This window comes from Selenomonas ruminantium AC2024, assembly GCF_000687995.1.
Lineage (GTDB): Bacteria > Bacillota > Negativicutes > Selenomonadales > Selenomonadaceae > Selenomonas_A > Selenomonas_A ruminantium_B.
On the sequence record NZ_JIAC01000001.1, the window covers coordinates 57672 to 288357 of the forward strand.

Consider the following 230686-nt stretch of genomic DNA (forward strand, 5'->3'; position numbering starts at 1 on the left):
ATCGTGAGCACAATCGACCAATAGCCATTCGGCGCAAAACCACCACTGCCCAACAGCACGCTCGTACCGATATAGCCCTGGTCGCCAATCACGCCGAAGCAAATGAGCCCCGCCACAATACTAAACGCCACCAGCGCCACGATTTTAATCAGCGCCAGCCAAGACTCACTTTCCCCGAATTTATCCACATGAAAGAGGTTAATACAGGTTACCAGCAGACTGAAAAGGACTGCCCACCAGAGCTGACTCACCGCCGGCAAAAAGAAATTCATGATAATGCCCGCGGCAATCATTTCCGAGGGAACATAAGCGACCCAGGTAAGCCAGTAAGCCCAGCCTACACCGCAAGCCCAAGTGGGAGAAATATGCTCCTTGGCATAAGTAACAAAGGAGCCAGAGATAGGTTTTTCCACCGCCAGTTCCGCCAGACACAGCATGACGCACAGGACAATGATGCCCCCCAAAAGATACGCCAATACCGATGCCGGGCCTGCCTGCTCCAGCACATATCCCGTCCCCAGGAAATAACCGCTGCCGATGACTCCCCCTAAGGAAATCAGCTGCAAGTGCCTGTTCTTCAGACCTCTGTTCATTTTTTCTTCGTTCATGACCTTAATAACACAACCTTCCCAGCACCGCTGCTTTCTGTGATTTGTATAGCTGCTGCCATCCGCGGCGCTTCATGTAATAAACTAAGAATACTACAAACCCCAGCGAATTACCATAAAAATTTTTATCATAACTCCCTTTTTTTCCATGTATACAATCGGTATACTATAAAGAGAAAATTTTCCGCAAAAACAGGAGGCAATATGCATAGCTACCGCACCATTGAAGAGATAGACGACAGCGTAGAAACCCTCTACGAAATCCAAAAATCAAAATTCATCACCCACCTGCGCCATGTGGATAATGAAGAAGACGCGCGCGAATTCATCACCGCCATCAAGAAGCGCTACTTCGACGCCCGCCACAACTGCTCCGCCTACGTCCTCGGCGAAAAAGCCGACAAACAAAAATCCAACGACGACGGCGAACCCGGCGGCACGGCAGGCAATCCCATCCTCGAAGCCATCAAAAAAAACGGGCTGACCAACATCGTCGTAGTCGTCACCCGTTACTTTGGCGGTATTAAATTAGGGGCAGGCGGCCTGATTCGTGCTTACTCCCATGCGGCAGCCTTAGGCATTGAAGCCGCCACCACCTTGGAAATGACCCCCTTTGCCCAACTCGACGTGGCCGTAAGTTACGAACACCTCGCCACCATCGAACACTATATGCGGCAAAACGAAATCCGAAGCCTAGAAGCCGACTATGCTGAAGGCGTAACCCTGCACCTCCTGATTCCCCCTGCCGAAATCGAAAAAATCAGCGAAGATATCACCAACCTGACCGCCGGCCGCGCACAAATAAAAAGTGGCGATGAGCAACTCATCGCCATCCGAATCTAAGCCTTCCCCTCTGGGGAAGGGGGACCGCGTCAGCGGTGGATGAGTTTTCCACCACCACACTACCAGTATCAGATTATTTTCTCCCCGTGATACAATTCTCCCCCGATATCGGGCTTCACTCCATACTCAATCGCCCATTCACATTTATACTTAATCGCCTGCGCATGAATCGTCTCAATCCTGTCCTGCGTGCGCACGATTTTCCCCGGCACGCCGACCACGAGAGAATTGGGCGGAATCACATCATTTTCCTTCACCAGCGCCCCTGCGGCGATGATGGAACCTCGACCAATCTTGGCCCCCGTCAACACCGTGGCACTCATGCCAATCAGCACATGGTCCTCAATTTCACAGCCATGGAGCACCGCCCCGTGGCCCACCGTCACATAATCGCCAATGATGCAGGGCGCATCATCTGCCACATGGAGACACACCAAATCCTGCACATTGGAGCACTCCCCAACCGAGATATAATTCACATCCCCGCGGGCTACCACTCCCGGCCACAGGCTGGAATACTTTCCGACCCGCACATCACCGGACAAAAAAACTTGAGGAGCCACAAAGGCTTCCTCATGAATCTGGGGACGCATGCCCTTAAACACATCATCTTTCAGCGTATACAATGAAATTCCTCCTACGTGGGCCCCTGGAGTCAACCGTCAATCTGGCTCTTGGCCAATTCTAAAATATCTGCCTGATTCTTCGTGCGGTCACCGGCAATCCGTGCCGCAATATCCTCGGGCGAGCCTTCCGCTGGGGCAGACTCCTCTGCTGGCGGTGGCGGCGAAGCGGGCTTTTTCACACCAGCCATGGCCTCTGCCTCCATTTCCTCCTGCGTAAGATTCGACCCCGGCGTTGCCACATAGAAAGGCTTCATCTCCAGCATTTCCATGTTCATCTTACGATTGCCCTGAAAAACCCGATGTCCCGTCTGAATCGGCTCCGACATGATATCTCCTCCCATCTTGCGCGCCTTACATCTTAACCTCCCTTTCGACAATTATCCCGCAAAATCCTGCCTGTTAAAAAATTCTCCCGCGTACGTTACCCGTAAACTTGCCGATTTCCTCCATAAAATTCTTCCAAGGCTCCGGCATCGCATCGCCCCGCAAAACATAACAGCCCGTGTCCTCCGAACCATCACGCCAGCTGAGCTTCCACTCAACCCGCGGCAGGAAATCATCCGTCACGCCGTCCTGCTGCACCTGCCACTCCGCCGCATGCTCCGCAATCCGCTCCAATAAAAGCGGCACATTGCGCACCGAATCAAAGGCATGACGCTCCGTGCCTAAGCCTTGCTTATGCCGCGTAAACACCAAAATATGCTTGCCCCGATTGATAATCAGCTTTTCCACAAGGCTGATTTTTTTTGACTTTGGCAGATAGATGTTCCCCCGCGGATTGTCCATCGTATCATGCAAGATGAGCGCCACCTGCTCCAGCTGCCGCACGCGGTTAATCTCCACCCCGGGAATCTCATTCATCAGGTCGATAAACGCCGCCCAGCTGCCCGGATGCGCATTATCCCCCACAATCCGCCGCGTGCCCAGCTTGCTATCCTTAAACGAGAGCCGCCACAAACTATGCTGCTCCGGCGGAACAGGCGGCTGATAACTCGCCCGCCAGGAACCAAGATGCAGCTTCTCCAACCGCCGCAGCCACCGCCGCCCGCCGTCCAAAACCGCAAACTCACCATCACCCACGCGATAGCAAAGCTGTCGCTCCCGCACCGCAAGCTCAACCTTTAAGTTCATATCCTCTATTTCAAAACAAAGCTGTTCTAACAATACTTCGTCCTCCATTCCATATTCACACTTACATCATAGTAGAAATGGAAAACAGTTGCAAGAGCCCGCACATAAATTTCAGCCACCGATTTCCCGTTTCACGGCCTCTAACGCCAATTCCACAACCTTATCCATATCAAAGTATTTGTACAGTGCCAGCCGCCCGCCCAGCAGCAGATTCTCCTCCCGGCTTGCCAGCTCTGCATATTTGGCATACAAATCCTGATTTATCTGGTCGTTAACTGGATAATAAGCCTCCTGTCCCGGCTGCCATTCCTGCGGATACTCCTTGGTAATGTAAGTCACCGGCTGCGTACCAAATTCAAAATGCTTATGCTCAATTATTCGTGTATAGGGAATCTCCGCAGCCGTAAAATTCATCACCGCCACACCCTGATAATTTTCCTGCTCCAGTCTTTCCGTTTCAAACCGCAGTCCACGATATTCCAAACGCCCCAGCTTGTAATCAAAATACGCATCTAAGGCGCCAGTATATACAACTTTATCAGCTAAGCCTGCATATTCGCCTTTCGCCGCATTATAATCTACGCCCAAACGTACTTCTATTCCTTTCAACAGCCCTTCAATAATCTTATTGTACCCACCAATGGGTATTCCCTGATATCGCGCATTGAAATAATTATTATCATAAGTATAGCGCACAGGCAGACGGCGAATGATAAACGCGGGCAAATCCTTGCACTTCCGCCCCCACTGCTTCTCCGTATACCCCTGAATCAGTTTTTCATAAATATCCCTGCCCACCAAAGAAATGGCCTGTTCCTCCAAGTTTTGCGGCTCGCCTTTTATTTCAGTGCGCTGCTCTGCAATCTTTGCCGAGGCCTCAGCCGGCGTACGAATCCCCCACATCGCCCGAAACGTATTCATATTAAAGGGCAGATTATACAGCTCACCACGGAAATTGGCAATCGGTGAATTCACATACTGATTAAACTCAGCAAATTGCTGGACAAACTGCCAAACCTCTTGATTATTCGTATGAAAAATATGTGCACCATACAAGTGCACATGAATTCCCTCTCGTTCTTCACACCGGATATTGCCGCCTGGCGCCTGCCGCTTTTCCAGCACCAGACATTTCTTCCCCCTTTTCGTCATTTCATGCGCAAAAACAGCACCACAAAGCCCGGCCCCTACAATCAGGTAATCATACTTCGCCATAAAACCTGCCCCCATTAACACAAAATCCGCTTCGCAAAATATTTTCCTATTGTTGCGATAAACGTCAGCGATTCCTTTCTTAATCCCTGCGGGAAGGCTGTCAACACCGGAGCGGTTTCAAAATTCAGCACTCCCCGATAATGAATATTCTGCAGGCCACGGATAAATCCCTGCCAATCCGTCGAGGCCCTGTTCTCCCGTGTCCGGGCAAAGGTGTAGGGAATCTGATGCAAATCCGTTATGCCATCGTTGTCGTGAATATGCAAAACCTTCAGCCGCGACCCCAAAACCGTCACAAACTCTTCCATATCCACCCCCACCAGATTGGCATGCCCCGTATCAAAGCAGAATCCCAGCACCTCACATCCATACTGCTCATTGATACGGTCGATACGCTCCGCCATCTTACGGGCATTGCAACAAGGCCCTTCAATCATATGCCCCCCCAGCCCATTATACAGATTTTCCACACAAAGGGTTATCCCCAACTCACGCGCCTGCGGTGCCAGATAATGAATAAATTTCTCCGTCTGTGTCCATTCCCTGTCCTCGCTGCCCAACTCACGCGCCAGCTTAAACCCATGCACCACAATATACCGGCAGCCAAAAAAAGCACAGACAGCCAGACTTTTCGGTGCCATCTGATGCCATAGATAGTCATTGAGTTCCGTACTTCCCTGCGGGACATAAATTGGATAGGGCATATGCATCTGATGAATCCTTATTCCAGCTTTTGCCGCCCCCTCCTTATGCGGGGTAAAAAACTCCTCCAATTCCTGCACGCTGGCATCAAAAAAACGATTTAAATTGTTTCCATATATATCCAAATTCAACAAATAGGCATTCAGGCTGAAATCCGCACAAGAAAAACCTGCCTGCCGCAGCAGCGAAAAACCTTCTGCCGGATTTTCGTCCTGCACGGCTTCTTTTGTCTGTACCCCTAATTCCAGCATCCTAAAATCCTTCCTCCGGTAAATTCCCGGCATACATCGTGGACAAACATTCATCATTGAAAAATTCTATCGGATTCTGCAGCCCCATTTCCCGCAGCTGCGCCTCAATTTCCCGGTAATAGATATTGCAGATAAAGATGGCACAAGCTGCCGGCAAATCGCGTAAATCCTGTGGATCATGCACCGTCAGGCCGCATACTTCCTGCCCCCAAACCTGCGGATTATTGTCACAGGTAAACAGCGGTGGATATTTCTCCCCATAACAGCTCATATAATTCCTGCACATATTGCCGGCACCAAACAGTACTCTTTGCTCATATTTTTCCAACGTCTTTTCCATATCAATCTGCCAGAGAATATACTGCACCACATCCTCTGCCAATCGCATCAACTGTGGCCGCAATAAAGGCGGAAAAGCCGCTGCCGTATCCCGCAGACTCAACACCAAATTCCCATCAAAAGCAATCTCCCGCAAACTGCGAATCACATTCAGCCAGTCGGTTTCACACGCCCTGTGACTAGCTCCCGTAAAGGGCAGCAGCTGCCGGTCTCCTGTCGCATCACTGTCGCAGATAATCACCGCCTGCAAGCGGCTGCCCAGCGCCAGCACCAAATCATACACATTCAGACCACAGGGGCCGGCAGCTCCCATATTCAGACAAAAGCCAAAAACCTTTCCCCCCGCAGCTTCATTTAGTACATCTACCCAGTGAACTGCCTCTACCGCCTCCGACATTGCCCCCCGTACAAAATGTCCGTTGATACTTTTAGCTTGATTCTCCAGTAATATCATAATTTTGTACTTTTGTACCAATGGTAACAAAGACAGATACAACTCCTTATTGACCTGCCACAACTCTGTCTTATCCTCTGCTTCCGGCCAGGGACGAATCACCAGCTGTCGGCAGCCCTGCAAACCAGCCTGTCGGATACTTTCCTCTACAAACTCCTGATATACAGCCAGGGACGGCCAATCTGCCGCCGCATCCCCCCAATGTGGTGCATATCCCAATGGCAGCCTAACGCCTTGACCGGCAAACTTCCTGCCAAACTCCTTAACCACCTGCCAGCGTTCTTTACGCCAAACTGTATCGTCCGTCAATTTTCGCAATTTATGCTGGGGAAACATCATGGCCATGTCAAACACAGCTTGCTTAAACGCAGAACCGGCTATATCCTTTACCCCCTGTCCCGGATACTCCCAATTGGACAGACCATCCGGTGCACATAGTATATCCATACTTAGTCCTCTTTCTTTGCCAACTGCTGATTAATAACCGCCTTAATCTTCGTAGAACTTGTCTGCTCCGTGTACGGGAAAAACACCATAGTGGATCCATGTTTTTCCAAAAAATCCTTTTCCGCCAGCCAATACGGGTCATTTTCATAATCACTGCCGGAAAACTGCACATCAAAATGATATAAATCCCAAGCTTCCCGTGTACCGGCATAAGTAAGGGGTATTTCATTCGCCTCATCTACGTAGCGGCAGGCCCGTACCAGTTCCACTCGCTCAGCAAAAGGAATAAAGGGGTCTACTCCCTTATTCTTGCGCACACCTTCATCCGACACGACCCCCACAATCAGATAATCACACTGCTCCTTAGCCCGCCGGAACATATTGAGGTGGCCGATATGGTATAAATCAAAGACCCCGGCAATATAGCCAATATGATATTTCTTAACCTGCGCACCCGCTTTCTCTCCCCCGCTTATGGTGACATTATTTACCACCACCTGCCGTGGCTTACGCGGATAACTGCGCTGCGGATCAAAAATACTGTATTCCTCAATCCCCATATTCTTTAGCTGCCATACGACCGACTGATAGCCCTTGATACAAATCAGTACCTTAAAGCTGCCCGGCTTCCATTGCCGCAATTCTTCCGGGCTTACAATGGAAATTCCCCGCAATTTCGTTCCCCAACGCGACTGCTGATTATCCACCACCAGCGACACCGGATGTTCATTGCTAAACCCATCCATAAACCGTTGCGCCCACAATCCCGAACCAAAGACCACCAGTTTCTTATCCTCCAAACCGGCAAAAATATCCACGAACAGTCGCTGATATTCTTCCTCCGGATAATTGAGCCGCTGACGGTTGGCATAAACCTGTTGCGAATCACGCTGATGCGGCCCATAAATGTCATGCAAAGGCCCTAAATTGCGCAATTTAGTCAAAAACTCATTGCTCATTCTATGCCAGCGACCTAAGTATTTCGTAAGACCATATCGTTCATACAACACCTCCGCCGGTAAGATTTGCTGCATCTTTCTGTCACCACCATAAGTGAGCGATACCAGTCGGGTAAGGATCACATTGGCAGGATAATCAGCAAACGCAAACTCCTGATCAAAGAAAACAAACTCTCCGTCTACCGCAAAAGAATTCAGTGGCACCATATCCAAGTAACCTTTGCGCAGCAGCACGCCTTCTCCATCACCGGCATCTTCCCGCACATGCTCAGATGACCTTAGAATAAGCGCAGCAAAATGATCCATTGCCTGCAAAAACTTTTCCTTATCCTGCCGCAACAACTTGCGCAAGTAAGAAGTCCCCACTTCTGCTTCCATAAATGGCATCGACAGCTGCCCGTCAGTAAGTTTCGTAGGTACCACTTTGACACCATGTGCCGCCAATTCCTCCATATTGTTCTGAACATCCCGCAGCCGTCCTTCACCAGCAGCAGCCAACGGTTTCTTTACCACTACGCCATCTTCGTATATTATCGTATATATACCAAACTCAACGCCACGCTCCGCCGAACAGGTCACATGCTGCACATTCGATAAACTGCCATTCAGCGAACATTCCACCAGATATGCATTGGCCAGTGCATGAAACAGCCCGTTTTCCATCAGGGAAGCATACAGGTTTTCTTCCTCCAAAAAGACTGACTCCGGATGATTGTAAAAAGGAAACAACCGTACCGTCAAATCCTCATTGGGTAGGAAATCCTCTCTGTAAAAAAATGTGGGATGTTCCAAATCGGGTAATACGGTATAAAACTTCACCCTGGCAAAGCCGGCAGCCTCTAGCCACTGCCGCATTCTGCCTTGTCCATACATGCGCCCATGAAAAACATCTTCCCGTTTTCCATAGGCCATACGATAATTCTCTATACCATCAAAAGACTGCTCCGTATAAGGATCCCTGTCTCCACAGAAATACCTCAGCCCAAAAGAATTGTTCATAGCCAGCAGTAACCGTCCCTGCATGGTTAAATAATGCGGTAAAGCGGCTATCACTGCCGCAGGCTCTGCCAACCGCTCAAAACCGCAATCAGCTAAAATTAAATCAAACCCGGCTTCCCGCAAATCCCCCTTTGCCGCCTGCTCCCAGCTGACACATGTAACCGCAATATGCTCCGGCCACACAAAGTCCTGCCCATCCCCCACAAAAAGTAACCTCTTACAAGCAGACATATCATACCACGCATACAAACTGCGTTGAATTTCATTGTATAATTCCATAGTTCCCTCCATTGCTCCCTGCTCAAATATCGTTATCCTGCTTTATTTTATTTTACATTTCTTGCCCAAAATCCTGCCGGAAACGTGCTCGCCAACCTCCCGGAAGAAAAATTAAAGTTTTAGCCAATATATCCGATATACAAAATAGGATAAATGTACGATTCTAAGGAAGGACGTGTAAACAATGATGGATATGCGCATCAATGGAACAAGCGGATACCAATCCCCTTATGACCGCTATAGCAGCTATGATAATTACAACAACCAAACTGCCCCCTACGATACGAACGCACCAGCAGAAGAAAACGAAAGCGAAACCAAAGACGCCAACGGTCGAAAATCCAGCCCTGGCGAATGTGAGACCTGTAAAAACCGCAAATACCAGGACGGCTCCGACGAAATGGTTTCCTTCAAAGCCGCCGGCCATATCGACCCAAGCAACGCTGCCTCCGTGGTCATGAGCCACGAACAGGAACACGTTTCCAACGCCTACCAAAAAGCAGACGCCGGCAACGGCGAAGTCGTCCGCGCCAGCGTCCGCCTCAAAACCGATGTCTGCCCCGAATGCGGCCGCACCTACATCTCCGGCGGTGAAACCACCACCCAAATCCGCTACGTCAACGAAACCAATCCCTACCAAAAAGACCTCAAAGAATCCGATAAGAGCAAATACCAGGGAGCTAATGTGGATATTGACGCAGGGTAAAAAACACCGTCATCCCGTAACTTGAGGGATGGCGGTATTTTTATATTCTTAACGAAATAATAAGAAAAATTCATTGAATATAACAATATATGTGATAAAATACACGTAGTAGTTGGAGGAGGCGTAAACACCATGGGCATTTATATCAATCCCGGAAACAGCGGCTTTGCTGAAATAAACGATCAGGACTACGTAGACAAAACCCTGCTGATCGACCTGATTAATAAAACAGTAGAAAAAAAGAATAAACTAACCTGCATCAGCAGGCCTTTTGAATTACATCAGCAAAGATTATAACGGGCTGACCAAGACCATCGCTGAGTTAATCGGCGGCTTGGAGGTCAAGGTCGACACCATCGGCTTTGCCAATGACCTCACCACCTTCCGCGGAAAAAACGACGTCCTCACCTTAATGATTCATCTAGGCTACTTGGCCTATGATTCCGAAAAAAAGACTGTACATATCCCCAATGAAGAGATTAAACTTGAATTCCAACGCTCGATTCATGAAGTAAAACACGAAGCCACCCTAAAACGCTTGGCAGAAAGTGAACAGCTTTTTGCCGATACCATACGACAAAACGAAGATGCCGTGGCCGCACAAATCGAAAAAGTCCATGCCGAAGAAACTGCCCCACTCCACTACAATAAGGAAGACAGTCTCCGCAGCGTAATCAAACTTGCCTACTACACCTATCGTGACCACTACTTGCAGTTTGAAGAACTTCCGGCCGGTGAAGGCTACGCCGATATCGTCTATCTGCCCAAACACGATTCAGACTGGCCCATACTGCTTATCGAACTGAAATGGAATCAAAATGCACAGGGAGCCATCGAACAAATCATGCAAAAAAAATATCCTGCTGTACTGCAGGATACCAAGCGTGAAATCCTGCTGGTCGGTATCAATTACAATAAGGATGCAAAAGCAGGAAATAAAAAACATACATGTAAAATGAGTTTGTCAAGATAAGTGTGTAAGTTTTTTTGCCATAAGAAAAGCGGTCCGAAAGGGCCGCCTTTTCTATGGGAAAAAGCTTAAAATTGCTCGTACTTTAGCATTCTTTCCTGAATTTTTCCATCAATAGCTAGTTGGTTCCGTACCATAGACCACCGCATAATGGGATGCCCCTGCCATTTTTTGTATAGCTCCAGAATTCGCAGATAAAGAATCTTGCGAACAGCATTTTCATGAGGAAAGGCCCCTTTTCTCGTTACTTTGCGAAAGCTGGAATTAACGCTCTCAATGGCGTTGGTAGTATACATCACACGGCGTACGGCACTACCATAATTGAAAAGCTGTTCCACATGTATCCAGTTTCTCTCCCATACGGCTACTGCTCCAGGATAATGTTTCCAAGCGTCCTTAAATCGGTCAAATTCGGCAATAGCCGCTTTGAGATTAACAGCACCATAAATCTTCTTAAGCTGGGCTGTAAATCCTTTGTAATCCTTGGAGGGTATGTACTTAATGGAATTGCGGATAAGGTGCACAATGCAGCGTTGTACCACCACCTGTGGAAAAATTGCTTTGGCCCCTTCTTCCAGCCCGGAAACACCGTCCATGCTGATGAAAGCCACGTCTTCAACACCGCGTGTCTTAATTTCGTCAAAAATCTGCATCCAGTTATGCTTGCCTTCGGTGTCGCTAATCCATAAGCCTAGGATATCCTTGATACCATCCAAATCATAGCCGAGAATTACGTAGATGGCACAGTTTTTCGTCTCGTACTCCTGCCGTATAGGGACGTAAAGACAGTCTACAAATATAAAGGGATAAAAGGGCTTGAGGGGCCGATTCTGCCAGACTTCAGCTTCCTCTAGCACACGGTCGGTGATGTTTGAGATACTTTCCGCTGACAGGCTGAAGCCATAAATGTCTTCAATGGTCGAGGATATATCACGCTGGCTCATACCACGTCCATACATGGACAAGACTTTATCCTCAATACCCGTAATATCCTTTGACCGTTTAGGAATAGCCTGCGGCTCAAAGGAACCATCCCTGTCGCGAGGAACGCTGACGGGAATTTCACCAAAACTGCTTCGAACGGTCTTGTCGATATAGCCATTGCGGCGATTGTCTGTATCCTTGCTGCCGTGGTCGTTAGATGTATAGCCCAGGTGGTTATCCATTTCTCCCTGCAACATAGCTTCCAGCATGGGGCCAAATACATCTTTTATAGCATCCTGCATTTCCTCCTTATTCTGGGGTTGATATTGCTCCATGATAAGTTTGGCGATAGCCTGTCCTTTTTCATTGCCTCTGTTTTTTCGTCTTGCCATAAGTGCTGTACTCCGTTTCTGTCATTATGATGATACTGTACCGCACTTTCGGATAAAAAGAAAGTGCGTAAGTTTTGTTACCGGTAACTTACACACTTAATTTTACACTCTCTGTAAAATTGTTTCCTTGTCATTCCACTCATTATCTAAAACACGATTTTAAATCCATTCGATTTCATTATTTCTCGTGCCAGTTCCCTAGCGGATAGCGATATCTTTGGATTCACTTCAAAATCAAAGTCTGTAATCCCCATAATCCTAATGTTGCCGGAAACTCCTTGCGAAAGGATATTCATCATTTCGTCCTCTGACAGCTCAACATGTTCCCGGAACATATGCTGCACAAGCTTCGGCGTGCTAAATATAATGATTTTTGCCCCTTGATTTCCTCGATTGCTTTTTTTCATAGCGGAATCAATTTTACTGGCAGCCCCTTTATCGTCAGTCAACACACACAACTTTCCATCTGCCACTCCCGGCAGGTTAGATAAGATGTGAACACAGATTGCTATCAATTCTTCTCCTAAATTATCCTCATGCTCTTTATTTCTTCTTACAGCGGAAAAAAATCTTTGATACAGATTCGAATCCTTCAGTTTTTTTCCTTCACGCACATCCGAATTCAGTTTACTATCTGACTTCAGCGTATCTGCGATTGTACTAACAGGGGAGTATACATTTCGTACGGCCCACATAAGATACTCATTTATTCTCTCATTCGTAGAAAAACAATCTGAAAGAATACTGTATGTATATTCTTCATTAAACAATATAACGTTTATGTTGGCATCACTCAGACTCTTTATGTAATCAATAAATCGTCTTTCCAAGCTATGCCGATCTCCTGACAACTCCATTAATACGCATCTGGTCAGAAAAACCGTTATCCCTTGTTTCTCAAAGTACTGAATCAGTATATTTCTTTCAGCATCATTCAGACCGGAATGTCTTTGAAAGGAACAGGCATCATAAAAGAATACTTTGTCAGTCTGGTAGAACGTACGCTTAATTTCATTAATTTCCGTAATAACTAATGTTTCTATTTCAGGCAAATTATCAGGTTTTTCCGTATATGTTGTCGACATATCTACTTCCCTTTAATCCTTGTATATAGCTCACGCATGTTCTTTAGCGCTTTATTGACCGTTCTTTCGTTAATGAATTCATCTTCAATGAACTCTTTTCCAGCTCTTGACACCATAGTCTCCATGTGAGCATAGTCATCTTTCCGAGAAGGGTTCATGATACTTTCATCCAGCCACAAATCATTCATCTTTTGCCTGATATAATCTCTTTCAACATTGAACACCTCTTCCTGCACTTCATTTCCGGCAATCATATTCAGTTCTAAACTTCTGATTAATACCGCCATATATGGTACTTGATAATATGCCATCAACCGTATGATTGTCTCAGTTTCATTTCCGTTTGATTCTTCCTTGAATTTAGAGAACATCCTTCTAAAACTGACCTCCGGCATCAATAGCATACCTGCAAAGAGATTAGCTGCGTATTCCCCTTCATGTTCATAATAGTGATCATCTGCAAATTCAACCTTGGAAACAAATTCATCTGATCCGTAAAAAACATGATAAATTTCATGAGCTATAGCAAAGTTTACATTTACCCGGGGCAAAGATGTATTCAATACGACATACCCCATCCCATCCCCTTTATAACATAATGCTCCGATTTCATCATCAGCAAACGGCATCTCAAAAACAAGATATCCCTTTTTTTTTAAGGATGATCTTGCAATTTGTAAGACATTTAGGAGTGCACTATCATATTCAATTCCCGCAAATGAACAGAATCGTTTTACCATAGAATATATATCCTCACGATTCTTATCACTGTAGGCAATGATTGTCCGTAAACGTTCCAGCTCCATATCCTATCCCCTTGCCATGTTTTCAAATCGGCTCTTTGCACTCATTACCTCATCGATATTTTCCATTAGCTCCATTAACTGATTCGCAATCTGTTGCTGCTCTCCGGATGGCTCTCCAGCATAAAAAGCAATCTTATTAGCAGCAGATGTGTCAGCTCGTGGAATAATCATCGTATCAGCCAAGAAAAACTCTATATTCTTCCCTAGCCCTTGAGCGATTTTTTCCATATCCGTTCCACTTTCCTCTTGTGCGCCAGTCAACAAACGCGACATCTTATTCTTATCAATGCCTGTAATCATACTCAGATAAGCTTGTTTGATTTTCATTTTTGACAAGTATATATTTACATTGTTAATAAATTTAGTCATAGTCTGCCTCCTTTATCTCAGAATATAAGAACAATCACCATCTTATTACTATTATACGCTTCACAAAGAGCACAATCAAGCATAACATCTCATATCCAGAGACGCTATGCTTGATTGTCAGTAAGCGATAAACCATCCGGTGTTATCAATGGCTGAAACGAGCCTGACCATCTATACCTTGGTCAGGCTCATCTTTATTTGCAGTTCTGCTGAACTTCTTTGCTCCAGGGAAGAAAATCTTCCAGCAGTTCAGGATGTATCTTAAAATTTATATTGGGCAGTTTTTCAAGCAGATAGGTCAGATAGCGGAATGGCTCAAGGCCGTTAGCCTTGCTCGTTTCTACAATGCTATACACGGCAGCGCTGGCGGCTGCCCCTTTGGGCGATGCGCTGAACAACCAGTTCTTGCGGCCAATAGTAAAGTTACGGATGGCGCGTTCGCAAATATTGTTGGATAAAGCAATATTACCGTCCTGCAGAAATACGCTGAGTCCTTTTCTGTGGTTGAGCGCATAGTTTACAGCCTTGCCCAGTGCAGATTTTGGCAAAGTCTTGGGCTTGATCCTTTCCAGCCACACGAAGAAAGCCTCCAGCTTGTCTTTTTCAAGCCGCAGACGTTCTGCCTGACGTTCTTCAGCAGACCTATGGGAAAGGTCCTTATCCAATGCAAATATTTCGTTGAGGTACGCTCATCTTCCGGCAGGGTGATTACGCGTTCTTCATGCGGCATATCTTTCAGAATCTGCTCCAGATGGCCTTTCTGCTTCTTGCGCCGCTGATGCGCGGGGACTTCTATGACCGGCTCTGGGGCACTACCTTTTGCCTCGACCTCAGCTTCGTCGAAAAGATTGATCTCTTCGAGCTCGCCAAGAATCTTTTTGGTTTTCTCCGTGCGTGAGCCAAAAGCCATTTTCTTCAATTGAGCAATCTGTTCCTTGAGACAGTCTATTTCATAGCGGAGGTTTTCCTTCTCCAAGGTCAGTGAATCTATGCGGTTTTGCATTTCTTGTTCGCGGATGTCTGTCATGGAAAACCTCTTGATTTTTGCTCCATCCATTATACCACAAAAAGCCCGCGAAGTCAGTACTGACGCGGGCTGAGCTATCCACAGATTTGCCTTAGTTATGCACAGTTTGAAATTAGTAAGCAATTCGCTCGATGTTTGCTCATTGACTTCTAAGCTTACAGGACCACAGGCAAGTTTCAGCCTGGAGGGCAGCGTTGAGGCCTGAACTGTAGTCGTAACGGTAGCAGTTGCCAACGTAGCAAATTCAGGAGCAGGCTCATCCTTTGGGGTGATCTGGAGTGCAGCTGCCGCAAAATCTTCGCGAATTTTGCGTTGCCAATAGTAAAAGGCATTGTATTTGATATTCTGCTGGCGGCAATATTCTGCGGCAGTAAGCCCGCTGTTCTGTTGGGCAAGAATGATCTGTTTCCAGGATGCTAAAGAATGTTGCTGCTTGAGTTGTTGAATTTGAGTCATAACAAAAACCTCCCGGACAATTTTTGACTAAAATGGCTTTTTCAGCTTTTTCGTGTGGCTTATTTTAGTCAATTATCTCATCTAGGAGGAAAAATTTACATACACCGTATTATTTTGCGGTTACAGTTAAGTGTATATATTTCACTTAACTGGAGGAAATTTTATTTTCAAAAGCCATTTATTTACATATTTCACAATGCCACTGTTAGGTACAATTACGCCTTTTTGCCTGACCCTAGGAGCTTTTTGTTGATTCGGTCTAGATGCTGTCCCCCACTTATCATGCAATAAGTTTTGCAAACGAAACATCTTGATCGGCACGCACCTCAAAATTTAGAACGCATACAAAACGGTGTCCTTGTTCATCAAGGGTGAATGCTGCCGCAAAATCATTCGGTATTCTGGAACAACCTCATGAATGAACAAAGGAATTTCCCACAAATCCTCCGGCTTATGGTACACACATACTGCCAATTTGGGCTTATGACTCCTCAGCATATGCTTCATCCCACGCAGGGCATCCATTTCAGCCCCTTCTATATCCATCTTGATAAACGTCGCTGGCTTTGCCAGAACCCCTTTCTCCCTAAGTGCGTCTAAGGAACGAAGCTGCGCCACACCATTGGCAATAAGGTTGCCGGAAAAGCGAATTACATAGGATGAGCCATCGCCCTCAGCCATGGGCGTAAAATCTACCTCGCCATTGCGGTCACTAATGCCGATGGGAAAGATGGAAATTCTGTCGTCTAGCAATCTCCGATTCGATTCCAACCGCTTAAAAATGGCGGGATCCATTTCAAAGGCATACACCGCTTGGAATATACCCTTGGTCTGTTCTAGGAAAGCCTCTGTCGTATCGCCAATATAGGCCCCGCAATCGTAAAAAACCTCATCCTGTCTAAAAAGCCCCTTTATTTCACTTGGAAAGTACTGAGGCAACGACAAAAGCTCACCTGCCAAATTGTCATCGGACACACGGCACTTGACTGCCCCTACCAGAACCCGCAGGGATTCGTCATCAACCAGCAGTCCTGCAACCTCCCGAAGTTCCGGCAAATGGGAGGCATACAGCCCTGCATTCCTTGCTCTGTAAAGGAACGAGGCAAAGCCCCTGTGATAAGGATCCTCCTTTAGCGGCGGTACGAGACACTCAGCAAATCCCATGTCCGCTATACAGTCTTGGATTTTCCCCACATGGAAAAGCGTAGCATTCATCACAGCAAGCTCGTCAGCCGAAAACGCTCGCATTCTGTCCGGCGGATAGCAACAAATGCCGGGAACTACCTCCTTTCCCTGCTTTGCCGTGTCATTATCCACGAAGAATATATCCTTGTCAGGAAAAGCTCCCACTAGGCACTCCGCAACCTTGACCCCCTCTCGTCCCGCACCGAAAAGTGCCAACACGCGTTTGTCTGCGAGGATGGACATATAGCGTTCATATTTCTTGTCGTTACTTCGCTCCCCCTGCAGAATCAAATCTTCCATGTCTCTCATTCTACCTCTGCCCCCTCCACTGCTCCAAGCATTCCCTGAACTCGCTGCCAATGGAAATAAAATTTCGTATCACAAAATAAAGTGACATACTATACTTTCACTTCACACATACTGCACCAAGCACGAACTGGAACATCTCATCCTCTCTCTCGAAATCATCCTCCTCGAGATTCTCTTGACATAGCCCGTACAAAAAACACATAGCCGTCTTCATATTCCCGTAGCGTAAGATAGTTATCTTATCCTTATCGAATGCTTCCTCCATCAAGCGTCGCAACGACATTTCGGTGAATCTCCAATACTCGCCCCAGTTCCGATAACTGTACATGGCTATCTGGCTGATTCCGTGCGCAGTTATAAGTGCTGTCCCGCCAGGGCGAAGGAGCTTGTATATATTCTTTACCGCGCTATGAATGTCATATATAAATTGCAATGTCTGCGTGCATATGAAGCAATCAACAGTACTGTCCTGAATTCCTTCCCCCGTTTCAAGATTTCCCTTTATGCATCCTTCTCCACCGTTGATATGTAGCTTATAGGCATTGCGAATGTCACTCCCAAACCGATATGTGTATGTACTCTCCGCCACTTCCATAATATCACCATGGATATGACCGCTGTATAATTTCAAAAACCGCTCTATGTAATATCTGTCAATTGGTGTGCCAAATTCACCGCCGAATGCTCTCCCCATCTGGTTCGTAGGCATAGTAGCCAGCCATCTGACATAAGGATTTGTCGCCTCATGCAAAAATCGTGTAGCTTCTTTGTACTCATCTTCATTGGCAAAAGGAAAAATTTTGTTTTTGTAGACGATTGCCAGCCGACTCTCAAATGGGCGAATGATAGCTCCTGATTGCAGCGATAATTTTTCCGTCAAGTTATGAGCGGGTTTCTCATTAAATCCAAACAAAATGTACTCCACTGAAACATTCAGTGAACGCAACTGAAAATACATACCAATAAATGCCGGTCTATCTGCCATTATCATAATTGAAACTTTCGGGAGCTCTGATAAATCGCCTGGTCGGCGGACTGGTATGTCATCCATAGGTGACAAGTTTTCCGCATTGTTATCAAGATAGCCTACTATCCGGTACTTTTCCTGAAGTGCATTTTTCTTGCTTTTATAATATCTCCCACATCCGAAAACGATAATATCCTTTTTCATAGACGCCCTCTCACCTCTCTTTCATCTGCAATGCTCTATACAACTCCTCGTCCATCACAAGCACAAATTTAACTCCCTCGTCATGGAGTCGCGATGCTATCGCTGCCTGAGCTTTTCCCCACACAGCTACCACAACAGTATCCTTTTCCGTGTCAATTTCGGCAGAAGAAAACTTCCTTACTTCGATTCCACAAACAAACGGTGGATTACCTTCCGTTGAAGTCACAAGAATCCCAACGATATCAATCTTCCTTTTTTGCAAAATTCCAATCGTACCCTTGCTTATTTTTCCTGCACCATAAATGTAAACTCTCCCAGCTTTCTCTATCTCAGATAAAAATCCAATTGTTTGAAGCTGCTTCCGCTGCACATCCAAATATGCGTTGCAAAAAAATTGTTCCCTGTAGCGCATCATATCTTTCATCTCGCACCATGACTCAAAATCCCAATTTTTCTCGTTCAAATATCCCCTTGATTCAAGTTCAGCAAATTCATCCATAAAACGCGACAAAAAGTCTATCTTGAAGTCCAGTGCTACACGCAGGTAATCTGCTTTATAGAGGCAATACATCGTATACGGTATGAGGCAACATGTTTTTTCCAGTATCTTAGGACGATGTTCTAAGAATTGCCATACACTGGCAATTTCGTCCGCCTTGCAATAAACCTTTCCAATCGACTTAACGGAAGCAGATTCGTTATCGACCCGGTAATGAAGATAAGCCTCCCGCAGCAGCACCATCCTTTGAGAACATGAGAGAACTTTAAGCGTGAATCCTACATCCTGATAGGACGCACCGGGCGTCACGTTGAAGCCTATCTTGTTGACATCGAGGAAATCCTTTCTGTAAATCGATGTCCATAAAAAAGTGTCTTCCCACAACTTTCCAGGCACTTCATGAGGGATAATTACATCTTCGTAAGGGCACCCCTGGAGCATTTCTCTAAACTCATCGTTGCCATTTCCCCTGTGAATCCAAAAATTAGACCTTACTACCTCAGCCTTGTTTGACTCGGCCACATCATAAAGTCTTTCAAACATCTCCGCATCGGCAAAGTCGTCGCTCTCGACTATACCGATGTATTTTCCCTGCGCTACACTAAGCCCCAAGTTCATCGAATGTCCATAGCCTGTATTTTCCTTGTCAATTATCTTCACGCGTGAATCTTTCATCTCGTATTCGCGCAAAATAGAGAGCGAATCATCAGTTGATCCATCGTTTATGCATATAATCTCGATATTACGCAGCGTCTGATTTATCACGCTGTCCATGCATTGACGGATGTATTTCTCTACGTTGTACACCGGAACAAGTATGCTTACCTTAACCATGTGTGCACATCTCCTCAAAATGGCTCTTGTACCAGTCAATCGAACGCGAAAGCCCCTCCTTGAAATCGTATCTCGGTGAATACCCAATAACCTTTCGAGCCTTGGTTATATCGGCATTTGAGTCCCGTATATCCCCTGGGCGCGGCGCATCAAACTTGGGCTCAATACTCACATGTAAGATATCACAAATCTCACGATACACATCAATGAGATATTCACGCCCGCCAGCCCCTATGTTGAACGATTGCCCTGCTCCTGAAGATGACATGCAGGCTGCCAGATTACCATAAACGACATTATCAACATATGTAAAGTCTCTGGACTGCCTTCCATCTCCGTGTATTACAGGCCTTTCACCTTTCAACAATAAATTTATGAACTTGGGTATGACAGCAGCATATGAGCCATGGGGATCCTGTCTCCTGCCGAACACGTTAAAGTACCGCAGCCCATAAGTGTTAAGACCATAAAGCTCATAATAAAGTCTTCCGTATTCCTCGGTCGTGCGCTTGGTCAATGCATAAGGAGAGAGGCATATGCCCTCTTCTCCTTCTTTTTTCGGCAATTGCGTCGAATCTCCGTAAACTGACGAGCTTGATGCATAGATAAATTTTTTGACTCCGTTCTCTCGTGCTGCATCCATCATGTTAAGCGTTCCACGTATATTAATTTCCTCATACAACAGGGGGTATTCTATACTCCTTGGCACACTCCCCCATGCCGCCTCATGTAGCACATATTCCACCTGTCTCGTCGCAGTCCTGCAGACCTCGATATCTCGAATATCGCCACGTATAAAGGTAAATCTTTTGTTACTCATGAATGGTTCTATGTTCTCTATATGCCCCGTAGAGAGATTATCCAAGCACCTTACATAAAAGCCTTTATCCAGAAGTGTTTCACAAAGATTTGATCCGATGAATCCTGCGCCTCCGGTCACGAGAAACACGCTGTCCTGTGGCAAATCCATTATATTCTCCAATTAATTCACATCCTCCAATAATCATATTCAGGTGTACTATATTCCTTTTTATCGTAAATTGCTTTCAGGTCAAAAAGTATTTTTGACCTTTTTGTGCGATACAATGATGAAATTCTCTCTCTACCATAAGAAATGAATTCCTGATGCGCGACGGCAATAACCACAGCATCCATATCGTGTATATCATCCACGATTTTAAGCCGCAGACCATACAATCGCTCCGCCTCACCCATATCGGCTATGGGGTCTGCAACGATTGGGCATATACCATACTCCATAAGTTCATGATATATGTCCATGACCTTCGTATTTCGTACATCAGGACAGTTTTCCTTAAACGTCAGTCCGAGTATTCCTACTCTCGCTCCCTTAACTGGTATCCCTTGCATAATCAGCCGCTTAACCAAGCTTGTAGCCACATATACCCCCATCCCGTCGTTTATGCGTCGTCCTGATAATATGATCTGCGAATGATAACCCAACATTTCAGCCTTATAGGTCAGGTAGTAAGGATCTACCCCTATGCAATGCCCCCCCACAAGACCAGGAGTAAATCTTAAAAAATTCCACTTCGTGCCTGCTGCCTCCAACACGTCATGAGTATCAATTCCCATACGATGGAAAATAAGTGACAATTCGTTCATGAAAGCAATGTTGATGTCCCTTTGGCTGTTCTCAATAACTTTTGCTGCCTCTGCCACTTTAATGGATGGTGCACGGTGTATGCCCGCCAATGCAACCATGCTGTAAACTTTCGCCACAATGTCAAGGGTTTCTCCATCCATGCCGGAAACTACTTTCACTATATTCTCTAGCCTGTGTTCCTTATCGCCGGGATTGATTCTCTCAGGAGAATATCCTACCTTAAAATCCTTGCCGCATTTTAGCCCGGATTCCTGCTCCAATATTGGAACACATACCTCCTCCGTAACCCCGGGGTATACGGTTGACTCATAAACTATAACAGCTCCTCTCACAAGATTCTGGCCAAGTGTCCTGCTTGCACTTACAAGTGGAGATAGATCTGGCGTATGGTCATTCTTCACCGGTGTCGGCACTGCTATAATATGAAACCGCGCTTCTCTGAGCCGTAATGGACTATCCGTAAACTCGATTTGTGACTGTTTCACGGCATCATCACCCACCTCGTCAGTTGGGTCAACACCTAATTGATAAAGATCAATTTTTTTCGAATTTGAATCGTAGCCTATAATAGATGCTCGTTTTCCAAAGGCTACAGCCAACGGCAATCCTACATACCCGAGACCTATGACAGAAAGTTTAGTTTTTCGATTTTTTAAAGACTCATAGATATCTAGCATTTCTTCTCACTTCCCAGTATTCATGATCCGTAAAAATACCATTTTTCTTCTAGTGCTCTGGCAAAATCATCCAAGGAATAATCCGGCTGTCCGTTCCTCGGTATTTCGTAACACGGCGTTTCTTTCGTCACTACCCCGGGACAAGTAGCAGCAGCTCTTATATATCCTACGCTTTTCAACATATTTATCGTCTCCGCTGTATATGTGTCCCTTTGTCCAAAAGGATAAGAAAAGACCGTCACTGGCCTTCCGATGATTTTTTCAATCTTCAACTTTGAATCAGTTATTTCCCATTTCTGCATTTCAGAAGATTCTCCAGCCAATGCGCCATGTGATACCGTATGCCCCCCAATGGTTATATACTCAGAATCAGCCAGCCGCTTCAATTCCTCCTCATTCATGGCCCTTCCTTCTTCAGAAGGGGCGTTCTCCGGTGTGCAAAAACGTTTCTCAATTTTGTCCAGTTCATATCCACGCTCATCCGGCTCCATAAATTTCAATTTGTCACGTACTGTCCTTAGTTCATCCGTTGGAATAAGGCGTGTCAATCTATCCCACCAAAACTCACGGGTCAAACCAATGTTTTCCGATGACACAAAGATTGTGGCCGGTATCTGGTATTTTTCAAGAATTGGCAACGCATTCCAGTAGTTATCTGCATATCCGTCGTCCAATGTAACCACGATAGATTTTTCCCTAACTTCTGACCAATCTTCATCGAAACGCATTAAGCGATAGTTTTCTTTAATATGCCTCATGTACTCATCGAATAAATCAGGAGAAACTGCCATTCTCCACGGATTATGTTCCAGTTTTATAACCCGATGAAACATCAATACTTGAATAAAGCCATCCTGCTTAACGGATGCAAGGTGGGACCAATCGTTTTCCTTGCACAGTGTATTCATAAGCTCACACGACAAAATACGATAATTTGCTATGCCACGCTGTGCAAGGGTATCACGAATAGCTTTATGATTATTTTCCGACACACAAACCAAATACGATGCATCTATCTGATTAGAAATTTCATTCACGTCCATAATCGGTATGCCACGAAACTTAGTATCATTACCTGAAAGATCCGAAACAACAAATCCAGTAGGATTAATGGAATTTTGCCGCAAAAAAGCCGCCATGCGTTTCCCATGATTGCCAGCTCCATATATATATATCCTGCTAGATAAACTACAATATTCCAGTATTTCGGACAAATTATATAACGTTTCCACTTCCACTATCTCCTAATTATTTTCCCAATCGCAAAGCTCACGAAGAAGCGTCGGCATTAAACCAGTGTCTTGATTCATATTCTGCCCGCCTCCATTTTCAAGCATATCTTTCCATAACTCATCTATATTCCAATGCTCAAATTCTCGTATATTTTCCAATGCCTCAAGGGATAACCTTTTGCGAACATCTTCATCACATAATACTTTCGTAAGTGCTTCGGCAGCTCCGCAGATATCTCCCTGCTTGACGGATATTACACCTCGGCCCGAACGAACCAGTTCGAGATAAGGCAGGTCATACATAACAATAGGTAATGCATGCTGCATTGCTTCCGCTACAACCATAGGGAATCCTTCACCCGGAGATGTAAAAAGCATAACATCAGCAAAACTATAAAAGCTCCCTACATCTTTCTGCCAACCACAAATTTCGATATGAGATTCTATTTTTTCTCTCTGTAACAGTGAGAAAAAACGTGCGTCATCAGCATCATTTACTTTATCGCCGACAATCAGCAGTTTGGCATCAGGTATTTTTTTCAATACCTCACGCATAATAAGGACCGTGTCGCAAATTCTTTTATACTTCTGATTACGTCTTCCAATCCAGATAATTGTTCTACCGTTCTTTTTCGAGTGGCAAGAATTTGAGGACGGCAGTGCAGGACAAGGATTAGGAATATAACGAGTCCTACATCCAAACACACTCCAAAATAATTCATCCATTCGCGATAGAACAACGAGACCATCGAGAATGCGATACATCCTATCATGCCCCCGTAGCCCTCCACGTTGACGCACAAAATTTATGCAACTTGTATGGTTCTCCCCTATCACACGCAGACCGCACAATTTAGCTAAAAGAGCAGTAAAAAAGAAAACCTCGCCTTCATAAGGAAGATGTAAGCACAATGCATCTAAATGGTAAGATGAAAAAATATCTTGCCACTGCCTAAAATATTTCTCTGGCTCATCTTTCATTTGATTTGAAAGAGTTATACGCTGTACATCATTCAACAACGAATATTCATTCAATTCATTTTGAATTTGTGTAATAAGAATTACACGATAACCGATAGAAGTAAATCTAGGAATCAGCAAAGAGACAACGCGTTCTGCCCCACCACCTCCATAGGCATAAACATAAAGACCAACAGTTTTAATATTTCTATGTTCAGGAGCAGGAATAACATTATGTTCAATAATGGGCATTACTTTTCCAATATTTCCTTGATATATCTGATAAAGACACGTGAGAACATCCACCACATCATGCGTACGACAAAGATTATGCAGTCCATCCCATCCTTCGTCAGAGCATTCCCACGCAAGAAGTGACGTCACCAGCTCAGTTCCTTTCAGATATTTTCGGTACATCCTGCTAAGATAATCCTGATATGTAATAATATCATTTCCGTAAACTAAATTCTTATCCGATTGAAGTTCTTTTACTACTCGCTCACCATCTCCCAGTGCAATTATATATAGAAAATTTCTCTCATGCCAATCTATGTTATCATCGGACATTACTGGCTTATCATGAAATATAGTCCCATGTACCCTCGGATCGTGATCCACAAAACATAAAATACACGATAGCCACTCTTTATCTAGTGCGTTCATTTGCCTAATAAGACGCTCCGCACAGATACCCGTACCGCGAATAACAATATTAGAATGTATCACTTTACTTCTCCCCAAATTGATTTATTCAAATTAGTACCTGCACGCTCTGTAATTTGAGAATATATTTTTAATATTATATTCTTTATCCTAACCTTATCATGTCTCTGCAACGCCGACTTGACCGCTTCTTTAGAAATAGACTTTGCCAACTCCTTGTCGGTAAAAATTCTATCAATATAACCTGCCAATAGAGAATAATCACTCGCTGGATAATAATAGCCATCCACTCCGTGTCTTATGACTCCTATATTCCCTCCAACATACGATGCAATAGTCGGAGTGCCCAGCATCATGGCTTCACATATCGAGTTAGCTCTATTTTCTATAACTGATGATGAAACGAAAACATTGGCATTAAGATATTCCTGAACCATTTCATCAGCCGAAAGTAGGCCTATATAAGAAACGTTATTTTGAAGATCGTACGCATCAATAAGATTCTTAATAAAAACCTTATATCCATATCCATATTTCACATCAAAAAGATTATTTCCAGCAATTCTAATCTCTATGTCAGAATATTTCTTTTTGAGAATTTCAGCAGCTTTCAATAAAAAATGTAACCCTTTGATAGAATAGTGTGCCTCTGAAACAAATATTATATGTTTTGTGCATCTCAAAAAATTCCATTTCCCACAGTTTTTATAAAATGATTCGCGGAGAATATTGTCAAACTTTTCAACCCATATATGCGGATTTATTTGCTTGATATAAAATTCTCCCCAATCGCTTCGTTCACAAATGCAAGCTGCATGGCTCCATATTATATACTCATTATTTGCGATTTTTCTGAATTTTTTCACCTCATCATAAATACTGGTAACTCCATCGGACTTCAATGGATAATATTTTCTTGGAACGCCTACCGTGTAATATGTAGCACATGCCGAGATGATACCCTGCACACGTACAGCAACTCGATTGTCAATACCTAGATCAGAACACGCTTCTACTACAGCACGTGAGTGGTTCCGCTCTGTTCCCCAAATATGTACAACATCTGGTTGAAAATCTTTTAAGATATATTGAAATTCTTTCTTATACTTTCTACAGTAGCTGCCATGATCCATTATCGCATGATATGAATAGTACTTATATCCGTTATAAACAGAATTTTTCATACGCCATTCATCAATGATGGGAAAACACATTCCAATTTCTAAATATTTATCAGTTTTCAATTCATTCCACAATCCCTCAATCCAACCTTCAAAAGGCTTCTTACGTAGATGAAATTCTTCAGTAAATTCATTTAGGATTGTATTGCATATCCATAAAACCCGCATTTTACAAGCACTTCCTTATCCATCATATGTAAAAAATAGCTACATAAATCATCCCTTTTTATACGCAAACATCATTTTGTCTACCGCAGACTTTACTTCCTGTACAGTAATAGTTCCTATACAATGATAGGGTTTATGACATACTTTCTTACAACCTTCTATTCCATAATGAGCCATGCAAACTATAAGTGATACACCATACGCGCCTGTCCATGATGGCGACCCATCCCAAAATTTAGGTGCATCTGGTAAGCCAAAACTAATCTCAATTACTGGCTTATTTAATGCCGCCGACATATGCATAAGCCCTGTATCAGATCCTAAATAAAAGTCACACCTATCTATAACTGCAGCCAGTTCCAGCAGATTTGTTCTTTCTACAAAATCAATTACTCCTGGAAGTTCTCTCAAAGCATCTGCATATTCCATAGCACGACTATCGTTGCCAAGTATGACAAAGCGTAATTCGTTATATTGACAATATAATATATCAAACAACTCTTTATACTTATCTACAGGCCAGTTTTGAGCATCCGTGCTTCCCGTCAGCCCAACAGCTACCAATCTCATATGTTCATCAATATTATTCTTTTTCAATTCACTTTCTACCCATCTCCTTTCCTTTTGACCATACCATAATTCCAAATTTTTATCTTGAATAGTTCCTCCAAATTCTTCCAATATTTTCAACATATATTCTACATCATGCATTCCCTCACTAATAAAATAAAAATCAGAGAATTGCGGAACGAGATACTTCTTTACCACAGAATATTTTTCATTCATTCCCATCATTTCAGCTTCTCCAAAAGTCCATCCGATTTTTCTACATCCTACTGCCATACTCATTAATAGTAATTCATCGCTGGCTCCTCGCCCATACACGAAGCCCTGCGCTCTAGGTAAAATAATAATATCTACTGTATCCAAATACTGTTTCACTAAAGCTTTCTTTTCTTTCATGGAGGATTTTGGGTCATATCCAATAGCTGTATCAACATACGGGCAATATTTGAATAAATCTACCATTGGAGGTCGGACAATAACCGTAATCCTTGCATCTTGCCACGTCCTCTTCGTTTCCCTAATCAAAGGAAGTGTCATCAAGATATCTCCAAGATTATCTAATCTGATAAATGCAATTTTTTTATGCTTTTTGTTATATTCTATATGTCTTTCCGGTTTTATTTGTTTTATAAAAAATAATGATTTATAAAACATAATTTGAACGTCAACATCAGAAAATATTTTTTTCCCTACGTTATATGATTTTAACCGGTTCAATATCTCGTTATGATATTTTGTAGAAGCACCTATAATAACTCCTGTGTTCTGATTAAAAAAAGGAGTAATTTCGTTAATCGAGAAAACCTTTAATCTTTTCTCAACCATATCAGACTTTACACTCACAACGAATCCATTTAACTGTATACCTATATTTTGACAAATATAATAGTACATTTCTCCGATAGCGCCTGCTCCATATATATATATTTTATTATACTTATTTGCAAAATTTATCAAGTTGCTAAGCCCATCTTCTGTTTCATCAACATACATCATCTCAGTCATCCTAACTTTTTATAAATGTTCACACACCACTATTGCGTATCACATTACCAAAATATTTTATTCTACAAACCTTAGTCCGTAACAAACATGTGTACATATTCCTATCTAAAACTATACAACAGTTACATCAAAACACATCCTATACATATGTCACTGCATCACGTTCTAGGTGATGTAGCCATTGATAAAGTAACAATGACTGGAAATGAATAATTCTATCCATTGAGTGTTTCAAAAAGACATATTTCGCTTTACAAAAGTGTCTAAAAACCACACAAAAACATGCCATTTAAACGTTTAAATTTCCTATAGTAGTGTGCTTACTTTATGTACAATTAAAGCAACTATTGTGACGTTCTCATTCCAAAAGCCTCACTCATCAAGTATGTATAGAATTGTTAGACATTCTTCTCTACCAATATCGGTTTTATACTAATAAAAATGTGAATGATGTATATATTATTTTAGGGTATTAATATTAGACTTTACATCTAAAGAATTTAAATACCCTTCTACTTTTTTCAGTACTATAGATGGTGTTATCGACCACATACACTCTGGACGTTCCATTTCTCTTGCACATTGATATACATTGTCATATAGACAAAAACAGCCACTACATTTTGAAAATGAAATATTTATATTATTTCTATATCCAAAGAATTCTTCTGATGTAGGTCCAAATAAAACAACGCATTTTGTTCCAATTTGTGAAGCCAAATGAACAAGTCCACCTTCAATATCCAAGTGAAAAATAGCACCCTTTAGTATATATTTTACTAGTTCAAGGCTCTTACCCAAAACATACTTATCTACCCCACGAACTTTTTCGGCAGTTTGATCGCCTAATTGTACAACAATAATATTCGGATATTTTTTTTTAAATTTTATTACAAATTCTTCAAATTTCTCTTTTGGCCATTGCTTACTTACACTTTGTTTATTACCCTTGCTAGATATCCCATTTCCATAGTTCAATGTAATATAGCTTATTAAATCCATATTTTTATACTCTTTCTTATAACTATCCCTGAATGGAATAACAACTCTCCAATCCGTGATTTGAAAGACATTTGTATAATTATAAATCGAATAGCAATTCATCTTATAATATTTACCACGAGAAAAATGTATCCAATTTTGATGAGATGGATAGTTAGATAAATTATACATTTTATGTCTTTCCTGATGCGTTTTCATTTTCTTAAAAAAATGAGGGGACTCAGATATCGATTCATCATTTATATAATCTATTATTATCATATAAAATACTGTCATTGCTATCCCATATTTGGATTGTTGCGCCGCATAAATTGCCCCTCCATCTTCAATAACGCAATTCAATTGCGGAAAATCCGAATAAATAGACTGAATTCTCTCTTTTCCAGACGGGGTATAAATATCTATTAGCATTTTGGGCTCCATCAAGGATAATGATAGTAGGAGCTTTTTTTTGATAATAATATCTCCTAATGCAGAACCCATTTTGATTGCAACTGATATTTTAGATTTACAAAAAGCGAATTCCTGATTAACAAGCATATCAACTGATTCACAATAATTATCAAAAATTGGTATTTCCGCTCGTGCTTCTTGAAAAATAATTTTACTCGTTTTTATGCCCTGTTTTGTTAAGTTATAAGTAACGTCTTCGGCTGTAGTCCGAGTTTTGAATGCTAAAACTATGTAATCGAACGGAATATCGGCGATTTTATCAGGTAAATAGATCGGAAAACTCATCGATTGTTTATTATCTCGACGATCTACAAATCCTAACACTTGACAATAACCTGTCATAAGCATTTGTTTCAGATATTCCTTACCTACATCACCTGCACCATAAATTAATATTTTGGATTTAAAAGGTATACTTTCAAACGGGAATAAATATGTGTATTTGTCCATATATTTATCATCTACCTATTCATTACAGCTGATATATCATTGCTAATCCCAGACTTAAAATAATGCAATTTTTTTCACCTCAATTGCTCTTGACCATAGCAAATAAACATTTCTTACACAAAATATTTTCATCATCATATCCTGAGATTCCACGAAAAACTCTTTTCATTTCACTTCCCTTTCTAATATTGTCATAATTATCCTCCAATAGATTACCTAAAACATGTTGCATTCCATAATCCATATTACACAATAATAATGTTCCATCCGGCAAAACAACATGATTATTTAACTTTGGGCCACTAAAGCAACACGTAATTTTTTCATTTGTTAAGATTTGCTCTCTTTTAGCAAGCTTATCATCTAAAAGATTACCAGCTCTATCCTGTAAAGATATCAAAACTTCATACTTATTTTCAAGAATTTCAACCAATTCTGAGACTGGCTCAGCCTGTGCACTGATATCGTTTATAAAATTTTCTCCATTCACTTTCCTTGAATTGACCAGTTTCTCCACATTTTTTATATACTGCTCATCTACTGTAATCTTTGCACATCCTTCCCTATCTGCAACATGTAGTCCAAAAAACTGTAATGGCAAACTTATGATACCATCAATATCATCTTCCTTTGCCCCTTCTAATGTTGTGTACAAAGACACATTTCGTCCTGTATTACATGCGATTTTCAACATAGCCAAACACTCTGGATTCAAAAAAGGTTCTGCCATCCCCGCAAACATAAAATCACAATTATCCGGTGTATTTTGAACGATTTTTTTAAAATTATCCAGTGACATAATACTTAGCCTTTTTTTATTGCAACTAAAATACTTCTTCAGCAGCAAAGATTGAGGGCAATATTTGCATTGAACACGACAACCTAAAACAGTCGTAATCTCTACTGTAGGATTGTTTTGCAGCTCTTTAGAACCACGATCCTGTGATATATATTTTCCTCCATCTACAATTCTTTCAGATGGTATACTATTTTCAGCCAAATATTTCATTACTTCCGTTGTGTATACATCGCCCAATCCCACAATAATCCCGACATCATCAAATATAATATTTTTCGCTTGATGTACCGGTCTACCAAGCACTTGAGTAAGTTTATCTACTTTCGTAACAATAAATCCATCAATTAAAATTCCATTTCGAAAGAGAATATGATATAGCTCTTTACCTCGCAAACCTGCACCATAAACATAAATTTTTTTAGTTGATTTCTTAAGTTGAAGCACTTCATCTATAAAAGATCCGTAATACATATTTTATTCCCACCTTTACTCAAATATCTCAATTCTCCAAATAGCGTCCCTAACATCATTCACCAAATCAAAATCACTGTATCATCACTTCAAATAAGGATGCGAATTTAACGCCTACGCGGTATTATACGGATTCTGCATAGGACAGGATTGATAACACCATCAATGCTGGTATCCTCCATCGGCTAGATGCTATTTTCATTCACCTGTTACTTTGAATAAAACAATCCCCGCAATAACTATGTCAATTTTCTATCAATTGACACCGTCTCAATGCATTACTTAGTTCCTTACAAATATATACTAATGAAGAAACAATTTCCGACGGAACATCCTTACTTCCCGTTCCATGTACAAGATAATTTCGATATTTTCTCAACGCATCAACTTCTCCAAGGATACCTCCTAACTCTCCATGATACATACCTATAATTTCTATCCTTTTTGCTAAGTTCATTGGTTGCTTATATACATGCAGATTATGTTCTTTTTCCAATTTTTTACTTGCCTCTATAATCATTTTTTCTAATTCAACAAATTGTTGCATAAAATCCGTATATGTTTCTTTAGCACTACTATTTACATATGATTTATCATCATTCATCCGATAATCAATCCCGTCATGTTTTTTATTAAATTCAATGTCCCTCCTTTTTTCATCGCTTATTTTTTTAATTATTTCTGGATCTGTCGCCATTAAAACAAATCTCACTACTAACAGTAAGGAAAATATAAAAAACAATATACTATTATTGAAGCAAAAATTACTTATAAATCGAACAATAAATCCATTCATATTCCATGATATAATACTTATAATACATAACAATACATCACTTAAAATAATTGGTGTTAAAACGAATAGATTACTATGAAATTTTTTCTTTGTTTCCTCTATACTCTCCTTAAAAGTTTCATCATGTTCTATCTTTCTAGAAAGTTGAGCTTCATAGTATTGATATCCTGCTAATAACAAGCCCATGACTGTTGCTACCACTTGTGCAATCGTTGAAGCTGTATACAACCATTGATTCTCATCAAGAACGATACGTGGATTCATACTTTCTAAAAGTACAAAAATTTCTGCAAATGTAAAGCCACATATGTATCTCTTTTTCACTAATCTTTCTGTTTTCACGGCAACTGTCTTCCTGTTTCAACAAATTTTGTATTATCTTTCCCACATCCACCGCAAATCCTGCAAAAACTACTTGTTCCTCTACTCAATTCTACAATCTTGCGGCATGCCACTTTATCCTTTGAATCAATATCCGCCAATGCAATCGAGTCATCAGGCAGTAATCTAAATCGTCCGCTCTGCTCCGCACACCAAGACACATTGCAATAATAGAATCGTCCTCCATGTAAGGCATTCCAATTAGGACGACAGCTCTTTAAATGATTTTCTAACTCCTCCGGTGTGCGTTTTAAGGGATGATTTGGAAAACCGAAATCTGTCCACACGATAGATGCGTTTCGAGAAAAGTCTATTCCATACTCTTCTGCCCGTCTAACTAATTCATTCATTTTGCTGCCGTAGGGGACAACGTTCGTGTAATCACTGATGCTTAAATACATCTCATATTTCTTGATAATATTCAACAAAGAATCCGACGGTCTTACAGTTCCATTAGTCACAATAGTAATTCTTCCTATTTTATTCTTATAATTCTCTCCAAGATATTCAATACACTGTTCTAGCTCTGGGTGAAGAAAGGTTTCTCCACCAATCAAACCAAAATAAGTTACAAAGTCTATTCTTTCAAAAAACAAATCAATGCTATGTTTCAATTCTTCAAAAGAGAAATTTACATGTGTTTTATGATAGGGAATGAATAAATTACAATGCCGACAATTCAATGTGCATTTTGTCGTAATGGTCATATCTACATGAAACACACAATTCATCCTCTTCGCATCCCATAACCACTCTGACATAAAATGCCCAACATTGCAGAAATCTTCAAATTCTACAAAACCATACGCATTCAAATATCTAGTAATTTTTCCATAAGCATCATGTCCTGCCATCACAACAATCTTTTGAGTTCCTAGTTGTGGTTTTGCCTCTTCAAAGGAAATTATTGGTCTCCCCCTCCATTTCTTCCCTTGTTTCGTCTTGTCATTATCGATAACAAAAGGAATGGTCAAGTCCACTTGTTCAAACAAGGTTTTACAAATATTACCAACAATTCCTGCACCATAAGGAACTATACTCGTAATTCCCTTCCAATCATCCGTCAGCTTTCCCAAATCCGTCCGCATATCATTCACCACCAATCATTAGCAAAATAAATTTGCTTCCATTCTATGCATCATGGCATTGTCATTATAAAAACTTTTCTTAACTAAATCACTAAACTCCAAATTACCCTCAAAACATGTCCGATAAAATTCATCCACTAAGTCTTTGCCTTGCTTCATTCCTATATCATTAACGTGTGCCATGACATCACGAATATAAGTTTTGACTCCTTCATTAATTTTTTCTTTTGCATAAAAATTAATTTGATTTTGTCGTTTTTCTTTACATACCAAACTGCCATCTTCCGCAATATCCTTGACCATCCCATAAGGAGCTGTCAAAAAGCTTTCTAGAAAAATCTGATATTTTAAGACACCACTATCCTTTCCTGTAATATCCGTCACAGCCTGAAAACAAGGTTTCATAACTTGATGACATATGTTATCATTTTCCTGCGATAAATTCGCATTAAAGTAATAACCTTTCATATTCGTATTTGAAATTTTGTTGAGATACCTTTGATTATTACCATAGTAGCCTATATCCACAATAGCATCCATTTCTGTGAAATGATAGCTATCCACATATTTCCTATACCGCTTGCGTACTCCATTCACATATGCCATTATTTCAGGAATATATTTTTTGATATCTTCTCGTGTTTCAATTAACGCATCATGAATTTCAAATCTATCCTCCAATAATTCTGCCCATGTTCCTGTATAGGGCATATCCACTAGTCGCCATAAATCAGCCTCATTCTCCACTGCCGCCGTCATAACCAACTGACGTGAAATACCGATATAACAAGTTTCGATTTGTTCCCCAGAGTAAGCAATATACTCTTCAAAGTCCTCTTTCAGAAAATATCCATCTCTCGACATAAAAACTAATCGATGAATTCCATCTTTTCTTATCTGTTGCATTATCCAAGAGAAAAATGTCAGTAAAACCGGAGCAAAAACACAGTATCCCATCTCGAAGCATGACTCTATCCTTACAATCCCTTTTGTAGAATTCAATGCGAATGGATTTTGAAACATCTTGCTAAACACACTTCCCATAAGCAAAGAATCACATCCGTTGCAAATCCGATTTTTCATATTTCTTAGTGTTGACATAGTGAGTAGCTTCCATGCATTTGCAACATAATATGTATCTATCCCCTGTATTCTTGCTTGCTCAATATCCGCAATAAGATGATCGCCAACATGAACTGCTATTCTAGAGCCTATCATCTCTTTGTAGTATATCCACAACGTTCCATCTGCCTTATTTTTCTTCAAAGCTCCCGATACAAGAATATGTTCTTTCTTAAAATGAATACCTTGCTTTTTCAAAGCCTGTTCAAAGAAACTTTCCGGCAAATACATATCCGTAATAACATACACATTTTTGCCTTGTATAATAGCTTGTTTCATACATTCCAAGACAGGATTACGTGGTATAAGCAACTCACTTTCTAAATTAATTTCTAATTGCTTTATAAATTCCGTAATTTCTGTCGGAATTTTACTAAGTCTCGCTATTTCGTCATATAATTCATCCAGGCAATAATTAGAAGAAATATTTTGTAATGCTTTATTTCTAAGCTCTATCCATGAAAACGTATATTGAGGAAATCGCCTTTTCAGTTTTTCCTCTAGCAGTATAAGTACATCTTTTGGATTACATACTCTTCTTGAAAACAATGTATCGAAGAAATCAAAGGAAATCACATCTGCACCTAAAATCTTTTCTCTAAAATCCTTAAAAGATGTGTTCCAATATGGAAATTCTTCTACACAAATTTGTTCATTTTTTGCTTTTTCACCATTCCGATAATATACAGGAACCCCAAGATCTTTAATTCTTTGATAAATCAATTTCCAATATGTTCCAGCGGTATTGATAATGATTGCATCTGCATTTTCTTTTGTTTCTATATCTGCTAGTATCGGAAGTCCAAAATATATCTTCCCAATATTTGACGGATCCCTATCCATAAGACCAATAATATTGAAGCCTTCCACCCCATCTAACAAAGTCGCCGTATATCTGCCAATACCATAAAGAACAAGTCTCTTTTCCTTCCAGTCAGCAAAATTCTTATAAAATTCTTGTATTTCCTGTTCATATTTTGGATTCATTACTCAAGCCTCTGATTTCATCGCATACATTATTTGCTGCTTGCCCATTTTCTATCATACTAGTTTGCAGAAACAAAACTTCCAATGATTTTATGTATTTATCTTCATCAAAAGATAAAATCATTCTTTCTAATTCCACATAATCCGTAGCAAGCAAAAACGGCATTTTTTTTAAATCCCATAGTAATTTTCCCCGTTCCATCTCATATTTCTCATAGTCATCTGCATAGAGAAAGATTGGTATACGCATCACTGCCGCATCAAATGCTGCACTGGAATAATCTGTCATAAATGCATCACATCCAGCCAGCAATTCATACATATCATCGACTTTACTCACATCAATAAATCGTCCAGCTTTATTGCTTGCAATATGCCTTGCCGTTAATTGCGGATGCAATCTCAAGAAAACAATCCAATCTCCGTCAAAACGCTTTTTTAAGGCCTTCAACAAAACGTCAAAATCTGGTGCATGGTCTCCTTTTTCAATTGTACGTTTTATACCTTGGCTTCCTCCTCGAAAGGTTGGAGCATACATTATAATTTTCGTATCCAGGGAAAGGTTATAACTCTTCCTCACCTTCTGCCTTGCTTGCTCCTTACCATTTACAAGGATATCGCACCTAGGTGAACCTGTGCGAAGTACTTTTCCATTGTATAGCATCCCAGTTGGCAGTGTCTTATCGTACCAATCAGAATTGGATAACACATAATCTATCATGTCGGAATCATGCTTGCTTACTAGATAAGCAATTTGAGAAAACGAAGCTCCTCTATCCAAACAGGTCGGTTTGAATCCCAGCTTAGCATGCCATGTCTGTATATATATTTGCCCTTTACGCTTTCTAACCTCTAATTGCTTACGGCTATTGTCAATCCAAAACTTTGCCGTTGTTAAATGATAGGCACGATTCCATAATGTATTATGAACTTTCTTTATTTCCTTAGGAAATTTCTTGTTCATATCATTGACTAGCCATACTAACTCATAGCCTTCATTTCTCTTTATAAGCTCTTCTGCAATGTATTTTGGGTTACAACTGTAACCAGTCGTTCCTTCAATACTGGTAAATACGATTTTCTTAGGTTTGATGGAAAATACGCGGAACAAGTAGAACGGAATACTCTGCAACCATGCTTTGCATAATCTTTTTCGGATATACCATGCTTCTCCATCCATGCTCAATTCCTCTGCAGAAATGATTCCAGTGTGTAACGGAATGCATCGTTCAAATTTACCCTAGACTCCCAGCCTAATGCTTTAATCTTATCCACATTCATAATGGCTAAATGGAAGGGCAGGTATTGCAGTTTTCCATGTTCTGACTGTGCATATCTTACTTGAACCTTTTGTTTCGGATCCAATCCCGCAATCAGTTTTGCCAAATCACGAATACTGATAAGATTATCCAAAGCTGCAATATTGTAATATTCCTTGTTCTTTCCTTTCGTAAAAGCAAGCAACATTGCACCTACCGCATCAGCCACATAAGTATAGGTACGCATAGCGCTACCATCGGATTGGAGAATAATGTCTTTCCCCTCTACAACATCCCTTAAAAATTCAGAAAAGGCCCTGCCATCCTCCAGCGAGATTCCTGGGCCAAAAGTATGGCAAAGGCGTGCACCTACATACTCTATACCATACTGTGCCTCGTATGATGCCAGCATCGTTTCACAGAGACGCTTGGCCTCTGGATAACAAGCCCGTGCCTTATTGCACTCCATAGGTCCCATATCGGATTCTTTTATTCTTTCCTCACTTTGCCAATCACCATAAATTTCTACCGTAGATACGTAGAATACTCTTTTACTCTTTTTTTGGCGAGCTAATTCCATTACCTGATGGGTTCCGGCCACATGCCCCCATAACGTATCCACCGGTGTATGGGTAAAATCCATAGGGCTTGCCATTCCTGCGGTATGGAATATATAATCTACTTCACCATCCCACGCAATCGGATCAATGATATCCTGTACACAAATATGAACATTGGGAAAATCTAAGGTACTGCCAAATACTTTTTCCAGCTTCTTACGACTCCTAGCCAACAGGACGATGTTCATATTCAGATTCCATTCCAAATCCGCCTTGCAGAATGCCTCTGCAAAATACATTCCCAAGCGACCTGTTGCCCCTGTTATTAATACTGTCTTATCACGAAAATATTCCCAATCAATTGGATTTTCCAAAATGATGTTAATATCTCTTTGTGCTACCATATATTACACCTCTATATACCAAAGATTGACTTATTTTCTTCCAACTCAATCATTGCTTTCAAATAGTAAAAATCCTCTGGTGTTGTGATCTTGATATTTTTATTCTGCTCTTTAACCAAATGGACACTTCCCCCCTGGCTGGCATAAAGCATTCCCGCATCCAACAACGGCATTCCATTATATTCTTCCGGCGAATCTGTCTTATAAGATTTCCATATATTTCCCAGCAAAAAACTTTGTGGAGCAGTCAATGAATAGGTACTTTTCCTTTTCTTAAAATCATCAATTCCAGCTTGTTCTGAATCTGTAATCACAACTGTTTCAATTGATGGATGAACTGTAATGGCACATCCATAAGTCTTCGCTACTCGAATATTTTCACGAATTGTTGCAGAAGATACCATAGGACGAACGCCATCATGAATGATAATAACATCATCATCCTGCGCACCAGACGCACGAATAGCTTCCAAACCTTTCCACAAACTGCTTTGGCGCTCGTCTCCGCCGATAAGCAGGCATGATACCTTTTGAACATGATAATCCTGAAGCAATTGCTTCATATAATCTAAATAGCCCTCCCGGCATACGATAACAATATTGTCAATATCTGGATGTTTGGCAAATTTTTCTAGCGTGTAAATAATGATTGGTTTGCCGAACAGCTTTAAAAACTGCTTTGGGAGTCCCGCATTTCTCATTCTCTGCCCGACACCAGCAGCTAGTATAAGTGCTGTATTCATTCCGCATCGCCTCACATCTCACTTGCCACTCTTCGCCCATTATCCGGACAATCCGTAATCATGGCATCCACATCCATCGTTAAGATTTCCTTCATTCGCTGAGGATTATCAACCGTCCACGTATTGACTTTTACTCCCCATTCATGCCATTTTTTTACTCTTTCTGCCGTTACCAACTGCTCCCACGGATGGATGGCTATGGCTTGCAGAACCTCGACATCTTCCTGCAGGACAAAGTCTGTGCTGCAGAGGATGGCGATTTGCGCGTCCTTGTCACACTTCCGGAGTTTTTTTAGGGAGGCATAGCCAAATGATGAGTAGATTACCCGGTCATTGAGGCCGTATTCCTTAACCAGTTTGCTTGCAGCTTCTTCCAAGCCCGGGTAGTCGTAGTTGCTGGTCTTTAGCTCGATATTCAGCTGGAAGTCTTTTTCTTGCATAAATTCCAGCACTTCCCGCAAGGTGGGGCTTTCCACAAAGCCGAATTCCGGGTGGACGCTGCAGAAGTTGAATTGCTTCAGTTCCTTTAGCGTGTATGCGCGGACGGCGCCAACGCCGTTGCTAGTTCTATCGATGGTTTCATCATGGCAGATGACGATTTCGCCGTCTTTGGAGAACTGTACATCCAGTTCAATGCCATCCGCGCCCATTTCGATGGCCTTTTCAAAGGCCGGCATGGTGTTTTCCGGGGCGTACTGCTTATCCCAGCCGCCGGCACCTCTATGTGCCCATACTTTTACATCAGCCAATGACCACGCCCTCCTTTATCGGTGTGCTGTTGCGCCAGGCGAGGAATTTCTCCATGATATCCGCACAGGCGATGGACTCGGTGCGGGTCAGCTTGAAATCGCCACGGGGATTGCCGTTGATAGCGGAGATGAAGTCGCTCAACTCATAGCGCAGACCATCTCCAAGGTATTTGGTAAATACCTTCTCATTCTGCGTAAAGTCTTCATAGCAGATTTCAAATTCCGTGGTTTTCCACCAGGGAGCCGTCACCATGATGTAGCCTTTGGTGCCAGAAATCAGCAAGTGGCCGTCCGATTTGACCTTAAGGCCGGTCTTGGCCGTGGCCATGCTGTGCTCATAGTCGAAGTAAACCTTGGTGTATAAATCAATACCATTTGTCGCCTTAAAGCATTCAAAGCGGATATTTTTATAATTGCCGCCCAATAGTTTGACTATAGGCAGCAGCGTATAGCTGCCATATTCCGTAAAACTGCCGCCATGTTCTGCATCGGTCAGTTCACGGGAGGAGTCATTAGGAAAAATCCGGGTAAAGCAGGACTCGACATCGCGGATTTCCCCAATCACGCCGCTTTGCACCATGGACAGCAGCCGGATAAAGCCCGGCGTATAGGCGGTCTTGATGGCCTCCATCAGAATCAGGCCTTTTTCCTTGGCCAAATCAAAAAGTTCTTCTGCCTCAGCTTTTTTGAGGGCTATGGGCTTTTCGCACAGAACATGCTTGCCATGTTCCAAGGCGCGTTTGGCGTACTCGTAATGATATTGATGAGGCGTGCAGATATCCACCGCATCCACATGCTGATAGAATTCTTCCTCATCATCGGTGAAGAATTCCAAATCCTGCTCATGAGCGAATTTTTCCGCACTGGCCCTGCGCGGGTTATAGACCCCGGTCAGTTCCATGCCGCTGACGAAGTGGGATTCGGGAATGAATCGTTTGGCTATGCGCCCGTTGCCGATAAGGCCAATGCGGACAATCTTGTGGCTGCTGGCCCGCTTCATGGTGGAGGATATGCCCCTTGTCCGTTCGAGGTAGCGTACCTCGCAGAAGTCCTTGAGATAGTCAAATTTGCCTTCCCAATCTGATCCTAGGACAAAGATATCCACACCGTATTTCTGTATATCCTCCACTTTTTGTCCGATATGGTCTTCCACGATAACTTCATCGGCAAAGCCAGTTTTTTTGACGTTTTCGATACGAGTCATCAAAGCATCCACCACATTCAGCTTGCCTCTGGCCTGGTCAAAACTTTCCGTAGTTACCCCCACAATCAGGTAGTCGCCTAAGGCTTTAGCACGTTTTAACAAGCGATAATGCCCTTCATGAAAGAGGTCGAAGGTACCATATGTGATTACTTTTTTCATCTCTCTTCCCCTTCCCTGTTAGCCTTACTTTTCTGCTATTTTCTCCATTATGAAGCGATGAATCGCGATACCGGCGTCCCCCTCAATATGAGCAGCAATCTCAGAGAAGGCCTTCATTTGCTCATCTTCTTGGAAACGATTACCATATACTTGCCCAGCCAAAAATCCTGCTAACGTATTCCGCGTATCTTCCTGGCATGCGTAACGCATCCATTCCGACTGCCGGGCGAATCCTTTATCCAACTGCTTTTGACTATCAGCAACAATGACCAGTTCTTGCTTGTTAAACTGATTCGTCTCCGGATAAAACTTATACAAACTTCGGTCTGGAGCATAGAAAAATAATTTATCACCAGCGGAATCTTGCCTCTGAAAATCGCCACAGCGATCGCTGGCGAAGTAACAATTTTCACTCCGGCAGGTTGCCTTGAAGGGTACCTCCCATGGCATGAATGTCCCGGTCTTTTTGTCTAGTTTTAAAAACTGGTTGCCCCACCAGGGTGGCAGATAGACTATATCTTCTGTCACCAGAGGAGTACCCCAGGGCAGTAAATCACAATCAAAACGCAAAGGAACGTGTACGCAGCTATAATCTTCCGGCACCTGTTCGTATACGTTTAACTCACCCGTCTGCGGCTTCCAGCAACGGAGTTTAAAGCCTTTGCGCGGCAACAGCCAAATCTCATTACCATACGGGATAAGACTCAGACAGCCACCTTGATCGTCACGATCAAGCAGCAGTTGCTGAGTTGCCAAGGTGTTGACATCCACGACCAATATATTTCCATCAGCCGGAGAAGCTAGTAAAAGTTTATCCTGCCACAGGCAATAACCACCAGATAGCCAGCGGCCATCCAGCTCACCTGCCAGCAGTTGACTGTAACCTTCCACATAGTCAACCTTACATGTTTGTATATCATAACGGACAATAGCCGGATAACGAACGGGAATCAGGAAAATATACCGTCCATGCCGACAGGCATCTGCAAACCTTGGTGGTGCTGCACTCAAATCTCGCAGGGGTATTCTTCTTACCAGTTTTTTGTCCTGCAAGATCAGTATATCCTGTCCGTTCAAGGGGCAGACAATTACCTGATCATCCTGCACAAATACCGAGCCATAATACTGTCCACCAACATAATCTGATAATCTCGCATAGAACGCATAGTGCCCATCAGCTTTTGGCGACCAAAGCAAGTCATTATATTCCGTTGCCAGCCAGCTGCTGCCAACTTGCTGCCACAGCGGATAAAAAATTCTCTGTTCATCCTCAGCAGCTGGCAACCGATTAATATAGTTATCAAAGAGAAATATTGGTTTCCCTGCAACTCCAAAAAGTGCTGTCACACTGGTTCCGCTATCGCCAATATAAACATCCGACCACGCAATAGCAGTCTCAATATCCGGCGTATCATCATAAATACCAATATGTTCATCCAGAAACTGCTGTTTTAGCTGCAAAAAATATGGCAAGAAATCCTTTCGCATAGAACGATACGTTGATTCTAACAATGGGTGCGGCCGCCACAGCAAACACGTCTCTGGATGCTCACGAAACGTCTGAAACACATAGTTCATTTTTTTTAGGAACGCCCATGGCTCATTGAGCATTCCTGCAAGACTCGTATTATAAAAGTAAACCTTCTTGCCATCTAGATAGGGATGCCAATCCTCAGGAATCTCCGGACGGTTCTTACAAAGCCTGATTACTCGGTCAAATTTTGGTGACCCTAGAGGAATAATTTTCTGTCGATCCACTGACTTATCGTAGAATTCTATCAGGGATTCCGCCTGAACAATAATATAGTCCACCCGATCATAGGAGTAGCACCAACGCTGTCCATCCCCCATGCCCCCCGCAGTCGTGAAATAAGGTATATATACCAAATTATCTGTATACTGATTGAGTTGGTTGGCATAATAATCCGGTGCAATGCTTGTTGCCAGATTTCCTTCATCATAGGGGTTATGGATATAAATAGCATCAGGATGCATAGTTTTCAAGGACACACTACGATAGTCAATGATGGGAACATAGTCCGGAAACATATCTCCCTCATAATGCATCGTACCAAGGGTATAATCCGTCTTACGCTCATAATAGGGAATGGGTATCACGTAGGCCTCACAGTTTTCATCAGCGTCTGCGGCCATCCAGACGCTTTCCAGGCTGTCCCACATGGCCGCCTTATAAGGCAGAAAAACAATTATCCTGCGTCCCGGTTCCTGCTGTAGGGCCACAATCACACTACCCAAAATGTCCTGCAATAGTACACTGGCTTCCTGCCGTTCCTCCAGCTTCATCTGCTGCCAATCACGTTGCAGAGCCTCTTCAAGCCCATGAAAAATCTCATGGTAATGTGTTGCCCGTTGGGCACTTAACTGCAACTGGCAGGCAGTATCTATCTGCCTAAGGACTTCAATAAGCTCAGCTTGTGGTTGTTTTCCCTGACGGCGTAGCATTCCCACTTGCGTCACAGCTTTTTTCAAATTCTGAACCAATTGCTTGCGCTGCTTCCACCCCAGCATAGCTCCATCCCCTTCCAGATAACTGCCCTTCTCTAATTCATTCAACACTTGCCGTTAAAATTCCTTCTTATTTAGACGTATCTGCAATTACTTTCCACATCTACCAACAAAAAAGACCGCTGAAAGGCTGTACCTATCTGCGGTCAACACTATTCATTGTTGCAACTCTTTCAATAAAAGCTCCCCCAATAACTTCACTTTTTCTGCATTTCCCCATCCCAACCGATAATCCAGTAGTGCTCTTTTCCATTCATTCACAAGGTATTTTACTTCCAGGCTGGGCAGGGAGGCGTAAATCAACAAAATATACTGCTCAACATCCTCAGCAGCCTGCAAAAAATTATCCAAATCAGCCGTATTGGCGGGTAGTGCTTCCTGTACCAACGTAATACGATTCACAGACTCCTGCAATATATTCGCTACGGCCCCCTCTAAGGTATCCGCGTCCATAGTGGTTCGCACCTCTGCAGTTATTATACTATGCCCTATCCGCCAATCAGCACCTAGTTCATACGTATTAGCCTGCTCCAATGTAAACGATTCTATTATAGCCTTTCTTTGCGACAGGACAATCATTTCGCCTTGCGAATGCAGAGACAGTCCTATGGTATTTTTCATTGCAGATATCAGTGACTCATCGGTATCATCCAGCAATACAACGTCAAAACTATCTCGTGGCAGCAATAGTTCTGCAAACGGCATTTTTATCTCCGTACAAAAATCACAGGGAACATTATCCTGCTGTGTAAGCCAGTACAGCTTACTATCTGGGTGAAAACTATGCAATAACTGACAGAACACGCCCAGCCATTTCCACGGTTTACCTCCAACATATAAAATCTTCAACAGCTTATACTTACGCAGACAATATGCTACCATCAACAAAACAGCTGCTCTATAGCCATTGCTAAGTGGCAATCTTCTGCATTCGTTTTGTATTAAAGCCAAAAGTTTTTTTACTTCTCGATCAAGAACAAAATCAATATCGTCTTCCGTTTCACCGACTACATGCATCGGTATAGCGCTATGATTATTGTAAAAATCCAAGGTATCTAGCAACAGGCCCTCTCTGCCATCTGTCAGCTGTTCATAGTACTGAAAATATTTTCTCGCATCTTGTGCCATCATCTCACCTCTTTGAACAGCAGCCAATACAAGCGCTTGATAATCTTTTCAAAATCATACTCTTCCTGAGCATAACGAACAGCCCGTCTGCCACCGCTATGCAACAGTTCTTCATCTCTACATGCATTCTTCATAATATTTGCCAAAGCATCTACATTTCCCCGCTCATACTTCTGTCCACAACTGCCTTCATCTATCACATCATCAGCCGCATCTATATCCGATGTGAGCATATAACAGCCGCTGTATAGGGCCTCAGCCACAACATTAGGCGTGCCGCCTTCATATACCGATGTCAAGGCAAAAATTTTCGCTCGCTTATATTCACACAGCAATTCTTTTTTTTCAAAAATAGGCCCCACCAGCACAATCTGACGGCTGATTCGCGGATGAAGCAGGCAAAAATCCTTAAACCAGCGTTCAAAGTCCGGCTCAATCTTGCCCACCAGCCGAACTGTCCAATCAGGCAATTGCCGATAAACTTTGGCAAACGCCTCCAGCAGTTCTTCATTGCGCTTCTGTGCTGAGCCAATTCGCCCTACCGTCAAAATAATATTTTCTTTTCGGGTAAAATCTACCTGCATATCCAAATGATCGAAGTTATAAAAGCCATTGGGCAAATACTCCACCACGCAGGGCCATTTCTGTCCCAAGCATTTTTGCATACGATAACAACTGGCACCAATAACATCACATTCCTGCAAAAAACGCAAAAAAGCCGGATGCGTCCACGCTAAAGTATCTTCATAGTAAGCATTGGGATCCAGTTCCAAATAGACCTTACCATCAGGCCGTAGTTCACGATAATGATGCAGAATTGGGAAATAAAAAGGAAATAAGCCATGCAATACCAACACATCCATATCCTGATAATGCGTATTGAGATATAAACACTCGGACTCCCAGGAAGCATCAGGCAAAAAGTCCATTTCCATTCCTTTTACATATCGTTCCAAAGACGGGTATTCTGGCTGCAACCTCGTCCCTGCCATTACCGCCCGATAACCATAATTTTTATAGAACAAATACGGGACTATTCCACAGTTTTTCGTTAACTGTTGGTCGTTCCAACCATGATTAGGTGCAATGCTGTAAATTCCTTGTCGTCTTTTTCCCATATACTTTAATTCCTCAAATAGTAGTTTAGGACAAATTCTTCATGATTCACTGAAGCAATATTTCCACAGCGTTTACTATCTCTTCTGGCTTTACCTGACAGATACAATGACTGTACGACTCTTTGCAGCCACCGTATCCATACCAGCTTGCACAATCGCCCAGACGATTATCTGGGCAGCATATCACATAATTTGTCTGCCAAGGAGCAAATCTTTGATTTTCACTCAAAATCCCCGCAAGTCTGCCACCAAAATTATCTTCTTCCCGTGAAACCATAACTACCGGAATAGCTTCCGCGGCAGCCATATGCATAACACCTGTGTCATTACCCAAATAGATGTTCGTCATAGATAAAACCGCCGCTGTTTCCAACACCGTTGTTTTGCCAGCTAAATTACATACCGAGTCTGCTGGTAACTGTGATTGTAAGTACAGAGCATCCTGCTGTTCACTATTTCCTCCCAAGATGACAAAATATGCATCTATCTTATGGAATAAGGCTCTACATACATCTGCATACTGCTTAACCGGATATTTTCGACTATCACCGCCAGCTCCTAAGCCCACAGCAATTAACACATGTCCCTCACCTACTGCATCAGCCAATATTTTTTCAGCTGCAATTTTATCTCGTTTCCCGAGCCAAATTTCCATACGCCGATCTTCCACTGTCATTCCCAAAAGTTCCAGCAAATAAAACGCTCGTTCAGCCTCATGAACAATCTCAGCAGGAATAATATATACATCCGTCATTAACGCCTTTTCCTGCGTATCATCTACTAAGGGCCACCCATATACAAAAGCAATATTACAGCTATACCCCACACGCCGCACTGCGCCACTCATGTATGCTACCACCTGCGTTACCGTCTTATCATCGCCCCATTGCGGACAGATACTCATATCATAACGTTCGTTCCAAAATTTCTCCGTACAAAGCTGCAATAATTCGGCAAAGAATTTTTGCTTATCGTTATAAAATGCTCTTACATCTAATACCAAAACTTGATTAACATATGGGCATTTATATACTAATGGATAAATCGCCGAACTGACCAACAACGTTATATAATCATTAGGATTATTACGCCGCACCTCTCGGACAAAACCTGTGGCCAGAACCATATCCCCCATAGCATTAAGCATCAGTAACAAAAGGTGATGTTGTCCATCTGAACATTTTTCACGAAATCCATTTTGCTGAAATATCGGTTCAAACATATTTACCAACGACTGACAATCCCAATTGATAAAATCTGTATTTCTCATGTATTGCTCAACGTAATACTTCCCATTTTCATTCATTATAGTCCCTTCATTTTCCCCAATACATAATCTTGGCGATATGGATCATTGGGTTGATCTAATTCTCGTGGAAGCATAACTACAGCTTCTGTATCCACAGACACAAGATTTTTATTTACAAAAGTAACTTCTAATACATCTGGAATAAGTCTCTCCGCCAAAGTAATAGCACCACTATTATTATTACCATGAACATGTACCATATAATGTGTCTGATTTAATTTATGTAAAACACTTAAAATCTGCATTCTTTTTTGATCCGTATGAGCCTTAATCAAATCATGTATTTCCAACACGATTTGATCGAACTGCATGAGCAACACTGGATTCACTTGTTCAAGAGCCCCCCATTCAGCACCTTCCACATCCATCTTTAGTAACATATGTTCTTCATGCATGTGCTCATTTTTCCATAAATACCACTCCAGAAACTGTAGTGTTGGTTCTTGTCCCATCTTATCAGCCAGACCATTCTTGAACCAATGAAACTCTTTCCTCTCATAAGGTAAGGCATCAATCGTATGGTCATACATATATACATCATAACCTCGATTAGCAACATCTTCATCCCAAGAAACATCATTATTGATGCCAAACGAATACGCAACATTTCCTTGAAAATCATCCAGCATAAGATAACCGCCATCATTCTCCCTGCCTATACGGCAGAATGATTTACCTATCGGATTAACCACTTGTAGTTCTTGCAATAGCAGCCGATAAAAATCCACCGATATATCCAAATCAACTTCTGTTGGCACCAGCACTAGATGCATATCAGGACCACCAATTCTAATATACTGGCTTTGCATAAAACGAATATTCATAAACAAGCTCCTTTTAATCAAATTTCTGCAAAATATTTTGATACATTCTTTCTAAAGAACCCATATAAGCCTCACTATCCATCAATGGCGACGCCTGCATAATTCGCCGCATGTTTTTACGCAATAATTCCAAAAGGTTAGTATCACTTGCCAGCTTTACGGCAATATCAATGTAATCATTCACACTCTCGGCCACAAGTTCTTCTAGGCCAAGATTAGCCAAAAAACTATAACCAAATCTTGCCCCATGTCGGTTGCCTTTAAGTGTCACAACCGGCACGCCCATATAAAGTGCTTCACAGGTCGTAAGTCCACCGGGATACGGGCTTGTATCCAACGCGATATCCATATCATGATATTGCGCTAAATAATCCTTGGACAGGCCACGAAACTCAATGCGCGTCAGTGGCATTCCCAGTTTTTTCAGGCGCTGTACTGTGTATTCCCGACCTTCTTCCGTTCCCAGTAAAGAATGCTTTAACAATAAACGAGAATTCGGCACAGCCTCCAAAATTTTCTTCCATACCATCAGCATTCCATCATTCACCTTGGCAAAATTATTGAAACAGCCAAAAGTCACATAGCCATTTTTACGGCACGGAGACTGTCCGACCTCAGGAAAATTTCCCAAAGGCCTATAACAAAAATGACTTTTAGGCAAACGCAGGAGCCTTTCCGTAAAATATGGTGAAGTTTCATCATCAGAACAATATACATCAGACAAGAACCACTGCATTTCATCCATACCAGTGCTGTTAAAATACCCAATACCCGAAAGCTGTATCATTGCTGGACGCCATGCAAATACTGGGAGGGCATTTTCTGCTGAATGACCAGCTAAATCCACCAAAATGTCTATTTCATCATCCCTTATCTGCCTTGCTATTTCTTGCCAATTTTCACCGGAAACTTCACGCCAAATCGCGCCTTTTTGCTGTAATGCCGCAGTCACCCAATCTGGACGTTTCGTTAGCGCGTAAGCATAGACGGAAAAACGCTCTTTATCATACTGGCAAAATAGTGGCCAGACAAATTGCGCAACAGCATGGTCACGCAAATCTGGCGAAACGTATCCGACCCGAATCTTTTGATGGTTCCACTTTCTTGTTGGATAAGGCGTTATAGAAAGGTTTCGCAACAAATTACGGTATAGTGCATATAGAGACTGCATATAATCAGCAGTTACGCCATCAATAGCATTAGCTGAAAACAATGCATTACTGCAATCCACTAGCTTTTGCTCACTGTCTGGCTCTAATTCTACTGACTTTTTGAACGCCTCCACAGACAACTGACTATCACCCAATCGGCGTAATACCGAGCCCAGCATACTCCACGCATCAGCTAGCAACTTATACTCGCCAGAGTCCGCAAACCTTTCAAAAAGTTCCTCTAACACCTTAACTTCTGATATGTACCGTTTCTGGTCACGCATGATATAGGCCATAAGCAGCATGCCTTGCAAAGATTTCATACCACTAGCATGCCAAAAATCCTGCAATATCTGCGCTGCTTCTGATAATTTTTTTTTACACCACAAGTCATACGCTGTTCTATACACCAGCATGATGCGCTGACGTTCTTTTACCATACTCCCACGCTCCATGTTTATCGCTGGCCCAATACTAACATCTCAATAACAATACAATACCATCTCACATCCTGTTGGAATTTTATTACCTAAATTGTATTCTGTGAGTAAGGACTTTTCATACTCTCCCAACCAATAATCTGTAACATCAATTGGATAATGACGAAACTCGAATCGATAACTAGGACAAATAGATGAAATATATTCTCGCAACATCCACAAATCTTCCGTTTTATGATAGGCACTTAATGCCATCTTTGGTTTCCATTTTATAATTGACGATGCTGCTCCCTGCAAAACATCCAGCTCAGCACCTTCTACATCCAGCTTAATATAATCAACTCGAGGAAGGTCTTTTCGCTCCACATAAGTATCTATGGATATAAAATGTGCTGTTTCATTTCCATTTTCTTGCTTAGAACTAGCTGTCCCTATACTTTTATAATGCTCCTCTCCTTCTCTATCAGACAGTCCCATATTTTCTACCACCACATCATGGAGCTTGGCCCTTTCACAACAAAGATTATAATTATACTTATCCATTTCAAAAGCGAAAACTTTTGCTCCTAATGAAGCAAACAGCTTTGCCGTTCCTCCATCATAAGCACCTCCATCAATAGCAATATCTCCTTGCTTTGGTAAAAAACCTTCCAACATATACTGCGGTTCCGGCGCAAAATGATAATCATGAATCCGGTTGGAAATTTTCCCAAGGATAACAGCCAAATATGCTTTTCTAGATTCTTCTTGCTCAAAACATGAATACGTTTCATATAGCCTTGGTAAATTTTCAGTCAGGATATTTTTTTTATCTATTGCATCCTGCATATCACAAAGTGAAATCGTATCAACCCCCACCTTGCTTATCTGCTTATCTAATACCGTCAACCACAAAAGAGGATGTAAGAACATTATTTTCACATCACGTGGATTAGACAAAAATTCTCTTATCCCTCTAACATGACATGATTCATGGTTAAGATTTTCTACATTTTTATCCCAAGTACATATAGTATCTAGCCTTATTCCCCAATCAATAAGTCCATCAACAATACCACTATCCAAAGTTGTATCCGGATTAAAATATGCACAAGAAATCTGTTGCGACTTAATTGCCTCCATACTGTACTCATAATTACGATGATAAGTTCTACTAACCATTTTTAAAAAATCTTTCATTTTCGACCCTCTCAATTATTTCTAGTATTTTATCTTCACAACTTGTCACAAATTAATCGCTCAATAGTTTCCAGAACCATTCTTGGTGTTATCTTTTTCGAACATTCCAATTCACGATTTGTTCCCTTATGATATGGACATTTATCATCACGCCAATCCACACGCAAATCATTGTAGCAGCCATGACATACCTGACGATTTTGAATGCGATACGGCGTAGCAAATTCCGAATGAGGGAGCGTTATACCACTAATCAGTACCACCGGACAGCCCACCGCATGTGCAAGCCATGAAAGACCGCTTGCCCCCCCGATAAAGAAATCGGCATAAGCTAACATATTAATGCGATCCATTAGCGTATAATTTCCTGACCTATCCTCTGCTCGATCCGGCATCTCAATACGCATACCATCTGTTTCCGTCACTCGGTCACGGTCTATACAAATCACACGATAACCTCGCTGCTGCAAATAATCCGCCACCTGTTCCCACCCTTTGGGGTAAAGCCAGCATTTGCGCGCTCCTGATGCTTGCACAGCAATGCAAACATATGGCTCTACTATTTCTCGCGGCTTGGTTGGATGATAACGAACCTCTGGAGCAACAGTATGCAACCCCAAAAGTTCTTGACCCACATAGTCCACCGCCAAGTTGCGGCTATCATCAGCTATAAGAAACGGCGGCGTTTGAAAGGCTCCAATATGATAGGTTGCATATGTATCCTCTGGAATCTCCGTTACAATCTGCAGTTCTGGGTAATAATTTGTCAATATCTCCCGAAAAGCAGGGTCGTCTAAAATCACACCTCGGCACTGCCATTTTTGTACAAAAGCACGTATATACGGGAGAAGCATGATTTTATCTCCTAGCACATTGCCTTCAAGAATAAAACACACCGTCTGGTCAGCTGCATCGTAAATATGGGAAAAGACCATGGTTTCATCATTATATACGTCGACTTGCCAACGAATAAAATACTGCTCCATGGATATTAGTACTTTCTCCGCTACCCTATCATCGAAAAAAATCTGACCACTATTCGCATCCGTGATTTTGATATGCCAGTCTCCAGCTGGAACAGCTACACGTATACCAGCATTAAAATCAATTTTCAGTCCTTCAATGCCTGTATCGCCTTTCACAGCTCCTGCCAATTCGTCGTAACGAACAAACATACCGCTATCAGCAGCAGTAAAATCCTTAATACCTGAATAAAAATATAATACCGGCCATGCGTGCATCATACCGCCCCCTCTAAAGCTGACTGTGCATCTCCACCAACGGTTCTGGTATAGCACCAATAACCACGTCTTTTAAAACCGCCTGCCATATATCCTGCCAAGACAGGTGCCTTTTTTGTATATGCAGTCTAAAAAAACTCAGACGTTCCATCTGGGAACGACGAAATAGCGGTGATGACAGGCCACCACTAAGCAACACATTATTTTTACGAAGGTAATCGCGATAGATATTTCCATCACCTATGGCAAAACCATCTGGAAGCTGTAAATCAACTATATTCCCTTTATCCTTTTCCCGTTGCAAAACAGGATGATTCTGACTATTCGTCAAGATCAAATCTATATTTTCATGACGCACCAACGTTGTGACCATGTGCTGTAACCTGTGTTTTACCACTAAATCCCCTGGGAAAATCCATTGAATAAATTCACCATCAGCAGACGCAGCTATATCCTTCCAAAGTTCCTCCCCATGTTCCTGAAGGTATATTATCTCTTTTTCGGTATCTGTAGTCATCTGCTGCAAGAAGTTCAACACCCACGTATCTTCTTCCTTTGCAGCTAACGAAAAGACAATCATATTCACATAGGGATACTCTTCCTGTAAGGCCGCTGCAAATGACTCCTTAAATGGCGTTCGTTGGCCGAAATACGGTAGGATGACCGACACCTTGTGTTGCTCAATACGAGCTTTCTCCTCACTATAATCATTGGCCAATTGTTGTGCTGCCAAAAGGACATTACGCAACAAAACATTAACTTTATTAGAGCAAACTGTGTATCTAAGCAATATATTCTGACAGTTCGAGTGAATAACAGCCTTATGTCCCTGCTTTAATTTCGGACGAACAGGCATTTTTCCTTCCAACAGATTATAAAATACATGCCGCCAATGATTAGCAAGATTCGTCTGTTTTGAATACTTTGCCACATTAGCCAGCCAACCCACAGCCGCCTTTGAGGCCGCCTGTTCACAACTACGCCAGGAAAAATGGGCTAAATGAATTCCTTGTAATGGTAAAGCTGTAAGTCTCTGCAATCCAGAATCTTTCTTAATTAAAGCATGATGATTCCCCTGACTGAGAAAAAAATGGGTCTTTTCAAAGGCCAACCGCCCCACCAATAATTTTCCCAAGGATTCTGGCTGTTCTTCACGATAACAATCTTCCGCCAAAATAAACTTTTTTCCTACATATTCATCTGCGGTCTGATAGGTTACCCATGGCAGCTGATAAATCTTATCTGGTGTACAAACAGTAAACAAGGCTTTACTGCACCATTTCATATCATACGCTCCATCCGGCAATAGGAACTCATCGGCATCCAAGGGCAAGACAAAGTCATAACGTTCGGCAAAAGCCTTTTGCATAAGATCGGTCATAATCTCCGATTGAGCCTGTTCAGCTCCGATATAATCCTCAACATCTAGAGACAGCCCCTCCTGTACAAGATCATCTAATATTTTCCTTGTTCCATCAGTACTGTTATGATTAACGATATAGATTTTATCAGCAAACGCTGTCGCATGTCGTACAAAACTTTCAATGATATCCGCCTCGTTGCGCACCATTGATATGACCGCTATACGCAAACTAATCACCAACCTTAATAAGAAATTTTACAGGTTACGAATCAATTCCGGCCTAAGAAATAGATGTCCACCACACTCTGTTGGCAACAAACTCCAGCCATCCACAAAGTCCAATCCCTCTTGCCATCCGGCAGCGGTCAATGCCTGACTAACATCTTCGTAACGTTGCAGAAACAATATGTACAACCGATTTCCCTTAGGACTTACCCGTTCATATTGCAACAGACGACCAGTCCAATCCTGATTTCCTTGAATTGCCAAGTATTTATCATCACCATCAAAGTCAAATAATTCCTTAATCGCCGCTTTTGAAGCCTCATTTGCACAAAATATTCGTTGACGCCTGCTACCCATAGCAAAAACTTGCCGTGCCAAGTGCAAATCATGTTTGTGTTGCGCCTCCAACTGTGCAAAAAAACGATACAAGAAATCAGCGTCACACCAAGGAGTCTGAGCGAATACAGTATAGAACAGTCTATCGTAAACATCATCTTCTCGTATTCCCAAGCTGCCTGCCTCGTAATGATAAATGGCCGAAGTCAACTGCTGAACACCACGCATCTGCAATATTGGAACATAGGCATTATAAGCAATATCCAAATGCAAATAATCCTTGGAATAGAAAAGATTAAGAATATCCTGATCATAAAACGCAAAACCTGGAATCTCTTTTAGCTTACAGACTCCATCCTGCAAGATATTCCCCACTGCCAAGAATTTCTGTCGATCCACCAACAGAACTCCAGAACTAAAGTAATCGCGCCCGTCTACCCAGCCGACCAACACCAGCGGATTTTCCGCTTGGTGGCCGGTATTATCAGAATCAGATACCGCCGCCATAGTATGTCCATCTAATGAAACTTTCCATAAAAACGCAATATCCATATTGACCACAGTATCTGCATCAAGATAAATAAACCTTGTCACTTCTTCTGGCAGAAATTTTGCCGCAAACAAACGGTAAAAAGCACCGTATGTATATCGTGACAATCCGACTTGAGGCAACGCCTGATACAAAAAAACAAGATCTGACGTTGCCAACCTTTTCATGTTATAAAAAGAAATTTTTTGTTGAAAGGACACAACAACCTGCTGAAATCGTCGTCGTTCTTGTTCAGTCAATGTCTCATCATGCAGTAAATGAATATGTAAATCTTTTTCCATATGGTGCATAAATATTGACCAAAGCGATGTCCCTAAAAATTTACTATATGTTCCCTGTATATCCGTTAATGCATAGCATATATGAATCATTATTTCCTCCATAATAAAAACGCATCTTACCTAGCATCAACAATTAGATCCATATAAAATTGTTATCGCACACATAATATCCTCTGCACGATTACGCCAACAATGGCGCTTTTCTGCAATTTTGCGCGCACTTTTGGCAATTGATAATCGCCAACTTTCGTCAGCCAGCAATTTATGAATTACTTTTATTTGCTCATCACCATTCTGCCAATCATAAAGAAATATTTCCTGACCGCAAACAAATTCTTCCTCCAAATAACTACTGTATTCACTAACCACCACAGCCCCATTCAACATAGCAGTAAATACTCGATCATGTGCCCCATGATTAAATTCTGCTTGATCTTGAAAAACTATTTTTGCCTGTGAAAATACTTTAACATTATCTTCATAAGGTATAGGACCATGTAATATCAATTTATTTACAAAAGGTACGCTTTCCCAATTTGCACCAAACACATCTACACGAATATCATTTCGCACCAACATTTCTAATGCGCGATACCGACGTTGCATCTTTATGTATTGCAAAACTTGCCAAAAGTAAGGCAATAATCTTTCCAAATAAATAACATCTACCAAGCCATGTATTTTTAATACTTCCCTAACTGCATCTACTGTTGTTACTGGATATACTTCCATATAATCTGCTACTTCATCCAACAGATATGTTATTTGCCTATTTACCGTTCCATCATGCCACATCCTTATCGCTGGCCCATCTTGCCAACGAGACGCTGAAAAAACGACGTCATACTTTCTATCCGCCCCCTCCACCAATCCATCATATTGTGTTCCGGCTAAAGGCATAAACATTTTATTCATATTTTTCGATGGATAGGCTATATCTAATATTTCGCCTGCCCTTTTATCCAAATAAGTTACCAGATGCTTACGACAAGGAAAGTCATATCCACCAACATACCTATTATAGGGTACATCCAACATAACCGATACATGAGGAATATCTATTTCACTCTGCCTAGGACTTGCAGTTAATCCTATACCATTAAACCCTACACTAAACCATATCAATTCAGGATGCTGTAGCAATTCATCCACAGCTTCAACAGATTTATAATCATCCATATCACATACAATGACATCTACACCGCACTCCCTGAATCCTTGGATAAAGCTTTTCATATTTTCCCAGATAACGGTCCCATAACTTTTCCTAATATAACAAAGTATATTCTTCATTTCTCTCACTTCTCTTATTATATAAAAAAACATTTTAAACCATCATATATGCACCTATTTAATCAAAAAGATATCTGACTGAAAATCCTTACTGCTTTGACGAAATATCTGTAACGAATCCAACGGATATACAGTTTTATTTCCTTTCATATACTCTTGAATAAGAATATATCCCTTATATTCACATTCCCGTAAACATATTAAAACATCATCAAAAAAACCATATTCCCCCCATAAATATGGATTCAACTCCATATAAAGGGGTATTTCATTGTTTTTTAATATATTTTTTGCCCCACTTACTACTAGAGGTTCAAATCCCTCTGTATCAATCCAAATATACTTTATTTTGCCAGTTTCTAAATTGTTACCGAAAAAATAATCATCCAACGAAATAAGCGATACCTCCACTGCATGACCACCGCTGTTCTTAAGCAAGCTGCTACCTCCAGGATTCTCTTCATCATAGTATAATACTTTTCTTTCACTACGATTAGATAATCCATAGGATTCAATGCGTGATTCATCCGCAAGTTCATTTATCTCTATATTGATTTTTAGGAGACGATTGTTGCGTACCGCTGGTTCAAAGGCAATAATTTTTATATTTTCATCTAATTTCTTGCGAAAATAAATACTGGTAGTACCAATATTTGCGCCCAAATCTAAAAAATATCCCTCCTCATCATCTCGCAATATGTAAAACTCGTGAGCAAGTTTATAAAATAACTTCATCTCATCTGTCGACCAAGTTTGACCATCCCGATACATATAAGGCATAATAACACAATCCGTTACCGATGCTACAAATGTAATATCATCCACCTTGCATGTGCAATATTCCTTCCAAGCACACTCTTGTCGCCATAAAAGTAATCTGCGCATACTTCCTACATTATCCCTCAATAGGAACATAGCCTGATCAAAATTTTCATACCAACTCTCAATTGAATATATAAAAACTACTCTATCCTTGAAAAATCCAACTTTCTCTAGCATTTTTTGCAAATCAAAATCTCTTATTCTTTTGGAAATAAGCAACAAATCAATTTCATCATCAATCAACCGAACATTCTTTTCATAGGGAGGGATAATCTGTACAATCTCCAAACGATCAAGATGCATATTTTCATTTATCCATTTCTTTCCATACCCATCTATATCCCAGATAACCACACGTGCTTTCATACCATATACTCCATGTAAAAATTTCACCGTACAATTGTTTGCATGTCATAAAAGATGCTCCTGATTTATACACAATAAACCAATTCGACCATTAATGCATCTTTCGCACAAAATTTCGAATCCAATAAACTATTCCTATTCTCGTTTCTCACAAAATACACACCGGCCTTCACCATAAAATAATTTTCCCTTGCTATGCAACCGATGTCGTAGTTTTGCCAACACAGCCTCTCGATTAGGAATATCCAACGAATCCCCCAAGATAAGTATAATATCCTGTCGTGCTGGAATACCTGCTGTTATCTTCTCCCAATCAGAAACATAGCGAATTGGAAAATCCCTGACAGCCAGTCTTGCTTCCGTCTCATTAAATACAATACCTGACAGACGCATTTGTGGATATTTACGATGTAAATAACAAAGATCCAGTCCCACACTGCAACGAATCAGCAATACCTGCTTTTTGGCATCCTCCGATTGCAAAACTCCTGTCATTCCATGAAAAACTTTATAATCATATTTTACCTGCCACTTATTAAGGAATTTTTCCTTATTTTCCTGCAATATGCCAGCAAAGAGTTCCTGTTTAACCCTTGCTTTCTCTGGGTCACTCTCATCCTTAAACGAGGCGCTACCATAGTGATGAATAAAAGTATCTGTGCACAGCAACAATCTCCAGCCAGCCTGCCGAATGGCAAATGAATAGTCATCATCTTCATAATTTCCTGGACTGTAACGTTCATCAAGGCCACCGAGTTTCTCGTATACTTCATACTTCAACAAAAAGCAAAATCCTACCAATGTTGGCCAAGTATACCACTTCTGTGTATCCGAATGGTTATAGTCTTCAGAAAAAGCTATCAAATCTTCCATAGTCTGATAAGAAACATCGATTGCTTGTTGATTAGAACAGTTATTTGTGACGCAGCTTACTGCTCCCACCTTGTCAGCGCTATATAAAGCCCTATGCAAATTATCCAGCCATCGTGGAGTCACGATGGTATCACTATTGAGCAATAATAAATCATTGCCAAATGTGGCTGCCTGCATTCCTTGATTACAACCTGCCGGAAACCCCACATTCTCACGATTTTCCAGCAGTTTTACGTCCTTTTGCTGACGCAACCAGTCTACCGATCCATCTTCTGAAGCATTATCTACCACAATTATTTCATATTTTTTTTTAGACGTATACGCCCTAATACTCTCAATGCATAAACGCGTATATTCTTGCGTATTATAGCTTACTATTATAATGCTCGTTTTCCTCATAATTCCCTAGCTCCATTGATTTGAATAGGCGATTCTTTTGGCAGGCAGATGACATTTATCGAGGCAATAGATATATTAGCCACAGTTTCCTCATCCACAGGAATTGTCGCTATAAATACATTTTCTGGATTATGAAAGAAATTATCTTCATTGTAAAGTGGCGCATTGTGGTCAAAAATACGATATCCCAAAGATTTCGTATATGCTAGCAACTTCTCTCTTTTCTGCGGTCTATCAGCTTCCATATAGATAACCGGACGATATTTCTCAATCGTTTTCCGCGCTCCTTGCAGAACGTTTTGCTCCATACCTTCCACATCAATCTTCATAAAATCACAACGCGGTAACTCCAACGAATCCAACGTTATTACTTGCACTGGCTCTCCAGCCTGACTGTGTTCCAGAGACAATCCTCCCCAGTTCACTATATCATCAACATCCAACACTGGCACCAAGATTGTACCCGATTTATCGCTGACACATTGTTGCTGACAAAAAACATTAGTTATCCCATTTATGGCCATATTTCCTGCCAGCAACTGGAAAACCAATCTTTGCGGTTCAAATGCCCACACCACACCGCTATCTCCTACCAGCTGCGCTAGATGTACTGTATGTGAACCTATATTAGCTCCAACCTCTACCACTGTATCTCCCGGCTTAATGAAAAATTCAAAAATACGAGCTTCCGACTCAGAATACTCACCATATAACTCTAATGATTTCCCAATATATTGATCCCTAGTATTATATATAATCTTCCCATAGCGAAAATCTATACATTTATTCATGCTTTTTCTCATAACTTTTACCTCATTCCTGCAAACACCGTTGTACCTGCTTCCATACCTGCTCTACCGTAATTTCCCTTGAACACTCTAATTCACGTTCCGTCCCTTGATGATAAGGACATAAACTGTTTTTGTCACTCACACGCAAGTCATTATGACAGCCATGACATACCTGATAATTAATGACCCGATAAGGCGTAAAGAATTCATTACTCGGCAATGTAAAACCGCTGATCAACACTACTGGCGTTCCAGCAGCATAAGCCAACCAGGAAAGGCCACTGGATACACCAATGAAACAAGCTGCTCCGGCCAGCAATTCCAAACGTTCTATCAAAGGCCGGTAACCTGTAAAATCTTCTGCTCCTTGCGGAATTCCAGCAACATATCTGCCTTCTCGTAATTCTTGATTACCATCAATACATAGTACCCGATAGCCAGACTCCTGCAATTTTGCTGTAAGAATCTCCCATCCGTGCGGATAGTGCCAACATTTTTTTATTCCTGTGGCCTGAGTAGCTATACACACATACGGAAATTTGTCAGCAGTCACAGCGTTTCTGTCCACCAGCCGCAATTTTGGAGGTATTATCGGCATATGCAATATAATACTTCCCATCTGCGGCAATGGTATCAGACGTGCATCTACTGGCGACAATATCGGTGTATCCTGAAATATTCCCAACACAAAAGCGGCATAGCAGTCCACAGGAAAATCTTTAACCATTGTTAACTGAGGAAAACATTTGCCAAGCAGCGATGAAAAATTTTCCTGCCACTGACAGACAATCCTACAATTATACCGCTTCTGAAAAGCCAATACATAGGGCATAATGGCCAACATATCCCCCAATGCATTTCCTAAATGCATATATACCAGTTGCCCTGTCACATCCAACTGATGGACAAAAACCAGTTCTCCATCCTTCATGACTTCTACCTGCCAGGGAATATAATATTTCTCCATAGAAATCAAACACTGCGCGGCAAGTTTTCCGGCAAAATATTCTTGTCCGCTTTCGCCATCTCTAATGCGGATAAAGAAATCACCGTCAGGCACTTCTAGACGCAGACCAAAATTAAAGTCTAGTTTTAAGCCTGTGATACCTGTATCCCCCTTGACTTCACCAGCTAACTTATTCAGTTTTATCAACAATGCTTGCTGATAGGCTGTCATCTCATTCTGCGCTGCGCTAAAAACGACAATCGGTTTCATCTCTTTATCCACCAACTCTATAATATTTCCGTCTATTTCACCCAACTACATATTGCTAATGATACAGCTTCCAAAATTTCATCAGGATCAATACCAGCAATACAATGGGAAAATTTTTCTTTGCAACCGCCATAAATCAAAACATCTTTGCAATTTCCCGCCGACTTATCCGGCCGTAACATTATCGCCTGCTCTGACCAGGGAACAAATCTTGCGCATTCACTATAATACCCCAGCTGTGGATATTCCTTATCCATAGCCTCCCGGTAGCAAGCCACTACGGGCGTCTTCACCGCTGTGGCTAGATGCATCATCCCACTGTCATTACCTAGAAATAAATCTGCTTCAGCCAGCACAGCCGCCGCCTCACGCAGCGATGTTTTACCTGTAAGATCAATGATCATAGCTGAAGCGCAGTTTTCTTGCAAATACCTGCCATCCCCTTTATCCTCAGGCCCTCCCAGCAATACAAAACAAACGTCAATTTTTTTTATTAGCTTTTCTATAACTGTATGCCATTGATTAATCGGATATTTATGCGTATCATCACTAGCGCCGATTCCCATGGCGATAATGAGTTTTCCTTGTACCCGTGCAGGGTTCAACCACGCTTCAGCTCGAAAACCATCCTCCGATGAATACCAGGCTTCCAGTCGGTCATCAGTAACAGTCCCTCCCACAGCTTGCAACAAGTACAAATAACGCTCTGTCTCAGCCACAATTTCCGGTGGATTGTAAATGGCCTGCGTCAGCAATGCATGTTCTACCGTCAAATCCAATTCATCATCAAGATACAATAAAGGCACGCCACTGCTATAAGCATATCGTCTATAACTGCCACTCATGTAGGCAATAAGCATGGTATCAAATTTTCCACCGCCCCACTGTGGACAAAGGCATAAATCATAATAATGTTGCCAAAGATGTACCTTGCAAAACTCTAGCAGGCTCTTCCACCAAACTGGAAAATCAGCCAGAAAATCCGTTGTTTCAAAGCAAAGCACTTCATTGACATAAGGACAATATTCCAAAAGCGATTTGGTTAACGGACGACAAACCACTGTGATAAATGCATGTGGATAATTGCGTCGCACTTCTCGAATAAACGCACTTGTTAAGACCATATCACCAATGGCATCAAAACGTAACAGTAAAATCTTTTTTACTTCACCATCTACACGATAACCTGCTTGTTCAAACGCAGGTTCCATTATTTTTTGCAGCGCTACGATATCTCCAATATTAACTTGTTCCTTTTCTTCCAACCATCCCTTAGCCAATGCCATCAATTCTTGCTGCACGATTTTACCTCTCCCTTGTCTTTTCCCATAAAGCAATAAAAGCCGCAAGTACCTTTTCTGGCGGAATAGTAGCAATACAATGTGCCGACTTAGCAAAACAACCACCATAAATAATTTCATCACGACATGCATCTAATGCTTTTTCCGGCCTTAATGCAACAAAGGGGACCTGCCATGGCGTGAACCGATGATAACCACTAAAGACACCTGGTAGAAAATCATCCTTATCCAATGGATCACGGAAAAAAGCCAATACCGGCTTATGCAGAGCTGCTGCCATGTGCAATGTTCCCGTATCATTACCGATATATAACTGACATGCATCCAGAGCTGCCCCAGTCTCGCGCAGGGATGTCATTCCCACAATATTGACTACTGCATCCTTGGGAAGTTTTTGAATTAATTCTGCCGCAACCTGTTTTTCTCCTTGACCGCCTAATATAACAAAACAAAGCTCCGGATACTGTTCCAATATAAGACGCAAAGCCGCTGCCAATAATTGAGGTGGATATTTACGATTAGGTGTGCCGGCACCAAGACCAACCGCCACACAAGTCTGATGCCGTGAAAATGGCTGTTGTAGTAATTTTACAATCTTCTGACGATCTTCTTTACCATACCAAAGTTCCATACTAGTGTCCTGTGGCTTATGCCCTAATGCCTCCAAGACATAAAAAATACGCGCTGCTTCATGAATGTATTCTGCCGGACTCACCAAAGCTTGTGTTAACAATTCTTCAGCAAAATTAGGCTTTGCTTGAAAATCACCATATACATTAAATACCGTACTACTAAAATCCACACGTTCCTTGGCACCGCTTATATATTCCACCAAACGGATTTCATTGCGTAATTGTGCCCACCCCCACAACTTAGATATGCACATATCAAAATGTCGGGGCCATAAATACTTTTCAGCGAGATTCAGCAACTCACACCATGCCATTTGTTGGTCAATCTTGAAACTTCGTTCGTCATAAAGAATGTATTCATTTATGTAAGGACAATATTTCCAAAGAGCAGCAACCCCAGGCCGTACCAACACGGCAATATACGCCTGTTGATACGCTCGACGCAATTCCCGCATAAATCCAGTGGTGAGCACTGTATCCCCCACTGCATCAAACAACAGCACCAAAATCGTTTGCACTGCTCCATTCTTTGATTGGCGTAACCCAGCCTGACGAAAAGCAGGCTCCATAATGGCCTGCAGTTTTACCACTGATAATTGGTTAACATCCATTTTCTGTGCCAGAAGCTGCTGACCAGCAAAGTGAAGTGCTTCCATTCCCATATCCTATTGCCTCCCGTGGTCATGTATGCAGCGCTCAATTGCCCGTTTAACCATTGTTGGTGGTATCATGCGCTGACATTCCAGATAATGCTCACTATCTTTTTCATATCGCTGACAAGCTCTGTCGATATAGTGAATCTTCTCGTCATGAAAACAAAAATGGCATACTCTGGGATTCATAACACGATAACTCTCGGGGAATTCATACCAAGGTGCTGTAAAACCAGCAATCAAGACAGCGGGACAACCTGCCATCCATGCCAGCCAGGAAAGCCCACTGCTAAGGCCAATGAAAAAGTCCGCATAAGCCAGCATATCTGCACGTTCGGCCAAAGGATGATTTCCCGTAAAATCTTCTGCCCCAGCAGGTATTTTTACTGTAATGCCGTATTCTGATTGTTCCCGGTCTCTATCTATACACAGCACTCGATATCCTAAGTTCTTCAAATATGCTACAATTTCTTCCCAACCACCAGGCCAAAGCCATGATTTCGCCACCCCCGAAGCCTGTACGGCGATGCATACATACGGTTCCTTGATACATCGTGGCTTATGTGGTTGCCATGGGACTCGTGGTGGCAATTGCTCCAGCCCCATAATTTGTTGCACGGCTGCACGTAAAGGCATCATTTGTCCATTAATGGGCATAAAATGCGGATCCCCCAAACCAGCCGCCAGATAGAATACTGCATAGACATCTTCAGGTACATATTGACATAAAACAAACTGAGGATATGCCTCACGGACAAAATCACGCAAGTTCTCACCAACATCCATAGATATTTGAACATTATGAGACTCTGCATACATGGCCACACCTGGCAGGATAGCTAAAACATCGCCCAAACACCTGCTCACAACCATAATATGCACATGCTGCCCTTCCGTGTCAAACTGATGTTCAAAAACCTTTTGCCCGGCAAAAAAAATCTCCACCAGCCAAGGGATGTAATACTTTTCCTCCGATGCCAATATAACTTCTGATACATCTTCATCAAACAGAATTATCCCTGTTTCTGCATCCGACAACCTAACATGATAATCCCCTGCCGGAATTTGCAGCCTAAGACCATTGCGAAAATCCAGTTTTACTCCTTCTATACCTGTATCTCCTGCTACGCCCCCCACATGTATATGCATTTCATTGAAAAATGCATTATTTATTTTTTCGATTCTTTCTTCTTCCTGTTCCGTATAATCATGGCAGGAAAAATAGTAAAAAGGATATGGAAACATAACTGCATCTATTCCCCCTTTTTGGCATTCATGAAATTTATGCACCAATCCACCAACAGTAGAACATAGGCATAATTATCACCAAACTCCTGCTGCAAAACAGGCTTTATCCGTTGATTTATCTCTTCCAAAGGATATTGTGCTGCTACGGGAGCAAAATGCCCCCAAAATGACAACTTCACTAAAAATGCTAATATCATTTGACGAGAATTCCTGTCGTCAGCTAATTCTGGAATCATCGCCATATAAGTATCCATCTGTCTTACTGCCCTAATAACAGAATCCATATATGCCGGAACTTTCTCCAACAGATTCCCTCTGGTTATGGATTTGGGTGTATGTACCAACTCATATAATACTCCCGGAACCATTACCACTCTTGATGCTACGAATAAATTCTCCAACGAAAACAAGACATCTTCCAAAAAAACATGCTGATGAAAACGAATCCCACTTTTCATGATTAAATCCCGTGAAAATAGCTTTTGAACCGCTGAGGTCATAAAATCAAAATTATATACATGTTCCACTCGTTTCTGAAGCAATGACTCCATCAACACTGGTTCTGCTATTTTATCGCCTGCTTCTGCTGCGATATCAGCCTTATTGATTATTGCCGCCTGATATAGATGCTTCAAATAGTCGGCATGCAAAATATCATCAGCATCCACGAATGCCAAAAATCGTCCTTTAGCCCTCTCTATTCCCGCATTTCTTGTTAAACCGGCCCCCATATTTCTCACATTCTGCCACAACTTTACCTGCGGCAATCCACAGTAAAGACGCTGACACAATTCATAGCTCCCATCCGTTGACTGGTCATCAATCAGTAAAATCTCTATATTGTTTAATGTTTGCCCCAAAATACTATCTATGGTTTTCTGCAAATATTGTACTTTATTGTAAACTGGCACAATTACCGATACGCTGACCATTCCCTATCCCCCTTATTTAAAACATATTGCTACTCTGCAGTAATACTTGTTGATACCGTTGCCATAGAGATGTTGTCGTATTGCATCCAGAAGCCAATGCCCTTGTCAATATCTTCTCGCCGTTTCGACAGAATAGTTGCACGGTCTCACGTAAATCCTTGCTCTTCCAAGTCGTCTTCTCCAGTTGCAGTAATTCCCACCATTCCAACTGATGAATAACCAAATTCTCCAAAGACATGACCTTACTTTCTGGACAGGCATAACAATCGGATATCACGCCAACCAAGCCATCCCCCACAGCTGACAGTAGTACTTTCCAAGCAGTAAAAGGCAGCCGCTTTCCTTCTGGCAACAGAAATGAATTACAAAGCCAACCACAGTTATCCATCGCTTCTCTGGTAATCAATGCTGCTGTGATATCGCCAGCAGGATATTTACCAATTTCCAGCAGACGCTGCCAAAACGCATTCCCTAGTGCCACTTGAGTGTTATCCAAGGGATGAATCATAATATAGGGATACTCATTACTATAATCTTCCCTAGCATCCGAAACCACCACTTGCAATGGCACAATTTGTTCCATACCAGCACTTACCATACGCTTCAAAAAATTATTAGCGACCTCTGTCCCTGGCAACTGCCAATGAACAAATTTTCCCTTGGCTTTTGCTGATAACTGAGAAAACACATTCTGTATTTCATCATATCCAAACACATCCCAATCATATTTTCCCTGTATTTTTTTCTGACAGATTTCATTAATCTGATGTAATGCTATTTCTCCTGTCTGCTGCAAACAAGGAATGAGCAATTGCTGCCAGAGATAGTCCTGTTCAACGGCCTGTTGCAAGCGTTGTGTAAAATCCTCCATTTGTCCCATATAGGGAACTACCGTGGTAACCAATATCTTTTGCACCAGCATTTGCTGTTCTGCAACACGTTCCGCCAACAGGACACTAGCCTTCATCAGATTGCCCATTGGCTGTGGTGTTGTTTCTTGGCTATAACGCAATATTTGTGGCTCGACAAAGGGACGTAAATCCATTAAACTGCCTTGCTTCAGAAACTCCAGAGGACTTATCATTTCCCCTTTTATCATCCGCTGGTGATAATTGCGATAACCACCACCTGCAACAGATGCCAACGAGTATCTAGCCACGATATTGGGCCACCCCACAGCAATCTTTGTCTGAAATTGTTCCTGACTACGCCAATAGAAATGCGCCAGTTCCATTGACTGGCACCTCTGCATTTCCACATCAATTTGCTGACCATTCTGCTCATAATACACACAATGATTACCTTGGACAAGTTTCAGTTTATACCGCATCACCGAACGTGCACCAACGATACATTTTTGTCCGGAATCACGATAAACATCACCGATTACAGGCCGTGACAAAATGAATTCATCCCTATGCAAATGCGGTTGATATAGTATATAACGACGCCATGGCAATTCATATACTATGCTATCATCCAGTTCTTCCAACCATTCCCGTACATTTTTTCCTGCTGCCGTACCTACCAGAAATTCATCTGTATCCAATGGAATGACAATATCCGCTCCATGATCATTTATTGCCTCATACATGAGTTCTGTGGTCAATTCCGCCTGCGCATACTCCACTCTGCTAACCTTTTGCACACTAAGCGACAGCCCCTCCTGTTGTAACGCTGTAAGAATTGCGCTAGTCTTATCTGAACTATAATGATCCAGTATCAATAATTCATCAGCAAAGCTCAGCGTATGCCTCACGAAACTTTCAATGATGTCCATCTCATTGCGAACCATCGCAATGGCTACAATATGATGTTTTTTCACACTTGCCGGTGCAGATTTTGCATAGGATGCTCTACTCTCCCATTCCTGCCAGCGAATATTTTCTACCGCTCTACACAGTTCCTCCGTTGCCAAAGTTTTTACTTCCTGTATCTGGGGCAATATGCTTTCCAACAGCCATGGCAGGTGTTCCTGCCAGCTGCCAGTCTGCAAAGTACGCAAAATAGCTTCAGCCAGCACATGTTCCAAACGCTCCAGCTCTATTTTGGCCTCCGGATGTTCCAATCGTTCTTGCCGGCAGCATCGCCATAGATATTGCAGTTCTTCACCTAAGCCCTCCCATTTTTTGTCTCCAGCAGGATAGCACTCCAGCCACCCCAACAACTGAATGGTCATTGACGTATATCTATGCTTACGTAAAGCTCCCCAAAGTCGTACGAAATCTATATATCGACGTTTTTGCCAGTAAGTCCGCAAATCATCACACCTGCGATTAGTCCCTGCCAGACGCTCCTCAGTCGACAGGTCATACCCCAACGCCTCAATTTGCTCGCGCCAAAATGACGCATTCGTGACATCCCAGCCATGACAGCCAAACGGTTTAAGCGTACCTGCTGCTATCCGGCGATAGCAGTTCTGCACCTCTTCCTGTACAGAAAATTGTAGAGCAACCTGTAAAGGCGCACATTGGAATTCAACATCCTTTTGCACACCACACCAGCCCCAAAAAGAATCTTCCACACGCAAAAAAACATCCTGAAAAATCTGCTGTCGTTCCCTGGGCATATTTTCCCATTGTCTCAGTGCTTTTCGTGCTGCCACAATTCGTCGCAATGACAAACCACCATTACCTACTCTTGCCCCTATTGCATGCCAAATAGGATTGTAGGGAGCAATAGGAGCCCCAATATAATCGTACCCTAGTTCACAAAATTCCTGTAACCGATCTGCAAAAACAAAGGCATCCAACTGGTAAATAAGCAGATAATCATATTTTGCAAAGCGCGCATAATAGGTCTCATTCAACAACAACCGGCTATAACTGGTAATACTGGTAAACCACTGGTCTGGGAAACGCTCCACTGCAATACCATTTTCCAAGCCCTCATATGCAAACTTCAAGGATTCTGGTGCAACAAACACACAAGGGTAATTTCCCAGCACACGACGTAGTTGTTGCAATGACACTTTTTCCGTTATAGTCAAATTTTCCCGATATATTGGAATTGTAATCACAACGCTCATTTTTTACCACATCCTTGAATCTCCAAAAAATGACGATATAAGAACTGTACCAACCAGGCTTTACCGCCAAAGTCCTGTTCCAAAGCCTCACGAATGCTCTCTTTCACCAGCTGCTGATGCTCCAGCGGCGTGGGAACAAATCCCCATCGGCACGGCATTACGAGCATATAGCCGGTAATACGTTCCATAACCTGCTCTTTTATCTCCGGGTGTTCCGAAAAATATGTTATTTCGCCAAGATTCCGCCATAAAATCTCTGCCAGCCTAAAAGTATCCTGTACATGTTTTTCCAAATTGTCCAACGTCTTTGCCTCACGCAGGATAGAATCTCCTGACAAACGATATACATAATACAGTTGATTGGTTACCATATATTTCTTTGCCCTGCATAGACAAAGGAGATTAAATAGAGCATCCTCATTTGTTGATATGGCTTCAAATTTCAGTTTATTCTGCTCCAGAAACTCTCGGCGATACACTCGATTCCAAACAGACCATACCCAACCATTATACTGAAAAAACAGATTTAGCCTCTTCCCTAGATCAACATCCAACGACTCGACTGCCTTGGATCTCATACCACAATCAATCTCTGGTATAAGCGTCTGTCCCTCAGCATCTTCATAATAACGTCCTGGTGACCATACTACATCCGCCTGCCCCGCTAACGCTATTTTCATCATGTGCGCCAGCCCATCAGGCAAAAGATAATCATCACTATCCACAAAGGTTACATACTTGCCGCCTGCCGCCTGCAACCCAATATTACGCGCTGCACTTACCCCTTGATTGTGCGGCTGCTCTAACAGCTTAATGCGTTCATCAGCACGCTGCCAATCCCGGCATATAGCTGCCGTCTCATCCGTGGAGGCATCATCCACCAGCAATAGTTCCCAATCCGTATAAGTCTGCCGTTGTATGCTTGCCAAACAATCCTTGATATATGCCTGTCGATTGTACATCGGCACAATTATTGTCAGCTTTGGCTTTTCTGTCATGTCTTACTCCATTCCATTATGGAAATTTTGCGTATTAACTGCCTTTTTCAAAATCTCCTGCCGTCCCTTTGGCGTAAGAAAATACCTTACCAAACGTTGCAGAGAAAGCTGCCCACGATCTGGCGTATCACGATTGATAATCCAACCACAATCTGCTTTTTGCACACGTAAGGCCTGCGCACCAAGATTCATGGTCAGCACCGGATAACCAGATAAAATCGCTTCACTAGCCGTGTAGCAATAGGTCTCAGGACATGCACTAGGTATTAATACAATAGCTGTCTGATACAGTGCTAATAATCTAGACACATCGCTTTGCACATATCTTCCTGTAAAAAAAATCCCCTGCCTATCGCCATTCAAATCGCCTGCGTCCTCACCAATAACGATTAATCGTACAGGCAGTTTACGCCGCTTTATCCAGGAATTTAACTGCAAAAAATACCTTGCTCCTTTTTGCGTACAAAACGTCCCCAAAAACGCCAGTGTTAGCGTTTCTTCTTGAGCAAAATCCCTCTTAAATGTTCGTTTATAATTATTTTGCAACTTATGCGGATTTACCGTAATATTCACATCATGATATAAACTGTTTATAATACCCGCAGCATAATGTGTGGGTGCTATTACTTTATCCGCCCCCAACAAAAAATCATAAAATCGCCTACGATATTCTTCTAAATTAATATCTTTCATTCCCCTGACGTTAAAGATGTAACGACAATATTCATGTGACCTATATCCATGACAATATAAGGCCCGACAATCCAGTGAGGTATTCGGGCACATACAAAAATAGTCATGTAAAAATACGGTATAAGACATCCCCAACTGAGACAGAGCCGTCATAGTCTCGTATAATGGAAAGCCTAGCAAATGATTGACAACTATATGGTTTATATTGTGTTCATATACAAACGCCTGCCACTCAGCCTTATCCTTAGGTGCCTGATGCGGTCGCAATAATACAATATTGCGACTGGCATTATTCTGCAAATACCCCTGCAAAAAAACTTCTGTTCCTCCGCCAGCATCAAGAGACAAAATAAGTTCTTGAGCAACATTTTTTTGTTTATAGCCCAATGCTGCTCGTACTTGACGTGTAAAAAGTTCTGGTTCCTGACTAATTTTATGGCGATAATCTGCCAGCCGTTCTACTTCTTGTTCATAATTGGCCAACAACTCACGAATTTTAGCCACAATGGCTGGAATATTTTCCTCCGTATCGTCAAACTTCAAATCGGATGGAATAGGGATATCGACATCATTTGCAGCAGCTCCGCGCTTGCCTGTCAACAAGCAACAACCAGCCATAACCGCCTCTCGGGGGATTCTATCTTTTCCTGGATGATTGCCAAAATCAACATAAACTTTAACCGAATGTAAAAACTCCTCTACCTGAGTGGGCGTCATATTCTCTACCGGCCGCCACGCCAAATCCATCGACTTCTCTATAAGCTTACGTGTAAACTCCCAGCCTTTACGTGGATTAAATGCCACAATATTCTTTCGTCCTGCTTTTACCAAGGTTTTATTACGTGTCAAGAACACCTCATCAAGATAATCACCTACCTCGAATATTCTTTCCTGTGGCACATCATTGATCAACAAAAACTGGCGGGCATATTCTGACTGCGTCCAATGCATAAAAGAGGGACTATCCAATACCCCCAAAAAAGGTAACGGCTTTACAGCAAAGGACTCAACAGTTTCATCATAACACTCTACATACCGTCTAACCCTTGACCACCAGTTGTCGACACTCAACCACCACACAACACGCTGTATCCGTAAGTCACGTGGCACGAGAAATATCAATGTTTCTGGTACAATAAGTATATTATCTATACCAACCTCGATACATTCCGCAACCGGTAAACTATAATGCCTGTAGTGCGGATGAACACTACTTTTCGTACTAACCGGATAGTAATACATTGCCACATCAACACCATCTGCTTGCAATCTGGCTCCTAATTGATGCAAAAGTGTAGGACCACCAGTATGGGCATTACCCGGGCACATAATATATACTTTGCTATTTGCCGTCAATTCCATGGCATTTCCTCACAAGTTTCATTTACTGTCTCAAAAAATGCAACAGCAGCAAGTCTGTTTGCTGCAGTTTGGCCGCAAACTTCAATGCCTTGTCCGTCATTCCCATACACTTAGCTGTTACTGCCAAGTTTCGCAATACATTTTCATCCTGACCATCTATATTAAGAGCTGTCTCCAAAAAGGCTGCCACTGCCTGATAATCATTAGCCATAAAATAACCACCAGCAAAAACCTGCAATAAGCGAATCTTCTCTTTAAGAGATATATCCTTATTGAGAACAGCCTGTATCTCGGAACGATAGTCTCCCCCTTGCTCCAATGTTTTAGACATCGTAGCTTGTGGTTCTACGTGCTGTCCGGTGGCTGCATGTATCGATGCAGCCATAGGTACTGCTGCGTCTTCTGTAAGCGGCTCAAGTCCCAAGAATCCAGCTACATGAGGAAATTCAGCCTTGATATGCTCTGCCTCATTTCGCCCATAATAATCAAGAATATCTTCTATATCCTCCCGCTGCTCCTGAGTTAAAACATTTTCGCCATGTTCCAAAACAAAATCAAAGATAGCCAAACTGTCATCCGTACGGTCTTCCAAGATACAGATTCTTGCCAGCAAAATACGTGCTGCTATGTGCTCTGGTTCAAAAGTCAGGACGTTTTGTACCATGCCTGCAGCTCTGCTATAATCACCAAGCATAAAATAGCTGTAAGCACCATCATAAAGCATTTCCGCATCATGATCACCAACCTGTACTAGTTCAGCCAGTTTATTGATGACATCGCTGTATTTTTCCTCCGCAAACAAAGCACGCAGTTCCTCTCGCAATTCCTGCACATTCTCTAGCTGCATATTCTGCTCCTTATTCTTTTTATTCTTATTCATTTTACGGCTTGCTTTTCCCATGTCTAAAACCCCTTTCTCATTTTACTAAGCTTCCTAATTTTTTTATTCTTCAATCTTTTATATTCAATATTCGCCAAAAAACTATTTGTTCCTGCCATTAAGCCACTTTGCCCATATTCCCCGGTACATATCCTCCACCGCTTGTACATAGGCAGCCCCATTCATTAAGGGGGACTCCTGCATCAGTTGAGGGATTTGTTGATGCAGTGCCTGCAGCAAATCCTTATCCATAGCCAAGGCCACAGCTTTGGCTATATATTCCGCAAAAGTTGCACAAGCCAGTTCCCCTAAGCCAATATTCTGTAAAATACCATAGCTGAACCGCTGCCCATGCCTTCGCCCATAGCGCGTCACCACTGGCACGCCCATATACAGAGCTTCACAAGTCGTACCACCACCTGTATATGGATAAGTGTCCAACAGTATGTCCACATCAAGATAGCGTTCCAAATAATCCTCTGTCGCATCTTCCAGAATATATTCCTTCGGTTTAAAGCCAAGACTTCTCAACTTCCGCCCAACTATCTTCAGTGCATTAGTCTTATGGCTGGAATTTTTAAGCAGGATTTTACTACCCGGCACCTGCCGGATAATTGCCAGCCAGGCCTCCAGCATTTCATCATTTAACTTTAAGAAATTATTAAAACTGCCAAAGATAATTGGTTCATGGAGCTGATATTTCTTTTTTACGGCCAATACTCTTGCTGATGGCGTATAACAGAAATGCGAATGAGGCAGCCGCCAAATCTCCTCTCGAAAATCCTCATCATGAAGCCCCGAAGGGTCGCAATAAGCATCACCCAAAAAGTAATCTACCGCTGATGAGCCTGAGGTGCTCATATAGCCAATCCCCGCCACCTGCACAGGTGCTGGGCGATAACTCATAACCGCCATAGTCCGGCCGCCAGAAGCGTGTACATCAAAATCAAACAGGATATCGACTTCATCAGCATATATATCCGCAGCCACCCGGCTCAACTCACTATTGCGTGGATAACGACGCAGAACCTTTACCTGTTTCTCTATTTCATCTGTCAGCCAATCCCGGCCTTCGCCAAGCTGGTAACAGTATACCTCAAACCTATCTCTGTCATACGCTATTAACAGTGGTATCGTAAAGCGACTGACCACGTTATCCGTAAACTCACAAGCCAGATAGCCAATCCTAAGTTGCTTATGCTGGTGATGGTTAACTTTATGCCTATACTGCTCCACCGTCTGCGTAAATCGATCATACATAAAATGTAGTTCCCGCAATTCAGTATCAGTCACTTCCGGGTAATAATGCAGCATAAACAGATAATCGCTGAATTCCAACTGCTGAATACGAAACGGCTGGCCTTCACTATGCTGCAAGGCTGCCCAGGAATACGCCCGGCATTTCTGCTTATCAAATAGCTTATAATAGCACTGGCTGTAATACTGCAGGATACGCCATTCCTCATCCGGGGCATAGCCCACCTCCTGCACCATTTGGTTTAACCTGTCCAATGCTTGCTGTGGTGCCTCCTGCCTAAGCAGATTCAACACTGGCTTATAACGTTCATCTAATCGCCCTAAGTCCATTATCTTCCCACCTTTGTCAGCATCAGCCGATAAGCCTCTTCCACTTCTGCCATATAATGCCGTGTATCCATAAGCGGTGATTGCAGGAGCATACGCCGCAAATTCTGATGTAAAATATTCAACAGATCCTTATCCTGCGCCAGCGATACCGCCCGAGCCACATAATCTTCCACAGTTGATACGGCCAATTCTCCCAAACCGGCATTCTGTAAAATCGTCAGCCCAAACCGTGTATCGCGCCGCTCACCATAAAGTGAAACTACCGGCACCCCCATATAAAGGGCATCACAGGTCGTACCGCCTCCGGGATAAGGAAAGGTATCCAACGCAATATCCACATCCAAATACCGCTCCATATAATCCATAGACGCTGGCTCCAAAATAATTCTGTCCATATCCAGTCCCAAATTCCGTAACCGCTCCTGTGCCATAAGATTCCCCTGCGGTTCACCATAAATCTGACTTTTAAGTAATAATCGACTTTGGGGTACCTGTTCCAATATTTGCTTCCATACTAGCAGCATCTCATCCGTAATCTTTAAATAGCGGTTAAACACCCCAAAGGTGACATATCCGCATTTCAGACAAGGTGCTTCGGCAGATTCCGATAAATCACTGCGGCCAGTATAACAGAACTGGCTCGTAAGTATCACCGGCTCCTCATGGTAATCCTGCCAATCGTCCATGAAATCGTCCGGATCTGTCCAGCCATCAGTCAGAAAATAATCTACCTGATTCAGACCTGTCGGGTACATATAGCCAAGGCCTGATACCTGTACAAGTGCTGGCCGCCATGCCATTATGGGCAACCCCGAATCAGCGCAATGCCCAGCCAGGTCTACAAGGATGTCTATTTCATCCTGCCTGATTCTCTTGGCGGCTTCTTCGTAAGAAAGACCTGTAATATCCACAAAATGGTCTACCGTCTGCTCCACCATATCCGTAAATTTATCCTTTGTCATACTAAGCGAATATGCATACAGTTCAAACTGCTCCTTATCATGTGCGCCCAGCAATTGATAATAAAAGTAGAACATCACCTGCTGGCGAAAATCCGGGGACAGATAACCAATGCGAATTTTACGTTCCTTGGACACTTTATCCGCTACTGGTAACGGCTTAACCTCTGCAAATATATCGTTATAACCGAGATGCGCCTTGCCATACGCCGCCTTATCCAAGAGCAGGTTATGCTGAGCAAGCAGCCAGGAACTATACATATGACAACGGTCTTTAAAATCCACCGTTGCCTCTGCAGCTCTTTTATAGTATGCCACAGCCTCCTGTACATGACCGGTTTCCAAGGCACAATTTGCCATTATTGCCAACAGACTGGCCGTAAACTCAGCGGATGCCTGTCCGCCCCTTTTTTTCAGTTCCTGCCAGGCTGATTCAGCCGTCTTATAGCCTGCCTGATAATGCTTCTGCCGCATTTCCACGGCTGCTAAAGTCCGCCCTAATTCCACGGCATGATCTTCATCATAAAGAATAGCTTGCCGCAGCCACCAGCAGGCTCTGGCATCATCATACAAGGACTCATAAGCCATAGCACCAGCCATCCAAGCCTCTGGTGCTTTTTCTGGGAATCTGGCAGTCAAGCGCCCAGCAAGCTCAACAACCTTATCAAGCTCACCGGATGCTTGTACTGCTGCCAGCTCGCTTTTTTCGGCCTGCTGCGTTTGCCAGCGTTCTGCCTCTGTCTGTTTATTTTCCAGCCAATCAAGGTAAATTTTAGTATAGACCTGTTCCACCTCTCCCATATAAGCAGCTGCCTGCATCACCGGAGATGCCAGCAACATTTGCCGGATTATCTGATGATACTTGCACAGGCGTTCTTTATCCATCGCCAGCTCTACTGCTTTTGCCACATACTCTTCTGGCGAAAAGGCACAAAGTTCTCCCACCCCGGCATTCATCAACAAACTATAACCAAAACGAGCATTATGCCGCTCGCCAACCAGAGTAATCACTGGTACGCCCATATACAGAGCATCACAGGTCGTACCGCCGCCGGGATAAGGATAGGTATCTAAGGCAATATCCATATCATCATAGGCACGCAGATACTTTGCTTCCTGCTCCCCCATCAACAAGCGTTCCCTTGGAATACCTGCCTTTTCTATACGTGCTAAAGCCAGCTTTTTCCCATAAGGATTGTTAAAAATCGCCGCTTTTAGGAACAATCTGCTGTCCGGCACCGCTGCCAAAATCTTACTCCATAATACCAGCATCTCATCAGACACCTTGGAAAAATTATTAAAACTGCCAAAGGTCACATAGCCATTTTTTTGAAATGGCGCCGGTACCGGCCTGTGCGGGTTGTCATGCCACATAAAACAGAAATGACTATGCGGCAGTCGCAGAAGCTTTTCCACGAAATACTTATCATTTTCCGGTGGATCGGTGTAATAATCTGCCAAAAAGTAATCAATCGCTGGCAAACCTATGGTATCAAAATAACCTATTCCTGATACCTGTATTGGTGCAGGTTTATAAGCCATAGTCTGCAGAAACCCCCAGGCCGTATGCCCTGTAAGGTCAACTAGGATATCCAACTTATCGCCATAGACAATTTCTGCCACTTTCCTATCCGGCAGTCCCCGTACATTTTGCCAATGGTCAACCATTGTCCGAAATTCCCGGCTGGCCCCATCTTCCTCACAATTGGTATAGCAAAACACTTCAAAGCGCCGCTTGTCATAATCGTGCAACAAGGCATAGCTGAAAAAAGCTACCACATGAAAATGCAAATCCGGAGATATATAGCCAATTCTTATTTTGTTACTATTACTACGTCTTTTCTTATGCTGATACTGTGGTAATCCGGCCAGTATTTCCCCATATTTTTCTGCCGCCTGCCGCATAAAAGACTGCGATTCATTAAGATAATGCAGGTTAAACAGGTAATTGCTGTACTCCGTGGCCTTACCATGCTCTAAATCCTTATACGCCGCCGATTTTAGATAATTCTGCGCTGCTTCTTTTCCGCGAGCTGTTTTGCGGTATAAGGTTCCCAAAATGCTATGCACTGCTCCACGATACCAGCCCACCAAAGTCTTATCCGCCAACGCCGCTGTAAACTGTGCCTCCGCCGTCTCCCAGTCATCATTCATAAAGGCTACCCGTCCTAAATAGAACCGGCTGACACCATCTAGGGGAAATTTTTGCTGATATTCCCGTCCTGCCACCTTTGCCCTTGCCGCATCACCACCATCAATATAAGCCGCCAGTACTGCCTGAAACATATTCCTGTCTGATATACCTGCTGACCGCAGGGCATCAGCGGCCTCTATGGCCTTGGCCCACTGGCGCTCATCCATCAGCTGTGTGAGACATATATACAGTTGCTTTTTTTCCCGATATGTCATCATGTTTTTATTTCCCTCATATCTTTTCGCAGCTGTTGGGCTGCCTTGTCAATTGCCTCATGCTCCTGGGGCAGTAATGCCATCATTGATAAATCATTATCATCTGCCGCTGCCATTCCCATTTGATATAAAAAATTCAGCTGCTTAACCGCCAGCTGCGCCGCACCATCTGGGCGGCCTGCCGCTAGGCATTCCAATATTGGCTGGTCATTTATCCCTGCCTGCTTAGCATAATAGACATAAACTAGTCCGCCATTTTGCCGTGTCAATTGCCGGGCTAAAAATGCTGCATCAGCACACCTGTTATATAAGGCATTAAGCACAGCAATAGAATCAGCTGCCTCTATGCCCTGTCTCCGCAGGAATCGCCAAAACGCGGCAAACAGCCCTCTATGGTAGCGATTGGCTCGCAATCCCTGTACGTAAAAATCCTGCGCTTTTTGCCCATCCCCCTGCATTTCTGCCAATTCTCCCAATCGCCAATATACAGAAGGCAACAAACGTGCGGCATTATCCATAACACCTTCTATACTGTTCTTGTTATAAGCTTTTTCCAATTCCAAACCACGATTTAAATCCACCTTTGCCAGTAAATACTCCCGACGCTCAAACCGCCACAAACCGCGCATCAATGGAAATTCTGCCAAATCAGGACAAGCCCTGATAGCCGCCTGCAGACAAGCTGCTGTTTCTTCTGCTGGATACCTATGTTCAATACAGCAGCTGGCCCAGGTTTCATAGGCCCGTCCGCGCAAGTCCAGGGACAACTTTTCCTGTGCCAATAACAGTTTTGCATATGCAATCGCCTTATCCGGATTTCCCAGACCATACCAGATATCCATCAGATATCTGTCGTCCATTGGTTCCTTTCGTCCCCCATTAGCCGCGATACGTTCCTCAATGAGTTTTAGATTGCGACGCATTTTAGCTTGCACAACATGTGTGGAATATCCCGTATGGTAAATCTCTATCTCATTAGCCAGTTCCAAGGAATTTCCCTTAGTCAAGGTCAATACCTCATGCACCTTGCCTTTATAACGTAAATTCCGCTTATTGCGGAACATTCGTAGCTGCACCAGCGTGGTCATAATACGGTTATTATCATCTACATCAATATTTACCAGGCGACAAAGCACCCCATCTATTTTTTGATTAGGTTCCAAACGCTCTATTAACGGCCGTACTTTAGGCTGGGATTCTGGAGTAAAATATTCATCTGCATCCAAAAATAAAATCCAATTGCCCTTAGCTTTTTCTAAGGCAAAATTTTTCGCAGCCGCAAAATCATTACACCACTCGAAATAATACACTTTTGCACCGGATTTTTGCGCTAGTTCTACTGTATTATCACTGCTGCCCGTATCTACCACAATCATCTCATCAGCCACTGTGCACATCGAAGCAAGCCAACGGCCAATGTTTTCTGCCTCATTTTTGACAATCACGCAGGCTGAAATATGAATCCTCATTGCCGTCTCTCCCTTCGTGCCACCCAGTCCTGATAAGCCGATAAATCCGGCTGCCGACTGCCAGCCTCTGCGGCTCTTGCAAAGCATTCACCTGCTGCTGTCATTTCCTGCAGATGATAGAGGCACCGTCCCGTCTGATACCAAAAGGCCGCATCGTCCGGTATAGACGCATTAGGTATTTCAGCCAACAGCGAATAAGCAGCTTGCCAATACTGCTGTTCTGTCAATTTATCCGCAATTTCACAGACCTTTTCCCAGGAAAAATCCAAGGCTAGTCTAGCATATTCCTGATAAGAATCGTCTCCGACAAAGCCCTGTATAGCAGTAAGTCCAGCTAGATAATCCGGCCAATCTCCTGCTGAAAGCTGTTCCTGCCAGCCGTATAAACGGCCAATTATGCGCTGCCACCCGGGTGGCAGCATTGCCGCCCATTCATGACAATCTACTGATTGCGTCTTCCTTTTCTCCGCTGGCATAGCCACCAATGCTGCCAATAATTCCTGTACGCAGACTGTCGCTTCGAGCCAAGCCTGTTTACCGACTGTTCCTTTATCTCCGTCAAGCCACTGCTTTAATAATTTTTGCTGATTCTGTGGCAAGTACACTGCTAAAACCTGCATTACCTTACCATAACCAAATTTCACGGCCCATTCAGCTATATATTTCTTCCCTTGCTCCCTATCCGAAAAATAAGGTAAGACCTGTTTCAAAAAAGCTTGCGGTGACAGATGCAGCCATTCATAAAAGGCATGCAAGATTTCTTCATTATAGGGATTCTCCCTTACTGCCTGCTGCCAGGCAACATCAGCAGCTTTTTTTTCGCCCAAATATGCATGACAACTAGCCTTCGCTGCATAAGCTTCTGCCAGCATCCCCTGAACGGCATTGCTGCCAGCCGTTAAATTCTGAGATGTTGCACGTTGTAAAAATTGCTCCAATAACGGCTTTGCCTGCTGATAGGCACCCATTTCTGTACAGATTATCCCTTGCCAGCCTATAAGCTCCATATCATCAAGACCACGGCTATGTGCCGTGGCGATAATATGCAACTGCGTCTCCGCTGGTTGCTTTAACTTACGGGCACAATGCAACCACAAGCGATACAGTTCACCATCACCGGCAATTGTCGGTACCTCTGCCGCTAGTGCCCTCTGCGCATAAGCAGATGCCAGTTCATATTCATGCAAACCGTAGAGACAATCTGCTAAATAGCGATAGTGCAACGGCTGTTCACCTTTTTCTTGCATCTCTTTCATAATGAGCTGCAAATTCCGATTGAGTTTCTGCTGAATACGACCTGATGAATATCCCGTGTGACAAACAGCCAATTCCGCCATATATAACTGTTTTATTTCCCCACACTTATTGTAAAGGGCTTCATGAATCGCACCTTGATAGCGGAATGCCGAATTATTGCGCCAGATACGTAAAGCACGGAAACGTTGAATCTCCCGCCCCCAAGCATCAACATCCACATTGACAATAGGCACCTGAATACCTTCTGAATCGGACCCAAACTGCGCCACATACGCGAGAGCACCGCGCAAACGCTGTGGCTCATAAAATGTTTCATCCGCATCCAGGAACACCACCCAGTCGGCTTCTGCCCTTACCTGTGTCAAGGCATAATTTCTGGCCGCCGCAAAATCATCCTGCCAAACAAAAGAAAACACCTTTGCCCCAGCCTTTTGAGCAATTTCTACTGTCCTATCCTCAGAACCAGTATCCACTACGATGATTTCATCGCTAAAAACTGCAGCATTCGCCAGCCACGCCCCTATTTCCTGTGCCTCATTTTTTGCAATTAGACAAGTTGTAATCTTCAGCTTACCTGTCGCTTTAACCAGCTCCTGCCATTCATAGATTTTCTCAGCTGCCACCACCGACATATCTGTTGAAAACTCTTTAGGCTCCAGACTCAGTGTCGGAAAAATCTTATCACGCTCCAATGCTTCTGTCATGGATTTAATTGCCGCTTCATATTCATAGATTTCCGCTTGACAGGCAGCCAGCTCCGCCCAAAATTCCGGTAATTCAGGAAATTCTTTAACAGCCTCCGCTGCCATTTTATAGCGTTCTGTATTCCGTCCCTGTTCCGCTAGATAGGCCAGCAACATCCGATACGAGCGACTGGCAAAGGCCACCTGCCTTCTTCCTTGAGCAATATCCAGCCTTGCATAATGCTCCATAGCGACATAATCCCCTACACCACGACAGGCCTCCGCCATATACATATAGTACTGCCCGGGATTATCTGCCACTTTTATCTCTTCCTGTAAGATGTGCAAATTTCTCTCTGCCTTGGCCTGATTGACGGCAGTCTCATAACCTGTATGATAGAGCTTTAATAAATCTGGCCCCAGCATTGCAATATTGTTAATTATTCTCCCATCATCACGTAATTCTTCATGAATACGCCCTTGATAGCAAAGATTCGACTTATGCTTAAAAGCACGTAAAACAAAAATTTCCCCCATTATATCGTCTTCATTATGGTCTATATCATAGCGTTTTATCAGCAAAGCATCATATGCCTTATTATCTTCTAAGACCTTACGCAAATTGCCGCAAGTTTCTGCCGAAAAGTATTCGTCAGCATCTATAAATAAAATATAATCGCCCGTTGCCTGCTCAATAGCAAAATTCCGCGGCCCAGAAAAATCATTCTGCCACACATAATCATAGACCTTGGCCCCATAGGACTTCGCTACATTACGTGTCTTATCTGTCGACCCAGTATCCACCACAATAAGTTCATCTACGGCAGCTGCGATAGTATCTATTGACCTAGATAGATTTTTTTCTTCATTTTTAGTGATATAACAAGCCGAAATCTTCATAGCACTTTTCTCCATGCAGATATCTGTCAAAAAGTATATACATATGTATTTATTCGTCAAAGCAAACAAAAACCCTCTCCCGAAGGAGAGGGTTTCGTTCACCTGTGTAGTAAAATCCGTTATCGGACTCTCTATTACTGGAGCAGGCTGAGAACCGAGCTGCTGCTCTGGTTGGCCTGTGCGAGCATGGACTGAGCGGCCTGCATGAGAACGTTGTTCTTCGTGTATTCCGTCATTTCCTTAGCCATATTCGCATCACGAATCGTGGACTCGGAGCTCTGAACGTTTTCAGATGCAGTCGTCAAGTTAGCGCTGGTGTATTCGAGACGGGACTCAACGGAACCGATAGTGGTCTGCTGGTCAAGAGCCTTCTGTACAGCGTTATCAAGCACGTTGATCGCTGCATTAGCCTGCTGCTGCGTACCAATCTGGATGTTGGCACCAGAGGAGCTCTGAAGACCAAGAGCCTCTGCACGCATATCCGTCAAGCCAACCTTGATGCTCTGATTTGCCTTGGTACCAACCTGCAGAACCATCGCATTATCCGTGGACTTATTCTGCGCACGAATGGATTCAGAGAAGTTATCCAGAACTGCATTAGCAGATTTCTGAACAGCACCCTTGGTGTTCGTTACGGAAATCGTCACACCAGAAATCTGGTTCGTTACAGAAGAACCACCTGCTGCAATCGACAATGCATTCTTAGTGTCAGCCGTAGCTACAGTATCACCAGCAACGTCCTTACCGATGTAAGAACCCGTCTGAATCGTCGTGCTGAATGCACTACCAAGCTGGCTGTTAGCCTTTACCAGCAAGTCAGAAAGGTTCTTCGTAGCGCTAACAGAAGTCGTATAGGTCTTGCCCTGTTTTACAAAGGAAATGGTAACTTTATCCATGGAGTTGATGTTTAAGCTGTTACCATTACGATCCTTCATTGCAGAGAATGCCGTCGTACCAGTTGTATCAGATGCGAGGCTCTGGTTCGTCATCGTGGTAGTCGTTGCTTTGACTTCACTGTTGTGAGAACCATCAACGAGCAGCTTGCCATTGTAGGTAATGTTAGCGTTGTCGTTGATCTGGTCGATGCTCTGGTCGAGCTCTTTCTGGATCGTAGCACGGTCGCTATCAGTATTGGTATCGTTGGCTGCGTTGATAACTTTCTCTTTCAGAGTCTTCAGAATATCAACGGTGGAGCTTACAGCACCTTCAGCAACTTTCATCATTGCGTTACCATTCTGGGTGTTGCTGTTAGCCTGATCCAAGCCGCGGATCTGAACGCGCATACGTTCGGAAATTGCGTAACCGGAAGCATCGTCTGCAGCGCCGTTAATCTTCATACCAGAAGATACTTTCTGCAGGCTCTTGGACAGAGAATTTGCATTCTTGTTCAGAGTGTTCAGCGTAGAGATTGCCGACATGTTGTTCTTTACTACCATTGCCATGATGTTTTTCCTCCTTGAATGTAGAAAAATAAATTTAATGTAACAGCCATCCCTGACTGTCGTTAGCTTTTTTATAATGAGCAAACCAACATTTCACAACCGGCTGCTAGCTGACCAGAAGCTCTATTTTGATTTGCTTATTATCTTTCGCCTTACACTTAATATATCGTAAGGTTTGGGAAATACTTAAGCTTTTTTTTACAAAATTTAATATTTTTTATTAAGAATATTCCCCAGAGTATAGGTATTTTGCAAATCATAGGCATGAACCGTTGCATTCTGCTGCCGTGATTTATTCAGCCAAGCCTTGGCTTTGTATATCACTTGCATATCCAAGGGCTTAATGCGCTGCACTAATTGCTGACATTCCTCGGTCTTGCGGTAAATCTCAGTTTCCGGCAGCTCCTTCATTCTGGTGACCAGATCATTACGCTGGCCCTCCAGCTCCAGAAATTCATCAATATCATTTTTATCAATGAACTTCAGGAGTTCCTGCGTCAGCATATGATAAAGTTCAAAATTTGCTTTTGCCTGTTTCAATGCGGCCTTCGTATCTTTATCCGACATAACTGTCACCCTGAACATTCTTCGTGCCACCATCCTGGCGGGCTTTCTTCATGGCCTGTGCCCAAGCATCACGCAGTTCCCTTATGATATCAATCGCCTCCTGAATCATGGCAGTATCGCTCTTGATATTGCCCTCTACCAAGCGATCATAACAATAATTATACAGGGGCAGCAACTGATGTGATATCTCATAATCCATATTCAATGTAATACGAAATTCCGAGATAATCTGTTGGGCACGCTGCAGGAGGTTATTGGCATTTTCATACTGTTTCGCCTCTATTGCATCCTTGCCCTCATTCATAAACTTCAAGCAGCCATTATAGAGCATCAAAGTGAGTGCTTCCGGCGTGGCCGTCATAATCTGCTGTCTTTTGTAGGCTTCTGCTGCATTATTTACCATATATTTGCCTCCCTAAAATCAAGCGTCCTTACTGTCCGCCGGTGATATACCCCATAGAAACACTCATATGCTGAATAGCAATTTCCATTGCATCGTATTTCTTGTAAAGCATATTCTCATAAGATTTCATCATCGTCTGGAAATTGGACATTTTAGTCTGCAACTCCTGAATAAGTGTACCTAGAGTACTGCCATCAGATGTTGAAGACGACGTTCCTGCATACTTCTTCATCGTGGACAGATTTTCATTAACCTTATCCGTAATACGATTGATTACGCCTTCCTTATTGTAATCGGTATAACGCTCACCCTGTGCATTTACAGCATCACCTGAGGATGCGAACAATTGGTATACACAATCCGGGTCTGCCGCCAAGGCTTTCTTAAGTTTGTCCTCGTCCAAACGCAGATGACCACGGTCAGTCGAAGATTCAATACCGATAGACATCATGGTGTTATAGCTGCTGTCTACCGAATCCACTGGCGTATAGATAGCCTCACGCATTGCACTGATAATCTTGCCCAGATTTTGATCATGATGCAATAGCCCAGATTTAGCTTTCTCATTCCACTTGGTGATTTGATCCTGTGTCATCCCGTTTTCCTGAGACTTGGTCAGAACACCGTAATCACGGTACTGTACTTCATTATATTTGGAATTCAGGGAATCCAGCATCTTATTATAATCTTCAACGAACTTTTTGACGTTCTCGATGATTTTATCTGTATCCTGCGATACAGACACCGTCGTAGATCCTACCGCACTAACGTTATAGGTGACGTTAGCCACATTGATTTTGCTGCTGGTGGTCGCATAATCTTTGCCATCAATCGTCACGGAACCATTTGTACCAGCTACCGTCAATGTGTCTGTCGTCGTACCTTTGTTAAGGCCCGCAGCAAACATCGTATTCAGCAGTGTCCGTGAAGCCGCTGCTTTATCCGATTCATCCATTGCATCCACGGTAAGCGTGATATCTTTCGTGCTGTCAGCATTCGTCAGCGTCAGTTTGCCATCATCAGACAAAGATGCAGTAACATCAAGACCGGCACTATTGATATCCTTCACCAAGTCTGCCATGGTCTTATTTGCTGCCTGACTGGCTGTATAAACGATTGTCTTGCTGGCTGATCCATCATTTATCATAAAGGACAAGCCACTCGTCGCTACATCTGCAGCAAGGTCACTAAGTTTCGTCGTGCTCTGATAGGCTTCCGTATTCACACTAGTCATGGCACCCGTTTCACTCTTAGCGCTCACGCCATCAGAAGCATCTGACAGCTCGGCTAACGTCGTCATCGAGTCGCCATCTACTTTGGCCAAATTTAGATTATTAAGCAGAGCACGTGCTGCATCATCAGCCTTAGCATCAGTGATGGTGCCATCTTCATCCGTTTCACCGTCGGTCCGATTCTTCACCGACAAGACAATCTGATTATCCGCGCCACCATCTTTCTGATAGATGCTGAAGGCATCATTGGTGGAATCATAAGTAGCCGTCATATTGACACCGGCATTCTTGATTTTAGATGCCAGATCATTGAGGGTCTGATTGCTGTCATAGAGTTCTGCATAGGTAAAAGAAATCGTGCTGGTCGTTTTATCCTTATCGTTTGGATCACCATTGCTAATCTCAAAGGAAACAGCCACCGTATTTCGTATAGCCGCTTTAGCCTCTTCTGTATCAGCTGCCTCAACAGCAGCTTTGTATTCATCCGCGTTTTTTTCAGTAGTTCCGGCAATAACGTCCTTAATGTACATACTCACAGGTGCGTTTGTATTATTGCGTGTAATAGCACTTTCGGACTGTACGTAAGCATTGCTAGATACTGAATTGACCTTAACCGAATGGGACATATTGGCTGCATCAGCGTTGGCCGTAGCCGTAGCCACTGAAGTATTCGAACTGGCTGCCGACATAGGATTTGTCGTATAAGACATCTTATACGTTGACATCGTCGTCATATTGAATGTATTAAGATCCGAGTAGACGCTGGCGTATGCTTCTTTTATCCACTCATTCTTAACTTCCTGCTTATACATCTTATCATATTGATTCTGCTTGGACATCATCCCCATCTTAACCATAGAATCAACATCTATCCCCGAACCGGAGAGGCCGTAAATACCCATACCGCTCATAATTTACACCTCCTCACGCATTCTTATCGAGGAAGGCTCCCAGCCATTCCCTAGCTTTGGCCATTTGTTCCAGCATTTCCTCTGGCGGCACTTCCTTGATTACTTCATGGGTTTTCTTGTCCAGCATTCTCACAGACATCATATTGACATCCTTATGATACTGGAATTCAAGGTTGCAGTTAATCTTGCTCATGAGTTCGTTTAATTCTTCCGTCATATAACTAACGGTTTTTTCATCCATAGACTCCCGTTCTTCCTCACGAGCCTTTAATGGATCTTCCTGTTCCTCTGCCTGATTAAACTTTGGGGCATTGTTTGCATCTTCAACACGCTGCACCTTTGTCTCCTGCTTTTCAGGTGATGCTGTTGACGTTGCTGTACTACTAACCCGCTCCGCAGCACCGGCCACAATTGAGGCCGACACTATGTCCTGAATTTTTCCTACCATGTTGATCCCTCCGTAGATTCACACCAGTTTTCCTAAATTTTACTCTTTCGGCAGGCCGGCGCTTAAGTCCAAATCCATGGGCACCGGAGCGGCCGCTTGTTGATTTTCTTCCTGTATCGCGCGATAGATTTCACCGCGATAAATCTTTATATCACGCGGTGCTTCAATAGCAATGCGAACATTGTCTCCCTGAACTTCCACCACGTTAATAACGATATTGTCGCCAATCATAATCTGCTGACGAGGTTTGCGAGTAAGTACGAGCATTATTGTTCCTCCTTATTTTCCGGAAACAATCTATGCTTAGTCGTATACCCACTCTTGTCCAGTACGAGCTGACGGGCTTGCATATTGGCTGTGTTCAATACCACGGGAGCCATAAGATTGGCCGTCATGTCCTGCACCTTGCCATTATTGACCGTAATCAGCGTGTAGATAAGCATATCTTCCTGTCGATAAAGTTTCAGTTTTTCCTGATTTTCATCATCAAGCTCAAACTCATAATCGGGGAAGAAGACAAAGGGCATAGTCATCAGAAACGCCAAATCCGGCGTTGCCAGCGACTGCAGAAACACATAGGGGCTTTCCTCATCATAGGGAACAATCACAAATTCATGTTCATCTTCAAAGGCGGGTATGCCATCAGCAAAATGTACAATCTTGTCTTCTGCTACTTCTACTTCACCAAATCGTAATGTGTTGACCTTTTTCATCTGCTATGCCTCCACTTCCACATCATTTACATCATGCGTAAATATCGTACTTGCCTTCGGTCACCCAACGTTTTACATCAGCCTTTTGCTGCATATAAGTCTCAACCTTGCCCGGCGTAAAATTCGTCTCTGCAAAAGCCTTGGCATTAATATCAATAGATACATCCCCCAAATCCGGTTCTCCCACCGCTTCAACAGGATGGAATTTAATCACTGGGTCGGGGATGAGTTCCGTCGTAATATGCCAATTTTTGCTTTGTTCTATCTCTTGACGAAGCTTGCTGTCATACCGCTGTTCCACGGGCTTCTTGCCCTTCTTGCCGCTATTTTCTACATTGTCCCAAGCCTCCTGGGTCCAACGAGAAGTCGTCTTAGACAAGTCGGAAAAGCCCTGCTGACCATGCTCACGGGCAAAATCTGCGTGATTTGTAAAACCATAAGCATGGCGGCTGGGGTATTGGTCAATTTCCACGGAGGGCTGGGTCCAGTGCCTGTTGGAACGGGGCAGTCTGGCCTCCGAGTGCAGCTCCGCTGGAGTAGAATGTGCCTCCAGCTTGCCCAGCTGGGTATGCATACCAATCATGGGTTGGGTGAACCGCATATTAAGCCTTGGTATATTGCTTAGCATAGATTACTTCACCCTTTCCTTGGGAAATTCCTGCTAAATCCTTTTACTTACTCTTATTTTACCATGTTTTTCTTAAAATTTCCCTAAAAATTTACAGATAATCCGCCAGACTCTGAGGCAGAATCCTCCCCCCCAACGACAAGCTCATATTATAAATAGTCTGCTCCTGCATCAGCTGAACAGCCAGTTTCGCCACATCAGTTGATGACGTATTGGTAATGTCCCCCGTAATAATTTCGTTCTGGGTATTCAACATCGTGCTAACGGAATTATAGAGTTGAGTTCGAGCCCCTAGCTTGGTCTCTGTCTTTACTGTTTGAGCATGAGCTTCATCAGCAATTGTAACACCATCCGTATCCAACCAAATATGATCATCTCCTACCACCTTAGCATGAACGGTAATCATTTCATTTAGCATGGCCGTACCAGATGGCGCATTACCAGAAGCGGGATCATCAAAGATATCCATGCCAAAAATCTCTTTTGCTGTAGCATTGACCGTATCAGCAGTTGGCTCGGTGGTTCCATTTTTCTTTACCATAGAAACATATTTATTGTCCCCATTGAAAGAAGCAATCTGCTGCTCTATTGTCTCGAATTCCAAAGTAACACTTGCACCATCCACCGTTATATTTGCACTAAAGCTAGTACCAGCTGCATTAATCACGCCTTTATTATCAAAGTACTTGGCAACATCTGTAGATCCTCCCCAACCACTAACTGTCCCTGCTGCATCTCCCGATTGCACAGTTGTCTGACCAGCAGCTAATTTATCCTTATAGCCATCATCCATAAATTTTTTGCTATAAACACTGCCATCTTTCGTATTTAGATAATAAGTATTACCATCACTACCTTTTAGTGATAACATCTGACGCAAAGTTCCTGTCTCCTCCACACCGTTGGTGCCTGAGAAAAAACTTTGCTGGGTTTCATCCAAAGTCTTAGTCGTACCTCTTTCGAATAATTTATCGGACAGTTCAAATGGTTTGGTCAAATCCGTCTGACCTCCAAATACGTAGCTATCCCCTTGCATAGTATTGCCCAAAGATACGATTTCCTGAATCTCCGCCATCATTTCCTTGCCGATAGCCTGCATATCCGTAAGATTGTTCGTATCATTTGCAGCAGCAATAGTCTTTTCCTTAAAAGTGGTTTGAATGGCAGTCATATTTACTAGTGCCGCATCGGAAGTCTTCATCCAGGCCAGCCCCGTATTGACATTATTGGTATACTGTTCATTCTCATTAAGCGAAGTATCATAGCGGATAAATTTCGAATAATCCACAGGATTATCTGAGGGACGATGTAATTTACTGCCATCCCCTTGTTCTAACAGACTAGTCTGGCGAGTATTGGCATCGTTTAACTGTTTCTGATAACCGTAGACCATCTGATTGCTGCTTACACGAATGGACATTTTATTTCACCTCATTTGCTATGTAAATTAACGGCCAACTACGCCGGTGCTGTTTATGAGCCTGTCCAGCATTTCATCCATAGTGGTCAGACACCGAGAGCAGGCACTATAACCTTTCTGGAAAGTAATCATATTGGTGAGTTCCTCATTCCAATCCACTCCAGATGTAGAGGATCTCCAGTTGACAATTTGAGTAATCAAATCGTCCTGCGCACTTTCTTTAGTATCCACAGACGCTGCATCCGTTCCCAACTGACTCATAACCGACTGATAATACGCATTTAGGGAAATATCATGAATCGAACGGTTATTCATATTCACTGTCGTGCCGCTATAAGTCACTGTAGCCGTAGTGCTCACATTGTCAGAAGCCAAATTAAATAATGAACTCAGGTTAACAGCATTAGTACCATCTTTCGTCCCATCAGTCTTTACACTATATGTTGTTAAATATGTACCACTACTGTTGACATCCTGTTCCACAGATAATTTGCGAGCCGCCACCAAGCTTGTCCCGCCAGCCTCTGTAAGCTTACTATTAATACGCATAGCGTTAATAATATTCATGCCTTTTAGGTTAGTAGTGCTGTTTACTGTACCAGTAATTTGCACTTCAGGCGTCCGAACTACGGTACCATTTACTGTTGTTGTATTATAAGCAAGGGAACGTGTAATAGATGCATATGTATATTCTGTAGCTACCACACAACTATTGGTCGCATCCCAAACATAAGCAGTATTATTATCGCCAAAGAAGTTGATTCCATACGTGGGACCTGTGTACGGTGTAGTGTTGTTATATGTACCAATATCGCTGTCCGTTCCGTCAATCCCTACCCCTTGCTGATGCATGGAATTGAATGTAGTCATCATAAAAGCAGCCATATCAGCCAAGCTGTCTATGTAGCCCTTATCCTCTGCAATGGTATCCAACTCCGCCTTTAATGCTCCATTCTGAGGAATAAAGGCAATGCCAGACTCCTTAATCTGAATGGTATAATCATTGAGACCATAATCCGCATTGGCATAAGGATCAGACATTTCCAACGTCAACTTATTGATGCCATTGACCATGGAGATACCATTAGACACAATGGTGTACATTCCCTTGTCATCTTCATATACATTGAGGTTCATATATGTGGAGAGCTTATCCACCAAAAGGTCACGCTGGTCGCGCAAGTCATTGGCCTGTGCTCCCACAGCTTCAGCTCCCATAATATTTTTATTCAACTCAACGATTTGGTCGTTGATGTCATTTATCGTATTTAAATGCACCCGAATATCGTCATATTGAGCATTAATCTGATCCTGCAGTTGTGCAGCTGCTGTAGTCATCTTGTCGATGAAGATATTGCCTTTCTCTATAACGGTTACACGATTACTGTCCGTAGAAGCATTCGTAGATAAATCACTCCAAGCCCGGTAAAATAAATCCATGGCCGTCTTTACGCCAGTTTTATCCGAATCATCAAAAATAGCTTCCAATTTATCATAGTTCACCTGTGCCGCCTTGTAGTATTCATGGGTGGAAGTCTCTGCCCAGTACTGTTTATCGGCATAGATATTGCGGGCACGCTGAATGGACAGTGCATCGACGCCCGTGCCGACCAGCACGCCGCCATAGATGGACGGCACTTCCAGTGCTCTGGTAGCCGCCTGGTTCACGGCCTGGCGGGAATAACCTTCCGTAGACGCATTGGTGATATTGTGGCCGACGGTATCGAGGGACAACTGGTTGGCGAACACGCCGCGCACCATGGTATTAAGTCCGGAAAACGTAGAACGCATGATATTTCACCTATTAATCCTTTCTTGTTTATCCTGCCAAAACTTGTCCTGACCATCAAACGCTGGAATCAAACATCTTGATTTCCCGCCGGCTCTCACCTGCTGCAGCATCCTGATTATAGGTATCGCTGGCCACAGTCCGGGTTAGCACATTGATATGGAAGTCCACATACTGCTTGCCCTTCTCCAGCAAAAGACGGGTCGCCATCACTTCCCTTGCCAGAGTATCTTCAACTTCCTGTGCCCGATGCAACAGATGCACGGCAATTCCCCTGGCCTCCGAATCCGGTATTTTCGCCAGCACCGCTTGCAGTGATGAGGATTTCTTTCCCTGCAAAAATTCCCGTTTCTGTTTCTCTAATTTTCCCAGTTCGAGCAGCACTGGCTCCATTTCCTGTACGGCTGCCACGATATTGGCACCCTTATTTTCCGCCTGAATGGTGTTTTTTATTGCTTTTAATTTTTCCAAACATCTGTTGCTGATGAGAATCTGCTCCCTCAGCAAACGTACGACTTCGTCCATTTCTGTATCTCCTGTTTTGGGTCAAGCATTGTAGTCAAAATTCTTGCGGTGGCTCACCACTTCGCCGCCTTTCCCGTAGGCCGGCTCCACAGTTGCACCGCCGATACGGTTCAAATGATAAGCTGCCGCATTCATCGCGGCGCGAATTAGCACCGCATTGTTCTCGCTGAGTTCCCTGGCCTCCTGCACAGTTGCCTGCAGCATCGCATAAAGTTTCTGCAAGAGTTCCTGCGTTTTCCCTGCCGGGGCGAGTTTCAGGATATCCGTCATCTTGGAATCGGGTCCCAGCTTCTCGGAGGTCGCAGCCAATTTCAGCAATACATTTTGCCGGTTCTTTTCCAGTTGCGCAATCGTCGCAGTTAATTTCTCTTCCTGCGGGAGCAAGGCTTCCATGGTTTTCATGTCCACCAGCACCAGTGCCTGATGTTTCTTCTTGCCAAGTTCAATCAATGTTTTGTAAGTCTTGTTCAACTCATTCAAGGTATTTGCAAAATCCTGCCACATGAAAAATTTCCTCCCGCCTTAAATTTTAGAAGCGCACGCCTAAGAGACTGGCGGCAATATTCTCGCCCGATACGTTGTAGCTACCGTCTGCGACTTTCGCGCTGAGGTTCTGCACCTTTTCGCCACGGACATCGTCCATGCTCTGGAGTTTTTGAAGCATGCTGCTAAAGCTCTGCCCTTCATGGGACAAAAGCACTTCATCGCTCTTTTCCACTTCCCGGGCACTGGCCGCCCGCTTCACGCCGCCTGCAGAACTTACGCTATAAGCCCCGGCTACAGCCTGCACATTGCCATTGATAATCATCTTTTTCACCACCTGTTAATGAATTTCCTCACATCTTCTGAAGTTACAGAGTATCTTCTGATTGAACTATCGACAAAAAAAGCAGGAAACTTAATTCCTGCTTTTTGGTCATTATTCACTATTATGTTAGATTATCATTAAAATCCGCCGGTTTTCGCCCATTATCAACTATAATGAGCAATTCCATATTTTAATCACGTTCTTTCGAACGGAAGCCCTGACCACGGTTCTGGTCAACCTTGGCCATCTGGCGGGCAGCAGCTTGCAGGGAAGCCTGCTTCTGCAGTTCGGAACGAGCCTTTTCCTCGCACTGCTGGCAAATCTTACCGGAGATAATGGGCGCACCGCACTTCTCACAAGGATAGGTCATCTTCACGCCAATCTGCTCAAAGCGGCCTTCGCGAATCATTTTCTTAATCATGCCCGCCGGAGCACCTGTAGCTTCGCAAATCTCAGGGATTTTGGCCCCGCGATGGTCGCGGACATACGCCACTACTTCCCGCTCTTTTTCCAAAATCTGATCATAGCAATCCATACAAACCTTATGGCCTGTATCGTTGAACAACTTGCCGCACATGGGACAATTCTTGATTTTTCCAGCCATATTTCTCACTCCTTGGACGTGTTATTATCTCGATTAGTGAGTTTATTCGCGGTTATCCTATGAATCTCCTGCCAGGTTTACCAAATTTTTCCCAACATAAACCAGACGCGTCCATTCGCCTTGGCCTTCTCGCTGAGATTGGGGTCGCCGCCAATACGGCGGGCGTAATCAAGGCGGGCAAACCAATCGTTGGGCTTGGTGTAAGAAAGTCCTACGCCCCAGCCTTTTAATGTCATCCCTGTCTCCTTGCTGCCAGGGAAGTAAGGCATATCATCCTTACGGAAGCGCACATGACCCATATCAAAGTAAGTGCTGAAAACCAGTCCGGGCACCTTGGTATAGAAACGTGTCTCCACTGTCCCCATAATGCCTTCATCCCCGGAGCCTTCGCCCTGCGGATATGCGCGGACACCGTTAGCCCCGCCAAGATACATGCGCTCGGAGCCATCCAGATTTTGACTGGCTATCTGTGCCGAGCCCTTTACCAGTACATCGGCTCTATTGCCTAACCGCTGTACTGCCGTAACATTAGCCTCAGCCTTCGTATAGCGCCCTTTCGCACTGTCATAAAGCATTCGTGCATTCTCAGAATCCAAGCCTAACGTACCGGTGGTTATTTTCCCCGAATAATTGAGGATTGCCCCTTTACGACGCTCAAACCCCTCCAAGCCAACATAAACGCTGTGGGTGTGTTTCTCCGTTGTGAAAGCCCCTCGCATCATTTCATCGGTCAATCTACGGTAGTTGTAACCATAATTAAACGTCAAGCCGCTGCGAGTCAAATGGTAGAGTGAACGGTGCCCATAAAGACTGATGGTCTCAGCTTTACCTTCCATCCCCATAGCTCCTAACCCCGTCTCATAATCCATTCGGCTAAAGCCAAGGCCTAAAGTAGTTCCTCCCCGGCCCACAATGGTTTCATAATTAGCATAGTAATTGTGCATTCCTTTATTGGAAATAAGCGTCCCAACACTAACCTTATCACCATTACCGCTGACATCATAAATATTATGCTGCAAGCCATAACGATATCGCCCCGTGTCTTCACTGCCATAATTTTCCACATAAAGTACAGTATTGCTACCCTTGCCCTTCTCGATTCGCACAGTAAGGTCGCTGGTACCAAAATCCTTGCCAGGGCTCAAAACACCAACGGCCTTCGTACCACTCACATCGGAAATGGAATACAGCGTAGTTTCCAGTTTCCCTGTACGGATAATCTCGCCAGACTTCAAGCCGTTAACAAAACCTTTTGCCACGCTTTCTTTTAGCTTACTGCGGTTATCAATTTTTATTTCACCGTAACGGCCAGGGATAACCCGGATAACAATCATGCCATCAGAACTTTCCTGAGCTGGCACGTATGCAGCAGCTGCCGGATAGCCGTGTTGACGGCAATAGCGGGTGAGCTCCGCCAAAGTGGCATTTAACTCCACCATTGTGCGTTTCTCGCCCATGCCATCCTGCAAAATCTTCGTTAATTCCCCCTTATCCAGATACAGATCAGGTGCCTCCATCCGAAAGTTCGTAATGGTAAATTCCACCGGCTTTTCCCCTTTTGGTTTATCCGGTGTAGTATTCTGCACTTCTGCTTCGGGACGTGGAAGTTCCTGATTTACCTCCTGTCCTGGTTGCGAGAGAGCAGGCGCAGCCCCCGCCACGCCGCCTCCTAAAGTTATAACAGCTGCTGTAAATCCTGCTGCAATTTTTAGTTGCCTTGGTTTCTTCATGCTGTATATCTCACCTCAAATAATCAAGCTACGTTTACACCATCCGACTCCACCTTCAGCTCGATTTCATCTTCATGAGCTCCACTGCTGGATTTAATGGCAATTTCACTTTCTTTTTCCTTCTTATCTTTCGCCTCTTCCCCTAAAATATCCTTCTTTTCCTCCATAATTTCAATGCCGGCTGATCTCTGCTTGTTATCCGCATTGGTAATGTCTACCACTTCCAGATTTACCGTAGTACCACTACCAGACACTTCAATATTCGCACTGCCTGCTGCATCCACACCTTCCATATTGACGATATCACCGCCCACAATACCAATATTGGATGCACCCTTGTCTCGGTTGGACATATCACCAGCGTCGGTGCCCATCTTTAGACCTGAACTGTGAATTTCACCACTGTCGATGTTTTCCCTGGCAAGAACTTTGCCTCCTTTGTCCTGATACTCAATGGCCGCCACTCCGTTATCACCAAAACCACTATTCATATCCTTGGAAATCTGATTGTAAACATTATTGTTCGGCGTAATTTTGGTATCGGGATTCCCCATATGGGTATTGACATAGTTGATTGTTAAAGCACTATCATTAGCTGCCGACTGGTCGAAAATGTAATTCCGCCCCACCAGACCATTCTTCTTGCCCATGTACCAACCATATACACCATAACTACCCGGAGTAGTGTTGGAAACACCATCTTTAGTCTTGTAAATAAGACCGTTAATGAATGCGGTGTAATTATCCCGCTCACCATTTACAAAGCCCGTCACCTTACCGGTAAACACCGGCATGGCCTCACCAGCATTAATGGATACAGGGTCTGCGACAATTGCAAGCCCCTTGCGGCGAATCGTACCTTTGCCCTGTGCCGTATTCTGTGCCAACTGATAGTTCCCATTAGTAAGTTTCAATGTGTAATTGACATTCTGCACTACAGGAGCAGCACTGATATCACTAGCGCTGGCATTAGCATCATCATACTGGCCGTTAGCCACCAGACCGACGCTATCACCATTAACAATATTACCAAGATCCACATTATACGCAGCATTTACCACAGCAGTAGTCCCGTCATATTCCTTATCCGCATTCTTCACCGACTGCACCGTCAGCGTGCGTGGCGTAATGGAACCATTTGTGCCACTGAGAGAACCAGTAACTTTGCCATTCGCATAGCCTGTTACCTGCATCGTCTCACCATTAGCAGTGGACTGTACGCTTAGGTCATAGTTGCCATTGTCCCAATTCAGGCCATAGGTATAAACCTTCGTACCGCTAGCCGCATTCTTGTCTGCATAATCAGCCGATACTACACCAACATTGATGGTATCGCCATTAACCAGGTTCGCAGTATTTACATTGATATTTGCATCTGTGTTGTAAGCGTTGCTAAGCGCTGTTGTGCCATCATACTCCTTGGTCGGGGCATTCTTTATCGACACGCCAATGGTCAACGGGGTGATCTTTCCTGTGCCTATCAACTGTCCTGTGCCATCCTCTGTTGTCAGATAATAGTTATCCTTACCTGTGCCGTCCGGATTGAAATTACTAAAGGTAACCTTCTGCGTCGTTACCTGCCCATCTCCCTGGCGCTGAACATCCTTGTACTGATACGCCGCACTGATATTATTTGCCAACTGTACCATATTCTGCTCAGCCTGCAGGATACCAGTATCTCCCTTTTCCTGCGAAAGTACGAATCGGCTGGAAGCCGTATAGGCATTATCTACACTGGTATTGCCATCATAATGCTTATCTATGCCCGTATTCCCCTGCCCAAATGTTACATTAACCCTGCGTTTCAGGATATCGCCTGTCCCCGAAAGGGTCAACGTATACTGCGTACCGCCATTCGTGGCCGTAGCCAGCGTATAATTACTAGAACCAGTCCCCGAAAGGGTATACGTGTACTTGACATCATAGCTCCCAGTACCCTTACCAGGCATAGCACTGGCATCCTGCTTACGGCTGCCAGTCGTCTTATCCGCATAATAAGCATCCGTCACCGTCACATTCACCGTGCCTTGATCAACGGTCAAAATATCACCTACATTATAGTAAGCATTGGCCTTGTCCGCCGTATCCTTAGCATTATAGACCCTGTCAATACCTGTGGTTTGATTAAGGCCCGTACCAATAACTTTTGGCGTGATGGAAGTGGTCGGCGGGGTCGCAGAATTGGCCGAATTAATCGTAGCCCTAGCTCCCCCCTTGCTAATATCAAAGAGGTCTGCATCCGTCTGTTTGATTACAAAGTTCCCCATTGCCTGCGCTGTAAGACCGCTAAGCTTATAGGTTACGCCATTATTACTGGTGCTTACGTCCTTACCATCGATACCATTACCACTACCGTTATAGGTAGCATTAGTTGCCAGTACCGTATAAGGTATATTGATGGTTTGCGTGTTTCCATTTGGAGACACAGTAGCTTCCAGTTTCAGATAATCCGTCAACAATCCATTGGCATTTTTGACATATGCATCGCCATCATATTCCTTCGTAATCGGGCCTACCCATCGCTCTTGGATAGCGCTAGCTGACAGAGCCAAAGGTTTGATATACCCTTTCTGAGCTGCTTCCTTAAAATACAGCGTATCAGCAACAGTACCTGCTACCGTATTGCCAGAAGCATCGGCGTTGGCAGTCCCCGTGAGGTCAATGTAATAGTTTCGCGCCGCAGCTGTGCTATTGCCTTGCACATAGCTATTTAATGTCCCATTGATATTCTGATAAACTACCCCCTTATAACCATAGGTCTCATTCGGAACATACGGAGTCTGCCGATTGACATTGGCATCCCCTTGCACACCATTGGTGGCATCCCAGGTACCATAAGTGCCTGTGATCTGCTGATTGAGCGCCGTGGCAGCCCCTGCATCGCTCTCACCATTGACAAAACCAGACAATGTTGCCGCAATCTTATTCTGAAGAACAGTAGCACTCCCATCATATTCCTTGGACACATCGCCAAAGCTGATGGTCAAAGGTGCCTTGTTGATGGAACCTGTGCCAGTCAGCGTTCCCTGACTGGCTGATGTTGGAGTATAATTGGTGCCAGTCCCAGTCAGTACATAATTGCTGAGCTTGCCAGTATTACCGTCAGTAAGCTGGACATTATAGATTACATTTTGCGAACCTGCATCTGAACCGCCATAGGCTGCATTAATAGCCGCCGTATTCAGCGTCACACCATCTGTGCCCAACAGACCATTGAGGCTGACATTATTCTCCACATTCTGCTGAATACTCTGTGGAATATTCGTATTGCCATCATACGTCTTGGTCGGCACATAATTGCCCAGAGAAGCATAAACCGCACGTGGCGTAATCGTACCGGTCGTATTAGCTGTCAGTACGCCATTATTATAGGAAAGGCTCCCCCAGCCCATCGTCATATTCGTCAGGCCGCTAGTATTAAAATTGCTAAGATTATTTCCTAAAGTCAGCGAATAAGTAACGTTCTGCGGTGTGCTGTTATTACTATCCGATCCGGCATAAATTGCCGAAGTTGCTGTAATGCCCTGCAAAAGCACATCTTTACCTGCCGTATACTGATTATCGCCATCCATATCAACATAATGATTGTTGATAAAGCTCTCCGCTGTAACCGCATTGCCGCTACGATCCGTATAAGCCACATTCTGCGAGCCATCATATTCCTTGGTAATGGTCTTAAAGTCAAATTTGAAATTCTGATTCGTCAGGCTTAAAGTCGAGATTTTTCCCTTGCCCGTAGCCGTATTCGCTATCGTATAGTTATCGGCAAAAGTCCCCAACGTGGGGTTGGTACTACTATAGTTCCCAGCCAAAGACTGCTGCAGATTGCTATAAGACACGTCAAGATTATCCCCCACATCTGCATTGTTGGTACGACCAGTATACTGGCCTGTAATCTTCGTAACATCAAGCGCTACACCATCACCAGCATCATTACCCAGAGTGGGAATTATATGCTGCGCATCCTTGGCCACATCAGCCGTACCATCATAGGTCTTCTCCGTCTTGCCAAAGTTTACCGTCAGTACCCGTTTGTTAATGATTCCTGTACCAGTCATTGGCGCTGTAATGGCCTGCTGATTACTGTCCACAATATTATAGTTAGACTGATCAGTCGTTGTGATCGCCGCAGTATAATAAATATCTTTCGTACCAGCATAGGAATCTTTAGCCGCTACGCCATTCTGATCCTTATAGGCCGCCGTGGACGCATTGCTGTCACCACTAACCAGACCGGCATTGCCATTCACGTCTTTAAAGGTGATAACCTTATCGCCGGTTAATACATTTCCCTGACCATCAATAAGGTCCGTTGTAGCATCATAAGTCTTAGTGGTATTAGACAACGCCGTATTGGCAATGTCGGCAATAACAGTCTTAGGCGTAATCTTTCCTGTAGCCGTGGTTGGATCCACAATACCTGTAGTCGGAAGCGTGTAGTTTCCTGAACCATCATCTATAACAGTCACCGAATAGGTCACATTCTGATTAGCTTGATTCTGACTGTCCTTGCTGGCAAAGGTACCACTAACGTTGCGGGTATAGTCTACCTGCTGTCCGCCCACCGTACCTTTGAATACATCTCCAGTACCTTTAACCGTAACGCCCGTAATATAAGAACCAGCATTACTCAATGCCTGCGTACCATCATATTCCTTGGATATCGGCGCAAAGGTATACGTGAAATCACCGGCGCCCAGTGCCTTGGCCGTAATGGTACCTGCTCCCGTAGCCGAGGAAGCAATCGTATAGTTGCCCGCATCGGTGCCTGACAATATCAGATTCGTATAATCAATCCAGTTCTGTCCATTGGCATCGCCTTTGACATTTTTGCTATGATAGGCTGCATTGCCCTGCAATTTAACCGTATCAGTGCCCAGTACTCCAGTCAGTGCACTGGTTAAGTCTGCGTTTCCCGTAAGTCCTGGCACATTGGTGGTTCCATCATAGGTCTTCTTCTGCACGGCAAAAGTCGAACCCAGATTCAGCTGCGAAATTTTACCTGTTGCGCCCGTATTTGTCCCCAGCATTTTAACGGTAATCGTGCCCGTATTATTCAGGTCATAGTTCGCCGCATTTGTTCCATTGAGCGTTGCCGTGTAATCAATTGTACGGTTACCGGCATTCTTACTATCGTATGCAGCCGATACTTGCATGGTTACACCATCATTGCCAGTCAATGAATCCGAACCACTGGCATAGTCTACATAACCGCCCGTGCCAAAAACAGACGCTTTTGCATCATTAACCGCTTGCGTAGAATCATAGGTCTTGTCTAGGGAAACCGTATTGGGTTGCGTAACCGCCACATTAATGGCCCTTTTCTTTATCTCACCTTTCCCACTGACGGTATAGGAGCCCGTACTGGAAAGCGTACTTCCTTTCAGGGTATAGTCGCTAAGCCATGTTGTACTATTGCCAGCAGCGGCCGTAATCGAATACCCAATCTGCGTAGCTGCATCAGACAGCCCCGATGCAGTTGCACTGCTGGTATTTTGACCACTGGCATCCTGGAAATTAGCCTGTCCATTGACAATGCTGAAAATAATGTTATCACCATTCACCACGCCAGTATTGCCCGTGCTTGTTGCATTGGCCACCAGCGTATACCCCGTGGAATTAAACCCACTTGTCCCATTATACGTTTTCGAACCATTGGCAATATTGCCCTGTGCATCCTTAACCTGGAACGAAGTTGGGTCGATGGCACGCTGACTGATTGTCCCTGTGGCCTGCAAACTTCCCGTACCATAAACGCGATTAGCCGCCGTATTATTGCGATTAGCATAGCCATCATAAAGCACATCATAGCCAGTAGCACTGCTAGAATTTTCTACCACCAGCATATAATTTTGCGCTTTCGTCCCGGTCAAAGCAATTTTCGTATAGTCAATAGTTTTATTATTAGCAGCATGTTTATCATTATATGCAATTAACGTGGCACTGGTATCCAGTGTCCCAGTCTCTTGTCCTACAAACTTATGAGTATCCCCTTTGGTCAAATCAATCTCAACATTGGTACCAGCCGCTGCATTGCTATCGGTAACCGCTGTTGTGCCATCATACGTCTTACCAAACCCAGAGGTCTGCTTTAGCTTGACGTAAAGAGTGCGCGGCGTGATATCTCCAATAACGGAAAGATTCGTCAAGCTGGAAGCATCCAGCGTATAATTGCCCGCAGAACTCCCAGACAGTCCCGGCGAACTGCCTACCGTAACGGCAACAGTTTTTCCATAGCCAACATTGCCATCATTCTGATTGGCGCTATTCTTATAAGTAGCCGTAACCCCCGACAGCTGAACATCATCGCCAGATAGCAAGCCGCCAAACGAAACATTGCCACTGCTCCCCGATAACGCCTGGCCAAAGGCCTCTGTGCCATCAGCAGTACCATCGTATTCCTTGGTAATCGTAAACGTCCCACTCTGAGCCGCTACCGTACGCTTGTTGATGATGGCATTGCCGCCCACGATATTATAGCCATGCTGACCAGAAGAAATCAGCGCTTGGGGCAAGTTATTTCCATTGACATTGCGAATACCTGCGGTATTTACCGTAATATCACTGCTGTCCGCATTACTGGTAAGCGTAACATCAGCAGCTGTACCTGCACCCGTCTTGGTCGAATTAGCCACCTTCAAATACTGCGCATTATAAATTGCCGTGATATCTGTCCCGCTATTTTGGCCCGAAAGACCGCCTGCTAGCGTAAGACCATTGCTCGTAGCTGTCGTATCTGTGGAATTCGCAAAATAATTGTAATTATACTCAGCTGTTGCCGTGCCCTTTAAGAAGGCCGTAAGAATGGGGGTATCGACGCCTTCATAAATACGCCAGGTAGTTTTGGTCGTACCATCACTACTGATATCCGTTCCGCTGTTCCAGCCCGCAGCCGTATAGGTATTTAAATCGGTAAAATTCCCAATAACGCTTCCTGTTTCCAACTGTGGATCAGTAGACACATCTCCCTGTGTCGTATAAACGCGTACAATTGACGGCTCATTCGTACCTGCACCTTCTGTTACCGATAATCCCGCAATACCATGCTGGGGCGTGCTATTCGTATTATACGCATCATGTATCTTGACCCCAAAACCTGCCACACCTACAATACCACCTGTTTCTGCACCATACACATTACTGGTGTTATATGCATTGCTAATCTCGACATTATAGGCCACATCCGTTCCATTATCACCAGCATGCCCTACAAGCCCTCCTGCAATCGCAGTATTCCCATCACCGACAACATTGCCTTCTCCATAAACATTTTGAATCAATACATTATTTACGGTACCGGCAATCGCACCTGCATTTTCATTCGTTGAACTAATGGTGGAATTAACAATCCCAAGATTTTCAATACGCGCATTATAGGCTGAACCACCATCCACATTGCCAAATAAACCAACACTGCCTGGTGCATTTATACTAAGGTTGGAAATTGTATAGAACATGCCATCGAATTTACCAGCATAGCTATTCCCAGTACCAATAGGGGTAAAATCCGTCACACCAGTCATGTCAATATGATCAGCCAACATGTAATTATTGGTCGTAGCGCCGCCATTCACTGCATTAGCAGCTGCCTTCAAGTCAGCTGGCGTGCTTATAAGCTTATAATTATCCGTCAAATTTGTGCCAGTATACCCCGCACTGGTTCCAGCAGTATTGCCCACATGCGCATAGCCCACATTTACATCATTATTATTTGCATCTTTTTGGATAAGTTTCGCATTGAGCACTACATTGGTATTCGCCGTCGAACCATTGGTCGTTACCTTGGCCGAATCAATGAAGCGGATATTGGTACCTTCTACCTGCACTTTAGATGCCTGAATCGAGCCGAGATTTACCACATCAGCATTAGGTGTACCTGCCTGCAATACGGCAGACGGGTTCGTCCCCATATTGGCTTTCGCATTTACAGCAGATGCAACATCCTCTGTTGAAACATAGAGCGCCCCAACATTAACCGATGCATCCTTGCCAAAGATGACACCATTAGGATTGACGAGGTAGACATTTTTGCCCCCCGAAATAGCGCCATCAATTTGAGATGTTGCCGCCCCCGTGACAACGTTCAAATAATTATTCGTCTGGACACCATTGTCAAATACGACTTCATCTTTCGCTCCTACCGAAAAGTCTTTCCAGGCAATTACATTATCCCCTGGGGCCCCCGTTATCGCAGTCTTGACCCCACCTGCAGTCGTAATCCCCGTCTGATCAATGGCAGTCTGAGCTATGGTATTATAAGCGGAGGCAGCATCATGAACAGGCGCACCATAAGTGACCGGTACTGCCATAAACATACCGGTCATCAATGCTAAACCGACCTGACTCGTTAATTTCTCTTCTTTGGACAGCCGTTTCATTTTCAAAACCTCATTCCCTTGATCTATCCCAAATACATCTTTTTGCTATTATAAAGAAAAAAATCACCTTTTCAATAGGCCTTTAGCCCCACCCGAAAAGAATTGTGAAAAAAGCCCCTCTTATGAACAGCAATCACAAGAAGGACTTTTTCTATTTAGCGTCTTTCATCTTATTGAAGCAAACTCAACACAGAACTGCTGCTCTGATTAGCCTGAGCCAACATGGACTGGGCTGCCTGTTTCAGCACATTGTTCTTGGTATACTCAGTCATCTCCTGTGCCATATTGGCATCACAGATAACCGACTCCGAAGACTGGGTGTTTTCACTGGCTGTTACCAAATTTGCCGAAGTATATTCCATACGACTCCCCAGCGCCCCAATCGTCGTTTGTTGATTCAGCACCTTCTGTACTGCATTGTCTAATACATTTATAGCTGCATTGGCATTGACCTGTGTTTCAATGCTCAATACCGTACCATCCTTTGCGCGCAATCCCAAGGCTACCGAACGCATATCAGACAAGCCAACCTTTACAGACTGATTTGCCTTGGTTCCAGTCTGGATCACTAACGAATTATCATCCGATGGATCTTGGGCACGAACCGTTTCCTTGAAATCGTTGAACACAGCATTGGCTTTCTGTTTTGCTACGCCCTTAGAATCCGTAAATGTAATCGTCAAACCAGCTATTTGCCCATCCACTCCCTCATGTTTTGCTTGGAAGGTAATTGCCGTACGCCCGGAAGCAGTCGTCACCGTCTGACCAAACTCATCTGTCCCTACGGTATTATTTACCGGGGTTCTCAGTTTTATATCAGCAGCGCCAATCGTATTATTGGAAAACAACTGATTAATCCGCAAATTTTTGACCTGCTGGGAATATGTATAGGTCTTACAATTCTTCACATAGGATATCGTGACTATATCCGATGTGGAAATATCCAAGCTATTATCATTATGGTCAGTCAAAGATGTAAGCAGGGCATTGTACTTCGTCCCCTCATGTAAATTCTCATTTGATAGAGAAGTCACCGTGCCCGGTGCATTTACCCGATGGTTTTGGGAGCCATCTACCAAAGTCTGGCTATTAAAGGTCACGTTAGCATTGTCATCAATCTGGTCAACCGCCTGATTGAACTCTTTCTGCATAACGGCTCTATCCGCATCCGTATTGGTATCGTTGGCCGCATTGATAGCCTTTTCTTTGAGTGTCTTCAAGATATCCAGCGTAGATGCCACTGCGCCTTCAGCGGTTTTCAAGAGGCTATTAGCATTCTGCGTATTGATATCGTCCTGATTCAGCGATCTTAGCTGGGTATCCATACGCTCAGAAATCGAATACCCCGAAGCGTCATCGCCAGCACTATTGATTTTCATCCCTGATGCAGCCTTCTTCAGACTCTTGGCCAGCGCCTTATCATTCTTGTCCAGTTGGTTCAGCGTATTCTTCGCTGACATGTTATTCTTCACTACCATAGCCATTGTGGCCAACCTCCTTGTTCTTCGCGACTATTATGCTCAACATGATATCCATATCCTCCTCGACATAAATATCATTCTATCTGCTATTTCTTATATCGTACAAAGAATAGTTTTTCTTAAGTCCTATCCAAAAATTTTTTTCAAAGGCCAAAAAAGAACAAGCGCTGTTTTTCCTTGCGCTTGTTCTTCCTCTTGTTTATTGCAGCAAACTCAATACATTGCTGCTATTCTGATTAGCCTGTGCCAGCATAGCCTGTGCCGACTGGGTCAGTATGTTCGCTTTGGTATAGCCTGTCATTTCCTTGGCCATGTTTGCATCGCGGATTGTACTCTCTGCGGCCTGCGTATTTTCATGATTGGTTACCAGATTGGAATTCATTGCCTCCAACCGTTGCAACTGTGCCCCCACCGTAGTATTCGAAGCCAACAGATATTTCATCGCCTGATCGATATCATCCAAGAATTTCTCTGCCATCTGCCGAGTCCGCAGGTTGCTGCCATCCCGCCCTGCCCCTTTTTTCGTATAAGGCCAGACTTCATTACGCCATTTCAGCCGCTTTTCTTCCATGGGCAGATTCGAATAGTCAGAAGACCATTCATCATCCTTGGGATAATCCTCTTCCTCCGGGTCCAGCTGCCAACGGCTTTCATCACTAGGAAACAGCACCGAAACCGTCGTATTCGGAAGCATGAAACGCGTATCCAAGGAGCCTTTCGTATCCCCTTGAACCACCATCTTTTTTTCCGGTTTCATTAACGAAGTATCCTGTAAACTTCCTTTGACTCCATCGTAAACTGCAAGATGACTCCCCAAGCTGGCACCACCTGAATTTCTGTCATCACTAGAACTTGGGCGAAACATCACATAATCAAAGCCCCCTGCCCCGTTAGGAAAACGTGTAAAATCGATATCATGTCCATCCCTAATTTTTATCGTATTACCTGAAGTAGGATAATGCGAAGAAAGAGCCGTCCACATAGCCTGATTAATATCAGCTGTTGTTGATGTACCGCCAATTCCCACCAGCAATGCAATATTTCCTTTATCATTCTGACGATCAAGATTTCCTGCTGGTGCCGTCTCATCAAATATGACGTTAATGAACTGATTACATGCCGTACAACAAAGTGCAAATCCCTCCTGATTAAAATCCGCTGGTATAGCTCCCGTAAACGTAGAATAGTCAAGGGGAAAAGCATTCTTGCCACTTGGCGTACCGTAAGCTGCCAAATTTCCCGATCCTGGTTCCGTTCCTAAGGTTGCCGTATAGGACGGATTTACCGTCTGCCCCTGCGCATTGGTTGTCGGTGGCTCAAGCCAGACCTGTGTGCCCACAGGTGGTGTCGATGTGAATAGTGCTCCATTATTGTTGGGGTCATACAATCGTGTCGTCGGCGTTACTACCCTATATGTATCTAAATCATGCGCCTGAACCGGCGGTACGCTCATCGTTGGCACCATGTTGGTTCCTGCTACAAGTGGGAATGCATTATTCTTTGGTGGCCCACTGGAATCAAACTTAAAACTTTCTTTCCCCCTTTCTTTCCCATCCAAAAGCGAAATTCCGTTGTAATTTGTACCATACGCTATCGCATCAAGTTCGTCCATCAGATGGTCGGACTCACTTTGCAGAATATCTCTATCTACTTGAGAGTATGTATCATCCGATGCCTTCAGGGCATTTTCCTTGAGTTTCTGCATAACCTGAACCTGTTCGTTAATCGCCTGTGAAGCAAGATTCAGCATGTTAAAGCCTGTTTTTGTATTGTCATCGCATTGATACAATCCTCGAATACGAACTCGCATACGCTCAGAAATCGAATATCCAGCTGCGTCATCACCAGCACCATTAATTTTCATACCGGAAGAGACTTTTTTCAACTGTTTACCCAAGGAGGTATCGTTTTTTTTCGCTTGTCCCAAAGCCATCATGGCTCCACTATTGTTCATGATTGTCATAGCCATAAGAATAATCCCTTCTTCCTATGTAAAACTCTCGATCATACTTCTTCCAATGGAAAACTATTGTAGCAGACTCAATACCGAACTGCTGCTTTGGTTGGCCTGGGCCAGCATGGACTGGGCGGCTTGCATCAGCACGTTGCTCTTGGTGTATTCCGTCATTTCCTTGGCCATGTTGGCATCACGGATAGTGCTTTCACTAGCCTGGACGTTCTCACTAGCCGTGGTGAGGTTATTGGATGTATACTCCATACGACTTTGCAATGCACCAATAGTCGTCTGCTGATCAAGAGCCTTTTGCAAGGATCTATCCAAGACCGTCATCGTACGTCGTGCCTCTGCTCTGGTCTGGACACTGATATTCTTGCCATCGTCACTGCGCAGGCCTAAAGCCGTGGCATGAATATCCGAGAACTGCGCCAAAATATTCTGGTTGGCCTTGGTTCCCACTTGAAAACGAAAGCCGCCATCTGGGCGCGTGTAGGATGGCCATTTCACTGTGAGGCCTTGAATCAACGAGGTATCGCTGCCTGGATAGAACCAAAAGTTCGGCGACATGCCTTCGATAACCACCTGCTCAGCATTGGCGTTTTCACCCTTCCAAGACTTAGCGCCCAATGCGGAACCAGTATCGAACTTGTTATCAGCGTCAATATCACAGAATTCCTTCAAGAACTCCTTAGTTGTATGTCCAGTCGCCGTATAATCGGTCAAATCCTGCTTAAAGCCAGCAATAGCTGCCGCTGCAGAGGAAAAGCCCCCCTTTGAAGCCGCAGCTACCGCCTCATCGAGCGCCCCTCCACCTTTCTCATCGAGTACTTTCATAAATCGCTCAATCATATGTCCATCGTGGCCGCTCTTGGCATTGAGATAGTGGAAAAAGGCATAGCCCATAGCATATGGATCCACACCGCTCGTACTAGCAAACTTCGTGTCGACATCATTTGGCGTAAGAGCTGTCAATACAGTCATTCTATCCGACCAGTCATCAATACCATGGATATAATCCGCTGCACCTTCTGTGATATACATGGCACTTTGAGCCAATGTGCCGAAATCCTTGATATTAGCCGCCATGACCGCATGAGTCATCTCATGAGCAATTGTGCGGTCAAGATAAGGATAACCATTCGTCTTACCGTTTACATCATGCTCGGCCAATGTATTATAGACATCCAGGTTGATGGTAAGCTCCAGTTTATTCGTTACGCCACCTACAGAAGAAGATGTTACATAAGCCAATTTGGTCGTGCCGCCTGAACCACTACCCGTACCGCTATTTTCAAACTTAACCTCAATTTCCCTGACACTCGTTTCATCTTCCTGAAACGACAGACCGTAGGCTTCTTTCGCCATAGACAGGGCGCTGTCCAGCCATTCGCTGTTGAGAGCCTTGATTATGCGCTGTTCCGCACTATCAGCTGCATCAGCTGAGCCGTCGAAGAGAATCTTATTATTGAAGGTAATACTGGCATTGTCATCGACCTGGTCAATAGCCTGATCTAGTTCCTTTTGAATAGTCGCCCGGTCAGCATCTGTGTTCGTATCGTTTGCCGCATTGATGGCCTTTTCCTTCATGGTCTTTAAGATATCCACCGTTGAAGAAATCGCGCCCTCCGCCGTCTTCATCATGCTGATAGCGCTCTGGGTGTTATCTATGTCCTGATTGAGGCCACGCACCTGCACACGCATACGCTCCGAAATTGCATAGCCAGATGCGTCATCAGCAGCGCCGTTGATTTTCATCCCCGTCGATACTTTTTTGAGCGATTTTGACAACTTATTGTTATTTTTATTCAGTTCGCCTAAAGTCATTTGCGCGGCCATATTATTTTTTATAACCATTGCCATAACGTATACCTCCATGTACACAAGGGCTATCCACTCTATCATATACTATATCGTACATATACAAAAAAACTTAAATTTGGTTGTATACACCAAAAAAGTACAAGTCTTTTTTGTTACTTGAGCCTTTAATATTGAGTTTAATTTTAGGGCGGCTACTTATTATAAAACGGCTTTATTGCAGCAAACTCAGTACCCCACTACTGTTTTGGTTGGCCTGTGCCAGCATGGACTGGGCGGCCTGCATGAGTACGTTGTTTTTGGTATAGCCGGTCATCTCCTTGGCCATATCCGCATCGCGGATTACGCTTTCGGAAGAAGTTACGTTTTCATGGGCGGTGGTCAGGTTGGCAGCAGTAAATTCCAAGCGGCTTTCCATTGCACCAATAAGTGTCTGCTGTTTAAGTGCCCGGCCAATAGCCCGGTCAATAACCGTAATCGCTGAGTTGGCCAGTTCCTGAGTAGCAACGCTGACCTTAGTGCCGTCTGACTTCGCGAGCCCCAAGGCGATACACCGCATATCGGCCAGGCCCACTCGCATACTTTGATTAGCCTTCGTGCCTGTCTGAAAGACCAGATTTTTTTCCGGCTCGCCATCGGCAGACTGTTTGGCCAGATAACGGAGAATCATATAGCCGGCAGCATAAGCCTCATCACCGGAAGCAGATGCTGAATCCTGTAAAACATTTTTTAAAGCATCTGGGTCACTGGCCAGACTGGCAATAGTGCTTCTACGAAAATCATCAATACCATGTACCACTTCAGCAGCCCCTTCCTTTATGTATTTAGGCAGGTTACTAAAGTTTTTGATATTAGCCGACATCAAAGCATGTACCATCTCATGGGCAATGGTGCGATCGAGATACCCCGCTCCACCTGAAGCTTTACCATTCCAGTCGTTTACGTCCAGTGAAGAATAATAGTCCATATTGATGGTCATACTAAGCCCCGTAGTCACTCCGCCTGAAATGCTGCTAGTAACATAGGCCAATGTCCCATTTTGACCTTCATTGGCCAATTTTACATCCATTGTACGAACAGAAGTGCCCTTTTCCCAAAAATTCAAGGCATAGGATTCATCAATAAGGTCTATACAATTTTGCAGCCAGGGATTATCTAAAGCTCCCAGGATAGCTCTTTCCACATCAGAGTTTACGGAATCCGGCCAATTTACGGTCAGGCCGCGAATACGGGACGTTCCCCCTGTAGGATCCCCACCATAGGGATAATGCTTTTCCGGCACAACGCTTTCCGCGGTCTTGACAACTTCATTTCGCGCATCCTTACCGGTAATAGCCCCGGTATCATCATTGTCCAGGACTATGCCGCAGGCCGCCAGACCGTCGTTGGTTATGTCATTGATAAAAGTATTTATCAATGCTGTTTCATTTTCAAACATGCCGCCGGATACATATTTTATAGCACCGTCCAGCGCCTCCTGTGCTGTAGCCGTGTCAGCATTATCCAGAAAACTCATAAACGAGGCCATAGCATCCCAGGGGTCTGCGGCGATACCATGCCCCTGCGTGCCATCTAAGAGACGCTTGCCATTGAAGGTCGCCGCAGCATTATCTTCAATCTGCGACATATATTGGTTAAGTTCCTTTTGAATGGTGGCACGGTCATTGTCTGTGTTGGTATCATTAGCGGCGTTAATTGCTTTTTCTTTGAATGTTTTTAGTATATCCACTGTTGAAGATACCGCACCTTCCGCTGTTTTCAGCAGACTTGTAGCGTTTTGTGTATTAGCAATGTCCGCTTCCAGACTGCGCAGCTGCACACGCATGCGCTCGCTGATCGCATAGCCTGAAACATCATCAGCAGCGCCATTGATTTTCATCCCTGTGGATACCTTCTGCAGGCTTTTGCTCAAAGCATCTGCATTTTGGTTAAGGGTATTTAAGGCATTTATGGCCTCCTTGTTGTTCTTAATCACCATTGACATGACTCTTCCTCCTTGAAGATACTGGGCAACACCCTCCTTATATATGTTATCGTAAAAAGGGTATATTTCTTAAATACTTTTCTAAATAAAAAAAGCACAAGTCCTCCACAAAAGGACTTGCGCTTAATAATTGTGCTATATATTATTTGCTCATAGCTTCCTGTACAGCAACAGCAACAGCAACGGTCATACCAACCATCGGGTTGTTGCCGGCGCCGATGAGGCCCATCATGTCAACGTGTGCCGGTACGGAGGAGGAACCTGCGAACTGGGCATCGCCGTGCATACGACCCATGGTGTCGGTCATACCATAGGAAGCCGGGCCAGCAGCCATGTTGTCCGGATGGAGCGTACGGCCCGTGCCGCCGCCGGAAGCAACGGAGAAGTACTTCTTGCCGTTTTCGATGCAGTCTTTCTTGTAGCAGCCTGCAACCGGATGCTGGAAGCGGGTCGGGTTCGTGGAGTTACCAGTGATGGAGATGTCAACTTTCTCCAGTTTCATGATGGCAACGCCTTCCTGTACGGATTCAGCACCGTAGCAGCGAACCTTGGAGCGGAGGCCATCGCTGTAAGCGATTTCCTTCACTACGTTTACTTTGTCAGCCTTGAAATCGTATTCGGTTTCAACGAAAGTGAAACCATTGATGCGGCTGATGATCTGAGCAGCGTCTTTGCCGAGGCCGTTCAGGATAACGCGCAGGGGGTTCTTACGAACTTTGTTAGCCGTCTGAGCGATACCGATAGCACCTTCAGCAGCTGCGAAGGATTCGTGACCAGCCAGGAATGCGAAGCAGCCAGCTTCTTCGGACAAAAGCATAGCGCCGAGGTTACCATGGCCGAGACCTACTTTACGATGGTCAGCAACGGAACCCGGTACGCAGAAAGCCTGGAGGCCTTCGCCGATAGCTTTGGCAGCATCAGCAGCAGCCGTGCAGCCCTTCTTGATTGCGATAGCAGCACCGAGGGTGTAAGCCCATTTTGCATTTTCGAATGCGATCGGCTGCAGGTCGCCTACGATGTCGTAAGCTTTTACGCCTTTTTCATCGCAGATGGTCTTTGCTTCTTCGATGGAAGCAATACCATACTTTTTGCAAACTTCATTAATCTGGTCAATACGGCGTTCATAGCCTTCGAATAATGACATTCTATTCATTCCTCTCTATTCTTACAGTGACGTTACGAAAAAATGTTTTTCCACCTCATCCGGCAGCCCTTTGGGCTGCCACGTCCGGGGAGTCCACTGGACTCCCGCGACTTCGTCGCCCCCTAAGGGGAAGGCTGAGTGGTCGATCTTATTCTTCGCGCGGGTCAATCGTCTTAACAGCGTCAGCGAAACGGCCTTTGGTGCTGGTGTTGGCTTTGATGGCTTCGTTAGCATCTTTGCCGGCACGTACAGCTTCCATAACTTTGCCGAGCTGAACAACTTCGTAACCGATTACGCGGTTTTCGCTGTCCAGACCGAGTTTCGTTACATAGCCTTCTGCAAGTTCGAGGTAACGGGGACCCTTCTTGAGCGTGCTGTAGAGCGTACCCGTCTGGCTGCGCAGACCTTTACCAAGGTCATCGAGGCCAGCGCCGATGGGCAGACCGTCATCGGAGAATGCAGTCTGGGAACGGCCATAAGCAATCTGCAGGAAGAGTTCGCGCATAGCGGTGTTGATGGCATCGCACACGAGGTCAGTGTTCAGGGCTTCGAGAACCGTGAGGCCCGGCAGGATTTCTGCTGCCATTGCTGCGGAATGAGTCATACCGGAGCAACCGATGGTTTCTACGAGAGCTTCCTGGATGATGCCGTCCTTAACGTTCAGGGTCAATTTGCAGGCACCCTGCTGCGGAGCGCACCAGCCAATGCCGTGCGTCAGGCCGCTGATGTCCTGTACGTTCTTGGATTTTACCCATTTGCCTTCTTCAGGAATGGGAGCAGCACCATGGTGTACTTCCTGGGCTACGCATGCCATGTCTTCCACTTTTTGTGAATAAGCAATCATTGTTCGTATTCCTCTCTTTTTCTAAAATATAACACTAGAGGTCTTGCCTTTGGCAAGGGGCTAGCATGCCCCCGTGAGAATTCACGGGGGCTCCTTGCTCAAGGGAGCTTGCCTCTGTCCTGCTGTTTAGAGTTCCACCAGGTTCTTGCCCGTCATTTCGGCCGGAATCTCTACGCCTGCCAGCGTGAGGAGAGTCGGTGCGATATCGCAGAGGGCGCCGTCCTTAACGGACTTAACGCGGTCGGATACCACGATGAACGGTACCGGATTGGTGGTATGTTTGGTGAAGGGCTGATCGTTGTCGTAGTCCATCATCTTGTCGGCGTTGCCGTGGTCAGCGGTGATGCAGACCTCGCCGCCAACTTCGCGGATGGCGTCTACGAAACGGCCAACACAGGTGTCTACCGTTTCCACAGCCTTGATTACAGCCGGGAATACGCCGGTATGACCAACCATGTCGCAGTTTGCATAGTTGAGGATGATGAAGTCGTATTTGCCGGATTTGATGGCTTCTACTACTTTATCCGTAACTTCCACAGCGCTCATTTCCGGCTGGAGGTCGTAGGTTGCAACCTTCGGGGACGGAACGAGGATGCGGTCTTCACCCTTGTAGGGTTCTTCCACGCCGCCGTTGAAGAAGAACGTTACATGTGCGTACTTCTCGGTTTCGGCAATGCGCAGCTGGGTCATGCCCTTGTTCTGGATGATTTCGCCCAGCGTGTTGTTGATGGATTCCGGCGGGAAAGCTACGAGAGCGTTCATGCCGTCTTCGTACTGGGAGAAGGTAGCGAACGGAATCTTCAAATCTTCGTCGCGTTCGAAACCGTCAAAGATTTCATCCACGAAGGAATGCGTGAGCTGACGGGCACGGTCTGGACGGAAGTTGAAGAAGATAGCGCCGTCGCCATTCTTCATGCCTTCGTAGCCTTTGACTACGAACGGCACAACGAATTCATCGTTTACATCGTTGTCGTAGCTTGCCTTGAGGCCGGCTACTGCAGAATCAGCGCTTACGCCTTCTGCATGGGTGATGGCTTCATAAGCCTTGACTACGCGTTCCCAACGGTTGTCGCGGTCCATAGCGTAGTAACGGCCGCTGACGGTTGCAATGCAGCCAGCACCGATTTCTTTGCACTTTGCCTCGAGTTCTTCGAGGAAAGGCTGTGCGCTCTGAGGCGGTACATCACGGCCATCGAGGAAAGCATGTACATAAACTTCCTTGATGCCCTCTTTCTTAGCCATTTCGAGCAGTGCATAGAGGTGATCCTGATGGCTGTGCACGCCACCCGGGGAAACGAGGCCCATGAGGTGCAGGGCGCCGTTCTTTTCTTTCACGCCGTTGACGATGGAAAGGAGAGCTTCGTTCTTGAAGAAGTCGCCGTTCTTGATGTCGCGGGTGATGCGGGTCAGCTGCTGATAGATGATGCGGCCGGCACCGATGTTGGTATGACCAACTTCGGAGTTACCCATCTGACCATCCGGCAGGCCGACGAATTCGCCGGAAGCCTGCAGCTGGCTGGTCTTATACTTGGCAAGGAGTCCGTCGAGAACAGGAGTGTTAGCTACCTGTACAGCGTTGTTCTTGTCGGTTTTATCACCGAGGCCGCAGCCATCCATGATGATGAGGGCCACCGGTGCATTTTTAAGAGTTGCCATGTTTTTTATATGCTCCTTCTAAGAAACACAGATTAGAAGTTAACGATAGCGCTGAAGTCTTCAGCCTTCAGGGAAGCGCCGCCTACGAGAGCACCGTCAACATTCGGCTGCTGCATAAGGTCTTTAATCGTAGCCGGTTTTACGCTGCCGCCGTACTGGATGCGGATAGCGTCAGCTGCCGTCTGGTCGAATTTCTTAGCAACAGCTTCGCGGATAGCTTTGCAGACTTCTTCAGCCTGGTCAAAGGTAGCCGTCTTGCCCGTGCCGATAGCCCAGATCGGTTCATAAGCAATAACGAGTTTTGCAACTTCGCTAGCCTGGAAGCCTTCGAGAGCAGCGTTAATCTGAGCAACTACATGGTCGATGTAAGTGCCAGCTTCACGGATTTCGAGGCTTTCACCGCAGCAGATGATCGGGGTGATGCCAGCAGCAAAAGCAGCACGAGCGCGCTTGTTTACGCCTTCATCCGTTTCACCGAAGTAGTCACGGCGTTCGCTGTGGCCAAGGACAACGTAATCTACGCCGATTTCGTTGAGCATACCCGTGGAGATTTCGCCCGTGAAAGCACCTTTTGCTTCCCAATGTACGTTCTGTGCGCCAACATGGATGTTGGTGCCTTTTACTGCTTCACAAACGGAGGAAAGAGCCGTAGCCGTTGGGCAAACCACAACGTCTACCGTAGCGTCCTTAACGAGAGGAGCCAGAGCCTTTACGAGCTCAACGCCTTCCTTAATCGTGTTGTTCATTTTCCAGTTGCCTGCAATAATCGGAGTTCTAGCCATTTTTATAGCCTCCCAATTTAATTTTTAATTTTAAATTGATAAGATAGCTTACATCGCCACCTCATCCGCCCCCTGCGGGGGCACCTTCCCCATAGGGGAAGGCTTTTTCTTTCGTCTCAAAAAGATAACGCGTACTCGTTGCCCAGCGCCCAAGGAAGGGCGCAGGCGGACGTAAATCCCGTGATGGGATTTCAGTCCGTGTTTTCGCCTGTGCCCGTTAGGGTATTTGGATACTTTTCTTTGCGCCAAAGAAAAGTATCACCACTTACTTATTTATCAGCGATTGCTGCTACGCCCGGCATTTCTTTGCCTTCGAGGAATTCCAGCGTTGCACCGCCACCGGTGGAAACGTGGGAAATCTTATCGGTGAGGCCAGTCTTCTTGAGAGCTGCTACGGAGTCACCACCGCCAACGATGGAGATAGCGCCTTCGTCCGTTGCCTTAGCAACAGCTTCAGCCACAGCCAGGGTGCCTTTAGCGAAAGCGTCGAATTCGAATACGCCCATAGGACCGTTCCAAACAACCGTCTTAGCGCCTTTGAGTGCTTCCACGTATTTTTCGGAGGTCTTCACGCCAGAATCGAGTGCCTGCCAGCCATCGGGAACTTTGTCCACGTCAACAGTCTGGGTGTTGGCATCTGCAGCGAATTTATCAGCGATAACGAGGTCAACCGGCAGAATTACTTCTACGCCCTTTTCTTCTGCTTTCTTGAGCAGTTCACGAGCCAGGTCGTACTTGTCCGGTTCGCAGAGGGATGCACCGATGGGCAGGCCTTTAGCTGCGTCGAAGGTATGAGCCATGCCGCCGCCGATGATGATTTTGTCAACCTTTTCAATCATGTTGCTGATTACGCCGATTTTATCAGAAACCTTAGCGCCGCCGATGATGGCAACGAACGGATGCTGCGGAGCTTCCAGAGTCTTGCCGATGTAGTTGATTTCTTTTTCCATGAGGAAACCGGCAACAACTTCCACGTACTGAGCAATACCAGCGTTGGAAGCATGGCCGCGGTGGGATACACCGAAAGCATCGTCAACAGCAACGTCAGCGAGGCTAGCCAGCTGTTTTGCAAATTCGGGGTCGTTCTTCTTTTCAGCCTTGTGATAACGGAGGTTTTCGAGAAGCAGAACTTCGCCAGCCTTGAGGTCAGCAGCAGCTTTTTCAGCAACTTCGCCTACGCAGTCAGAAGCCCATTTTACATCTTTGCCGAGGAGTTCGGACAGATGTGCAACGAGGTGCTTCGTGGAGAACTGCGGCTCACGAGCTTCGGTCGGACGGCCGATGTGGCAAGCCAGGATAACAGCAGCGCCGTTATCGAGCAGGTAGTTGATGGTCGGCAGCGTGCGAACCATACGGGTGTCATTGGTGATGTTCTGATTTTCATCGAACGGAACGTTGTAGTCAACGCGGACAAATACTTTTTTGCCCTTGACGTCAATATCTTTCAGGGTTTTCTTATCCATTTATAAACCTCCAAAACAATAAATTGAGGCCCGGCCCAAGTTTGCCAGGCCGGACCTCAATAGATCTTCGTCGTATTCAGTTACGAAATCAAATAATTAGCCGAGTTCAGCGAAGTATTTGATGGTACGAACCATCTGGCTCGTGTAGCTGTTTTCGTTGTCGTACCAGGATACAACCTGTACCTGCGTGCCACCTTCAACGGGGTTAACCATCGTCTGCGTAGCATCGAACAGGGAACCGAAACGCATGCCAACGATATCGCTGGATACGATTTCTTCTTCGTTGTAACCGAAGGATTCCGTAGCTTCCTTCTTCATCTGAGCGTTGATCTGTTCAACCGTAACGTCGCCCTTAACAACAGCGTTGAGGATCGTCGTGGAACCAGTCGGGGTCGGAACGCGCTGTGCAGCACCGATCAGTTTGCCCTTCAGTTCAGGAATTACGAGGCCGATAGCTTTAGCAGCACCCGTGGAGTTCGGAACGATGTTGCAAGCTGCTGCACGGCTGCGACGGAGGTCGCCTTTACGCTGCGGGCCATCCAGAGTCATCTGGTCGCCAGTGTAAGCGTGAATCGTGCACATGATACCGGACTGAATCGGAGCCAGGTCGTTCAGAGCCTTAGCCATCGGAGCAAGGCAGTTCGTCGTGCAGGATGCAGCGGAGATAACCTTGTCTTCCTTCGTCAGGGTTTCATGGTTAACGTTGTATACGATAGTCGGGAGGTCGTTACCAGCCGGAGCGGAGATAACAACTTTCTTAGCGCCTGCAGCCAGGTGTGCAGAAGCTTTTTCTTTGGAAGTGTAGAAACCAGTGCATTCGAGAACTACGTCTACATCATGCTTGCCCCAAGGAATGTCTTTTGCATCCTTTTCAGCGTAGATTTTGATTTCTTTGCCGTTAACGGTGATGCTGTCTTCGCCAGCCTCTACCTTGTCAGCGTACTTGTACTTACCCTGCGTGGAATCATACTTGAGCAGGTGTGCGAGCATTTTCGGGCTCGTGAGGTCGTTGATTGCAACTACTTCATAACCCTCTGCATCGAACATCTGACGGAAAGCGAGACGGCCAATACGGCCAAAACCATTGATAGCAACTTTTACTGCCATTTGAAAAATACCCCCTAAATTTTTTAGAAGTTTCAGTTCTTACAGAGACTATAATACAATAACTCCCCCGCAAATGTCAATCTTTTTATCATAAATTAGAGCAATTATTCAATGAATCGCGGAGATTTTTTTCAAAAAATTCGTAACAACGATATAACAAGAGTTTTTCGGAGCAAACGATGTGCGATAATAATAAAAAAAGCCTTCCCCTTGAGGGGAAGGTGGCACCCGTCAGGGTGACGGATGAGGTGACAGATTTCTGCGAGAAACACCTCATCCACCGCTGCGCGGTCCCCCTTCCCCTCAAAGGGGAAGGCTCATATACGATAAATTTTGTTTATGATTTATGCGAGTTCGTCTTCTTTTTCGAGCTTTTCCAGTTCGAGCATAGCCTGAACATAGATGGCACACTCCAGACGTTTCTTCTGGATTTCGCAGCCCACTTCGTAAGGCTTGCGGATATCGCCGTGGAACAGGTCGGCGTTGGCATGGCAGCCGCCGGAACAGAAGAAACGGGACCAGCAGTCGCGGCATTTTTCCTTGTTGAGCACATGGCTTTCGCGGAAGTACTGCGGCAGCTTTGTATCCGTCACGCCTTCGTCCAAAGAACCTAAGCGGTAACCTTCACGGCCAACGAACTGATGGCAGGGATAGAGGTCGCCGTTTTCGGCCACAGCGAAGTATTCGTGACCGGCACCGCAGCCCGAGAGGCGCTTAGCCACGCAGGGGCCATTAGAAAGGTCCATATTGAAATGGAAGAAGAAGAAACCTTTGCCCTCACGATGGCGCTTCATATAGGCTTCAGTCAGCTTGTCGTACTCGGCATAGATGCGGGGCAGGTCTTCCTCGGTAAAGCCCAGCGGGCTGTCCTTCAAGACCACCGGTTCCATGGACAGGATATCAAAGCCTTCATCATTCATGGAGAGCACATCATCGGTGAAGTCCATATTGTTCTTCGTATAGGTGCCGCGCAGGTAGGTGTAGACACCGCGGTAATCCCAGTCGCCGCCCTTACGGGAATCGAGGCACTTGTGGAAGTTCTTGATGGCTCTATCATAGGAACCATTGCCGCCCACATCCGGACGCATGGCGTCATGGACTTCCTTGCGGCCATCGAGGGACAGCACGAGGGAGAAGTCATTGTCGTTGAGCCACTTGATGTTTTCATCATTTAATAAGAGGCCATTGGTCGTCAGCGTCAGCTTGAACTTCTTGCCCGTTTCCTGCTCGCGCTTGCGGGCGTATTCGGTCACGGCCTTGACTGTCTTCATATTGATGAGAGGTTCGCCGCCGAAAAAGTCCATTTCGAGATGCTTTCTGGGGCCGCTGCTCTTTATAAGGAAGTCAACGGCTTTCATGCCGGTTTCCGGACTCATGATGGCACGTTCCTGACCGTAGCTGCCGCCGTCGCCAAAGCAGTATTTGCAGCGCAGGTTGCAATCCTGAGCAATCATCAGGCACAGGGATTTTACGAGGCCCTTCTGCTTGAAGGTAGGAGGCACATCGATATCCGGGGCAAAGAGTTCCCCAGCGTCCATCAGCGCATGAAGTTCGTCCAGCGCTTCTGCCAGGTCTTCTTTCTTGTAGCTGTCCTGCAGTGCAGCGATTACAGCCGCATCATTTTCCCCGTCAAAGGTGTCCATGATGTCGTAAATCATTTTATCGATAACGTGCACCGCACCGCTGTTGATGTCGAGCAATATATAGGTACCGTTTTGCACGAATTTATGAATTTTGGCTTTCATTGTAACTCCTAACTTTCCTAAATGTAAAAAGCCCTCCCCAAAGGGAAGGCCCGTAATTAAAGCAATTGCTTACTTTTCGCAAACCTGGTTGCCCACAGTGCAGGAAGTCTTGCAAGCGGACTGGCAGGAAGCCTGGCATTCGCCGCAGCCACCCGTCTTCAGGGTCTTCTGCAGAGAAGGTTTGTTGACCGTCTTGATGTGTTTCATCATGTAGCCCTCCTATCAAAAATAGAATCTCCTATGTATTATACCGTTTTTTCTGGCATAACACAAGGAGATTGCAAAATTATTTCTGACAATTCACCATCTGCCGCTGCTGAAAGGTAACCGGCGTGAGCTTGAGGCTCTCGGCAAAGTCATAAGCCAAAAGCAAATGCGCACCGACTGCTTCCGCACTATGGGCATCGGAGCCCAGAGTCACGAAGCGGCCGCCCATTTCCTGATAGCGTTTGTAGATGGGCATAAGGTTTTCCAATGCGTCCTTCGCCCCCAGACGGCGGGTGTTGATTTCCATGACCACCTCATGGTCGATAGCCGTCTTGAGCACCGCATCGATTTCATCGGCAAATTCCCGATAGTAAAGTTCCGGGTCATCATAGGGCGCATAGCGGCAGATATAGTCGATATGACCCAGCGCATGAGCAAAGCTATGCGTCCTGAGATTTTCCGCCATCTGCACGAGATAGCGATGGTAGGCCGTCTGCTTATCCTTTCCCTCATAGTAGTCGGGATAGTAGATGTCCATATCATCCACCATATGCTGGGAGCAGATAATGAAATCAAACGGCACCCGCTGGGAAAATTCCACACTTACCTCGCGGGTACGCTCCCGCATGCCGATTTCCACGCCCAGCCGCAGATTATCGCCCCGCAACTGGCTGTAGGTCTGCCAGTAAACATCCGGGTTAAAGGAAAAGACTTTGCCTTCCTTGCTCGTATAATCAGCGTCCAGATGCTCTGTAAAGACAAGACCAACGCCCTGCTTCTCAGCAGCTGCCAGAGCCTCCTCTGCCTTCATCTCTGAATCGGCGGAAAACGCAGTGTGTATATGGCTGTCAAATATCATGGTCGCACACTTTCCTCGTTCTCGTCTTATGCCTGCTGAGCAGCATAGGCTTCCTTGAGGGCATTGGCCAGCTGGTCGGGGCAGGAAGTCGGCCGGGGTCCACAGGTGTTGCCTGCGAAGCGCTCAATCACATGGTCGATATCCATGCCCACCACCAGTTTGGAAATGCCGGAAAGATTACCGGCACAGCCGCCCTCGAATTGGACGGACTTAATGATTTTGCCATCCAGTTCCACCGTTATCTTCTTGCTGCAGGTTCCCTGCGTCTTGTATTCGTACTTGCTCATTTCTTCTGATTATCCTTTTCCTCAGTCTTTTTCAGCGGGGACAGGGCAAAATTCTGGAGATTGCCATTCTTGTCGAACAAGAATACACAGCGTACCACAGGTTCCTTCTCAAAGGACATGAGATACATCAGCTGGTCGCCCTGGTCGAAGCGGGTCCAGCCCACAAAGCGGGAGGACTTGTATTTTCCCAGATTCTTGGCCATATCATTGCTGATATCCGTAATTTTCTTGACGTCGATTTCCTTCTGTGCTTCAGCACCCATGAGTTTCAGGGATGCCGCCGGGTTGTTCTTCACCAGCATGGTATCCACCCAGGCCACAGCCTTGCCCTGCTGTGCGGACATGCTCTCGGCTTCCGGCGTAGCGGCCATAGCTGCCACGGACATGCTCATCATAGCACCTAAAGCTAAAGCGACAATTTTCTTCTTCACTGCAATCACCTCATAATTTTCACATGGACACATCCGTCACGATGCCGTCCTGTGTGTAAACATAGATACTCTTGCCGTTATGGTTGAAGACATACTGCTTCATCTTCTTGCCCTCGCCTTCGGACACATTGACCCGGGAAGGCTCCCCATAAGCAGCTGTTATATTATCTTCGCTGTCACCGGGGTGAATTCCTCCATATTTTCCTTTGGAGAGATTTGCCGCATGTTTCTGCGCGTTTTTCTTATCCAGTTCCGCTTCCTTCTCCGCCGCTTCATTCATGGCGATAATGAGGCGCCGGAAGGGCACGATTTTTTCTGCCAGCGTTCCCTTATAGCCCTCCGGCATATCCTGCACGATGGACAGCAGCTTCCTGTCCCCTGCCACATCCTTGTTGCTCATATGCCCCCGATACGCAGCCACCTGATTCATGGCTTCTGCGTAGGAAAGCAGCATTTCCGCATCCGGGCAGGCTCCGTCAAGGCTGTTCAATAACTGTGCATCATGGAAATCCTGCAGCAAATGCACTGCCTCCTCCGCTTTTTCGCGGTCCGGATGATTGAAGTTCAATCCCTTCAGAATGGACACGGCCTGCTCATAGCGGCGGGTCATGTTTTCTTTCTGGTCACGGTCAAAGGTTGACGCCGTGGTGCTTTTCGTGCGGGTGTCCATTTCCCCATAGCCTTTCACACCGCCGATAAAGCCCACCGTCACAGCCAGGCATACAAAAAGTGCCGTCATTTTATAATTATGCTGGCGGAAAAAACGGAAGGCCACCAGCAAAAACAGCACGGGGCACACCAAAAGCAAGCAAAGTGCAAATAATGACATAAAAATCCCCCTTGGGCTACGCTTTGAATTCACTTGCTCCATTATAGCACAGCCTTCCCCCGGCGAAAACAGGGCTAAAGTCCCTATTCGCCGGGGGAAGGCTGTCTTTTTATCCTTGCAGTTTTACTTCACGGAAAGAGGTAATCGCACCATTCTGTACACCGGTAATGAGTTCCTGAATAATCTGCGGGTCGCTATAATCCAGCGGCAGGAAGCAGCCATCCGCACGGTTGTAAAACTCCCGCACTTCATTTTCGAGGCCGCGGATATCGGCTTCGATCTGGGCCGCGCGCCGCTCATGGGCTTTCCCCGCCTGCACGTAGGATATGCTGGTAACGCCCAGCCATACCGCAAAGAAGAACGTCCAGGGAACACTCGGGAAGAACCCCGTGAGAATCAGGAAAAAGAACAAGGTCGCAATGCCGCCGCCAATGGTATAATTGGCCAGCACCGGCTCCGCGTTCTGGGTTCGCATCAGCCACAAATCGCCCAAGGTCGCATACTTGCCCCGAATATGGGCGAAGTACCCCTGCAGGCGGTTGAGCTCCGAGAGCATCCTGTCCTTTTCCTGGGGCACATCTTCGAGCTGCCGCAAAGCTACCAGCCGGGGCATTGCGGCGATGATTTCCCGCGCTCCATCGTCCCCCACAAAACGGGTCATCAAATCTTCCTGTCCGGCTTCCGCCCGTTCGCCGCAGAAGGAACACTCCTTAGCCTCCGGTTCGATAATACAGCCACATTTTTTGCAAATCATTGTTCTTCCTCCTTTCTCACCGAACAGCCTTCCTTTAGCTATATATCGGTGAATTTCCCCAATGATTTAGTAAAATTATGCTTAAAAGTTTTGATAGTCATACATATTCGTTATAAAATTAAAAATCCCTGCCGAAGCAGGGACTTTTATTACACTTTTAATCAAAATTTAATCCAATTTTGGGGAATTCTGTCATATTCTCACTTTCCCCAAACCTGACCCATGAATTCATCATAGACTGCTTCCAAGTGCTGCACCAGCACGCTGAGCATCAGCTGTATCATCTTGCTGTCAAAGGTATCGTCCACAAAGGGCAGGCAGATATCCAAATAGACCTTGCCATCCTGATGGACATAATACTTGAAGCTCTTGTAGCGGGCATTGAGCTCGTTGAGATACTCCTTGATGCGGGGCTGTTTATCCTCGGGCAGGCCGCTGATAATCTGGGTGCGGATTACGGTGAAGATACTCGTGTCAATCAGAATGGCCATGGGAAGAATCTGTCCCCGGGCCTCAATCCGCGAACGGAACAGCACTGTAGCGTAATCATCATCCATGGATTCCGTGCTGAACACGTTGATGTTGTTCTCAATCAGAAATTCCTGAAACTTGACCGCCTTTTCATTGCTCTCCACACTTTTTTTGGCTTTTCTCGGCATCTCCTACCTCCTTAAAATGCAAAGTAACGGCAGGCGTTGTTGTAGCTGATGTCTTCCACCAGCTTGCCCAGAACCTTCATATCTGCCGGGTACTCTCCATTTTCCACCAGGTTGCCGATGAAATTGCAGAGGATACGACGGTAATACTCATGACGGGAATACGACAGCAGCGAGCGGGAATCCGTCGGCGTGCCAATGGTATTGCCCAATACGGAAACGCTGGCCAACACGCGGAGCTGGGCTTCAATGCCCTCCTTGTTGTTGTTGAACCACCAGGCAGCCCCCTGCTGGATTTTCCCCAGCGCCTCTGTGCCGGAGAAGCACGGCAGCAGGGAAGCAATGACGATATTATCCGCTGGATTCAGCGAGCAGATAATGGTCTTGGGCAGATGCCCTTCCTTATCCAATGCGTTCAGGAACTTGGCCAAGGCCGGGGCACAGTTATGGGTGTCCACTGCGTCAAAGCCGCTGTCCTGTCCCAACACTTCAAACCGGGACGCATTCACATCCCGCAGAGCCGAATAATGCAGCTGCATAGTCCAACCTCGGCGGGCGTATTCCCGGCCCAGGAACATCAGCACAGCCGTCTTATACTGCTCCATGGCCTGCTTGGAGGGTTTTCCCTTGCCATTGATGACCTTGCCCACCACATCATCCAGCTCATATTCCTTGGCCTCCGCATAGACCATATACGGCAGAGCGTGGTCAGCAATCTGGCAGCCGTTTTCCGCAAAGTAATCGAGCCGTTTTTGCAGGGCATCGTAAATGTCCTGCATGGTGGATACATCTTCCATCCCAGCGGCTTCGCCGAGTTCATAGCGCATATAGGCATCCCAGCCGTCATCCTCGATATTCAGAATACTATCCGCCCGGAAGGTGGGCAGGACTTTGGCCGTGCAGGTGCCGTCTTCTTTGATTTTCTTATGCCATTTGAGGTCGGATACCGGGTCATCCGTGGTGCAGATAACCTGCACATTGGAGCGCTCGATAATCCCCTGGGCCCGCATATCCGCAGCTTTGAGCCGCTCATTGCAGGTTTCCCAGATTTTCTCGGCGTTTTCCCCATTGAGAATCAAATCGCAGTCAAAATAGCGCTGGAGCTCCAAATGCGTCCAATGATACAGGGGATTGCCGATAGCCCGGGACAGGCTTTCGGCAAAGTACTGGAACTTTTCCCGCGAAGAAGCATCGCTGCCGGATATGCACCCCTCGGACACGGCATTGCTGCGCAGCAGACGCCATTTGTAGGTGTCGGAAGCCAGCCATGCCTGCGCAATATTGCGGAACTCACGGTTTTCCGCGATTTCCCGGGGATTGATATGACAATGATAGTCATATATCGGCATGGGAGCGGCGTGTTCGTGATACAATACGCGTGCCGTTTCAGTTTGCAGGAGAAAATCCTTATCCATAAAGTTCTTCATATACAACCCTCCCATAATAAACGTCAGGATTTACTGCCCATGGTAGTCTTATAATAAAGTGCTACGCATACGATAGCAAAGAGGATGCCCACCGGATAGGAAATGCTGGTGGACAGCTGCAGACCTTCCGGAGCCTGCAGGATGTAGGTGCAGGAAACAGCCGACATGAAGGTGGCCGGTACAAAGGGAATCTTCCAGGCACCGGAATCCTTCTTGGTCCGATAAAGATAAACAGCACCCGTCCAGAGCACAATCATGGCCAGCGTCTGGTTCGTCCAGGAGAAATAACGCCAAATGATATTGAAGTCCATCTGGGACAGGATGCCGCCCACTGCCAGCAGGGGAACGGCGAACATCAAACGCTTGACGGCCTGATTCTGTTGAACACCGAACCAGTCAGCAAGGGTCAGACGGGCAGAACGGAAAGCCGTATCACCAGAGGTAATCGGGCAGGCGATAACGCCAAGCATAGCCAGAACTGCACCAACGCCCGACCCCATGAAGCCAACGCAGATATCGTAAACCACGGTACCAGCACCGCCAGCCTTCATAGCTGCGGCCAGACCGCCCGTACCATCATAGAACGTAACACCGGCAGCTGCCCAAATCAGGGCGATAATACCTTCGGAAACCATGGCGCCGTAGAATACCGGACGGCCCAAACGTTCATCCTTCAGGCAGCGGGCCATAATCGGCGACTGCGTGGAATGGAAACCGGAGATTGCACCGCAGGCCACGGTGATGAACATCAGCGGCCAGATAGGCATCTTTTCCGGCCCTAAGGGATGCAGATTCTGCAGGGTCATTTCCGGCATGGTGTGGCCGCCAACGCCAAAGAGCATGCCGCCCATGATACCCAGAGCCATGATGATTAAGCAGATGCCGAACAGCGGATAGAAGCGGGCAATGAGCTTATCGATAGGCAAAAGCGTTGCCAGGAAGTAATAACCCAGCACACAGGGAAGTACAATCGTTACCGCTACGCCGGTAAGTTTTGCCAAGAGGCCAGCCGGGCCCGTCATAAATACAGTACCGACCAGTACCAGCAGCACTACGGAGAACACGCGCATAATCATCAGCATCGTGCCGCCCATATGATTCCCGACTACTTCAGAGATACTCTTGCCATCCTCGCGCAAGGAAATCATACCCGACAGGTAGTCATGAACAGCACCGGCAAAAATCGTACCAAAGACAATCCAGAGATAAACGCTCGGCCCCCAGATAGCACCGCCCAAAGCACCAAAGATTGGGCCAAGGCCGGCGATATTTAACAACTGAATCAAAAATACCTTCCAAGTGGGCAGAGGAATGTAATCCACCCCATCATTATGCACCAGTGCCGGCGTCTTGGCATCGGTGGGACCGAACACATTATCGACGATTTTACCATAAACGAAATAACCTACAATCAGAGCACCTAAAGCAACCAAAAATGTAACCATGAATGTTCACCTCATTTACCAGATTCGAATAATTGCCAAGAATTTTGGGTGACAACTTGCACATCATCCATTTGCTTTCCTTTCCCTCAGTTTTCTGGCACCACCTCCCCAGCCGTCACTTTGAAGGTCACCGGCAATGATGTCACCGACTCGTTGCGCGGCGCTTCAAAATTGAAATAATAATTATAATGCCCATCCGGCAGTGCGGCATCTTCGAGCAGGATACGGCCTGTCAGCGTGAATTTTGGCCCTTTCTTCCGGCTGCCATCCAGGCGGTGGAAGATGGGTGTAATCCTGTCGCCCAATTTTAACTGGCGCAGGTCACGCTCGGGCACGCCATCATGCATGACACGCCGTGCACCCAAAATTTCAAAGGCGGCCTTATCCTCATCATAAGCAGATACCAGATAATAATTTCTGCCGTTGAGAAGCACAGACGAATAGTACAAATAATAATCGGGATGTGCCTCCACCATGTTCATAGGCAGGACATGGCCGTTAAGCTGTGGCCACTGGCCGGCAAATTCGCACTTAAAGACACCCTTGTCCCAGTCAGCGTACACCTTAGCATCGCTTCCGAGGACTACTTCCTCGCCCCCCTGCCAGGAGGTCACGATGCACGACGCCGCACTGATGGCATTGGCATCATCCGGATCAACCTGCACCATAGGCATATTATCTTCATCCCAGCTGACCGGCACATCCATGAGCTTATACAAATCAAACTGATACAAGGGCTTCCCCTGCTCGTCTGTAGCCAGCATCTGCGTATAGAGCTTTTGATAATTTTTGCTGGCCTGCGGCAGCTTGCTGTAGGCCAGTACCGAATCTATTGAGCCATCCAGACTGTAATAACAGGAAAGGCCCATGCCATAACGGCGGTACTTGCCTGCCACACGATAGCAAACTGCATCTTCCACGGCCTTCTGCAAGGCCAGAGAAGATTCTAAATCCTCCATGCCCGCAGCCAGCGAGCCCAGGTCAATCATATTGGTCCAATATTCATCATCACTATTGGGGCCGTAGTTTTCCACGGAATTGGCCACCCGGTCCATACCGGTAAACAGGCGCAGCGGGTATTCATTTGCCTGCTGCAAAGCCTCGCGCCCCATGCGCTCATAAGCCCTCTGCAGAGCCGGCAGTTTCTCCATATCCAAAACCGACATGTTTGCCATATCCGCCGCCTCATACTGCTGGCAGCGGGTCATATACGTATCGCAGATGATGCGGCCAAGCTCCCGTCCTTCAATGGCAGGATTTTGGGCAACCGCGCCGAGCCAGCTGGCATAGTCAATGCCGTTCTCGGGCATGATTTCCTGCGAAGCCACCAGATATCGGGTATAGCCCTGCAAAGCAGCTGCTGTTTCCAAGGTTGCCATCAGGCAGGTATCAAAGCAGACGACATCAAAGGCAGGTTTCGTGCTATTACCAGCCACGGCTGTCAGGGCAGCGCGCAAATCGCCCAGCGACAGCGAATTGCCGTAGCGTTCATCCTGACAAAAGCCAACCAGACTGCCGCCGCCATGATTCCAAAAGACCAGCATCCTGTGGTCAGCAGGGTAGTTTTCCTGCGCAAAGCGCAAAAATCCCTGCAGGGTTTCCCGATCGCCCATGCTGGCATTGGGCAGAACTGCCACCTGCTGCAAGCCGCCTCTGTCGTAAACATAGCGGCCCAGCGACTCGGACGATATGCCCGGTGTATGCCATTTCAGAGCACCGCCTGTCTGGATAATAACTTTTACATTATCCGGCAGAACCACCTTTTGTATCTCCCGCAGATTATCGGTGGCGCTGGCATTGTTGCTTTCCAAATCAGAACCGCACATGTAGAGGTAGACCGCCCAGCTGTCCTGCGCAAATGCACGGGCATTTTCTCCCAGCAGCAGCCCGAGCACAAGTATAAGAGCCAACAGGTAACGGCCTATGGCCATTTTCTTCTGCAAAACACCCACCTCCACACCAGCATCAGCCCATCTGCAGGTCTGAACTCATTACGCCGTCATTCTTCCATTCATCCGGATAAATCCAGCCACATCATGGTAACCTCCCTCTTTGTTTGAACCTTGTTATTTTTCTGTTAATAAAGAAGCACAAGCGGGCCGTTTTGTCCCGTCCTGCTATTTATGCTATAATGAGTATTCGTACTCAGGGCGGGAAAATCCTGCCCCTGACAAAAGTTTTCTGTACCCATCACTAGGAGGCATTCCATGGAAATCCTTTTATTTTTATTACTGGGCCTGTTCGTAGGCACCTTCGGCACGCTCGTGGGTATCGGCGGCGGCCTTATCTGCGTCCCCATCTTCATCCTATTTCTGTCGGCAGGCACCGCCCATCCCTTCTTTGAAACCGCCGCACAGATTACGGGCACCTCTCTGGTCATCGTCATGGCCAACGCCCTGTCGGGAACGCTTGCTTATATCCGCCAGAAGCGGGTGTATTTCAAGGCGGCTGTTCCCTTTGCTCTGGCCACCCTGCCCGGTGCCTTCTTTGGCTCCTATATCGTGGACAAGTTCAACCAGCCCATGCTGAACTTCTACTTCGGCATCTTCCTCTTGTTCATGGCTTCCATCATGTACATCAACAGCCGCCGCAAACCGCCTGTAGACGTACACGAACTGCCGCCGGACTTCACCTACAACAAATGGATTGGTATTATCTCCAGCTTCGGCGTAGGCTTCCTGTCGAGCATCTTCGGTATCGGCGGGGGCGTTATCCATGTGCCGCTGATGATTTATCTCTTAGGCTTCCCCGTGCATATGGCCACCGCCACCTCCCACTTCGTACTGGCGGCCTCCTCTGCCTTCGGCGTGGTCTCCCACTTCCTGCTCGACCACATCATCTGGCTGCCCGCCATCTGCATCTCCATCGGTGCCGCCATCGGCGCCCAGATGGGGGCAAAAATCTCCAAGAAAACCAAGTCCAAGGTTATCCTGGCATTGCTGTCCCTGGCCATGTTTGCATTGGGCTGCCGCTTAATCCTTATGGGGAGCGCGCAGTAAAATTGCAGTTTGTCGGGGAGTTCGTGATAAAGGTATCCTGTTCATGCGCAGTTAGGGGCAAACGAGGGAGTAATTTTTCTGTTTTCCGCTAAACGACCCCCTCGTAAGATAGAGCTGTCCAGTTACTCGCGCCGGGCAGGCCAACGGCGCTGCTTTCAGCGTGCTTGCTTAGCAGTGTTCTAAATGGGGCCGGCCTTCACTGCGTTCAGGCAGTCGCTCCCTACAGAAAAATCACTCCCTCGTTCGCCCCGAGATACGGCCTATGCTATTGCCACGAACTCGTTGCTCCTGTTACAAAAACATCGATGTACTTGTTGCTTGTCACCGCGAAAATATCGTTTTATACGAACATCGCTTAGGGCGGAGGTGGTGATGCTTTTCGCCGTGGAACGACTGTCCGAACGCAGTGAGGACTGGCCCACAAACGTCATCAGCTAGGCATTGAGATGAACATACGCGCCGCCGGTCTTGCCCGGCGCAGGCAGCTAAAAGCCCATAAATTTACTTGTGGGTCATTTAGTGCAACGGCGAAAAGTATTACCATCTCCGCCCCACTGAGCTGTAACAACTAAAAGAAATCTCGCAATGACATCGATAAACTGCAATTTACACAAAAGCCCGGTGGCTGATAATACTTTCCCTTCGCTTTAGGCAGAGGAAAATATTATCAGCCACCGGGCGTCTTTATATATCGATGTAAACCGAACTCAAATCGGCCGCAGCTCCCAATTCCCATCCCCAGCCAGTTTCAACTCCTGCTGATGTTGGGCAAAGAGCGTAGACCTATGCCCCACGCTGACAACGCCCATCTTGGGCAGTTCCGCCTGCAGCATTTCATACATTTCCGCCTCTCGCGGTTCATCCAAGGCTGACGTAGCTTCATCCAGGAACACCCAGTCGGGCTTTTGCAGAAGAACTCTGGCGAAGGCCAGCCGCTGCTGTTCCCCCAAAGAGAGGATGCGGCTCCAATCGTCAATTTCATCCAAACGCGTGGTGAATTTTTCCAGACCCACTTTCGTCAGTGCCGCCTGCAATTCACTGTCGCTGCCAGAAGCTGTGCCGGGATAATGGAGCGCACGGCGCAGGCTCCCTAGCGGCAGATAGGGCCGCTGGGGCAGGAACAATAACCTGCTGCCCGCCGTCAATTTCAATTTGCCGGCTCCATAGGGCCAGATTCCTGCCAGACTGCGCAGAAGCGTGCTCTTGCCGCAGCCGGAAGCTCCTGTCACCAACAGGCGGCTGCCTGCGGGCAGATTCATGCTGCAGTTTTCGAGCAGCACACGGCTATCCGGCAGCTGCACCTTTAACTCCTCGACATCGAGAGCAGTGCCGCCCGCCTGCCGCTGAATGCCGGCTTCCACACCTTCTGCAGTGTCCATATGCTCCGTAAAGGTTGCCAGTCGTCTGACTACCGCCGCCAACTGTGCGATGGTATCGTAGGACTCCACAAAGTAGGACAGGGCATCCTGCACCCGGCCGAAGGCAGATACCGTCTGCATCAGACCGCCCAGCGCAATGCCTCCGGCAAAATACTGCGGTGCCGCCAAGATAAGCGGCACGATAATAGCCAACTGGGCGTAACCGTTGACGTAGAAATTCAGCAGTTTCGTCTGCTTCATGAGCTGCCAGAAGTTGCTGATAACCTTGGCAAAGCGCTCATGGAAGCCCTTGTTCTCCGCATTTTCCCCGCCATAGAAGGCAATGCTTTCGCTGTTTTCCCGCACGCGCATCATGTTGAAACGGAAGTCGGCCTCAAAGCGCTGCTGCTCGAAGTTCAGACCGATAAGTTTCCGCCCGACCAGATGAGCGCAACCCGTACCAATGCCGGAATAGCAGAGCGAGAACCAGAACATATAGCCATAGATGATGATTTCCTGACCGCCCAGGTTCAGCGTAAAGGCCCCGGACAGATTCCAGAGCACCACGCCAAAGGCCGCCAGAGTCGTCATCTGTTTTAAGAAACCGATTAATAATTGCAAGGAAAGATTGACAAACTGATTGATGTCCTCGCTGATTCGCTGGTCCGGGTTATCCGTATCGCTGCCTAGTACCTGCAATCGGTAGTAAACCTGCTTGTCCAGCCAGCGGGAAAGATAGGCATCCGTAAGCCAGGTGCGCCATTTTATCTGCACCGCCTGCCGCAGGTAAATGGCATACACGGCGATGACGATGTAGAGCATGGCCAGCCCCGTAAATTCCCCCACGAGCGGCCAAAATTGGTCTGCCTGATACTGCTGCAGGGCATTGTAAAATTCATTGTACCAGCTGTTTAGCCGCACGAGCAGATACACGCCAAAGAAGTTCAGGCCGATAACAAAGGCCAACAGCCCTCTGGCTTTCCACTTATGCTCGCTGTTCCAATATCCCCGAAACAGCTGCCAAAAAGCACGGAATGCTCCGCGTTTCCCCATATCCATCACTCCAAAAAAAGAGATTGTTCCGCCGTAATGAAACGGAACAATCTCAGTATAGACCTTTCACTTGCCGGTGGCAATAATTATTTGGTGTTTAGGGATGTGGCTTCAGCCAATCATTTTCTTGATATCTTCTTCCACCGTGGAAATCGTGCCAATGCCGAAGTTTTCGACCAGCACCTTTGCCACATTCGGGGAGAGGAAGGCCGGCAGCGTGGGGCCAAGATGGATGTTCTTGACGCCCAAGTGCAGGAGGGCCAGCAGCACGATAACGGCCTTCTGCTCATACCAGGCAATGTTGTAGGCAATGGGCAGTTCATTGACATCACTGAGGCCAAAGACTTCCTTGAGCTTCAGCGCAATCAGGGCCAGACTGTAGGAGTCGTTGCACTGGCCTGCATCCAGCACTCGGGGAATGCCGCCGATATCGCCCAGATTCAGCTTGATGTACTTGTACTTAGCGCAGCCCGCGGTGAGAATCACCGTATCCTGGGGCAGTGCCTGAGCAAATTCTGCATAGTAGTCGCGGGACTTCATGCGGCCGTCGCAGCCGGCCATGACCACGAACTTCTTGATGGCACCACTCTTGACGGCCTCCACTACTTTATCGGCCACAGCAAAGACCTGCTCATGGGCAAAGCCGCCCACAATCTGCCCCTGCTCCAATTCCGTGGGCGCGGCGCATTTCTTGGCCAGTTCAATGATGGCCGAGAAATCCTTGGAACCATCCGCCTTGGCTTCAATATGCTGACAGCCCGGCACACCGGTCGCGCCTGTGGTGAACAGGCGATTCTGATAGCTGGCCTTGGGCGGCACCACACAGTTGGTGGTCATGAGAATCGGGCCATTGAAGGAGGCAAATTCCTCCTTCTGCTTCCACCAGGCATTGCCGTAGTTACCGGCAAAGTTGCTGTACTTTTTGAACTTGGGATAATAATGAGCTGGCAGCATTTCCCCATGGGTGTAAACATCTACGCCCGTGCCCTGCGTCTGCTCCAATAGCATTTCCAAATCCTTTAGGTCGTGGCCGGAAATCAGAATGCCGGGGTTCTTGCGGACACCCAAATCCACCTTGGTCAGTTCCGGATTGCCATAGGTTTCCGTGTTGGCTTTGTCCAAGAGAGCCATGCCATCCACGCCCCACTTGCCCGTTTCCAACGTCAGGGCCGTGAGTTCATCGCCTGTGAGGCTGTCGTCCAAAAGTTTAGCCAACGCCGACTGCACGAAAGCATCAATGGCTTCATTCTCATACCCCAGCACATTAGCATGCTTCTGATAAGCCGCCAGACCTTTGAGGCCATACGTGATGAGCTCCCGCAGGCTGCGGATGTCCTCATTTTCCGTGGCCAGCACACCGACTTTGGCAGCTTGCGCGGCAAAGCCTTCAATATTTTCCTGCCAAAGGGCCGCTTCCGGCAGATTCTCCCGCTCCTGCAATTTGGCCAGAAGTTCCTGCTTCACCCGCAAGGTCTCGGCGATGCGCTCGACAATGACCTCCCGGTCAAAGTTGGCATTGGTGATGGTGATGAAGAGATTGATGGTCACGAGATAATTGACCTGTGGCTCCACCTTCCGGCCCTCAGCCCGCAGGCGGGTGGTTACAGCCGACAGCCCCTTGGTCACATAAATCAACAGGTCTTGCATCGCCGCCACTTCCGGGGTCTTGCCGCAGACGCCCATCATGGTGCAGCCCTTGCAGCCGGCAGTTTCCTGACACTGATAGCAGAACATTTTCTTTTCCATAAAGCACGCTCCTCGTTATCTAATACACATGAAAATATACATCATCGTTTTTCATTTACAAGGCCATTATAACGAAGGAAAACGCTCTATGCTGTAACAAGCGTTACAGCATAAAAAGGCCGCAAGCAAAAGCTTGCGGCAAAAAAACTGTCTGTTAAGCGCCGATATCAATATTCCCACCAGGAGCAGGTTTAGGCTTGTAATTGCTAATCTGGGCATTAGCCTGCTGGAAGCGGCTATTACCGAGCTTCGTTTCTGTGCCGAACTGCGATACGCGCGTGACATCGAGGGCTGCTTTCATGCCTTTCGCCGCAATCGCCTGACCTTGCTCAGAAATCGCCTTGACCTGCTGTTGGAATTTACTGGACCCCAGTTTCGTTTCAGTGCCAAAATTGGATACTTCATAGTAAGACTTGGCCTTATCCATGATTTGGGATGTTTTTTGCATTCCCTCATTCGTTGTTTTCACATTATCACGCTGAAACTTACTGGAACCAATTTTTGTCTCTGTACCAAAATTCGATACTTTTGTGTAAGACGCTGCCTGTTCGCTACGCTCTTTAGTCGCCTGCATTCCCACAGAATGAACCTCGCGATTTAATTGTGGGAAACTCGAAAGCGTCGTAGCACCCACCGCCGAGATACCCATTGTCGATCCCTCACTTTCCCTGAGACATTCCTTAATCCTTTACATAGGTATACAGCCCTACTTTAATTATATACACTTTGTATTTGTTTTTCAACCGCTTTGGCATTATTTATTATTATTGATTATTCCTATTCAGCTGACCAGCCCCAAATCCTGCAGGACTTCCTTCACCTGGTCGATTTCGATGGGCTTGGAAGCGTAGGCATCACAGCCCTGCTCAAAGGCCTGATCCACGTATTCCATATCGGCAATAGCCGTCATCATGATGATTTTCACCTGCCGTGCGGCTTCTACTTTTTGCCGGGCTTCAAGCTCCCGAATCAGCTTGAGCACCATCAGGCCATCCACCTTGGGCATCATGATATCCAGACACATCAAATCATAGGGCTCGCCGGCCTTGAATGCTTCCAGATATTTGTCAATGGTTTCCATGCCGTTATTGGCGGTATCACATGAGCCGTAATCCTGCAGGAATTCCAGCAGGAACGTGCGGCTGAGCACATCATCTTCCGCAATCAAAATCTTCATGAGGATTCCTCCCTGGGTGCCATTTCTTCATCCGCTGCGAGCTTCTGCATGCAGTAATGCATCAGATTTTCCGTGCGCGGGTCCGTGTCCGCCTGCTTGTCTGCGGGCTTTTTCCGCGGGCGCAGGAATATCCGCCGTTCCTGTCCGGCTGAATCAGCCTCCTGCAGCGGAATCCAAAAGGAGACACACGTTCCCCGGCCCAGTTCCGAATCCAGACTCATCGTGCCGCCCATCAGCTCCACCAGTTGCCGGGAAATCATCAGCCCCAGCCCCGTGCCTCCAAAGAGGCGGGTAGTGCTGCTGTCCGCCTGGGTAAAGGGGCTGAACAATTTGTTCTTCATGCGCGCATCCACGCCGATACCGGTATCTTCCACGCTGAATTCGAGGGTCGGCTGCTCATGGCGGACACTCTGGTAAACCGCCATAGTTATCCTGCCCGTCTCGGTAAACTTCAGCGCATTGGCCAGAATATTATGCAGCACCTGCCGCAGGCGCAGGGCATCCCCCCGAATAAACCGAGGCAACGTGGAAAAATCCGTCGTGACAAATTTCAGGCCCTTGGCCGCCACCAATGGCTGATAGAGTTCTCCAATGCGCTGCAGGCTCTCCAGCAAATCAAAATCCAGTTCCTCCAGCCGCAGCTTGTCATTTTCGAGCTTGGCGAAGTCCAAAATATCATTCAGAATATGCAGCAAATCGTCGGCACTGCGCTTGGCATTCTGCAGGCATTTCTGCTGTTTTTCGCTCAAGGGTTCCCGGCCTGCCAGTTCCATCATGCCGATAATGCCATTGAGGGGCGTGCGCAGTTCGTGGCTCATGATGGAGATGAACTGGGTCTTGCTGCGGTCCGCTTCCTCGGCCGCCCGCTTGGCCCGCTCCAGCTGCTGCTCGTAATGCTTGCGCACCGATACATCTACAATGGTGACAATCAGCTGCTTGTCCCGGCCTTCCCCTGTCTGAGATACGCCAAGATTCAGCCAGAGACGGTCCCCGGTTTTGGCATTCTTCATCTGCACGGAAAACTCACTGGAAAACTCGTCATCAGCAAGAGCCGCTTCAATATTGCGGCGCACAGGACAGTGACGGCAGTTTTGGCCATGGCCGCAGCCCTTTTCCAGACTGTTCTCACAGCAGAAAGCGTCACCAAATTGACGGCCAACTACATTCTGCCCGTCTGTCTGCATCAAAATCCTGCCCATCTCATTTACCGCCAGCACAGCCCCTTCGGCATCCAGCAGGCAAAGGCCCACCTTGGCCGCCGAAAAGACCGCCCGCATGTATTCCTGCCCAGCCTGTACCTGGGCCTCCAACTCCTCAATCTGGTTCATGACGCCAGCCAGCTGAGAGGGCAGATTTTTTTCTGTCATCTGCATAACTCCGCCTCCTAATCATTAGCTTTTATATTGCATCCTCACAATCATAAACGCTAACAATCAAAGAAGAACGCGAAACATTTCTAAATTAAGAATAACACAAAATCCCGCCCTTGTATAGATAGAACATTGACACCAAGGGTTCCGGGTGCTATCATTTTATTTAGTTATTCCAAACCGTTGAAGCGGGAGAAACATCCGTTATGCTTGCACAGAGAGTCCGGGTAGCTGGGAGCCGGGCGGAACACAGACGGGTATATGGGCCGCTGAGGGCGCACCGAAAGCATTTGACATTTGACTTTGTTAGTAGGCTGCGACGTGAGGACACGCGTTAGTGGTCAGAGGTATGTTAGTACCTCGTTAAGGGCATGGCACAGCCATGAAACAGGGTGGCACCGCGAAATTTTCGTCCCTGACAGAAACGATTTCTGTCAGGGATTTTTTAGTTCCTGACAGGGCAAAAAAGGAGCTAATATTATGGAAAACACCAACAACGAGAAAAAAATCATTCTCTCGGGCATTCAGCCCACCGGCGTCTTCACGCTGGGCAACTACCTCGGAGCCGTGAAGAACTGGCAGAAGATGCAGGAGGAGTACAACTGCTATTACTTCATCGCTGACCTGCACTCCCTGACCGTCCACATTGACCCGACCAAGCGCAAACAGCAGACCCTGCAGGCATTTGCCCTGCTGCTCGCCTGCGGCATTGACCCGGAAAAGAGTCTGGTCTTCATCCAGAGCCATGTCAGAAGTCATGCGGAAATGGGCTGGCTCATGAGCTGCTGCTCCCAGTTCGGCGAACTTAGCCGCATGACCCAGTTCAAGGATAAATCCAGCAAACATCCCGAAAACATCAACGCCGGCCTCTTCACCTATCCGGCTCTGATGGCCGGAGACATCCTGCTCTATCAGGCCGACTATGTGCCCGTAGGTGCTGACCAGACCCAGCATCTGGAATTCACGCGTGACATCGCGACCCGCTTCAACCATAACTACGGCGAAATCTTCAAGCTGCCGGAGGGTTACTTCCCCAAAGCCGGGGCAAGGGTTATGAGCCTGCAGGAACCCACCAGCAAGATGAGCAAGTCCGACACCAATCCCAAGGCCACGATTTCCATTCTCGACGAAGAAAATGTCATCCTCAAGAAGTTCAAGAGCGCTGTCACCGATAGTGAAGCTGTGGTATGCTTCCGCGAGGATAAGCCGGGCGTCAGCAACCTGATGACCATCTACTCGGCCATCACCGGCAAGACCATGGCTGAAATCGAAGCCGAATTTGCAGGCAAAGGATATGGCGACTTCAAGGCCGTTGTCGGTCAGGCTGTAGCCGATGAACTCAAACCCATCCGCGAAAAATACGCCGAACTCATGAAGGACCGCAAACACCTCGAAGCTCTGATGAAACAGGGGGCAGAACGGGCCGACTACATCGCCCGCAAGACCCTGACCAAAGCCAAGAAAAAAGTCGGTCTCCTTCCAGAAGTACGCTGAACCGACAAAACATCCACATAAAAGATAACGTAACATAAAGCCCGGGGGATGTATTCCTAAGCGATTTACGCGCTACGCGCGTACTAGCGCAGGAATATATCCCCCGGGCTTTTAGTCTATGTCATCTTGTAAGATTTTCATTTTACACTTTGAACTTCTGCACTTCTTTCTGCAAATCCATGGCCATTTTTGCTAACTCGTTGCTGGCATGGGCGATTTCCTGTACGGAAGCACTCTGTTCTTCCGTAGCTGCCGATACGGTTTCTGCTTCTTCCGCGGCACTGCGGCTGCTTTCGCCGATGGTGCGGATATGGCCCACGATTTCCTGACCGCTGACGGCCATGCCGCTGATGGCGGTGGAAATCTCCTGTACCTGCCCCGATACATTTTCGACGATTTCGATAATCTTGCGGAAGGACTCGCCCATGGACATGATGTTTTCCGTGCCCACGCGGACTTCTTCGCTACCGGCCTGCATCCCGGCCACAGCATTGTCCGTATCCCGGCGGGTTTCCTCAATCAAAGCGGAAATGCGATGAGCTGCTTCCTGCGAGGATTCAGCAAGCTTGCGTACTTCGTCCGCTACTACGGCAAAGCCGCGGCCATGTTCACCGGCACGAGCCGCTTCAATAGCGGCGTTGAGGGCCAGCAGGTTGGTCTGCTCGGAAATGCTCGAAATGGTATCGACAATCTGGCCAATTTCGCTGGAACGCTCACCCAGAGCCGTAACTACCTTGGTGGATTCCCGTGTGGATTCTTCAATGCGCTTAATCTGGCCAATAGCTTCGTTCAAGGTCTTGCCACCATCGCGGGCCACGGTCGATGCCTCGCGGCTGTTGCTGGCTGCTTCATCAGCTTTGCCGGCAATGTCCTGAATGGTGTCGTTGAGGTTTTCGATGGCTTCGGAGGTGGAGTTCACGGCATCGAGCTGCTCACTTGTGCCCTGCGCCACTCTGACGATGGAGTCGGCCACCTGATTGGAGGCCTGTGCTGACTGGTCACTGGTGGCATTGAGTTCTTCCGAAGCGGCTGACAGGCTTTCAGCGGAACTGCTGACATTGTGGAGCACCTTCTGCACACCATGACGCATATCCCGCACAGCCGTAGCCAGCATACCCAATTCATTATTCACCGTAATCTGGGCCGGACGGTCCTGGAAATCCCCGGCTGCGAGCAGGCGCATTTCATCCATCATCACAGCCAGCGGCTTCATGGAACGGTTGACCGTAAAGAGCACGCCCAGAGAAATCAGGATAATCAGCACGATGGAAATGCCTGCCATGATTTTCAGCACATTGCCCACCGGCGCAAAGAGCTCATCCTGATAGGCAATGGTAGCCATGCCCCAGCCCGTTGCCTTGATGGGATTGTAGAAAGCAATCATATCCTTGCCGTCTGCGCGGGTGAATTTATAGACGCCAGCCTCACCGGAAAGCATCTTTTCGCCCAACGTACGGACGGCCGGGTCATCCTCTTCCGAAATCTTTTTCTTCATAATGGCGGCTTCATCAGGATTTACAATATAAGTGCCTTCTTTGGAAACCAGCAGGCTGTAGCCGCTTTCCCCAAGTTTCAAATCGCTGACCTTTTCCATCACGGCATCCACATAGATGGCTGCCAGTACCATGCCCACATTGGCACCGCTGCTGTCCTTGGCCAGCGCGATGCTGTTCACGATAATCTTGCCCGTAGCCTGCGAAACAACCGGCGAGGACATAAAGCTGTCCTGAGCGCCCGTCATCGTCTGTTTGTACCAGGCCTTGTCGGCATTGTGCATCTCTTTGAAGCCCGCCTTGGTCTGGCCATAGAGCACGCCAGACCCGTCAAAAGGCCCCCAGCTCACGCTGTCGTAGATACCAGGATAAATCTTGTTCATGAGATTTAAGCGGTAGACATTGTTCTCATTCATCAGCTCCGGGGCGTTTTTCAGATTCTTTGCCGCCGGATGAGATGCCGCCGTCTGGGTTTCCAGCATGCGGCTGTCCAGCCAGGCCGATACTCCGCTGGCCACTTCCTGCGCGTTCTTCAACGAACTCGTGGTAAGCTGCTGCTCAAAGGTGGAACCCACATAGCGGAAGATAATCCCCGCCATCAGCACCAATCCCACTACCACAATAGGAATCACATAAATCAAAATCTCCGTCTTGACCGTTCTGGTCTTCTGGGTCAAGCTTTCCTGACCAGCCATCGTACTCCCTCCCCTTATACCTCTAATCGTTAAATAAATATTAGCTATATTCAGTTAATTGCAGCCATTCCCCGGCGCCCAAGGAAGGGCGCCTGCGGACGTACTCATTATATATTCCAATGAATCATCGCCCGGATGGACATCTCTGCATCCCCATCATCAAAAGCTTCCATTTCCGGCAGCCAGTCTTCGGCAAACAGCGGCAAATCCTCCACCAGTTTCTTGATGAACTTATTCACCACCTGCATGGCCACATCATCCTGCGGGGAATTGAGGAACTGCCCCAAGACGCGCCCCACTTCCTCCATTTCCTCTGCCTGCAGATAGCGGGTGGCACTGTCGAGACTGGACAGGCGCAAAATGGAGTAATTGATGGTATCCTCTGCCGTCAGCAGCTGCTCGGCCTTGACCATCAGGCCGGCCGTCTTCAATTTTTCGGCCACCACACTGCCATTTGTACCCTCCGGCAGCTGCACCAGCACCAGATGATTTTCCGTAGGACTGCAAAGAAGCTTGCAGCCTGCCGAAAGCAAACCATTTTCCAAGCCGCGCGCATTGTCCAAAACCTGCTGGGCATAGTCCTGATACTCCATGCAGTCCGCTTCCTTGAACACCAGTGCCAAAGAAGCCAGTACATTCTTCTTCAGCGAGCTATGGCCCGTTTCAATCACCGTCTTATCCAGCAGCTCGGCAATCTTCTCCTTGCAAAGGATGATGCCGTTCTGCGGGCCATGCAGGGCATCGCTTGCCGCAAAGGTAGCCACATCAGCATAGGGCACCGGGGAAGGAATTTTGCCCGCCGCAATCAGCCCGGAATTCTGCCCCAAATCAATCCAAAGATATGCCCCGACTTCATCGGCAATCTTTCGCAGACCCGCATAGTCAATATTGCGCGGATAGTTTACCGGCGAATAGATAATCATATCGGGACGGTGCTTATGCGCCAACGCCTGTACCTTGGCAAAGTTCAGTTCCAAAGTATCCGGCTCCACCCCGAACTTCACGAAATTATACTGCAAATCGCCGGTGCAATGCTCCGACTTGCGCAGGTTGAAGGACAGCACCGTGTCCCCCTTCTTGAGCAATGCCAGCATTACCACGCGGGAGGCAATGGCAAGGCTCCCCGTACGCACAATGGCGTGTTCCGCATTGAAAAGTTCCTTGGCCCGGCTGATGGCCAGCTTTTCCAAACGGCTCTGACGATGCGCCTTGTGATGGTCGATGATTTCATCCCCCAGCGTGCTCCCCTTCAGGAACGACGCAAAGGGCGAAGCCGCATTGGTTGTAGGAATCAGCGACAGGGTGGTACGCTGCTGCTTCAGCGCACTTCTAAGCTGCCCGCACAGTTCCGGGTCAAAATTCTCCAATTTTCGCAGGATTTTCTCGTTGGTCATATTCCAGGTCCTTTCTCATCTATTGCTATAATTCGTCCGTTACTGCTATCGCTATTCACTTCGACAAAAGTAGAAAAAATCCTGCCAATGCGCTTATCTGCAAGAATATTTGTCCCTCGTGCGTTTAGACGAAATTGAGTGGGGCGGTGGAGGGCTGACCGCTGGACGTTAAGAAAATATTTTTTGCGCAACCCAAAAGCGGCCTTAAAAGTCAACTGTCCGAGCACAGCGAGTTTTGACTTTTAAGACCGCTTAATAAAAAGCAAAAAATATTTTTAGGCTGGCGGATTAGCGAAGGTCAGTCCTCCACCGCCCCACGCCTTTTGCCGCGAACCAACGAAAATGGCTTACAAAATTGGTGAGATTTTACAACGCCTTTACAAATTCTTCTCCCAGCTTGCGGCAATCGGCAAGTTCCGCATCCCCGGGAGCATTTTCGACAATCAGCCCGTCGGAGAACAACTTGGCACCGTCCCCTTTGGTGCGCTCAGCCCAGCTTTCCATCCAGGCACCGCCGCCCCAGCCATAAGAACCGAACAGCGCCACCGGCTTGCCGGACAGATGCTTTTCCGCATCTGTGAACAAAGGCTCGAAAGAGCCTTCCTCCAACACTTCATCCCCCATGGCCGGGCAGCCAAAAATCAGCCCATCATAATCCGGTACCGAAGAAGCCTTGAAGGACTCTACCTCAAAGAGGCTCACATCCCCGCCAGCCCCCTTGGCGCCTTCCTCAATGGCCTTCGCCATGGCCTCGGTATTGCCCGTGCCCGACCAGTAAACAATCGCAACTTTGCTCACAAAAATTCCTCCTTATCATAGCCCCCTGTCATACGGCTTTGACCAAATCCGGCAGGCTTGCGCCGCCTTCCAGCCGCAGACAAAAATCATGGGTACAATCGGCATACAAATCAAAGAGCGCTCTGGTTTCCCGCTCATTGGCATAGACCTTCCAATAACCGCTATAGGAAAAGTCCTGCCCTTTGTGGCGGATAAACCCTTCCACATCCTCCGGCGGATACCCCAGAAACAGCCCGACTTCATGCGGAAAGGATTTGCGCAGCTGCATGCGAAGTTTCAGATACTCCAACATCCCCATCAGCGTATCGTCCCCCCGATACCCAAGCCTAACGAGTATCTTCTTCGCCAACGGATGAGCCAAATCCTTCATCAGCGCCCGCTGCCGATAAAAGAGCAGCAGCACATACTCCTCCCCTTCTGACAAGCGGAAGACCGATATGCCCTTGCAGTTAAAACACTGCATATAAGAAGCCAGCAGCCCCTCAAAATCCTCAAAACGGCTCTTTTGAAACGACAACAAGCTAGCCGACTTCAGCCCCATCAACATCGGCGCCGCATGAAAGCCCAGCAGCTGTTCAAATCCCTCACGTCCCAACAACATCACCTCACAAATGATAGAAATTATCATTAACTTAACAACCTCATTATATTATAAATGATAATCATTTGCAAGTCATATTTAGAAACTCCTCCCTAAGACAGGAGAACCCTAGCAACTAAAATTGACAAACCAGAGCGAACGTACAGGATATATTCCCAAGCATAAAGGAAGCTGACAACATAGACGGCAAAAAGCGGAGCAGTGGAGGACTGCCCGTAGCGTTAGCCGCTGGACGTTAAGAAAATATTTTTTTGCTATACCAAAAAAGCGGCCTTAAAAGTCAACTGTCTGAGCTGAGCGAGTTTTGACTTTTAAGACCGCCTGATAAAAAGCAAAAAATATTTTTAGTCCAGCGGATTAACAAAGGGCAGTCCTCCACTGCTCCGCGCCTTACACCACGAACCTTAAGACTTATGTAACAGCTTCATTTTGACAATCCGCTTCACCGACTGATTAATCCTTTCCTCACTGATAACGCCTTTTTCCGCCGCCTCCAAAATTCCCAGATAAACGGCCGTCTGCCGCGGATATTCATGGCAGACGAGGGCAATATCAGCACCGGCCTGAATGGCCTGCACGCCGAGCTCACGGAAGTCGCCGTACTTCGACACGGCCCCCATCTCCAAAGAATCGGTGATGATGATGCCGTTAAAGCCGAACTCCTGCCGCAGAAGTTTTGTCTGCACCGCTGACGACAGGCTGGCTGTATGATCTTTATCGAGCGCCGGATAGACAAGATGCGATACCATCACCATGAAGTTTTCCGGGCTGTGATTGGCGATGATTTCCTTAAACGGCAGTAAATCCTGCGCCATGAGTTCATCCTTCGTGGCGGGAATTTCCGAACGGTCAATATGGGAATCCACCTGCCCGCGCCCAATGCCGGGGAAATGCTTCAAGGCATAGATGACATGCGCAGACTCATAGCCCTGCGCGGCTGCGGCCACAAACTTGGCCGCCGTCTGGCCGTCCGCCGAATACTCGCGGGGATTGTTGCCCACATCCGCTACGGGCGCAAAATTCACATTGATACCCAATTCCTTGAGGCGATTGCCCGTCTTCTGTGCCCAGGCTTCGGCCTGCGTATTGTCGCCGCTCTGGCCAATGCTCTGTGCCGCTGGCGGCGGTTCAATAAAGCCCTTGCCCCGGGCCACGGGGCCGCCTTCTTCGTCAATGGCAATAAACAGAGGGACTTTTGCAGCCTGCGCCTGCAAATCCGCCGTGAGTTTTTTCGTCTGCTCGGCCGACTGCAGATTGCGGTCAAAGAAAATCACGCCGCCGATATGGTACTGATTGAGCATAAAGCGGCTGTCGTCATTGATTTCCGTGCCATGGACGCCAATCATCACCATCTGCCCTACCTTTTCCGGCAGGGTCATCCCAGCCACGATGGCATCCACCTGGTCATCAAGCGTCTGCGGCTTCTTCGCATTTTCATCAGCCTCTGCGCCCTTGCCGCAGCCAGACAGCAGCATGAGCAGCATCACCAGTGTCAAAGCAAAAAACCTTCTGCAAATCCCCATGATTATCCCCCTTGTCAATCCTCCAGCATGGCCTGATAAACATCCCGGCGGGAAATGCCCAACGCCTTGGCGGCCTCCCGCATAGCGGCTTTCTTGTCCAGTCCCTGGGCCATAAAATGCTCACAGCATGCTTTGGGGTCAGCAGGCAGTTCATTTTCCTCTGCCGCCACTTCCCCGTCAAAGCCGGCCACAACGATGACATATTCCCCGCGCGGGTCGTTTTCCTCGTAATGGGCCATGATTTCCGTAAGGCTGCCGCGCTGAAACTCCTCGAATTTCTTGGTAAGCTCGCGGCCCAAAGCCACCTGCCGGTCGCCTAATACCCCATACAGGGCTTTGAGCGTAGCCTTCAGATGGTGCGGCGCCTCATAAAAAATCAACGTTTCCGGATATTTCTGCACACTCGTCAAAATTTCCTGCTGTTTTTTCGCCGTCTTGGGCAAAAAGCCGATAAAGGTAAAGCGGGTGGTATCAAGGCCCGAACAAATAAGCGCCGACAGCCCCGCATTAGCACCGGGCAGGGGCGTTACCTTAAAACCGGCTTCAATAGCCAGCCCTGCCAGATGGCTGCCGGGGTCGCAGATACCGGGCAGGCCTGCGTCACTGACGCAGATTAAGTCATGACCTTCCTGCATGTATGCGATAAGCTCCGGCCCTTTGTTGAGCTTGTTGTGCTCATGGTAGCTGGTCAGCTTCGTATGAATATCAAAATGAGTCAAAAGCTGCCGGGTATGGCGGGTATCTTCAGCGGCGATAAGCTCTGCTTCGCCGAGCATCCGCACAGCCCGGTAGGTCATATCCTCCAGATTGCCAATCGGCGTGGCACAGAGGTAGAGGGTTGGGATTTTTTCATTCATTTTCTTACATTCCATATATCTGTAAAATTTCGTCGGTATAGGAGCCGTCGTCTTGGTGGACGATTAATGGCGGCAGAACTTTTAGGCCGCCGGGACTTGCTCCTACCACGGCTTCTATCAGCATCATATTGGGCGCTTTGCCCGCCTTGGGCTGCACCATCTGCAGGCGTTTGACCTCCATCTGCTTTTCATGGAGGGCCACAATGATTTCGCCCAGCCGCTCCGGCAGGTGTACCATGCCGAAGTGACCGCCAAAGCGCAGGCCGTAGCGTGCCGCCGCCACGACATCCTGCAGGGTGGCCGTAAACTCGTGGCGAGCCCGTGCCACGCCAGAGAGTTTATTGGCCTGCCCCTCTCCCACCGGACGATAGGGGGGATTGGCGAGCACCACATCAAAGGATTCGGGCTTATAAAGCTCCCGAATGGCACGATAGTCGCCCTCGCGCACGAAAATCTTTTCCTCCAGCTCGTTGAGCCAGACATTACGGGAGGCGAGTTCAGCCATAACGGGATTTAGCTCCACGGCGTCCACACGGGCTACCTCATCGGCGATAATCAACGGGATTACGCCTGTACCCGTGCCCAGTTCCAATACCTTTTGGCGGGACTTTAACGACAAAAAATGAGCCAGCAGCACGGCATCCAGTGAAAAGCAGAATTCCTGCGTATTCTGGATGATATGCCGCCCGCTCTTCATCAAGTCGTCCAGCCGTTCATATTCGCCTAAACGTACTTCCCGCATCAGTGGCGCTCCCGATTATCCCGGCTCCGCTTGTCCCCGCGCTTGTTGTTCTTGGGGCGGTTGTCCCGGTTCCCCCGGCGGTGGCCTGCGTCCCGGCTGCGGTTATGGCTGTTATGAGAACGATGGCCGCCCTCACGGCGGTTATCCCGATTCTCCCGATTTTCACGGGGACGGCGCTCCCGCCGCTCGCCGCGGTCGGAATGTTTATTTTCTGCACCTTCGCCAAAGTCCTCAGCCAAAATCTCTGCGGCCTCAGACTCCTGTTCCTCGTAAGCCGCCATCATGGAAGCGGCCATGCTGGTATCGTCCTCATCCTTTTCGATGACATCTTCCCAGGCCGCCACAATCGTACGGCCGGAATCGAGCAGGATGGTGGCCGAGCGGCGCTGCTGGTTCAGCGAGATGACCTTGCCCTCGCCTTCCACGGACACCACACGGGAGCCCTGGGAGGGCGGCATGATTTTTTTCTGCTGATGGGGGCAGTTATCCCCGCAATAGCAGTCGTTTTCGTATTTCAGGCAACACATAAGGCGGCCGCAGATACCGGAAATCTTGGTAGGATTGAGCGAGAGATTCTGGTCCTTGGCCATGCGGATGGACACGGGCTCAAAGTCGCCTAAGAACGTCGCACAGCAAAGCGGCCGCCCGCAGCAGCCAATCCCGCCCATAAACTTGGCCTCATCACGGACACCAATCTGGCGCAGTTCAATGCGGGTGCGGAACACAGCCGCCAAATCCTTAACGAGCTCGCGGAAGTCGATACGGCCGTCAGCGGTGAAGTAGAAGATAATCTTGTTCATGTCGAAGGTGTATTCCACCTCCACCAGATTCATGGGCAGGCCATGGGCTGCGATTTTTTCCTCGCAGATGCCAAAGGCTTCCTTTTCCTTCTCCTTGTTCTCCGCGATGCGGCGGATGTCGGATTCATTGGCAATGCGGTGCACGACCTTGAGCGGCGGAACAATCTTGTCCTCCGACTCCTCCCGCGGGCCGATTACAGTCTCGCCGCATTCCATGCCCCGGGCCGTCTCCACAATAACCTTATCACCGAGCTTGATGTCCAGATTGCCCGGCGCAAAATAATAAATCTTGCCCGCCTTCTTGAAGCGGACACCGATAATCGTCTGCATAAAAATCTCCTACATTTATATATAATCTGCCCTAGCGGCAGTCCATTAAGCGAATAAAATAACCTTCCATCTGCAGGCGCAAATTCACATTGGCCTGCAGGCGGTGCAGCAGTTCGCGGGTCTCCCGAAGCATGGCAAAGAGCTTTCCCTTGGAAAACTGCGGCAAAAGTTCTGCCAGCCGCCCCCGCAAATCGCCGTTATAAAGCAGGGCTGTGCCACCGTCGTCGTAGAGCAGCAGCATATCCCGCAGCAACATATGAAAGTAGCCCACCCATTCGGCCAGACTCTCTCTATCCATTTCCCCTTTGGCCGCCGCTTCCTCCCATAATTTTGACAGGTTAAGGGAGGGCAAAGCCACCAGGAACGCAAGCGCATTATCCCGCAGTTCCAGCCCGCCATGCTGGGAAAGCTTCAGAGCCTGCCCTAAGCTGCCATCGGCCAGAAAAGCCAGTTTTTCCGCTTCGTCTGCGGGCAGCTGCCGTTTCAGCAACTCGCCCCGAACTTCCTCATGGGAAAGAGGCCCGAAGGCCAGCGGCATACAACGGGACACAATGGTATCCAAAAGGCTGCTTCTGTCACGCGCTATGAGAATAAAGGTTACCTGCCCTTCCGGTTCCTCCAGCGTCTTTAAGAGGCTGTTGGCCGCAGGCTCGTTCATGGTATCCGCATCATCAATGAGCACCACCCGGCGCCCGGCGCGCACCGCGGAGCGGGACACCACCGTCTGCATCTCCCGGATTTCCTCAATGCGTATGATGCGGGTGGACTTGCCCCGCACCTCCGGCACCAGCTCATAGTAATCGGGGTGAGTGCCTGCCGCCATAGCCCGGCAGTTGTCGCAAAGTCCGCAGGGAGCATGGTCATGGCCACAGAGAATAGCGGCCGCAAGAATCTGGGCACAGAGTTTCTTGCCAATCCCCGCCGCCCCGGTAAAGAGCAGGGCATGGGGAAGGCGCCCCTCCTGCAGGAGAGCCGTCAGCTCCTGAACCTGTGCCCTATGACCTGTCAAACTGTCCCAACGAATTTCCACAATTTCCACTCACTTAATTTCACATATACAAATCCACCAGCATCCCACGGATGGCATCATGGCTGGCCACGATGTCGAGCTGGTCAGACTGTCCCAAACGGATTTTCTCCGCCATTTCTTCCAGCTTCTTGTCGATTTTCCGCACAGTCGTATAGACCTTCTGCCGCCCCATTCTATCCCAGCCGGCCTGGCTATGGAGCTCGTACATGCGGTTCACCGCTTCTCCCACGAAGTTCTTGATTAATGTGCGGTAGGATTTCAGCTCATCATAAGTAGGGGTCTTGGAAAGCCTTGCCCCTTGCTCGTCAATCTGCTTCAAGAGTTTGTCCAGCTGCTCCGTTGAGAGGCTGTCCTCCTGCTCTAAAAGCTCCATGGAAAATTCCGTATCCCCGCTTTCCACCCGCTCTTCCCGGCCCATTACCCGGGTAAAAGCTGTCTCCTGGGTGGCACGGCTGTCAACTTTCAGTGGCATAATCATCACCCGCTTCGCCTAGGATTTGTTATACTTAGCTATAATAAATTATAGCGGTTTAATGGGTATTATGCAATAGAAAAACCGCCCCCGCAGGGACGGTCATTCGTGGAAAACAGGAATCAATGATGATGTCTGTTCTGACGCTCATAGTCCGCCTTAATCTGCTTGACGGCCTCATCATGACGATTCTGTTCATGCTTCATTTTCTTGTCAAATTCCTGCTGCGTAATCTTGCCATGTCTGAGCTCATAACGCAAGGACAGGATGTTCTGTCTGTGCACACGTTCCTCTTTCTGCATGCGGTGGCTGTACTCATTGTGGGTGCCATCTTCGTAAGCAGCCTCATGGTGAGCAGCTTCCGTAACAGAAGTCATGGACATGCCGGCAATGCCGAAGCTCATTACGCCAGCCAAAGCCAATGCGGCGATTTTCTTATGATTTACCTTAAACATTGTATCGACTCCCTAACTCGATGGATTTATTATCATACCATCCTTACTATACATTGTTTTCAGATTCTTTTCATTAGGAACGGATTAAATTTCCATTAATTTTTGATTAGGTTTCTTCAATGATGATGATTTCCAAATCCCGCCGTCCGAAAGCCAGGGCTTCTTCGTGACTGTCAAAGGCCACGTCGATGCGGTGTCCCTTGATGGAGCCGCCGATATCTTCGGCCACGGCCTCACCGTAACCGGGAATGAACACGCGGGTGCCCAAGGGAATCATGTTGGGGTCCACGGCAATGACACCATGACGCACGAGGGTGCCGCTGGCAGTATGTTTGCTGTTGCCCGGGTCGTAGGCACTGTAACCCGAAGCCGACACATACATGGCATGGCCGGTGGGAATGGAATCTCCCTCGTGATGAACCGCATGGGCCTTGGTACGCGTCTTTGCCGGAGTTTCCTTTCTTTCGTAGGTCTTGCCGCCGGAAAGATAATAATAGGTGCCATCACCGCAGATACCGTCCACGGTCAGACCACGGGCTTTCTGGAATTTTTTGATGGCTGCCACCGTCAGCGGGCCGCAATCGCCATCCGCCGCACTTTCGAGGAAGCCCTGCTCAATCAAAAGTTCCTGTACGTGGCGCACAGCCTCGCCTGTGGAACCTTGCTTTACCAATATCGAGGCAGCCGCAGGGACTGCCGTACAACACATGAATACCAGGGTAAATAAGACTAACCGAAATGTTTGCTTACGCAATAAAACCACCTCACTAGCTTCTCTATCCATTTTCACTTATGCAATACCAAGGATATTTTAGCAAAAACCGTCAGTTTCCGTCAAACGAAGGCCAAGTCTTTCGTTTCCTGCAAATAACAGAAAAAGCGCCGCTTTCGCGACGCTATGCCTTTTCAAGTGGTGGGCAGGGATGGATTCGAACCATCGTAATCCGAAGATGACAGATTTACAGTCTGTTGCCTTTAACCACTCGGCCACCTACCCATAAAAATGGTGACCCAGGAGGGACTCGAACCCCCGACCCTTTGATTCGTAGTCAAATACTCTAATCCAACTGAGCTACTGAGTCATTGTATATATTGAAGTTTTTTGTAATTGGTGGGCCCACTTGGACTCGAACCAAGGACCGACCGGTTATGAGCCGGTTGCTCTAACCAACTGAGCTATAGGCCCAAGTTTACATCAAACTTACAAACAATATGGAGCGGAAAACGAGACTCGAACTCGCGACCCCCACCTTGGCAAGGTGATGCTCTACCAACTGAGCTATTTCCGCATTTTATGGAGCGGAAAACGAGACTCGAACTCGCGACCCCCACCTTGGCAAGGTGATGCTCTACCAACTGAGCTATTTCCGCATTTTGTCTGACGCTTGACTTCAGAAGTTTTTCTGTGTCTCGCTGACTGACAAAAACTATTATATCCATACCTGCACCATATGTCAACACCTTTTTTCAATTTTTTTCAAAGTTTTTTTCGCAGAGAGGTTTCACGAATGATTTCGAGGCTGGATTCGAGGCGGAAAGGGCGCGGAGGACGGGGGACTATCGGCCATCCGCAAAGCCACGGAACTAAAAATATTTTTTATCCTTAACGCACTGACTGGAAAAGCCAAAACTCGCTGCGCTCAAACAGTAGACTTTTCCAGTCCATACAGCTGAATGATAAAAAATATTTTCTTAACGTTCCGTGCCTACGCTCCTGTCCAATAGTCCCCCGTCCTCCGCTCGCTGTCGCTTTGCTGGGTAATGAGGTACGATATATTCCGGGACTGCTGCAATAAAAAACAGCCTCTGTACACAATCTATGTAGAGACCCCCATAAGTTAGACCAAGGAATCTAACTTATGGGGGTCTTTTTATGGCAAAATATAGTGCAGAATTTAAATGTAAAGTAGTCCAAGAGTATTTGAACGGGGATATAGGTTATACTGCCTTAACAAAAAAATATGAAATCCCTGCCAAAAGACTCATTCAAGAGTGGGTAGGGAAATATCGAGCAATGGGGAAAGATGGCCTTCAACGTTCAAGGAAAAAAGAAATCTATTCTTTCCAATTCAAGGTAAATGCTGTAGAGTTATATTTAAGTACAGAGAGTTCTTACCAAGAATTGGCACTTCGACTAAATTTGAAATCTGCGGGCCTTTTAGCTAACTGGGTTCGACGCTATCGTGCTGTTGGTATAGAAGGTCTCAAACCGCAACGGAAAGGCAGGCGGCCAAAGGTGCCAGATAAAGCCAGTATTACACCAGAATGCAATATAAATCAAGATGAGAAGCTTAAACAGCTGGAAGAAGAAAATCTCAAGCTTCGTATTGAGGTGGCTTATTTAAAAGAACTGAGGAGATTGCGCCTGGAGCAAGAGGCGCAGAAGCGAAAGCAAGGATCGCCCACAGTCTCCGAGGATCATTCAAATTAAAAGACATCCTTGCAGTTATAAAACTCCCTAAAGCCACTTACATGTATTGGCAACAGCGATTCGACCGCCAAAATCCGGATGCTGAGTTAGAATCAAAAATCAAAGCTATTCGGCAAAACAACAAGGACTTTGGTTATCGTCGAATCTGGGGTAAGCTCCGCAAAGAGGGCCTTTTAGTCAATCGCAAGAAGGTTCAGCGACTTGTCCAGAAATTAGGGCTACAGGTAAAAGCTTTCTCTCACAAGAGCCGCAAGTACAGTTCCTACAAAGGTACTGTTGGGCGTATTGCACCCAATCGGCTGCGTCGCCGCTTCGATACATGTATCCCACATCAAAAAATCACCACAGATACCACTGAATTTAAGTATTATGAAATGGACACCAACGGGAATATTCTTACACGCAAGGCATATCTAGACCCGTTCCTTGACCTTTATAATCGTGAAATCATTAGCTTTAGTATCACCAAACGGCCATCATCACAAGGCATTATGTCTGCTTTGGATAAGGCAATTGCCATTACCTGCGACTGCCCTTATCGTCGAACGTTCCATTCCGACCAGGGATGGGCTTACCAAATGGGCAGCTATGTAGGCCGATTAAAGGAAGAACGAATTTTTCAAAGTATGTCTCGCAAAGGCACCTGTCTGGATAATAGCGTGATGGAAAATTTCTTTGGCCTGCTAAAACAGGAAATCTATTATGGGCATACCTATCACAGCTTCGAAGAACTTGAACGAGCTATACGGCATTACATCACATACTACAATAAGCACAGAATCAAAGCTAAGCTGGGGTGGCTCAGCCCAGTAGATTACCGATTACGTCATGCCGCAGCGTAAAAAAAACGGTAGCAGCAAATAATTGCTACTACCGGTAAGGTCTAACTTTATGGGGTCACTACACTATGTACAAGAGACTGGATTTTTGTTATACTGCCTTTAAGGTGCTGTTTAGCGGTTAATATTTGCCCTCAAAAGGGGGCTCGCCTTATGAATGAGATAATCATAATTTTAGTCTTGTTACTTCTCATCCTGATAGAGATAAAAAAATAAACCGCCCCATGCGACCAAACTTGTGGCGGTTTACTTTCATTAAAACGGTAAACTAACGAGGGCGACCGCTGGGCGGCACCTCTTCTTGTGTTCATTATAGCATTTGCCTAAGTCATTGGCAAATGCTATTTTTTTACAAATTAAGCCGTTAAGCTCATCTTGGCGCAGTGCTTGCTTTTTGGCCACAGCCCGCTGCCGCAGGCTGGCCCCTAAAAGAAAAATGCTAAACACCAAGCTGAAAGCCGCGACGTGGTAACCGGAGCGGGTAACTAGGTCAACGGCATGAGCGAGGGAGCCATTTAGGGCGAAGGCCAAAAGCAAGCACCTGCGCCAGTACGCATTAAGAACCACAGCGCTCCTATGCGTCTATTTCCTCTTTATGCCACTCCCCAAGCAGCTGTTCCGCCCGCTGCCGCACCCAAAGGGCCTGCTGCTGGCGCTCTGCGGCGGAATTTTCTGCGGGCGTAGTTTCTCCCGGCACAATCCCGAGGTCTGCCAGCTGGGCTTTTAGTTTTTCCAGCGCGGCTTCGGGATTCAGGTACCAACTGCTGCCCCGCACGCGGAGGAAATGCCAGCCCAGGCGTTCCAAGACCGCCTGACTGTAGCGCTGGCTGGCGGCTTCTTTGATGCTGTCCACCCAGTGCTCGCCGTCGCAGGCAACGATAACCCGGCTGTTGCCGCTGACTGCGGCCACAGGCACGCGCAAACTGCCCACCGCCATATCCTGCAGAATCTGATAGCCTTCGGCCTGCAAGCTGCGGGTGACGGTAAGTTCCAAAGATGTAGGCTGCTGAGGTTCTCTGTCCCCCAAGCCTGCGTCCGGATTTTCTGCATATTCGATAAGCCCCCGGCGCAAATCGCCCTCTTTGAGGGCCGCCGCAGCCATGGAATGAATGACCCAAAGCTGGTCGCGCGCACGGCTGGCGGCGACATTGTAGCGCTTGAGGGTACTACCGGCATGGCCGTCCCCCACAAGGCGCAAGGGGGTATCTTCGGCAGGGCTGTCCACGAGCGACAGGAAGATAACATCCCGCTCGTCGCCCTGAAAATCTGCGGGACTTCCGCAGAGGAAATCGCAGGCTTCCAAGGCGCCAATGCCAATGCGTTCTGCCGCCAGTTCCCGGATGAGTTTTCCCTGCTCGTCGCCTAACAGGGAGATGGCACCGAAGCTCTTGCCCTGATAGGCAGGTTCCTCCAGGCAGGCCGCCAGCACTGCCACAATGTACTCGGCTTCGGCCAGATTTTTCTTGCCGTCCCGCTGGCCCTCAACCTGCACAGGCACCAAGGGCTGCAGACTGCTTCCTCCAGACTCCCGCAAGGGGCGGATACGACCGTCATAAGCCAGCTGATTGGAATAGCCGATGATTTCCGGCACGCAGCGGAAATGTTCCGTCAGCATCCGGGCGGCAAAATTCATCTGGGCAATATCGTAGAGGGAAGAATCCATTGTATAGAGAGAAGCGTGTTTGATTACGCCGTCGATGGTCGTGCCCTGCAGATGGGTGATTTCGGCCGCTGTCACGCCGACGGCTGCAGGGCTCACCTGCTTGTCATCCCCCACGATGATGATTTTCCTGCCGAAGTAGAGCAAGGGCAGAGCCGTAATATCCGCCTGACTGGCTTCGTCAATCAGGATGATGTCAAATTTGGGGCTTGCGGGATTAAGGTTCTGCCAGACACGGGACAGGGGCATAATCCAGGCGGGCACCGCACGCTGCGCTTCCAGCATGCAGTCCCTTGCCTCCCGAATATGGCGGGCCGCATAGCGCCCCTTGCCCTTGCCGAGCTTCTGTACCGCTTTGCTCCAGCCCACCAGACTGGCCTGCAGGCCGGTGCCGGACACATTTTCCAGTAAGTGCTGCCAGGCGCGGGTTTCCGCCAGTTCCGCCGTCACCTGACGCAGACGGCTCGTAAGTTCTTCAATCTCCCCAGCCAGTGCCTGAGCATCAGCCTTGGGCAGCTCGCCAAGTTCCCGCTTGAATTGGGCGTAAAGCCAGGCATCGCCGATATTTTCCGGCACCTGTGCCTCTCCGTCACGGCCATCCTGCCCTGCAATCCGCGCCGCCCACTGCGGCGCAAGTTCTGCCAGCCGTTCCAGATATTCCTGCCTTTTTTCGAACAAGGGCAGGAGTTTTTCGTAGGCTGCCAGTTTTTCATAAGCGGCGGCATAGGCCGCGCTGTCGCCGTCAGCCAGAGCCGCACCGAACTGCCGTGCCAAAATGCCGTCAGCTTCGGCAATGGCCGCCCGCGTCTCCCGCAGGCTGTCTGCCGAGTGCTGCCGTCCGGCCTGCATCAGCAAAAGCTGCTGCCAGCGAGGGAAATCCTCCCGCAGCCAGCGCAGCTGGTCCGCTAGTTCCCCATGAGGGGTGGCAAAATTGGCAGGGCGATAGACAAGATTCATATTCACGCCGGCCTGACGCCAGAGCAGCAGCAAATCCTGCCAGACATTTTCCTGCCAGGAAAGGTAGCCCTGAATTTCCCGCCAGCGGGCGCTTAACAAATCGTCGCAGTCGTCCCCGGAGGCGGCCAGTTCCTCATAGGAAACCATACCGTATGGTTCCAACAGCTGGCGCCACTTGACCCGCACTTCGCTGCGGGCCTGCTGCAGGGCCACATACTGCATGGCCAGCTGGCAGTCCCGCCGACTTTCGAGTCCGTGGCCGTCGATGACAAATTCCCGCTGCACCGCCTTCCAGCCGCTGTGGCAAAGCTTGCGCCACCAGGACAGGCCGCCGTTATCAAAGGTCTCGGACATTTCCGCCAGGGTCTGAATCAGCTCCTGGTTGAGCTCCCGCTTGCCCTGATAGGCAAACTCCACCCCAAAGAACTGGGTCAGGTTCTGCTGTTTCAGCTGCTGTACCCGGGCAATGGAGCGGCCCAGCATCTGCCACATCTCCAGATGAGCCCCCTTGAGCTTGCCGGCCAACATGGCCTCCTGAGCCCATTTTTCCTCCAGCCGGGCAAAGTCAATCTGATCATAGAGCTCCCCGGCCTCCCGCAGCCTGTCCAGGGAAAGCTCCCCGGCCACCTGCTGTCCCTTGCGGCACAAACAGCCCACTTCGTCCAGCGTGACATCCTGCAGGCCCGCCAGGAGCTCCTGCCGCTTATCCTGTTCCGAGGCGGCCAGCTCAATCAGCCGTCCCGCTTCCTCCGGGGACAGCATGCGCCCTCTGTCCGGCAAATCCTCCGCGATTTCCCGCAGGCTTTCCGCCGTAAATACGCCGTTGCTCCGATAGAGGTCGGCAAGTTCATCCTGGCTCAGAGGCAGCACGCCTTCGGCCACAGGGCCCTGCACCACCTCTGCCAGCTCCTGATGGTCATGGATAAAAGCCGCCATGCGGGAGGGAGACCATGCCTTGCCCCCCAGCACAAAATAATCCCGCTTGGCCTCATAGCGCTGCATATCCGCCAGCACCGTGCGCTTTTCCCGCAGGGCATGGAGCAGGGACTGGCGCTCTTCTGCCAAACGCGTGCCCCGCTGGGCAAGCTCCGCCCCATCGCTATGGGCCAGCCGCTCGCAGATGCCGGACACCGACCGCTCCATATCCCCCTTGGCATCATCAATCAGGGACACGCACAAATCCTGAATCCCTGCCGGCAGTTTTTCCTTCAATACCGACAGTGCCTTGTTGGTGGCACTGGTCACCAGCACATGCTGGCCCTGGGCCAGAAAATGGCCCAGCAGATTGGCAATGGTATGGGTCTTGCCCGTGCCGGGAGGCCCCTGCACCACCACCGCCGGTGAGGCGGCAATCTTCCGGGCAATGCCCAGCTGCTCCGCGTTGGCGGCTTTGGTCAGCAGAATATCCTCAGCCTCACCCCGGATGTCATCGAGATTCAGGGTTTCCGGCTCCGCCTTTTCCTGAGGAGCGTCCGGGTCCACAATCCGCAACAGAGCCTCGGGCACATCCCCCTCCTGCTCAATGCGGGCCATGATGGCGCCGATGGAACGCTCCGTCCCCGGCTGCACCTTCCGCAAGAACAGCACCTGCCTATCATAGGTCAGATACCAGTCCGTGGGCAGCACATCAAAACGGTTGGCCGCATAACGGCAGTTGGGCGTGAGAGCTCCGGCATTCTCCGCCAGAAAGGCCTCCATATTCTCCGCCCAGGGATGCAAATCCGCCTCATCCAATGCCTCGGCAAAGGCCCGAATCCCCTCGGCCTCCACCCCCGGCATTTCCTGAAACATATCCACATAAAGTTCCGTGGGATATTCCGCAGACAAAAGCTGCATCTTGCCCTTGTTATCGTAATGCAGGCGCACCCGCTTCAAAATAATCGGATGATTGATGGCCGAATCCAAACCGCTCAAAAAAAAGCCATTGCCCGCCACAAGTTCCAGCCTATCCGGGTCTTTGCGCAATTTGTCGTAAAGCTCATAGAGCTGCATAAAGAGTTCCTGCGTGCGGCTCTTGACCATTTCCCCGGCCCGCCAGAGCGTGCGCTGCCGCTTCCATTTTTCCAAAGCCGCCAGACGCACCCCGGAATCCACAAACCGCTCCGTCACATCACCGAGCCGTTCGTCATGGCGCAGGCGTTCTTCCCGCACCTCGATATCCGTCACGGCAAAATCCCGCCAGTTGGGCGTTCGAATCCAGCCCAAGAGGTCAAAGGGCAGTTCCGGGCAGGGAATAAACTCCGGCTTTTCCACTTCCAGCAGAACATCCTCGCTGACGCCTTCCGCCTGCGGCAGCACGCGAATCCGCTTAGGGTCCACGGGCAACTCGTCCAGGAACAGCGACCACTCCTCCTCTTTGATACTGCGCACCAATTTTTGCCGCAGGGAAGCCACCTTGCGGATATAATCCAATAACTTTAAGACCTTTTTCTGGTTATCCATATAAACCTCAGAACCATTCACATTTTCACCAGGGTTATCCACAGATTTATCCACTAATCCACAATTTTGGGGATAAATCTGTGGATAACTTCCTTTTGCTCGTACACCTTTTTAAGATATTCGACTGATTTCGGCCAGTTCCTGCTAAAATTTCTAATGGCATTTTAATTTGACGCAAGCAACCACTCGGTATATACTGACCTTAATGAGGGACTCTGCTAAGGAGGTTTGCTTTATGAATAAAAAATCCTTTGCCCTGCTGGCGGCGCTGACCGCAGGAAGCTGCTGTCTGAGTACAGTCATTACAGGCGGTACAGCCAGTGCTGCGCCGCTGGGCAGCGTGGGCATGCCCAATCCCATGAAGGCCTATGACAGCGTGGCGGAAGCCAAAGCCGCAGCCGGTTTCCAGCCTCTCTACCTGCCGTCCATGACGGGCTATCATGTGAGCCATGTCTGGGTGATTGCTGGCGATACCATCGATATCGAATACACCGCTGATGGGAAAATCGCCACAAAATTCCGCCTGCGCACCGCCCGCTGCACAGAATTGACCAACGACAATATCAGCGGCATTTACGGCGCAAAATGGGAAAAGCAGACCATCGGCGGCCTGCCTGTGTCCGTGGCGCAGGTTCCCGCCGAACGCAAAACCTACCCCGAGGGCTACGCCGCCCACTGGACGTACAACAACATGCTCTTTGCCGTCAGCGCGGAAAACATCGGCAATCCGGAGTTCATGCACCTGCTGACAGACGGCCTGGTGGAAATGAGCAAGAACTATTTCTAAATACGCCTATAGGAAAAGCCGCCCGAAAGGACGGCTTTTCTCATGCATAAAGTGTGGATTATAAGCTCAGGCAGGGATGCTGGAAGATTCTTCTGCTGGGGGAAGCTGGTCTTTTTCCTTCATAAAACAGGGAATGGCACAGAACACAAGATAGAGCCAGCCGCCAAGAATTGCGCAGACAGGCAGCAGGATAACGGCCGCCACCTGCAGGATTATGCCATACTTCAGCATTTTAGCCCGCTGCATCACCGTGCCCAACATGACCACGAAGATGCCCAACGCCAAAGCAATCAGCAGCACCACCAGAATCATCACCGGCCCAAGCAGACTAACCCCCATGACATGGCGTATCCCCTTCAGCCAATAAATTATCGCAGCAAGCCCCAGCACGGCAATCATCCCCAAAGCAAAATACAGCAGACGCCGCTTGTAGGTTTCCTTGTCAATGCTGCGCTTCAGGCTGACCCAGCTCCAGTCCAGCCGGGTTCCCAGGAACAGGAAAAAGAATATCAGGGCAAAAACAAATCCCCAGCCCATAACAACAAAAAAAGTCATCTAATCATCCCTTCTATGAAATAAATCAGTTGTATGGTAACACATCTTGGTTAGAACAGGATTAGAATGGTTAGAATAGTTACCACGATGGGATTCGAGGTGAAAGGCGCGGCAGGCCATAACTATAGCTATTTTCATGAATCCTTACTGCCATAACACTATCGAATTGGCTGGCGCATCTTCTCTCTTGTGGAGAGAAGCGGAGTTGCTGTTGGCAGAGATTGTTTCTTTTGCTTGAACGAAAGCCCTTTTGTCCAGTATGGCATTACATGTAATAGTATGCAGAAGAACTGACTTGGCGGGGCGGCTGGGAGCTACTTCTGGCGAAGCGTATGGGCATTGGCGTGAAGAAAATTATTTTTGCCTACATACGAAAAAACTCCAAGCACTTTTGTCTGAACGCAGTGAGTTTAAGTGCTTGGAGTTTTATAAAAGGCAAAAATAAATTTTAGCCAAGGCTCATAGCGCAGCGGAAGCAGCTCCCAGCCGCCCCGCCAATACGCATGACCTTAGAAAGATTTATTTCTGGTTAGCAGCCTTTACTTCAGCCAGCTTCGGTCCCATAATGCGCTTGTAGGACTCTACGCCCGGCTGGTTGAAGGCATCCACGTTGGAGAGTTCGCCTTCGTAAGCTACGGACATAGCCAGCATGTAGAGGAGCTCGCCGAGGTGGTAAGCGTTGAGCTTCGGCAGAGTGAAGCAAGCGTTGTAGCGCTTGTTGGATGCCAGAGCGTCAGCGTTGGACTGACGGGCAACTTCGAGAGCCTGGCCCATGGTTACGCCGGAGATATCGGACAGTTTCTTCACATCCGGGAAGATATCGGGAATCGTGAGGTCCTTTTCCCAATCAGCCAGACGGATGAACTGAACGACTTTGTTGAGCTTGCCTTCCTGATGCTGCTGCGTCTGGGAATGCATGTCCGTGGTGCCGACAGCAACGAGCGGCGTACGGCCGTAGCAAACTTCCTTGCCGTCCTTGTTGTACTGCTTGCCGAGGGATTCAGCCAGCAGCTGGATGTACCATTCGGAAACGGACTTCATGTAATCGCCATAAGGCATCATAACTTCGATATCGCGACCATGCTTTTCGGATGCAGCAAACTTCAGAGCAGCATTGAGCATTGCCGGGTTCTGCCAGAGGTCATCATTCTGGCAGGCCTTATCCATGTCACGGGCGCCTTTGAGGAAGGACTCAATGTCAAAGCCCACGCAGGCAGCCAGCGTCAGGCCGACTTCGCAGAAGATGGAGAAACGGCCGCCCACCCCATCGGGTACAGCGTACTGCGGCCAGCCTTTTTCGATAGCCAGCTTCTTGAGGAGGGTCTGCTTTTCCATGTTCGGGTCGGTAACAGCAACCACTTCCACATCGATATCGCCGAGCTTCTGCAGGGCATCATAGATGACCATGAAGTTGCTCATGGTATCGAGCGTGCCGCCGGATTTGGAGATAACGAGCAGCAGCACTTTGAGGTTGCGCTTTTCATGGGATTTGGTGACTTTGGCGCTGTTTTCGAGATAGTGGATGATGTCACCCGTGCGGCGCGGGTCGATGTTCTGGCCGCTGAAGATGATTTTCGGGAAGCCGTTGCGTTCTGCCTTCGGCAGTTCGTTCCAGAATTCACCGCAATGCACATCAAAGATAACCTTGTCGCCCAGGAAGGAGCCGCCGATACCCAGAGATACAACGAAATCCACGTTGTCCTTTACATGGTCGGTCAGTTCCTGCAGGTGCTTCAGGGAAGACGGGCTATTGAGATGGCCTTCTTCAATGTAGGGCAGCTGGGAGAACAGCACCTTTTCCGGCTCGCCGTCCTTGGACAGATGCGCACGGATAAAGCCTTTCTCACGCATAACCTTCATGGCTTCGTGAGCTTTCTTCAAATCTTCTTCATAGCTTTTCAGGTCAGCTTCCGTAACCTTACCTTCGCCGTACAGGTTTTCGTAATCAAACTCAAAACCGGATGCAAGCTTCAAACTCATTGTCTACACTCCTCTAGTTCATTCATTCCATATTGGTATCATTACATACATATTGATTATAACGCAGTTGTTCAAATTTTGCCATAGGCAAAATTACTTATTCGCGTTTCGTCGATACGACATAACGCAGTTATTCCGATTTTGCCATAGGAAATTATGTGACAATAGAAAAAAGGAAATGTGAACTTGCAGTTTGTCAATGTTACTGCGAGATTACTTTTATTTGTTACAGCTCAGTTTGGGCGGAGGTGGTAATACTTTTCGCCGTTGCACTGAATGACCCACAAGTAAATGTATGGATTTTTTAGCGACCTGCGCCGGGCAAGACCGGCGGCGCGTATGTTCAGCCCAGTGTTTAGTTTATGCCGTTTGTGGGCCAGTCCTCACTGCGTTCGGACAGTCGTTCCACGGCGAAAAGCATTACCACCTCCGCCCCTAAGCGCTGTTCGTAGCAATCACTATTTTCGTGGTGACAAGGAGCAAGTACATCGATGTTCTTGTTACGGGAACAGCAAGTTCTCGCCGCTTGCCTAATCCGTAACCTGGGGCGGACGGGGAGTGATTTTTCTGTCAGGAGCGACTGCCTGAACGCAGTGAAGGCCGGCCCCAGCAAGAAAATGCTAAAAAAATACGCTGAAAGAAGCGCCGTTGGCCTGCCCGGCGCAGGTAACTGGACATCGCTATTTAACGAGGGGGTCGTTTAGCGGAAAACAGAAAAATTACTCCCCGTTCGCCCCTTGACTGCGTATAAGCGGGATACCATAAGCACGAACTAACGCAGAAAGTGCGTTGACCAAATTCTACGTCAACGCACTTTTGGTTAATGATATTGAATTATTTTAGGACAGATAAGGTTTAACGGCCTCAGCCATCTTATCTTTGGCAGCCTGTGCTTCGGCGAGGTCTTTGCCCTTCGTCGTGTAGTAAGCCTTGATTTTCGGCTCGGTGCCGGACGGACGGATGATGACGGAAGAACCGTCTTCAAGTTCGTACGTCAGCACGTTGGCTTTGGGCAGGCCCGTAGCAGCGGTGTCGAGGTAGTCGATAACCTTGACGACCTTCTTGCCGGCCAGTTCCTGAATCGGGTCTTTGCGCAGATTTTCCATCATGCCCTTCATCTTGTCCATGCCCGAAAGGCCCGGGAACTCGAAGCTGTCCACCTTGTTGAGGTAACGGCCATACTGGCTGTAAATTTCTTCGAGGCGCTGTTTGATGGACGAACCCTTACTGCGATAGTAAGCGGCCATTTCGCAAATCAGCATGGAAGCGACCACAGCATCCTTATCGCGGACATAGGGGCCGGCGAGATAGCCGTAGCTTTCCTCGAAACCAAAGATGAAGCGATCTTCTTCGCCTTTTTTCTCCAAACCGAGAATCTGGTCGCCAATCCACTTGAAGCCCGTGAGCGTGTGGCGCAGTTCTACGCCATAATGCTTAGCCACGGCATCCGCCAGCGGCGTGGACACGATGGATTTTACAGCCACAGGCTCTTTGGGCATGGTGCCCTTTTCCTGACGGCCGGCGCAGATGTAGTCGAGGAGCAGGACGCCCATCTCGTTGCCGGAAACCAGCTCATAGGAGCCATCCGGGCACTTCATGGCGATACCCACGCGGTCAGCATCCGGGTCGGTGGCAAGCATGAGGTCAGCATCCGTTTTCTTCGCCAGTTCCACGCCTTTTTCCATAGCGGCAAGGATTTCCGGGTTCGGATAGGAGCAGGTCGTGAAATAGCCGTTGGGGTATTCCTGTTCCGGCACAATCGTCACATCATCAATGCCGATGTCGCGCAGTACGCGGGTAACGGGTACAAGACCGGTACCGTTTAAGGGGCTATAAACGAGCTTCAGGCCAGCCGTCTTGCAGAGGCCGGGACGAACCTGGCAGGCCTCGATATTTTTATACAGGCCTTCCTTGCAGTCTTCCCCGACAAACTTAATCAGACCTTTTTCCACACCTTCGGCAAAGGACATATACTTTGCGCCTGTGAGCACATCGGTTTTCTGAATGGCGTTGTAAACGACGTCAGCGGCATCATCCGTCATCTGACAGCCGTCCGGGCCGTAGGCTTTGTAGCCGTTGTACTTGGCCGGGTTGTGGCTGGCCGTCACCATGATGCCGGCATTGGCTTTATAGAAACGGGTGGCAAAAGAAAGGGCGGGTACCGGCATGGGCTCGTCGTAAATGCGCACGTTAATGCCATTGGCGGCCAAAACACCTGCAGCTTCTTTGGCAAAAGTCCAGCCTTTGAGGCGGGTATCGTAGCTGATGGCAACCGTCTGCGTGCCGCCTTCACCTTTTACCCAGTCGGCAACACCCTGCGTTGCCTGACGGACAACCCAGATGTTCATGCGGTTCGTGCCAGCACCTAACGTGCCGCGCAGACCAGCCGTACCAAACTGCAGAGCAGCCGCAAAGTGCTCCTTGATGGCTTCATCATCACCTGCAATGTCCCGCAACTCTTTCCCCAGGTCGCAGTCAATCAGGTCAGCTCCCAGCCAGCGTTTGTATTCATCTTGATACATAAATAATCCACCCTTCTTGATAAAACTTGAGTCAATATATATTATATATACAACAAGGCAGGAGAAATCTCCTGCCTGAAATGTAAACCTTTGTAAATTATTTATGATTTTTCCGAAACGTCCTTCTCGTCCAGAAGAACGCAATGGCAAGCGGGATGCACGAGCCTGCCCAGGCCATGGGGTTGGCGACGCAGGCGCCGAAGTAGCCCCAGATTTCGCAGAGGAAAATCGCGGCGCCGGCGCGCATGAGTAGTTCCATAACGCCTGCAATGGTGGGCACGACGCTCTGGCCAAGGCCCTGCAGGGTATAGCGGAAGATAAAGAGTAACGCGAGTATCCAGTAGTTCACGCCGTTGACAATAAGGTACATATGCCCCATGTCCACAACTTCCTGCTGGCCCTCACCGACAAAGAGCTCCATGATGAACGGCCCGGAGGTAATCAGCACCACAGCCGCGAGAATACTGAAGCCCACGGACATATAACTGCATTTTTTCACGCCCTCGGCGATGCGGTCGTATTTCTGCGCGCCGTAGTTCTGCGCGGTATAAGCCGCCATAGCAAGGCCGAAGGACATCATGGGCATCAGCGCGATGGAATCGACTTTCTGCGCCGCCGCATAGGCCGCAACAGCCGTCGGGCCGAGGTTGTTCAGCGCCACCTGCAGGATAACCGCGCCGATGGCAATAATCGAGGACTGAAAGCCCATGGGCAGGCCGAGTTTCAAATGCGCCTTTAAGACCTGTCCGTTCATCTGCCAGTCCGCGCGATGTGTGCGGAGCACCGGCACTTTTTTGCAAATGTAAATGTAGCAAATCACATTGCCCAAAAACTGCGCCACGATGGTCGCAAGCGCCGCACCGGGAATGCCCCAGCCCAAGACGAGAATGGCCACTGGCTCCAAAATGATGTTGATGATGAGAGCGGTCGCCAGAATCACCGTCGGCATACGGCTGTCACCGAGCGCCCGCAACAGGTTTGTCTGGGTCTGCAGGCAGACGAACATCACAATCCCGCCGAACACGATGCTGATGAAGGAGTACGCCCCCTCCAAAATCTCCGGCGGCGTCTGCATCCAGATTAAGAGCTGGCGGCACAGCGACACCCCCACAACCGTCAGCACCACGGCCTCCAAAAAGGAGAGCACGGCACAGGTTGCCGCACTCTGCCGCACTCCGGCGTAATCTTTGGCGCCGTATCGCTGGCCCGTGTAAATGGTAATCCCCGTAGAAAAACCAATCACAAAGCCGAGCATGAGGAACATCAAACTGCCCGTACAGCCCACGGCCGCCAGCGCCTCAACGCCCAAAAAGCGGCCCACAATCAAGGTGTCCACAAAGGCATAGAGCTGCTGAAAGATGTTCCCCGCAATCAGCGGCAGGGTAAACATCAGAATCAGCCTTGCCGGACTTCCTTCTGTTAAGTTTTTTGTCATTCAAGATACCTCGTAACCAAAGCCCGCAGAACCTCCTGCATCACCGTCACATTGTCATCCAGTGCACCGATGCTGGGCTTCAATTTATTATAATGGAAATCATGGCGCGGATTTACACGGTAATCGGCCGGATAAGCCACCACCTCCACGCCGTTTTTCGCAAAGTTCAGCACGGAACGGCGCATATGGAAGGCCGACGTCACGAGAATCGGCTTCGTAAGCCCCCGCTCCTTCATAAGCTCCGTGGAAAATTTCGCGTTCTGTGTGGTGTTGACGCTCTTTCCCTCCACAATGATTTTGTCTTCAGGCACGCCCAAATCCATGAGAATACGCTTGGCAATGACAGCCTCCGGGCCGCTGTCGCTATAGACCTGCCCGCCCGAGAGAATGATGGGCACGTCAAGTTTCCGCTGCAGGCGCACCGCCGTCAGCAGACGGTTGGCCGGAGCAGAGCACAGGGTTCCCGCCCCGCTCACATCCGGCGTATCGGGGAAGGCCCCGCCCCCGAGCATAATCACGCAGTCCCCCTGTGGATTTTCCGGCGGCGGATAGGCCGACTCCAACGCCCCCATGACCCGCTCGGATACCAGATTGGTACACAGAAGGTAAAACACAAACACCAAAGCCGCAAGCATACCCGCCAGCCTCTTTTCCTGTTTCTTGTACAACCGCCAGGCGACAAACCACAACGCAAGAAAGAAAATCCCCGGCGGCAGCACCCACGCGGCACCGAATTTTAATAAGTAGACCATTTTCTTAATTTATCCTTCATGATATAATGATTACAGACAGTTGATGAGCCGGCTTTCCCCGTTCGGGGAGGTGAGAGCCATGACGCTATATGAAAAGCTTTCGTTGTTCATTGCATTTCTGACGCTGATTGTCTCAACCCTTGGATTGTTAAAGTAATTTAGCATGAAAAAAGCCGCCCATGCGGCACACGGCGACCTTTCTCCAAACAAACTATTCAATAAAGCAGGGAGAGTCGACGTTACCACACATCAACTGTCCTTTTTGTTATTTCCAATTATACATCATTACTTTTTTTTTAGCAAGTTTTCCCCGCGCTCAAAAGCGAATTAATATACTGCTGAGCCGCCCGCCCGGACAGGCCGGAATGGCTCATTTCCCACTTGACGGCACCCGCCCGCAGTTCTTCGGTGGAAAGTGTTATCTCGGGGTGGCGGGCCGCCAGTTTTTCCACAATCGTGAAGTATTCCTTCTGATTGGGCTTGAAGTAACCGATGGACAGGCCGAAGCGGTCAGCCAACGAGAGTTTTTCCTGCACGGTATCGTTCTGATGCAAATCCGGGTCGATGAAGTCAGGGCGGTCATCCACCCGTTCCTTAATCAGATGGCGGCGGTTGCTCGTGGCATAAATCAGGATGTTGTCGGGCTTGACCTCAAGCCCGCCCTCGATAACGGCCTTGAGGTATTTGTACTCGATTTCAAATTCCTCGAAGGACAAATCATCCATATAGATGATGAATTTGTAATTGCGGTTCTTGATGCGGGCGATAATGCGCTGCAGGTACTTGAACTCATGCTTGTAGACCTCAATCATGCGCAGGCCCTGGTCGTAGTATTCGTTGAGAATCGCCTTGATGCTCGTGCTTTTCCCCGTACCCGCATCCCCGTAGAGCAGGACATTATTGGCCTTGCGCCCCTGCACAAAAGCCTCGGTGTTGGCGGCCAGCCGCGCCTTCTGGCTCTCATAGCCCACGATATCGGTCAGTCGGATGTCCCCCGTGGTCGTAATGGGTTCCAGCAAATTTCCCGTCTCCTCGATTTCCGGCGACACGCGGAAGGCCTTGTTGAGGCCGAGCATGCCCACGCCGTACTTGGCATAAAAATCCGTTACGTTCTTGTACATGGCGGCGGCATCTTTGGCCCCGTCAATGGCGGCGGTGAGCTCGCGCACCTTATCGCTGACGCTCTTGTTGTAAATCTGCGCGGGCTTGGCCACGGCCCGGTAATTGCTCAGGATGGAGAAGCACCGCACCCCCAGCGCCTTTTCCCAGGGAGCGAAGTCATAATCCCAGAGGGCCTTGAAAATGGCCATATCATTTTCCGCAAAAACCTGCACACTGCCTGCACTGCTGCCGCGCTTTTCGCAGACCAAGGTAAAGGGCGCCTCTACAGTCGCGAGCAGAAAGGCCAGATAGGAATGCCAAAGGTTGCCGTCAAAGCCATAGCGGGTGGCGATGTCCAGCAGGCGGTTGACCTCCCCGAGCACGCCATTTACCAGCGCCGTCTTATCCCCTTCGTCTCCGTCTTTTATGCGCCGTCCGAGTTCTGCCAGCCGTACCAGAATGCTCTCCTGGGGCTGGCGGTAAATAATCAGTCCTGCAGTCAATTTATCCATAGAACTTCCTCCCCAAAGCCGCCATCACTGTAAATTATGTCCTTCTCATTTTAACACAGGTACACTGCAATGCAAAGAGGGCAGAAAAAAACCGCTGCATATTCATGCAACGGTAAAAATCGCCTTTGGCTTAGGACAGCATGTTGAATGCTGCACCGCGGCTGTGATTGTTGATTGCCCCCAGCATCTGCTGGCTGAGGTTTTGCATGCCCTGTTTCACCGCCCACAGAGCCGCCTGGCTCTGGGTCTTAGCACTGGCATTGGTCACGGATTCTGCGGCAATATCCGCATCATCGCTGACCGACAGGGAGGCCTGAAGGTTTTCCTCCATCGTGGTATAGTTGGCGGACTGATACTCCATCCCCTGCTGAGCCGCACCGATGGTAGTGGCTTCGTCGAGCGCCTTGTTGAGCGCCGCATCCACCGTGTCGAGAGCCTGCGAGAGGCCGGACACGGAACCATTGGCTTCCTGCAGGTTAATCGTGCTGTTGCCCTGGCTGTCCGTCAGGCCGAGGCCCTTCGTACTCATGTCGCCGAGAGAAACATTTTCATAACCGTCGATACCTGCCACCGTCACCGTCTGGCTGCCATCCAGCAAATTCATGCCGTTGTAGGTCACCTGTGCGTTGGAATTAATCTGGGACAGGGTCTGGTTGACGCTTTCCTGCAGAGCAGCCACATCAGTCTTCCCATTGGTACCATTTGCGGCATTAATCAGCGTTTCCCGTAAAGATGACAGGGAGCTTATCGTATTGCTCACTGCGCCCCCAGCGACGTTAAGCATGGAGTTGGCCGTCTGGGTGTTGGCATTGGACTGGCGTACGCCGCCCAAGTTGTACTGCATCTTTTGCGCGATGGCATAATCGGAGGCACCATTGGCCGCACTAGGCCGCTTGGAACCCGTGGCAATCCGCTGAATGCTCTGGGACTGCACGGAATGGGCACGATTCAGCTGATTCAAAGAACTGTTCAGCCCGTTCATCACACTGCCGATACTCATAAACATCTCTCCTTTCCTGTAAATTTTTTAGGATTTTGAGGAAAAATCCCGTTTCCTTACTGCGATTCGTTCATCTTAAAAACAGATACACTACTATAATTCTATTATACCCCCGATAATCATTGGACGCAATAAAAAAAACAGAAAAGCCAAGGGCAGGATATCCCTCTGTCCTTGGCGAAGATATGCAACATTATCAAGTTTTTTCGTCTGAGGTGACCTTATGAAAAAAACAACCTATTGGGCCAAGAATGATTTATCCTTGTTATTCCTGCTGTCCATCTTCATGAACGGCTTTGAAACGGGTGGGTATCAGGCCTGCCTTTTATACGTGGGACAGGAGTATGACCTGTCCATTGGCCAGCAGGGCATGCTGGCTGCCGTCCAGCTTTTTGCCACCATGATTGCGCCCCTGCTCTTGGGCGCTTTGGCCGACAAAATCGGCAAGAAAATCATGCTGGTCATCTTCACGGCCTGCCGGGCCTTGTCGGCAGGTCTCATCCTGCTGGCCACAAGTTCCCTGATTTTTGCCGCCGGGATTTTCGTACTGGGCTTTGCCTGCAGCATCGTGCAGTATGTGGCCATCGCGGGCATGCAGGACGCCTATCCCTTGACCCGCAACCGCCGCATGGGCTACATCACGGCCATGTTTGCACTGGGCGCCGTCATTGCACCGCTGGTGGTAGGACTGACGCTGACGACACCATGGGGCTGGCGCTCCTTCTTCGTGCTCAGCGCCCTCATCTTCCTCGTCCTGACCTTCTGTCTGGTTAAGACCGACTTTGCCCCGCGCGAGGAATCCTCCCCCAGCGAACTTGCCCAGGTCGAAGGTGGCATGTATCTCAAAGGCGTGGCGCTCCTCTGCACCATCATGTTTATCTATGTGGGCGTGGAAAACGGCTTCTGCTTCTTCCTGAACAGCTTTATGGCGGACACGCTGAATTCCTCCCGCGGCTATCTGGCCTTGTCCCTGTTCTGGCTGGCCATGATTCCCTCAAGATTTCTCTGCGGCCTCTTTGCCCAGCACCGCAGCCGCCTTATCTACATCGCCCCGCTGGGGGCAGCCTTGATGCTGGCTCTGCTGACTTCCCTGACACAGGAAATCCTCGTCTTTGCCGCCGTATTCGTCTTTGGCTTCTTCTGCGGTGGCGTCTATCCCAATGTGCTGACCTACGTGGCGGATTTCGCCGGTGGCCGCACCGCCACCGTTACCGCCGCCATCACCGTAGCCACAGGTATCGGCGCGACCGTAATCTCCGCCTCCTTCGGCTTCCTCCACGAACAGTTCGGCTTTAACGGCGCCTTCCTCGTGCTGGCCGCTCTGCTGGGGGTGGATATCTTAATCGCCGCTATGGTGCCACGGCTGCAGCGGCATTAACCCCATAATGAAAGCAAACGCCCGGAACAGCTGGTGATTTTTCACAACAAAACCAGCCGCCCCGGGCTTTTTGCTTCATTATGTTATTGCTTGCTCAGCCATTCGGCAATGGCTTTATAGTTGAAATACAATTTGTCCGCCATATCCCCGAACGGATGATTTACCTTCACCGCATGTTCATCGCTGATGAATTTGCCGTTCGTCATCCGGCCGAGCTTGTTCCAACCGGACATTCTGGCCACATGGCCGTAAGCATCCAGGAACGGCGCTACAGCACAGTCGCCGCCGCCCGGCTGCTCGCCGATAATCTTGGCCAGACCATCCACCTGCGCAAAGAACGGCAGGGCGTTGCCGCAGGAATAGGAAAAGCCGCTGGTCAGAATGTAGAAATCATACTGGCCGCCGAAGCCGTCACGGGCATCGAATTTGCCATCCAGATTCGTATCCACATGATACCACTCGGAGCAGTAATTCTGATTCAATGTGTGCTTATAGGTCAGGTTCACTTCCCCATCCGGAGACAGGAAGCCGAGCACCGCCGTCAGCGCCCCTACTGCGCCGCCACCATTGTTGGACAGGTCGATGACCACCTTTTTCACCTTGGGCGCCTTCTTTATCTTGGCAAAGGCATCATAGAACAGGCCGAAAGTGCTGTAATTATACACGTTCTCATTGGGCAGACGGTAATAGTAGGACGCCTCCTTATAGCTTTCCGCAAAGCTCTCAAAGTAAATAAAGGCCGTATCCCCGATGATTTCCACCCGGGAGTTGCCGAAATCCGCCGGCTTGAGCGATTCTATCCGTTCTTTCGTGGTAAACAGACGATTTGTGTCCTCGCTCTGCCGCCTTTCCACAGTTCTGTCCAGCTTGATGTTCTCCTCTTTCGTGCCTCTGACCTTCATATAGCCCTGTGCCTGTTCCAGCCATTTTTTGTAAGGCTTGCCGCTGTCATCCCGGAAAATATAGGTCAAAATGACGGGATTGAGCTTCAGCTCCTTGCAGACCGCTTCATACTGCTTATAAGTGCCCGTTTCCCCATTTAGGAATTTCACGCCCTTATCGGCCAGCTTGTAGGTGATTTTCTGCAAAGCCTTCATGGTCGGCTCCATGCCGCCGTATTCGGTGATGACCTTGGCGGTATTGATGTAAGAGCCGGTATCGAAAACGCTGTGCCCCAGCATCACGACATCATGGCCGCTGTCAAAGAGCTTGTAGACCACCTTGGTAAACGCCTCTGAATTGCGCTCGGCATCCGTGGACAAGAGTTCCTCCTTCAATCCGTTCTGCGCAAAGTATTTGTCAAAGCTCTCAATCCCCTTTTCCTGTTTATGACCGTAGTAGAGGTCAAACAGCAGGCAGGTCGTCCCATAAGCATAGTGGGCATAAGCAGGCGGAATCTCCTTTTCCTTGGCGAATTTCCCGGAATAATAAGCGGTAGAATAAGGATTCAGCTTGATGTTGGGATTCATGTTATGCCCATAAATATGGCCGATGGGCTCGTCGATATCGTAAAAATGATTCCCATTAAAGGAAAAACGGGCCGCACCGCAGGGCATGGCAAAGACATTCTGCAATACCGCAAAAGGCAGCAGCATCTGCCCATTATAGGAAGTCATGGCCAGGCCATAGTTTTTAAGGTTGACCGTAAAGCCAACATCTTTCGTTTCGCTGGAAGGATTTTTCCTGGATACGGCCTGCGCATTGAATTCATCCGGCATCAGAATGCCGTTAGGCAGGGCCCGCTCCCCATAGGAGCCAAAGAACGCATCCCAACTGTCACTGTCGATGGTTCCCTGCGTCGCATCAAACTTCACGCTGGCACCATTGCGCACAACCTTGAGCACCTGTCCGCCGTCCTCCATTTGAAACTCTGCTTTGCCACCGTATAACAGCGATAAATACTGCTGGGCAGAAACATAGGGCACCGAGTCTTCCCCTTCCACATTGTAAACCCGCATCGTCCAATATTTGTCCAGCCGGGATTCGTATATCCGGGAGTCAAAAGACCCGGTTACCGCTGCTGCCTCGCCCAAAGCCGGCGCCCCGGACATGAGCAGCCAGCCTGTCAGCAGACCGCAGAGCATTTTTTTCGGCAGTTTTTTCCTGTACATCGTTCCGTCCTCCCATATTCCATAATCACATCGCAAGAATCTGCAAAAAATTATCCCCACGGGAAAATTTCTTCTTCCGTGGGGATTTTCCTGCTAAACTACCGAAAATACAGGATTCGGGGAACAAAAAAGCACTGCCGAAGCAGTGCTGTATCTTCATATGGCAGGGGTAGCTGGACTCGAACCAACGCATGCGGGATTCAGAGACCCGTGCCTTACCAACTTGGCGATACCCCTGTGTTTTCACGCTCTCGCGCTATCAACAATAAATATTATAGCGGGTGAGTTACTCACTGTCAAGAACTTTTTTAACTTTTTTATCAGCGGACAGAAATCGCCCCTACAGGGCAGTCCTCGGCCACCTGCAGGGCATCATCCAATGCCGCTTCCGGCAGTTCCTGATAACCTTCCGCCAATCCGTCAGCCCCCATGCAGAAGCCTTCCGGACAAGCCCCTGCGCACATGCCGCAGGCCACACATAAATCTTTATCCACATAGCCTTTCATGGAAAACTTCCTCCCATCTCAAATCCGCACCTCAAAGCGCTGTTCTTCCTCTTTGAGTTTGGGCCGTGGCTTCAAGGGAGGTTTGGGCTTGGCTTTTTCCTTGGGCAAGTCTGCGGTAACCTGCTGACGGTAGGATTTGGCTGCCTGCGGCGGAGGGCTCGTGTTCACGGGAATGCGGCCTGCCTTCTGTAAGCGCTCTTTTGCTTCGGCCCTTGCCTGCCGCATCTCCGCCCGCAGGGCCGCGTCCTCGTCATGGGCGATTTTGGCCAGCACTTCATCCGGTGTAAGCCCCCTCAGGTCGGCAAACGTTTCCACCGCCTCACGATTGCGGGGAGCTTTGGCATTTTTCGCAGTCTTGCCGCCCTGCCCCGGCAAAGGCACAGGCGCCGCCGCGCCGTCAATATCCGCCAGACTCAACGTGCCAGGCTTCCCCTCCTTGCGGGCCAGAAGCGCGCGAATGCCGAACCAGACCACCACCGCCATAAAGACGAGCACCGCTCCCCAAAAGACGGCCCCGTGGGAGGCGAACTGACTCCAGCCGCTGCCCGGCGCATCCGCCTGCGTGCTCTGGGATGTCTGCGCCGCCTTGGCATCAGCCAAAGCCTGCTGACTGGGATTTTCCTGATTCAGACCATTCTGGGCGGGAATAACCTGCACCGAGCTTGCCTGATTCTCCTGCGAAGCGCCCCCGCTGGCATCCACAGGCTTGGCACTTTGGGCCGGCTTTTCCGGCTTGGACTGCGTAGTTTTGGAAAGAGCACCATTGCCCTGCGCCACCGACTGCCGCGCCTGGTCTTCGAGCTGCTCCTCCCCGGTCTGGTGCTTATCACGGGGCACATTCGTCTCCTGCGCCGTGCCCCCATCCTTCAACGTCACCCCCGGCACAGACGGCGGCGTAGGCGGCACTGGTGCCGTCGGCGCTTTCACAGCCATAGATTCCCCTCCCCTCTGCTAAGTTTCTTTCTATATTATAGCTTATTTTGAGGTGGGGTGACACTAGATTTTTATTGATAGTGCGTACTTGGCGGCGAGGCTGGGGGAACTGCACGGTCAGCTATACCTTCGGGCTGAAAGACACGGCCGCAAGGCGTGATGCTGTTGGTGTTCTAAGCGATGCGTTTGACCGTAGGCGTAAAAAAACAGCTTGATTTGCGGCGGCTGAAAAATCTACTGCCTGAGCGAAGCGAGTTTAGATTTTTCAGCCGCGAAAAGCAAACCAAGCTGTTTTTAGCCGCAGGTCAAAGCAAAGCGTGAACACCAACAGCATCACGCCGCCTTGCGCCACGAACCAGCCAACGCTAATCGCTAATTACAGCAGATGCGCGCGCAATTCCTCACCGGATTTTGCCGACAGATAGCTCGGCGCAATATCGAGCACCGTCTTGCACCCCGTCACGCCCTCTTTGGCCAGACGATAAGCAGCGCGTGCATAGCAAACGAGCACGCTGGTCGTGAATTCCGGGTTGGAATCGAGGTCGAGCTTGAACTCAATCACATGCTTGTTTTCCCCGTTATGCCCCGTAACACCACTGCGAATCACACTGCCACCATGCGGCAGCCCCTTGTGATTTTTGTCCAGTTCTTCCTGACTGATGAAATGCACCGTCGTATCGTAATCGGCAAAATAATTCGGCATGGTCTTGATTTCCTGCTCAACCTTAGCGGCATCCGCACCATCTTCCAGCACCACATAGCATTCACGCGTATGCTTTTCCCGCGTGGAAAGTTCCGGATTTTCACCAGCACGCACAGCAGCCAAAGCCTTTTCCACCGGCACCGTATACTGACGGGCATCGGCTACCCCTTCAATACGGCGGATTGCATCAGAATGCCCCTGCGAAACGCCGCGGCCCCAGAACGTATAGTCCTTGCCGTTCGGCAAAATCGCATTGCTGTACACGCGGGCCAAAGAGAACAGACCCGGGTCCCAGCCCACAGAAATAATACCCACATGGCCATTTTCCTTGGCGGCCTTGTCCACATTTGCAAAATGCTCAGGAATCCGCGCATGGGTATCAAAGCTGTCCACCACGTTGAACATTTTGGCATAATGCGGCGTCTGTACCGGCAAATCCGTAGCACTGCCACCGCAGAGAATCATGACATCAATCTTATCTTCCCATTCTTCCACATCACTGACATTGACCACTGGCACACCAGGAGTCTTGATGGAAAGCAGCGCCGGGTCACGGCGGGTAAACACCGCCACCAGTTCCAAATCATCATTGGCCTTTACCGCGCATTCCACGCCCCGGCCCAAATTGCCATAACCTAAAATACCGATACGGATACTCATAGCTATTACCCCTTCTTCTATAACAAATTCGTAATACTAACTTCCCTTACTATACCACAAGTCCGTATAATTGAAAACGATTTTCGCAAAAATATTTCCAGCTTATAAAGGCGTCAAACCCTTTACACCGCCCGCCCCCTTATGTTATAATGATTGTTGTTCAACCATGAACAGCATGGAGAGGTGTCCGAGTGGTCGAAGGTGCTTGACTCGAAATCAAGTGTGGTTAATAGCCACCGTGGGTTCGAATCCCACCCTCTCTGCCATTGAGATTAGAAAAGGCTTCTATCTATTTAGATAGGGGTCTTTTTTTACGTGTACCACGTTTGACTTATTGCCATAGGCACAAAAAGGGATGTTAAGCATTCCCCGTTTTTGCAGGTTTTGAGGGGGTAGGCCGTTAGACTTGTAAAAGACATTAAAAAAACATAATAAAAACATAAGTCAACAATGGTAGTTACTCAATGGACAAAGGAGAATGTACAATGAAACTAGGACGCAGTTTAGAACTATTTTTGACCGCCAAGCGAGGGGAACTCGTATCGGAGAAAACAGTAGCCTACTATGAATATTGGACAAAAGACTTTTTCCGATATGCAGTTACCGTTCAAGGCGCGTACGATTGGGACTCCATACGAGCTGAACACATACAATCCTATTTAGCTATGCTAGGGACAGAACGCAAAGTGCGGTCGGCCACCGTGCATGATGCTTACCGGGCTGTCAAGGCATTAAACAGATGGTTGTTCAAACAAAGTTATATCCCCTCCTGCGTTATCGACAAGGTACAAGCCCCCAAACAGGAAAAGATTATCCCGCGAACCTTCACGATAAAGGAAATACAAGCCATGTACGGGGCATGCAGCAAAACTTCCTTCGCCGGGGTACGCGATAAGACAATGCTTACTCTGCTCCTTAGCAGCGGAATCCGTAAGAGCGAATTGGCTGGCATCTTATCGGAGGACGTTGACTTAGAACAAGGACACATTAAGGTATACGGCAAAGGGAATAAGCAACGCCTGCTCCCCCTAGCCCACAAAGCCAAAAAAGCCTTGGAAGAATACAACCGCCTAAAAGCCTGCAAAATATTCCCCATACGGAGCAAATATTATTTCGTCAACAACAAAGGCGCAAAACTAAACAACAGTTCCATGGACAGCATCTTCAAGCGCATAAAAGAACGGTCGGGAATTCAAGGGGCAAAAGTTTCCTGTCATACATGGAGGCATACCTTCGCAAAATCCTACCTGCTAAACGGCGGTGACGTATTCAGCTTACAACGCTTGCTCGGTCATTCCGATTTGTCCACCACCAAACGCTACTTGAATTTGAATACCAAAGAAATACAGACGCAGTACGACAAGTTCAATCCCTTAGACAATATGGACTGGGTATTTTAATCGGCACATCGGAGGATAATTATGCAAAAAGTAGATACCACTGTAGGAAATTACACTGTACAAATGCCAGCCTATCTATGGGACTTCCTAAATGAACGGGCGCAAAAGTTGAATTATATGACTGGTACATATCTAAGTTCAATCATTTTCCAGGAATTGCAGAACCCTTCAACGCCTAGAGAGGTTTTTCATTTAGTGTTAAGGGAGCGCCTTTATCCTCTATACGAAGAAAAAAGCATACAGCATATAATAGACGTTATCGATGATGAGACCCAGCAGATAGTCGATTTACTGCCTGACGAAGATGACGATGATACGCCTCAATAATGATATAACATCTTGTAAACAAAAAGCCCACGGTTATGCCGTGGGTTTTTAGGTGCTTATGGATTTGTTACTTTATCAATCGTTCACAAAAAGGGAGAAGTTCTTCTATCTTAGCTACGATGCGATGTTGTTCGTTTAATGGTGGAAGGGGGATAAGTAATTTTTGAAGAGTAAGTGGCTTTAGTTCTTTTTGGTTGGTTGAGCCTTCTCCTTGTTTTTCAAGATATGCTTGATTATGTTTTAATACAGCATATATATATTTATGGCTGATTGAATTAGACGGACGTATAATTGTAACATGAGAATCAGGTACTATTGGTAAATTCTTTGGATTATCAGTGCTTCTGTATAGACCAACGCGTCCCATTGTCCCAGTTCCGGTAGAGTTTACGATAATATCTTCATTTAGCATAAATTCATTAGCTGGGTACTTGATAAGTTTCGCTTCATCCAAACATTTAGCTAATTCAAGATTTATAGAACCTTCTTTGGTGTTGCATTTTTGTGCAAAAACAAGGGTGTTGCTTTTGTTTATGTAAGAAGGAGCTTTCCCACGTTTTATGTCTTTGACGACAATATCATCTAGTCGTATCCATTTCCACGTATCGGGAATATCAAAGGGAATCTCATCCTCTGTTATTGGTGGCAGTGGCTTTGTTTCCTTTAGCTTTTTTTCTTCGATAAGCTGTTTTTTCTCGGCCTGAATTTGTTGCAATAACTCATCGGCAGTACCTTCTTCTTTGCGCTGTTCGACCAGTTTGCCCTCTATGGCATATTGAAGTATGCTTTTTTTCATCATTTCGGGGAAACGCTTGTTAAAGGCAGTTAGCTTAGTATGTGCTTTATCGTATTGGTCGATAAGGGGCAGTAGTTCTTCGATTTTTTCCATTATACGTTGTTGCTCTGCAAGTGGCGGAAGAGGGACAAGATAACTTTTCAACTCGGCAAATGGTGGTATGTTTTTTAAGGCACTTCCTTTGCTGCTTTTTCTAGCTGTATTTTTCAAAATTGAATCGAAATATAGCAAAAAAAAGGGAACATATACGCTTGGCATTAACTTCATTCGCATCAATGCTTGATTGATTATACCCGTTTCACAACCATCAGGAAGGATGTAGGTTTCACCTATGGTTCCTGCACAACTGACTATGATGTCACCAGATTTGACTTCAAAGCCAGTCATTTTTTCTTCAAAATATTTTCGTGATATATAATAGTTACCCAGCGTCGCATCTTTTTGAATCGCATTTTTCTGTTCATAAACTTTTATTGTATCAATTCCTTTAGGAACGAACATCGATTTTGTCAATGCACTTCCAAATGGCCCCTTTTTATACACTCCAAATTCATCAAATCTTACCCATTCCCAACTGTCAGGAATGTCAAAAGGCTTTTCATCATCACTTATCGGAGGTAGTGGTTTTGATTTTTTTATTTTCTTTTCCGCAATAAGCCGATTCTTTTCTTCTTGTATCTTTTCAAGCAGTTCTTTAGCAGAACCTTCTTCCGGCCTCTGTGGCACTAAACGACCTTCTATTGCCCGTTGGAGTATACTATTTTTTAACTGTTGTGCATTCATTTAGCATCCTCCATAATCGCCATTATCTTATCGAGGATATGGTCTATTTCCGCATTAAGTGACGCTCGTTTTTCTTGGTACTGATTGATTAAATCCATCGGAGGAATAATTTCCTCTTCTTCATGGGGGAATCCGCACAAGTCGATATTATAGTCATTTTCGGCAATTTCCTGTACCGTGTACTTCTTAGCTTTAGCCCAGCCATCTTCTTCAACTTCCTGCCGATTGTTCCACCATTCCATAACAGGGGTGAAATGTTCCATCTTCATGGGCTTGGTCTTGGAGAAATGTTTATACCCTTCGGGCATATCTAAGCGGTAGAACCACGTTTCCTCGGTTGGCTTTGTATTATCGAAGAATAAAAGATTGGTTGTAATGCTGGTGTAGGGGGAGAATACACTGCCCGGTAAACGAATAACCGTATGCAGATTAAACTCACTGAACAGCTTTTTCTTAATATTAACCTTCGTATTATCCGTTCCGAACAGGAACCCATCGGGGAGAACCACTGCAGCTCGTCCATTCTTCTTCAAACGATACATGATAACGCTCATAAAGAGATCAGCTGTTTCCGAATCGGCCAAATCATCGGGGAAATAGTTTTGTACGCTTTTATCCTCACGACCACCGTAAGGAGGGTTCATTAAGATAACATCAAATTTATCCCTGTCCGTATAGTCGAGAACTTTCTTCAGTAGGGAATTATCATGGTAAACCTTCGGCACATCAATATCATGTAAAAGCATGTTGGTAATACACAAGAGATACGGGAATGGCTTTTTTTCTATGCCGTAAATGGACTCTCCGAATAGTTCCTGGTCTTCCGTGGTCTTAACTTGTTTGCTGAGTTCCTTTATCCAGCTCGTCAAGAAACCGCCTGTTCCGCAGGCAAAGTCAGCCATTTTTTCTCCTAATCGGGGCTGAATCATGTGCGCCATAAAATCGGTCACGGCACGCGGGGTATAAAATTCACCAGAACTACCTGCTGATTGCAATTCCTTCAGGATTTCTTCGTAAATATCCCCAAAGGCATGGGACTCCTTTACATCCTCGAAGTCAATTTCATTTACCGTGTCGATAACCTGCCGTAAGTAAACGCCATTTTTCATGTATTGGTTGGCATCTTCAAAGGTAGACTTGACGATAGCTTTCTTTATAGGCGTATCGGAGGAAACATTTAATTCCTTCAAGGTAGGAAATAGCGTGTTGTTTACAAAGTCTAAGAGTTCATCGCCTGTAAGGGCGTGGCCGTTCTCGTCTGGTTCTGCCCAATTACGCCAGCGACATTCCTCGGGGATAATGGACTGGTAATCGTCATCGTCAAATTCCCAATCTGCCTCTTTTACATCATAAACCCGCAGGAATAGAAGCCATACTAATTGCTCGATACGCTGGGCATCACCATTGATACCCGCATCCATGCGCATGATATCGCGGATTTTCTTTACAAAACCAGTTGTTGCCATTTATACTACCTCATTTTCATAGATTTCTTTTTCTAGTTCCTGCAATGCCATTTCATAACCCTGTTTGCCTCCGAATAGTTTCGCTATGCGGGAGGGTTTGCCAAATTTTGCGAAGTCGGCCAGCTTGAAGATTTCGGTCTTTTCGATTTCATAGATACCCTCATTCATATACTTATCGAGGAGGATTTCTAGCACAGCCCGCGCATCTCCGCTATACTTGCTGAAGAAGTCACGTTTCTTTATATTATCAGCCCGTTCTTTCCGTGTCAAAGGCTTAGCACCAAAGGCCACATAGCAGATAAAGTCAAAATCGTCTACATCGCCCATATCCTGGGATTCTTTAAGCGCCTTTAGGTCTATGCCCAAATCGCGAAAGGATTCTTCAATGACTTTCTTTTTCTTCTCGGAGTTCCAACGCCGAATGAAGTTTTGCAGGGACGCAAACTCGCCAACAATATTATGCTTAGTGTAGTCAATAATATCTTCCTGTTTCAGCAATTTGCCGTCAGTGTCGTATACAGATACGGTTTTATTGATAATCTTGACGGTACAGCCGTTCTTGTCCACAATGGGCTTTATCTTGGGCTCGCCTGTGCCACCGCCGTTACCATCATCACCGCCTGGTTCGTCCCCTCCGTTATCATTACCGCCGTTACCACCTCTCGGTTTGCCTTGGCCTGGTTTGAAGCCATCATCCTGTTCTACTTCACCGTCCCATTCGGGGTCGTTAAAGAGGCGTGCTACATTGCGGAAGTCCATTACTACGAAATAGGTCTTGCCATCCGCTTCGCGGATTCGTGTTCCACGACCAATGATTTGCTTGAAGGTTGTCATGGAAGTAATGTTCTTATCGAGGACTATCAGCTTTGTCATTTTGCAATCTGCGCCAGTAGACAATAGCTCCGATGTGGTTGCAATAACAGGGTAGGGGGAAGATACCGAAATGAAATAGTCCAGCTTGCTCTTGCCGTAAACGTCCGACCCTGTAATTCTAACGCAATAGTCGGGATTTTCCTTTACCATATCGGCGTTAAGGTTATTCAGGGCTATCCGCATCCGCTCTGCAGCATCTTCCGTGGCACAGAACACAATGGTCTTTTGCATCCGTCCCGTCTGCTTTAGGTATTCGGTTATTTCATTAGCTACTTGGTCAATCCTGTCCTGAATGATAATGTTGTAATCATAATCCACGTTGTTGTATATGCGGTCTTCGATTTCGTTGCCGTATATATCCAACTGCCCTTTACGCGGCCTCCAACCGTCACCGATATTGGTAGTCACGTTGATAACGCGGAAGGGGGCTAAGAACCCGTCCTCAATGCCTCGTTTTAGGCTGTACTCATAGATAGGCTTGCCAAAATAATCAATATTTGAGACTGTGTTGGTTTCCTTGGGGGTAGCCGTCATGCCGATTTGGGTAGCACTGGAGAAGTATTCCAATATTTTACGCCAACGGCTTTCTTCCTTTGCAGAACCGCGATGACATTCATCTACAATTATCAAATCGAAGAAGTCAGGCTTGAAACACTGGCTAAAGTTTTCCGATTCGCCTTCGGCCTCTTCATCAGCCTTGCCTGTCTGTTGGTATAAAGCAAAGTATACTTCATAAGCGTTAATAGTGCTCTTATCATCCTTGGCAAAGTTTATCTTGTGAATGGTCTTTCCCAACGGCGCAAAGTCCTGCTCTATGGATTGGTCTACCAAAATATTGCGGTCGGCCAGGTACAGAATCTTTTTCTTGACCCCAGCTTTCAATAAACGATAGACGATCTGAAAGGCTGTATAGGTTTTACCCGTTCCAGTTGCCATAACTAGCAGAATACGCTCCTGCCCACGGGCTACCGCATCGAGGGTACGGTTCACGGCAATGCGTTGGTAGTACCGAGGCTCATGGGTTGTCTGGCTTGAATAATACGGTTGTTTAATCAGCTTGATTTCGGCATCATTAAAGCCCTCGCCGTTATTGACTTCCTGCATTAACCTTGCCTTTAGTTCTTCCATAGTAGGGAACTCATCGAGAGAAAGCTCCCGTTCCTTTCCCGTCAAGAAGTCATGCTCATAGAACCCGTCACCGTTAGAACTATACGCAAATTTCAAATCTAACTTCCGGGCATAGTCCATCGCCTGCTGCAAACCGAAGGAAACAGAGTGGGCGTTGTCCTTGGCTTCTACAACAGCAATGGGATAATTGGCATTTAGATATAGCAGGTAGTCTACCTTTTTAGGCTTGCCACGGGAAACCATATTGCCCCGCAGATTTATCTTCCCATCCGTGATACGGGTCTCCATAGTTATATGGTCTTTCCACTTCGCCTGGATAGCGGGAGTTATGTAGTTAAGTTTGATGTCCTCTTCCGTCATCTGTTTCTTGTCTATGATAGGCATAAGGAACGCCTCCTGCTCTGTTGCGGGTTGTGACTTACATAATATGTATATATTCTTTATTATAGCATAGTTGACCTTCTTGCTTTGTAAACGAATCGAAAAAAGGGATTGACATGTCAAAAGATGAAAGATACAATATATAGCGTTACGGCACATGATAACCACAATATAATGTAGGGGGCACATAATTAGTAAAAACAATCAAACTCGTGATAGCGTAAAAGCTAAAAAGAAGGTCAAAAGTAAACACTTGCGGATGTCAAAAGACATTTTTTATGGTTGGATTAAGTGCTTTTATATCCCTTGCGACTTGTCAAGAGGTGAGCAGGCCGTATTTTCTTACGTAGCGCAACATAGACGGCTTAGGGAATTTGACAACGCTATAATAGATAAGGACGGCGAACCAATGGAAGTTAAAAACCTATTGGAACGGCTTACAATGAAGTACGATAGTAACGGACGGGGGCTTATTGCTGGATTAAAGAAAAAGGGAATCATAGCGAAGTCTAAAGGCATCTTGTATTTGAATCCATACATAGCACACAAAGGGGGCGTAATGGCAAAAAGTACGCTAAAGTTGTTTGAATACTTCAAGTTTGGGGAAGAAGAAGCCGAGGACTTAAAGGATATGCTCCCATTTGACGAAGAAGCACCAACAACACCGCTGGAAGAAATACCAATGGAAGACCTACCTTTTTAATGTCTTATATCAGTGTACGTTTGTTTTGGGCTATACTTTTCTAAAATGGCGTGTTTGAAAAAAGTGCGTTTTGTCTGTGAAATATGTAATTTTTTTATTATACGTATGGGAATATATGACAAAATAAAAATAGGCAAATTGCGGGAAGCCTTGCGGGACAAGGGCTGACGGCCATCTAAGAATTCAATCGTATATATAATATAAGGGGACTTATAGGGGTAAGTTCTCTTTTTTCTTTCTAGTGCGGTCATCGTTGATAGATACTCATTTTCCTACGCGTGTATCACGCTACGGATAAGTTGCAAGCAACTTACTTCTTTTTGTGCTTATGCACCAGTTCCCTGCCGGGGGCTCTTACGAATCGGAAAAGCTTTCGGGGTTAGGGGCGTGGCAACTTATGAAGGTATAACGTAGATAACCTAGTGGTGGCGGTAAAAGGGAATAAGTTCTTCCGATGTGGTAAGTGATAGCGAAGTGGTAACGTAGCAACAGAAACAGTATACTAAAAAAAAGAAAACCGTGAACACGAAACACCGTGAAGTCGTGAACGTTGGAAAGGCGGTAGACTTGACAATCCAATACTTTATTTACACAGAGGCATTATTTGGAGGCAGTATACTTGCGTAAGAGGGCAGGACGGCTTATCAAGTAGGGGGCGTGAGGATTACAAAGGGGGCACTAGGGAAGTAGTAAAACAGGAGCGCTGCTTCCGATGTGATAATTAAAGAATAGTGTAGCGGTAGAGAAATGATAAAAGTAACTGACATGAAAAAGTATACATGAACATGAGGGAACACAAGGCGATTATAGGAACGTGGATGCATGACGACAGCAAGGGGGGGCGTTGACGATGAGGGGATTGACAAAATGCAACATACAGAACTGACAACTGCAAATAGGAATCTACAACAATATGCGGAAAATAATGCACTTACATGATTATGGTACGTTGTAACATAATTGATAACAACAATCATTTACGGTTCATAACATCTGTAGTAGCTGATAGCTATTATCAAATGTGTTACGGAAAGCTGTTACATTGCGAGAGGTAACAAAAAACAAGCACAGAAAACGAAGCGGGAACGCCGATACCAACAAGGGTGCAAGGGGGCTTTGTATAAGGTGTTACGGAAAAGGGCTGTATAGCGTTAACGGTGTTACATTATTTAAGGGAAAATAGCAACACGAAAAGAGCAAGGGGTATAGTTATATAGGGGCATCAAAACAAGGTACGAAAAACGCACAAAAAATAGGAGATTCTTCCGGGGCTGGCCGTTTCTTCCGATATGTAAAACAAAGATGATTGCATCAATATATGTATCATAAACAGAAGTGATGAAACAGATAATTGATAATAAATCTAACTGATGGTAATTACGGTTAACCACAGTTAGGAACAGTTCTCAATCATAACACATCAAAAAAACCCCTATTTATGTATGGGGGGCAATTTTTTCTAAACCTAAGGCGCTGTATATAATCGGCTTCGTCCCCTTTGAGTGGTTCAAGCATCGTATAGGTAAATTTGAAACTTCAATAACTTGTCCGATAAGACAACCAGGACAGTCATTATAGACCAAAAGCCCCCGTCATGCTTACGCACGAGCGAGGGCCCGGAGGTCTTTCTATGCAGTGAATATTTTAACAAATTTAGTAGACTATTTCAAGAACATGTTTCCGATAGGAGAAAAGACTACTTGACTGAATTGGATATACGAGCTATGATGGGCTGGAAAAAAAGATATTTTATTTATTTAGATAGGGGTTATTTAGGTTTTTAATTGTCCGAGTGGCGTCCCCCATCGGGGCTCTGACTCGAAATCAAGTGTGGTTAATAGCCACCGTGGGTTCGAATCCCACCCTCTCTGCCATTGAGATTAAAGGGCTCGCGCGATTTTGTGCGGGTCTTTTTTGCTGTCCGTTTTTTGCGTTCAGCGGGTAACACAAAGGTATTTTTCCAACCGTTACGAGCCGTTTCGGGACTTTTTTCCGTCAGATAGTTGGGGACGAACAAACAGATTTTTCCGCTCTGGTCGTCCCCCTTTGACGCAGGCTACAAAGACCGCGGCGTAAAAGCCCATCCCTCCTTCTGCGTCCTGCGCCAAACCGCCATGCCTGCCGTGCTGGTGGAAACCGGCTTTATCGACAGCGAGGACGTAAACCTCCTCACCCGCCACGGCGACGACATAGCAAGAGCCCTTGCCCGGGGCGTGACGGATTACGCAAATTTTCTTGCCAGTGCGTAGGTGAGGTGGTATAATAAAGCTACAAATGAAGTAATGATGGTAGCCCACTGGGTTCACCGATAAAAGAGTCTGCAGCTTGGTAACCTGCGAGACTCTTTTATTTTGCCTGAATAGAGAAAAGGTGCTGTGATGAAATGCGAAATCATTTTATCCACGCACCAACTCTTACTTTATATGAAATGCTGTCTAATCCTTGAATGTCACACTGATGCCTTATTCAGCGATTGGACACAGATTTTTCGCTTTCTGCCGAAATTTACTCAATCTGACAAACATCTTGCTTTGCCACCTCCTTTTCGATAAACTATATTGAGAACATCTATCAGGAGGAACTTATGATTATACTCATCTTTCCCACCACGAAAATGGAGCCGCTCCCTTGATAATACTGGGGCATCGCGTAAGATATAAAGCCTCTCTTGACAAAAAAGCAATCTGCTGTTTATCCTGTCTATAGACAATGACAACTTCACAATACACTGTCAGAGGATGAGAGTATTCGCCAGTGACGATACCAAGGAACCGCATTATACTATGTTTCATTACAACTGTTTTGGGGAGGCCTATGCAATTATTATATGTTTTTATCGGGTTCTTTATTAGCTCATCTGTATTGAAGTAAACACGAAACAAGGAGCATCTTTATGACACTGCGTCATTTCCAAATTTTTCTCTATGTCCACGATGAAGGCGGCATGACCCGAGCCGCCGAAAAACTGCATATTTCCCAGCCCTCGGTGAGTCAGGCCATTCGAGAGATGGAAGAGCATTATGGAACGAAGCTCTTTGAACGGCTGGGCAAGAAGCTTTTTTTGACCGTAGCTGGGGAAGAACTCTTGCAGTATGCCCGTCACATCGCCGGCCTTGTTAACCAGTCAGAATCTGCTATGCAGGATTTTGCTGACGGCTCGCCCTTGCGAATTGGTGCCACACTGTCTGTGGGAGAAAGCATATTTATCCCATTGCTGGACAGATTCCGCAAAATCTGTAGGCAGCGGGTATACTCGTACATTCACAATACTGCTACTTTGGAAAAAGCCCTGCTGAATGATGAATTGGATTTGGCCCTGGTAGAGGGAAACATACATTCTCCCTATCTGAAGGAACATCCCTTTATGGCCGATGAACTGGTATTCCTGGCTGCTCCCCATAATCCTATCCCTCGTACTATTTCCGACCTGTCCCAAATGCCTTTCATTACCCGTGAAGTAGGCAGCGGCACTCGGGAACTCTTTACGCGTATTATGACGGAACAGGGTATAAAACCTAAGATAATCGGCACCTACAATAATTCCGAAAGCATAAAGCAGGCGGTCATGGCAGGTTTTGGTATAGCTGTGCTGTCAGAACGGGTTGCCAACCATGAACTTGCTGCAGGCAAACTGAGCAAGTTTGACATTCCAGGCATTTCCTTTACACGGACTTTTCGGATTGTCTGCCATGTCAATAAATATCAGACGCCAGCCCTGGAGAATTTCATTGACCTTTGCGGCAATTTTGATGATTATCATAGGTTATAACCTATGATAATCATCAAATCATAGTATTTTACAATTTCCCCAGCAAATGTTAGGATGTTTCCATAATGATATTCAAGGAGGCATCTTAACAAATGAAAAAAGAACACATACGCGGTATTTTGCTGGCGTTGGTCATTGCCATACCAGCCTGGCTTTTGGGCAAGCAGTTTCCTATTATCGGCGGGCCGGTATTTGGCATCCTGCTGGGCATGCTGCTGGCTGGAATAAAGCGCCCCACGGCCTTAGAGCCTGGCATCGCCTTTACAGGCAAAAAGATACTTCAATACGCCATTATCCTGTTGGGTTTTGAGATGAACCTCTTTCATGTGCTAGACATTGGCAGCCAGTCCTTTTCCGTCATGATATTTACCCTGCTAACAGCATTTATGGTAGCCTTGGTGGTAGGCAAAATGCTGCATCTTGACCGCAATACCACCACCCTTATTGGCGCAGGTACGGCCATCTGCGGCGGCTCAGCTATTGCAGCGGTTGCTCCCGTTATTGGTGCCAAGGACAAGGACATCGCCTTTTCCATCTCCACCATTTTTCTCTTCAACGTTCTGGCTGTATTTATTTTCCCCTTTTTGGGCCATCTGATGAATATGTCTGACCTGGGCTTTGGCATGTGGGCCGGGACAGCGGTAAACGATACTTCCTCCGTGGTAGCTGCGGGGTATTCTTATAGCGAAGCAGCTGGTGGCCTTGCCACCATTGTAAAACTCACCCGAGCTCTGATGATTGTTCCGGTCTGCCTGATTTTTGCCCTGCTGATGGCACGGGAAAAATCAAGCAGTGGTGCTGGCTTTAACTTCAAAAAGATTTTTCCCTGGTTTATCCTGTGGTTTGTAGTGGCTTCCATTGTCAACACCACCGGCATTCTGCCGGAAGCACTCTCGCAAGCACTGGGCACCTGGGGCAGATTCGCCATTGTCATGGCCATGACGGCCATTGGCCTGAACACCCGGCTCGGGGAACTGGTAAAGCATGGCTTAAAGCCCATTTTCCTGGGGCTTTGCTGCTGGGCAGCGGTGGCCTGCATGTCCCTGCTGATACAGTATCTGATTGGTATTGTATAAGAGCAAATACTTATGCTGGTAAGTTTAATAATAAACTTAGTATACAGTTTTCAAGAAGCCGTCAGGTTTTTGCATGTGGGAAGTTTGAGATTATACTGAAATCCCTAGCTTATTTCTTAATTGCCGGCCTTTTTGAAATCGGTGGCGGCTATCTAATATGGTTGTGGCTCCGAGAAGGAAAAAGCATCTATTTTGCTCTTATGGGCGCTATCATACTTATCCTTTACGGCGTGATACCCACATTTCAACCTGAAGGAAATTTTGGCCGCATATACGCTGCATATGGAGGAATTTTCATTGTCATGTCTCTCCTATGGGGCTGGGGCATAGACCATATAACCCCAGACCGCTTTGACATCATTGGTGGTCTTATTGCCATGATTGGTGTCTTTGTCATTATGTACTGGCCTCGTTAATTTTATCAATAAAAGGCGCTGTGATGAAATGCGAAAGCATTTTATCCACAGCGCCTCATTTATTTGTTAAAATCCGCCCCCGTAGGAAGCTGTGTTTTTAAGTCTTCCGGCAGTTCCCGTGTCAGGCGGTACTCACTGACGCCCATAGGCTTACTCATATCTCGCAGGGAGTATTCCGCCACCACGTTGTTTTTGTTTTTGCAGAGAATCAGTCCGATGGAAGGATTGTCCCACTCGTGACGAAGCTGGCTGTCCACCGCTGACAGGTAGAAATTCAATTGACCGGCATACTCCGGCTTGAAGTCACCAGTTTTCAGCTCAATGACAAAATAGCACCGCAGATTCAGGTTATAGAACAAAAGGTCAATAAAGAAATCATCGCCACCCACATTCAGATGGTACTGCTGCCCCACAAATGCAAACCCCTTACCCAGTTCCAGCATGGTCTTGGTCACATCCTTGACCAATGCATCCTCTATATCCCGCTCCAGCATATCCTCCCGCATTTCGATAAAATCGAAAATATACGGATCTTTCATGGTATCCCGAGCCAGTTCACTCTGGGGCTTTGACAAAAGCTGGGAGAAATTGCTTATCTTCGGCGCCGTCTCCTGCCGCTCATAAAGCCGGCCCTCAATCTGATGCGTCAAAACATTTTTGGACCAACCATTTTCAATGGCCTTACGGGCATACCACAAACGCGGTTCCATATCCTTGACCTTTTCCATCAGAACAATATTATGCGACCATGGTAATTCTGCAGACACTGTCTGCAGAATCTCTTTGTCCGTCATCGCAGCAAATTTCTTCATATACCAAAGGTTACGCACAGAAAAGCCCTTCATCCGTGGAAAATCGCTTCTTATTTCAGCGGCCAGCCTTTCTACAAAAGAGTTTCCATAGGCAGCATTTTCATTCAGCAGCGTACCAATCTGCCAATAAAGCAAGATAAGCTGACTGTTGACCTGCAGAATGGTCTGGTACTGGGCCTGACGGATTTGAGCCTTTATGGTATTTATAAGCTGTAATTGCTCAGTGCTTGATACAACACTATCTGTTTTCATATGCAATATTCAATCTCCTTATTATGATGGATACAGGCCCGCAAGAGCATATTATCAATAAATCAGCCCCCCCATACTCTCCCGATAGCGTTTCTTGAACTGCATCAGATTGATGATTTCTGCCTGATCCATAGCCGGCAGTTCCGCAAACTCCCGAGCGAACCGGGCCGTCTTTCCCTCTGCCGGTGCCCTTCCATGCACAAGCTCATCCATAGAGGTACCATACAGTTCTGCAAAAGCAGCTAACTCGCTGGCGCTGACTTCTCGCTTCCCCGCCTCAATGGCCACAATTGTCGTCCGTGCCATCCCCATCTGGTTGGCCACAAACTCCTGCGTCAAATGCAGCGCCTTTCTAGCCGCCTTTAATCTCTCGTGCATGATTTCACACCACCTTTATAACCAGTTTACTTGAGCATGTCAGCCTTGTCAATGTAAAATGTCGTAAAATCCGACATTAATTAAGAATCCAATACCGCCATCGTACACAGACAGCTGACATTGACCAGCCAGCCGCCCACTGTTACTTTTGTCTTCAAACTTGAGGTTCCAATCTGACACCTCAAGTTTATTTCCATCCATCAACTGCTTGCAGGACGTGCTGCGCGCCTCCCGCGCGTTACAATCCGGCATCCGCAGGCCGTGCCCTTGTCGGTAATTCATGGCAACAAGGCAGGTGGCACAGAGGGCAGGGAGCCGTCTCTGCACATGGACGCATCCGCGTCCATTCTCCGCCCCCTTTCCCCCTACGGCTCCGATGAACGGAGCCTACCCTCTTTCCCCGATTGCCCGCCCTGCGGTGCTGTGGCTCCTCAGGCGAACAGGGGAATAATGTGCCACGGGATAGGGGGACAGGGGGCTCGGCAGCCCTTCGGGACGACTACGGCGGCCTGCGAGCAAGGAGTGGGATAACTCGCGCCGCCGTACCCCCTGCCCTCAGTGCCTCGATATAAACAACAGGGCTAGTTGCAGCCTGCTCGTCATTCATGCGTATTCGGTTTGTGTCCGTCTGCTCGGGTGGACAGGCCTGCCCCCTCGGAATGCCACTGGCATTCCTCGACGCATCCGACACAAAATACGATAACAAAGTTTTCTGCTTGGCTTCAAAATATAAGGGATATCTTCATATAGCGATAATAGCCTTCATAATGTATACTATAAGTAATATAGCCAATAGCTAGTTATGGGAATGGGGGAATTGATATGCGAAAGATTATGGCCATAACCATGTTATTAGTTACCCTTTTGGCATCCACTTGTTTTGCCGCTGATTGGTATTGGCTTGTGTCAACAGATACTGCCAGTTTCTACGTTGACAAGAACAGCGGACAATGGAACGGCCTGCATCTTAACTGTTCGGAAAAAATTATCTTCGATGATGGTAATTACGCCTTGTATGATATTACCTATGATTATAGCGACTCTCATCGCATAAAAAGACGCCAAAACTTTATTTGGGTTTATAATGCAGATGGCTCATATATCGGTAGTGACCGCGGTTATGAATGGACAATCATCCCACCTGAATCTGTAGGCGAAGAAATTGCCCATAAGGTATTCTTTTTATTTAAGAGCAGAATAAAGTAATCTGTTTCTTTCATTTACCACTTCTGACAGGTCAACTAATCCCAATAATAATGACGGAGGTTCTACATGGAAAATGTCAATGTAGGCTATTATATAAAGTTACGGCGCAAGGAACTGGGGATGACTCAATCCCAGCTTGCACAAAAGGTGGGAAAGTCAGCTCAGGTAATTTCCAACTGGGAGTGGGGCTACAGTCCCAGTATGAAGATGGAGGAACTGGCCAAGGTGGCCACCTTCCTGCAGGTTAATGTGGGCTATTTTTTCCCGGCCGAGGAAAAACAACGGACAACTGACCCCCCGTAGTGGACAAACAACTGCGGGCTATTATTGACATTTATCCTTCCCTCAGCGATTACACCAAAGATATTATTGACGCCATCATTAAAGTGGCCAGAACACATAAATAAGCACGCATATCAAGGAGGCTGTGATGTAGCCTCCCTTTTTATGTCCACACCATGTCAGTCCGAGATTTATATTTAATTATGAATGCTTTCTGCAGCCACAATAAAAGAGAGCACATCGGATGATATGCCCTCTGGCTATGTCTTAGCCTATATCGCTATTATTTACCAACACAAGCGCTGGCGTTTTGTGTTTCAAATACATTTGCTGCCATAGTAATTTTATGACCACCACCGATAGGGAGTTTCATTTGTGTTTCATCTACATTTGCTGCCATAGAATTTGCATTACTGTCATGGAAGCTAGGACGGGGACGTTTCTTGCTCCCACCGGGATTGCATCGTCCACCAGCTACCATATCCAGTTCCATAACATCAATCTTATTCATGAGCTTTTCCATTTTATTTTCCTCCTCCACATCTTAGGGTGTTGTTATCTTGCTTTCTGTTCTTTATATCCCCGAATGCAAAAAGTGTGTAGGGTAATAGAAAAAAATTTTGTAATGCTTGACCTTATCAATCGTAAGTATAGACAAAGGTAAACAAAGTCAACTAAGTACAACAGAAAGGGGATATCAAAAATGATGGACAAGAAAGAACTTAACATGATGGAGATGGACATGGTGGCTGGTGGTAGTTGGTTGGACGATTTGATTGATTTCGGTCAGGATGCAGTTAAAGAAATAGCCCCGTATATAGAGGAATATCAAGAGTATCTGCCCTTACCAAGATAATCGCCTTTCTCCATCCAAGGGGGCGCAAAAAAGCTACTGTACAAACTCGACATGTGCAGTAGCTTCTCTTTGTATCCAGTTTTTATCTATACCTTATGACTTGTTTGCGTTCTACATGATACTCTTTAATCGAACGATTCGGACGACGATTATCAGGATAAACGTACCGCTTGCCTCCAGTCACCTTATCCAGTTCCATATCGTCCAGTTTGTTCATCATCAGCTTATCCATTTTATTTTCCTCCTCACAGGCTTGAGTGTTGTTTTTGCTTTCTGTTCTTTATATCCCCGAAAGCGAAAAGTGTGTAGGGTAATAGAAAAATTTTTTCGTACAGGCTGCGTAAGGGCTTTCTCCGATATGGGGAAGGCTCTTTTTTGTGGCAGAAAAACGGCGTATTATTGCCAGTCATCAGTAGCCCAGGCGATGAAGAATAGCAGACCGAGCACACACAATGCGGTAAATCCCATGATAATCAACTCCTTTTCGTGCAGGTTCGGCAGATTAGCAGGACAATCCTTTCTCCGATTCGAGGAAATTTCCTTGCACACAAAAAAAGAGAGCACATCTGATGATATGCCCTCTGTCTATGTCTTAGCCTATATCGCTATTAGCTGCCATAGAATTTGCATTACACATTAATTTTATGACCACCAGCGACAGGGAGTTTCCCGATAGGGAGTTTCCCGATAGGGAGTTTCATTTGTGTTTCATCTACATTTGCTGCCATAGAATTTGCATCATGTTTGCGAGGACGAGGACGAAGTTTTATAGAACCCCCAGATACCTTGTCCATTTCCATAACATCCATCTTGTTCATGAGCTTTTCCATTTTATTTTCCTCCTCACATCTTAGCGTGTTGTTATCTTGCTTTCTGTTCTTTATATCCCCGAAAGCAAAAAGTGTGTAGAAGAAAATAAAATTTTTTGCTTCCCCTCATAACTTTATCCGCCCGACCTTATTCTCCTTGTAGCTGTAAAAGAGGTTATCCCCCAGTATCACATGGTCTAATACTGGGATTTCCATAATGTCCCCGCAGAGCATTAAATGCTGCGTTACCTTTATATCCTCCTTGCTGGGCGCGGGCCTGCCGGACGGGTGGTTATGAGCCACGATAATCGCGGACGCTGAATAGCCCATTGCATCACGGAACACTTCCCGGGGATGTACCACCGCTCCCGACAAACTCCCCACCGATACAACAGACGTTCCGATTAGGCGGTGATGGATGTTCAAGGCCAGCAGTTCCCCATGACTTTTCATAATTATGTCCCAATCTTTCATTGTGCCCACTCCTTTTTCACTGCAAAGGCATCCGCCTTTTTACACGAGCATTTCACTTGAAGAAGTCCATGGGGATATTTCAATGACAAAAGCCGTTATCCTTCGATAACGGCTTGTCACGATATGCAACTTTTTAATGGGGCAGGGCCTGTTCCAGTCCAAAGCTCACCCGCATGGCGGCCATCCGGGCATCTGCCAGCACAGTCCGGTAGCCCTGTTCATACTGCTGCTTGGCGTAAGCGTCAACCAAGTGAATAATCTCCTCCAGCCGCCCTTGCGTCCACGGACTCATGGCATAGGCCTCCCCCAACTTGCCACGAACCAACGCTTGTAAATCCATTTCCATTTCCTAACATCCTCCTATTTTTAGGCCACAACCAAAAGCACTTAATACTCAATGCTTTCCTCATGTTCCCGTATTGTCCGTTCTATCATTTCATGGAACCCTGACAGGGCGGCAAAGGGTGCGAACTGTGCCGCCCGCTTTATCATGGGCATGCGCCGATGGTTTTTCGGTTCCGGACGGGGCATATTTACAATATCGGCATAATCTTCTTTTTCTCTGGTAACAAACATACTTTACGCCCTCTGTGCAATTCATCTACTCATAGTGTAATACAAAAAGAAGCGGTTGACAAGTCAAATTTTGACCGGTCAACCGCTTTGCTTATTGACTTGTCATTTTTCCAGCCGCCTTAGTTCCTGTATGAGTTCCCCCAGCTTGTCGGTGAATTTATCCATGGACTTCTAGAAGCTGGTCAATAGATAAAAGGTCACCACAATGGGAAAGCCCACAGCGGAAAAGGCGGTGAGTATGGTCTGCTCCACCTTTTCGCCACCTTATGGCAAGAGCTGTTCATCCACAATTCGCAGATACATGTACCTGCCCCCTTATCTCACAGCACATTATTCCCTATTCTGCAGAAAATAATGTACCACAAAAATCTTTTGACCATTATCCCCCTAGATGACAGAACAGCATTCATACACAACAAAGAACCGGACGTACTGCTCATGCGTCCGGTTCTTTGTATTCAACGATCTTCAATAGTGCATTCCCATCAGCTCCGCGTCACTGGTAATGGCATCGGTGAGCCGCTGCTGGAAATCCTGCATGGTAATCAGCCCGTCGGGGTTGGGGTAGATATTCTGCAAATGCAGGGGCACGGCCTGCGGCGGGTTATCGGCATCGATAGGTGTTTTGCCGCACAGCTGGCTGGTCGAAGGATAGACCAGTTTCAGAGCCACATAGCTTTCGCCGTCCGCGTCCTGCCATTCTTCCACCACGAGCTTCGAGCCAATGGGCGCTTCCTGCTCGATGGTTTCCGGCAGTTCGGTATCCTTGACCTCCAGGGCCCCCATCACCGATGCAATATTGGTATCATGGCCACACAGGAAGGTAAACTTGCGCTTTTGCAGGTTCAGTTCCTCCTGAAAGATGGACAGCATCGGCCGCGCCAATGCGCGGGAAAGGGTTGGGATATGACGATAGGCATGAATGCCCAAGTCTTTCACCGACGCAATATCCCGCCACTCGTTAAATGTCAGTTCATGGCCAAAGCTTGCCCGCTTGTCGCCCAATTCATAATACTGCAGGACCAGGGCATCACAGGTCATCATCAGCGGACGGATGGAACCGCCCAAATGAACGCCATCCTTGACGCTCACCTTAAACTCGCCCTTGCTGACTTCCGGATTGTCAAAAACGCCAGCTGCCGTCTTTACACCAGCTGCTACACGCTGCGTCAGGGCAGCATTGCCGCCCAAGGCCGTAAGTTCAGCGGTCAGCTTTTCATCATAAGCGGGCTTATGTCCCGCCTGCCCCGGCAAAAATACGGGGTCTGCTTCATTCACATCGCCTTTATACTGAACGGGCACATCCACATCCGGGAACATCCCCGTTTCAAAACTTCTGGCCGTGGCAATGGTGCGCTGGAAGGCATTGGCATAGAGCAGGATATCCCGCGCCTCCGGTTTATAATCCGCGGGGAACAGTTCTTCCTTCTGGAAATAAAGCCGGCAATAGGCCCCCATTTTTTCCTCAATCTGCGCGCCATGCGCGGTAAGCTCGCCGCCCTTTACACCAAAATCATGCCAAGTGTGTGCGGTAATCTCGCCCAATTTCTCCTTGCTTACCAGCGGCGCCCGGATATTGTGCCGCGACAGGACGATAACCTGCGCCAAATGATACTTGCTGTGAAATGCGTCCTGCGGCACTGCCTCCGCCTGCTGACAAAAGCACAGCACCATCAACAAAGCAGCCCAAATCTTTTTCAACAACATCCTCAATCCCTCCCCACATAGTCAAAAAAGCCCCATAAAGGGGCTTAATCATCCGTAACCATTAATAGCTGGGATGTACTTTCACATAGTCCACCGGACGGCTCCAGTCAACGTGTACTTTGGTTTCATTCCAGAGGCGGGTCAGCGCCAGTTTGAAGCTTTCCACATCGGCCAGCGGGTCGATTTCTTCCGGCGTGAAGTCCATGAGCGTCTCATGCGGCACGTTAATGCTGTGCTTTTCCCCCAGGTATTTTTCCGTCAGGCTCTTGGCCTCATCGTTGTTGATATTGACGGTTGCGCTCTTGCTCTCGCCATCGTAGTCAATCCAGCCCAAGTCCTTGCCAAAGCTGATAGCTACGCTAAATTTATTTTCCATGGTAGTATCTCCTTTAATCCTACGTTTTCTACATCTGATTATATATGATTCGGCCTTATTTTACAAATTTTTTGGGGAAATGGCCAAATTAAGTAAATATTTTCAAAAGTTTGTATTTGTCAAGTCTTGCACATGCATTTTTTTTGTGCTACTATACTAACAAAGAAGGATAAGCCTGGGGTGTGCGCGGGCTTTTGGAATGTCCAACCTACATTTATTACAGGGAGCCTGACTTGATTCTGGTGGAAGTACGCCGAGGCGTCATGCGGAAGCCAGACTTAGGGCACCCACCTGCTAGTCGCAGGTTTTGGGCATTTAAGGCAGCGGCAGTTTGGACCCCTTCTTTGAAAAGGGAGTGCTAACCTAGGGTAGCATTCCCTTTTCACGTATCTGCAGGTATCAGTGCAGATATGGGCGCAAATTGATGGCGACTTCGTTGATATGGGTAATCTTGGGGTCCGGGTTCTGCGGCATGGCCGGAGCCGGTGCATCCACCACTTCAATGTTGTCTAGCATCTGCCGCATCTGGCCGCGGATGCCTTCCAAATAGATTTCCCGCAGGTTCGCCTGCTCTTTTTTTTCTTCCTCGGTAAGTCCCGTGGAGCGCTGCTTCCGGGACAGTTCATTAATCCGGGCAATGAGTTCCTTAGTTATCATAAAAGTCTCTCTTTCTTCAACAGCTTTCATTACACAACGCAATATTATACCTTTCGCCCCCGCCCTTGTCAAAATATTTCCCGCCCCATTGCCAAAGGTTACAGCGGTTTAGTATAATGGGCTATGGTTGTACAACCAAATACAACTTCACAGGAGGTTCGGACGTTTTGGAACCTGGCATTAGCTTTTCCGCTTTGGAGGAACAGATTCTCCTCCTGAAAGAAGCCACGGATGCGGTACTCCTGGACACGATAGGTCTGGGACAGAAGATGCAGGAAGCGTTTGAACGGCATGCCGACAGTACGATGAGCTCGCAAGTGTTGTGGAAAGCACTGCAGCCTCAGGACTGATGGCGCAAAAAGGCCCTCTCCCTTGCGGAGAAGGCCTTTTCTCGTATTATTTTTGAACCGTTATTCCGTAACAGCCTTGGGACGGCGTTTGAGCTGTCCGGCGATAATCAGGCCGAAGAGCACGATGCCGACGCCGTCGGTAGCCAGGCCCGGCTGAATCATCAAGAGGCCTGCCACGACGAGTACCAGTCGTTCCCATACCTTGCAGTCCGCTGCCAGATAGCCGATAAGCGCGGAGCTTATAGCCACCATGCCGCAGAGGGCCGTCACCGTGGACAGGACAAGTTCTGCTGCCGTGCCGCTCATCATCAGGAGCACCGGAGACATGACGAAGATATAGGGAATGATGAAAGCGGCAATGGCCAGTTTCGAGGCATTGACGCCGGTTCTAAGGGCGTTGCCGCCGCTGATGCCCGAACCGGCATAGGCAGCCAGTGCCACCGGCGGGGTAACGTCAGCGATGATGCCGAAGTAGAACACGAACATATGGGCCGCCAGCACGGGAACGCCCATCTGTACCAAAGCGGGCGCCGCAATGGTCGAGGTGATGACGTAGTTTGCCGTGGTGGGCACGCCCATGCCCAGGATAATCGCCGTAATCATGGTGAAGAACATGGTGGGCAGCAGCATACCGCCGGAGAGGGTCAGCAGGCCCGAAGCAAGCTTCAGCCCCACACCGGTTTTCGTCACCACGCCGATGATGATACCGGCAGCGGCGCAGGCCACCAGTACGCCTAAGACGTTGCGAGCACCTTTTTCTAAGCCCTGCACGACCTCAATGGGTTTCATGCGGGTGGATTTGCGCAGGCAGGAACAGAGAATTGCGAGAACAATAGCCACCAGGGCCGCCCGCATGGGCGTATAGCCCGATACCAGCAGGTACACGATAATAATCAGCGGCAGAGCCAGATGGCCCCGCTCTTTGAGCAAGGTGAAGAACTGCGGCAGCTGTTCGCGGGGAATGCCCTTGAGCTTGCTGCGCTTCGCTTCAAAGTGTACGCCCAGCCATACGCCGGAGAAGTACAGGAGCGCCGGTACCACGGCGGCCTTTACAATATCAATGTAGGGAACCCCTACGAACTCAGCCATCAGGAAGGCTGCGGCCCCCATAACAGGAGGCATGAGCTGACCGCCCGTGGAAGCTGCCGCTTCAACGGCCCCGGCAAAGTTCTTGTGATAGCCCAATTTTTTCATCATAGGGATGGTCAGCGAGCCTGTGCCCACCACGTTGGCCACGGAACTGCCGGACACGGTACCCATAAGGCCCGAGGACAGGACCGCCACTTTAGCCGGGCCGCCGCTGGCCCAACCGGCAATGGAATTGGCCAAATCGATGAAGAACTTGCCCAGCCCCGTGGACTCCAGATAAGCACCGAACAGGATAAAGAGGAAGATAAAGGTCGAAGACACGCCCAGAGGAATACCGAAAACACCCTCGGTGGTGTAGTAAAGATGGCCGACCAGCTGGCTCACCGTCAGGCCGCGATGGGCCAGCACGCCGGGCATATAGGGGCCGGCAAAGGCATAGGCCAGAAAGGCCAGTACCACGCAGACCATGGGAATCCCCACCACACGGCGCGCAGCTTCAATCACGAGCAGAATACCTAAGACGCCGACCACCAAATCCACATCGGACACCAGCCCTGCCCGCAGTACCAGATGCTGATACTCATAGATAATGTAGGCAGGTGCCGCCGCGCCTAAAACCGCCAGTACCAAATCAAAGGGATGCAGCTTGTGCCGCGACCAGCTTTTCCGCGTGGGATAGAGCAGAAACACCAACGCCAGACCAAAGCCCAGATGAACACCGCGCTGCAGTTGGGCATCGAGCACCCCGAAGGTTGCGGTATAAAGCTGAAAGATGGAAAAGCAGATAGCGATAAAGGCCACAATCTTTTTCATCACACCGGTATATTCCATGGTGTCTGACTCTTTGTCATACTCCTTCAGAACCGCATTTGCGGTTTTGGCATCATGTTCATTCATTCATAACCAATCCTTTCCATAAGGGCATTAACTCTACCGTCACTAACGTGCCGGGCTGATACTTTTCATAGAGAGGGAACTTCTTCCCCGCAAGGCTTAACGTAAGCTCCGTACCGACGCCCACGCGCAGAGCAAGCTTTGGATACCGCCGCTCCTGCCCCCGCAGCCAGAAATAATCACCCTCCTGATGGAACTCCCCTTCCGCCGCATCAAAGGGCAGCCCCACGCCGAAGGACTGATACTTGGTAGCCGTCAGCAAAAATCCCTGCCGCGCTTCATCCACCGCCAGATATTCCTCCACCGGCGTCTTCTGCACAGAATGGATGAAACGTATGGACAGCGGCAAACCTGCTGCCACCTCTCCGATATAAAGGCGCTCGCCTCCTGCCCGCACGACAATGCAGGGCAGGGTGAGTATCTGCCAAAGAGCCAAAAACAGCCCTAAACCGCATAGTAAAAATTCTTTCTGCAAAATATCACCTTTTCGCAAAAAGGGCTGTTACACCCCGTGCAACAGCCCCGCAAAACTTCAGAATTACTCCTTAAAGAACTTCTCTGCACCAGCATTAACCGGCAGCGGCATACCTTCGAGAGCCTTCTCCTTCAGGATGGCTTTGGCGGCCGCATGAGCTGCATGGATACGGTCAAGGTTCTTGAACAGCGCCTTGGTGAGTTCATAGCCCAGCTTGTCGTCCACCTTGTCGTTGGCTACCAGCATAGCCATTACGGAGACAGCCGGAACTTCTTCATCAAAACCTGCATAGGTACCAGCCGGAATAACCGTCTTGGTATAGAAAGGATATTTCGCAATCAGGGCATCTGCCTTGGATGCTTCAACCGGCAACAGGCGAACCTTGTGCTGGGAAGCGATATCCTGTACAGCGGAGGTCGGATAACCAGCCGTCAGGAACGCGGCATCAATGTTGCCGTCCTTCAGGGCGCTGGCAGCTTCTGCAAAGGAAAGATACTGAACCTGAATGTCGTTATACGTTACACCATAGGCTTCCATAATCTGGCGGGCATTGGCTTCTACGCCGGAACCGGCAGCACCTACGGCCACCTTCTTGCCCTTGAGGTCAGCGATGGACTTGATGCCAGAGCTCTCCAGCGTCACCGCCTGGCAGGTTTCCGGATACAGGGTAGCGATACCCTTGAGGCCTTCGACCTTCTTATCCTTGAACATTTCCGTACCATTCACCGCATAATAGGTAATATCATTCTGAACGATAGCCAAATCCACAGAACCATCTTTCAGCATATTGATATTTGCCACCGAAGCCCCCGTGCTCTGTGCACTGGCGTTCATGCCCGGGATGTCCTTATTGAGAACTTCAGCCATGGCACCGCCAATGGGGTAATACGTACCTGCCGTACCGCCGGTACCGATATTTAAGAACTTCTTCTCTGCGGCATTGTCACCACCACAGCCGGTGAGCACCGCTGCCATAGCCACAACCGCCAGCCCTGCCAACAGGGCTTTTTTCAAGCCTGTAAACTTCATAACTTACCCCTCCTATTGTGTCATTTGACCTATAATTTAAAACAATAACTGCATATCTCGTATATCATTATAGCATAGAGGGTATACACTGACAAGTGTTATAACCAGAAAAATAGACATTTTGTAATGTATGTATGTATACATTGCACAATTAAACAACAAAAGCGTCATTTCCGAGTTGGAAATGACGCTTTTAGACAAGACGCTTCTATATTGTATGTAATTTTACTGTTCCGTCGTCAAAACTTCGCTGTCCCGCGCATCCCGAAAAGAGGAATACACCCAGCCCACAGCAGCTGCCACCACAGCCGGTACGAACCAGCCCATGCCGATATCATAGAACGGCACATACGCCGTCAAAAATTCCGTCAATGCCGGGAACTTGATGCCAGCGGCAGCGAGGCCGTCCAGCACAGCAAAGACCAGCGTCACATTGATGGCCAGACGGTAAACGCTGTAGCGCCAGCCGATAAATCCATCAAACAAAGACAGAACCACGAACACGATAACCAGCGGATAGATGGCTACGAGGAACGGCACGGACAGCGAGATAATCTGCGTCAGGCCGATATTGGAAGCCACAAAGCTGAACAGCGTACCTGCCTGTACGAGGCGGGCATAGGAAACACGGTTGTTGCTGAGCTTGTTAAAATACCAGGCCATGCCGGAAATCATGCCACAGGAAGTGGTCAGGCAAGCCAGCGCAATGATGAAAGCTACTAATAAATTACCGGCCGGGCCAAAGAAGATGCCCACAGCACCAGCCAGCAGCTGGCCGCCGTTTTCTACATGACCGAGTACGCCAGCGCTCGTTGCACCGATATAAGCCAGAGAACCATACACGAGCGTCATCAACGCTACCGTGATGAAACCAGAAATGATGCAGATTTTGCTCACGGATTTATTATCCGTCGTACCGCGCATGCGGATGGCATTTACCACAATGGTACCGATGGACAGGGAGGCCAGAAGGTCCATCGTCTGATAGCCGTCCTGGAAGCCCTGGGAGAACGGAGCCGTAATATAAGCGCCCGTTGCGTCGAGCACTTCACCCAGAGGCGTCACAAAGGATTTCACAAAGAGAATGACCAAAAACGCCAGCAGCGCCGGAGTCAGCATTTTGCCCACACGGTCAATGAGCTTGTTCGGCGTCATGGCCAGATAATACGTTGCCCCAAAGAAGAACAAGGTATAGATGAACTGTCCCAGCGTCAGATTTTCCGCAGCCAGGAACGGACGAATACCGATTTCAAAGGACACCGCACCGGTACGGGGTACGGCGAACACCGGGCCGATGGTCAGATACAGGATAACCAACAACGCCGTTGCGAGCCACGGATAGGTCTTGCGGTTCATAAACTCCACATACTTACCGCCCTGCATGGCGATAGCCGTAATGCCCAAAAGCGGCAGTCCCACGCCCGTCACCAAAAAGCCCATCATGGCAATAATGCTGTTTGAGCCGGCAGCCTGCCCCAAGGCAGGCGGAAAAATCAGATTGCCAGCCCCAAAAAAGATAGAAAACATCATCAGGCCGACGGTCAGGATTTCGCCTTTGCTCATTCGCTTCATACTTACTCACACTCTTTTCTTACAAAATACACCTTTTGTCCACTCACAATGTACGCGAGTGAACATACAAAAAGCCCATGTCCCACTTTCCCGGACATGAACTCTAGGGTTCACCTTCGTTTTAGGATAGGTGTATTATAGCACAAAGACAAAAGACATGGCAAGAGGCATTTTGTATTTTCTGTGTAAACTCGTAAACTTTTATTTACTAGAAATATCTGTTATACTAAAGACAAAAATGTCCACGAAAATACATACTTATAAGGAGGAAAACCGTCATGTCCGAGGAAACTGCAGAAAAAAAAGAACTTGACCCGCTGATTACCCAGCCCCACGGGGTGGAACAGCAGGCCAAGATGGAAATTGTCAACATGATTCACAGCGGGGAATCCCCCTTTGACATCATCTACCATATGGCCAAGCGCCTCGAAAAATCCTCTGGCGAACCCGGCTACGCCCAATACGTCGAAGACCAGATTCGCGCCGTCTATGGCTTCGCCCTGCAGCATGTCAAGCCCATGCGCGACGAACTGCGCGACGTCGAAGAACGCCTCGAACGCATCAAAAAATCCTACGAGAACCCCGAATTCACCGAAGAAGAACACATCCGCATCGGCTTTGCCATCGAGCGCCACAAGAAGAACATCGAGCGCCTCAAAACCATGATTCAAAAAGCCGAAGCCGACGGCGAGGACGCCACCATTCAGAAAAACTAAATCCACACAAAAGCTCCCCATGACTACCAAGCCATGAGGAGCCTTTCTTTAGCGCTTCATGTTAATGTCCACGTTGGACATTGCACTAAAAAGTCTTTATTATTCGGTACATTCACGTTATAATATATATGCCGCCTTGCGAGAGGAGGTGAGTTACCCTTTGTTCAAAAGAATCGTGGAGTTGATACTAGCTCCGCTGATAGTGGGAATCCTGGTTGAACTTTTCAGCTACTGGCTTAACCACTAACAGCAAATTAGTAGAGAAAGCCCCTAGGACGGCCATCCTAGGGGCTTTCGAGTTACCCTTTATTCTTATCGTGCCTTTATTATAGCACCTAATTATCCTACAATGCAAGAACAAAATCAGCACGAACAGTTCCCCATGACTACCAAGCCATGAGGAGCCTTTCTTTACCGCTTCATGTTAATCAGTGCCTCTAACAATGGTCACTCTTATCGTCTTATTTTTTCTTCTGCCCGTAATAAGCATTGGGGCCGTGTTTGCGCAGGAAGTGCTTGTCGAGCAGCACCTGCGGCATGGGGTCGCGGTCCTGCGTGAGCATCTGGGTATGGAAGGCCATCATGGCAACTTCTTCAAGCACGACGGCATTGTGTACGGCATTGAAGCAGTCCGTCCCCCAGGTGAAGGGGCCATGATTCTTCACGAGCACTGCCGGCACATAATCCGGATTGATGCCGTATTTCTTGAAGCGTTCCACAGCTACCACGCCAGTGTTGTACTCGTAAGCGCCCTTGATTTCTTCCTCGGTCATATCGCGTGTGCAGGGAATTTCGCCGTAGAAATAATCTCCCTGCGTTGTGCCATAAGCGCGCACACCCTGTCCAGCCTGCGCAAAAATTGTAGCCCAGCGGGAATGCGTATGCACCACGCCGCCAATGTTGGGGAATTCCTTGTAGAAAATCCGATGCGTTTCCGTATCGGAAGACGGATTGAGGTCGCCTTCCACCTTGTTGCCGCCCAAATCCACTACGACCATATCCGACGGCTTCATCACATCATACTCTACCCCGGACGGCTTGATGACAAACAAGCCCTTCTCCCGGTCAATCCCGGAAACATTGCCCCAGGTAAAGGTAATCAGATTATGCTTCGGCAAAAGCATATTGGCTTCATAGACTTTCTCTTTCAGTTCTTCTAACATACGTTCCCCTCCAACAATGTGCAGTGCACACTTATTACCGATTGTTATTCATTGGAATTGCTTATACACATATCATACACCACTAGGATTGGCATTTCAATAGTTTTGAAAAATTTTTGTGCTCGTACACAAACAGTCATCAACAACCGATTTACTTCGTCAGCTCATACATCGCAATCTCATTGATTTCGCGGTTAGCCCCAATCAGGATTTCCTTCCCATCATGGGTATAATGCAGTACATTGGCAGCGCCGCAGCCTTCATCGAGTTTATCGGCCACATATTTGCCGTCTTTGTACGTAAACGCTAGCAAATACCTTTCGCCCTTACGATGGCCGATGATAAAGGTATTTTCTCCGTTAACCTTCCCGCCGAAGATGGCATGGAGGAATTCCAGTTTTTCGGGATAGGTATAGGCCACTTCAAACCTGCCATCTTTCTGTTCGTAGATGTTGATGGTATCGCCATGAAACGGAGCCAGAGCGCAAAGTTCTTCCACACCGTCACCGTTGAGGTCCATGAGCAGGGCATCGCTGGCTGCATCGCTCGTGAGTTCTTTTACTTCCCATTCACCGCCAGCAGTTTTCGGTGGGAAGAACTGGAACACACCGTTATCGCAGGAAACTACTGCCGAAGTGGAGCCGTCCTTTTCCTCATGCAGATAATAGCCGTGATTCTTGAGCATATTGTCCTTGAGGACCGTCAGTTCCAGCTGATTATCGTCATTGTAACCGGAGAGGTCGTCCGGCAGCTCGGCTACGAACACCTTTCCGGGGAAACGCCAGTCATCTTTGTATTCATGGTCAGATTTCAGCGCACAGGCAATGATGTAGTTCTTGCCGCCCGCCTGCAGGATGCCGAAACGGTGCACAAACGGCAGGTCAACCAGCGTGCGCACTTCCCAATCGTTCTTACCGCGCGGCGTAACCACAACGATGGAGGCTTCCTTGGAGTCATTCGGCGAATAGAATTTGCGGGTTGCCAGGAACTGGCCATCCGTGCCCGGCACCTGTACCATGGTCATTACCCCGCCGGGGCCTTCCCAAACCGTTTCTTCAATCTCACCATCGAGGCTGATGAGATAACAGTTGTTGACCTTTTCTGCAGCACAGAGGAAATGGTCCTTGCCCTGATAATGGAGCATGGCCAGAGAATAACATTTTTCGAGTTCACCGATAACTTTTTTCGTTGCTTTCATTATATAACACCTCTATTAATTCATCTTGTCCAAACGGCTGCGCATAAATTCGCTGGCCTTCTTGAGTTCGGCCTTGTAGTCCTGCCCGTCCAAGTACCAGAATTCCGCCACATAGCGGCGCACGCCCAATTCCCAGCTGGTCTTAATGACCTGCTCAAAATCCACATGGCCTGTGCCAAAGGGAATCTCGCGGTACCTGCCCGGCACGGTTTCCTTCAAATGCACCGCCACGATATGCCCCTTGCCGCGTTTGAGGTCTTCGGTCACATCGTCATTATAGAGCAGCGCCGCATTGGTGATATTACCCGAATCCGGATAAACACCCAGATACGGCGAATCCACGAGCTTCACATATTCCATGGCTTTTTTCACATTGTCCATAAACGGCGTTTCCATGGTTTCAAAGCCCATCTGAATCCCCTCTTTGCCTGCCATTTCAGCAGCAATTTTGAGGTTCTTCACGAAATCCGCCCGCGTCTTTTCCGAGCTTTCTTCATAATACACATCATAGCCTGCAAGCTGAATGGTACGGACACCCAAATCCGCCGCCAGTTTCACGGCCTTTTCCATGATGGCCAGGCTCTTTTTCTGCTTCTCCATATCCGGGCAGCCCAAAGGATACTTGCGGTGCCCCGACAAACAGATGGAGCGGAACGGTACCCCCACAGCCCGCATAGCTGCGCGAATGCTGTCTCTTTCCCCTTCGCTCATATCCAGACGAGCCAGCTTCGCATCCGTTTCGTCAATACTCATTTCCACATAATCAAAGCCCGCCTCTTTCGCCGCCTGCAGCTTTTCCACCCAGTTCAGCGTCCCTGGCATGGCTTTTTCATATAAACCTAACTGATATTTACACATAAAAATCGTCCTTTTCCCCATGTTATCTGACATTAATCCCTACGTTTGCAAATTAGACACACCTCAAATTGCGGTTTGTTAGTTCGTGGTAAAGGTATCTCGTTCATACGTGGTCAGGGGTGAACGGGGAGTAATTTTTCTGTCTTCCGCTAAACGACCCCTTCGGATAAAATAGCGGTCCAGTTACTCGCGCCGGGCAGGCCAACGGCGCTGCTTTCAACGTGTTTGCTTAGCGACTTCCTACAGGGGCCGGCCTTCACTGCGTTCAGGCAGTCGCTCCCTACAGAAAAATCACTCCCCGTTCGCCCCAAGTTGCGGATTAGCCTATTGTCACGAACTCGTTGCTCTCCCGTAGCAAGAACATCGATGTACTTGTCGCTTATCAGCGAGAAAAATACATTTAATGCGGATGCAACTTAGGGCGGAGGTGGTGATGCTTTTCGCCGTGGAACGACTGTCCGAACGCAGTGAGGACTGGCCCACAAACGTTATCAGCTAAACATTGAGCTGAACATACGCGCCGCCGGTCTTGCCCGGCGCAGGTTACTAAAAAGGCCATACATTTACTTGCGGGCCATTTAGTTGAGCGGCGAAAAGTATTACCACCTCCGCCCCCACTGAGCTGTAACAAAAAACATATCAGCACGCACTAACAAACTGCACTTGATAAAAAAGTCCGTTGGCGTTTTCGTCAACGGACTTTTTCTGGCTATCTTTGTACTGCCAAACGTTTCTTATGCGTCAACGATATTGGCTTGAATTTTTTCTTCCATTTCTTTTTCTGCCAGCAGATTCTTCAGGCCGATAACCTTGGCCTTCGTGCCAGTGAACGTGCCCACGAGGGATTCGGAGCAGAACACCACATCATAGTTGTTGGCCTGAGATTTGGCGTCGCCTACGTTGGTATGATAGATTTCCGCATCGAGGCCCAATTTCTTGAACACCTTTTCGAGCTTCATCTTGATAATCTGGGAAGAACCCATACCAGAACCACATGCAGCGATAACTTTTAATTTAGCCATTTTCAAGCACTCCTTTATAAAACACTTTGTTAAAATCTTTAATCAATAACTACCTGATCCACAGGCACGCCCTGTTTCTTGGCGAGGATTTCTTTATACTTGTCGAAGTCTTCGGCAATTACAAAGTAAGTATCTTTGTTCTTCGCGTAGAGAATCTGCGGGATTGCCAGCAGCAGGATTACTACCGCGGCTACACCAATGTACTGGAAGTTTTCCATAATCACACCGATGAAGGGCCAAACTGCATCCCAGTCGAAGTTGCCGTGCCAGCCACCGAAGTTACCCGTGGTGAAGTGGTAAGCAGCAAAGCCGCCGCCCAGTACCTGAATGATACCGGAGCAGAAGGGAATAATGGCTGCAGCGCGGATACCGCCGAGGCGGTTAGCAAATACAGCAAAGGTTGCATTATCGAAGAACAGGGGTACGAACCCGGAGATAATCAGAATCGGGCTGTTGAACACAATCAGGCCCATGATGGCCAGGAACTGACCGAAAGCACCGAACAGGAAGCCGAAGGTTACTGCGTTGGGATGACCAAAACCATAGGTTGCGGCGCAGTCCACTGCAGGCACGGAACCAGGCAGGAGTTTTTCGGAAATACCCTGGAAGGAATTCGTGAGTTCGGATACGAATGTACGAACACCAAGCTGCAGGATAGTCAGGTAAACGGCGAAGTTCAAGGATTTTTCGAGGATGTAGAAACCGAAGTTCTGCTTAGCACCGAAGCCCTTATCAATCTGATGCATGAGGTCCGGGCCGAGAATCGTGATAATCGTACCGAAGAAGATGGTCATGAGTACGCCCGTTGCTACCATGTTTTCATTGAAGATGGACAGGAAACCGGGCAGTTTGAGGTTTTCCAAAGAGTTTTTCGGATTGCCGATTTTCTTGGCAATCTTGGATACGAGGAAGATACCAAACATCTGCTGGTGACCAGTTGCAAAGCCGCCGCCTTCGGTGAGTTTGGCTACCGGTTCAACGGTGAGGTTAGAAGCAACTGCCCAGTAAGTACCCAAGAGGATACCGAGCATAACAACAACCTGCGGGTCCATAAGGCCCGGGAAGCAGAACAGCACGAGCCAGAGAGCCGTGGAGGACTGCTGTACCATAACGTGACCAGTAATAAAGAGCGTACGAATCTTCGTATATCTGCGGAACAATACCAAAAGGATATTCATGGTGAATGCAATCAGCAGAACCATCATCATCATCGAGAAGGAACGGCCGATATTTTCTACCGAAGCCTGGGCAGCTGCCTGACCGAAGTACGGGTCAATAACCGCTGCGGAGAGTTCAAATCTGTCCTTGAGCCCTGCAAGCACCGGACGGAAGTTACCAACCAAGCCGCCGCTGGCTACGTTCAAAATCATGTAACCAACTGTACCTTTGATGAAGCCCGCCAGACATTCATACCATTTCTTGCCCAAAAGAGCGTAACCGGCAAAGACGATAAAGCCGATGAAGAAGGCCGGTTTCGTCAGGATGTTGTTTTGGAAAAATTCCCAAACGGATAATAACATTTCCATAACTAGCTATTTCCCCACTTTCATTTTCTTTTCCCCTGAGGGGAGAACTCCTTCTCCCCTCGCCACAAAGCTTTTATTCCTCGATTTTCAGCAAATCTTCCGGCGTCTTCGCTTCCAGAACTTTTGCTACAATATCCTCATCGGATAAGGTTTCCGAAAGCGCCATCAGATTGTTGAGGTGAACTTCATCATCCGTTGCCGCGAGCACCACGAAGATGCGGGCATCTTTATCCGGGTCATTCGGGTCAAAGCTGACGGGCTTTTCCGTCTTCATGAAGCACATAGCCGTATCGTTTACGCCGCGGCCGCGCTCTGCATGCGGAATGCAGATGTTCGGGGCAATGACGATGTAAGGGCCGAGCTCCTCCACCTTTTCAATGATGATTTCGGGATATTCCTTCTCGATGGTGCCATCAGCCAGGAGCGGTGCGCAGGCTGCGCGAACCGCGTCACGCCAGTCATCGAAACCTTCATGGAAGGAATAGTGTTTTTTCTCCACAAATTCTTTGAACATTTACGATCACCTTTCAGATTACAAGCAGGAACGGAACGGGATATTCTGCGGATGCTCGAAGCAATCCTCGAAGCCCCGGCGATGATGGTAGTAGAGCTTATCCTTATCCTGCGGGTAAGTGTACTTACCGCCCACCTGCCAGAAGAAGGGATGGAATTTGTATTCGTTGCGGTCCTTCTTGAAGTCGTAGAGCACTTTGATTTCTTCACAGTCAGCCTGGAAGTTCGTCCATACATCCCAGTGGATGGGAACAACAACCTTGCACTGGAGGTTTTCCGCCATGCGCAGCACATCGATGGAAGTCATCTTGTCCTGCATGCCAATCGGGTTCTCACCGAAGGAACCAAAGGCCACATCAATGTCGTAATCCTTGCCGTGTTTTGCAAAGTAAATGGAGAAATGGCTGTCACCGGAGTGGTAAATGTTGCCGCCCGGGGTTTTGAGGAGGTAGTTAACTGCTTTTTCGTCCATGTCCGTCGGGCACTTGCCGGTGAGTTCTTCTCTGTCCGGGCCGGTGCTGTCCGTGGTCACGATGCAGGTTCTGTCGAAGCTGTCGAGGGCGATGATTTCGATATCCTTAATCTTAATCGTGTCACCCGGCTTTACGACCTGGCAGCGTTCACGAGGTACGCCCCATTTCACCCAGGTTTCCACGCTCTTTTCGGGGCCGATGAACGGAACCGGAATTTCCTTGCCGTTTTCATCCGTCGTGGTCATGCCGCTGTTGATGACGTGTGCGGCCCATTCAGCGGACATATGGTCCTGATGGTAATGGGTGGCGAGCACTGCATCCACATGCTTGAAAGCGAAGGGGTCAATGACAAACGGCACGTTGCGGAGGTTTGGCTGCATCGTGCGGCAGCCGCACATATTTGCCATCTGGTGGCCAACCTTCATCTTGCCATCGCCATGGGTGCGCTTGCCGTTGCCGCACCAGAGGTCAACCGTTACGTTGGCACCGCCCGGCGTCTTGAACCAAACGCCCGTGCAGCCCAGCCACCAAATGGAAACCTGACCTTCCGGAACGACCGCCTGCTCGATGTCCTCAACGAGCCAGGTGCCCCATTCCGGGAACGTGCTGTTAATCCAGGATTCTCTTGTCATCTCACTAATCTTGCTCATTTTGCCCCTCCTAATACTGTAAATAAGCATAACGAACATTTTATGTCGTTTTCCCCTTTGTTATGTTCGTTATTGGTCTAAATTATTTTATGCTCATATCATACACCACATTTACGCTTATTTCAAGTCTTTTTTTAATTATTTTTTCGTAAAACGACTTTTTTTCTTTATTTCATCCATAAAACAATCATTTATTGGTCACATTTGTCCTTGATTTATGCTCATTTACGTTTTATAATAGAATCAAGCGTATAAGAGCATAACCTGCTCACAACGCAAATAATAAGGAATAATACGCCAAGGAGGTTTTCTCCATGAAAAATAGCAAAAGCGTAGTCTTCAAGCGCCAGCAGGCCTTGTTAAAGGAACTGCGGGAGGAAAAGACCATCGATGTAGAAACGGTAGCCCAGAAGCTGAACGTCTCCCCCACCACCATCCGCCGGGATTTGGTAATGTTTGAAAAGCAGAACTTAATTGAACGGTTTCATGGCGGTGCTACATTATTAGAAGAATCCCTGCGGGAGGAAGACAACCCCACAGACAACCGTGAAGCTGAAGATAAAGAACAAAAACACATTATCGCCCGCTACGCGGCCGAACTGGTGGAGGACGGCGATACCATCTTCATTAATTCCAGTTCCACAGCCCTGCTGATGCTCGACTACTTAAAAGGAAAAAACGTCATCGTGGTGACCAATAACGGCTTTGCTGTCGGCCATCCCCATGACCCGCAGGTGGAAATCATTATGACCGGTGGCGAAATCTATCAGCGCCGCAAATCCCTCGTCGGCGAGTTCGCCCTGCACACCCTGACCAAAATCATCGCCGACAAGGCCTTTATCGGTGTCGGCGGCATCAGCGCCGAGGGCGGCATTACCACATCGGTACTCCCCGAAACCGCCGTAAACGAAACCATGCTGCGCCGCTGTCAGGGGAAACGCTATGTACTCGCTGCTAACAGCAAAATCGGGCGCGAGCACAACTTCCATAGTGCCGATGTCAATCAGGTCAACTGCCTGATTACCTGCAAAGGGGCGCCCTCCAATGAACTGGATGCCATACGGCATAGCGGTGTAGATGTAGTGGAACTCAATCTATAATTACAATTTAACTTCGATACATTAAGAAGCCCAGTGGCTGATAATACTTTTCCGCAGCTTAGACAAACATGTCTAACGCGACGGAAAAGCATATCAGCCACCGGGCTTAATTTTTTCAAAAATTTTTTCAAAAAGGCCACACACTTTTCAATCTCATGGATATAAAGAACAGAAAAAGAAATTACCAAGAGCGAAAGGGATGATTACAATGACCAGACAAAATCTTCTCAAACAGAATCCGATAAACGACGAACAGCTTGGCAAAGTGAACGGCGGCGCAATCCCCATCGGCCCCATCCTCAAGATTGTCGCTCCCATTATCTTACCGCCTGTAATTGAGCAGATACAAGAAACCCTAAAGAAACCGAAAGGCAATCCGGCCGTTCCCAACACCGACTTAAATCCATATGTAGACAAGGATGCAGTCCCTAAGAAAACTTACGATACCGGCGAACCAGTCCCCAATGAGGACTTAAACAAATATGTAGAGAAATAAAAACAACTATAGAGATACGAAAAGGAGTGTATTATCATGACGAAAGAAATCCTCACCAACAAACTGGCCAACGAACAGCTCAACCAGGTAAACGGCGGTACTTTTGACTCCAACAAGCATGATGAACGAATCTACAATCAGGCAGGCATGCGTACGGATTATGGTTTCTTTGCCAAAGATAAGTTCTTTATCAAAAATAAAGACGGCAAGGAAATTTCCATCACTTATGCACAGGCAAACTGGGCCGTTGAATACTGGATGAATCACAATAAGCAGGCAACCTACGAAATCGTCGCTGCAAACTGCAAAAAATAAATAGATTCCTGCTTACCCATTACAAAAGGCGATGCCCACCACCGGCATCGCCTTTCCTTATTCCCTATTCCTAGCTCAGCACAAGCCCTGCTCAATAAAGCCGCGGATGGTCTTCATCACCCCGTGTTCCGCATTGCTCGGTGCTACAAACCGTGCCGCTTCCTTTACCGGCGGGTAGGCATTTTCCATGGCGTAGCTGTAGTACGCCGCGCCCATCATTTCCAAATCGTTCATATAATCGCCAAACACCGCACATTCCTCCGGCTTAAGGCCCAGGCGTTTCTGCAGGGCTTTCACTGCCATGCCCTTGTTGGCCCCCTTGTTGGTCACATCCACCCAGAATGCACTGGCCAGCACCACCTGCATGGAATCGTAATACTTGGCAAACAGCGGATAAATCTTCTCCGCGGCATCCCCATCGGGAGTGAAGAAGGAAATCTTGATGGGTTCATCGGGAATATCGTCGAAGCTGTCCACGATTTCCACTGCGCGGAAATACTTCTTGAGCTCGCCCATCTGTTCCTCGGGCTGCTTGCCGCGCAGCAGGTACACCGTCTCTTTGCCGCAGAACACGTTGTAGATGCCATCTATCTCGTTGACGCTGTTGTAAATCTCCCGCGCCAGGTCCCTATCGATGATATCAGAAAAGAGTTCCTCCCCATGCTGGCGCACGATGGTGCCATTGTCGCTGACGAAGATAAACTTATCCTCGTACTTCTCAAAGCTTTTCAGCAGGGAAAAATACTGCCGCCCACTGGCGGGAGCAAACTGCACGCCCCGGGCATGCAGCGCATCCATCACCTCATCAAATTCCTGCGGCAGCTGACCGTTTTCATCCAGCAAAGTACCATCCATATCGGACAAAATCAACTTGATCATGTAATTCTCCTTATCTCACCTTTCCAAATCAATTCCAAGTATAACAAATCCCTGTGTGACTGTCGATAGCACACAGGGAATTTTGTATCAGGCAATATTGTTCACAATCCACGCCAGCAGGTGTTCTTCCACACGGCAGCCGACACGGTCAGCAATTTTTTTCGTATCCTCATGAGCGTTAGCCGGAGCAATGCCCATATCGGCTTCTGCCAGCATTTCATTGTCGTTGAGGTAATCGCCGCAGGCGATGATTTCAATGCCCGGCAGTTGTTCGCGGATGGACGCCACCATGGAGCCTTTGGACACGTCTTTGGCCACGAACTCGTAGTAATTGTCCTCGGAGTAGAAGCCGTTCGCCAAAGCCGCTACGCCCATCTGCTCGGCAAGCTGCACATATTTTTCCAGATGCGCGTGCTTGTCGCAGGCAAAGAATTTGAGCCACGGCGTCTTGGCCGTGTCCGTAAGTTTATCCAGCGCCGTATGCGCATAACGGTAATATTCGTGCGGCAGACGCGGGTCGTCGTTCGCCTCCGGCGTAACGATATGGCAGTTATCTGCCGTATAGACCTCGATGCAGGCCTCGGGAAATTCTGCCAATGCGCGCGCAGCAAAGGCTGGCCAGAGATTTTCCGTATCCTTTGCCGTCAGCGGCATGGTCTTGAGCACTTTTTTGGTCGCCCAGTCATAAAGCATGGCCCCGTTGAAGAACACGGACGGCGCATTTATCGGCAGTCCTTCCACATACCCGGCCGCCGCTTCGGGCGTGCGGCCCGTGGCTATAGCAAAACGGCCGCCGCCATCCACAAAGGCCTGAATGGCCGCTTTATTCTCTGCAGAAATCACGCCGCCCCGCGGAATCAACGTGCCGTCCAAATCGGAAATAATCATTTTGCCTGTATATTTACCCATAATCTTTTGCTCCTTACAGTTTTATACCAACGGTGATTTCCTGCATAAAGGCCTTGGGCGTGGTATGCAGATATTTCTTGAACATCTGGGTGAAATTCTTGTACTCGCCAAAGCCTGTCTGCTCGGCCACCTCGTAGACCCGCCAGGTGCCGGCCTGCAGCATTTCAATGGCCCGCTGCAGGCGGTACTGGGTCAAAAGATTCCCAAATGTCTGCCCTGTTTCTTCTTTGAGCTTGCGGGAAAGGTAGCTGGACGAAACGCCCAGTTCTGCGGCAATGGCCTCGCTGCTGAGCCGCCCCTGATAGCCCGCTTCGATGCGTTTGAGCACCGCCTGCACATAGGGATTGCCCGTATGATAGGCCGCCTTTAAGCCCTCGTCCCAAGAGAACGCTTCCTCTGCTGCCGGTTCTTTTGACTTGTCAATTTTGGCCAGTGCCCTTGCTAAATCCGCTTCGTTGACCGGTTTCAGCAGATAGTCGCAGACGTCTAAATGCAGGGCCGTCTGGGCATAGGAAAAATCCGCATAGCTGGTCAGATAGATGACCTTGGCTGGATTCTTCTCGGCTTTCAAGGTTTCCGTCAAAGCAATGCCGTCCATCACGGGCATCTTGATATCCGTCAGCACCACATCCGGGCCGGTTTCCTGAATAACCCGCAGGGCCTCCCGGCCGTTGGCGGCCTCGCCCACCACTCTGGCCCCCAGTTTCAGCCAGTCAATGGTACACACCAGCCCGCGGCGGATAATTTCTTCGTCTTCCACAATCACCAAATCAAGCATCTTGTGACTCCTTTTTGAGCAGGGGCAGGCACAGATGAATCTCCGTGCCGCCCGTTGCCGGACAGTCGATTTTAAGGCCGCATGCCTCGCCGTACAAGAGCTGCAGTCGCCGCTGCACATTGAACAGGCCCTTGTGGCTGCTGTTGTTGGCACTGCTCTGCAAGAGCGCTTGCAGCTCGGCCAGCTTCTCAGGCGCGATACCGTCGCCTGCGTCCTTTACCCGCACATTCAGCTGGCTCTCCTGCCACTCGATGCGGAAGTTAATTCGCAGATTGCCTTCTTCATCCTCGCCGTATTTGATGGCGTTTTCGAGCAGTGGCTGGAACAGGAGTTTCGGCACAGGCACCGTCTCCGCCCGCTTATCAATCTCCATCGTAAAATCCAGACGGCTGCCGAAGCGGTACTTCTGGATTTTCATATAGCTTGCCAGATACTTGATGTCCTCCTGCAAAGCCACCTGCCGCCCATCCTCGGCAATGCTGTAGCGCAGAAGCGCCGACAGCGCCATAATCATTTCCGTAGCCGCGCCAGGGTCAAGGCGCACCATGAATTTGATATTTTCTAGCGTATTAAAGAGAAAATGTGGATTGAACTGGGATTCGAGTTCCCTGAGTTCTGCAATGGTGGTGAGGTGGTCCAAAGCCTGCGCGGTCAGCTTACTCTCCCGGCGGACGCTGCGCAAAATCAACGGAATCATCAAGAGCACCGCCAGCACAATGGCCCCGGCGCCGATAATGTAGCGCACCAGCAAATCCGTGACAGGGGTCACGGCATAGAGGCGGTACTCCTCTCCGCCAAAGGGAACAGGGGTACTGGTCACATAGAAAATTTCTTTGCCCTTTTTCACCAATTCATTGTCCGCCGTGGCAAATTCGCCCAACAGCTTGCGGCTTTCCATGAAACGTTCTCCGCTCTTTTCGAGCCGGACATTGCCGAAATGGTCGGTGAGCAGCATGGGTACCCAGCTGTCGCTGGCCAGACTGTTCAAATAAGCCGCCGGAATGTCGTAGAGCAGATAGCCGGCCACTTCACCATCCACCACGATAGCCCGCCCGCAGAGCAAATCCTGCCCCATGGGCGCCGGCAAAAATTCCTGACAAACGGTAAAAGGTTCCTTCCCCAGCCGCTGCCATATGCCCCACTTTTTCTTCACCGGCAGGATGCCCTTGGGCAGTTTCTCCCGGCTGCCCAGGAGCACCTCGCCATCCTTATCCACCACATAAAAATCCGCCCCGGTATGGCCCACATCCTCATAAAGCCGCGCAAAGGCCGCGCCCCGCTTTTCGTCCTCCTGCCAACGCGACATATCCCTGCCCTTGGCCAGAAAATGCGCCGTAGCCGCCCCATGCTGGGAAAAATCATCACTGACCGCCGCCAGCTTCTCCGCAGCCTGCTCCCGCGCATCCCGATTTATCCCCACCACCGAATGACGCCAGCTGGCAAACATCAGCACCGAGCCAATAAAGGCCATAATCAGCAGCGGCACTACGGCATAAAGAAACAATGCGCGCTGCAGACGAGATTCAAAGTAACGGTGCATGGTGAGGGCTCCTTTCGTTTACGTTCTAAGTTACTACTACATTATAGCGAAAAATTACTGCCTTTTCAAAGGAAGTTCGTACAGTGGGCGCGGTGTGGGGGAGGTCAGCGCTCCGCTAATCCCCGCAGCTAAAATGCTTTTTTGTCTTTCAATTAAGTATCGGCAAAAATCAAAACTCGCTATCGCTCAAACAGTAGATTTTTACCGATAATATTGCGGTGGACAAAAAAGCATTTCTTCACGCTGCAGGGCTTACGCTCCACCGCCAACCTCCCCCACACCGCGCCCCCAAGATACCATTTTGTTATCAGCCACGATTCTTTCTCGCCGCCACGTTACTTTACAAAATTCCACGCCCAGCAGCTTCGCGGCAGGGCTGGGAGCCTGACCGCCTCGCATTAACTTGGTCTGGTCGGGACGGTTTGCCATAAGCGGCGCGTTTGGCCTTGGTCGTGAAGAAATCATTTTTTGCCAACCACTAAAATAGCGTGAAAAGCCAACTGTCTGAGCAAAGCGAGTTTTGGCTTTTCACGCTATATAAAGGGCAAAAAATGATTTTAGACCGAGGTCTTAGCGCAGCGTTGGCAAACCGTCCCGACCAGACCGGCCTCTGCTAATCTGGTCAGGCTCCCTGCCCTGTCGCGCCACGAATCTTACTGCACGCTGGTAAAGATATCTTTGAACTTATCCAGCCATGCCTTCTTGTTCTTATTCACCACTTCTTCATTATCCGTGATGGATTTGATTTCAGCCTTCGGCAGCAGGCCTACCGGTGCTGCTACGTCATCGCGGACGCTGCGGCGATGGAGTTTCTGCGTGATGAGGGTCTGTGCTTCTTTGCTGGTGATGAAGTCGATGAACTTCTTGGCATTTTCCATATGCTTCGCATTCTTGATGATGTAAATGCCGTCCGGCTTGGAGATAACGCCTTCCTTCATGTAAACCAGCTTAACCGGCGCACCGTCAGCCACGTATTTAGCGCCGCCTTCTTCAAAGGTCAGGCCTACAGCATATTCACCATCAGCTACACCTTTATAAACAGCAGAGGAACCGGACAGCAGCTTGCCATCGAGATTCTTGGCCAGCTTCGTCACATAATCCCAGCCTTTGTCGGGGTCGCCATTGCCCATGGCATAGAGCATATTAATCAGATGTTCGTAGGAAGAAGAAGATTTAGACGGGTCAGCAAAAGCGATACGGCCTTTGAGCGCCGGATTCAGCAGGTCTTCATAACCTTCCACCTTCACATCCCCAATGAGGTTCGTGTTAATCATGATAACACTGGGGATATCCGTGAAGCGGGTGATGGAACCTTCTTCATTCTTGAATGCCTTCTGTACATGGTCTTCATTAGCGGAACGATATTCCTCAAAGAGCGCTGCTTTCGGCTTCATGGTCGAAAGGGAACCGCCCCAGAAGATGTCAGCCAGCGGATTGCTCTTTTCCGATTCCACACGTTTTAAGAGCTCGCCCGTACCTGCGGCCACAACTTCAACCTTGACACCGCTCTGTTTCTCAAATTCCTCCACCAGCGGATTGATAAAGGCCAGCGGATGCGGACAGTAGATGACGACCTTGTTTTCGTCACTGCCGGCACTCTTTGCCGCATCCTTCTGTTCCCCGCCGCCGCCACAACCGGCAAAACAGGTGGTGAGCATCGCCGCGCCCAACAGGCCGGCAATCCATTTTTTCAGCTTCATAACGAAACCTCCCTTAAAATAAAGTTATAGCGCTATAACGCCATAGGCGTTTTATAACGTAACATCGCGGCGGCCGGATACCTTGAAGAAGATAACCATGGCCGTGATGGTCGTTAACGTAAGAATCGTGGACAGGGCTGCCGCTGTGCCGTAGCTGGCGCGGATAACCTCGGTGTAGATGGCTACCGACATGGTTTTCGTGGCGCCTGTGAACAGGATTACCGAAGAACTCAGTTCATTGATGGCCGTAATCCAGGAGATAATCGCCCCGCTCATGACACCGGGCAGCATCATCACCGCCGTGACCTTGAAGAAGGTCTTGAGGGGCGATGCCCCCAAGCTGATGGAAGCCTCCTCCAGGCTGGGACTCAACTGATAGAGAATCGCAGAGCTGGAACGCAGTGTATAAGGCAAACGGCGGATAACCAGCGAAATGATGATGATAATCGCCGTGCCAGACAAAAGCATGGGCTCATCGTTAAAGGCCAGGAGCAGGGTAATACCTAAGACCGAACCCGGAATGATATACGGGAACATGGTCAAGGTATCAATGACATCCGTAAGCCAGCTCTTTTTGCGGGTGGTCAGGTAAGCCACCGTCATGCCCAGGAACACAATCATCGCCATCGCTGCCGTACTGTAAAGGTACGTATTGGTAATAGCCGTACCCAGGGATTCGAAAATCGTACGGTAGCTGTCCAAAGAGTAGCCATCCACAAAGATGGAACCATTGGTCTTGAGGAACGAAGTATAGATAACCACAAGCTGCGGAATCATCGAGAGCGCCACGAGCACATAAATGCACAGATGCATGATGACGTTCTTAATTCCCGTCATTTCCCCCACCGGCAGCGGCCGCAAAGAACTCATGGTAAAGGACTTCTTATTGACCACATATTTCTGCAGCATAAAGATGGTCGAGGTTATGAGCACCATAATCGCCGCCATGGCCGCCGCGAAGTTGGCCTGGTCGCCCACTTCGTTGATGAACTCGGAATAAATCATGACCGGCATGACGTTAAAGCCTTCGCCAATCAGCATTGGCGTACCGAAGTCCGCCATCGCATTCATAAACACCATCAAGGCACCGGCGAGAATCGTCGGCGTAATCAGCGGCAGCATAATCGTGACAACCTTCTTGATGCCGCTGCAGCCCAGACTTTCCGCCGCCTCAATCAGTGCCGAGTCGATATTTTTCATGGCCCCGGCCACATAGAGATAGATAAAGGGATAGAGCTTCAATGTCAATACGAGCAAAATCCCCGCAAAGCCATAGATGGACGGGAAATCAATCCCCATGCCCGCCAGCCATTGCGTCAAAATGCCGCTGCGGCCGCCAATCAAAATCCACGAATACGCACCGATAAACGGCGGCGAGAGCAAGGAAATGATGATGCAGATTTCCACAATATTCTTGCCCCGCACCTTGAACAGCGTCATAAAGTAAGCCAGAGCCGTACCGATAATCACGGCCAGCACCGTCACGCAGGTCGTGACGCTGAAGCTGTTAATCATGGATTGGTAATAATACTTCCTGTCGAAGAAGTGGGTGAAGTTCTCCATCGTGAACTCCCCGGTCATGGCATCCTGGAAGGCGCTGGCAAACAGGGAGAACAGCGGATACATCAGGAATAAGCCAAAGACCACAATGGAGAGCAGGGTTATCCACGCCCAGAAGTCCCATTGGAATTTCTTATTCATTTTCCACCACACCTTCCATCAGACTCTTGGAGCCGTCTGCCCGGAACACGTTGATTTTCGCCGCGTTGGGTTTGAGGTAAACCGTGTCACCGATTTCCAAAACGCGCTCTGCGTGTCCCAAATCCTGACTGAATTCAATGGCGGGCTGGTCAGGCACCAGCATATCCTCGGGGAACTCCAGCCCATAGGTGATGTACTTGCCCAGGAAAACCTTGGTCTTGATGGTGCACTTCACGCCCTGACCTTCGCCGCAGATGGAAAATTCTTCGGGCCGTACGGCAATGGTTACATCATCGCCGATTTTTCCTTCTTCACTGAGGGTATTCATGGGCAGGACAAAACCATCCGCAAAGACCACGGCCTTGCTGCCGCCGCTTTCCTCAATGCGGCCTTTGAAGAGATTGGAGTGACCGATAAAGGTTGCCACGAACACATTGTAAGGACGGGTGTAAATCGTATGCGGCGAAGCCGTCTGCTGAATCACGCCCTTCTTCATAACTGCAATTCTATCGGAAATCGCCAGTGCTTCTTCCTGGTCGTGAGTAACGTAAACGGTCGTAATGCCCACCTGTTTCTGCACCTCACGGATAGCCGAGCGCATCTCCACACGCAGCTTGGCATCGAGGTTCGACAGCGGTTCATCCATCAAGAGCACACTCGGATGAATGACGATGGCACGGGCCAGCGCCACACGCTGCTGCTGACCGCCGGAAAGCCTTTCAGGAAGCCTGTCCTGATATTCCGTAATCTGCACCACATCGAGAATCTTATCGACTTTGGCCTTCATCTCGTCCTTCGGCATATTGCGGAGTTTCAGACCATACTCGACATTTTCCCGCACCGTCAGATGGGGGAAAATCGCATAACTCTGGAACACCATGCCGATATTGCGCTTGTGCGCCGGAATGTCGTTAATCACCTGGTCATTGAAGCGAATCTGCCCGCCCTCAATGCTGTTAAACCCGGCAATCATGCGCAGGAGCGTCGTCTTGCCACAGCCTGACGGCCCCAAAAGAGTGAAGAACTCTCCATTTTTTATATTCTGGGAAAGCTGCGGGATAATCGTCAAATCCCCATACCGCTTAACCACCTTATCCGCCGTAATGGCAACACTCATTGCCCTCTCCTCCATTCGCACTGTCTATTATTCACTAGCTTATCTTTATTTTAACCGCCACATAAATAACAAACAATCCAGAATAAAGGATAAATGTCCGAAAAAATGAACCACTCCGTAAACGAAATGGTTCATGAAAAGTCCTATTTTTGTTTTGCCGCCCACATGGTTCCCACGCAGACCAGCACGGCTCCTAGCCACAAGAGCCAAATACAAGGCTTTACGCTGATGCTCGTCGTCACCGGCTGGCTGAGTTCTGCCGTAAGCGCAGGCATACTTTCCAGACGAATCTGTCTGCCGCTTTGGGTAATCCCCGTCAGGCGCAAACGCCTTTGACCGTTAAAGACCTCAACAGGCTTTGATGTGGCGCCGTCTTTGGTCGCGGTCAGCTGCAGCTCTGCTTCTTCAATCGTATTGCCATCCGTCACCCCGACCTTGGCCGTCACCAGCATGGTGCCATCGGCCTGCTGTTCCATCGCCGCTTCTTCAAAGCGGTACGCCAGCACATCATCCATACCCATATGGCCCTGCTTCAAAATCATTTCCATGCGGTCCTTGTCCTTGGGCGGCGTGGGCGCCAGATAAACATCACCGCCCAGCCCCTTGGCAATGGCTGGTTCACGGGCTGCATCTTCACCATTGGCATGAAGTTTGGTCAGGGCGCGGACTTCCTGCCCGTCCACCTGATACACATAATATTTTTCCTTATTGCCATCCGCAAATTCCTGTCCCTGATAGCGGATTTCGTGGCCAAATACCGTATAACTTTCACCCACCTGCAGTTCCTGGTTATGTGACTGACTGCCCGAGCCGGCCAGCACAAAGGCCAGACAGGCAAGTCCCAAGCCAATATGTGCCACGGCACCACCTGTCCGCAGCCCCGACTTGCGCCAGGCAAGAACAGCCGCACCTACCGCCAGCAACGAAGCTGCGGCCAGCAGGCAGGGCAAGACCTGCCGCACACCGGCAAGATAAGCTATCCCTGCACCGAGCAGCCCCAAAATAAGCAACGGCATGCCGGAGGCCAGAACTTTTCCCTGACCATAGCCGCGCAGCAGCGCACAGCTGATAACCAAAAGCATGGCAATCGCCAGAGGCATGGTCGTCCGCACATAAAAATCCGTATCCACCGCCGCAGGTTTTCCCAACAGCTGCGTGAGGAGCGGCATGGACATACCCAAAAAGACAATCGCGCTGACAAAGACCATCAGTAAAGCGCCCAAGAGCAGGAGAAACTCCCTGCTGTCATAGGAAGGATAATATTCACCCTTGGGCAGGCTGCCCGCCTTAGCCATAAGCAATAACAGCCCTGCGAGCAGCACAATGGCATTGACCACCGCAATGCTCATGCCAATGCTGTCCCCGGCGAAGGAATGCACAGAAAAATCGCCCAATATGCCGCTGCGGGTCAAGAAAGTGCCATAAATGACCAGCCCATAGGCGAAAATCCCCGCCAGATGCACCATGGTAATGACCGCCGGACGAATCTGCGCGGCCTTCAGCACATGCAGATAGACGCCTGCCACAAGCCAGGGCACCAGCGAGGAATTTTCCACGGGGTCCCAGCCCCAGAAGCCGCCCCAGCCTAAAACCTTATAAGCCCAATAGCCGCCGATAAAAATGCCTGCGCCCAAAAAACTCCAGGCGATAAGCGCCCAACGCCGCGCCGCCGGCAGCCAGTCTTTGGCCTGCTGCCCCGTGATAAGGGCCGCCGCCCCATAGACAAAAGGCACTGCCAACAGCGCATAACCGACAAAGATGATGGGCGGATGAACCGCCATCCACGGGTCCTGCAGAAGCGGATTGAGGCCAATGCCATTTTCTACCACGTTTGGATTGGGCACAAAGGGACTTTTCGCCATGACCAGCACCGTAAGGAGTGCCTGCAAAGCCATATACACGGCCAGCCCAGCCGCAGGCAAAGCATGCTTCTTAAGCAGATAAAAACCTGCTGCCGCATGAATCAGCAGCCAAAGCAAAAACGAGCCCTGCTGACCTGCCCAAAAGGCGGAAATCTTATACATCAGTGACAGTTCTATCGCCGAATAATTGGCCACATAGGCAATATCAAACCGATTACTCAGAATCAAGATAAGCAGATAAATGCTGGCCACGGCCGCAAAGGCAGAAGATAAGCCCATCAGGATGCGCCCGCGTCTTTGCCAAGCCTCACTCCCCCAGGCAAAGCAGAGCACTGCCCCGAGTGATAATAACAGGGTTAACGCTAACGAAATAACACCAACCAATCTCCATGCCCCCCTCACTTTTGCTTCTGCTGTTCGTATTTGGACGGACATTTAATCAGCAGCTTTTGCGACTCAAACGCCGTACCCTGATATTTGCCGATGGCTACAATATGATGGGCTTCATCAAATTGGTCAGGCTTCGTCCCATGATAATGCACGAGCATGGTTTCGCCCGTATCCTCATCCTGCAGGGTAAAGACGAACAAATCTCCCTCCATATGCGGAGCCGGCGCATTTTTCGCGAGCAGCCCCTTTACCTGCACGCTGCCCGTACTCTTTTGCGCCTCAGCAATGCCCACATAGGGCGTGACCGCATCCATAAAGCTCCAGCCGGCATACCCCACAAAGGCCAGCAGCAGTACAGCCAGGATTATTTTGCGCATACGTCTACCTCCTCTGCCAAAAGCCTTTTAACCTGCCACTTATACAGCCCGTAAAAAATTCCCGTCACATCCACGAGCGCCGCTATGAGCACGATAAGCATCACCGTATCCATAGCCAGCCCCGAGCCATTAATGACCGGCGACGGATGCAGGGAAAAATAAAGCCGCGGAATGATGAACACCAAAAACGGCACCGTCAAAAAGGAAAACAACGCATAGACCGCCGCCGCTTTCGCCCGCTTGCGCCCTGCCGGCATCGCGCCCCGCAGGGTAAGATAGGCCCCATAAATCAGCAACAGAACAAAAATCGTCGTCTGCCGTGGGTCCCAGTTCCAATACGCCCCCCAGGTGAGCTTGGAGAAAACCGCACCGCTCACTGTGGCTAAAATCACAAAGAAAAAGCCCAGCTGTGCCGCCGCGGCACTTTTAGCATCGGCCATCATTTCTCCTTTTTGCAAAAAACGCCCGCCCTCAAAGGCGCTGATAAAAAAGGCCAGTACCGCGACCCAGGCCACGGGAATATGAAAAAAGGCCAGCCGCACATAGTAGCCCAAACCTTCTGCCGGCGGCACCACAAAAAACACCAGCCCCAAAACCAACAAGGTCAGCAAGCCGAGTATCGCCCTCATAAAAACTCCCCCAAACTAATCCTCATACCAAAGATAATCAAAGAGCACCGACGCCCCCATAAGCAAAACGCCATCGTAAAGCGCCATCCCGATAAGATAACTTAGAGGCGCTGAACCACCGCCCAGCGCTCCTGCCGTCAGAAAGATGGCCGGCAAAAACACCGGCAGGATGACCGGCAGCATCAGGATGGAAAAGAGGCCGCTTTTGACCTGTGCTCCGCAGGTAAGCGCCGCAATAAGTGTGCCCGCCGCAGAGATGCCGAGCGTGCCGAGCAGCAGCGTCCCCAAGAATACGCCTCCCAGCACCACCTCGGCCCCCGTCAGCAATAAAAACAAGGGCGCAATAAAAACCGTCAGACACAGCAAGAGAAAGCCCGTATAGAGCAGCTTGCCCCATAGCACCATCTGTGCCGCCCCATACAGTTTCAGCGTGGGCAACGTACCCGCCATATCCTCATCGGCAAAGCTCCGGTCTGCTCCGGCCATGGACGCAAAGAACAAAATAATCCAGAGAAGCGCCGCCGCAAGTTTCGGCTCTAACGGTGCTCCCTGCAGCGCCATGCTGACGCAGGCCAGCGTGGTCAGCGCAAACATCAGCATCGCCCACCAGGCGGCCTTAAAGCGCAGGCCTAATGTAAATTCCTTGGTAAAGACCAGTTTAATCCCCGGCCAAAGCGATGATTTCATCTGCCAGCGCCTCCTCTCCGGGGTCATTTGTGGCGAGCACCACCAGTACATTCTGCTGAGCTGCCACCCTCACCTCGCGGGCCACCATCGCCCGACCGGCTTCATCAAGGTTGGCCCCCGGTTCATCGAGCAGCCAGATATCCGCCTGCGCGGCCAGCAGCACCGCCATTTTCAGCCGCTGCCGCATCCCCGTGGAAAACTCCCCGGTATAGGCCGCATTCGCAGCCTTAAAGGATAGTTCAACCCGCTCCAAAAGCTGCCGATAAGTCGCATCCGCAAGCGAAATCCCCCGCAGCCCTAGAAAAAAATCCATATTTTCCCGCGCGGTCAGGCGGTCGTAAAAACGCAATTCCGGCGTTACCATAGCCAAATGCTCACGCAGTTCTGCCTGTTTCAATACGCCATCATCAGCACTAACCGTGACCTCGCCCTTGGTCGGCAACAGCAGGTGCCCAGCCAGCTTCAAAAAGGTGGATTTGCCGCTGCCATTGCAGCCAGTAACGGCTGTAATTCGGCCGCTATGCAGTTTAGCGCTCAACGGGCCAAATATCTGCCGTCCATGAAAGGACTGGCTGACCTCGCTAAATTCTATTGTCATCATAACTTAGTCCATCGCCGCAATCTTTACGGCATCCAATTCCATCCAATCCTCACCGGTGTGCAGGAGCCCTTCCGTCTGCATGCTGCTGATTTCACGGGTCAGTGCGCTACGGTTGCATTCCAGCTCCTTGGCCAGTTGCACCCGTCCCGGCACATGCACACGGGCTTTGCCCTGACGCTGCTCCTTATAGAGCAGATAGAGAATCAACCGTTCCCGCAGCGTCTTTTGCGAGAGAATCTTGATTTTCTGCATCATCAGCACATTTTTGCGGCAAAAGGCCTCCAAAAGGTTCTTCATGACCAGACCATGTGTGCGCCCCAGCTTCGGCCCCGCTGTCAGCAAAGACTGATAAGGAATCCAAAGCACCAGCACATCTGTCAAAGCTTCAATGGCCATATCGTACGGAATCTGCGGCATAATGGCCGAAGTGCTGCCAAGCATCGCTCCCCGCTCCAAATTATGGCTGACATTTTCATTGCCGAAACGGTCTTCTGCCAATACCTGAGCCTCACCTTCCACGATGACACCGATATTGCGGTTTTCCTCATAAGCCTCCAAAATCCGTGCGCCCCGGCCGACCCGCTTTATCTTAGCACCAGTAGCCGCAATGAATTGCTCCACCTCTGCTGCCGGCACCCCCTGAAACAGCGGCAGCTCATGCAAATCAAGATGATAAACCTGCATCGCCTTCACTCCTAAGTACACATTTTTTCTTCATTATAGCAATAATAACGCGATCATCATGTTGCTTTGGCAACTGTATATAGTAATTATTCTATCAAGCGTAATAAACTCCTGCATTGGAGTATCCTACAAGAAATGAATCGCTGTTTTGTAAGGATATTTTCATAACAAAACCGCCCCTTAACGAGGCGGTTCTGTTCATTCGTCAGCATTATGTTTTTACAAGCTTCCTTTTGCCAAAGCATTGGCATCCTGAATTACCTGATGTGCCAAATCAATCGCTTCACCGCTGATGCGCATGCACTTGTCCGGATTATGGAAGCCGTTGCCATTTTCCGCAGCTACCCAGTCCCAATACCACTGTGCTTCACGCAGTTTCAGCCGTACAGGTGCCAGTTGTTCATCGGTAGCACCGGCATCCATGGCGGCCTTTACGGCCAGATGCGCTTTGGCTACCGTCTGTCCGGCAATGCGCTGCAGTTTGAAGTTATTGTCATGGATGGTCTTCACCCGAGCAATCAGTGTTTCCTTGCTCTCATCATGGCACTTGAGGCAGGATGCTTCGATTGTCTTTAAGGGGCTGGTCATCCAATGCGAGGTGTATTTCTGACCGTTTTCCCGCATATAGGGCATATGGCAGTCCACACAGGTCACACCGGCATCAGCATGGACGCTGGTGGTCCAGATTTCAAAGTCCGGATGCTGCGCCTTGAGCATCGGCGTCTTGGAATCGGGATGGAGCCAATCCTGCTTGAAAGCGCCCAGCTGTTCACTCTGGGTCTGATAGAACTTGAACTGTTCTTCCGGTTCCCAGCCGGCAATAAAGGGATGACGCACCCGTCCATCTTCGGCCATAAAGTAATACTCGTTATGGCACTGACCGCAGACATAGCCCCGCATTTCATTATGGGATGCCTTGCTGATATCGATGCCCTTCAGCGCCATGGACTCAACAAAGCCCTGCTGATAAACGCGCAGTTCCATGGTATCCGGGTCATGACAGGTAGAACAGCCCATATACAGGTCTGTGCCTTCCACGGTATCCTTATTGGTATAAGGCGGCGTTGCCTCGGCAAAGGGCAGGCTGGCAAAATCCCAACCACTTTCCTTATACCATTTGTCATACATCCAGGAACCTTTGCAGACAATGCAGTTGCCCTTCTGCGGCGGGATGCGCTGAGAATTTATCTGGTCAACGCCTGCCCAAGTGTGTCCACGAGCCACATCGTACTGTACCGAGAATTTATAGCCTTTGAAATTCTCCTTGATTTCCGGCTGCATTTCGATATAGGATTTTCCCGGGTCACTGCCGCCATAACCGGTGGGGCTTTCCCCGCCCTGATTGTTTTTCATATAGGAATTGTATTCCAACGGATAAGCCTCTTTATAGGCTTCCTTACCCAAATGGGCATAATTTTCATGGGATATCTTGGCCAATTTTACGCTGTCATCATTGGGTGCTGCCCCCAGACGCACCACCACGAAGCCGAAGAACAGCGCACAGACGGCCACAATCCCTGCTAGAATTTTTTGCAGCTTACTCAACTTTTATCCCCCCTTCGAGATGGTTGCTTCCATGAGCTATGCGGCTGTGACATTTCAGACAGTCCGCGCCGGTATCCTTGTCCACACCTACGGCCATGTGCACGCCGCTCATGGTCTGTTCATGGCAGCGCAGGCAGTTGCCATTCACAGTCTTTTCTCCCCCCGCCGACAAATCAATCCGTGCCGGATAGTCGCGCAGTACCGCATGATAGGTATCCACCATGCCCGTACGGCCCTTCTCAATCATGTAGATGGCCATATTGTCATGGGGAAGATGACATTCCACACAATCCTGTTTGCTATGCGTTGACTTAGCAAAGGACGCTGCTTCGCCCTTCATCGCATGACAGGAACCACAAAAGGCCACCGACCCGGAAAAAGACATCATGCCCGCTCCGATGGCACAAACCACCAAGCCAATCGCGAATCCGCCCGCCAGACAGCCCAGGGTATGTTTGGTAAAAAATCCTTTCCAATCCACTGCCGCTCCCCTCCTCTCAACTTTGGCCCCATTATATCATTATTCAGAATAATTTGAGGTTGCCACAGCAACTCCCCTGAAAAAAAATTGCAAAAAAAGGCTGGAAAAGCCCACTGCCTGCTTGCAGTTTGACTTTTTCAGCCTTAACATCCGCTATTTATTTTTACATCCGCTTAACTGGCACCGGCCCACGGGAAAGGGCGATGGCGCCCGTGCGAGCGATTTCGATGATTTCGTATTCCGACAGCACCTCGATAATACCGTCAATCTTGCTCTGCTGACCCGTGAGTTCGATGACGACATTTTCCTGGCTCACATCCACGATGCTGGCGCGGAAGATATTGACGATGTCGATAAGCTCAGCGCGGTTGCTTTTATCCGCCCGAACTTTAATCATCACGAGCTCACGCTCAATGGATTCGACCTCGCTGAGGTTGACGATTTTGATAACGTCAATGAGCTTGCCCAGCTGTGTAACCACTTGGTCGAGTTCATTTTTCGACTCCACCGACACCACGATATTGATGCGGGTCACATCCGGCTCCTCGGTGTAGCCGGCAGAAATGCTTTCGATATTGAAGGCCCGGCGGCTGATAAGCCCCGATACATGGGTCAGGACACCAGGTTTATTGTCTACGAGAACCGCGAGTAAATATTTCTTCATCATTTGCTACCTCCCAGCACCATCTGGTCAAGCCGCTTGCCACCCGGAACCATCGGCAGGACATCTTCCTCCTCGGGAATCAGCACATCGATAAGAGCAGGCCCTTCTTCGGCCATAATCTGCGGCAATACCGTATCGAGTTCTTCCTTCTTGGTCAGCCGGTAGCCTTTGAGCCCCATAGCCTCTGCCAATTTCACAAAATCCGTCTTGCCCTTGAGTTCCGACTGGGAGTAATGATGATTGTAGAACAGGCGCTGCCACTGCCCCACCATGCCCAAGATGCAGTTATGGACAATGACCACCTTCACATCGATATTGTTGTCCGCAATGGTGGCAAATTCCTGACAGTTCATCATAATACTGCCGTCACCGGTAAAGAGTACGACTTTGCTCTGTGGTGCGCCAATCTTGGCGCCCATAGCCGCGGGCAGGCCGTAGCCCATCGTGCCCTGACCGCCAGAGGTCAGGAAATGACGAGGCTTAAATACATCAAAGAACTGTGCCGCCCACATCTGATGCTGGCCCACATCCGTAACCGCAATGGTATCCTTATCGGACAGCTCGCTGACTTTCCGAATGAGTGCCCCCGGCTTAATGACGTCACCCTGTTCCACAAAGCTGAAGGGATGCTCCTTATGCATCTTGAGAACTTCATCCTTCCAGCCCTTGAACTTCTCGGCAAAGGATTCGCCAACAGCCGCCAGCTGTTCATTGAAGCGGGGCAAAGTCCAGCGCAAATCGCCGAGCACCTGCAAATCCGCCGTGACGTTCTTGTTGATTTCCGCCCGGTCGAGTTCAAAATGAACGATTTTTGCCTTGGGCGCAAAGCCATCCACTCTGCCGGTCACGCGGTCGCTGAAGCGCATGCCGATACACAGCAGCAGGTCGCATTTCTGAATGGCCATGTTGGACGCATAACTGCCATGCATGCCCGCAAAGCCCAAAAAGCCCTCGGTATCAGCAGGCACGGAACCCAAGCCCAAAAGCGTTGAGGTCACCGGCACACCCAATTTCTGCGCCAGCTTCTGCACCTCATCCGCCGTATCGGAACTGATGATACCACCGCCCGCAAAAATCAAGGGACGTTCCGCCTTGCGCACCGCTTCCACTGCGGCCGCAATTTCCTCTTCATGGCCATCATAGACACCAGAATAGCCGCGCAGGGTTACCGTTTCGGGATATTTATAGTCGATTTTGGCATCAAAAACATCCTTGGCCACATCAATGACCACCGGCCCCTTGCGTCCCGTGCGGGCGATAAAGAACGCCTCTTTCAGAACGTGCGGCAGTTCCTTGACATCCTTGACCAGATAGTTATGCTTGGTAATCGGCGTCGTAATGCCGAAAATATCGGCCTCCTGGAAAGAATCCTTGCCGATATAGGGATTGGCCACCTGCCCCGTGATGCAGACAAGCGGCACCGAATCCGTGCAGGCCGTGGCGATACCTGTAATGAGGTTCGTTGCCCCCGGCCCGGAAGTGGCAAAAACCACCCCGACTTTCCCGGTAGCCCGCGCATAACCATCTGCCGCATGAATAGCCCCCTGCTCATGCCGGGTCAAAACATGCGGAAATTTCATCTTGTAAACCGCGTCATACAGTGTCAGCACCGCTCCCCCCGGATAGCCGAACACCACATCCACGCCTTCCTTTTTCAGGCTCTCCAATACCGCCTGAGCTCCATTCATCATCAAATCAAGCCCTCCCCACCGTCTGCGGAGCCATGACAAAACACAACCTCACAGTCTCTAAGTTTACATTTCAAGTTAAAGTCATAGGGTTATTATACACTATTTGTATACAATATTACAATACGAGAGCACCATAAGTATTTATTCTATAAAAAAATACCGGCTAACTTATTCGTCAGCCGGTATTAAAATTCCTGCTATACCTTAAACTTCGCTACTTGTTTCTTGAGGTTTTCAGCGCCTTCCATGGAGGCATTCATCATTTCCAGAATGTCATTGGCCTTCTGGGCCACGTCGGTGACTTTTTCAGCCACGGTGGTATTGCCCACAGCCCCTTCATGGGTGGCCTTGGCGATTTCTTCCATGGACTGGTTCATGGTTTCCACGGCGCGGATGAGGTCCTGCGACGCCGTGTTACTCTTCTTGGCGAATTCATTGACATAGTCGGCATCTTCCTGATAGCGGATAGCCGTTTCGTTGATGAGCTCGTAATCCTTGCCGACCTTTTCGTCCATGAACTTTAAGAGGTCAAAGGCACCATCGGAAAGGTTCTGCACCGAGCCGGTCACCTTGCTGGTGAGCCCCTTAATCTTTTCGGCAGTATCATGGGACTGTTCGGCCAGTTTTCTGACCTCATCAGCCACTACGGCGAAGCCACGGCCTGCATCGCCGGCTCTGGCTGCTTCGATGGCGGCATTGAGGGCCAGCAGATTGGTCTGTTCGGCGATTTCCGTAATGTCCTGCGTGAGGTTATTGATGTTATCGACAACCTTAACGGATTCAATGGCTTCTTCGAGGGATTTCTTCGTGCCCTCATACATCTGTCCTGCTTCTTTGCTGGATTTTTCCATGGTGGCCTTGAGCGACCCTGCCCGCTGGGCAATTTCCACGGTATAGCCCTCACTGTCAGCAGCGTCCTTAGCCGTAGCATGGATTTTTTCCCGCAGATGGTCGGAAAGATTCTGCATGCTCACGGTGGAGGCAGCGGTTTCTTCCATGCCAGCGGCCATTTCTTCGGTTACAGCCGACATATCCTGGGTGCTTTCATTGAGGTTGCCGACCAAAGCCTGAACATCCGTCACCAGGTTGGCACTGTTTTCCGCCTCGTCATGGACATTTTTCAGCACGGTACGCAGCGCTTTCTGCATTTTATCGAGTGCCTGCACCATCATGCCCACTTCATCCTGCCGATGGGCAAGTTCGGCAGGAATTTCCTGCGTGAGGTCACCGTCAGCCACAGCATTGAGCGCGCCAATGGATGCAGCCAGCGGAGATGCGATATTCTGGGCAATCAGGAACGCAATGGCAATGCCCACCAGCAGGCCTGCCAGAATAATGCCCACGAAAATCTTAATCGTCAAATCGTAATTGGCGTTGTTTTCCTCAAAGAGCACCTTGCCCTGCAATACGTTATCCGGAGTCAGCACTGCCATATCCGTAGCGATAACGTCCGTGGTGGAGAGGTTCTCAAAGAGTTTTATCTTGTCTGCCTGGGTAGTGCCCAGCGATTCACAGGCCTTGACCTTGGATTCGGCCGTCACGATATTTTTTTCCAGGCTGGCAATGATTTCCTGCGCCCGGCTGCTTTTATCGATTTCCTTGACCTTGGCGATATTCTCCTTGATGGCAGACAATCGTCCGCTGATATCCGCCAGCACAACCTTGCGGCTGTCCAGAGAGAAATCCTGCTGCAACAGATAGGCCACATCCACATCAATGCCCCGCAGATGGTTGTTGGCATCATTGAGGTACTGGGTGGTCATGAGGTTGTAGTTATACATATCGTCCAAGGACTGTTTGGACTTATGATTGGAATAAATCCCCACTGCCGCCACCACGCAGGTGATAATCAGCATAATCGCCGACAGCAGCAATATCTTGGTTCTCACACTCAGGTTTTCCATGACGGTATCCCCCTCCCCTTATTTGCGGAACTGCGCTACATTTTCCTTGGTAACGGGGGTAAAGTTCACCGTGATGTTCTCCGTGGGAACATTCCCCTTCAGACAGGATTCGGTCAGCTGAAAGGCCCCAGTCGCCAAAGCTTCGGCATCCTGCTTGACCGATTGGCTCATTTCCCCGGCAGCAATAAGCTTCAGGGCATCATCCACGGCGTCAACACCGGATACCAAACAGCCGTTTAAGCGGCCCGCATCTTTAAGCGCCTGCACCGCACCGATAGCCATGGCATCGTTGGCAGCAATAACCCCGTCAATCTGGGGGAACAGCTTCGTCCAAAGCGCTACGTTTTTGAGAGCATCCGCGGTACTCCAGTTGGCGGAGATGCTGGCCAGAAGCTGCACATCCGGACGCTTGTCCAGGCAGGCTTCTTTGAAGCCCTGCCAGCGCAGGACGCTGCCCGCAAAACCTTTTTCGCCTTCGAGATAAACCACCTTGGCATTGGGCGGCAGGTTCTTGGCCATGTATTCGCCCTGCATAATCCCCGCCTGCTTCTCATCGGGCATGCAGGAAAGGAATTTGCCGCCGTTCAGGCCGCGGTTGGTGATGATGATGGGAATACCGGCCTCGTTGGCCTTCTCCACCATGGGCACCATCGCCGTGCCATCAACAGCCAGCAACACAATAGCACTGGGCTTTGCCGCAATGGCTTCCTTCATCTGGTCAATCTGCATGTTCACGTCGCCCTTGGCATCCCGAAATTCCATCGG

Annotated in this window: 195 protein-coding genes, 8 tRNA genes, 1 other RNA gene and 1 pseudogene (2 of these 205 only partly in view); 29 read left to right on the forward strand and 176 right to left on the reverse strand. The window is 47.5% G+C overall.

Going from position 1 to position 230686, the window contains the following annotated elements; genetic code table 11:
- Window positions 1–608: the 5' portion of an amino acid permease gene (locus tag P157_RS0100280; protein WP_026759250.1), read on the reverse strand. Its footprint begins 760 nt before the window's first position; only the first 608 of its 1368 coding nucleotides appear in the window; its start codon is at window positions 606–608; its stop codon lies off the left edge, out of view.
- A 204-nt stretch (window positions 609–812) separates the two neighbouring features.
- Here P157_RS0100280 and P157_RS0100285 point away from each other — a divergent pair, with 204 nt between their 5' ends.
- Complete coding sequence (locus tag P157_RS0100285; RefSeq protein WP_026759251.1) at window positions 813–1451, forward strand: YigZ family protein; 639 nt, start codon at window positions 813–815, stop codon at window positions 1449–1451.
- A gap of 68 nt (window positions 1452–1519) precedes the next feature.
- Here P157_RS0100285 and P157_RS0100290 read toward each other — a convergent pair whose 3' ends face one another.
- The 7 genes from P157_RS0100290 to P157_RS15685 form a co-directional block, all read right to left on the reverse strand.
- Window positions 1520–2044: a gamma carbonic anhydrase family protein gene (locus P157_RS0100290; protein WP_143035211.1), complete on the reverse strand. Its 525-nt coding sequence runs from the start codon at window positions 2042–2044 to the stop codon at window positions 1520–1522.
- A gap of 62 nt (window positions 2045–2106) precedes the next feature.
- A complete protein-coding gene (locus P157_RS0100295; RefSeq protein WP_026759253.1) occupies window positions 2107–2403 on the reverse strand; it encodes a hypothetical protein in 297 nt (98 codons plus the stop codon).
- 73 nt (window positions 2404–2476) lie between these two features.
- The gene (locus tag P157_RS14695; RefSeq protein WP_026759254.1) at window positions 2477–3241 is read right to left on the reverse strand and encodes a hypothetical protein; all 765 of its coding nucleotides are present in this window, start codon (window positions 3239–3241) and stop codon (window positions 2477–2479) included.
- A gap of 78 nt (window positions 3242–3319) precedes the next feature.
- Window positions 3320–4423 carry a UDP-galactopyranose mutase gene (gene glf, locus P157_RS0100305; protein ID WP_026759255.1) on the reverse strand — a complete coding sequence of 368 codons (1104 nt, stop codon included), beginning with the start codon at window positions 4421–4423 and terminating at the stop codon, window positions 3320–3322.
- 14 nt (window positions 4424–4437) lie between these two features.
- Window positions 4438–5376 carry a sugar phosphate isomerase/epimerase family protein gene (locus P157_RS0100310; RefSeq protein WP_026759256.1) on the reverse strand — a complete coding sequence of 313 codons (939 nt, stop codon included), beginning with the start codon at window positions 5374–5376 and terminating at the stop codon, window positions 4438–4440.
- A gap of 1 nt (window position 5377) precedes the next feature.
- The gene (locus P157_RS0100315; RefSeq protein WP_026759257.1) at window positions 5378–6616 is read right to left on the reverse strand and encodes a sugar phosphate isomerase/epimerase family protein; all 1239 of its coding nucleotides are present in this window, start codon (window positions 6614–6616) and stop codon (window positions 5378–5380) included.
- A gap of 2 nt (window positions 6617–6618) precedes the next feature.
- Window positions 6619–8778, reverse strand: a complete 2160-nt coding sequence (locus P157_RS15685) for an adenylyltransferase/cytidyltransferase family protein (protein ID WP_230578420.1) — start codon at window positions 8776–8778, stop codon at window positions 6619–6621.
- Between the two features lie 259 nt (window positions 8779–9037).
- Here P157_RS15685 and P157_RS0100325 point away from each other — a divergent pair, with 259 nt between their 5' ends.
- The 3 genes from P157_RS0100325 to P157_RS13445 all read left to right on the forward strand — a co-directional run bounded on the left by P157_RS0100325 (window position 9038) and on the right by P157_RS13445 (window position 10532).
- A complete protein-coding gene (locus P157_RS0100325) occupies window positions 9038–9559 on the forward strand; it encodes a hypothetical protein (RefSeq protein WP_026759259.1) in 522 nt (173 codons plus the stop codon).
- Window positions 9560–9691: 132 nt separating this feature from the next.
- Window positions 9692–9856, forward strand: a complete 165-nt coding sequence (locus tag P157_RS15345) for a hypothetical protein (protein ID WP_155266669.1) — start codon at window positions 9692–9694, stop codon at window positions 9854–9856.
- Window positions 9831–10532 carry a PD-(D/E)XK nuclease domain-containing protein gene (locus tag P157_RS13445; RefSeq protein WP_051598406.1) on the forward strand — a complete coding sequence of 234 codons (702 nt, stop codon included), beginning with the start codon at window positions 9831–9833 and terminating at the stop codon, window positions 10530–10532. Before P157_RS15345 ends, P157_RS13445 begins: the two co-directional genes overlap by 26 nt.
- A gap of 65 nt (window positions 10533–10597) precedes the next feature.
- Here P157_RS13445 and P157_RS0100340 read toward each other — a convergent pair whose 3' ends face one another.
- The 89 genes and pseudogenes from P157_RS0100340 to P157_RS0100780 form a co-directional block, all read right to left on the reverse strand.
- The gene (locus P157_RS0100340) at window positions 10598–11845 is read right to left on the reverse strand and encodes an IS256 family transposase (RefSeq protein ID WP_026759260.1); all 1248 of its coding nucleotides are present in this window, start codon (window positions 11843–11845) and stop codon (window positions 10598–10600) included.
- Between the two features lie 146 nt (window positions 11846–11991).
- Window positions 11992–12930 carry a hypothetical protein gene (locus P157_RS0100345; protein WP_026759261.1) on the reverse strand — a complete coding sequence of 313 codons (939 nt, stop codon included), beginning with the start codon at window positions 12928–12930 and terminating at the stop codon, window positions 11992–11994.
- A gap of 2 nt (window positions 12931–12932) precedes the next feature.
- Window positions 12933–13736 (reverse strand): ImmA/IrrE family metallo-endopeptidase, encoded by an 804-nt coding sequence (locus tag P157_RS0100350; protein WP_026759262.1) that lies wholly within the window; start codon window positions 13734–13736, stop codon window positions 12933–12935.
- 3 nt (window positions 13737–13739) lie between these two features.
- On the reverse strand, window positions 13740–14105 hold the full coding sequence (locus P157_RS0100355) for a helix-turn-helix domain-containing protein (RefSeq protein WP_026759263.1): 366 nt from the start codon (window positions 14103–14105) through the stop codon (window positions 13740–13742).
- 194 nt (window positions 14106–14299) lie between these two features.
- A complete protein-coding gene (locus P157_RS13450; RefSeq protein ID WP_072000132.1) occupies window positions 14300–14770 on the reverse strand; it encodes an IS66 family transposase in 471 nt (156 codons plus the stop codon).
- Window positions 14771–14832: 62 nt separating this feature from the next.
- Window positions 14833–15588, reverse strand: a pseudogene (gene tnpA / locus P157_RS15820) (IS66 family insertion sequence element accessory protein TnpA); the annotation flags it as partial.
- A 333-nt stretch (window positions 15589–15921) separates the two neighbouring features.
- Window positions 15922–17082, reverse strand: a complete 1161-nt coding sequence (locus tag P157_RS0100370; RefSeq protein ID WP_026759266.1) for an FkbM family methyltransferase — start codon at window positions 17080–17082, stop codon at window positions 15922–15924.
- A 97-nt stretch (window positions 17083–17179) separates the two neighbouring features.
- Entirely contained in the window at window positions 17180–18253 is a 1074-nt protein-coding gene (locus tag P157_RS14705) for a methyltransferase domain-containing protein (protein WP_051598408.1), read from the reverse strand.
- A gap of 10 nt (window positions 18254–18263) precedes the next feature.
- A complete protein-coding gene (locus tag P157_RS14710) occupies window positions 18264–19586 on the reverse strand; it encodes a glycosyltransferase (RefSeq protein WP_026759267.1) in 1323 nt (440 codons plus the stop codon).
- On the reverse strand, window positions 19579–20556 hold the full coding sequence (locus tag P157_RS0100385; protein WP_037368401.1) for an SDR family oxidoreductase: 978 nt from the start codon (window positions 20554–20556) through the stop codon (window positions 19579–19581). Before P157_RS0100385 ends, P157_RS14710 begins: the two co-directional genes overlap by 8 nt.
- Window positions 20557–20573: 17 nt before the next feature.
- On the reverse strand, window positions 20574–21890 hold the full coding sequence (locus P157_RS0100390) for a nucleotide sugar dehydrogenase (protein WP_026759269.1): 1317 nt from the start codon (window positions 21888–21890) through the stop codon (window positions 20574–20576).
- 20 nt (window positions 21891–21910) lie between these two features.
- The gene (locus P157_RS0100395) at window positions 21911–23122 is read right to left on the reverse strand and encodes a polysaccharide deacetylase family protein (RefSeq protein ID WP_026759270.1); all 1212 of its coding nucleotides are present in this window, start codon (window positions 23120–23122) and stop codon (window positions 21911–21913) included.
- Window positions 23123–23134: 12 nt separating this feature from the next.
- Window positions 23135–24649, reverse strand: coding sequence for a glycosyltransferase (locus P157_RS0100400; protein WP_196243087.1), 1515 nt, complete (start codon window positions 24647–24649; stop codon window positions 23135–23137).
- A 155-nt stretch (window positions 24650–24804) separates the two neighbouring features.
- The gene (locus P157_RS0100405) at window positions 24805–26094 is read right to left on the reverse strand and encodes a glycosyltransferase (protein ID WP_026759272.1); all 1290 of its coding nucleotides are present in this window, start codon (window positions 26092–26094) and stop codon (window positions 24805–24807) included.
- A gap of 48 nt (window positions 26095–26142) precedes the next feature.
- Window positions 26143–27657, reverse strand: a complete 1515-nt coding sequence (locus P157_RS0100410; RefSeq protein ID WP_026759273.1) for a glycosyltransferase family 9 protein — start codon at window positions 27655–27657, stop codon at window positions 26143–26145.
- A gap of 468 nt (window positions 27658–28125) precedes the next feature.
- Window positions 28126–29571 carry a glycosyltransferase family 9 protein gene (locus P157_RS0100415; protein ID WP_026759274.1) on the reverse strand — a complete coding sequence of 482 codons (1446 nt, stop codon included), beginning with the start codon at window positions 29569–29571 and terminating at the stop codon, window positions 28126–28128.
- Between the two features lie 79 nt (window positions 29572–29650).
- The gene (locus P157_RS0100420) at window positions 29651–30841 is read right to left on the reverse strand and encodes a radical SAM/SPASM domain-containing protein (RefSeq protein WP_026759275.1); all 1191 of its coding nucleotides are present in this window, start codon (window positions 30839–30841) and stop codon (window positions 29651–29653) included.
- Window positions 30842–31085: 244 nt separating this feature from the next.
- Window positions 31086–31979, reverse strand: a complete 894-nt coding sequence (locus P157_RS0100425; protein WP_026759276.1) for a hypothetical protein — start codon at window positions 31977–31979, stop codon at window positions 31086–31088.
- Window positions 31976–33106 (reverse strand): radical SAM protein, encoded by a 1131-nt coding sequence (locus P157_RS0100430; protein WP_026759277.1) that lies wholly within the window; start codon window positions 33104–33106, stop codon window positions 31976–31978. The genes P157_RS0100425 and P157_RS0100430 overlap by 4 nt, the downstream gene beginning before the upstream one ends.
- 18 nt (window positions 33107–33124) lie before the next feature.
- Window positions 33125–35215: a hypothetical protein gene (locus P157_RS0100435; protein ID WP_026759278.1), complete on the reverse strand. Its 2091-nt coding sequence runs from the start codon at window positions 35213–35215 to the stop codon at window positions 33125–33127.
- Complete coding sequence (locus tag P157_RS0100440; RefSeq protein ID WP_037368037.1) at window positions 35199–36395, reverse strand: CDP-glycerol glycerophosphotransferase family protein; 1197 nt, start codon at window positions 36393–36395, stop codon at window positions 35199–35201. The genes P157_RS0100435 and P157_RS0100440 overlap by 17 nt, the downstream gene beginning before the upstream one ends.
- A 2-nt stretch (window positions 36396–36397) precedes the next feature.
- A complete protein-coding gene (locus P157_RS0100445; RefSeq protein ID WP_026759280.1) occupies window positions 36398–37438 on the reverse strand; it encodes an NAD-dependent epimerase/dehydratase family protein in 1041 nt (346 codons plus the stop codon).
- Window positions 37439–37449: 11 nt separating this feature from the next.
- Window positions 37450–38181 (reverse strand): IspD/TarI family cytidylyltransferase, encoded by a 732-nt coding sequence (locus P157_RS0100450; RefSeq protein ID WP_026759281.1) that lies wholly within the window; start codon window positions 38179–38181, stop codon window positions 37450–37452.
- An 11-nt stretch (window positions 38182–38192) separates the two neighbouring features.
- Complete coding sequence (locus tag P157_RS0100455; RefSeq protein WP_026759282.1) at window positions 38193–38930, reverse strand: glycerophosphodiester phosphodiesterase; 738 nt, start codon at window positions 38928–38930, stop codon at window positions 38193–38195.
- Complete coding sequence (locus tag P157_RS0100460) at window positions 38923–40293, reverse strand: Gfo/Idh/MocA family oxidoreductase (protein ID WP_026759283.1); 1371 nt, start codon at window positions 40291–40293, stop codon at window positions 38923–38925. The genes P157_RS0100455 and P157_RS0100460 overlap by 8 nt, the downstream gene beginning before the upstream one ends.
- A 24-nt stretch (window positions 40294–40317) precedes the next feature.
- Window positions 40318–42870 (reverse strand): hypothetical protein, encoded by a 2553-nt coding sequence (locus P157_RS14715; RefSeq protein WP_155266671.1) that lies wholly within the window; start codon window positions 42868–42870, stop codon window positions 40318–40320.
- Between the two features lie 105 nt (window positions 42871–42975).
- Window positions 42976–43950: a hypothetical protein gene (locus P157_RS0100470; protein WP_155266672.1), complete on the reverse strand. Its 975-nt coding sequence runs from the start codon at window positions 43948–43950 to the stop codon at window positions 42976–42978.
- Window positions 43947–44924, reverse strand: a complete 978-nt coding sequence (locus tag P157_RS0100475) for a glycosyltransferase family 4 protein (RefSeq protein WP_196243088.1) — start codon at window positions 44922–44924, stop codon at window positions 43947–43949. The genes P157_RS0100470 and P157_RS0100475 overlap by 4 nt, the downstream gene beginning before the upstream one ends.
- 187 nt (window positions 44925–45111) lie before the next feature.
- A complete protein-coding gene (locus P157_RS0100480; RefSeq protein ID WP_026759286.1) occupies window positions 45112–46371 on the reverse strand; it encodes a glycosyltransferase family 9 protein in 1260 nt (419 codons plus the stop codon).
- Window positions 46371–47198: an FkbM family methyltransferase gene (locus P157_RS0100485; protein ID WP_026759287.1), complete on the reverse strand. Its 828-nt coding sequence runs from the start codon at window positions 47196–47198 to the stop codon at window positions 46371–46373. The genes P157_RS0100480 and P157_RS0100485 overlap by 1 nt, the downstream gene beginning before the upstream one ends.
- A gap of 13 nt (window positions 47199–47211) precedes the next feature.
- Window positions 47212–48789, reverse strand: a complete 1578-nt coding sequence (locus P157_RS13470; RefSeq protein ID WP_051598412.1) for a tetratricopeptide repeat protein — start codon at window positions 48787–48789, stop codon at window positions 47212–47214.
- A 42-nt stretch (window positions 48790–48831) separates the two neighbouring features.
- Window positions 48832–49968, reverse strand: a complete 1137-nt coding sequence (locus tag P157_RS14720) for an FkbM family methyltransferase (RefSeq protein ID WP_026759288.1) — start codon at window positions 49966–49968, stop codon at window positions 48832–48834.
- Window positions 49969–50003: 35 nt separating this feature from the next.
- A complete protein-coding gene (locus tag P157_RS0100500) occupies window positions 50004–51212 on the reverse strand; it encodes an autotransporter strand-loop-strand O-heptosyltransferase (RefSeq protein ID WP_080695338.1) in 1209 nt (402 codons plus the stop codon).
- A 10-nt stretch (window positions 51213–51222) separates the two neighbouring features.
- On the reverse strand, window positions 51223–52779 hold the full coding sequence (locus tag P157_RS0100505) for a glycosyltransferase family 2 protein (protein WP_026759290.1): 1557 nt from the start codon (window positions 52777–52779) through the stop codon (window positions 51223–51225).
- Window positions 52780–52827: 48 nt separating this feature from the next.
- Window positions 52828–54066: a glycosyltransferase family 8 protein gene (locus tag P157_RS0100510; protein WP_080695341.1), complete on the reverse strand. Its 1239-nt coding sequence runs from the start codon at window positions 54064–54066 to the stop codon at window positions 52828–52830.
- Window positions 54067–54090: 24 nt separating this feature from the next.
- The gene (locus P157_RS0100515) at window positions 54091–55257 is read right to left on the reverse strand and encodes a glycosyltransferase (RefSeq protein WP_026759292.1); all 1167 of its coding nucleotides are present in this window, start codon (window positions 55255–55257) and stop codon (window positions 54091–54093) included.
- Window positions 55258–55311: 54 nt separating this feature from the next.
- Entirely contained in the window at window positions 55312–56445 is a 1134-nt protein-coding gene (locus P157_RS0100520; protein WP_026759293.1) for an FkbM family methyltransferase, read from the reverse strand.
- A 135-nt stretch (window positions 56446–56580) separates the two neighbouring features.
- On the reverse strand, window positions 56581–57717 hold the full coding sequence (locus tag P157_RS14725) for a glycosyltransferase family 2 protein (protein ID WP_051598413.1): 1137 nt from the start codon (window positions 57715–57717) through the stop codon (window positions 56581–56583).
- A complete protein-coding gene (locus P157_RS13485) occupies window positions 57714–58520 on the reverse strand; it encodes an FkbM family methyltransferase (RefSeq protein WP_037368041.1) in 807 nt (268 codons plus the stop codon). Before P157_RS13485 ends, P157_RS14725 begins: the two co-directional genes overlap by 4 nt.
- Before the next feature lie 10 nt (window positions 58521–58530).
- Entirely contained in the window at window positions 58531–59724 is a 1194-nt protein-coding gene (locus tag P157_RS13490) for an autotransporter strand-loop-strand O-heptosyltransferase (RefSeq protein WP_196243089.1), read from the reverse strand.
- Window positions 59725–59756: 32 nt separating this feature from the next.
- Window positions 59757–61025 (reverse strand): glycosyltransferase family 9 protein, encoded by a 1269-nt coding sequence (locus P157_RS0100540; RefSeq protein ID WP_026759294.1) that lies wholly within the window; start codon window positions 61023–61025, stop codon window positions 59757–59759.
- 4 nt (window positions 61026–61029) lie between these two features.
- Window positions 61030–62319, reverse strand: coding sequence for a glycosyltransferase family 9 protein (locus P157_RS0100545; protein WP_026759295.1), 1290 nt, complete (start codon window positions 62317–62319; stop codon window positions 61030–61032).
- Between the two features lie 3 nt (window positions 62320–62322).
- Complete coding sequence (locus P157_RS0100550; RefSeq protein ID WP_026759296.1) at window positions 62323–63555, reverse strand: autotransporter strand-loop-strand O-heptosyltransferase; 1233 nt, start codon at window positions 63553–63555, stop codon at window positions 62323–62325.
- An 8-nt stretch (window positions 63556–63563) separates the two neighbouring features.
- A complete protein-coding gene (locus P157_RS14730) occupies window positions 63564–64490 on the reverse strand; it encodes a glycosyltransferase family 2 protein (protein ID WP_026759297.1) in 927 nt (308 codons plus the stop codon).
- A gap of 16 nt (window positions 64491–64506) precedes the next feature.
- Window positions 64507–67518 (reverse strand): DUF5672 family protein, encoded by a 3012-nt coding sequence (locus P157_RS14735; protein ID WP_051598417.1) that lies wholly within the window; start codon window positions 67516–67518, stop codon window positions 64507–64509.
- Window positions 67515–68516, reverse strand: coding sequence for a glycosyltransferase family 2 protein (locus P157_RS14740; RefSeq protein WP_026759298.1), 1002 nt, complete (start codon window positions 68514–68516; stop codon window positions 67515–67517). Before P157_RS14740 ends, P157_RS14735 begins: the two co-directional genes overlap by 4 nt.
- Window positions 68517–68519: 3 nt before the next feature.
- Complete coding sequence (locus P157_RS0100570; protein ID WP_026759299.1) at window positions 68520–70571, reverse strand: glycosyltransferase; 2052 nt, start codon at window positions 70569–70571, stop codon at window positions 68520–68522.
- Window positions 70572–70593: 22 nt separating this feature from the next.
- Window positions 70594–71472, reverse strand: a complete 879-nt coding sequence (locus P157_RS0100575) for a tetratricopeptide repeat protein (RefSeq protein WP_026759300.1) — start codon at window positions 71470–71472, stop codon at window positions 70594–70596.
- Between the two features lie 81 nt (window positions 71473–71553).
- Window positions 71554–73038 carry a hypothetical protein gene (locus P157_RS13510; protein ID WP_072000133.1) on the reverse strand — a complete coding sequence of 495 codons (1485 nt, stop codon included), beginning with the start codon at window positions 73036–73038 and terminating at the stop codon, window positions 71554–71556.
- Window positions 73038–76409 carry a hypothetical protein gene (locus P157_RS13515; protein WP_051598421.1) on the reverse strand — a complete coding sequence of 1124 codons (3372 nt, stop codon included), beginning with the start codon at window positions 76407–76409 and terminating at the stop codon, window positions 73038–73040. Before P157_RS13515 ends, P157_RS13510 begins: the two co-directional genes overlap by 1 nt.
- On the reverse strand, window positions 76406–77875 hold the full coding sequence (locus tag P157_RS13520; protein ID WP_051598423.1) for a glycosyltransferase family 2 protein: 1470 nt from the start codon (window positions 77873–77875) through the stop codon (window positions 76406–76408). The genes P157_RS13515 and P157_RS13520 overlap by 4 nt, the downstream gene beginning before the upstream one ends.
- Complete coding sequence (locus tag P157_RS14745; RefSeq protein ID WP_051598425.1) at window positions 77872–80715, reverse strand: glycosyltransferase family 2 protein; 2844 nt, start codon at window positions 80713–80715, stop codon at window positions 77872–77874. Before P157_RS14745 ends, P157_RS13520 begins: the two co-directional genes overlap by 4 nt.
- Window positions 80716–80849: 134 nt before the next feature.
- Window positions 80850–82157 (reverse strand): flagellin, encoded by a 1308-nt coding sequence (locus tag P157_RS0100600; RefSeq protein WP_026759301.1) that lies wholly within the window; start codon window positions 82155–82157, stop codon window positions 80850–80852.
- Between the two features lie 207 nt (window positions 82158–82364).
- A complete protein-coding gene (locus P157_RS0100605) occupies window positions 82365–82724 on the reverse strand; it encodes a hypothetical protein (RefSeq protein WP_026759302.1) in 360 nt (119 codons plus the stop codon).
- Window positions 82714–83127 carry a flagellar export chaperone FliS gene (fliS, locus tag P157_RS0100610; RefSeq protein WP_026759303.1) on the reverse strand — a complete coding sequence of 138 codons (414 nt, stop codon included), beginning with the start codon at window positions 83125–83127 and terminating at the stop codon, window positions 82714–82716. The genes P157_RS0100605 and fliS overlap by 11 nt, the downstream gene beginning before the upstream one ends.
- A gap of 28 nt (window positions 83128–83155) precedes the next feature.
- Window positions 83156–85270, reverse strand: a complete 2115-nt coding sequence (gene fliD, locus P157_RS0100615; protein WP_026759304.1) for a flagellar filament capping protein FliD — start codon at window positions 85268–85270, stop codon at window positions 83156–83158.
- A gap of 13 nt (window positions 85271–85283) precedes the next feature.
- Window positions 85284–85718: a flagellar protein FlaG gene (locus P157_RS0100620; RefSeq protein WP_037368045.1), complete on the reverse strand. Its 435-nt coding sequence runs from the start codon at window positions 85716–85718 to the stop codon at window positions 85284–85286.
- 39 nt (window positions 85719–85757) lie between these two features.
- Window positions 85758–85985 carry a carbon storage regulator CsrA gene (gene csrA / locus P157_RS0100625; RefSeq protein ID WP_026759306.1) on the reverse strand — a complete coding sequence of 76 codons (228 nt, stop codon included), beginning with the start codon at window positions 85983–85985 and terminating at the stop codon, window positions 85758–85760.
- Window positions 85985–86431: a flagellar assembly protein FliW gene (gene fliW, locus P157_RS0100630; RefSeq protein WP_026759307.1), complete on the reverse strand. Its 447-nt coding sequence runs from the start codon at window positions 86429–86431 to the stop codon at window positions 85985–85987. The genes csrA and fliW overlap by 1 nt, the downstream gene beginning before the upstream one ends.
- A gap of 31 nt (window positions 86432–86462) precedes the next feature.
- A complete protein-coding gene (locus P157_RS0100635; RefSeq protein WP_230578421.1) occupies window positions 86463–87059 on the reverse strand; it encodes a DUF6470 family protein in 597 nt (198 codons plus the stop codon).
- A 91-nt stretch (window positions 87060–87150) separates the two neighbouring features.
- A complete protein-coding gene (locus P157_RS0100640; protein WP_026759309.1) occupies window positions 87151–88479 on the reverse strand; it encodes a flagellar hook-associated protein 3 in 1329 nt (442 codons plus the stop codon).
- Window positions 88480–88506: 27 nt separating this feature from the next.
- Window positions 88507–90270, reverse strand: a complete 1764-nt coding sequence (gene flgK / locus P157_RS0100645; protein ID WP_026759310.1) for a flagellar hook-associated protein FlgK — start codon at window positions 90268–90270, stop codon at window positions 88507–88509.
- 55 nt (window positions 90271–90325) lie between these two features.
- Window positions 90326–90793, reverse strand: coding sequence for a hypothetical protein (locus tag P157_RS0100650; protein WP_026759311.1), 468 nt, complete (start codon window positions 90791–90793; stop codon window positions 90326–90328).
- Between the two features lie 21 nt (window positions 90794–90814).
- On the reverse strand, window positions 90815–91297 hold the full coding sequence (locus P157_RS0100655; RefSeq protein ID WP_026759312.1) for a flagellar protein FlgN: 483 nt from the start codon (window positions 91295–91297) through the stop codon (window positions 90815–90817).
- Window positions 91298–91322: 25 nt separating this feature from the next.
- The gene (gene flgM / locus P157_RS0100660) at window positions 91323–91601 is read right to left on the reverse strand and encodes a flagellar biosynthesis anti-sigma factor FlgM (protein WP_037354261.1); all 279 of its coding nucleotides are present in this window, start codon (window positions 91599–91601) and stop codon (window positions 91323–91325) included.
- Between the two features lie 190 nt (window positions 91602–91791).
- The gene (locus P157_RS0100665) at window positions 91792–92205 is read right to left on the reverse strand and encodes a flagellar protein (protein ID WP_026759314.1); all 414 of its coding nucleotides are present in this window, start codon (window positions 92203–92205) and stop codon (window positions 91792–91794) included.
- Between the two features lie 77 nt (window positions 92206–92282).
- The gene (locus P157_RS0100670; RefSeq protein WP_026759315.1) at window positions 92283–93935 is read right to left on the reverse strand and encodes a ShlB/FhaC/HecB family hemolysin secretion/activation protein; all 1653 of its coding nucleotides are present in this window, start codon (window positions 93933–93935) and stop codon (window positions 92283–92285) included.
- Window positions 93936–93958: 23 nt separating this feature from the next.
- The gene (locus tag P157_RS0100675; RefSeq protein WP_026759316.1) at window positions 93959–102313 is read right to left on the reverse strand and encodes a beta strand repeat-containing protein; all 8355 of its coding nucleotides are present in this window, start codon (window positions 102311–102313) and stop codon (window positions 93959–93961) included.
- 170 nt (window positions 102314–102483) lie between these two features.
- On the reverse strand, window positions 102484–103797 hold the full coding sequence (locus P157_RS0100680) for a flagellin (protein WP_026759317.1): 1314 nt from the start codon (window positions 103795–103797) through the stop codon (window positions 102484–102486).
- A 196-nt stretch (window positions 103798–103993) separates the two neighbouring features.
- Window positions 103994–105763, reverse strand: coding sequence for a flagellin (locus P157_RS0100685; protein WP_026759318.1), 1770 nt, complete (start codon window positions 105761–105763; stop codon window positions 103994–103996).
- A gap of 57 nt (window positions 105764–105820) precedes the next feature.
- Window positions 105821–107611, reverse strand: a complete 1791-nt coding sequence (locus tag P157_RS15220; protein WP_080695352.1) for a flagellinolysin — start codon at window positions 107609–107611, stop codon at window positions 105821–105823.
- Between the two features lie 172 nt (window positions 107612–107783).
- Window positions 107784–109553, reverse strand: a complete 1770-nt coding sequence (locus P157_RS15045) for a flagellin (protein ID WP_072000134.1) — start codon at window positions 109551–109553, stop codon at window positions 107784–107786.
- Between the two features lie 142 nt (window positions 109554–109695).
- Complete coding sequence (locus P157_RS0100700; RefSeq protein WP_026759319.1) at window positions 109696–110697, reverse strand: GGGtGRT protein; 1002 nt, start codon at window positions 110695–110697, stop codon at window positions 109696–109698.
- 148 nt (window positions 110698–110845) lie between these two features.
- On the reverse strand, window positions 110846–111538 hold the full coding sequence (locus P157_RS0100705; protein WP_026759320.1) for an iron-sulfur cluster assembly scaffold protein: 693 nt from the start codon (window positions 111536–111538) through the stop codon (window positions 110846–110848).
- Window positions 111539–111667: 129 nt separating this feature from the next.
- Window positions 111668–113197, reverse strand: a complete 1530-nt coding sequence (gpmI, locus tag P157_RS0100710; protein ID WP_026759321.1) for a 2,3-bisphosphoglycerate-independent phosphoglycerate mutase — start codon at window positions 113195–113197, stop codon at window positions 111668–111670.
- A gap of 32 nt (window positions 113198–113229) precedes the next feature.
- Window positions 113230–113979, reverse strand: coding sequence for a triose-phosphate isomerase (gene tpiA, locus P157_RS0100715; RefSeq protein WP_026759322.1), 750 nt, complete (start codon window positions 113977–113979; stop codon window positions 113230–113232).
- Between the two features lie 269 nt (window positions 113980–114248).
- Window positions 114249–115442, reverse strand: coding sequence for a phosphoglycerate kinase (locus P157_RS0100720; RefSeq protein ID WP_026759323.1), 1194 nt, complete (start codon window positions 115440–115442; stop codon window positions 114249–114251).
- 96 nt (window positions 115443–115538) lie between these two features.
- Window positions 115539–116549, reverse strand: a complete 1011-nt coding sequence (gap, locus tag P157_RS0100725; protein WP_014425549.1) for a type I glyceraldehyde-3-phosphate dehydrogenase — start codon at window positions 116547–116549, stop codon at window positions 115539–115541.
- Window positions 116550–116893: 344 nt separating this feature from the next.
- Window positions 116894–118294: a thioether cross-link-forming SCIFF peptide maturase gene (scfB, locus tag P157_RS0100730; protein WP_026759324.1), complete on the reverse strand. Its 1401-nt coding sequence runs from the start codon at window positions 118292–118294 to the stop codon at window positions 116894–116896.
- A 69-nt stretch (window positions 118295–118363) separates the two neighbouring features.
- Window positions 118364–118501, reverse strand: a complete 138-nt coding sequence (gene scfA / locus P157_RS15050) for a six-cysteine ranthipeptide SCIFF (protein ID WP_072000135.1) — start codon at window positions 118499–118501, stop codon at window positions 118364–118366.
- 79 nt (window positions 118502–118580) lie between these two features.
- A complete protein-coding gene (locus tag P157_RS0100740) occupies window positions 118581–119360 on the reverse strand; it encodes a histidinol-phosphatase HisJ family protein (protein ID WP_026759325.1) in 780 nt (259 codons plus the stop codon).
- Window positions 119361–119386: 26 nt separating this feature from the next.
- Window positions 119387–119647, reverse strand: a complete 261-nt coding sequence (locus P157_RS0100745; RefSeq protein ID WP_026759326.1) for a TIGR03905 family TSCPD domain-containing protein — start codon at window positions 119645–119647, stop codon at window positions 119387–119389.
- Entirely contained in the window at window positions 119644–120078 is a 435-nt protein-coding gene (locus P157_RS0100750; protein ID WP_026759327.1) for a hypothetical protein, read from the reverse strand. The genes P157_RS0100745 and P157_RS0100750 overlap by 4 nt, the downstream gene beginning before the upstream one ends.
- A gap of 19 nt (window positions 120079–120097) precedes the next feature.
- On the reverse strand, window positions 120098–120907 hold the full coding sequence (locus P157_RS0100755; protein ID WP_026759328.1) for a hypothetical protein: 810 nt from the start codon (window positions 120905–120907) through the stop codon (window positions 120098–120100).
- A 109-nt stretch (window positions 120908–121016) separates the two neighbouring features.
- Complete coding sequence (locus P157_RS0100760) at window positions 121017–121661, reverse strand: zinc ribbon domain-containing protein (RefSeq protein ID WP_026759329.1); 645 nt, start codon at window positions 121659–121661, stop codon at window positions 121017–121019.
- 200 nt (window positions 121662–121861) lie between these two features.
- Window positions 121862–122320, reverse strand: a complete 459-nt coding sequence (locus P157_RS0100765) for a YbjN domain-containing protein (RefSeq protein ID WP_026759330.1) — start codon at window positions 122318–122320, stop codon at window positions 121862–121864.
- Window positions 122321–122331: 11 nt separating this feature from the next.
- Window positions 122332–123744 (reverse strand): glucuronate isomerase, encoded by a 1413-nt coding sequence (gene uxaC, locus P157_RS0100770; RefSeq protein WP_026759331.1) that lies wholly within the window; start codon window positions 123742–123744, stop codon window positions 122332–122334.
- Window positions 123745–123767: 23 nt separating this feature from the next.
- Window positions 123768–125189: a carbon starvation protein A gene (locus P157_RS0100775; protein WP_026759332.1), complete on the reverse strand. Its 1422-nt coding sequence runs from the start codon at window positions 125187–125189 to the stop codon at window positions 123768–123770.
- An 86-nt stretch (window positions 125190–125275) separates the two neighbouring features.
- Window positions 125276–127132: a clostripain-related cysteine peptidase gene (locus tag P157_RS0100780; protein WP_026759333.1), complete on the reverse strand. Its 1857-nt coding sequence runs from the start codon at window positions 127130–127132 to the stop codon at window positions 125276–125278.
- A 264-nt stretch (window positions 127133–127396) separates the two neighbouring features.
- Between P157_RS0100780 and P157_RS0100785 the strand changes: the two genes are divergently transcribed.
- Window positions 127397–128188: a sulfite exporter TauE/SafE family protein gene (locus P157_RS0100785; protein WP_026759334.1), complete on the forward strand. Its 792-nt coding sequence runs from the start codon at window positions 127397–127399 to the stop codon at window positions 128186–128188.
- A 707-nt stretch (window positions 128189–128895) separates the two neighbouring features.
- Here P157_RS0100785 and P157_RS0100790 read toward each other — a convergent pair.
- The 5 genes from P157_RS0100790 to P157_RS0100810 all read right to left on the reverse strand — a co-directional run bounded on the left by P157_RS0100790 (window position 128896) and on the right by P157_RS0100810 (window position 134895).
- Window positions 128896–130599, reverse strand: a complete 1704-nt coding sequence (locus P157_RS0100790) for an ABC transporter ATP-binding protein/permease (RefSeq protein WP_026759335.1) — start codon at window positions 130597–130599, stop codon at window positions 128896–128898.
- 111 nt (window positions 130600–130710) lie between these two features.
- The gene (hcp, locus tag P157_RS0100795; RefSeq protein ID WP_026759336.1) at window positions 130711–132345 is read right to left on the reverse strand and encodes a hydroxylamine reductase; all 1635 of its coding nucleotides are present in this window, start codon (window positions 132343–132345) and stop codon (window positions 130711–130713) included.
- 154 nt (window positions 132346–132499) lie between these two features.
- On the reverse strand, window positions 132500–132994 hold the full coding sequence (locus tag P157_RS0100800) for a hypothetical protein (RefSeq protein WP_026759337.1): 495 nt from the start codon (window positions 132992–132994) through the stop codon (window positions 132500–132502).
- A 132-nt stretch (window positions 132995–133126) separates the two neighbouring features.
- Window positions 133127–133522 (reverse strand): response regulator, encoded by a 396-nt coding sequence (locus P157_RS0100805; RefSeq protein ID WP_026759338.1) that lies wholly within the window; start codon window positions 133520–133522, stop codon window positions 133127–133129.
- Window positions 133519–134895, reverse strand: coding sequence for a PAS domain-containing sensor histidine kinase (locus P157_RS0100810; RefSeq protein ID WP_026759339.1), 1377 nt, complete (start codon window positions 134893–134895; stop codon window positions 133519–133521). The genes P157_RS0100805 and P157_RS0100810 overlap by 4 nt, the downstream gene beginning before the upstream one ends.
- Window positions 134896–135372: 477 nt before the next feature.
- On the opposite strand from P157_RS0100810, the gene trpS reads away from it, so the two are divergent.
- Complete coding sequence (gene trpS, locus P157_RS0100815) at window positions 135373–136386, forward strand: tryptophan--tRNA ligase (protein WP_026759340.1); 1014 nt, start codon at window positions 135373–135375, stop codon at window positions 136384–136386.
- A gap of 142 nt (window positions 136387–136528) precedes the next feature.
- On the opposite strand, the gene P157_RS0100820 is transcribed toward trpS, so the two are convergent.
- The 17 genes from P157_RS0100820 to P157_RS0100900 all read right to left on the reverse strand — a co-directional run bounded on the left by P157_RS0100820 (window position 136529) and on the right by P157_RS0100900 (window position 148947).
- Window positions 136529–138574: a methyl-accepting chemotaxis protein gene (locus P157_RS0100820; RefSeq protein WP_037368047.1), complete on the reverse strand. Its 2046-nt coding sequence runs from the start codon at window positions 138572–138574 to the stop codon at window positions 136529–136531.
- A gap of 107 nt (window positions 138575–138681) precedes the next feature.
- The gene (locus P157_RS13550) at window positions 138682–139968 is read right to left on the reverse strand and encodes a hypothetical protein (protein WP_051598429.1); all 1287 of its coding nucleotides are present in this window, start codon (window positions 139966–139968) and stop codon (window positions 138682–138684) included.
- Window positions 139969–140334: 366 nt separating this feature from the next.
- Window positions 140335–140766, reverse strand: coding sequence for a flavodoxin (locus P157_RS0100830; protein WP_026759342.1), 432 nt, complete (start codon window positions 140764–140766; stop codon window positions 140335–140337).
- 28 nt (window positions 140767–140794) lie between these two features.
- On the reverse strand, window positions 140795–141394 hold the full coding sequence (locus tag P157_RS0100835) for a DUF3793 family protein (RefSeq protein ID WP_230578422.1): 600 nt from the start codon (window positions 141392–141394) through the stop codon (window positions 140795–140797).
- A gap of 377 nt (window positions 141395–141771) precedes the next feature.
- Entirely contained in the window at window positions 141772–142890 is a 1119-nt protein-coding gene (locus tag P157_RS0100840; protein ID WP_037368049.1) for a glycoside hydrolase family 3 N-terminal domain-containing protein, read from the reverse strand.
- A gap of 14 nt (window positions 142891–142904) precedes the next feature.
- Window positions 142905–143747 carry a 16S rRNA (cytidine(1402)-2'-O)-methyltransferase gene (gene rsmI / locus P157_RS0100845; protein ID WP_026759345.1) on the reverse strand — a complete coding sequence of 281 codons (843 nt, stop codon included), beginning with the start codon at window positions 143745–143747 and terminating at the stop codon, window positions 142905–142907.
- Window positions 143748–143751: 4 nt separating this feature from the next.
- Window positions 143752–144489 (reverse strand): tRNA1(Val) (adenine(37)-N6)-methyltransferase, encoded by a 738-nt coding sequence (locus P157_RS0100850; protein WP_026759346.1) that lies wholly within the window; start codon window positions 144487–144489, stop codon window positions 143752–143754.
- The gene (locus tag P157_RS0100855) at window positions 144489–145619 is read right to left on the reverse strand and encodes a PSP1 domain-containing protein (protein ID WP_026759347.1); all 1131 of its coding nucleotides are present in this window, start codon (window positions 145617–145619) and stop codon (window positions 144489–144491) included. Before P157_RS0100855 ends, P157_RS0100850 begins: the two co-directional genes overlap by 1 nt.
- Window positions 145620–145650: 31 nt before the next feature.
- Window positions 145651–146649 (reverse strand): DNA polymerase III subunit delta', encoded by a 999-nt coding sequence (holB, locus tag P157_RS0100860; RefSeq protein WP_026759348.1) that lies wholly within the window; start codon window positions 146647–146649, stop codon window positions 145651–145653.
- A 19-nt stretch (window positions 146650–146668) separates the two neighbouring features.
- Entirely contained in the window at window positions 146669–147067 is a 399-nt protein-coding gene (locus P157_RS0100865) for a YaaR family protein (RefSeq protein WP_369793440.1), read from the reverse strand.
- Between the two features lie 176 nt (window positions 147068–147243).
- Window positions 147244–147576 carry a hypothetical protein gene (locus P157_RS0100870; RefSeq protein ID WP_026759350.1) on the reverse strand — a complete coding sequence of 111 codons (333 nt, stop codon included), beginning with the start codon at window positions 147574–147576 and terminating at the stop codon, window positions 147244–147246.
- A 106-nt stretch (window positions 147577–147682) separates the two neighbouring features.
- Window positions 147683–148285 (reverse strand): 3D domain-containing protein, encoded by a 603-nt coding sequence (locus tag P157_RS13555; protein WP_037368050.1) that lies wholly within the window; start codon window positions 148283–148285, stop codon window positions 147683–147685.
- 202 nt (window positions 148286–148487) lie between these two features.
- Window positions 148488–148573 (reverse strand) — tRNA-Tyr (locus P157_RS0100880).
- A gap of 7 nt (window positions 148574–148580) precedes the next feature.
- Window positions 148581–148658: transfer RNA gene (locus tag P157_RS0100885), tRNA-Arg, on the reverse strand.
- Between the two features lie 27 nt (window positions 148659–148685).
- Window positions 148686–148762 (reverse strand) — tRNA-Ile (locus P157_RS0100890).
- A 27-nt stretch (window positions 148763–148789) separates the two neighbouring features.
- Window positions 148790–148865, reverse strand: a tRNA-Gly gene (locus P157_RS0100895).
- A 6-nt stretch (window positions 148866–148871) separates the two neighbouring features.
- Window positions 148872–148947, reverse strand: a tRNA-Gly gene (locus P157_RS0100900).
- Window positions 148948–149449: 502 nt separating this feature from the next.
- Here P157_RS0100900 and P157_RS15225 point away from each other — a divergent pair.
- Window positions 149450–150849, forward strand: a protein-coding gene (locus tag P157_RS15225; RefSeq protein WP_230578423.1) for an IS3 family transposase whose coding sequence is annotated in 2 segments (ribosomal slippage) — window positions 149450–149996 and window positions 149996–150849 — 1401 coding nt in all. Because the reading frame shifts where the segments join, the coding sequence is not laid out codon by codon here.
- A 571-nt stretch (window positions 150850–151420) separates the two neighbouring features.
- Here the strand turns inward: P157_RS15225 and P157_RS0100920 are convergent.
- Complete coding sequence (locus P157_RS0100920) at window positions 151421–155905, reverse strand: AAA domain-containing protein (protein ID WP_155266675.1); 4485 nt, start codon at window positions 155903–155905, stop codon at window positions 151421–151423.
- A gap of 235 nt (window positions 155906–156140) precedes the next feature.
- Here P157_RS0100920 and P157_RS13560 point away from each other — a divergent pair, with 235 nt between their 5' ends.
- On the forward strand, window positions 156141–156692 hold the full coding sequence (locus P157_RS13560) for a hypothetical protein (protein WP_037368442.1): 552 nt from the start codon (window positions 156141–156143) through the stop codon (window positions 156690–156692).
- Between the two features lie 66 nt (window positions 156693–156758).
- Here P157_RS13560 and P157_RS0100930 read toward each other — a convergent pair whose 3' ends face one another.
- From P157_RS0100930 to P157_RS13565, 7 genes are all read right to left on the reverse strand, one after another.
- A complete protein-coding gene (locus tag P157_RS0100930; RefSeq protein ID WP_026759355.1) occupies window positions 156759–157247 on the reverse strand; it encodes a hypothetical protein in 489 nt (162 codons plus the stop codon).
- 519 nt (window positions 157248–157766) lie between these two features.
- Window positions 157767–159227, reverse strand: a complete 1461-nt coding sequence (locus tag P157_RS0100935; RefSeq protein ID WP_026759356.1) for a glucose-6-phosphate isomerase — start codon at window positions 159225–159227, stop codon at window positions 157767–157769.
- Between the two features lie 839 nt (window positions 159228–160066).
- Window positions 160067–161749 (reverse strand): phospho-sugar mutase, encoded by a 1683-nt coding sequence (locus P157_RS0100945; RefSeq protein ID WP_026759358.1) that lies wholly within the window; start codon window positions 161747–161749, stop codon window positions 160067–160069.
- A 97-nt stretch (window positions 161750–161846) separates the two neighbouring features.
- The gene (locus tag P157_RS0100950) at window positions 161847–163184 is read right to left on the reverse strand and encodes an MATE family efflux transporter (RefSeq protein ID WP_026759359.1); all 1338 of its coding nucleotides are present in this window, start codon (window positions 163182–163184) and stop codon (window positions 161847–161849) included.
- Window positions 163181–163936: a YdcF family protein gene (locus P157_RS0100955; RefSeq protein ID WP_026759360.1), complete on the reverse strand. Its 756-nt coding sequence runs from the start codon at window positions 163934–163936 to the stop codon at window positions 163181–163183. The genes P157_RS0100950 and P157_RS0100955 overlap by 4 nt, the downstream gene beginning before the upstream one ends.
- Window positions 163937–164232: 296 nt before the next feature.
- Entirely contained in the window at window positions 164233–165549 is a 1317-nt protein-coding gene (locus tag P157_RS0100960; protein ID WP_026759361.1) for an ATP-binding protein, read from the reverse strand.
- 130 nt (window positions 165550–165679) lie between these two features.
- Complete coding sequence (locus tag P157_RS13565; RefSeq protein WP_051598433.1) at window positions 165680–166549, reverse strand: flagellin; 870 nt, start codon at window positions 166547–166549, stop codon at window positions 165680–165682.
- A 223-nt stretch (window positions 166550–166772) separates the two neighbouring features.
- On the opposite strand from P157_RS13565, the gene P157_RS0100970 reads away from it, so the two are divergent.
- Window positions 166773–167927 (forward strand): MFS transporter, encoded by a 1155-nt coding sequence (locus P157_RS0100970; RefSeq protein ID WP_026759362.1) that lies wholly within the window; start codon window positions 166773–166775, stop codon window positions 167925–167927.
- Window positions 167928–168010: 83 nt separating this feature from the next.
- Here the strand turns inward: P157_RS0100970 and P157_RS0100975 are convergent, their stop codons facing one another.
- The 4 genes from P157_RS0100975 to P157_RS0100990 all read right to left on the reverse strand — a co-directional run bounded on the left by P157_RS0100975 (window position 168011) and on the right by P157_RS0100990 (window position 171477).
- A complete protein-coding gene (locus P157_RS0100975) occupies window positions 168011–170038 on the reverse strand; it encodes a S41 family peptidase (protein WP_026759363.1) in 2028 nt (675 codons plus the stop codon).
- A 161-nt stretch (window positions 170039–170199) separates the two neighbouring features.
- A tRNA-Gln gene (locus tag P157_RS0100980) sits at window positions 170200–170275 on the reverse strand.
- A gap of 83 nt (window positions 170276–170358) precedes the next feature.
- On the reverse strand, window positions 170359–170544 hold the full coding sequence (locus P157_RS0100985) for a ferredoxin (protein ID WP_026759364.1): 186 nt from the start codon (window positions 170542–170544) through the stop codon (window positions 170359–170361).
- Window positions 170545–170562: 18 nt separating this feature from the next.
- Window positions 170563–171477, reverse strand: coding sequence for a hypothetical protein (locus tag P157_RS0100990; protein WP_026759365.1), 915 nt, complete (start codon window positions 171475–171477; stop codon window positions 170563–170565).
- A 180-nt stretch (window positions 171478–171657) separates the two neighbouring features.
- Between P157_RS0100990 and P157_RS15355 the strand changes: the two genes are divergently transcribed.
- On the forward strand, window positions 171658–171798 hold the full coding sequence (locus P157_RS15355) for a hypothetical protein (protein ID WP_155266676.1): 141 nt from the start codon (window positions 171658–171660) through the stop codon (window positions 171796–171798).
- A gap of 55 nt (window positions 171799–171853) precedes the next feature.
- On the opposite strand, the gene P157_RS0100995 is transcribed toward P157_RS15355, so the two are convergent.
- Window positions 171854–172840: a diaminopimelate dehydrogenase gene (locus P157_RS0100995; protein ID WP_026759366.1), complete on the reverse strand. Its 987-nt coding sequence runs from the start codon at window positions 172838–172840 to the stop codon at window positions 171854–171856.
- A 177-nt stretch (window positions 172841–173017) separates the two neighbouring features.
- Here P157_RS0100995 and P157_RS0101000 point away from each other — a divergent pair.
- From P157_RS0101000 to P157_RS0101010, 3 genes are all read left to right on the forward strand, one after another.
- Window positions 173018–173106, forward strand: a tRNA-Ser gene (locus P157_RS0101000).
- A 219-nt stretch (window positions 173107–173325) separates the two neighbouring features.
- Window positions 173326–174240 (forward strand): tyrosine-type recombinase/integrase, encoded by a 915-nt coding sequence (locus P157_RS0101005; protein WP_026759367.1) that lies wholly within the window; start codon window positions 173326–173328, stop codon window positions 174238–174240.
- 21 nt (window positions 174241–174261) lie between these two features.
- Complete coding sequence (locus P157_RS0101010) at window positions 174262–174567, forward strand: hypothetical protein (protein ID WP_026759368.1); 306 nt, start codon at window positions 174262–174264, stop codon at window positions 174565–174567.
- Between the two features lie 67 nt (window positions 174568–174634).
- Here the strand turns inward: P157_RS0101010 and P157_RS0101015 are convergent, their stop codons facing one another.
- From P157_RS0101015 to hsdR, 3 genes are read right to left on the reverse strand one after another with little or no spacing between them, the layout of a single operon-like run.
- Window positions 174635–176146, reverse strand: a complete 1512-nt coding sequence (locus tag P157_RS0101015) for a restriction endonuclease subunit S (protein ID WP_026759369.1) — start codon at window positions 176144–176146, stop codon at window positions 174635–174637.
- On the reverse strand, window positions 176143–177612 hold the full coding sequence (locus P157_RS0101020; protein ID WP_026759370.1) for a type I restriction-modification system subunit M: 1470 nt from the start codon (window positions 177610–177612) through the stop codon (window positions 176143–176145). The genes P157_RS0101015 and P157_RS0101020 overlap by 4 nt, the downstream gene beginning before the upstream one ends.
- Window positions 177613–179997, reverse strand: coding sequence for an EcoAI/FtnUII family type I restriction enzme subunit R (gene hsdR, locus P157_RS0101025; RefSeq protein WP_026759371.1), 2385 nt, complete (start codon window positions 179995–179997; stop codon window positions 177613–177615).
- A 406-nt stretch (window positions 179998–180403) separates the two neighbouring features.
- On the opposite strand from hsdR, the gene P157_RS0101030 reads away from it, so the two are divergent.
- The 6 genes from P157_RS0101030 (at window position 180404) to P157_RS0101055 (ending at window position 185958) form a co-directional block, all read left to right on the forward strand.
- Window positions 180404–180697 (forward strand): hypothetical protein, encoded by a 294-nt coding sequence (locus tag P157_RS0101030; RefSeq protein ID WP_196243090.1) that lies wholly within the window; start codon window positions 180404–180406, stop codon window positions 180695–180697.
- A 1761-nt stretch (window positions 180698–182458) separates the two neighbouring features.
- A tRNA-OTHER gene (locus P157_RS15360) sits at window positions 182459–182571 on the forward strand.
- Between the two features lie 129 nt (window positions 182572–182700).
- Window positions 182701–182946 carry an N-acetylmuramoyl-L-alanine amidase family protein gene (locus P157_RS0101040; RefSeq protein WP_026759373.1) on the forward strand — a complete coding sequence of 82 codons (246 nt, stop codon included), beginning with the start codon at window positions 182701–182703 and terminating at the stop codon, window positions 182944–182946.
- A gap of 644 nt (window positions 182947–183590) precedes the next feature.
- Window positions 183591–184466 carry a LysR family transcriptional regulator gene (locus P157_RS0101045; RefSeq protein WP_026759374.1) on the forward strand — a complete coding sequence of 292 codons (876 nt, stop codon included), beginning with the start codon at window positions 183591–183593 and terminating at the stop codon, window positions 184464–184466.
- A 92-nt stretch (window positions 184467–184558) separates the two neighbouring features.
- On the forward strand, window positions 184559–185542 hold the full coding sequence (locus P157_RS0101050; RefSeq protein ID WP_026759375.1) for a YeiH family protein: 984 nt from the start codon (window positions 184559–184561) through the stop codon (window positions 185540–185542).
- Window positions 185479–185958, forward strand: a complete 480-nt coding sequence (locus tag P157_RS0101055; protein ID WP_329811581.1) for a YnfA family protein — start codon at window positions 185479–185481, stop codon at window positions 185956–185958. The genes P157_RS0101050 and P157_RS0101055 overlap by 64 nt, the downstream gene beginning before the upstream one ends.
- A 59-nt stretch (window positions 185959–186017) precedes the next feature.
- Here P157_RS0101055 and P157_RS0101060 read toward each other — a convergent pair whose 3' ends face one another.
- Both P157_RS0101060 and P157_RS0101065 read right to left on the reverse strand, forming a co-directional pair.
- The gene (locus P157_RS0101060) at window positions 186018–187022 is read right to left on the reverse strand and encodes a PDDEXK nuclease domain-containing protein (protein ID WP_037368444.1); all 1005 of its coding nucleotides are present in this window, start codon (window positions 187020–187022) and stop codon (window positions 186018–186020) included.
- Window positions 187023–187076: 54 nt separating this feature from the next.
- On the reverse strand, window positions 187077–187400 hold the full coding sequence (locus tag P157_RS0101065) for a helix-turn-helix domain-containing protein (RefSeq protein WP_037368051.1): 324 nt from the start codon (window positions 187398–187400) through the stop codon (window positions 187077–187079).
- Between the two features lie 822 nt (window positions 187401–188222).
- Here P157_RS0101065 and P157_RS0101075 point away from each other — a divergent pair.
- Together P157_RS0101075 and P157_RS14750 are read left to right on the forward strand one after the other, a co-directional pair.
- On the forward strand, window positions 188223–188606 hold the full coding sequence (locus tag P157_RS0101075; RefSeq protein WP_026759379.1) for a hypothetical protein: 384 nt from the start codon (window positions 188223–188225) through the stop codon (window positions 188604–188606).
- Window positions 188607–188672: 66 nt separating this feature from the next.
- The gene (locus P157_RS14750; protein ID WP_051598435.1) at window positions 188673–188909 is read left to right on the forward strand and encodes a helix-turn-helix transcriptional regulator; all 237 of its coding nucleotides are present in this window, start codon (window positions 188673–188675) and stop codon (window positions 188907–188909) included.
- 262 nt (window positions 188910–189171) lie between these two features.
- On the opposite strand, the gene P157_RS0101090 is transcribed toward P157_RS14750, so the two are convergent.
- Window positions 189172–189411 (reverse strand): hypothetical protein, encoded by a 240-nt coding sequence (locus P157_RS0101090; RefSeq protein ID WP_026759380.1) that lies wholly within the window; start codon window positions 189409–189411, stop codon window positions 189172–189174.
- Between the two features lie 180 nt (window positions 189412–189591).
- On the opposite strand from P157_RS0101090, the gene P157_RS15365 reads away from it, so the two are divergent.
- Window positions 189592–189744 (forward strand): hypothetical protein, encoded by a 153-nt coding sequence (locus P157_RS15365; RefSeq protein ID WP_155266677.1) that lies wholly within the window; start codon window positions 189592–189594, stop codon window positions 189742–189744.
- 82 nt (window positions 189745–189826) lie between these two features.
- On the opposite strand, the gene P157_RS15370 is transcribed toward P157_RS15365, so the two are convergent.
- The 7 genes from P157_RS15370 to P157_RS0101135 all read right to left on the reverse strand — a co-directional run bounded on the left by P157_RS15370 (window position 189827) and on the right by P157_RS0101135 (window position 193686).
- A complete protein-coding gene (locus tag P157_RS15370) occupies window positions 189827–189976 on the reverse strand; it encodes a hypothetical protein (protein ID WP_155266678.1) in 150 nt (49 codons plus the stop codon).
- A 397-nt stretch (window positions 189977–190373) separates the two neighbouring features.
- Window positions 190374–190574: a hypothetical protein gene (locus P157_RS0101105; protein WP_026759381.1), complete on the reverse strand. Its 201-nt coding sequence runs from the start codon at window positions 190572–190574 to the stop codon at window positions 190374–190376.
- A gap of 105 nt (window positions 190575–190679) precedes the next feature.
- A complete protein-coding gene (locus tag P157_RS13575) occupies window positions 190680–191027 on the reverse strand; it encodes a JAB domain-containing protein (RefSeq protein WP_051598437.1) in 348 nt (115 codons plus the stop codon).
- A gap of 133 nt (window positions 191028–191160) precedes the next feature.
- Window positions 191161–191373, reverse strand: a complete 213-nt coding sequence (locus P157_RS0101115; RefSeq protein ID WP_026759382.1) for a hypothetical protein — start codon at window positions 191371–191373, stop codon at window positions 191161–191163.
- Window positions 191374–191414: 41 nt separating this feature from the next.
- Complete coding sequence (locus P157_RS0101120) at window positions 191415–191603, reverse strand: hypothetical protein (RefSeq protein ID WP_026759383.1); 189 nt, start codon at window positions 191601–191603, stop codon at window positions 191415–191417.
- A 468-nt stretch (window positions 191604–192071) separates the two neighbouring features.
- Window positions 192072–193310 (reverse strand): histidine-type phosphatase, encoded by a 1239-nt coding sequence (locus P157_RS0101130; RefSeq protein WP_026759384.1) that lies wholly within the window; start codon window positions 193308–193310, stop codon window positions 192072–192074.
- Between the two features lie 61 nt (window positions 193311–193371).
- Window positions 193372–193686: a hypothetical protein gene (locus P157_RS0101135; RefSeq protein ID WP_026759385.1), complete on the reverse strand. Its 315-nt coding sequence runs from the start codon at window positions 193684–193686 to the stop codon at window positions 193372–193374.
- A gap of 169 nt (window positions 193687–193855) precedes the next feature.
- Here P157_RS0101135 and ssrS point away from each other — a divergent pair.
- A non-coding RNA gene (gene ssrS / locus P157_RS15055) (6S RNA) lies at window positions 193856–194028 on the forward strand.
- A 57-nt stretch (window positions 194029–194085) separates the two neighbouring features.
- On the opposite strand, the gene P157_RS0101140 is transcribed toward ssrS, so the two are convergent.
- Window positions 194086–194343, reverse strand: a complete 258-nt coding sequence (locus tag P157_RS0101140; RefSeq protein WP_026759386.1) for a DUF896 domain-containing protein — start codon at window positions 194341–194343, stop codon at window positions 194086–194088.
- A gap of 167 nt (window positions 194344–194510) precedes the next feature.
- On the opposite strand from P157_RS0101140, the gene P157_RS0101145 reads away from it, so the two are divergent.
- Window positions 194511–194693, forward strand: a complete 183-nt coding sequence (locus P157_RS0101145) for a hypothetical protein (protein ID WP_026759387.1) — start codon at window positions 194511–194513, stop codon at window positions 194691–194693.
- 60 nt (window positions 194694–194753) lie between these two features.
- Here the strand turns inward: P157_RS0101145 and P157_RS0101150 are convergent, their stop codons facing one another.
- The 4 genes from P157_RS0101150 to brnQ all read right to left on the reverse strand — a co-directional run bounded on the left by P157_RS0101150 (window position 194754) and on the right by brnQ (window position 199752).
- The gene (locus tag P157_RS0101150; protein ID WP_026759388.1) at window positions 194754–196679 is read right to left on the reverse strand and encodes a TRAP transporter permease; all 1926 of its coding nucleotides are present in this window, start codon (window positions 196677–196679) and stop codon (window positions 194754–194756) included.
- Complete coding sequence (locus P157_RS0101155; RefSeq protein WP_026759389.1) at window positions 196672–197151, reverse strand: DUF1850 domain-containing protein; 480 nt, start codon at window positions 197149–197151, stop codon at window positions 196672–196674. The genes P157_RS0101150 and P157_RS0101155 overlap by 8 nt, the downstream gene beginning before the upstream one ends.
- A gap of 63 nt (window positions 197152–197214) precedes the next feature.
- Window positions 197215–198180 carry a TAXI family TRAP transporter solute-binding subunit gene (locus P157_RS0101160; protein WP_026759390.1) on the reverse strand — a complete coding sequence of 322 codons (966 nt, stop codon included), beginning with the start codon at window positions 198178–198180 and terminating at the stop codon, window positions 197215–197217.
- A gap of 225 nt (window positions 198181–198405) precedes the next feature.
- The gene (gene brnQ / locus P157_RS0101165) at window positions 198406–199752 is read right to left on the reverse strand and encodes a branched-chain amino acid transport system II carrier protein (RefSeq protein WP_026759391.1); all 1347 of its coding nucleotides are present in this window, start codon (window positions 199750–199752) and stop codon (window positions 198406–198408) included.
- A 278-nt stretch (window positions 199753–200030) separates the two neighbouring features.
- Between brnQ and P157_RS0101170 the strand changes: the two genes are divergently transcribed.
- Together P157_RS0101170 and P157_RS15380 are read left to right on the forward strand one after the other, a co-directional pair.
- Entirely contained in the window at window positions 200031–200468 is a 438-nt protein-coding gene (locus P157_RS0101170; RefSeq protein ID WP_026759392.1) for a hypothetical protein, read from the forward strand.
- A gap of 64 nt (window positions 200469–200532) precedes the next feature.
- Window positions 200533–200715: a type I toxin-antitoxin system Fst family toxin gene (locus tag P157_RS15380; protein WP_155266680.1), complete on the forward strand. Its 183-nt coding sequence runs from the start codon at window positions 200533–200535 to the stop codon at window positions 200713–200715.
- A gap of 214 nt (window positions 200716–200929) precedes the next feature.
- Here P157_RS15380 and P157_RS0101180 read toward each other — a convergent pair whose 3' ends face one another.
- The 7 genes from P157_RS0101180 to ulaG form a co-directional block, all read right to left on the reverse strand.
- Window positions 200930–201631, reverse strand: a complete 702-nt coding sequence (locus P157_RS0101180; RefSeq protein WP_026759393.1) for an L-ribulose-5-phosphate 4-epimerase — start codon at window positions 201629–201631, stop codon at window positions 200930–200932.
- Between the two features lie 151 nt (window positions 201632–201782).
- Window positions 201783–202829 (reverse strand): hypothetical protein, encoded by a 1047-nt coding sequence (locus P157_RS15385; RefSeq protein WP_026759394.1) that lies wholly within the window; start codon window positions 202827–202829, stop codon window positions 201783–201785.
- Window positions 202830–202844: 15 nt separating this feature from the next.
- Window positions 202845–203687, reverse strand: a complete 843-nt coding sequence (locus P157_RS15390; protein ID WP_037368054.1) for an L-ribulose-5-phosphate 3-epimerase — start codon at window positions 203685–203687, stop codon at window positions 202845–202847.
- Window positions 203688–204421: 734 nt separating this feature from the next.
- Window positions 204422–204709 (reverse strand): PTS sugar transporter subunit IIB, encoded by a 288-nt coding sequence (locus P157_RS0101195; RefSeq protein ID WP_037353343.1) that lies wholly within the window; start codon window positions 204707–204709, stop codon window positions 204422–204424.
- 38 nt (window positions 204710–204747) lie between these two features.
- Entirely contained in the window at window positions 204748–206235 is a 1488-nt protein-coding gene (locus tag P157_RS0101200) for a PTS ascorbate transporter subunit IIC (RefSeq protein WP_026759397.1), read from the reverse strand.
- Between the two features lie 73 nt (window positions 206236–206308).
- Window positions 206309–206749 (reverse strand): PTS sugar transporter subunit IIA, encoded by a 441-nt coding sequence (locus P157_RS0101205; RefSeq protein ID WP_026759398.1) that lies wholly within the window; start codon window positions 206747–206749, stop codon window positions 206309–206311.
- 18 nt (window positions 206750–206767) lie between these two features.
- Window positions 206768–207871, reverse strand: coding sequence for an L-ascorbate 6-phosphate lactonase (gene ulaG, locus P157_RS0101210; RefSeq protein WP_026759399.1), 1104 nt, complete (start codon window positions 207869–207871; stop codon window positions 206768–206770).
- A 314-nt stretch (window positions 207872–208185) separates the two neighbouring features.
- Here ulaG and P157_RS0101215 point away from each other — a divergent pair, with 314 nt between their 5' ends.
- The 3 genes from P157_RS0101215 (at window position 208186) to P157_RS0101225 (ending at window position 209782) form a co-directional block, all read left to right on the forward strand.
- Window positions 208186–208971, forward strand: coding sequence for a DeoR/GlpR family DNA-binding transcription regulator (locus tag P157_RS0101215; protein ID WP_026759400.1), 786 nt, complete (start codon window positions 208186–208188; stop codon window positions 208969–208971).
- A 208-nt stretch (window positions 208972–209179) separates the two neighbouring features.
- Entirely contained in the window at window positions 209180–209467 is a 288-nt protein-coding gene (locus P157_RS0101220; protein ID WP_143035163.1) for a hypothetical protein, read from the forward strand.
- A gap of 36 nt (window positions 209468–209503) precedes the next feature.
- Window positions 209504–209782 carry a hypothetical protein gene (locus P157_RS0101225; RefSeq protein WP_026759402.1) on the forward strand — a complete coding sequence of 93 codons (279 nt, stop codon included), beginning with the start codon at window positions 209504–209506 and terminating at the stop codon, window positions 209780–209782.
- Window positions 209783–209857: 75 nt separating this feature from the next.
- Here the strand turns inward: P157_RS0101225 and P157_RS0101230 are convergent, their stop codons facing one another.
- From P157_RS0101230 to P157_RS0101320, 19 genes are all read right to left on the reverse strand, one after another.
- Entirely contained in the window at window positions 209858–210661 is an 804-nt protein-coding gene (locus P157_RS0101230; RefSeq protein WP_026759403.1) for an HAD family hydrolase, read from the reverse strand.
- A gap of 87 nt (window positions 210662–210748) precedes the next feature.
- Window positions 210749–211570 carry an HAD-IIB family hydrolase gene (locus P157_RS0101235; RefSeq protein ID WP_026759404.1) on the reverse strand — a complete coding sequence of 274 codons (822 nt, stop codon included), beginning with the start codon at window positions 211568–211570 and terminating at the stop codon, window positions 210749–210751.
- 13 nt (window positions 211571–211583) lie between these two features.
- Window positions 211584–212348 carry a response regulator transcription factor gene (locus P157_RS0101240; RefSeq protein WP_026759405.1) on the reverse strand — a complete coding sequence of 255 codons (765 nt, stop codon included), beginning with the start codon at window positions 212346–212348 and terminating at the stop codon, window positions 211584–211586.
- Entirely contained in the window at window positions 212341–213888 is a 1548-nt protein-coding gene (locus P157_RS0101245) for a cache domain-containing sensor histidine kinase (RefSeq protein WP_026759406.1), read from the reverse strand. Before P157_RS0101245 ends, P157_RS0101240 begins: the two co-directional genes overlap by 8 nt.
- A gap of 653 nt (window positions 213889–214541) precedes the next feature.
- Entirely contained in the window at window positions 214542–215588 is a 1047-nt protein-coding gene (locus P157_RS0101250; RefSeq protein WP_026759407.1) for an ABC transporter substrate-binding protein, read from the reverse strand.
- 51 nt (window positions 215589–215639) lie between these two features.
- Window positions 215640–217289 (reverse strand): ABC transporter permease, encoded by a 1650-nt coding sequence (locus tag P157_RS0101255; RefSeq protein WP_026759408.1) that lies wholly within the window; start codon window positions 217287–217289, stop codon window positions 215640–215642.
- Window positions 217282–218406, reverse strand: coding sequence for an ABC transporter ATP-binding protein (locus P157_RS0101260; RefSeq protein ID WP_026759409.1), 1125 nt, complete (start codon window positions 218404–218406; stop codon window positions 217282–217284). Before P157_RS0101260 ends, P157_RS0101255 begins: the two co-directional genes overlap by 8 nt.
- Window positions 218407–218549: 143 nt before the next feature.
- Window positions 218550–220652 carry a cytochrome c biogenesis protein CcsA gene (gene ccsA, locus P157_RS0101265; RefSeq protein WP_026759410.1) on the reverse strand — a complete coding sequence of 701 codons (2103 nt, stop codon included), beginning with the start codon at window positions 220650–220652 and terminating at the stop codon, window positions 218550–218552.
- A 14-nt stretch (window positions 220653–220666) separates the two neighbouring features.
- Window positions 220667–221035, reverse strand: coding sequence for a cytochrome c maturation protein CcmE (locus P157_RS0101270; RefSeq protein ID WP_026759411.1), 369 nt, complete (start codon window positions 221033–221035; stop codon window positions 220667–220669).
- Complete coding sequence (ccsA, locus tag P157_RS0101275; RefSeq protein ID WP_026759412.1) at window positions 221023–221664, reverse strand: cytochrome c biogenesis protein CcsA; 642 nt, start codon at window positions 221662–221664, stop codon at window positions 221023–221025. The genes P157_RS0101270 and ccsA (P157_RS0101275) overlap by 13 nt, the downstream gene beginning before the upstream one ends.
- Window positions 221665–221679: 15 nt before the next feature.
- Window positions 221680–222351 carry a heme exporter protein CcmB gene (locus tag P157_RS0101280; RefSeq protein ID WP_026759413.1) on the reverse strand — a complete coding sequence of 224 codons (672 nt, stop codon included), beginning with the start codon at window positions 222349–222351 and terminating at the stop codon, window positions 221680–221682.
- Window positions 222323–222952 carry an ABC transporter ATP-binding protein gene (locus tag P157_RS15400; protein ID WP_026759414.1) on the reverse strand — a complete coding sequence of 210 codons (630 nt, stop codon included), beginning with the start codon at window positions 222950–222952 and terminating at the stop codon, window positions 222323–222325. The genes P157_RS0101280 and P157_RS15400 overlap by 29 nt, the downstream gene beginning before the upstream one ends.
- 3 nt (window positions 222953–222955) lie before the next feature.
- Window positions 222956–223636, reverse strand: coding sequence for a Crp/Fnr family transcriptional regulator (locus tag P157_RS15620; protein ID WP_026759415.1), 681 nt, complete (start codon window positions 223634–223636; stop codon window positions 222956–222958).
- A 219-nt stretch (window positions 223637–223855) separates the two neighbouring features.
- On the reverse strand, window positions 223856–225181 hold the full coding sequence (locus P157_RS0101295; RefSeq protein WP_026759416.1) for an ammonia-forming cytochrome c nitrite reductase subunit c552: 1326 nt from the start codon (window positions 225179–225181) through the stop codon (window positions 223856–223858).
- The gene (locus P157_RS0101300) at window positions 225174–225662 is read right to left on the reverse strand and encodes a cytochrome c3 family protein (RefSeq protein ID WP_026759417.1); all 489 of its coding nucleotides are present in this window, start codon (window positions 225660–225662) and stop codon (window positions 225174–225176) included. Before P157_RS0101300 ends, P157_RS0101295 begins: the two co-directional genes overlap by 8 nt.
- 163 nt (window positions 225663–225825) lie before the next feature.
- Window positions 225826–226326, reverse strand: a complete 501-nt coding sequence (ilvN, locus tag P157_RS0101305) for an acetolactate synthase small subunit (RefSeq protein ID WP_026759418.1) — start codon at window positions 226324–226326, stop codon at window positions 225826–225828.
- Window positions 226326–228014, reverse strand: coding sequence for a biosynthetic-type acetolactate synthase large subunit (gene ilvB / locus P157_RS0101310; RefSeq protein WP_026759419.1), 1689 nt, complete (start codon window positions 228012–228014; stop codon window positions 226326–226328). The genes ilvN and ilvB overlap by 1 nt, the downstream gene beginning before the upstream one ends.
- A gap of 200 nt (window positions 228015–228214) precedes the next feature.
- Complete coding sequence (locus tag P157_RS0101315) at window positions 228215–229921, reverse strand: methyl-accepting chemotaxis protein (RefSeq protein WP_026759420.1); 1707 nt, start codon at window positions 229919–229921, stop codon at window positions 228215–228217.
- Window positions 229922–229939: 18 nt separating this feature from the next.
- On the reverse strand, window positions 229940–230686 hold the 3' portion of the coding sequence (locus P157_RS0101320; RefSeq protein ID WP_026759421.1) for a sugar ABC transporter substrate-binding protein. The gene runs 180 nt beyond the window's last position; only the last 747 of its 927 coding nucleotides appear in the window; its start codon lies beyond the right edge, outside the window; the stop codon is at window positions 229940–229942.

What these genes read in the sequence shown, in the direction of transcription:
- P157_RS0100285 (WP_026759251.1), top strand. Translation starts at nt 813, where the DNA reads ATGCATAGCTACCGCACCATTGAAGAGATAGACGACAGCGTAGAAACC.
- P157_RS0100290 (WP_143035211.1), bottom strand. Translation starts at nt 2,044, where the DNA reads ATGCGTCCCCAGATTCATGAGGAAGCCTTTGTGGCTCCTCAAGTTTTT.
- P157_RS0100295 (WP_026759253.1), bottom strand. Translation starts at nt 2,403, where the DNA reads ATGTCGGAGCCGATTCAGACGGGACATCGGGTTTTTCAGGGCAATCGT.
- glf (WP_026759255.1), bottom strand. Translation starts at nt 4,423, where the DNA reads ATGGCGAAGTATGATTACCTGATTGTAGGGGCCGGGCTTTGTGGTGCT.
- P157_RS0100310 (WP_026759256.1), bottom strand. Translation starts at nt 5,376, where the DNA reads ATGCTGGAATTAGGGGTACAGACAAAAGAAGCCGTGCAGGACGAAAAT.
- P157_RS0100315 (WP_026759257.1), bottom strand. Translation starts at nt 6,616, where the DNA reads ATGGATATACTATGTGCACCGGATGGTCTGTCCAATTGGGAGTATCCG.
- P157_RS0100325 (WP_026759259.1), top strand. Translation starts at nt 9,038, where the DNA reads ATGATGGATATGCGCATCAATGGAACAAGCGGATACCAATCCCCTTAT.
- P157_RS15345 (WP_155266669.1), top strand. Translation starts at nt 9,692, where the DNA reads ATGGGCATTTATATCAATCCCGGAAACAGCGGCTTTGCTGAAATAAAC.
- P157_RS0100340 (WP_026759260.1), bottom strand. Translation starts at nt 11,845, where the DNA reads ATGGCAAGACGAAAAAACAGAGGCAATGAAAAAGGACAGGCTATCGCC.
- P157_RS0100345 (WP_026759261.1), bottom strand. Translation starts at nt 12,930, where the DNA reads ATGTCGACAACATATACGGAAAAACCTGATAATTTGCCTGAAATAGAA.
- P157_RS0100350 (WP_026759262.1), bottom strand. Translation starts at nt 13,736, where the DNA reads ATGGAGCTGGAACGTTTACGGACAATCATTGCCTACAGTGATAAGAAT.
- P157_RS0100355 (WP_026759263.1), bottom strand. Translation starts at nt 14,105, where the DNA reads ATGACTAAATTTATTAACAATGTAAATATATACTTGTCAAAAATGAAA.
- P157_RS0100370 (WP_026759266.1), bottom strand. Translation starts at nt 17,082, where the DNA reads ATGAGAGACATGGAAGATTTGATTCTGCAGGGGGAGCGAAGTAACGAC.
- P157_RS14705 (WP_051598408.1), bottom strand. Translation starts at nt 18,253, where the DNA reads ATGAAAAAGGATATTATCGTTTTCGGATGTGGGAGATATTATAAAAGC.
- P157_RS14710 (WP_026759267.1), bottom strand. Translation starts at nt 19,586, where the DNA reads ATGGTTAAGGTAAGCATACTTGTTCCGGTGTACAACGTAGAGAAATAC.
- P157_RS0100385 (WP_037368401.1), bottom strand. Translation starts at nt 20,556, where the DNA reads ATGGATTTGCCACAGGACAGCGTGTTTCTCGTGACCGGAGGCGCAGGA.
- P157_RS0100390 (WP_026759269.1), bottom strand. Translation starts at nt 21,890, where the DNA reads ATGCTAGATATCTATGAGTCTTTAAAAAATCGAAAAACTAAACTTTCT.
- P157_RS0100400 (WP_196243087.1), bottom strand. Translation starts at nt 24,649, where the DNA reads ATGTCCGATGATAACATAGATTGGCATGAGAGAAATTTTCTATATATA.
- P157_RS0100405 (WP_026759272.1), bottom strand. Translation starts at nt 26,094, where the DNA reads ATGCGGGTTTTATGGATATGCAATACAATCCTAAATGAATTTACTGAA.
- P157_RS0100410 (WP_026759273.1), bottom strand. Translation starts at nt 27,657, where the DNA reads ATGATGTATGTTGATGAAACAGAAGATGGGCTTAGCAACTTGATAAAT.
- P157_RS0100415 (WP_026759274.1), bottom strand. Translation starts at nt 29,571, where the DNA reads ATGGACAAATACACATATTTATTCCCGTTTGAAAGTATACCTTTTAAA.
- P157_RS0100420 (WP_026759275.1), bottom strand. Translation starts at nt 30,841, where the DNA reads ATGTATTACGGATCTTTTATAGATGAAGTGCTTCAACTTAAGAAATCA.
- P157_RS0100430 (WP_026759277.1), bottom strand. Translation starts at nt 33,106, where the DNA reads ATGCGGACGGATTTGGGAAAGCTGACGGATGATTGGAAGGGAATTACG.
- P157_RS0100435 (WP_026759278.1), bottom strand. Translation starts at nt 35,215, where the DNA reads ATGAATCCAAAATATGAACAGGAAATACAAGAATTTTATAAGAATTTT.
- P157_RS0100440 (WP_037368037.1), bottom strand. Translation starts at nt 36,395, where the DNA reads ATGGATGGAGAAGCATGGTATATCCGAAAAAGATTATGCAAAGCATGG.
- P157_RS0100445 (WP_026759280.1), bottom strand. Translation starts at nt 37,438, where the DNA reads ATGGTAGCACAAAGAGATATTAACATCATTTTGGAAAATCCAATTGAT.
- P157_RS0100450 (WP_026759281.1), bottom strand. Translation starts at nt 38,181, where the DNA reads ATGAATACAGCACTTATACTAGCTGCTGGTGTCGGGCAGAGAATGAGA.
- P157_RS0100460 (WP_026759283.1), bottom strand. Translation starts at nt 40,293, where the DNA reads ATGAAAAAAGTAATCACATATGGTACCTTCGACCTCTTTCATGAAGGG.
- P157_RS0100470 (WP_155266672.1), bottom strand. Translation starts at nt 43,950, where the DNA reads ATGATGGCACAAGATGCGAGAAAATATTTTCAGTACTATGAACAGCTG.
- P157_RS0100480 (WP_026759286.1), bottom strand. Translation starts at nt 46,371, where the DNA reads ATGAATGAAAATGGGAAGTATTACGTTGAGCAATACATGAGAAATACA.
- P157_RS0100485 (WP_026759287.1), bottom strand. Translation starts at nt 47,198, where the DNA reads ATGAATATTCGTTTTATGCAAAGCCAGTATATTAGAATTGGTGGTCCT.
- P157_RS13470 (WP_051598412.1), bottom strand. Translation starts at nt 48,789, where the DNA reads ATGGTAAAAGAACGTCAGCGCATCATGCTGGTGTATAGAACAGCGTAT.
- P157_RS14720 (WP_026759288.1), bottom strand. Translation starts at nt 49,968, where the DNA reads ATGAAAGATTTTTTAAAAATGGTTAGTAGAACTTATCATCGTAATTAT.
- P157_RS0100500 (WP_080695338.1), bottom strand. Translation starts at nt 51,212, where the DNA reads ATGATGCACGCATGGCCGGTATTATATTTTTATTCAGGTATTAAGGAT.
- P157_RS0100505 (WP_026759290.1), bottom strand. Translation starts at nt 52,779, where the DNA reads ATGGTGCGCAACGAGGCGGATATCATTGAAAGTTTTGTACGACATGCG.
- P157_RS0100510 (WP_080695341.1), bottom strand. Translation starts at nt 54,066, where the DNA reads ATGGAGGAAATAATGATTCATATATGCTATGCATTAACGGATATACAG.
- P157_RS0100515 (WP_026759292.1), bottom strand. Translation starts at nt 55,257, where the DNA reads ATGAAGAATATACTTTGTTATATTAGGAAAAGTTATGGGACCGTTATC.
- P157_RS0100520 (WP_026759293.1), bottom strand. Translation starts at nt 56,445, where the DNA reads ATGAAAGCACGTGTGGTTATCTGGGATATAGATGGGTATGGAAAGAAA.
- P157_RS14725 (WP_051598413.1), bottom strand. Translation starts at nt 57,717, where the DNA reads ATGAGGAAAACGAGCATTATAATAGTAAGCTATAATACGCAAGAATAT.
- P157_RS13485 (WP_037368041.1), bottom strand. Translation starts at nt 58,520, where the DNA reads ATGAGAAAAAGCATGAATAAATGTATAGATTTTCGCTATGGGAAGATT.
- P157_RS13490 (WP_196243089.1), bottom strand. Translation starts at nt 59,724, where the DNA reads ATGAAACCGATTGTCGTTTTTAGCGCAGCGCAGAATGAGATGACAGCC.
- P157_RS0100545 (WP_026759295.1), bottom strand. Translation starts at nt 62,319, where the DNA reads ATGGGAATGGAAGCACTTCACTTTGCTGGTCAGCAGCTTCTGGCACAG.
- P157_RS0100550 (WP_026759296.1), bottom strand. Translation starts at nt 63,555, where the DNA reads ATGTTTCCATATCCTTTTTACTATTTTTCCTGCCATGATTATACGGAA.
- P157_RS14730 (WP_026759297.1), bottom strand. Translation starts at nt 64,490, where the DNA reads ATGGTCAGCGTATCGGTAATTGTGCCAGTTTACAATAAAGTACAATAT.
- P157_RS14735 (WP_051598417.1), bottom strand. Translation starts at nt 67,518, where the DNA reads ATGAGCGTTGTGATTACAATTCCAATATATCGGGAAAATTTGACTATA.
- P157_RS14740 (WP_026759298.1), bottom strand. Translation starts at nt 68,516, where the DNA reads ATGACAGAAAAGCCAAAGCTGACAATAATTGTGCCGATGTACAATCGA.
- P157_RS0100570 (WP_026759299.1), bottom strand. Translation starts at nt 70,571, where the DNA reads ATGGAATTGACGGCAAATAGCAAAGTATATATTATGTGCCCGGGTAAT.
- P157_RS0100575 (WP_026759300.1), bottom strand. Translation starts at nt 71,472, where the DNA reads ATGGGAAAAGCAAGCCGTAAAATGAATAAGAATAAAAAGAATAAGGAG.
- P157_RS13510 (WP_072000133.1), bottom strand. Translation starts at nt 73,038, where the DNA reads ATGGACTTAGGGCGATTAGATGAACGTTATAAGCCAGTGTTGAATCTG.
- P157_RS13515 (WP_051598421.1), bottom strand. Translation starts at nt 76,409, where the DNA reads ATGATGACATATCGGGAAAAAAAGCAACTGTATATATGTCTCACACAG.
- P157_RS13520 (WP_051598423.1), bottom strand. Translation starts at nt 77,875, where the DNA reads ATGAGGATTCATATTTCAGCCTGCGTGATTGTCAAAAATGAGGCAGAA.
- P157_RS14745 (WP_051598425.1), bottom strand. Translation starts at nt 80,715, where the DNA reads ATGAAGATTTCGGCTTGTTATATCACTAAAAATGAAGAAAAAAATCTA.
- P157_RS0100600 (WP_026759301.1), bottom strand. Translation starts at nt 82,157, where the DNA reads ATGGCAATGGTAGTAAAGAACAACATGTCGGCAATCTCTACGCTGAAC.
- P157_RS0100605 (WP_026759302.1), bottom strand. Translation starts at nt 82,724, where the DNA reads ATGTCGGATAAAGATACGAAGGCCGCATTGAAACAGGCAAAAGCAAAT.
- fliS (WP_026759303.1), bottom strand. Translation starts at nt 83,127, where the DNA reads ATGGTAAATAATGCAGCAGAAGCCTACAAAAGACAGCAGATTATGACG.
- fliD (WP_026759304.1), bottom strand. Translation starts at nt 85,270, where the DNA reads ATGAGCGGTATGGGTATTTACGGCCTCTCCGGTTCGGGGATAGATGTT.
- P157_RS0100620 (WP_037368045.1), bottom strand. Translation starts at nt 85,718, where the DNA reads ATGGTAGGAAAAATTCAGGACATAGTGTCGGCCTCAATTGTGGCCGGT.
- csrA (WP_026759306.1), bottom strand. Translation starts at nt 85,985, where the DNA reads ATGCTCGTACTTACTCGCAAACCTCGTCAGCAGATTATGATTGGCGAC.
- fliW (WP_026759307.1), bottom strand. Translation starts at nt 86,431, where the DNA reads ATGAAAAAGGTCAACACATTACGATTTGGTGAAGTAGAAGTAGCAGAA.
- P157_RS0100635 (WP_230578421.1), bottom strand. Translation starts at nt 87,059, where the DNA reads ATGCTAAGCAATATACCAAGGCTTAATATGCGGTTCACCCAACCCATG.
- P157_RS0100640 (WP_026759309.1), bottom strand. Translation starts at nt 88,479, where the DNA reads ATGTCCATTCGTGTAAGCAGCAATCAGATGGTCTACGGTTATCAGAAA.
- flgK (WP_026759310.1), bottom strand. Translation starts at nt 90,270, where the DNA reads ATGCGTTCTACGTTTTCCGGACTTAATACCATGGTGCGCGGCGTGTTC.
- P157_RS0100650 (WP_026759311.1), bottom strand. Translation starts at nt 90,793, where the DNA reads ATGGACGAAGTCGTACGTTTGCTGAGGGAGCAGATTCTCATCAGCAAC.
- P157_RS0100655 (WP_026759312.1), bottom strand. Translation starts at nt 91,297, where the DNA reads ATGTGGCAGGATTTTGCAAATACCTTGAATGAGTTGAACAAGACTTAC.
- flgM (WP_037354261.1), bottom strand. Translation starts at nt 91,601, where the DNA reads ATGATTATCAATGGCAATGTGCAGGCTGTAGCCGGGGCTTATAGCGTA.
- P157_RS0100665 (WP_026759314.1), bottom strand. Translation starts at nt 92,205, where the DNA reads ATGGCTGGAAAAATCAAGAATTGTCCCATGTGCGGCAAGTTGTTCAAC.
- P157_RS0100670 (WP_026759315.1), bottom strand. Translation starts at nt 93,935, where the DNA reads ATGAAGAAACCAAGGCAACTAAAAATTGCAGCAGGATTTACAGCAGCT.
- P157_RS0100675 (WP_026759316.1), bottom strand. Translation starts at nt 102,313, where the DNA reads ATGAAACGGCTGTCCAAAGAAGAGAAATTAACGAGTCAGGTCGGTTTA.
- P157_RS0100680 (WP_026759317.1), bottom strand. Translation starts at nt 103,797, where the DNA reads ATGGCTATGGTAGTGAAGAATAACATGTCAGCGAAGAATACGCTGAAC.
- P157_RS0100685 (WP_026759318.1), bottom strand. Translation starts at nt 105,763, where the DNA reads ATGGCTATGACAATCATGAACAATAGTGGAGCCATGATGGCTTTGGGA.
- P157_RS15220 (WP_080695352.1), bottom strand. Translation starts at nt 107,611, where the DNA reads ATGGCAATGGTTATAAAAAATAATATGGCCGCGCAAATGACTTTAGGC.
- P157_RS15045 (WP_072000134.1), bottom strand. Translation starts at nt 109,553, where the DNA reads ATGTCAATGGTGATTAAGAACAACAAGGAGGCCATAAATGCCTTAAAT.
- P157_RS0100700 (WP_026759319.1), bottom strand. Translation starts at nt 110,697, where the DNA reads ATGTCATTATTCGAAGGCTATGAACGCCGTATTGACCAGATTAATGAA.
- gpmI (WP_026759321.1), bottom strand. Translation starts at nt 113,197, where the DNA reads ATGGCAACTCTTAAAAATGCACCGGTGGCCCTCATCATCATGGATGGC.
- tpiA (WP_026759322.1), bottom strand. Translation starts at nt 113,979, where the DNA reads ATGGCTAGAACTCCGATTATTGCAGGCAACTGGAAAATGAACAACACG.
- P157_RS0100720 (WP_026759323.1), bottom strand. Translation starts at nt 115,442, where the DNA reads ATGGATAAGAAAACCCTGAAAGATATTGACGTCAAGGGCAAAAAAGTA.
- gap (WP_014425549.1), bottom strand. Translation starts at nt 116,549, where the DNA reads ATGGCAGTAAAAGTTGCTATCAATGGTTTTGGCCGTATTGGCCGTCTC.
- scfB (WP_026759324.1), bottom strand. Translation starts at nt 118,294, where the DNA reads ATGAAAGCCAAAATTCATAAATTCGTGCAAAACGGTACCTATATATTG.
- scfA (WP_072000135.1), bottom strand. Translation starts at nt 118,501, where the DNA reads ATGAAACACATCAAGACGGTCAACAAACCTTCTCTGCAGAAGACCCTG.
- P157_RS0100740 (WP_026759325.1), bottom strand. Translation starts at nt 119,360, where the DNA reads ATGATATTTGACAGCCATATACACACTGCGTTTTCCGCCGATTCAGAG.
- P157_RS0100745 (WP_026759326.1), bottom strand. Translation starts at nt 119,647, where the DNA reads ATGAGCAAGTACGAATACAAGACGCAGGGAACCTGCAGCAAGAAGATA.
- P157_RS0100755 (WP_026759328.1), bottom strand. Translation starts at nt 120,907, where the DNA reads ATGTCATTATTTGCACTTTGCTTGCTTTTGGTGTGCCCCGTGCTGTTT.
- P157_RS0100760 (WP_026759329.1), bottom strand. Translation starts at nt 121,661, where the DNA reads ATGATTTGCAAAAAATGTGGCTGTATTATCGAACCGGAGGCTAAGGAG.
- P157_RS0100765 (WP_026759330.1), bottom strand. Translation starts at nt 122,320, where the DNA reads ATGCCGAGAAAAGCCAAAAAAAGTGTGGAGAGCAATGAAAAGGCGGTC.
- uxaC (WP_026759331.1), bottom strand. Translation starts at nt 123,744, where the DNA reads ATGAAGAACTTTATGGATAAGGATTTTCTCCTGCAAACTGAAACGGCA.
- P157_RS0100775 (WP_026759332.1), bottom strand. Translation starts at nt 125,189, where the DNA reads ATGGTTACATTTTTGGTTGCTTTAGGTGCTCTGATTGTAGGTTATTTC.
- P157_RS0100785 (WP_026759334.1), top strand. Translation starts at nt 127,397, where the DNA reads ATGGAAATCCTTTTATTTTTATTACTGGGCCTGTTCGTAGGCACCTTC.
- P157_RS0100790 (WP_026759335.1), bottom strand. Translation starts at nt 130,599, where the DNA reads ATGGGGAAACGCGGAGCATTCCGTGCTTTTTGGCAGCTGTTTCGGGGA.
- hcp (WP_026759336.1), bottom strand. Translation starts at nt 132,345, where the DNA reads ATGGAAAAGAAAATGTTCTGCTATCAGTGTCAGGAAACTGCCGGCTGC.
- P157_RS0100800 (WP_026759337.1), bottom strand. Translation starts at nt 132,994, where the DNA reads ATGGGTATCTCGGCGGTGGGTGCTACGACGCTTTCGAGTTTCCCACAA.
- P157_RS0100805 (WP_026759338.1), bottom strand. Translation starts at nt 133,522, where the DNA reads ATGAAGATTTTGATTGCGGAAGATGATGTGCTCAGCCGCACGTTCCTG.
- P157_RS0100810 (WP_026759339.1), bottom strand. Translation starts at nt 134,895, where the DNA reads ATGCAGATGACAGAAAAAAATCTGCCCTCTCAGCTGGCTGGCGTCATG.
- trpS (WP_026759340.1), top strand. Translation starts at nt 135,373, where the DNA reads ATGGAAAACACCAACAACGAGAAAAAAATCATTCTCTCGGGCATTCAG.
- P157_RS0100820 (WP_037368047.1), bottom strand. Translation starts at nt 138,574, where the DNA reads ATGGCTGGTCAGGAAAGCTTGACCCAGAAGACCAGAACGGTCAAGACG.
- P157_RS13550 (WP_051598429.1), bottom strand. Translation starts at nt 139,968, where the DNA reads ATGACCAACGAGAAAATCCTGCGAAAATTGGAGAATTTTGACCCGGAA.
- P157_RS0100835 (WP_230578422.1), bottom strand. Translation starts at nt 141,394, where the DNA reads ATGATAATTTCTATCATTTGTGAGGTGATGTTGTTGGGACGTGAGGGA.
- P157_RS0100840 (WP_037368049.1), bottom strand. Translation starts at nt 142,890, where the DNA reads ATGGGGATTTGCAGAAGGTTTTTTGCTTTGACACTGGTGATGCTGCTC.
- rsmI (WP_026759345.1), bottom strand. Translation starts at nt 143,747, where the DNA reads ATGAATGAAAAAATCCCAACCCTCTACCTCTGTGCCACGCCGATTGGC.
- P157_RS0100850 (WP_026759346.1), bottom strand. Translation starts at nt 144,489, where the DNA reads ATGCGGGAAGTACGTTTAGGCGAATATGAACGGCTGGACGACTTGATG.
- P157_RS0100855 (WP_026759347.1), bottom strand. Translation starts at nt 145,619, where the DNA reads ATGCAGACGATTATCGGTGTCCGCTTCAAGAAGGCGGGCAAGATTTAT.
- P157_RS0100865 (WP_369793440.1), bottom strand. Translation starts at nt 147,067, where the DNA reads ATGGGCCGGGAAGAGCGGGTGGAAAGCGGGGATACGGAATTTTCCATG.
- P157_RS0100870 (WP_026759350.1), bottom strand. Translation starts at nt 147,576, where the DNA reads ATGTTTAAGGTAAATCATAAGAAAATCGCCGCATTGGCTTTGGCTGGC.
- P157_RS13555 (WP_037368050.1), bottom strand. Translation starts at nt 148,285, where the DNA reads ATGTGTTGTACGGCAGTCCCTGCGGCTGCCTCGATATTGGTAAAGCAA.
- P157_RS0100920 (WP_155266675.1), bottom strand. Translation starts at nt 155,905, where the DNA reads ATGGATAACCAGAAAAAGGTCTTAAAGTTATTGGATTATATCCGCAAG.
- P157_RS13560 (WP_037368442.1), top strand. Translation starts at nt 156,141, where the DNA reads ATGAATAAAAAATCCTTTGCCCTGCTGGCGGCGCTGACCGCAGGAAGC.
- P157_RS0100930 (WP_026759355.1), bottom strand. Translation starts at nt 157,247, where the DNA reads ATGACTTTTTTTGTTGTTATGGGCTGGGGATTTGTTTTTGCCCTGATA.
- P157_RS0100935 (WP_026759356.1), bottom strand. Translation starts at nt 159,227, where the DNA reads ATGAGTTTGAAGCTTGCATCCGGTTTTGAGTTTGATTACGAAAACCTG.
- P157_RS0100945 (WP_026759358.1), bottom strand. Translation starts at nt 161,749, where the DNA reads ATGTATCAAGATGAATACAAACGCTGGCTGGGAGCTGACCTGATTGAC.
- P157_RS0100950 (WP_026759359.1), bottom strand. Translation starts at nt 163,184, where the DNA reads ATGACAAAAAACTTAACAGAAGGAAGTCCGGCAAGGCTGATTCTGATG.
- P157_RS0100955 (WP_026759360.1), bottom strand. Translation starts at nt 163,936, where the DNA reads ATGGTCTACTTATTAAAATTCGGTGCCGCGTGGGTGCTGCCGCCGGGG.
- P157_RS0100960 (WP_026759361.1), bottom strand. Translation starts at nt 165,549, where the DNA reads ATGGATAAATTGACTGCAGGACTGATTATTTACCGCCAGCCCCAGGAG.
- P157_RS13565 (WP_051598433.1), bottom strand. Translation starts at nt 166,549, where the DNA reads ATGAGTATCGGCAGTGTGATGAACGGGCTGAACAGTTCTTTGAATCAG.
- P157_RS0100970 (WP_026759362.1), top strand. Translation starts at nt 166,773, where the DNA reads ATGAAAAAAACAACCTATTGGGCCAAGAATGATTTATCCTTGTTATTC.
- P157_RS0100975 (WP_026759363.1), bottom strand. Translation starts at nt 170,038, where the DNA reads ATGTACAGGAAAAAACTGCCGAAAAAAATGCTCTGCGGTCTGCTGACA.
- P157_RS0100985 (WP_026759364.1), bottom strand. Translation starts at nt 170,544, where the DNA reads ATGAAAGGCTATGTGGATAAAGATTTATGTGTGGCCTGCGGCATGTGC.
- P157_RS0100990 (WP_026759365.1), bottom strand. Translation starts at nt 171,477, where the DNA reads ATGGCTGTGAAAGCGCCGACGGCACCAGTGCCGCCTACGCCGCCGTCT.
- P157_RS15355 (WP_155266676.1), top strand. Translation starts at nt 171,658, where the DNA reads ATGCGTTTGACCGTAGGCGTAAAAAAACAGCTTGATTTGCGGCGGCTG.
- P157_RS0100995 (WP_026759366.1), bottom strand. Translation starts at nt 172,840, where the DNA reads ATGAGTATCCGTATCGGTATTTTAGGTTATGGCAATTTGGGCCGGGGC.
- P157_RS0101005 (WP_026759367.1), top strand. Translation starts at nt 173,326, where the DNA reads ATGAAACTAGGACGCAGTTTAGAACTATTTTTGACCGCCAAGCGAGGG.
- P157_RS0101010 (WP_026759368.1), top strand. Translation starts at nt 174,262, where the DNA reads ATGCAAAAAGTAGATACCACTGTAGGAAATTACACTGTACAAATGCCA.
- P157_RS0101015 (WP_026759369.1), bottom strand. Translation starts at nt 176,146, where the DNA reads ATGAATGCACAACAGTTAAAAAATAGTATACTCCAACGGGCAATAGAA.
- P157_RS0101020 (WP_026759370.1), bottom strand. Translation starts at nt 177,612, where the DNA reads ATGGCAACAACTGGTTTTGTAAAGAAAATCCGCGATATCATGCGCATG.
- hsdR (WP_026759371.1), bottom strand. Translation starts at nt 179,997, where the DNA reads ATGCCTATCATAGACAAGAAACAGATGACGGAAGAGGACATCAAACTT.
- P157_RS0101030 (WP_196243090.1), top strand. Translation starts at nt 180,404, where the DNA reads ATGGAAGTTAAAAACCTATTGGAACGGCTTACAATGAAGTACGATAGT.
- P157_RS0101045 (WP_026759374.1), top strand. Translation starts at nt 183,591, where the DNA reads ATGACACTGCGTCATTTCCAAATTTTTCTCTATGTCCACGATGAAGGC.
- P157_RS0101050 (WP_026759375.1), top strand. Translation starts at nt 184,559, where the DNA reads ATGAAAAAAGAACACATACGCGGTATTTTGCTGGCGTTGGTCATTGCC.
- P157_RS0101060 (WP_037368444.1), bottom strand. Translation starts at nt 187,022, where the DNA reads ATGAAAACAGATAGTGTTGTATCAAGCACTGAGCAATTACAGCTTATA.
- P157_RS0101065 (WP_037368051.1), bottom strand. Translation starts at nt 187,400, where the DNA reads ATGCACGAGAGATTAAAGGCGGCTAGAAAGGCGCTGCATTTGACGCAG.
- P157_RS0101075 (WP_026759379.1), top strand. Translation starts at nt 188,223, where the DNA reads ATGCGAAAGATTATGGCCATAACCATGTTATTAGTTACCCTTTTGGCA.
- P157_RS14750 (WP_051598435.1), top strand. Translation starts at nt 188,673, where the DNA reads ATGGAAAATGTCAATGTAGGCTATTATATAAAGTTACGGCGCAAGGAA.
- P157_RS0101090 (WP_026759380.1), bottom strand. Translation starts at nt 189,411, where the DNA reads ATGGAAAAGCTCATGAATAAGATTGATGTTATGGAACTGGATATGGTA.
- P157_RS15365 (WP_155266677.1), top strand. Translation starts at nt 189,592, where the DNA reads ATGATGGACAAGAAAGAACTTAACATGATGGAGATGGACATGGTGGCT.
- P157_RS15370 (WP_155266678.1), bottom strand. Translation starts at nt 189,976, where the DNA reads ATGGATAAGCTGATGATGAACAAACTGGACGATATGGAACTGGATAAG.
- P157_RS0101105 (WP_026759381.1), bottom strand. Translation starts at nt 190,574, where the DNA reads ATGGAAAAGCTCATGAACAAGATGGATGTTATGGAAATGGACAAGGTA.
- P157_RS13575 (WP_051598437.1), bottom strand. Translation starts at nt 191,027, where the DNA reads ATGAAAGATTGGGACATAATTATGAAAAGTCATGGGGAACTGCTGGCC.
- P157_RS0101115 (WP_026759382.1), bottom strand. Translation starts at nt 191,373, where the DNA reads ATGGAAATGGATTTACAAGCGTTGGTTCGTGGCAAGTTGGGGGAGGCC.
- P157_RS0101120 (WP_026759383.1), bottom strand. Translation starts at nt 191,603, where the DNA reads ATGTTTGTTACCAGAGAAAAAGAAGATTATGCCGATATTGTAAATATG.
- P157_RS0101130 (WP_026759384.1), bottom strand. Translation starts at nt 193,310, where the DNA reads ATGTTGTTGAAAAAGATTTGGGCTGCTTTGTTGATGGTGCTGTGCTTT.
- P157_RS0101135 (WP_026759385.1), bottom strand. Translation starts at nt 193,686, where the DNA reads ATGGAAAATAAATTTAGCGTAGCTATCAGCTTTGGCAAGGACTTGGGC.
- P157_RS0101140 (WP_026759386.1), bottom strand. Translation starts at nt 194,343, where the DNA reads ATGATAACTAAGGAACTCATTGCCCGGATTAATGAACTGTCCCGGAAG.
- P157_RS0101150 (WP_026759388.1), bottom strand. Translation starts at nt 196,679, where the DNA reads ATGAATGAACATGATGCCAAAACCGCAAATGCGGTTCTGAAGGAGTAT.
- P157_RS0101160 (WP_026759390.1), bottom strand. Translation starts at nt 198,180, where the DNA reads ATGAAGTTTACAGGCTTGAAAAAAGCCCTGTTGGCAGGGCTGGCGGTT.
- brnQ (WP_026759391.1), bottom strand. Translation starts at nt 199,752, where the DNA reads ATGAAGCGAATGAGCAAAGGCGAAATCCTGACCGTCGGCCTGATGATG.
- P157_RS0101170 (WP_026759392.1), top strand. Translation starts at nt 200,031, where the DNA reads ATGTCCGAGGAAACTGCAGAAAAAAAAGAACTTGACCCGCTGATTACC.
- P157_RS15380 (WP_155266680.1), top strand. Translation starts at nt 200,533, where the DNA reads ATGTCCACGTTGGACATTGCACTAAAAAGTCTTTATTATTCGGTACAT.
- P157_RS0101180 (WP_026759393.1), bottom strand. Translation starts at nt 201,631, where the DNA reads ATGTTAGAAGAACTGAAAGAGAAAGTCTATGAAGCCAATATGCTTTTG.
- P157_RS15385 (WP_026759394.1), bottom strand. Translation starts at nt 202,829, where the DNA reads ATGAAAGCAACGAAAAAAGTTATCGGTGAACTCGAAAAATGTTATTCT.
- P157_RS15390 (WP_037368054.1), bottom strand. Translation starts at nt 203,687, where the DNA reads ATGTGTAAATATCAGTTAGGTTTATATGAAAAAGCCATGCCAGGGACG.
- P157_RS0101195 (WP_037353343.1), bottom strand. Translation starts at nt 204,709, where the DNA reads ATGGCTAAATTAAAAGTTATCGCTGCATGTGGTTCTGGTATGGGTTCT.
- P157_RS0101200 (WP_026759397.1), bottom strand. Translation starts at nt 206,235, where the DNA reads ATGGAAATGTTATTATCCGTTTGGGAATTTTTCCAAAACAACATCCTG.
- P157_RS0101205 (WP_026759398.1), bottom strand. Translation starts at nt 206,749, where the DNA reads ATGTTCAAAGAATTTGTGGAGAAAAAACACTATTCCTTCCATGAAGGT.
- ulaG (WP_026759399.1), bottom strand. Translation starts at nt 207,871, where the DNA reads ATGAGCAAGATTAGTGAGATGACAAGAGAATCCTGGATTAACAGCACG.
- P157_RS0101215 (WP_026759400.1), top strand. Translation starts at nt 208,186, where the DNA reads ATGAAAAATAGCAAAAGCGTAGTCTTCAAGCGCCAGCAGGCCTTGTTA.
- P157_RS0101220 (WP_143035163.1), top strand. Translation starts at nt 209,180, where the DNA reads ATGACCAGACAAAATCTTCTCAAACAGAATCCGATAAACGACGAACAG.
- P157_RS0101225 (WP_026759402.1), top strand. Translation starts at nt 209,504, where the DNA reads ATGACGAAAGAAATCCTCACCAACAAACTGGCCAACGAACAGCTCAAC.
- P157_RS0101230 (WP_026759403.1), bottom strand. Translation starts at nt 210,661, where the DNA reads ATGATCAAGTTGATTTTGTCCGATATGGATGGTACTTTGCTGGATGAA.
- P157_RS0101235 (WP_026759404.1), bottom strand. Translation starts at nt 211,570, where the DNA reads ATGGGTAAATATACAGGCAAAATGATTATTTCCGATTTGGACGGCACG.
- P157_RS0101240 (WP_026759405.1), bottom strand. Translation starts at nt 212,348, where the DNA reads ATGCTTGATTTGGTGATTGTGGAAGACGAAGAAATTATCCGCCGCGGG.
- P157_RS0101245 (WP_026759406.1), bottom strand. Translation starts at nt 213,888, where the DNA reads ATGCACCGTTACTTTGAATCTCGTCTGCAGCGCGCATTGTTTCTTTAT.
- P157_RS0101250 (WP_026759407.1), bottom strand. Translation starts at nt 215,588, where the DNA reads ATGAAGCTGAAAAAATGGATTGCCGGCCTGTTGGGCGCGGCGATGCTC.
- P157_RS0101255 (WP_026759408.1), bottom strand. Translation starts at nt 217,289, where the DNA reads ATGAATAAGAAATTCCAATGGGACTTCTGGGCGTGGATAACCCTGCTC.
- P157_RS0101260 (WP_026759409.1), bottom strand. Translation starts at nt 218,406, where the DNA reads ATGAGTGTTGCCATTACGGCGGATAAGGTGGTTAAGCGGTATGGGGAT.
- P157_RS0101270 (WP_026759411.1), bottom strand. Translation starts at nt 221,035, where the DNA reads ATGCGCAAAATAATCCTGGCTGTACTGCTGCTGGCCTTTGTGGGGTAT.
- ccsA (WP_026759412.1), bottom strand. Translation starts at nt 221,664, where the DNA reads ATGAGGGCGATACTCGGCTTGCTGACCTTGTTGGTTTTGGGGCTGGTG.
- P157_RS0101280 (WP_026759413.1), bottom strand. Translation starts at nt 222,351, where the DNA reads ATGAAATCATCGCTTTGGCCGGGGATTAAACTGGTCTTTACCAAGGAA.
- P157_RS15400 (WP_026759414.1), bottom strand. Translation starts at nt 222,952, where the DNA reads ATGATGACAATAGAATTTAGCGAGGTCAGCCAGTCCTTTCATGGACGG.
- P157_RS15620 (WP_026759415.1), bottom strand. Translation starts at nt 223,636, where the DNA reads ATGCAGGTTTATCATCTTGATTTGCATGAGCTGCCGCTGTTTCAGGGG.
- ilvN (WP_026759418.1), bottom strand. Translation starts at nt 226,326, where the DNA reads ATGAAGAAATATTTACTCGCGGTTCTCGTAGACAATAAACCTGGTGTC.
- ilvB (WP_026759419.1), bottom strand. Translation starts at nt 228,014, where the DNA reads ATGAATGGAGCTCAGGCGGTATTGGAGAGCCTGAAAAAGGAAGGCGTG.
- P157_RS0101315 (WP_026759420.1), bottom strand. Translation starts at nt 229,921, where the DNA reads ATGGAAAACCTGAGTGTGAGAACCAAGATATTGCTGCTGTCGGCGATT.